We start from the raw sequence: 230686 nt of genomic DNA, 5'->3' as shown, positions 1-230686 counted from the left end.
TACAATTTCATAAACAATTTGTGTTTCACATGCATAGTTATTAATATTTAAATGGTTAATACTAAAACCCTGTGGTTATTTTATACTGTATCACATTCTTGTCAGATTCAAAATAAGCGATATCCGCATATCCATTTCTATAGGGAATTCGTTTCTGCTTCCTCTGTATGGTAGCATTTCGAGGTGATATGGCCTGAAAACAAATTTGACCATCACGAGACTGCAATATCACTTTCCCATTTTGAAAATCAATTTTAGTTTCTTCCATACCATCATTTATTAACATGGGGTAACATGCCCGCACCTTTTTTACATTCCCTTTCAGAATATCACGCACAGTAATTCCGGTATGGTCAATATAAACTCGTTGTGAAATTTGAGTAATCCCATCAAATCTACCAGTATAGATGACTTCAAATGCAACTCCACCTACAGATTGTCTAATATTCCTCACATCTATTTCAGGAAGCTTACTACCTCTGTATGCAGAAAAACAAGATGTATTTGGAAATAATATGTTAGTATATTCCGCTAAGCGGTGTATTCCCCCCGTAGCATCATGCCATTCAGGTCCAATCGCATACAGTTCTCCACCTAAATCCTGCTTCTTCTTGTTATCCCATTTATGGGGAATTCCATCCGAAGGACCTAGCTGTGGGTTTGAATTTTTCAGATGAATTCTGATGAGTCCTGTTGCATTATAACGAGGATCTCCACTGAGCTCATACTCTACATAGTTTCCGCCAGAATTAGCAAAAACCTTATGGAACACGTCTTTCATAACCAAAACATATCCACCGATATCGGCCGGAGACGGAAATTCTTTAATAGAATTATCAGCATATAAATAGGCAACACACATTAGCCAGCATGCCAACAGATTATACTGTGATTGCGCTGAATAACTTTCATACCCATGCATCACTTCGATAGGAAAACGGTTTTTCACAATAAATCCGCTTCCATCTTCTCTTATCCATCTTCCGATGCTCCTAAGTGCTAAATGCGCAGCTCGTTTAAAAGCGCCTGCTTCCTGCTTTTTTCCTAAAGCTGCATATTGTGAAGCGTAAATCTCATAAGTCACGGCTGCCGCTGCTTCATTCCAGATATGTTGAGCACTTCTGCCGCCTGTCGGCACCTCTCCATAAGGCGATTGCATGAAAAGAGAAGTCCATGCTCCCAAACATAATTTGCGGGAATAAAAATCAAAAAACGTTCCGTTATATCCTTCCGCCAAAATAGAAGCCATAAACTGCCTCGTAAACTCATCATACACCATTGGCGGATTAGTCTTATTATCTATATACAAGCCAAAATCAGACATATATTGCTGCTGGTGTTCCAGATGGGTATGAAAAAAATCTTTGTGATCGTTAATCCCTTTTTTTAACCGTAAATATTCACCAGCTAAAGCCACAACATTGTGATTATAACAGATTTTCTTACGCTTCAAGTTATCCCGATATAGCACATACGGATCAATTTCAGCCATTTTTTCGTGCCAGACAATCATTTGTGCTTCAGAAACCAATCCTTTATAAAGATCCATCGCCAGCATGATAGGCTGAATAAAGAATTCACCATGGTGATGGGCACACCTGTTCTCATGCATCTCACTCACAGAACAATCCAAAGCCTTTATTCCACTCTTTACCAAAGCATCATCTTTCAAGTATCCCGTTTGAGCCAGTAACCCTATAGACAGAGCATAGCAAGGAGTCGAGTATTGCCATTCGATTTTATAGACTGGATCAATAATTGCTCCCGTCACTTTATCCTGACAAGACGCAAATGCACGAACCTGGCATTCTACCAATCTCAAATATTCATTATTATCTAATCCTGATGATTGAAAATCAACTACCCGCTTCTGATTCTTCAAAAAAATTTCTACCAACTGCCCTAATTGAGGATTATCTTCCCGAATATTTTGTTCAGCCAATAATATATTATTTATATCTCTTAATGAACCAGCATCTACCTTCGATGCGAATATCAAAAGACATAAACTGCCCCAAATGATTTTATGTAAAAGCTCCGTTTTCATGGTTTTATAGCTTTATCAAGTTTCACATCTGGATTTCCACACCATATCTTCTTTCCAGTCCATTCGGCATACGAAGTATTCCAAAATTCATCAATAGTAGAAAGCCCCAATGCCGCAAAAGCTGCTGTACACAGATAGAGACTTCCCGTAGATATATATCTTTCAGCAATCTGTGGTTGATGACCTGCAAATCCTAATGTCAGCCATCCATCTGCATCAAAATTCCCCTTAACCGACATATGTTTCTTTATAACAGCTGTCAGAGCACATCTAACCTGTGCCTTTGTAACCGATACCGGCAACAAATCTTTCAATGCAGCTTGGGATAGTACATGAAACGTCCCAAACCTATAAGCTATTGACCGGCCTATCACCGGATAAGCTCCATCCGGAGAAATCATTCTTTCTTGTTGTTCTGCATATCTGGAAAAGCGCTTTTTCTCCAACTGATAAAATTCTTCTTCACCTTTTGCATACTTTTGCATTACTTCCAACACATCCAATAACATAGGATGAATCACATAGCTATTATAATAATCCATATGTAAATCTACCCCATCTCCATACCATCCATCACCTTTATACCATTCCTTGAAACGCATAATGGCATAGTTAACAGGTTCCATATTGCATTCTCCTGTTAATTCCAGTAAAGTAGCTTCTACCATGGCTGAAAATAATAACCAATTACTCTCTATTGGTTTTATCTTACGTATCTGCTGCAATGCGTTCAATACATTCTGTCGAGTCTTGTCCGAAAGATTTCCCCAAATTTGTTTAGGGGCACGTAATATCCCCTGACAGAAGAAAGCAGCGTCCACCAATGGTTGTCGTGTCACCACAAAGTTTAAATAATCAGGAGACTCGGGATTGAAACCATTATCTATGGAGAGAAGCATCAGACGTATATACTTATTTCTCAATCTTCCCTCTTCTGTTTCATCAGGACCAAGTTCCAGCCAGGGAGCCATACCAACCAACAAACGCCCCAAAGCTTCTAAATGAGTAGTACGTGTATTGGGAGGATTCAATGCACCGGATATAGTTTCTACCGGCATATTCTTCTTCAGTTCTCCCTTACTCATATTTTCTAATACCGGGTCCGCTATTTTTGTCAATACAGTAACCCAATAAGCACGATCCTCCAAACCTGATGGATTTTGTGAATAACCACATAAGCTTATTAACAGGAACAATGCACAGGTAAGAATATTCTTTTTCATGATTCTATAGTATATTGATTATGGTTTCATAAATTTATCAATGGGAAACTCTTCCCCGGAAAAGGCTTTAATGCTGGTCCACGGGGAAAGAGGAGCTGTCCAGAAAACATCATCTGCCGGCAAACCTAGAGGAAGAAAACCTAAAGAACAGAGATAGACACAAGGAGTTGATAAATAAGAATCACCTAATTCCGGCTGTTCACCACACACTCCAATCGTTAACCAACCATTTTTATCAAAGGTACCCGGCTGTTCAAATAAACGCTTCAACATGGCAGTCATTGCCCCCCGTACTTGGCCTACTTTTAAACTTGATGGAAGTTGATGAAATAATGCACTGGCTCCCAGAACTTGAAAAGCTGCCGAACGATAACTTACTGAACGTCCCAATACCGGATAACTTCCATCCGGTGCAATCATGCGTTCCTGAATTTCCGCATATCTGACGAAACGTTTCCACTCTTTGTCTAAAAGTGTCTGATAAGATGAATCATATTTCACTACAACCTTTAAAACCTGTAACAACATAGGATGAATGACATAACTATTGTAATAATCCAAATGAAAATTCTCCCCATCTCCATAAACTCCGTCTCCCTTATACCATTGTTCGTGTGATGAAATAGCCTTCTCTATTACTTCAAAATTCCATTCATTGCCGAAACTTTTCAATCCACATTCCACCATCGCAGAAAACAATAGCCAATTATTGTTTCCCGGCTTCATTGTACGTGTCGATTTCCATTGTTCTATTAAACGTTGTTGAGTCTTATCATCAAGATTTCCCCATAACTGAGTGGGTGCCTGTAACAATCCTTGTATCAAGAAGGCACTATTCACCAAAATCTGCCGTGTGGCTGTACTATTAAAATAATCATCAGCATGAGGGTCTACAGAATTCTTCAACCCATTACAGACCATTTTAATATATTTATCACGCAATTTTCCTTCTGCTGTTTTATCTGGTCCCAATTCCAACCATGGTGCTATTCCTGCTATTGTTCGTCCCACCGACTCCATATGTGTAACAAACTCCCTGCTACTAGCTTTCGCAGATGAAGAACGTCCAACAGGAATATTCTTTTTTAACTGGTCCTCACTCAAATTACTCAAAACCGGATCTGCTATCTTTAATAGCGTATGTACCCAATATTCTCTATCACTTTGGGGAGCACCTTGCCCTTGTACAGCAGAAATTGCCATAAAAGAAAAGAAAAGAGCTGATGCAAATTTAATCAGTTGATGTGTCATAGCTTTATTTTTAGATTATAACTCGTGGTTACAAAACTATGGAAAAAAACAAATTTCAAATAAGATAGAAATTCTAATATATATCCATTTCATCCACAAAATCCCTCCTCTACTAAAAAGGACAATATTGCTATTATTTGAACGATTGTATTATCGAATCTAAAAGCGAAGCATTATTTTTGTGCCACAATCAGTAATAAATATACTATGAGAAACGTCATACTGTTAACGCTTTACATACTAATAGGAAATGTATCCGGTACATCTCTTTATGCAAATAACAGCATAAAATTACATGCATCGCATATATCCATTAATAAAGGAATGCATCAGTCGACAATTCATGCCATGTATCAGGATGAGTTCGGAATGATATGGTTTGGTACCAAAAGAGGATTAGTAAGATATGATGGAACTCAAATGAAATTCATACAAAAACTTTATAATGACATTCCTGATGCAGAAGAGTTGGTACGTTCCATTACGGGGGATCAAAATGGCAATATTTATATAGAGACACGTTCAGGCATTATAGAGTATAACATAAAAAAAGATCATTTCCGTAAAATAACCCCTTATTCACAATGCATGTACTATTCGGACTCTTGCTTATGGATAGGATATAAAAATACAATCTACCAATGGAAGAACAATATATTAAAACTGCATTTGCAGTTACCAAAGGAATCTTGCATTATAGATTGCATTACTGAAACATCCAAAGGAAATCTGTACATAGGCACCAGAGACGACGGTATATTCCTCATCAGAAGGAATAAAGACACAAAACAGATGTTGGCTAATATCAACCAGATACGCCAATTATACATTGATTCAGAACAAAAGATATGGGTCGCTACACGAAGGAACGGATTATTCCTCATAGATAGTGATGAAAATATCAAAAATTTTAATTATTCAGAAAACAGCAATAATTGCATATCAAGTGACATTGTACGATCCATATGCGAAGACAATGTAGGTAACTTATGGATTGCCACTTTCAATGGATTAAATAAATATGATAAAAAAGAAAGAAAGTTCCTCCAATATGAGTTTATTAACGAAAATGCCTATACTCTAAATGACGCATCTATCTATTGCTTAATGAAAGATCAGCAAGGAACTATTTGGAGTGGTTCGTTTTATGGTGAAATAAATTGCTTTCACCCAGAACACAGTACTTTTTCCTATCATTTTGTCACTAAAGATATAATGCCATCCTCCCCATCCAAACATGCAATCTTCGGAAAAACAGTAGAAGATAATGAAGGGAATTTATGGATGGCAACAGAACGAGACGGATTATATTTTTTCAATACACATACCAAAGTTTTGAAAAAGCTGCCGTTCACAGACAACGTGCAAACCTTATATCTGGATAAACAAAAAAACATCCTATGGATCGGAACATTACTTGGCGGACTAAAAAAATATGATCTGCAAAGTCAATCCACTCAGGTATTTCTCAGAAACGTATTACACAATAATAGCATCAGAGAAATTATCCCTTATAATGATTCCCTAATAATAGCTACGCATAACGGTATCAGTATATTTGATACTCATACAAATAAAAGTACTATCCTCTCTTCTGAACAGGTAGATTTACAGAGAATGTCTGTGACAACCATCCTATTAGACTCCCAAAAACAACTATGGATTGCTGTTCAGAATCAATTACTTTGCTATAACCTACTCAATAAATCATGGCAGCATATTTGTATTCGTAAATCAGAGAACTGTATAGTCAACAAGATTATTGAGAATCGGAATGGAGATATCTTAATAGGAACCTCCAGACATGGAATATTTCGGAAAAGAAAAGGAGAAGTAGAATTAGAACCTTTTGCCACAGATGCCATCTTGATGAAAGACATTATAGATATGTGTGAAGATAAGTATGGTGGTATTCTTATTGTTACCAATGAAGGACTCATTTATATAGATAATGAAGAAGAAATTACCAATATTGATAAAAACCGATTCTTATCTACTTTCCAGGTAAATAGCAACTGCTTATTTCTGGACCGAAACAATAATGTCTATTTAGGAGGAATCAATATGTTCTGTTCATTCCCTTTAAAGCAAATTTTCAACAAACCAGAACATTATCAAGTAGGTATATCTGAATTCTCCGTCAATGATACTCCCTTGGAGGTAGACTCAACCGGAAAAACACTTAAGCAATCCATTCTTTACACTAACAGGATTGAATTGCCTTACGATCAGCATGCCATAGGAATCAGAGCATATACCAATAACTATGCCGCCTCTTTTACCTGTGGCATTAAATATAAGCTGGAACCTTTTGACAAAGAATGGAAACGTACCAATAGTTTAAATGAAATAAGTTATACCAATTTATCACCAGATAAATACATATTACATATTCAAGGAGATGTAGCCTTGGCCAACGGAGAATTTCCGGAGCGCAAACTCAATATCATAATAAATCCTCCTTTTTATCAAACCCCTCTTGCTTACATATTATATGTTCTATTAACCATTCTATTACTATACGAAGCATACCAAGTAATCATCTTACGTTCATCTCTAAAAATAGCAAAGGAACAGAAGCGAAATATGGAACAACTCAATCAAAGCAAACTACGTTTCTTCACTAACATATCTCATGAATTCAAAACACCCTTAACACTTATATCCAATCAAGTCGAACTATTATTACAGAGTAAGAATATACCTCCAAAGCTAAATACTAAGTTACTAAATATTTGGAGAAACATCACCAGATTAAATCAACTCATCATAGAGCTGATGGAATTCAGAAAACAAGAACAGGGTTTCACTCCTTTAAAGGTAAACTGTTATAATTTAATAGACATAGTGAATAATGTGGTAGACTCTTTCAAAGAGTATGCACAAACAAGAAAAATAAACCTAACTTTACTTGCCGGACAAGATGATATTTCTTTTTATTTTGATAAGCAGTTAATTGAAAAAGCACTGTTTAATTTGTTATCCAATGCTTTCAAATTTACTCCAGAAAATGGCAGTATTTTCGTACGATTAAAATATGAAAGCATGAAAGTTTCATTGGAAATCTCAGATACAGGTGTAGGCATTAATGCCAGAGAGCTAGAAAATATATTCATCCGGTTTTACCAAACAGATAATACTTGTTTCACTAATAATATCGGAACTGGAATCGGCTTGGCCTACACAAAAAATATAATAGAGGCCCATAAAGGAGTAATCACAGTTAAAAGTATTAAAGGAAAAGGTAGTTGTTTCACTATACAACTGCCTACTGATATACAATATCCTCCCAGCAATATTCAGGAAAATTTGCCTATCATAGAAGATTACAACCTCAATGCAGCTGGTTTCATCTCCACAGATACACTGGAAGGAGTAGCAGAAGAAAGAAAGGAAAAGAGTGAAAAGCATTATAAGCTATTAATTATAGAAGATAACCAGGAACTCAGGCAACTACTCACAGAAGTCTTTTCTGACCTCTACAATGTCGAAACAGCAGAAAATGGTAAAAAAGGATATGAAAAAGCTCTCTCTGTTATACCCGACATCATTATCAGTGATGTTGTTATGCCGGAGATGTCCGGAACAGAGTTATGTCAAAAACTTAAAAACAATATAAAGACTTCTCACATTCCCATCATTTTATTAACATCACAAACAGCTTCTGAATACATTATTGAAGGTCTGAAAATTGGAGCAGACGACTATATCTGCAAGCCTTTCAGCATTAAACAATTGATTGTCAGATGTAATAACTTAATCAATCTACGCAGAACATTACAACAAAAATATGCTAAAGAAAGCAATTCCAGCAGTGAATTAATTGCCACATCTACATTAGATCAGGCTTTATTAGATAAATCTATCGAGTTAATAGAAAATAACCTAGAAAATCCCGTGTTCAGTGTTGATTTCCTGGCACAAGAGCTCTGTATAGGACGTACCAAATACTTCACGAAGATAAAAGCAATCACAGGTATGACACCTAACGAATTTATTATAAACATCAAACTTAAATTAGCATACCGGAGTATTGAACAACAACCGGATATCTCTATTACAGAACTCGCTATGCAATTGGGGTTCAGTTCTACCAGCTATTTCATCAAACGATTTAAAGAATTTTCCGGAATGACACCTAATCAGTACAAGCAAAAGGTAAATGAGAATGGCACAGCATAGCAAATTATCCTTCCTCCACCTGCATCGCCACAATCTCCTGTAAAACGCTAACAGCCGTTTCTACATTCTTCACATCTTTTACCAGCATACTGCGACGGGTATTCTGCTCACGCAGATCGCAACGGCGGGTATATTTCATCATATAAGCAATGACTTTACCAAACGCCTGGCTCTGATAGTACGGACTATCCGGATTAGAAACAAAGAACAATGACATACGTCCTCCCTTGAGAAAAACCTTCTCTGCACCAAGACGTGCAGCAAGACGGCGTAAAGGTACAATCCGTAGTAGTTCTTCCGTTTCTGACGGGATAGGACCAAACCGGTCTATAAGACGGGTACGGAAATCCTCCACATCTTTATCCAACGTCAGACTATCTAATTCGCGGTAAAGCAACATACGTTCGCTACTACCTGTAACATAAGTGGCAGGAAGCAACAATTCCAGGTCACTCTCTACCTGACATTCATCTACAAATTGCTCTCCACTGATGACGCCACCCTCCGCTTTCAGTTCTTCGGCATAAAGATCTGCAAATTCGTCCGTCTTCAGTTCATGTACAGCTTCCGACAGTATCTTCTGATAGGTTTCATAACCCAGATCGGCAATAAAGCCACTCTGTTCCGCACCGAGCATATTGCCTGCACCACGAATATCGAGGTCCTGCATGGCTATGTGAATTCCACTGCCCAAGTCACTGAAATTCTCAATAGCTTGCAGACGACGCCTTGCTTCAGGAGTCAGGGAAGAAAGCGGAGGAGCCAACAAATAGCAGAATGCTTTCTTATTGCTTCGTCCTACACGACCACGCATCTGATGCAAATCACTCAGTCCGAAATTCTGTGCCTGATTGATGATAATGGTATTGGCATTCGGAATATCAATGCCGCTCTCTATAATTGTAGTGGCTATCAGCACATCATAATCATAATTGACAAAGCCGAAAATAATCTTTTCCAATTCGGTCGGCTCCATTTGTCCATGCCCGATGGCTATACGGCAATCCGGAATATGCCGTTCAATCATCGCTTTTAATTCAGGCAAATTAGAAATACGGTTGTTTACAAGAAATACCTGTCCGTTCCGACTCATTTCAAAGTTAATAGCATCCACTATAACTTCCTCATTAAAGGTATGCACCTCTGTCTGAATAGGATAACGGTTTGGAGGAGGCGTTTGGATAACGCTCAGGTCACGTGCCCCCATTAATGAGAACTGCAATGTACGCGGAATAGGCGTGGCCGTCATGGTCAAGGTGTCTACATTGACCTTCAACTGGCGCAACTTCTCCTTAACGGATACCCCGAACTTCTGTTCTTCATCAATAATCAGCAACCCCAAGTCCTTGAATTGTATGTCCTTACCCAAAATCCGATGTGTACCGATAAGTATATTCACATCACCTGCCGCCAGTCCTTTTACGACCGCTTTTGCCTGAGCTGCCGTACGGGCACGACTCAGGTATTCCACCCGACAAGGCAAATCTTTCAAACGCTCTTTAAACGTCTGGAAATGTTGGTAAGCCAACACGGTGGTAGGTACCAAAACCGCTACCTGTTTATTGTCCGCCACAGCTTTAAAAGCAGCACGAACTGCCACTTCTGTTTTACCAAACCCCACGTCTCCACAAACCAGACGATCCATAGGACGGTTACTTTCCATATCCGCTTTTACATCCGCCGTTGCTTTACTTTGGTCTGGTGTATCTTCGTAAATAAAAGATGCTTCCAGTTCCCGTTGCAAGAAACTATCCACACTGAACTGAAAACCTTTTTCCTCACGACGCTGAGAATACAATCTTATGAGGTCACGGGCAATATCCTTAATTTTGGTCTTAGTACGCTCTTTAAGTTTCTCCCAAGCTCCCGTACCCAATTTATTCAAACGGGGAGCCTCACCATCTTTTCCTTTGTACTTTGAAACTTTATGTAATGAATGGATAGAAACAAAAACTACATCTTCATTCTGATAAACCAGTTTCATCACTTCCTGCGTTGTATCACCGTTAGGAATACGCACCAATCCGGAAAAGCGTCCCACACCATGATCGGTATGTACCACGTAATCTCCCGGTGTAAACTGATTCAACTCTTTCAGACTCAGAGCGACCTTGCCACTACGTGCTTTATCACTTTTGAGATTATATTTATGAAAACGGTCGAATAACTGATGATCCGTAAAAATGCAAAGCCGCAAGGCATTATCGGCAAAACCTTCATGCAACGTGCGCTCTACAGCTGTAAAAGCAATCTCTTCTCCCCTGTCTTCAAAAATGGCACGAATACGGTCAGTCTGCTTCATGCTGTCACTACAAATGTAAAGCGTATACCCTTTCTCCATATACTCTTTGAAGCTTTCGGCCACCATATCAAAGTTTTTATGGAATATAGGCTGGGCAGATGTATCGAATGTCACCGTAGCATCCGGAGTTCCGGTTGGTTTGTTACCGAACTCCATACGGCAAAAGTCCAACGCACGAAGCGTAAACTCACTCCCATCAATCAGCTTTCCATCCAAAGTAATACAACCACTTTCTTCCGCTTCGCGGGCTGCAATCGCTTGTGGGGTAAGTGTTTCATCGTGTACAGTCTGGATACGTTCACGCAGCCAAAGCAGATCACGCATTGCCAATACAGTATTCGCCGAGAGAAAATCCAGGAATGAAACCATACCGCTTGCATCCCCCTGTTCCAAACTACGGCTCAAATCCGGCACGATAACAATACTGTCTTTCTTTTCTTTAGAAAGTTGCGTTTCTACTTCAAACGTACGGATACTTTCTACTTCATCACCAAAAAAGTCTATACGATATGGAAATTCGGAAGAGAAAGAAAATACATCGATGATACTACCACGTACAGCATACTGCCCCGGCTCATAGACATAGTCCACATACTCAAAACCATAGCTACGCAAGACTTCCGTAATAAAATTCGTATCCACATTTTCCCCTGTATGCAATTTCAGAGTTTTATCTCCCAGTTCCTTCCGGGAAACCACCTTTTCTGCCAAAGCATCGGGATAAGTCACAACACAAAGTCCTTCCTCTCCTTTTTGTAAGCGGCTCAACACTTCTGTACGCAGAATTTCGTTGGCCGCATCTTTCTGCCCGTATTTTATTGCCCTGCGAAATGAAGAAGGAAAGAACAAAACTTTCTCAGTCCCCAGTACTTGTGTTAAATCATGGTAAAAATATCCCGCCTCTTCCAGATCGCCCAGAATAAAAACAAAAGGAAACTCTCCGCGTTGCACCAGCACGGACGAAAATAATGAAGCGGCAGAGGCACACAGCCCCCCGCAAAAAAGGGTGCGGACAGACGGATTCTTCAGCAGGCCACTTATAGCTTCCACATTGGGGTGAGTGGCATATCGTTGTTGTAGCTCGGTAATTGTCATCATAACGGGCGCGAAATTACTAAATAATCCTTAGATTTATTCGTATGTGGCAGAAAACACTTAACTTTGTTCCCAATTAGAACCCCCTTTTATGAATATGCAGACATCGGACAGCATCGTTATCATTCCCACATACAACGAACGGGAAAACATCGAGAACATTATCCGCGCCGTTTTCGCCTTGGAAAAAGTATTCCATATCCTTATCATTGAAGATGGCTCGCCTGACGGCACTGCCAGCATCGTCAAAACGTTGCAGCAAGAGTTTCCCGAACGCTTATTCATGATAGAGCGGAAAGGAAAATTAGGATTAGGTACCGCTTACATTGCCGGGTTCAAATGGTCTCTGGAACATAATTACGAATACATCTTCGAAATGGATGCTGATTTCAGCCACAATCCGGCCGACCTTCCCCGTCTTTATAAAGCTTGTGCCGAAGAAGGTGCCGATGTTGCCATCGGTTCGCGATATATCAGCGGAGTCAATGTAGTAAATTGGCCCATGGGACGTGTGTTGATGTCTTATTTTGCCTCCAAGTATGTGCGCCTTATTACGGGTATCCCTGTACAAGATACAACTGCCGGGTTCAAATGCTACCGCCGCAGGGTTCTGGAAACGATTGATCTCGACGGTATCCGTTTCAAAGGTTATGCTTTCCAGATTGAAATGAAATTCACTGCCTATAAATGCGGCTTCAAGATAGTAGAAGTCCCGGTTATCTTTATCAACCGTGAACTGGGTACTTCAAAGATGAACAGTAGTATCTTCGGAGAAGCAGTCTTCGGGGTTATCAAATTGAAAGTACATAGCTGGTTCCACAAGTACCCGAAAGCTGTGAAAAACGGTTAGTGATTAACGATAAATGATTAGTAGAAGATGAAAAGAACTCTGATACATAACGCTACAATAGTTAACGAGGGACGTTCCGTGCAAGGTTCCGTAGTAATTGAAAACGGAAAGATTGCCGAGGTATTGACTTATGGCAAAGAACTGTCCGCCCCTTGTGATGAAACAATAGATGCCACCGGCTGCTGTCTGCTTCCGGGTATCATTGACGACCATGTACATTTCCGTGATCCGGGACTGACCCATAAAGCGGATATCTTTACCGAAAGCCGTGCAGCTGCTGCCGGTGGTGTCACTTCCATCATGGACATGCCGAACACACAGCCATTGACTACCACTCTCGATGCACTTGAACAGAAATTCGATCTTCTGAATGAGAAGTGTATTGTCAACCATTCCTGCTACTTCGGTGCCACCAATAATAATTACACTGAGTTCAGCAAGCTGGACAAGCATCGGGTATGCGGCATCAAACTCTTTATGGGTTCCAGCACCGGTAATATGTTGGTAGACAAAAGTAACAGTCTGCTGAACATTTTCAACGGAACAGATATGCTGATCGCAACTCATTGTGAGAGCCAGGAAATTATCAAAAAGAATACTGAATATTACAAAGAAATGTTCAGTAACGCACCGGAAATCCCAATCAGTAAACATCCTAACATACGTTCTGCAGCAGCGTGTTATTCCTCATCGCAACTTGCTATACGTATGGCAAGTTTGGCCGGTGCACGCTTGCATGTGCTGCATGTTTCTACTGCAAAAGAATTGCAACTGTTCAGCGATGCTCCATTGGAAGATAAACATATTACAGCCGAAGCCTGCATTGCACATCTGCTATACCGCCAACAGGATTATAAAGAACTGGGAACCCGCATCAAATGTAACCCTTCCATTAAGAAACAAGCTGACCGCGATGCCTTACGGAATGCAGTCAACACCGGAGTTATCGATGTCATTGCTACCGACCATGCACCCCACCTGCTCAGTGAGAAAGAAGGTGGTGCCCTGAAAGCAATGTCGGGTATGCCAATGATTCAATTCTCCTTGGTCAGTATGCTTGAACTGGCGGAGAAAGGCATTTTTTCTATCGAAACCATTGTTGAGAAGATGTGTCATGCCCCTGCCCAGATATATGGTATCTGCAATCGCGGTTATATTCGCGAAGGCTATCAGGCCGACCTCGTACTTGTCAGTCATGGCGAACGTTGGGAAGTCAATACTGAGAATATACTCAGCAAATGCGGCTGGAGTCCGCTCGAAGGTAATTCTTTCCGTTGGAAAGTAGAAAAGACATTTGCGAACGGGCATCTGATATATAGTGACGGCCAAGTAGATGATACTTACCGCGGTGAAGAACTGAGATTCGATTATTAATACTAAAATTTAGCGATGAATAATTCAGTGGATAAGGTATTGACGTATACCATTCACGAGGTTGCTCCATATATCAACTGGATATATTTCTTTCATGCATGGGGTTTCCAACCCCGTTATGCCGCCATTGCCGATATTCACGGATGCGACTCCTGCCGTGCTTACTGGCTCACCACCTTTCCTGAAGAGGAACGTGCCAAAGCGGCTGAAGCCATGCAGCTATTTAAGGAAGCGAACCGGATGCTGAACCAACTGGATGAAAATTACCATGTCCACACCATTTTCCGTCTATGTGAAGCCAATGCCGATGGAGATAACCTGATACTGGATGGAAAGCTTTTTCCTTTACTCCGCCAGCAGATCCCACATCCGGATGGCAGTCCCTTTCTTTGTCTTAGCGACTTTGTACGTCCGCTATCTTCAGGTATTCCTGATACGGTAGGTATTTTCGCTGCATCGTGTGACGGAGAAGTGGAACTTCTATATGAAAAAGATCCCTACAAACGCATGTTGGTGCAGACACTTGCCGACCGGCTTGCCGAAGCAGCAACAGAGAAGATGCATGAATACGTACGCAAGGTTGCCTGGGGATATGCTAAAGATGAGAACCTTTCTATTCCGGATTTGTTGAGAGAAAAGTTCCAGGGCATACGACCTGCCGTAGGCTACCCCTCCCTGCCCGACCAGTCTGTCAATTTCCTATTGAACGACTTGCTTCATATGGAGCAAATAGGTATTACTCTGACTGAGAATGGAGCTATGCGTCCGCATGCCACAGTCTGTGGACTGATATTGGCACATCCGGCTGCACGCTATTTCGCTGTTGGCAAGATAGGTAATGACCAACTGGAAGATTATGCACGACGCAAGAAGATGTCCGTAGAGGAAACCAGAAAATTTTTGGCTGCAAACCTGTGATTATCCGACTTCCTTTGCGACTAACAGTACAAAAGCAATTCAAGAAGCAAGAAAAAGACGATGGAGAATGTAGAACAAGAGTTCCTGTCCGTAATACGGGAGTATGAACGCGTCATATACAAAGTGTGTTATTTGTATACTACGCCGAATGCTACCCTGAACGATCTATATCAGGACGTTGTGCTCAATCTGTGGAGGGCCTATCCCAAGTTCCGACGGGAGTGTAAAGTTTCCACATGGATTTACCGCATCGCTTTAAATACTTGTATCAGCTTTATCCGTAAAGAAAAGAACATCCCCGAAATCGTGACCTTGAGTCAAGATTCCGACCGGATGGAAGAATTGGACGAGACACAAAACATGCTAAAGCAACTCTATCGGATGATCAACCGACTGGGACAACTGGAAAAATCCATAATTCTGCTTTATCTGGAAGAAAAAAGCTACGAGGAAATTGCTGAAATTACCGGCCTGACAATAACAAACGTCGCTACCAAAATCAGCCGGATTAAGGACAAACTTAGAAAAATGAACAAGGAGGAATAATATGGAACTGGATGAACTGAAGAAATCTTGGAACGCGCTGGACGAGCAATTGAAGAAAGAGCCGATTGCCAACGAAAAGCAGATTGCGGGCATGATTGCCGAATACAAGGCAAATGCACGCAAAAGCATAGGGCGTCTTACGGGTTGGCAGCGCTTCTCCATAGGCATCGGAGTAGTAGGGCTTGCTCTCCTTCTGGTTATTTGGTTATTGCCATCCATTTTTCAAATCACCGAAGAATGGCAACCTAAGATTAATACACTCGTAATCTTTGTTGGAATCAGTATTCTGATAGGTATCTGGTGGGATCATAAAAACTATCGCTGGATAAGGAACACAAGGATTGACGAAATGCCCGTAGCTATTGTCAGTAAGCGTATGGCTAGTTTCCGTCGATGGACAAGGTATGAGATTATCGCCATTACCGTATGGGTAATTATATTCAATGTTCTTAATTATTGGGTGATGGGATATTATAAGGCATCCTTTGGCGTCCAGGCTACCCTGATCGCATTCTTTGTGCTCTGCGACGTTGCCATCATTTACCTGTTATACAAGAAAGTAGCTTATAAACATCTTAACGATATCAAGAAGAATATAGAAGAATTAGAAGATATATGCACAGAATAACCTTACTCCTTATCCTTTTTCTACTGATTCCTGATGCGTACATCTATTTTATGTACATTATCCGGAAAACCAAAAACATCTGGTTACGTATTGCCCACTGGATACCCACCCTCTTATTAATTGCAGGTTACTTTCTGTTGATGCAAGGCATAGGTGAAAATGCAATGGCACACCATGCCCAGGCCATTGGAAGGCTGGCTATTGCTATTTTCCTGTTTGCCATACCCAAAACGATATTTATGATATGCTCGCTGGTGGGATTACCTTTCCATTATCTACTGCGCTGGCCCCGTTCGCCATTTACAGCCATAGGATTGGTGCTGGGAGTAGTCAGTTTCTTCAATATCCTTTATGGCACACTGGTAGGCATCAGTAAGTTTGAAGTAAAAGAAATAGAATTCCATCACCCGAACCTGCCCAAAGCATTCGATGGATACCGCATCGTACAGTTATCGGATATACATATCGGCAGCTGGATAGAGAATGAAAAGCCTGTCCATGAACTGGTAAAATTGGTCAATGAACAAGAACCAGATTTAATTGTGTTCACCGGTGACTTGGTGAATCAACGAAGCTGTGAGCTGGAAGGTTTTCAAAATATTCTGTCGCAACTGCATGCCAAAGATGGAGTATATTCCATTCTGGGTAACCATGACTACGGAAGTTACTACCGTTGGAAAGACCTGAAAGAACAGGTGAATAACCTCGACAACCTGGTGCGTATGGAAAAGACAATGGGATGGAAACTACTGAATAATGAACACACTACATTATACCATCAGGGAGATAGTATAGCCCTTATTGGTGTGGAAAATGATGGAGAACCACCCTTTTCCCAATTTGCCGACTTAAAGAAGGCTGCTGAAGGAACAGACGGTATGTTTCGTGTTTTGTTGAGCCACAATCCTACCCATTGGCGGCGGGAAGTATTGCCGAACACAGACATTGAGCTAATGCTTGCCGGACATACTCATGCAATGCAGGCCATTATGTTCGGCCATTCACTCGCGTCACTGATTTATCCCGAATGGGGAGGAATGTATACAGAAGGTGACCGGGGACTATACGTCAATATAGGTATCGGCTATGTCGGATTGCCATTCCGCTTTGGAGCATGGCCCGAAATTACGGTGCTGACGTTGCGTAACTAATACATAATAAGATTTTCATTCATACCCAACAAAACGTTGCTCACCTTCTTCAATATAGAAGACTTGTTCTTCTTTGCCTCGAGTAAGATTACGCAACCACAATAAAGCTCCATCCGGTATATTTGTATAAATCAATTCATAGGTAGTAGCTGCCTGTTTGCCAAGTGATTTCCAGCCCATCACACCATCTTGATAAAAAAGTTCATAGCTATTACCAGGCGTAATAAAATTATCATCATTACGGGGAACAAACAATATTTTCCTGATCCAAGTAGGATTTTGTAAATCAAACGTTACTGTGCCATTTGCTTCCTCAGAAAAGAAAAATGTAAGCCAGTCACCATCATTCGCTTTATCCATAGCATGTGCAGGATTGCCATCAACAGGAGGACAACTTAATATAGCCTTCGAAGAAATTGCCACATCATCATGAAGATTCTCATAAAAAGCCAACTCTGCAACCTCCGCACGCCAACCATCACGGGGAACAAAACGTACATAACGGTAAGGGCGTGAAGGATGGGATGGATAAAAGTTCACATTCACCCGTGGTGTATCCGTAATACAATACAAAATTTCCTTATTGCGGAAATTGACATCATTGCTTCCTTCTATTTTAGAACCGGTCATCCACGACATATACTCAAGAATATGATTCTGCAATGGATACTTTCGTTTAATAGACAAAGAAACATTCTTGTCCATATCCGGGACAAAAGTCCGTACCGTATCATCCTTTATCATAAACGGATAACCGCATGGTTGGAAAAGTCCTTTCTCATTGCACAAAGGCTGATAGATAACCTCCGGCTCAATATTCCTCACAATAGCCTGATCACCATCCCGTAAAGCTATGTCCACCGGAACATAACCGAACGGTGTAAAAATTCCTAAAGCCACAAATCTACCTTTAACCTTCCCGTCTATCCTGACTGGATACTCATTGCTCCCGAAATATTCCTCTGTCACGTCTTTCAATAAAGGGTTCCGAACCACCGGAGGAATATTATTATCCTTATATACTCCCTGATATTTTTCCTCTTGAACTCCATACTGCATACGATAAACCTTTCCCTTTTTACGCCCATCAGTCATCCCGACTGCCAGATCCCGGGAATCCATGTACCAAAAGGAAAGGGGTTTTCCATCCGTGTTTTTAAGTATATTCCAGACATGTGAATTTTGATTGGAAGGAGAATACAGATATTCATCTATCCCCACAGGAAAACCCAACGACCGGAATATATATACTGTATGATCCGTCGTCTCCTTACAAGTGCCCAACCTGTATTTCAACAGATATTTAGCACCCAAATGCGGTAAATCAAAATCTGAATTAGGAGAAAAAGGGGTTTCATATTTCAAGTATTTATTCAAAGCATCGGCAGCTTCGAGGATATTCTCACCCTGATAAAGAGAATCCAGTATAGGATGGTAATGATCATAATAAGCCTTCCGCCAACTTTCCAAAGGTTCATCACCCACACGATATGGTAATATCCATTCACAAAAATCATCAAACGAATAGTATTTGGCCCAAGGCACCCTATTCCAAGTTTCGAAGGCTACGTCTATATTCTCTATCAAAAGAGCTGCTGTCATTCGCTGCACATCCTGCAACATAGGCAATGATTTATAATTAAAAGACTTCCACTTTCTTTTTCTTTCACTATCCGGAATATAACCATCTCCCAATGGAGCAGTAGCCAGTACCGCCTTCACACTGTCCAGCCGCGCATCTTCATAACCATAATGGTAAGGCATATTCTCTATCAGAAAGCATGCTGCTTTATACTTAAGACTATCATCTTTATAGTATTGGAGTACCTTTTCCAACTCTGTTCTATTTTCACCGGCCAAGGTCAAAGCCCGTTCCAAGCGATCTTGGGTATCCATACATGAAAAGAGAAATAAAGCCACAACTATCAGAAAAAAGTTCCTATGCATAATTCTGTCATTATTTAGATAATAATATAGAGGTTTCAATCGATATAAAAGTCTCAATGCCGCTGTATATATTCATCAAAACTATCTGTACCAGATAAAGACAACTTCATCTTGATACGCTGCTTTGCTTTCAGTACAGACTTTGGAGTAATATTGAAAAGAAGAGAAATAGCCTTATTGGTTAACCGGGCACGCACCAGATAGCACAACTTCAATTCTTGCTGGCTCAGATGGTTTGTCTCCAGATCAGCCGGAAGCCAATCATCACCATAAAGCAAATCAATCACTGCAAATAAATTCTGCCATTCGTATTCATTCCTTATAATTCCATAGGCAGGAGTCAGATGTAGCTTGAGTAGTTGACTCAAAGCCAACATACGCGAAGAAGAACCGGACAAAGCGGAAAAGTCTTCAAAACGTTTTAATTCTTTAGTCAGTTGTTTATTTCTGAACAACAGGCAAGAGCACCAGTTATCGTTATATGTATCCATAGCTTATCTCATTTTTATTATTTCACTTTTATCTTTTCTAATATCTCCCTGACTTCACTACGCATTTCATCTATGGCAGTTGAGTGCACCTTAGGTTCTTTAGTCAGTACGCTGTCTGCCACTTCTTTCAGCTTGTCGGGTTTATAAAAATCCGGTTCTGCATAAAGTTTAGCTAATAGATAATAGGGGTAAATCCTACTTGGCAAGCGATGAACAGCCCGATAAAAAGATAGTTCTGCTTGTTCATAACAATGCAACTCCTGACTGTTTTTACCCATGACGTTCAGTATCATGGGATCAACGCTATGTTGACAAGCCTCTTTTAAATATTTATTGGACTCACTGTACAGAAACGACTTATGCAAACTGTGACCATACTCAAACAGAAATACCCCTCGGTCTTTCAATATTGGATAGAGTTTCCCATAAGCCTCATTGGCAGCTTTATATGCACCCGAATGATAAAACATCCGCGCATACGTCCACTTTTGGCAGGCATTCTCCGTCTGTTGCCACTTTTCCATACAACCACTTGCCCACACAATAAGACAGATACATAAAACAAGAGGTTTACCTATAATATCTCCTACTCCACAAGCAAGAAGCAGACCTAGACCAGCCACCACAAATGCCGGGAAATGCATTGGATAAGAAGAGAAAGAGAAAACAAGTAAAGACAAGATAGCGCCGCAAATGCCATAGCGCCCACGCTTTACTCCCATCCATAAACATATTCCAATGATTACCAAAACCACGACACAAACTATAATCCCTTCCATCAGTGCCAGTGACAGATATTCATTAAACGCATACTCCGGACTACCCGCTACTCGTTCTTCCCATTTAGCGTAATTCCCTTGTGCAAAATAATTTTCCTGTGCCTCTCCATAAGCAGAGACAAATCCCTTATCACTGCCCCAAGGATGGTTCATTATCGCCTGACAGGTTATTTTCCACATAAACAAACGTCCCAATGCAGAATCAGGTTTCAGAATAAAGGCTCCGCCCCCTCCTAATGCCACTATAAAAAGTACTCCCATGCTCCATAAAACATAACGTTTCCTATACCTTTTCCACAAAATACGCCATTTCCGCCTATCACGATGCATATACGACACCCAGCCGCATCCCATAACCGCTGCAATCCAAGCAGAGCGGCTCATTGTAGCAGGTAGTACACAAAGTATAAGGATACCAATTATGGCAGCAATCCCTCTCTTCAAATTGCGAATCACTGTTTTTTCTTTATAAGTGCATAAGTACAAATGCAGGCAGAGCGGCAACACCATTGCCAGATACCCCGCATACGGTCCCGGATTGAAAAAAGAGCCCGTAAGTGCATAGCGGGAATGACCGGAAGCAGCAAAACCATACAGCTGACGCAATCCCCAAATAGCCTCAACAGCACCGCAGAATAAAATCCCCCATGAAACATAAACGGAAAAACCAGAAAACCATAATACATGTTTTCGGCTATCCTTTACCATCAACTGTAACAAGACTGCAATAAGAATACAGCTGCCCGAAAGCAATAGTGCTTTTCCCAATCATACCCACTGCCCCACACTCTCTTCAGCCGGAAGTTCGGGCGTGGTTATACATACTACACTCAATAACAAAACAAGTGCTATAAAAAAAAATGTTTTATTTACAATATCCACTACTAACAACATAAAATACTAATCCATATAATATTTCATCAAAATAGAATGCAAATATTCATCAGTCAATTGTGGATCCTCTTTTTGTGGAATAAACATATTATTTATTCTTTTACTTAAAGTAGAATAGACAAATAGATATGGCATTCCAATATCAACCAATACAGAATCTAAAGCTTCATCAATATTATAGATGCCAAATGGAATCCTATTTATTTTCTTAAATCTTCTCATATAGCCAAAATTCTGTGAAGTAGTAAGCAACACTATATTTTGTAATCCTATAGAATCTTTATAAACATTCAACCGCTTCACTATACTATCAACACAAACTTCACAATGCATTTCTGAGTAACGTAATATCAAGGTATTATCCGAAATAACTTCAGATATTTTTTTCTTATTTTCCCCAATGTCCACCACGTTAAAATCTGCACTCATTTTGGTACCACTCAAAATGACCTCGTTAAATCTATATTCCTTCAATGCTTCTATCCGTCCAATCTGAGTATTATATTTTTGCTTTAATTCATTAAGAAATAGTCGAAACTCACACATTTTTTGTGATTGCATATAACTATAAAAGGTACTAAAAACTAAAAATATAGTGAATAAGCCAAACAATATATATTCAATCTTTTTCATATTCTACTTATTTTTAAAATGACATTTAAATAATACAGGATTAGCATCTTCATTTAAAGAGGCAACTATCGCATCCATTTTATTTTTAAAATGTTCATTCGTACTTTTTGCCCGCGTTAACTTCCAATTAGATGATAATACAGCTGCATACTGAATAAAATAAAGTTGATTATCAGTAGTAGTATAAAAGTCACTAAAAATTAATTCACTAAGTGAACCTATTTTCAACCATTGCCCAACACGGATATTGGAATTTTGTTTATTGTATACAAAATATTTAAAGCCATTATCAATATAATAGCCCAGCATATAATTTTGAGAATTTTGCATAAACTCCCATCCTTTCAGATATTTATTTTCATGAACATACCTATAGATATTTTCCTTACTAACATTCACTTCACTTGGAAGATTCCTTGAAGTATAATGTATTACATAAGAAGGAAACACTGTTTCTTTATTCAACGTATAGACAGTATCATTCAATGGATAAATAAGCATAGCTGTGCTATCACTTTTACTTGCATATCTCTTTAAACCATAACTAGATTTATCAATTCCGTCTTCTCCAAAAGGTACTTCCAAAGAAAGCACTTCAGAGGTATTTAAATTGAATCGAAAAAGATTATAATCTCCGTATTTCGAGTGTGAATAATTAGAAATAAAATAAGCTATCTCATCAAATGATACTACTTCCAAATGAAGCATATCATATGAGATTTCTCTAAATGCATTACTATATAAATCATAAACAATGTATTTATTGCGAGAACGATCTTGAACAACAACAGAATCTCCTTTTAATGTAAAATCACCCAAAAAAGAGTATTCACCAGGTCCTTGTCCTTGTTTTCCAATACTTTTCAAATACTTTCCTTCGGAAGTAAATACAAAAATCTTTGCATTCGCTTTATCAGAGACTAATATCTTATCTTTATAAAACTCAATTCGAACAATTTGGGATATCAAACATTCATCTTTCATTTCCAAAGGAATCACTTCTACCGAATCATCCAGGATCTCTGATAAGTCCAGAAAAGTTTCAAATTTATCAGGATCAATTAAAATTTCTCTTATCTCATTAGTATGAGCGACTTTTTGGGTCCCTGTGTAGCACCCGTAAAAAGTATAAACAATTAAAAGCAAAAGCAAATATTTCATAGTAATATTCAAATTTAAGAAGTGGGGCTGTTCTTTATTCAGCCCCATTCCTATTAATAATATCTAGTGCAATCGTACGGAGTACAATCTCCTATTGAACCAGCACAATAACCACTTTCTCCTGGATATGGAACCTCCTGAATTACAGGATTGCCATCCGAATCATGTCCCATTATCGTTTTTTCTATTATTGTACATCCATATTGATAAAGAGGCCCCAGATTACTGCCATGAGATTCATCAAAAGCCAATGCTTCTATTTTTAGAGAAGACAAACCTATTATTTCATTCCTATTGTACAAATTAAAAAACACATTAACAGCTGCAACAACAGCAATAATACCAACAAGTACTTTTTTCATAATTTTCTCTTTAATATTAACAAATTTATTATTCATCCTCTATTTTCGGAAAGGACTTCCGCAGAATGAACAAATATATTACTTGCTCATCCGAAATATATTACTTTTTCATTCGATAACACCTCCTTTACTTTATCATTCTATCTTTTTAAATATCCTGTTCCACCTTATTTTATCCGTATTTCTATCTACAGACTTCCATATCCTGACAGCCTTCCCTACAATAAAAGATTCGGGCAACAAGCCCCAATAGCGGGAATCCTGAGAGTTCATCACCTTATCACCTGCCACAAAATAATAATTCTCCTTGAAACGGTATGTGTGTATTACACTATCGTTCAACAAAGCCGTATCTCCACGTAACAAAAGTTTCTTTTTTTGTTCCCATTCTATTACATTCCGATACAAGGCAACATGCTTGGAAGTCATCTCTATCACATCACCTTTTGCCGGAAGATATAAAGGACCAAAATTCATTATATCCCAATCCACAATATCACTATAAGGATAACCCCTCATCACAATTCCACAGTCCACTTCCCGGCCACGCTCAATAATCCGCATCAAATCATCCTGTGACTTCACATTGCCCAATTCTGAGGTATAGCCATGTACTTTATAATGCCCCCTACTTATTTCAAATGTATCACCGGGCAAAGCAACACAACGCTTCACATAATATTTCATTACCCTAAATGCGACACTGTCCCAACGTTGTTCCAAGTAGGGGAAATTGAAAACCAACACATCATTTCTTTTCACCTTGCCTAATCCGGGTAAACGGTATATGTCTACTTCCTTGTCTCCCAAAGCATCCCATACATTGAACAGACGCCCTCCCATCACGCATTTATTCACCAGAATATTGTCTCCGGCAAGTAGGGCAGGCTCCATCGAATCAGAAGGAATCTTGAATGTAGCAATACAGGTCACTTGAAGCAATATCCAAATCAATGCCAATCCCCCAAATAGCAGTATCAGGTTCAGTGCCTGATCCAGGTACCAACCTAAGTTTTTTTTCTTATGGGGTTTATTCTTCGTCATTTTCACTCTGTTCGTTTACCGGTTCTTGCAAAAAGATTATTCAGCTTCTCCCTTTACCCTCAGTTGCAACGGTGAAGATGTTGCATTACAATATACGGTAATGGATTTATCAAACCGTTCGGGATGCTCTGCTTTATAAGTGACATTCAATGATACAGAAGCGCCCGGACGCGTAGGTTCCTTTGAATAAGCCACTTCAGTACAGCCACATGAAGTCGTTACATCATATATCATCAAAAGTTCCTTTCCTGTATTCGTCAGTATAAACTTTGCATGCTGTTCCTTATGCCAATCAAAATGATCCAAAAACATGGTGGTTTTATCAACACTCACTTCTGTTTGAATGATGTTCTTCTTATTGTTAGGCTGCACTTTATCACCTTGAATGATCTTCAGATAAAGTTCTTTCACTTTAGAGCTATGAATGGGATTGCCGATGGCAAGTACCCTATTATCCCTATCCAATAGAAATGTTTGAAACATCATATTTGCAGGGAAATGGTTTAACTTATTGAAGGAATCTTTTTCATCAATACAAATAGGATAATTAAAAGTATTACGATAAACAATAAAATTCAGTTCTGACTTATTCTTCGGATAAAAGTAAAACAGAAAAGGAATTTTCTTGGGACTAATTGTATCCAATTCCAGAATAAACTCTTTCCAACGTGACAATTGCAGTTTACAACTCATACAGCCCGTAGAATCCACATAAGTTACAATTTTGTAGTCTACATCATTTTTGGCATGCTCTACGGTATCCCTTTCCAATATAGTAAAGACAGAACCAGTCGGAAAAAGAATTTCTTTACCTTCCCACTCCTTCACCAATGAAATGATTTCGTTCTTATTACTATTTTGACAAGAACTAAATAGAATAAGAATAACCATGTATGCACTAAAAGAAATTTTCATAATCTTAAAACGATTCGCAATTTCAGCGTTTATTATTAGCAATGAATTTCAATATTAAGCAAATGCGACAGACACTTTTCACCTATAAATATTTCAGCACTTCATCCATATTAATGGATTCAATATTGCAATCCAAATCCAATAAATACATCTTTTCATCTGTAAAAGCAATGCTCCTAATTTTATATGGAGTTGTAAACTTGACTAAAGGATTACCCGATTTATCAAATACTAATATCGTGGTAGGAACTAAGGCAGAAGATCCATTCAAATCTAATTCCGCTTTTGGTTTCCCTGAATAAGTTGCAAATAGATAATCTTTATAGGATTTTAGAGCAAGAAAACCATCCAAATGTTTGTTTTTATTAAAAGATATTCTATCTCCTGAAGTCAGAAGAACGGGAGGAACGAACATCTTTTCAAACTTCACTATAGGTTTTCTGTTAGATATTTCATAAGCCGCCATATAAGTAAAATTATTACTTGCATAATAAACCGTATTGCCATCTACCAGCAAATCACCTGTAAATGTTATAATATTAGAGCCTGTATATTCGACAGGTATTTTTCCAAAAGTAGTAATTGTATCTAAATTTTCATCTAACAGTACAAACAAATGATCTTTACCTATTAATCGGCCTCCCACAGATAAACCGTTATCTAAACGATGCACAGCATAACAAAATTCAGAACCATTTTGGGGACGAACATCTTCTATACATTTATATTTCAGGCTATCACCTGAAAGGGAAAACAAATAAGTCATCTTCCTCACAGTTGATGCTTCGTAGATGAAAAGAGTATCTTTGCTGCGCCCCATATAGCCAGCATTTATACACTCTCCAAATCCATTTCCTTTCGTCAGGAACTGCGCAATTTCTGATGCATCCGACTCCCTTAAAACAACTGCACCGGAAGACGGGTCTCCATTAAACAGGAAAAACATAGAATCGACCATAACAAACGGAAAAGCTCCTCTTGCTATGATTTCCGAATGATTAACTCTTTCGGTTTTCAACTCAACCGATGCCATTGATAGGACATCAATGTTCTTGCTATGTCGATTAGAACAAGAACAAACGAATAAAAACAGTAGGATCAAATTGACACTTTTTCTCATGGCAGTAGTTTAACTATAAATGGGAGAGATGAATACATTATATCATACAAATATTGCATTTATCTCCTTTCCATGTAATTAATAAGTTAAAATTGTCTCATAACTAACACCAGGGTCCAAAAAACACCATGTATATTTATTCTCATTTCTTATATCAATAATAACCGGATATACGTTTATTTCCTCCTTTTGAGAAGCATATATGCATTCTGAATCTATCAGAACGTTTTTTTGATTTATCATATTACCCAATCTTAATCGCAGACTTTTCTCTGAAGATATTTTAGTAAAGACAAATAATATATCTTGCGCTTTATTCTCACGAAAAAAATGTTCTGCTTCCGAAATACAGCCTCCACATCCTACATTTGGAATAACAACTACATGAGAATATTCTGTAAGATTTACATCATTCTTTTTCAAAGTTGTAACAACGGTTTCCGCATATTCTTTCTCTTCTGCAGAGCAATTGCATAGTATTATACTCATTATAAATAATAAACACACAAAACTTCTATTTTTCATAATCTCCCAAAACAAAGGTTTTAAACCGTAATTCATCATCATTATCAGCCTCTATTTGAATATGAAATCCATCTGGACTTACAAAGCATTGATTTATCCAATAACGCTCCCTCTTTATAGCGCTTTTTCCTATTAATTCAAAATGCTCATTTAAGACTACAATTTCAATAGGTTTCCTGATAGGTCCAACTTTAATATCTATATCCGGATCAGGAAGAAGAGCTAACCTATAATAAACTTTTCGGTATTTATCATACACTATAGCCTGATAACTCAAAGTTCTGGTATAATGCCGATTAACAATTTCTCGTGCTATTGTATTCATCGCAATATCCTTTGCTATTGGAGTAATTTCGAAGTCTCCACCTACCCCTGCATAATATTCATGATACTCCATTTCATCCTTTCCATGTACCCGGATGTTATGGTCGGCAGCAAATCCCAATACGATCTCATTCTTTGGAGACAACGTATAAAAAGGATTTCGATAAGTAAAATCGCCTCCCCAGTTTCCTTTATGATACATGGAAGGATAACTATCAGAAAATCTCAAAGTATTTTGGGATAAATTATAATACGCCATAACAGGACGGTTTACAGAATTTTCACCAGCCTGTTCATTCATGAAAAAGCCTGCGATCAGTAGTTCATCTCCTATTTTTCTTAATGGTGAATTCGTTCGCGGAAATAATTGTGGAGCGAAAAATAAGGAGTCCTTCGACAAATTAGGGATTGTATGTAAATCCTTCTTCATCACAACCTCACCTCTTGCATTCGCTAAGAATAAAGAATAAGTAGTAAAATTATACAAATATATAGAATCCTGATTTAAATAATAAAAAGAAAAAATAGTTCCAATCCCATTATTCCCTTCTTTAGCAAACTCTGTTCGTCCTAGATATTTTCTTGTCTTATAATCATAAAAGACTATTGCATTGTCATATTCATTTGTAAAAGCTAATATGTCAGAATCATTACGTTGGAATAATTGTAAATATTCCATATTCTGCACCGTAGAATCATCCAATGCGAAAACAATGTCATCGGCTTCTTCAATATTAATATCGGGAACTAAGAACTGCTTCTTATTCCCAGAAGAGCAGGAATACAACAATCCCAACCCTAAACATAATGCTACACACTTTATCATATTCTAATTCAATTAACCGTTAATGTAAATCAGCCATTAGAGTCCTCCATTACAAAACCTTTATAAGTCAGTTGCAATATATATCACATATTCTTATTTTGGCAATATATGCTAAAAGAGGATTCTAATTTTCTAATGACTGACTCTGAGCAAAAATTCTAAAGACAAATTAATGGTTTAGAATCTTCAGTAACTTACATGTTTCTGCATCCAAACAAGAACTTTAAAGAAAATATATGTCAACCACTTTCTTTAAAGTTCTCATCGGACGATTAAATCGTCGCATTACACTCAGGTGTACCCTTCCCTGATGCACAATACTCTTGTTTGTTGTTAACGTCTGAAACACAATGTCCATAATTCAACGAACTACTAGAACTTGTTTCACAAGCTGCACTTGCTTCTACTTCAACAAGAGGTGATGGAAGAACAGGATGTTGAACATCATTCTTTGAAACACCTAAACTTGCGCTAACAGCTACAACAACTACCACCACAAAAAACTTAAAAAATCTTCTCATAATCATAAAATATTAAAATTAAACATTCTCTACTCAGACCAATTCCGATATAGAGTTTATCTTACAGTAAATAATAGCTTCATTTTACGCAAAATATTCATTTTCCTACAAAATAGATTACAGACATTAATACACCGATAAAATTATATTTAGCACAGAATCAAAAACATACCAATTCACAATTAAAACATACAGTTAATACTGTATTCCAATATCGGTTCATCCATATTCACATCCAAAGCTATGATAGCACCTCTCTGTTCATCAACAAAAATGCCATGAACATAATGGTCCAACACATATTTCCGAAGCGGTTCCCCTCTCAGGCTAAACACATAAATAGATTGTCCGCCATCCGGTAATTTGTTTCCCCGTTTAGCACTCTCCATAATATCTTTGAAACTTTTCCCTTGGAAAACAGCATAAATAGCATTGTCCGTCACTTGTACATCGCCAAAGCCCATAATACCTGTCGGTATACCATAACCTTCTGCGACCTGAAACTCCGGCTCGCCATGCGGACCGATACAGACAACATGCGTACTGTCTTTCAAGTTATAGATTTCCAGAACCTCACCCAACTGGGTAGCAGCAACCAACACACCCTTACGAGGGTTGTAATCAATAAAACTACGCCAAGCCTGTGCCAATGCAGGACGAGAATTTGCCAAAGCTTCTTCGTTGGCAGAAGGGATTACCCCGAACTTCCGTAACAACCTTCCCTCTGAACTGACCTGACAGAAACGGTTATCACCTGTATAGTCAGGAATGATAAAAGTGGAGTCCTCATATATTACAAAATCTAAAGCTCGGAGGATTGCTTTATCTAACTTCACTACTTCCTGACGAAACAACGTGTCACTGGATAAAGTAAAACCCAACTCTGTCAGTTCCGACTTATTTGCATCCAATATCCACAAGCCTTTTTCACTCCATCGAAAGTTTTCCGCTGAAAGCATCTCTTCGGGTGCATCTCCTCTTTTTCCAAAAGAAGACAAATAATGAAACTCCGGATAACTGAATGCATGAAAATAATGATCCGTTCCATGCAAATCCAGCACCACAGCTTTATTGTCCCAAGCATGCACCCGAAAGGGGTAGCGGAACAAGGCTGTATCCAATTCTATAGTCTTGGCTTTTAGTTCCTGTACTTGGGGGAAATCAGCATATCTATTATTTATAGGGACAGTCGACCCGGAAGTACAGGAAACAAGGCAAAAGAGGATACTAATAAAGTAAACTATACGGAGCATAGTAAGTATCTACTTTAGTATGATTAAACGGGCAATCGACAGTTCCAATACCAAAACAATAACGTCCACCGGACTCTTCATAAGCCAAAGCTTCTACATTCTCTAAAAATAAGGAAGAAACTTTCGACGATGATTGCTTTTTCTGAATATACCCACCTGTGATAGTAGCTATCACTACTACAATTACCAGAATCTTATTAATTTTGTTTTTCATAAACCATGTATTTTTTATATTTCCATGGTGGCAAATATAAAGATTACACACATATCTCTCATGAATTATATCAATTATATAAAGCTACAGGGGCGTAAGAAAATTCTCACGCCCCTGTAACACTCTTTTTAAGGATATATTAATGATTTATTTAGTCTGTTATTAATAATTTAAAGCCTTCTCCGTATTCTTCGTTTTGCACAGCTACTATTTTCACGCATGATTCATTGCTTTCAAGCAACTTTCTAAGTTGTGCTATGGCCGTCCTTTTTTTACTACTTACACCAATATCAGTCAAATTCCAGCCACAAATTTCTATTATTCTACTATTCGATAAAAAGTGATCTTCCGCATGAATAAAAGCAGATAATAACTTATAAGGTTGTTTAGGGCACTGCTTCACTTGCTCCCTAAAAGTTATTGTCATTTCAAATTCATTAAAAATGATTTCACGTAGTCGGTATATACTATTACCTAAACTACAAACCACCGTATCTTCTAATACCGTTTTATCAGAAGATAAAACTTCATTAGGATGAACAAGAAAATCCGATGGCAAAATTTCCACTTTATCCCCCATAACTTCACTCCTATTATATATAAGTAGAAATACCAGGATACATATTCCCATTATTAAACCTCCAATACACCCAATAATATCCATACGCTTCCAATCTACACACCACCATACAGATGGCACAGACAGATAGGCTTTCACTTCAAGAAAATACATATGGTCCAAATAATAATCTCCAAGTTTATTTTCAGGCAAACAAAAAGTAGCATTTCCGACAATAGTTCGTCGAGAACTCTTTTCAGCATTGGGCATTTGAGGTATAAATTCAAGAGCAGAATAATAATGAGGTAAACTTGCATTCAACTTTTCTTGCCACAGCTCATTCAATTCATCAATAGGCAAATCACTAGATTTAAACAAGTAATGAACCATAGAAGCCAATAAATCAGAAGAAAACAATCTCTTGGCTTCTTTTACAGAATCAATCTCCACAATCAAGACCCCTGCTGCTGTTACAGTACGGCGCTTTGATCTCTTCACTTCATTATTACCACCTTCTGCTGAATATGGTATTCCCAGTTTATCAAACTCCTGACTTGCCCATCCCACCGCTGCATCTTTCAATAACATTTCGGCAGTCTGTTTATCTTTCTCTTGATTTTCCACCCCGCTTAGGTACAGCAAGTACACAAGTAAGCCTACAGTAGTCAACAACAATCCGCATAATATGTATAATGTTTGTTTATAGTATTTCATGGCATTTATAAATGTGTATGCCACAAAAGTACATAAAAAGAAATCCATCATCAAGCAATTATATCGTAAAATCGCTTCACATTTAAAAACATCTTCTGATATAGGCAGGTATAATCTATATGCACTCAAAGAATCTCCTTTCAGACTACAACAATAAAGTTCTTTCAGTCAGCAAATCTAAAGAATCCAGTCCAATATCCCCTGAAAAACATACATCATTTAATTTAATAAACAGGAGTTTAAAACAGCTATTACTCACTGATTATCAATATATTAAAAATCAATAAAGAAGAGACCAAGAGGTCAATTCAGGGGTCAGGGTCACCTATACCCCCGCATCTTACTCAAATGGAAAGAGTGATTGCGTCCCATGTCAAGAAATATTCCGTATAGAAGTACCTACTAAATAAACGCTCAACAGGCAGACAGATAAAACAGAAAACTAATCTATGAAATGAGCCTTATTCTTCCCAAAAACATTTACATATACCAAGGATGCACAATATCGTTTTTTTACCCATAAAGAATCATCAAAACTATGCAGATTGCCAATATATCAAAATAGATTACAAAGCGATATTCAGCACACAAGAAAATATCCATCTCGCTGTAAAACAACAACATACTAATATCAAAAGAATATTTTCATCTACGAGTGGGGTTATAGGTGACCCTGACCCTAACTTGCCCCCCAGCAAGACGTCTCAAAGTCTTTATAAAGTTTTTCACTGTTACATTATTTTAATATAGCAAACAAATAACCAGCAATAAAAGAAACGACCATTATACAGTAAGGTATAAAATCTCTAAGCCTCAATTACCTTAAAGGAGAGGTGACAACAAGCAATGTTGTGATACAAAACAAAGAATGTTTCGTATCACAACATTACTTGTTTTACATTATGACATCGTTTGTAGTATTAAAAATGACATTACCAGAAAGATATCACTTCATTAACAAACTAACCACATATTAATCATTAAAGTATTTTTCAATATCAAGATAAGCAAATTGATATTCACTATCCAAATTCATAATGATTCGTTTTTTCTCTCCATTATAACACAAGTCATTTATTTTGCGCCCTAACACTAATTTCATACCTTTCAACTTTCCATTTTTCATAATATCCCACACATTAAGTTAGACATTTCCTTTCACCAGATTGAATAGTTCAAAAGTCATATAATCTTCTGACTGTCCATATATCATTTGATAATCACGACTGATGTATAATCCATCTTTATGAACAAAAAAGACATAGGAATTATAGATTGACTCCGGAAACAATGTTTCTCCTATGATTTTGAACTCTTTATCCAATATAATAACAGAAAACTTTTTTCTTCCATAAACAGATTTTCCCCACCAACGAATATTATCTTCCAAAGTTGTTTTGGGATATGCAAACCGATAATAAACGTCTCTATACGGATCATATATCAAATCACCATAACGCGCTATTTCAAGATTAAGTTGAGGACCTTTTTCTGAAACTTCCTGTTCTTCCGCTGGAGAATCAAGATATTTACTTTTCACTTTAACCCTCTTCGCATCAGAGTGCCCGACCGATGCAACGACAATATCCTCACTTACATAAAAAGAATAAATAAATTCCTCTCCATTAAAGATACGACTAAATCGGGTATCTTTAGCTTGCAACTCTTTCTCTGTCAAAATACTATACGTCAAAGGAAGTCCCTCACAATTCTTCTGAATGGTATCGATTACCACACTGAGCGGAGTATCAGTTATAGGATGAAAACGATCTACAGCACTCTGAGTTATATATATTTTCTCGTCAATAACCACTGGCGCTATATAAGGATGCGAAGCTGGATTATAAGATGGAAGAACCTTATACCCTTTACTTGTTATTCCATAAGGAACCTTCTGAATAATACGACAAGTAGTATCCACCTTTATCAAACCGGAATAGGCATAAGATGAGACATATATATTATCAAAATCTTCGATATAAAAGCCAGTAGGTTGAACTATCCCATTGGGACCCTCCGTAGCCAAGTTCAATTTAAAAAGAAACTCATTTGTCTTAAAGTCATAAAAGAGTATCTGGTTGGTTCTATAATTAAGAAAAGACAGATACTCTTTGCCATTATCATCGCTGAACGTATATAAATAAAAGCCATTATATCTTACGTCAGAGTCTAAAGTGAAACTTTTAATAGTTCCCGATGCTTCCAAATTATAAGAATATGAATTTGAAGATTTCTCATTCTTACACGAAATAAGGAAACAAAAAAATAAAAGCGATAACAAATTCTTCATATTACTCTCATGTCATTTTAGCAAGAATAGATCAAAACAAATATTTCAAGAAATTCTTCAATACCACTTTAAAATATTCTCAAGATTAATGTTCTATATTTTATTTAGTGTTTAGAAACGCAAGGACAAATATAAAAAATATATAAATAAATCGTATAAATTTTATCAATTTTATAGAGTACCACAAGGATAATTTTTTTATTACGCCTCTAATACATTATTTTTAAGAAGAAATTAATGATTTATTAATTCTACAATTAATAATATAGAAACTACCGCTCCCTTTTTACTTTACATAAAGCTTATACTTACAAAAGATATATGATATACAAGGGAAGAATAACTGTTCCCTTTTTCGTTTTTCACAAATCAGAAGTTCACAATCAAACGTTGCCTGAACATCCGCATCACCCCATCAGGAGACCCTTTTAGAGGGTATTAAAAAGGGCTACACCCTTTACCCCGGATGGCTACACCATTTGGGGCAGATGGCTACACCATCCGGGTCAAAGGGTGTAGCCCTGTCAGAAGGAGTATTATCGGGGTAAACTAAAAGTGCCATTGCCGGGTAGTATATCTAAATCAAAATGCATATCTTTGCAGCAATAAAAATCCAACACCTATGAAGATACTCTATTATATTTACCAAATATGTTTTGCATTGCCAATTCTGCTGGTATTGACTATTCTTACGGCTTTGGTCACGATTGTCGGCTCACTGATAGGCGGTGCACACATCTGGGGATATTATCCCGGAAAAATATGGTCACAACTAATTTGCGTTTTCCTGCTGATCCCTGTAAAGGTGCGCGGCCGGGAAAAGATACATAAACATACGTCGTACGTATTCGTACCCAATCATCAAGGTGCATTCGATATCTTCCTGATCTACGGATTCCTGGGACGTAACTTCAAGTGGATGATGAAGAAGAGTCTGCGGAAATTACCTTTCGTAGGAAAAGCCTGCGAAAGCGCAGGACACATCTTTGTCGACCGTTCAGGACCTAAGAAAGTACTGGAAACCATTCGTCAGGCAAAGGCTTCACTGAAAGATGGCGTATCATTGGTGGTATTCCCGGAAGGTGCACGTACTTTTACAGGACACATGGGATACTTCAAGAAAGGTGCATTTCAATTGGCAGACGAGTTACAACTGGAAGTGGTGCCTGTCACCATCGACGGATCATTCCAAATCCTCCCCCGCACGGGTAAGTGGATACACCCATACCGTATGATACTCACTATCCATGATCCTATCCCTCCCAAAGGGCAAGGTATAGAAAACATCAAGGCGACGATGGCCGAAGCCTACGCCGCCGTAGAAAGTGCTTTACCGGAAGAATACAAGGGAATGGTGAAAAACGAGGACCAATAATAAAATTAAAAATTGAAAATTAGAAATTAAAACGTTGCAATCCAAAAGATGAGTTTGTGAAACAGCATGATAACATGCCTTTAATTTTTAATTTCTAATTATTAATTTTTCCGCTCTCCTCCATGCGTCGATGTTCCTCTATTAATTTCATATTCTCTTTGGCTTTATCGAGGAATTCCCTCACCAAAGGAGTACTCTTGAAAGACTGGGGAGCCGTACGGATGATATCCTCTATCTGTGGGGTCATGATGGGATAAGGCAGCGTGCTGCACATCATCATGAATACACTGGGACCAAGGACATTCTCATAATTGGCAGAAATAAACTCCTTTATATAGTCATTCATTTCTTTTATCAAGGCCTCTCCCTCCTGAGTCAGTTGCTCGTGGATGTCATCCAATGCGGCGCCATCCAGGACCATACGTGCCTCTTTCTTTTCCAGTTCTTCAATCTTCAGCTCAAGCGCATTGCGCTTTTCGATGAATTCATACAAAGCATTGTTTAGCGGCGTACCTTTAGCGGTGAGTTGAGAGTTGGATATGGAGACTTCAACTTTACCGTTTTCGAGTACAAGAGGCATGATAGCCTCATCATTCATGTAGAGCGTCACCATCATTACAGAGTCTGACGGGCCACTCGTTGAGAACAAACCGTGTACCACTTCGGCAGAATCAATTGTTATCCATTGCCCGTCGCGGAGCGTTTTCAGGTATAACATCTTACCGTCGAGACTGGTCACCGATGACACACCCTCCACTTTATACTTGCGACTGCACGAAGCAAAAAGCACGAGCAAAAGCATTAAGGGCAAAATACGGTTCACATTCATTCTAATCATGCAGGAAACGATTTTTATGAAACACGATACAAAGGTACAACCTATTCGCGCTGTAAAGAAACTTTTTATCAATATTTAAATTTTGCTCTCTTTTTTCCATTAATAATCCTTATAAGGAGGGAGAAAAGAAAGGATATTTCATTTAGTTTACTTATTTTTGCAGTGATAAGTAACAAAATGTAAACCCTATTACTGAAACAAGATAGTCTCCTATGTCAACTTATGCTCCTTTTGCCAAGCCACTCTACGTCATGCTGAAACCGGTAGGCGCCGTATGCAACCTTGCATGCGACTACTGTTACTACCTGGAAAAGAGCAAACTATACCAGAACAACCCAAAGCATGTAATGAGCGAAGAGTTGCTGGAAAAGTTTATTGAAGAGTATATTAATTCGCAAACCATGCCGCAGGTAATGTTTACCTGGCATGGCGGAGAAACCCTGATGCGCCCGTTGTCTTTCTACAAAAAGGCGATGGAGCTGCAAAAAAAATATGCACGCGGACGCACCATAGACAACAGCATACAGACCAACGGAACCATGCTGACGGATGAATGGTGCGAATTCTTCCGTGAAAACAACTGGCTGGTGGGAGTCTCTATCGACGGGCCGCAGGAGTTTCATGACGAATATCGAAAAAACAAGCAGGGAAAGCCCTCTTTCGTAAAGGTGATGCAAGGCATCAATTTATTGAAGAAGCACGGTGTAGAATGGAACGGAATGGCAGTAGTGAATGACTACAATGCCGATTATCCACTGGAATTTTACAACTTCTTCAAGGAAATAGGCTGCCACTACATACAGTTTGCCCCCATCGTAGAGCGCGTATTCGGACATCAGGACGGACGACACCTGGCCTCACTGGCCGACCGTGAAGAGGTGGCCGAACTGGCGGACTTTTCCGTCAACCCGGAGCAATGGGGCAATTTCCTCTGTACCCTCTTCGACGAATGGGTGAAAAAGGATGTAGGCACCTATTACATTCAGTTGTTTGACTCTACCCTGGCCAACTGGATAGGCGAACAGCCGGGGGTATGCACCATGGCAAAGACCTGTGGACATGCCGGAGTAATGGAATTCAACGGAGATGTATATTCCTGCGACCATTTTGTATTCCCCGAATATAAGCTGGGAAACATTTACCAGAAGACACTGGTGGAAATGATGTACAGTGAAAAGCAACAGGCTTTCGGGCAGATGAAACAGCAATCGTTGCCCACTCAGTGCCGTGAATGTGAGTGGCTGTTTGCCTGCAATGGCGAATGCCCCAAGAACCGTTTTGCACGGACGGCAACCAGCGAACCGGGATTAAACTATCTCTGCAAGGGGTATCATCGCTTCTTCAGTCATGTGGCTCCGTATATGGACTTCATGAAGAACGAGTTGATGAATCAACGCCCGCCCGCCAATGTAATGGATTTCATAAAATCGAACTCATAATAATCAAGTAAGAATGAAAATTAGAACCTATTTAGTGGCGCTTTCTGCGCTGGCGTTCGGCTCTGCAATGCGTGCCGACGAAGGAATGTGGTTGCTGCAGTTGATGAAACAGCAGAATTCCATTGAGTTAATGAAAAAACAAGGACTGAAACTGGAAGCGGATGATTTGTACAATCCGGGCGGAGTTTCACTGAAAGATGCGGTAGGCATCTTCGGTGGAGGCTGTACGGGTGAAATCATTTCACCGGAAGGCTTGATTCTGACAAACCACCATTGTGGTTATGCTTCTATCCAACAACACAGTAGTGTGGAACACGACTATCTGACAGATGGTTTCTGGGCTAAAAACCGTAGCGAGGAATTGCCTACTCCGGGATTGAAGTTCCAGTTCGTGGACCGTATTGAAGATATCACGGACATCGTAAACCAGAAAATCGCTGCCGGCGAAGTGACGGAAGTGAATGCAATGACTCGCCCGTTCCTCAACAAACTGGCTAAGGAATTATTCGAAAAAAGCGATCTGAAGGACAAGAAGGGCATCGAAGTACAAGCATTGCCATTCTATGCCGGTAACAAATACTACCTGTTCTACAAGAAAGTATACACAGACGTACGCATGGTAGCTGCTCCCCCCTCCTCTATCGGTAAATTCGGTGGAGAGACGGACAACTGGATGTGGCCACGCCACACGGGAGACTTCTCCATGTTCCGCATTTATGCTGACGCTAATGGTGATCCCGCAGAATATTCAGCATCAAACGTGCCCCTGAAAACTCCGAAATACCTGCCCATCTCCATCAAAGGACTGGAAGAAGGTGACTATGCCATGATCATGGGATTCCCCGGAAGTACAAGCCGCTACCTCACCGTATCGGAAGTAAAAGAACGTATGGAGGCACAGAACCAGCCACGCATCACCATTCGTGGCGCACGTCTTGCCGTACTGAAAGAAGTGATGGCCGCCAGCGACAAAACTCGTATTCAGTATGCCAACAAGTATGCCGGCAGCAGCAACTACTGGAAGAACTCTATCGGTATGAATAAGGCTATCATTGATAATGATGTGCTGGGTACGAAAGCAGAACAGGAGAAGAAATTCGCTGAGTTCGCCAAAGGCAAGCCGGAATACGAAGGTGTAGTAGAAAAAATCGATGCGATTGTGAGCCAGACAATGCCGGTGACCGGTCAGTATTACTACCTGACAGAAGCATTCAGCGGTGCCATTGAATTCGGTAGCCCGTACATGGTTATGGACAATCTGAAAAAAGGTCTGGAAGAGAAGAATGACTCTCTTATCAACAAATCCATAGAGCAGTTGAAAGAAGTTTTTGCTGATATCCATAACAAAGACTATGACCATGAAGTAGACCGTAAAGTAGCTAAAGCTATCTTCCCGGTATATGCCGAAATCATTCCGGCAGAACAGCGTCCGGCTTTCTATCAGACTATCGAAAAGGAATTCAAAGGTGATTACAATGCTTACATCGATGCTATGTATGACAACTCTATCCTGGCCAATCAGGCTAACTTCGATAAGTTCTTAAAGAAGCCTACGGTAAAAGCTATCGAGAAGGATATTGCAACCCAATATTCACGTGCCAAGATTGAAAAGTTGATGGCACTGGCAAAAGATTTGAACAGCACTTCCAAAGAACTGGCCTTGCTGCACAAAGCATATATCCGTGGTCTGGGCGAAATGAAAGAGCCTGTTCCATCTTATCCGGATGCCAACTTCACCATCCGTCTGACCTACGGTAATGTAAAATCTTACAATCCGCGTGATGCCGTACACTACAAATACTATACCACTACAGACGGTATTCTGGAAAAAGAAAACCCCGAAGACCGTGAGTTCGTAGTTCCTGCCAAATTGAAGGAACTGATTCAGAAGAAAGACTTCGGACGCTATGCGTTGCCGAACGGTGATATGCCGGTTTGCTTCCTGAGCACGAACGATATTACCGGTGGTAACTCCGGTAGCCCGGTACTGAATGCAAACGGTGAATTGATCGGATGTGCTTTCGACGGTAACTGGGAGTCTCTGAGTGGTGACATCAATTTCGATAACAACTTGCAACGTTGTATCAATCTGGATATCCGTTATGTACTGTTCATCCTCGAAAAACTGGGAGGATGCGAGCATCTGATAAAGGAAATGAACATTGTAGAGTAATCAACCACCCTGTGGAAAGATGCCTCTACAACTGAACATAGATGAGTATACGACTGAATAGGGTTCAGTCGTATACTTAATCCTATTCAGTCGTATAGTGATTCTCCCCCCCTTTCTGAATTATCTCTAACGCTCCTTTATATGAAAAAAAATATATTATCATTATTCCTGACATTCACAGTGCTCTCCGCACACGCCGACGAAGGTATGTGGATGCTGACTGACCTGCAAAAGCAGAACGAAGTGGCTATGACAGAACTGGGATTACTAATCCCGGCTAACCAGATTTATAACCCCGACGGCATCGCACTGAAAGACGCAGTGATCCACTTCGGTGGAGGGTGTACAGGTGAAGTCATCTCTGCCGAAGGGTTGGTATTGACCAACCACCACTGTGGCTATGGTTCTATCCAACAGCACAGCACGGTGGAACACGACTATCTGACGGATGGTTTCTGGGCCATGAGCCGTGAAGAAGAACTTCCCTGCAAGGGACTTACCATCACTTATATTGATGAGATACTGGATGTGACTGATTACGTCAACGAACAGTTGAAGATAGATCCGGACCCGAATGGTACCAATTATCTCTCTCCCAAGTACCTGAAAGAAGTGGCCGAACGTTTTTCTTCCGAACAAGGCATTGCCCTGACTCCGGGACGCAAACTGGAGCTGAAAGCTTTCTATGGCGGAAACCGTTACTATCTGTTCATCAAGACTACGTATAGTGATATCCGCATGGTAGGTGCACCTCCTTCTTCCATAGGTAAGTTTGGTGCAGATACCGACAACTGGATGTGGCCGCGCCATACAGGTGACTTCTCCCTGTTCCGCATTTATGCCGACAAGGATGGAAAACCTGCGGAATACTCCAAAGATAATGTACCCTTGAAGGTAAAGAAACACCTTACGATCAGCCTTGCCGGCTACAAGGAAGGTGACTTCACGTTCGTTATGGGATTCCCCGGACGCAACTGGCGTTATATGATCTCCAACGAAGTGGAAGAACGTATGGAAACTACGAATTTCATGCGCCATCATGTACGCGGTGTACGCCAGGAAGCATTAATGGAACAGATGCAGAAAGACCCCGCCGTACGTATCCACTACGCCAGCAAGTATGCTTCATCTGCCAACTATTGGAAGAATGCCATCGGTATGAACGAAGGGCTTGTCCGCCTGAAAGTGCTTGATACTAAACGTGCTCAACAGGAACAACTCCTCGCCCGCGGACGCGAACAGGGTGACGACTCTTATCAGAAAGCATTCGACCAGATACGCAGTATCGTTGAGCATCGCCGCCCCGCCCTTTATCACCAGCAAGCCATTCAGGAAGCATTGGTAACGGGATTGGACTTCATGCGCATTCCTAACACTTCTGCCATGCTGGCTGCCTTGAAGAGCAAGGACAAAGCGCAGATTAAAACTGCCGCAGATAGCTTGAAGATTGCCGCAGACAAGTATTTTGCCTCCGTGCCTTTCCCCGAAGTGGAACGCATTGTTGCCAAGAAAATGCTGCAGACTTACATGCAATATATCCCCGCAGAACAACGTATCAGTATCTTTGAAGTGATCGACAAACGTTTCAAGGGGAATAGTGATGCTTTTGTGGACGCTTGTTTCGACTACTCTATTTTTGGAAATAAAGAGAACTTCGAGAAGTTTATCCGCAAGCCGGGCTCTTATAAACTGGGTTTCGATTGGATGGTGTTGTTCAAGCATTCCATTACCGATGGCTTGTTGCAGACCGCCATCGCCATGGCAGAGGCCAACAAGAACTATAATGCCGCACATAAAGTTTGGGTAAAGGGAATGATGGATATGAAGCGCAGTGCAGGCACTCCGATCTATCCGGACGCCAACTCTACCCTGCGCCTCACTTACGGACAAGTGTTACCGTATGAACCTGCGGACGGAGTGGAATATGGCTATTACACCACCCTCAAAGGTGCCATGGAAAAGGAAGATCCCAATAACTGGGAATTCGTGATTCCTGCAAAACTGAAACAGTTGTATCAGGCAAAAGACTTCGGTCGCTATGCCATGCCGAACGGTGAAATGCCTATCTGTTTCATCGTGAACACGGATAACACCGGTGGTAACTCCGGCAGTCCGGTATTCAATGCCAAAGGTGAACTTATCGGTACAGGTTTCGACCGTAATTATGAAGGTCTCACAGGAGATATCGCCTTCCGTCCTTCATCACAACGTGCCGCCTGTGTAGATATCCGCTATACTTTATTCATCATAGAGAAGTATGCCGGAGCTTCACACATCATCAAGGAATTGACGATTGCGGAATAAGAGAAAGTCCGTCTATGTATTCGGACCCTCAATAATTCACTCCTACAGATATCTGTACAATATCTGTAGGAGTGTTTCTTTTCAGGAAATCATTTCCATTGGAAAATGTTTCATTCTGACAACGAATCTAAAAAATAGCCAAAATATGCCCTAAACGGCCATAAAGGATAAAAGGGCGTGAACAATACATACCCGAAACTGTTTCTAACTACAGACAATAACACTAATTTTGTAGTAATAAAAAAACTTGTAGTAATAACAGAAAGGAAAAGATTATGGAAAAATTTGAAGAACTTATACAGTCAGAAAAACCCGTTTTAGTAGATTTCTTTGCTACCTGGTGTGGTCCATGTAAGGCTATGCATCCTGTATTGGAAGAGTTGAAAGGTCAAATTGGTGAAGCTGCCCGCATCGTAAAAATTGATGTTGACCAGCACGAAGAACTGGCTGCCAAGTATCGCATACAGGCAGTACCTACTTTTATTATATTCAAGAAAGGGGAAGCTGTTTGGCGCCATTCCGGAGTAATCAAAGGCAGCGAACTGAAAACTCTCATCGAACAAAATTCATAAGAAACAAAAACATGAAGAAAATCTTAACAGTTGCCGTTCTGCTATTTGCAAGTGTACTGACGTATGCCTGTACAGACAAGGCTCAGGCACAGCAAAAAGAACCGGAAAAAAAGGAAGCTAAAAGCGGGGAGGTCATCGTAATGAACAAAGATATGTTCATTAAGGATGTATTTGACTATGGGAAATCCCAGGATTGGAAATATAAAGGTGATAAACCTGCCATCATTGACTTGTATGCCGACTGGTGTGGTCCCTGTCGTATGACAGCACCGATCATGAAGGAACTGGCAAAAGAATACGCCGGCAAGATCGTGATTTACAAGGTAAATGTAGATAAGGAACGCGAACTTGCCGCATTATTCAATGCAAGCAGCATTCCTCTCTTTGTCTTCATTCCGATGGAAGGAGAACCGCAGCTTTTCCGTGGTGCAGCAGATAAAGCTACCTATCAGAAAGCCATTGAAGATTTTTTGTTGAAAAAGAAATAGTAAAAGTCACAGGAGTCATGTATGAATGATTAGTGGCATATCTTTCCACTCATTATTGTACATCTCCGTGACAGTGTGATAACCGGACGCTTGCAAGGCCGCCAAGGCTTGCAGGCGTCCGTTGTTTATACGCTCTGGATAATGGGAATCACTATTCACCTGCACGCGGATCCCCTTCTCCAACAATACAGGGAAGTAACGTTCGTTGGGATAGAAAGTACCCAATTCAAGATATGATTTCGTATTGACCTCTACAATATATCCCTTACGGACAATGGCATCAAAATATTCTTGTATCAAAGCATCGTACCAAGGCTCATCCAATAGACCGGGACGATAAGCAGCAGCGTTATAATGCATTTTATCGGCATGCCCCACAATATCAAATCCACCTAATTCAACCATGCGCATCAGACGTTCGTAGTAGAGATGCACCACTCGTACCAAGTCACCTCCGAACTCTTCGTCCACCAGTTTACGGAATTTGTCTGCTGTAACATCTACATCTACAACCTCTCCTTTATCATTGTAAAGCAGGTGTACCGAACCAATGCGATAATCCAATGGCAATTCCCGGAAACGGGCAACAGAAGGATTACTTTCTTCATTCAGATAGTCGATCTCCAAACCTATATACAATTCTATCTGTCCGGCATATTTAGCTTTCAGCCGACGAAATTCTGCCAAGTAATCATCCATGCAATCCCACTCCATGGTCCAGGCAGTAGGGAACGGTAACGGAGCATGAGATGAAAAACCGTAAGACGTAAATCCTTCGCTCAGGGCAAAGCGGATGAAGTCTTCCATATTAGCACGTCCGTCACAATACAAGCTATGACTATGATAGTTAGTTAAATTCATTCTTCTATCTCACTAAGTTCCAGCCAACGCATAGTCTTTTCATCAATCAGATCGGTTACCTCAGGCAGACGTTTGGACTTCTCTGTCAGCTCATCTACAGACAGGGTACCACTGCATAAAGCAATCTCAATACTGGCCTTTTCTTCTTCCAAGGCAGCAATTTCCTGTTCCAGTTGTTCGAACTCTCTCTTCTCCTTAAAGGACATCCGTCGCTTTTCATTCAGACGTACTTTAGAAGTTTTGTCTTCCTGCGGTTTAGCAGCCTCTTTTTCTTTCTCTTGGCGGGCTTTTTCTTCTTTCCAGTCACGATACTGCGTATAGTTTCCGGGGAAATCACGAATGTCCGCCTGACCATTGAACACTAATAAGTGGTCTACGACTTTATCCATAAAATAACGGTCGTGGCTAACCACAATCACACAACCCTTGAAATTCTGCAAATACTCTTCCAGCACATTCAGAGTGATAATATCCAAGTCGTTGGTAGGCTCATCCAATACAAGGAAGTTAGGATTGCGCATCAGTACCGTACACAAGTACAGGCGGCGGCGTTCTCCACCACTCAATTTATATACATAGCTATGTTGGGTTTCGGGGGTGAACAGGAAATGCTGCAGAAATTGGGAAGCAGTCAGCTTCTTGCCATTACCCAGTTCTATGACTTCGGCAATATCCTGCACCACATCAATGACTTTCATTTGTTCATCAAACTGCAAGCCATCCTGCGAGTAATAACCGAAGCGCACCGTCTCACCAATATCAATTGTTCCACTGTCTGCCTTTACTTCTCCCATCAGGATTTTGATAAAAGTAGATTTACCGGTACCATTATTTCCCACAATACCCATCTTTTCATAACGGGCAAAGATGTAAGAGAAGTCTTCCAATATCTTCAGGTCACCGAATGATTTGTACACATGGTCCGCCTCGAATATCTTACTGCCGATATAGGACGCTTTCACATCCAGCTTCACATTGTCGTTATTAAAACGCTGTTTGGCTACTTTCTCCAGTTCATAGAAAGCATCTTCGCGATAGCGGGCTTTATGTCCGCGGGCCTGTGGCATACGGCGCATCCATTCCAGTTCTGTACGATACAGGTTGTTGGCGCGAGTGATCTCGACATTCGTTGCATCAATACGTTCCTGCCGTTTCTCCAGATAATAACTATAGTTTCCTTTATATTGATAAATCTGACGATTGTCTATTTCAATGATTTCGGTGCAGACACGATCCAGAAAATATCGGTCGTGCGTCACCATAAGCAGACTGAGGTTGGTGCGGCGCAAATAATCTTCCAACCATTCAGTCATATCAAGATCGAGGTGGTTGGTGGGCTCATCCAGAATCAGAAAATCCGGTTCAGTGATAAGGGTGTTGGCAAGTGCCACACGCTTCAGCTGCCCACCGGAAAGGTGCTTTACTTGCTGGTCGAAATTACGTATCTTCAACTGAGATAGAATTTGCTTGGCCTTCTGCTCATAGTCCCATGCTTTTTCATGGTCCATACGTATCAGGATTTCATCGAGTCCCGGATGCCCTTCCGTTTCCATGCAACGTTCGTATTCCTTAATCAATTCTACGGTACTGTTGCCATGATGAAAGCAGGCTTCCAATACAGTCAGGTTTTCCGGATATTGCGGGTCTTGTTCCAAATACCCTACCCGGAGGTCACGGCGGAAAGATATATTTCCACTGTCATATCCCTCTTTCCCGGCAATGATATTCAGTAAGGTAGTTTTACCGCTACCATTCTTGGCAATCAATCCGATACGTTGTCCTTCTGCTACACCGAGAGCAACATTCTCAAGCAATACCAAATCACCAAACGATTTGGTCAAATTCTCTATCTGAAGATAACTAATCACAATTAAAAATTATAAATTAAAAATTAAAGAAGGGTTTTGTAGGTCTCTGACAAATTGCAAGGTTCCCCTGCCTTCACTTTGCTCCACACTAATTTCATGGGGTCAATCCATTCTCCGGTAGTAAGATTCTGCAGCACAGGAGCTTCACGATTACCATCTATCAGAGTCATCCACTCCAGGCCATCTACCTCATTGGCAAGAATCACACAGATGGCAATACCGAAAGAGAGCCACGCTTCTTTCTTCTTCGGACCGATAGTTCCACCATCGATAATCTGCTGCATGCTGTCCAAATCTTCTTCCATTCCCTGGAAGTCTTTTTTCAGTTGCTCCTTCACAGTGGTTGTCACCCACTCAAAAGCTTCATTTATCTGATAGATTTCGGACAGGCGGACAGGAATAATCTCTTCCGGATATTTCACTCCCTCTTTGCGTATTTCCAATGAAGCAATAACCGCCTCGGCTTCTACCGCAGACGACCCCTTACTGACAGTAAAAGAACATTCGAAAGCAACATCGGCCATACCGGTAATCCAAAGGTGGGAAGTATAATAAGCTCCATCTTCCTCAAACATCTCTTTACTGTAAGCACATTCCATATTTCCTATCCTTACGGAAGCAGCCGAAGGATTGTCTTTCAGTTCCTGCCGGATTACTTCCCTGGCATACGTCGCACTGCCTTTGTATGCAGAGATACGGAAATTTCCGGTCCATTCATTAGGATTATAGAAGAGAAAAGAGCCTTCTCCATCTTCAAATTCATTCCAGTCTGCGGGATACATCATGGAAAACCATGCTCCCGGAGAGATAAATTTCTTGCTTTGTGCCATTGTTATTCAGAGGTTAAAAACGAGGCCACCTGACCTCGTCCGGCAAAAGTAACACTACCGCCGTTGATATGCAAACAAACAGAAACAAAAAACAGCCGATTCTCACGAACCGACTGTCCCAATCATCATCTATGAATGAAGACCATTATAGTCTTCAATATCTTATTAAATCTCTATTAAACTTCAATGAAAATCATATTTTCGTTTTCGAGCGCAAAGATAATGCAAATCGAATGCAGAATAAAAAGAACCAGTTCTTTTTTTATGCTGAAGTGCAGCTTATCTTCGCTTTGCGGCAAAGATAATCAATGAAATACATCAATCCCCAATATTTTAAGATATTTAAAATAACATTCTATAAACAAAGGGATTTTATAGACCAATACAGCAAAAAGCAGCCGATTCTCACGAACCAGCTGCTTCAATCATCATTTATGAATGAAGACAGTAAGAGTCTTCATTATATTAGCGGCTATCTAATATAACCGTAATATTCATCGTCTGTAGCACAATCCCACCAAATAGGATAGCACCAAATATTTGTTTCAAAAGCCTTTGAGTTGGCAGCTCCGGCATTCGTTGCATTATATTGTAATTCCAATGTGGCTGGCAATCTCCAACGGCGCATCCAGTACATGGGATCAGTAGGTGAAGTTCCGGTTATTTCTGCCTGTCCAGCAAATAGCGGACCACGCTGATAACCGGGATATACAACACCGAAACTACCGATATTACCGGCACTGTAATTAAAACGACGCATATCATTCCAATTCTCAGCGCTGCATCCCATTGCTAAGTACTTCTGCAACATAATGTCAGCCATAGTCAGACTGCCTTCATCCTGGCAAACAGCGTCACTCGCCATATAAGCAGTAATCTCACTGTTGTCCATCGGCCACATATCCTTATTATCATAACCGGCAGCTTTCCACTCTTCCAGTTTTGTCTGCATCATATCCATGTGAGCTTTAATGCCTTCTTTATAAGCAACAAGGGCCTTCGTTTTATCACCTTTACGCATATAAACCTCAGACTTAATAAAACACATTTCATGATAAGTTAAAACTTCAAAGTCCGAGTTAGGACGTACCTGGAACGACCCCGTAGAGCCAATAGCACCGGCAGATACAGCAGCAGTAGTCTGGAAATACCAATACATATCCATTTCACCTTGCCCACCCATGCCTGTAAGGCAGGAGTTATTACGTAAATTTACATAGATCGTATCCCCTGCATATATATAGTTAGTACTATTCACATAAGGAGAACCTTTAGGGTAAGTCACAATAACCTTATTGCCATCCACTGTATACTTCTTACCTTTCAATGATGCGATAAATTCATTACGCTTGCTTGCGTCCGCAATCTCATACGAAATATCCTTATTGGCATCAGCGTAAACAGGAGATTGGATAGAGAGTTCTCCGCCGGCAGTCAAACGAGCCGACTCTCCGTAGAAATCGACACCCACAGAACGCAACCAATCATAAGACTGCACCTTACCATCAGCATTTAATTTGATATTACACATGGCAGCCGGTACGATTTTAGTCATACGGGGATCTACCGTGCCTGCCCCACGCATATTAGTCAGCAAATCATAATAGTATTTCGAAAGCCTCTGGTTGGAACCGTAAGCGGCAACATTCCAGTTGGAATTAGTCATCACAGGGTCCTGAAGCAGATAATCGGTTACATCCGAAGAGCTATTATAGCATTTAACTAATATATTATCGCTGTTTGATTGAGGAGCTTTCGACAAACATTCTAAAATAGCATCCGGATTGAACAAATCTGCTTTTTTGGAAAGCTTCAATAAATAGCGAGCTTTCAAACCATAGCAAAGCTTTAACCACTTCTGGACATCACCGGCATTCCACATATCCCCATCTATCAATCTGGTAGCTGAAGTTTCCTGAGCCCTTCCAAAAAGTTCAATGGCTTCATCCAATTTGGCAATACATCCATTAAAGATTGTTTTCCCATCATCATAGGCAGGACTCGGTGAAGCACCTAATGCCTCTGTATAAGGTATCTCGCCATACAGGTCGAGCATTTCCATAAATCCCAAGGCATGAAATACATCGGCTGCGGCCATGTAATGATAAGCTCCTTCCTGTTCTGCCTTCTTATACAAATCATTCAGATTGGCAGCAGTCTCCACAAACCAAGTCTGGTAAGGAGTGGTGGTGGTACCTGACGGGCATGCCCATGTGACACTCAGCTTATTGTTATTACCATTATTACTATAAAAAACACCTGCCTGACAAGCTGTACGCATATTCACAGTGCCGGCGCTATACATATAAAATTTCTGAATCCAAGGTAAACGGTTCGAAACCAAAGCGCTTTCATTATTGGGAGAATCCGGATCGACATTAACATCCAGCCACTCCTCACAGGATGTTGTGCTTAAAGTAAGCAAACAACCCAGTGCTATATATTTAAAATACTTCATAATCTTCAATTTTTTTGCAGTTATTAGAATGTAAGATTAACGCCAAAAGAAAAACTGGATGTTGACGGAACACTACAATAATCAATACCTGTAGCACCGGAACCGCCTGTACCACCAGCCGTACTAACTTCAGGGTCCATGCCCTTATAGTTTGTCCAAGTAAACAAGTTTGTTCCGGTAGCAGTTACCGATAATCTCTTAATAACATTCTGTCTTTTTATTAGCTTCGTGAAATCATAGCTGACAGATAAAGAGCGCAATTTCAACCAATTTACAGAAGTTATAAAGTTATAGGAGTTTGAACAATAGTTATCCCAATATTTCTTTATCATGGCCTTACCGGAATATGTAACGCCATTGATATCATAACTTTGATCAGCATAATAAGTCTGATTAATATCTGCTCCAGTTTTACTGTCTACTCCGGTCACCGTCACATATTCACGACCATTTTCCAAGGTGCGTTTGCTTAATCCATTTGACACCATATAGTATTCAGTACCGTTATATACATCACCACCAATGCGGAAATCAAGCAAGAAAGAAAGCGTCAAATCCTTAATGTGAAATGTATTATTCAAACCACCTATAAATTTCGGTTCACGGTTACCGACAACTTCACTGGTAGAAGAATGAATTTTATATAACCCTGTAGTAGTATCAACCTGATATCTTCCGCCAATGATTTCTTGATTATCCTCTCCGGTGGTTTCATAAGCAAAACGACTGCCAACCAATGCGAGGAATTTACCACCATTCGGAACAGAGGCAGCTTTTACCGTACCGAACTGCGCATCTGTCGGATAGAACATACTCACACCATCCAGAAAATCACCCAATTTACCACGGTTATAAGAAGTATTTAAAGTAATATTCCATTCAAAGTCTTTTGTTACAATAGGCTTACCGGTAATAGCTATTTCCATACCGTTATTGATTACAGAACCTGAATTGATAGAAGACATTATGGAACCGTTTGCATTAGACAAACGAGGAGAAGCGATTTGATTTTTGGTCTGGCTATGATAATAAGTATAGTCCAGGCCTAAACGTCCACCTAAAAATCTCAATTCCGTGCCTACTTCCCATGCCGTCTGGATCTCAGGTTTCAAATATGCATTGCCAAGCACATACTGATTTCCAACCCCTGTAAAAGAACCATAAGTAATAGGAGTTTCCAGATAAGTTAACGTGGCATAAGCATTAGCATCCTTGCCAACTTGCGCCCAACTGGCACGTACCTTGCCAAAAGTAAGTATATCATTCTTGCTAAACAACTCAGTGAATACAAATGAACCGCTAACGGAGGGATAGAAATAAGAACGATTATCAATAGGTAAAGTAGATGACCAGTCATTACGACCTGTGACTGTGAGATAAGCAATATTTTTATAAGAAGCACGAAATTCACCATATACGCCTACCAGTCTTTTCTTTGATGTAGCATCTTTAAAGAATTGGTTTTCTTTCGATATATTATTAAAGCTGATTGTACCTGCCGTAATAAAGTCATATCCCCAATGGGTTTGGTTATGGCGCTCAGTACTTTCAGTAGTAGTACCTACCAATAAATTCAGATCGAAATCACCAAAGGTTTTATGGAAATTACTCATTACATTCGTTGAAATATAATTGTAAGTATAGTCACTCTTATTCAGACGACCATTCTGATACATTTCTTTTGCAACAGAGCCCGGAGCAATATAAGTATATGCTTCCGTCGTATATTGGTCGTAACCTACACGTGCTGAAACATCCCACCAGTCTGCTATTTTGAAAGAAGCATTTGCTGCACCGGTAAAGCGCTTCGTATTATCCGACAGCTTGTTTTTATTTATAATCCAATACGGATTTTCCTTATCACTTGCCAAGTCCAGACGACCATCAAACAAACGATATTTAGAACCATCCTCATTCAAGTACTTCGACATGTCTTCGGTCTGGGGCCAACTGTAAAGTGCAGTCATGGTACCATTACCACCACCGTCATATAAACCTGCGGAAGTTAATGTCTTATCTGTATCTGCTATAGAATAGGAAACGTTAGCACCTACCGTCAAACGACCATATTTCTGTTCACCATTAAAACGGACTGTTGTTTTATTATAGCCTGTTTTGGGAACAATACCCGTTTGATCATAATTAGATGCAGACAAAAAGAATGAACTATTTTTAGTTCCACCGGAAATGCTAACATTATTATCCCAAACAGCACCATTTTGGAAGAAGTCACCAATGTTATCATATAGTTGGGTACCGGAAGCGATTCTCTCTCCCCATGACAAGTAAGTCAAATCATCCAGAACACCATTATTTGAATAATATCCACGGCCAAATTCCGTCTGAACTTCCGGTAGCTTAGTAGCCCATGAACTACTCAACTTACTGGAAAAGTCAACTTTAACAGAACCTTCAGCACCTTTTTTAGTAGTTATGATAATAGCACCATCGGCAGCACGCGAACCATACAAAGCAGCTGCAGCAGCACCTTTCAATATGGACATGGTCTCAATATCTTCCGGATTGATATCCATCACACGATTTGAGTAGGTTGTATTACTACGCGTCATACCATCAGTACCGCTATTCCCTACTACTTGTGTAGAGTTATCATAAATAATTCCATCCACCACAAACAAAGGCTGGTTCTCGCGACCTTCTGAAGTAGAATTACCACCACGAATGATAATACTTGCACCGGCACCTGCCGCACCACTACTCTGCGTAATATTTACACCTGGAACCTTACCTGCCAATGAATTAATAACATTGGTATTTTTGTTCTTCAATAATTCTTCTGAGTTAATATCAGAGACAGCATATCCTAAAGCCTTCTTTTCCTTTTTAATACCCATAGCAGTCACCACAACTTCATTCAAAGTCTGGGCATCTTCTTTCAAAGTCACTGTATATACATTTCCTGCACCTACCTTAATTTCAGCCGAAGTATACCCCACGAATGAAATTACTAATGTGCTACCCAACTGGGCATCTACAGAGAATCCGCCATCTACATTAGTAACAGTACCCGTGCCTGTACCCTTTACTAATACGCTGGCACCAATGATTGGCTCACCCGTTGCATCTACAACTTTTCCCGTGATTTTCTTTGCTTGTTGAGTACTTTGGGAACTTGGTGTATCAACATTTATATATAAGTACAACAAACGCCTATTTATTATTATTTTTATATTATCTTCCGGGGGATCACTTACTCTTTTTTTACTGTATACTGGACGACCTGATACTTACTTAATAATAAGTAACATCTCATTTATCTCACCGAAGAATCTGATATTGACTAAAAAGAATAATTGCATGAATAAATAAAAATTCAGCCAGCCTAATTATTAATAATCAAATATCAATATTCACATCAATTAAACCAGTTAAGTAATGAAAGTCTAATTGATTTCTATTTCAGCTTGATAATAGCATTCTATATTTTTTAGAATTTATATATATAAAATATAAATATTGCTATATTATTGTTTTAAGAGAACACAATCACATAGCAACTAAATATAATACATTCATCAATATTACAAACTATTATTCACATTATACTTTCAATATAACATATATATCAGCAGAAGTAAAGACAATATGATTTTTAGAAAAAGTAGTATTTCATGCATTAAGAATGAAATATAAGTCTCAGTAAAGAAGAAAAATAAATATATTAGTATTCGTTTACATATTTTTAATGATTAATATAACACAAATATCAAACTAATTTATATTTTTGCAAACAAATCCAAATTATATAGCTTATGAAAAACAATTATCACTTATCATTAGTATTGCTTGTATTGTTTGGGATATCTTCTCCATATTTGGCTAAAGCAGCCGATCGAGAAAATACACCAAGTTCCCAAAGAACTTAACTTTACTATTCAATTTTACATTACTTTCCAATAGGCTGTATCTTCCTTCTCACATCCTTAGAAATCTCCAAAAACATGTAATTCAATTTCCCGGAATGTATTCCTTCTTCATTTTGCTTATACTTATTATTAGCGTATTGCTTAGACTTATCGAATGTTAGCCGTGACATTTGATTCTGTGATTTACCTACCATCGTTGAATCCAGCTTCTCATCCGGAAAGAAATCATCCAGATCCACATCTCCAATCATAGTAGTTTCAAGGAAGTTCATATTCTTGCGACCGGCATCTGTATAATACCCCACAAACATGTGTCCCGGAGTACGAACTAATATTGGCTCTATATTAATAGCACGAAGCAAGGAAGCAAACAACACGCTACCATCCACACAGTTAATCTGCGAAGACTCCAGTGCATCATCAAACGTGCGAACACGCTGGGAAAAGACCACATTACTGGACAAACTGGTATTGGAAACAGAACTGTAACGGAAATTACGTTTTTGAAGTACGTTCCATAGAGCATAGACTTGCTTGTCCACCACTTCAGCATTGCCACCTTGATAGCCCAGGAAACGATTGACAATACGGGTGTTCAGTGCTTCACGCAACAGTTTATCAATCATCGGATTCTCCTCATTAACGTATGCCGCAAAGAAAATACCGGTATCATGAAATTTAGTTCCGTTCGTGACATACCCCAACAGACATTCATTAATGCTGCGAACAGAAAAAGTACGAACCCGCTGCCCCAAATCCTTATCATTCATTTCTACCTTAACAGCCACACTTACCGGTTCCGCCTGGTTATTATTCTTCAGCGCTTCGTAATTCCAGATAATATCGGGATAGATCGTATATTCCGTCCGTGGTTTAGCCAACACAAACTCAGATACGGAACGGGAAAAGAACGGAGTTTCAGCAACTTCAATACGCACCCTGCTATACGCCTTCCCCGAACGAATCCGGATAGAAATGCAGGATTTAGAATTACCCACATATAAGGAATCAGCCGGAACAATGACTTGCGCATCTGTCGTCGCAACAGAAAGAATACTAGAAGGAAAGATGTTGCCTCCCAACTCATCCGTTATCTCAAACCCGGAACGGAACGGAGCCGTATTCAGCCAAAAGGAACCTGCCACAACAACCACCAATAAAGCTATCAGAGCGGGCAAACGCCATTTATATCGCCGAAAATCTATATTAGTCAACTCTTTCATACCAATGTTATTTATATTAAGACAAAGGTAAGTATAAAAACTGAAAAACTGGAATGCCAAAGTAATAGTTTACAGTTCTTCACTCTACCAAAACCGGATCAACTCCGTACCATCTCCGTACCTATACGTTTGGACTTGATACGGACTTGATACGGCTTTGACACGGTCTTGGTACGGACTTGGTATGTACCGGATAACCTTCAGCACATACTAAAATGTAACCGAATTGTAACACGTGTTTCACTTTCCCGTAACAAAAACACCGCACCTTTGTCGCTGAAAAGAAATAAAGTATAACTTTGTGGTAGGAGAATTTGTTTTGAATACCTCATATTAATTAGAAAAAGCAATGAACGATTATCGTATTTTAGTTGTAGACGATGAAGAGGACCTTTGCGAGATCCTGAAATTCAACCTTGAGAATGAAGGGTATGAAGTGGACACGGCCAACTCTGCCGAAGAGGCGTTGAAAATGAATATCGGTAGCTACAACCTGTTGCTGCTGGACGTGATGATGGGAGAAATATCCGGTTTCAAAATGGCCAGCTTACTAAAGAAAGATAAGAAAACCGCTCAGGTACCTATTATATTCATCACCGCCAAGGATACGGAAAATGATACGGTAACCGGCTTCAATCTGGGAGCTGATGATTACATCTCCAAACCTTTCTCTCTGCGTGAAGTCATCGCACGCGTCAAAGCTGTATTGCGCCGCACCCAGCAAGGAGAACCGGAACGGGCACCGGAGCAAATCAGCTACAAGACATTAGTCATTGATATTGTAAAAAAGAAAGTTAGTATCGACGGGGAGGAAGCCCCTCTCACTAAAAAGGAATTTGAGATATTACTTTTACTCCTCCAGAGCAAGGGACGCGTATTCTCTCGCGAAGATATACTGGCACGGATATGGAGCGACGAGGTCTATGTACTGGACCGCACCATTGATGTGAATATCACCCGTTTGCGTAAGAAAATAGGTATTTATGGAAAATGCATCGTAACTCGCTTAGGATATGGATACTGCTTCGAAGCTGAATAATACCACACATTTCCTGTCGTTCAGCCGGAAGTTATTTCTTTCGGTCATTTCACTGTTTCTGGTATTTGCCGGATGCTTCCTGGCATATCAATACCAGCGTGAAAAAGAATATAAGATAGATCTGCTGGATATACAGCTACAGGACTATAATGAACGGTTGCACCAGGAGCTTGCCCACATCCCGGACAGTCTGTGGGATAAGACTTTGGAACGATATCTGCAAAAGTACGTCAAACAGGACTTACGTATTACGGTAGTGAACGTACAGGGTGACGTATTATATGACAGCTTCGAGAATCAGAAGTTAGGCAATCACGTCAATCGCCCGGAAGTACAAAAGGCACTGGCAGAAGGAAAAGGATATGATGTACGCCGTACTTCCGAAACAACAGGAGTACCCTACTTCTATTCTGCCACACTCTGTGAAGGTTACATTATACGTTCCGCCCTCCCCTATGACCTGAACCTTGTAAGACACCTTGCAGCAGACCAGCACTACATCTGGTTTACCCTCATCGTATCATTACTATTAATTTTCATTTTCTACAAATTCACCTCTAAACTAGGGACAGCCATCAATCAGCTACGCGAGTTTGCCAAACGTGCCGATAAGAATGAGCCTGTGGAAACAGATATACAGTCCGCCTTCCCACACAACGAACTGGGAGAGATTTCACAGCATATCATCCAGATATACAAGCGACTGCGGGAAACCAAAGAGGCGCTATACATTGAACGGGAGAAATTGATCACCCACTTACAAACCTCGCATGAAGGATTGGGCGTATTCAATAAGGACAAGAAAGAAATCCTGGTCAACAACCTGTTCACACAGTACAGCAACCTGATTTCAGACTCCAACCTACAAACAACAGAGGAAATATTCTCTATCAGTGAGTTCCAGAAAATCACAGATTTCATCAACAAGACTCCCAAGCGTCCGGGCAAGGAAGAAAAGCGTATGTCTATCAGCATCAATAAGAATGGACGTATGTTTATTGTGGAATGTATTATATTCCAGGACTTAAGCTTCGAGATATCCATCAACGACGTCACCCAGGAAGAAGAGCAGATCCGCCTGAAACGCCAGTTGACACAGAACATCGCACATGAACTGAAGACCCCGGTCAGCAGTATACAGGGCTATTTGGAAACCATCGTGAACAATGAAAACATTTCGCGGGAGAAGATGCAGACATTCCTGGAGCGATGCTATGCTCAAAGCAATCGGCTAAGCCGACTGCTACGCGACATCTCCGTATTAACGCGTATGGACGAAGCCGCCAACATGATCGACATGGAGAAAGTAGACATCAGCCTGTTGGTAGGCAATATCGTAAACGAAGTATCCCTGGAACTGGAAGAAAAGCATATCACCGTAGTCAACTCCCTAAAACCGAAGATACAACTGCGTGGAAACTACTCCCTGCTATACTCCATTTTCCGCAACCTAATGGACAATGCCATTGCCTATGCAGGCACGGATATACGCATCAATATCAGTTGTTTCCGCGAGGACGAGAATTTCTACTATTTCAGTTTTGCCGATACCGGCGTAGGCGTCTCTCCCGAACATCTGAACCGCTTATTCGAACGCTTCTATCGGGTGGATAAAGGACGCTCACGCAAACTGGGCGGCACAGGATTGGGATTGGCTATCGTAAAGAACTCGGTAATCATCCATGGAGGTACCATTTCGGCCAAGAACAACCAGGGTGGCGGATTGGAATTCGTATTCACACTGGCAAAAGAAAAATAATCACTTATCACTAACCACTAATCACTTTTTTCCTTATCTTTGCGATGCATTGGTTTACTGTCTTTGTTCGGAGACGGTAATTAAAAGGGAATCAGGTGCAAATCCTGAACAGTCCCGCTGCTGTAAGTTTCATGATAGGTTGCAGGCAAACTACCAATAGCCACTGGAAGTCCGCTTCCGGGAAGGCGCCTGGCAACAGAAACAAGTCAGAAGACCTGCCATGCACTGTTTTTATCACTGCTTTCGAGGAAAAAGCGTTGAGTCTAATGAAACGGGCAAATCGTCCCATCATTTCATTCATCCACTCTGCTTCAAAGAAAGTAAGGAACAATAAACTCTGCCAAGTTTATTTGAATGGTGTCCGGTCGAAGGGATTTCGCCCGGACATTTTATTCTGTAACTTTCCCAAAACAAATTTCATCATCCGCGTGTTATACATACAGTAAACAATTAATACGAAGAGTTATGGAAGCAGATTATGAACTGATCGACAATGAAGAGCGTCGCCAATATGAGTTCCATGTCGATAAATATACTCCAAAGATTGAGTATATGAAATCAACAAATGGAGAGATTTACCTGACACACACCGAAGTACCCACTCAACTGGGTGGTAAAGGCATCGGCAGCCAGTTAGTAGAAAAAGCATTAAAAGATATAGAAAAACAAGGACTAAGGTTAGTACCTCTCTGCCCGTTTGTAGCGGGATACATTCACAAACATCCCGAATGGAAAAGAATTGTAATGAAAGGTATTCACATTCAATAATAAATAGTTATGAATATAAAGAAAGAATATACGAACGGGGAAGTGACCATCATCTGGCAACCCGGCCTGTGCCAACATGCAGGTATTTGTACCAAGACCCTTCCGAATGTGTATCATCCGAAAGAAAAACCGTGGATAACGGCTGAAAATGCAACGACGGAAGAATTGATCGCTCAAATCAAGAAATGCCCGTCGGGAGCATTAAGTTACAGAATGAATAACGAGAAAGAAGATAAATAAAAGAAATGAGGTTCCCCCCCCTTCAACACATGAATCCGGGTAACCTCATTTGTATTATGAAAAAGAAAGTAGTTATGTACGTTCCAATTGAACAGTGAAATGACGCATCAGGGGAGCCTCCCAAGTAATGCGAACTCCATTAGTAATACTTTCACGACGGTCGAAAACATTCTTCAACGCTACTGCAATCACGTTCATGTGATTATCCGTATATACGCGGCGGGGAATAGCCAGGCGCAATAAATCCAGTCCGGTAAAACGGTTCTCACGGGTAACCGGATCACGGTCTGCCAGGATATAACCGATTTCACATCCTCTGATACCGGCTTCAAGATATAGCTCAACCGTTAGAGTCTGTGCCGGGAATTCATTCTTCGGTACATGCGTCAGTACCTTCGTTGCATCCACAAAGATGGCATGTCCGCCTGCTGGACGCTGATATGGAATACCATATTCATCCAACTTCTTTGCCAGATATTCCACCTGACGGATGCGGGTTTCCAGATTATCAAATTCCGTATTCTCATCCAGTCCTGTGGCAAGTGCATTCATGTCACGACCATTCATGCCACCGTAAGTAAGATACCCTTCATATTGCACGCAAAAGCCTTTGGCACCTTCGTACCAATCTTTTTTTCGTGTAGCAATGAAGCCTCCCATATTGACGATACCATCCTTCTTGGCACTCATAGTCATACCATCTGCCAGGTCGAACATCTCTTTCGTAATTTCCTTTATCGTTTTACCGCTATAGCCATCTTCACGCATTTTGATGAAGTAAGCGTTTTCCGCAAAACGTGCGGAGTCAAATAATACAGGTTTATTATACTTATCCGCAAGAGCACGGACTTCACGAAGATTCTGCATGGATACGGGCTGTCCGCCGGCCGTGTTGTTCGTAATGGTAACGATGATAAACGGTATGCGGTCACCATGTTCCTGCAACGCTTTTTCCAGCTTCACAGGATCGACATTGCCTTTAAAAGGTATTTCCAACTGAGTATTCTTCGCTTCGTCGATGGTGCAATCCAGAGCAATGGCCTTCCGCCCCTCGATATGTCCCTTTGTGGTATCAAAGTGAGAGTTCCCCGGAACGATATCTCCATCATGTACCAGATAAGAGAAAAGCACATTCTCGGCAGCACGCCCCTGATGGGTGGGAATGACATATTCAAAACCAGTCAGACGAGTGATCACTTCTTTCAGATTGAAGAAGGAGGAAGCACCTGCATAACTTTCATCGCCCAGCATCATCGCTGCCCATTGACGATCGCTCATTGCTCCCGTACCGGAGTCAGTTATCAAATCGATATATACTTGTTCGGATTTCAGCTGGAACACATTGTAATGGGCTTCTTTCAGCCATTGTTCACGTTCCTGGCGGGTACTCTTCCGAATGGGTTCCACCATTTTAATTTTCCAAGACTCTGCAAAAGGTAATTCCATAGTGCTTGCTTATTATATTGACATTTAGTTAACAAAAAGACCCGTAGAAGAATTTCTACGGGTCGAATATAAGCATTTATACAGGATTAAGCAAAAGTTTTACTATCTTTTTGTCAACAAATCATTCCTTCGACAGAAATTTCTTCTTCTCCTTCTTACTCATCTCCTTCATGATAATTTCAACAGGATGCCAGGACTTATACATCACCCGCTCTTCAGGTTTACCTGTTTCCTCGGGAGAAAGATAAAAATCAGGTACATATGAGTGATCCGGCCGATCGGGGCAATAAATACTGAAACGCAAATGGGAACCCTGCTTGTAGTTCTCTCCGCCAATGATGCCAAGCGGCTGTCCCGGAATCACCTCTTCACCCGGAGAGACAAAGATCCCTTCATTCTGAAATAATTTATAACGGGCAAAAGTTCCGTCCTTATGGAAAACTTCCAGATAATTTTCCGTCGAATGGAACGATGTGTTTTCAGAAGTGGAAGCGGAGTGGTCAACAACTTCCGTCACGAGTCCGCCACGGGCAGCAAAGATTGTATCTCCGGCAGTCGTAGAGAAACCAAGTCCCGTGATACGCTTCTCCCCTTCCTTTCCCATAAAATTATCTAAAGACACCATCTTATTCACACGGACCACTTTCCCTTGTGCCAAAGGAAAGAGATACACAAAACTGGTATCCGTCTTCAAGCGGCTATTGCCTTTTTTATAGGTATAGCGATATGAGAATCCAATCGGAACATTTTCCGTAGACGGACGCAAAGTCAACAGGCGCGTTTTGCCATAATGAATAACGGCATCATAAATTTCTCCTTCAGAAGAGGTCGTATTACTCAGCCGGGAAAAAGTCATAGATACCGTATAAGGCGTATGCGACTGAGTTTCGGAATAGAAAGTCACTTCCCCCTTGGCAGACCGTTCATAGCTTACCGTAACAGTCTTATCCGACTGTGCATAAACCAGCAGAGGCAAGTAAAAAAGAAGAAAACAGAAATAGCGTTGTAGTTTCATAGTATCATGTTTTTAAAATTGATCGACTTGCCAAGTCAGCACAAAGTCCGGATGCAGGAGATATCGGATCTCAAATTTACGCTGTTCCGGTGTTCTGTACTCTTCAGCCGAGAAGGCTCCTTTTTCAGTAACCGTAAAAGGAAAAATACGCAGATGCTCCCGGAAATCAACCTCCGGTGTATTCATACATTTAAACATCACTTCTTTGGCCGACCAATGGAGCAACAAAGCCCAGGTATCCGTTCCCTGATACGAAGACAGAGGTTCATCAGTACGCATATACTTATGCGCCACCTTATGTACCCGTTCACCGTATTGTTCTATATCAATGCCCACTTCCTTACCGGCTTCACCGATAATCACCGATACATACCCACGTGTATGAGAAATACTGATTGATGCAGATTTATCTGCCAGATACGGTTTCCCGCTGGGATAGTAAGCAATTTCCTTTTCCTCTCCCAATAGAGTGAACAGCAACACACGAACCGACAGCCATTCCAAGCGGCGATGTTCAGCAGAGAAACGTTGCAACCCCTCCAGGTATGTTTCCTGTTGCGGAAGCATGCTCAGCAATTCATCCAGTGTTTCGTCCATCTTCCAGACTCCCCACTTATATGAAGGATACGTATGTTGTATGAAAAGAGACATATTATTTTGTAAATCAATCTTTCTTATCGGAATCCGACGGAGGAGTGTTGATGGTGAACTTCACTTTAAGAATACGGCGGTTATCCATCTCCAGGACTTCAAATTCATAGTGATCGTAGGTAACCTTTTCATGCAGGGCAGGGAATTCACCTTTCAGCTCCAGCAGTAATCCTGCAAGCGTATCAGAATCACCCGCCACTTCATCAAAGACTTCCTCGTCCACCTTCGTAATCTTATAAAAATCCGTCAACTGAGTTTTGGCTTCAAACACCCACGTATGATCGTTCAGCACTGCATACGTACGTTCTTCGTCATCATATTCGTCGTGAATCTCACCGACTATCTCCTCGATGATATCCTCCATCGTCACAATTCCCGACGTGCCACCAAATTCATCAACCACAATGGCAATATGAATCTTATTGGCCTGAAAATCACGCAGCAAATCGTCAATCATCTTAGTTTCCGGAACAAAATAGGCCGGACGTATCAGTGACTGCCAACGGAAATCCACCTTATTCAAATGGGGCAACAAGTCCTTGATATATAAGATACCTTTGATATTATCCCGGTTCTCGGAATAAATAGGGATACGGGAGTAAGCATTTTCGATAATACATTGCAATACATCCTTGAAAGGCGTGCGAATATCCAGATCGACTACGTCCAGACGGGAAGTCATCACCTCCTTCGCCGTTTCACCGCCAAAACGAATGATGCCTTCCAGAATATTATTCTCTTCCTTCAGCTCAGCCTTATCCGTCAGTTCAAGGGCATGAGAAAGCTCGTCTACCGAGATGTTATGGTTTTTGCGGGCAAAATGCTTGTTCAGGAACGAAGTGGAACGTACCAGCATAGAAGCTACCGGATAAAAAAGGGAACGAAACATCCAGATACCCGGAGCGGAGAAGCGACAGAAAGCCAACGTCTTCTGGGCTGAATAAATCTTCGGCATGATTTCACCGAAAAGAAGCAGAAGGAAGGTCAGGATGACGGTCAGTATCAGAAATTCCGCAATAGGAGAATGAAACTCAAACACACTCATGAAGAAGAAGTTACAGAGCATGATAATGGTCACATTCACAAAATTGTTTGTTATCAGGATGGTTGCCAGCAACCTTTCCGTGTCATCCAGGAGTTTACGAATTTTCTCATCCGAGGGATGTTTCTTCTCGTCAATGGCATTCAGGTCGGACGGAGAAAGAGAGAAAAAGGCTATTTCTGAAGCTGAGGCAAAGCCGGATACGAGCAACAGCAAGCCTGCCAACACAATGGCGATGATTGCCGAAATAGTAGGGCTATGTACGGATATACCATTAAAAACATTTGCCAACTGGCATAAATAAGCGTCTGGGTCCAAAGATCTTGGTTTTAGTTAAACAATTAGAACGGTAAATCGTCCGTTGTATTATCTTGTGCAGGGGTTGCCTGCGATTGCGCCATAGGTTGTGCAGGAGCACCTTGTGACATACCCGGTTGCGGAGCGGCAGCACCCGGTGCAGCAGTTCCTCTGGGGCTCAGCATTTCCATAGAGTCCACAAAGATTTCCGTAACATAGCGCTTTGCGCCGGTCTGATCATCGTATGAACGGGTACGTATTTTGCCTTCCACATAAAGTTTATCCCCTTTATGCACATATTTTTCGGCTGTTTCTGCCAGTCCGCGCCAAAGTACCAGATTGTGCCATTCCGTCCTTTCGGGTACCTGCGTACCGTTAGCCAATGTGTATGCACGGTCTGTAGTAGCCAAAGGCAAAGAAGCCACAGCGATACCGGAATCAAGGTATCTTACTTCAGGGTCTCTACCTACATTTCCAATCAATATTACTTTATTTACTGACATAAGCCTTTTTTCTTTTTATTTGAATTTGCTGCCAAAATTAAACAGAATAATCACACAATGCAAGAGTTAGCGCAACTTTTATAGATATTTCTCCAGAAAGGCATGCACCAGGCGAGAGACCGCATACTGCTCCAAATCCTCTGTTTTCACCCGCTGGAAGGCAGAAAAAGAAGTGGAATTTTCCGGTAAAACAACTTCATAGAAATTGGCATAAATCACCCTGTGAGAGAGCACATGCTTCACATTTCCACTGATTAAACGCAATCCCGAAACCTCCCCGTCTGCAAAAAGCACACGTACCTGGGGCAATTCACGAAACTCTTCTTCCGTCACAGGCGCTTCCGTTTCTATCAGCGGAAATTCGAAAAGATTTTTCCAGATATCATCCTCCGTCCGCTTATGTAAGTAGGTACACGCGCCCACACGTACATATATATAATTGAAATAACGATTGGTGGTTTTCGTCTTATGCTGCTTTACGGGCAACTTCGTTATCGTACCCTCCTTCAAGGCCGAGCAGCTGTCAACCAAAGGGCAAAACAGGCAATTCGGTGATTGCGGCGTACATTGTATGGCACCGAAATCCATTATCGCCTGATTGTAGACAGCAGGCTGCGATTTATCCATCATCTCATCTGCCAAAGCAGCAAACAATTTCTTGCCTTCCGTACTGTCCACCGGCGTATCGATGCCGAAATAGCGCGAAAGCACACGATAGACATTCCCGTCCACCACTGCATAAGGCATACCGTAGGCGGATGAGCAGATAGCCGCAGCAGTATAGTCCCCTACCCCCTTCAACGCACGCACCCCTTCATAAGTAACCGGAAAAACACCATTCATACTTTTTGCCGCCGCATGCAGATTACGTGCACGGGAATAATACCCCAGTCCCTGCCAGCATTTCATCACCTCATCTTCCGGTGCTTCAGCCAAGGCTGTCACATTAGGAAAACGATGGATAAAACGCAAAAAATAATCATAACCCTGCGCTACCCGGGTCTGTTGCAGTATAATCTCTGAAATCCATATAATATAAGGGTCAGTGGTATCCCGCCAAGGCAATTCACGCTTGTTTTCGGCATACCAGGCTATCAATTTCTCACTAAATATATTCATCTCTATTACAGATAGTTATAAAAGTCTAAAAAGGGCAACATCTTTCGCCTCGGACGGCTACCTTCTTTGTAATTCATGGCTATATCCCTAATATAAAAGGGTGTAGCCCTTCCTACAGCACAAAAATAGTTCTTTTTCCCCCAACAAACCTTAATCAAAAGACTTTTTTAGAAAATTGTCCAGAATATATTTTTTAGAGAGCGTAAAAAGCTATATATTTGCAGTCCAAAAAATTAGGAAACTATAGTAATAATATTTTTTTTAAAGAAAAATGACTAAAGCTGATATTGTAAACGAAATTACAAAGAACACCGGGATTGACAAAGTAACAGTGCTTACTACGGTTGAAGCGTTCATGGACACAGTAAAAGCATCTTTATCAAAAGATGAAAATGTTTACCTCCGCGGGTTTGGTAGCTTCGTAGTGAAGAAAAGAGCACAGAAAACTGCTCGTAACATCTCAAAGAATACTACGATTATCATTCCGGAACACAACATTCCGGCATTTAAGCCTGCAAAAACATTCACCATCTCCGTGAAGAAATAATAAACAAGAGTATTAACCTATTAAATTATTGAAGCTATGCCTAGCGGAAAGAAGAAAAAAAGACATAAAATGTCTACGCACAAGCGTAAAAAAAGACTAAGAAAGAACAGACATAAAAGCAAAAAGTAATTTTTAGTCTGAAGGACAGAAATAAAGAACAAACTTGTGAAGCTATTTGTCTCGCGAGTTTGTTCTTTGTTTAAGTAACAAATTGTAGTCGGCAAGGCTATTTGTATCCTCGCTGACTTTAGAACCTAAAAAGCAAGAAAAAAAATTGTGACAAGCGAACTCGTTGTAGACGTACAGCCCAAAGAGGTCTCCATTGCCCTGCTCGAAGACAAGAGCCTGGTGGAACTTCAAAGCGAAGGAAGAAATCTTTCTTTCTCGGTGGGCAACATGTATTTAGGACGAATCAAGAAATTGATGCCCGGCCTGAATGCCTGCTTCGTGGACGTGGGTTACGAGAAAGATGCTTTTCTTCATTATCTGGACTTAGGTCCTCAATTTAACTCGTTAGAGAAGTACGTAAAGCAAACTTTAAGCGATAAAAAGAAACTACCGCAAATCACCAAAGCAACCATACTTCCCGATCTTGAAAAGGATGGCACCGTAGCCAATACACTCAAGGTGGGACAAGAAGTAGTGGTGCAAATTGTCAAGGAGCCTATCTCTACCAAAGGTCCGCGCCTGACTTCCGAAATCTCATTTGCCGGAAGATATTTGGTGCTGATACCTTTCAACGACAAGGTTTCCGTATCACAAAAAATTAAATCGAGCGAAGAACGCGCCCGCCTCAAACAATTGCTGATGAGTATCAAACCGAAGAATTTCGGAGTAATCGTCCGCACCGTTGCCGAAGGAAAACGCGTAGCCGAGCTCGACGGAGAGCTTAAAGTTTTATTAAAGCACTGGGAAGATGCTGTCACCAAAATACAGAAAGCTACTAAATTCCCGACATTGATTTACGAAGAAACCAGCCGTGCCGTAGGCTTATTGCGCGACTTGTTCAATCCTTCTTTCGAGAACATCCACGTCAACGACGAAGCCGTGTTCCACGAAATCAAGGATTACGTAACTCTTATCGCCCCTGACCGGGCAGGAATCGTAAAACTGTATAAAGGACAACTCCCCATTTACGACAATTTTGGTATCACCAAGCAGATCAAGTCTTCATTTGGCAAGACGGTTTCATACAAGAGTGGTGCCTACCTGATTATTGAGCATACTGAGGCGCTTCACGTAGTAGACGTGAACAGCGGTAACCGCACCAAGAATGCCAACGGGCAGGAGGCCAACGCACTCGAAGTGAATCTGGGAGCTGCCGATGAACTGGCTCGCCAGCTGCGACTGAGAGATATGGGTGGTATCATTGTGGTGGACTTCATTGATATGAACGAAGCCGAAAACAGACAAAAGCTTTACGAACGTATGTGTGCCAACATGCAGAAAGACAGGGCAAGACATAACATCCTACCGCTCAGCAAATTCGGACTGATGCAGATTACCCGCCAGCGTGTGCGCCCGGCAATGGATGTCAATACCACAGAAATCTGTCCCACCTGTTTCGGAAAAGGCACCATCAAGTCCTCTATCCTCTTTACGGACACTTTAGAGAGTAAAATTGACTACTTAGTCAACAAACTGAAGATTAAGAAATTCTCGTTACACATCCACCCGTATATTGCTGCTTACATCAACCAGGGACTCGTTTCCCTGAAACGGAAATGGCAGATGAAATACGGATTTGGTATCAAGATTATTCCAAGCCAGAAACTCGCGTTCCTGGAATATGTATTCTACGACCCGCAAGGGGAAGAGATTGACATGAAGGAAGAATTCGAAATTAAATAAGAAAGACGGCGAAGTAAATCAGAAACTTCGCCGTCTTTTTTGTTTTCCTCACCAACTTTTCAAAATCATTGGCCGATATCTAAAAGAAACTCACCCTCTATACAGAAGCGAACATCACTCCCCTGCACATGCAAGGCGATAAATCTCTTTACTGTCCAGCTTTGTCAGCTTCACATAATTCCCAACCAACTCTCCTTTATTGCGATGCAGACTATCCGCCAGACGGTCAATATCAGGATTTTCAACACCCAATTCTTTAAATGTCACAGGCAGACCAAGAGAGCTAAAGAAAGCTTTCAGCTTACCAATACCCTCCAAAGCAACCGCTTTCTTATCTTCTGATTCAGGAACGCCCCATACACGAACGGCATATTGAGCAATCTTTCCTACATTATGCTCTACCATCCAAGTCATCCAGGCGGGGAAGATAACAGATAACCCAGCACCGTGAGTAACACCATAAATAGCACTGATCTCATGCTCCAGGAAGTGCGAAGCCCAATCTTCCTCACAACCTACGCCACAGGTACCATTATGCGCAATCATGCCCGCCCACATCAAGTTGGCACGCGCACCGTAATCTTCAGGATTTCTCATTACCTTGGGAGCTTCATTGATGATAGCCATCAAAGTGCCTTCACAAAGACGATCTCCAATTTCCACCTCCTGAGTGTTCGTAAAATAACGCTCCATGATATGAGCCATCATATCAGCCACACCGCAGGCGGTCTGGAAGGGCGGCAAAGTATAAGTAAGTTCCGGATTCATAATAGAGAATACCGGACGCAAAACTTCCGGTACACGCAGACTGAGTTTCTGCAAACCGTCCAGTTTCGTTATAACCGTATTACCGGAACCTTCACTTCCGGCAGCAGGAATAGTCAGCACAACAGCTACTTTCAGCGCTTTAGTCACTTTAGCCTTTCCGATATAGAAATCCCAGAAGTCACCTTCATAAAGCACACCTGCCGCTATGGCTTTGGCTGTATCAATGACAGAACCACCACCCACAGGCAACAGCATATCAGCCTGTTCACGGCGGCAGAATTCAATGCCTTCATACACTTTTGTATCCACCGGATTCGGCTGCACGCCCCCCATCAAACAATATTCAATCCCTGCTTCCTGCAAGGACTGCTTCACCCTATCCAGCAAGCCACTCCGTACAACAGAGCCGCCGCCGTACACGACCATCACTTTTCGCGCACCATGCTTCCGCGCCAGTGCACCGACTTGCATTTCCGTAGCCTTACCGAATACAAATTCGGTAGGACTGTAAAAGACGAAATTATTCATAATTTATTATATTATTATATGCGAAATACCGGCATAAAGTAGTATAGCCATAATAAGTGCTTACGTTTCTCCACAACTGAAGGGATAAAAGTTTCCACAACTACATCATAAAATTACTGAACAGAAAGAAGCAAGCATCGCCAATCTCCGGAAGTTCTTTCTTGCGGGAAAGACGAATGCCGCACCGGGAACAAAAATCCTTCAACAGGAATTCAGTTTTGTTATCTTCCACCTCAATGGCGTGAGGTTTATTACCCTGCTCGCGCAAAACATTGACTAACTTCAATAGTAACTCCTCTGGATTGTTGTTCAAAGCATTCTGAGTCAAAATGGGAAATACCAACTCGCTGGCGGTATCCAAACAAAGTAATACGGTAGGGAGGTAAGGAGCTTCATCCTCATCTGCATCTATGGGCGTCGGCATATGCAGATACTTCATTTGTAATGTCCCGGAAACAGGCAACTTTTTCATCTCGCCTGCCAGTATGTCGTTGGCAAACTTTGGTGCAATACACTCATCAGGCAGAAAAGCAGGAAGCTGAGTAATATTCCACTCGTATGTACCATCGGAATTGGGAATAAGGTACGGAACAGATTTTCCACCCTTTGCGGTAGGATAGTTGCCATTTACATCAAAGCCCAGCTTTACAAAGTCAGAGGTTGTCACCTTTGCCGCCACAGCAATAGCGGCCCGAAGCGCCTCAACGATATCACGCGCATCCTCCATACAAGTGATGCCATACTGCATCTTTCCAGGCTGATGCCGGGTAAAGTCAGGCCAGCCTTTAGAGCGTCGAATCTTCAGCTTATGGGCATCGGCATAATTACGGATGATTTTCTTTGTTTTCACATCCATGTCAGATGCTTGCATAAAGTCGCAATTGATGCAATCGAAAGTTGTTGTCATTTCAAACATTTCGATTTCTGAGAGATGTGCATTGCCTAAGCTGATAGTTTTCAAATAAGTAGTAAAACCTTTTCGCCCTCGGTAGAAACCCAAGGCAAGATGTTCACCTGCATTTCCCATCACGCAACAATATCCGGTTTCCCCATCGGATAGGCGAAATGCAAATACATCACTATCTGTCAACTCTTTCCACAATTCTGTGTCTCGATATTGAAATGCTACCGCAAGCATGTCGTCTACAAGAATCATTTTTCTTATTATTTATGGTTATAAATGTATTATTTTGTTCAAAGATAAAGATAAAAAACGAGAATAAGAGTGGATGAATGCAAGATAGTTGTAAACAAGGGATTTAGCGAAGAATGAGCCGCCGGAGCGAAGCCAAATGAAACCAACAAAAAGCCAAGTGAGGACAGCGTTACATTACTATCTCGTTACTTTCTTTTGGCTGATAATAGGAAATTAGATGATTTTCAAAGAGTTGATTTACATGGATTTCAGACTCTATTTACCTGAAAATGCAACCAAAAATTCGGGGAATGGGCAGTGACAGTATGAAAAAATAAACAAATCCGATTCTCTTGCGCTGATTGGCAGAGTTTTGCATATCAAGAAACAACTCTACAAGTAATAATTTTGTCACTTAAAAAATGTAGAGTATGAGATCAACATTCAGAGTCTTATTTTATCTCAAACGCAATGCCCCGAAGAAGAACGGGCTTGTACCAGTCATGTGCCGTGTGACCGTGAACAGCAAAGTATCCCAATTCAGTTGCAAACTGGATGTAGAAGAAAAATCGTGGAATGTCAAATTGGGCAAATTATCCGGCAGAAGTATCGTTGCACAAGAAGGCAACCGGATGCTGGAAAAAATCCGTGTGGGTATCAACAAAGCCTATCAAGAGATATGTGACAGGGATAACTATGTAACTGCCGAAAAAGTACACAATGCTTTCTTAGGGATAGGAATGAAGCATGAAACCCTGCTTACCGTATTCAGTCAACACAATGAGGACTACGTCAAACAAGCAGGTAAAACAAAAGTGAGCGCAGCTATTGGAAATACCGTACTGTATACAACCATTTGTCAGAATTTATCAAGCAACGGCATAAAGTCAGTGATATAGCTTTCAAAGAACTTACCCCTGCCTTTATTACCGACTTTGAACTGTTCCTTAGAACGGAGAAAGACCATTGCACCAATACGGTCTGGTCGTACATGATGCCATTGCGGAAAATTATCTACATGGCAATCAATAACGGTTGGCTACAGCGTGATCCGTTTTACGGGTACAGCATCACGAAAGAAGAAACCAAACGGGGCTTTCTGATGAAAGAGGAAATCTCCTGCTTGTCAATGGTACGTTCAAGAAGAAAAGCTATGAATTAATTCGTGATTTGTTTATTTTCTGCATATTCACAGGGTTAAGCTGGACGGACATGTATCACTTGACGAAAGAGAATTTGGAAATCTCTTTTGACGGTCATCTGTGGATAAAAACAAACCGCCAGAAAACGGGTACAGAAAGTAACATCCGTCTGTTGGAAGTTACCAAACATATCATTGAGAAATACGAGGGTATGGCGAAAGACGGCAAACTGCTACCCGTACCTTGTTATCCCAACTGCAAAAACGGTATCAAAGTAATTGCAAAGCACTGTGGTATAGACAAAAAACGTCACGTAGCATCAAAGTCAGCACTCATACACCACAACTGTGTGTCTGTCGAACGATGTGCCCATTGAAACGCTATCGAAGATACTCGGACACCGCAGCATCCGCACGACGCAAATCTATGCTAAGATTACAGCGGAGAAAGTCAGCTGTGATATGGAGAAGCTCTCAAAACAGATTGAACAGATGGAATCATTTATCTGTCAGGCTATTTAATTACATCCATTAAAACCATAAACGATGAAAAAAGAAAAGATAACTATTAGTAAAAGCGGTATAATCACTCTACCGGGTAATCTGACTGAAACGGTTTGGATGCGCGATTTTGATATAGCAGAGCTGTTTGGGGTAATAATATCCACCATCAAATATAACATTCGGGCAGTTTTAAAATCGGGAGTCATGAAAGCCGATTTACAGCATGGCGAAATAGTTCACGGAAAGTACATTTTGCCTAACTATTTCGGGTTGGATATGATAACAACTCTTGCATTTCGGATAAACTCGCTGAATGCTAAGCTATTCAGAGAATACATATTCGGTAAACCCTATGCAGTAAACACACAAAGTACACCGAATATAATTATTCAAGTGAATGCTAATAAAAGATTAAATAAAGAGAAAGTAATTCTCAATTAAAGCCGAAACAGTCATTACCACTACAGAGGCAAAAATAGTTACGGGTTCTTCACGCAGGTACAAGATCAAGCCGCAAGTGGTTATCGGAACAATCTCCACACCTTCGCTACGCTTCGGGTTGTATTCTTCCGATAAACCTTGTACCTGCTAAACCCTTCACCGGGATAGCCTCTGAAATGGTAACGACTGCCCCGACATCCCAATCCGAAAAAGAAAAAATAATAGTAACGAATAAAAATAGAGACAGTATGACTAAGAAACTTAAAATTGAAGGCATTGATACAGTGGGCATTTTGAACTCCACCCGCCCCATGAGCGAAACACTAAAGGAAATTCCGAAAGTGAAAAACCCCATGGAGACAAGTGAAAGTAACAATCGTAGAACCGCTCTCGATATAGACGAAGCACAATGTCTGTGCATATATCAAAGAGAATCCAATCTCTAAACAACTGGAAGATAAGCGAAAGGAAGCAGAACGACAAAACGTGGTAAGTGAACTGACTATACAAAGTGAAGTAAGTACACCGAGTGAGCAAACTGAACTCATTAATCCTGTTAAACCATCCACTCAGAAACGTACCGGCGAAAAGACAAAAAAGGAGGCATTGGAACGATGCCGCCAAACCTTCTTGCAAGTTCCGAAGATTGATGACCGCAAAACCATGTTTGTGAATTGCCATACACGGGATAGGATCGATGAGATTGTACGCAAGCTGGAAGGCGGGAAGATGAGCGTGTCGGGATTGATTAAAAATCTGGCACTACATCATATGGAATTCTATGGAGAGGATATTGAGCGGTGGAGAAAATTATAGCTTCACAGCTTATTAATAATGTATACTGAATACACTAAAAATAAAGCTAACTTTTCAATCCGTCCCCGGACGGATTTTTCTATTCACCAGAATAGAGCAAGGTGTCTTCTGAGTAACTCAGAAGCTTGAGGGTAACTTAAGAACCTTGCCTTACGGGAGTAATCACCCTCCGTAGTCGGATGATTAAAAAATTCAATCAAAAATGAATTGATAATGAACTTTACACAAACTTTATTCGCTTGTTTGAAGATAATCTTATAACTTTGCAACACTAAGTGATTAACACTAAATTAGTTTATGTTTTCAGGCTCTAAAAAACCTTGCAAATAAAGAATTTGCGAAGCAGGAACAACATGAACTAAAATATAGGATGAAATACTTAATATAAGAATTTAAATATGGCGTATGTTTTAAATTTTATAGATTTATTTGCCGGTGCAGGTGGTTTGTCCGAGGGCTTTATTCGGGCAGGGTTTGCTCCTATTGCTCATATTGAAATGAATAAATATGCTTGTGATACATTGCGTTCAAGAATGGCTTACCATTATCTGATACAGCACAATAGATCTGAAGAGTATGTTAAATATCTAAGAGAGAAGCAGGAAGGGGAAGGCGGACAAAAACTTTGGCTTACAGTTCCTGAAGAGATAATAGATTCGGTAATTAACAAGGAAATATCAGATGAAACGTTACCTGAAATATTTGTGAAGGTTGATAAACTTAAAGGAGATAAGCAAGTGGATCTTGTCATTGGTGGACCGCCTTGTCAAGCTTATTCCCTTGTTGGACGTGCTCGCGACCCCGAAAACATGAAAAAAGATCCACGTAACTTTTTGTACAAATATTATTTGCAGTTTTTGAAACGGTATGAACCCAAAATGTTCGTTTTTGAAAATGTGCCGGGAATTTTGTCTGCACAAAACGGAATCCATTTAGAAAATATAAAAAAAGGAATAGATAAAGCAGGCTATGAAATTGAGTTAAGAAAACTGAAAGCGTCTGATTATGGAGTTCTTCAAAATCGTGAAAGAGTTATCATTGTTGGTTGGAAAAAGGATTTAAACTTAAAATATCCTGAATTGGAAAAAGAAAAAAATCCATATAAAATTTTGCCCGATTTATTTTCAGACCTACCCGAAAGGCAGCAGGGAGAAGGAAGTTTAACCGGGATCGTTCAATATGAGACTTCGGCAACAAAATATTTAAAACAGTCAAAAATTCGTACTGAATTAGACTTTACTACACAACATATTGCCAGACCTCATAATCTTGTTGATTTGGAAATTTATAAACGAGCAATAAAATTGTGGCTTGAAAAGAGAGAAAGACTTAATTACGCAAGTTTACCGTCTGAATTGCAAAAGCACAATAACAAGCAATCATTTCTTAATCGTTTTCAAGTAGTCAATCATGACGGTTGCTGCCATACTGTTGTTGCACACATTGCGATGGATGGGCATTATTATATTTATCCATCATTAAAACAAATTCGCTCAATTACCATTCGCGAAGCAGCACGAATACAAGCTTTCCCTGATGATTATTATTTTGAGGGTAGCCGCACAGCTGCTTTCAAACAAATAGGAAATGCAGTGCCTGTAGTCTTAGCAGAAAAAATAGCTGATAAAATCAAAGAGCAGTTTGCTTATGGATTATAGTAAATTACAAAAGGCAGAAGCTGTTCCCGAAGCCGCTTCAATGATAGAAACATTTCGGGCAATCGGTTATAGTTTAGAGACCGCCGTTGCTGATATTATTGACAACTCCATTTCTGCCAATGCTAAAAGCATATACATTAACCGTTTGTGGCGAGGTAGCAAGTCCGTTATCACCATAAAAGATGACGGCGATGGTATGAATAGCAATGAAATAATCCAAGCAATGCGGCCGGGTGCACAAAATCCTTTATCCGAACGTTCCGAAACAGATTTAGGGCGTTTTGGATTGGGATTAAAAACCGCTTCATTTTCACAGTGTCGCAAACTTTCCGTATTAAGCAAGCGCAAAAACACCCCTCCTGCGTTTTGGTCGTGGGATTTGGATTATGTCGCTCAAAGCGACAAATGGGAATTATTACAATGGATTCCCGAAGAATTTACAAATAAGTTAGATAGTTTGCAGTCGGGCACACTTATTGTTTGGAGTGAATTAGACAGAATTTTGCCACCGCAAACGGCTGAAACAGATGATAATGCAAAGTGTAAATTTTCCGATTCTTTAGATAAAGTGAAAAATCATATTGCAATGACTTTTCATAGATTTATCGAAGATAAAACAATAAAAATCTTTTGGGGTGAAAATGAGATACCCGCGTGGAATCCATTTTGCCCAGACGAAAACAAAAGACAGGAACAACCAACCGAAAATATTAATGGCGGTGTGAAAATGAAAGGCTATGTTTTGCCTCACAAAAATAATTTTTCGTCAGAACAAGCATACAAAAAAGCCGAGGGAATACACGGCTATCCCGCACAACAAGGATTTTATGTTTATCGTGGCAAACGCTTACTTTTGGCGGGCGATTGGTTGGGCTTGTTTCGCAAGGAAGAACATTATAAGTTAGTCCGAATACAGATTGATTTGCCGAATAAACTTGATACCGAATGGCAGATTGATATTAAGAAGTCAAAAGCATACCCACCCGTGGTTTGTCGTGAGCAATTAAAATCTTATGCAAAATCAGTTCGTACCATTGGTAGCGAAGTTTACCGACACAGAGGCAAAATTTTGAAACAGCGAGCCGGACAGGATTTTCAACCGCTTTGGGAAGAAAAGGTAAAAGACGGCAAATGGTTTTTCGTAATCAATAGAAAGAACACTATTATTGAAAATCTGAAAGAGTTGGCAAAAACACAGCCGGAACAAGCAATCAACAATCTGTTGCATATTGTAGAAGAAAACCTGCCAACAAAAGCCATTTACATAAAAATTGCCGAAAATGATGAGAAAGAGAAAACGCATTTTTCGGACGAGTACGGCGATATTGTAAAATTAACGCTTGCACTGATGTTTCAAAATCAAATCAAACAAGGCAAATCACCCAAACAAGCAAAAGCATATTTGAAAACAGTAGAGCCGTTTAATAATTACGAAGATTTAATAGACGAATTACAATGAATGATAACTATCAAGTAGCCATAGAAATCTGTCAAAGCATAATCGGCAGAAAAGCTAGTGTTACTGACAGCGAAATAAACGAAGCAGTCAGTAAAGCGAAAATACTTTATTCAGATGTTGATACTGCAAAATTGAAGAACGATTTACTTTCAATGTACAGCGTTAAGATTGACACTTTTCAAATTTTGGAAGGTAGGGAACGCCGCGAGCCTTGGCTGAAAGATTTTCGGGCAGACCAAAAAACGAAGTGGGAGTTTTAGACCCGCTACGCTGAATATTTGGAAAAGCAAAAAAAGTTTTCCCCAAGTGTTATTTTGCAGTTGGACGAACTGACAGACAAAGTGCTTGATAAACTTTTTAACCCGCAACGCTCTGAAATTCAAATTTCTAAAAAAGGACTTGTTGTCGGACAGGTACAGTCAGGTAAAACAGCCAATTACACAGGGCTGATTTGCAAAGCTGCCGATGCAGGCTTTAATCTTATTATTGTTTTGGCAGGTATTCACAACAACCTACGCAGCCAAACCCAAAATCGCATAGACGAAGGTTTTTTGGGCTTTGATACGCAGTATGAAAGAGCCTACACAATGAACAAGACAACAAAAATCGGTGTGGGACTTATTCCGGGTTTTGAAAATGCTATTGCAAATTCATATACAACGAGTTTGGAAAAGGGCGATTTTACAAGCAGGGCAACCAATACAGCAGGTTTTAATTTTAATGCACCGCAGCCCATTTTGTTGGTAGTGAAGAAAAACGCCTCTGTTTTGAAACGCTTGTGTACTTGGTTGCAAACACAGGCTACTAACGACAAAATAACAAACAAATCGTTGTTGATTATTGATGATGAGGCTGATAACGCCTCTATCAATACCAATGTTAAAGAATTAGACCCAACAGCGATAAACAAAAACATTTGCAAAATCATTTCATTGTTCAATCGTTCCGCCTATATTGGCTACACGGCTACGCCGTTTGCCAATATCTTTATTCCTCAAAACGAAGACGATTTGTTTCCTCGTGATTTTATCATAAACATTCCTGCACCGACAAATTATATCGGACCAGAGAAAGTATTCGGAACTTCCATAATTCCAGATGATACAAACAACGACTTACTGCCAATCGTTTGTCCCATAAAAGATTATGATTATTTTGTACCACAGGGGCATAAGAAAGACGATGATAAACCAACTTTCAGCGATATTCCAGAATCGTTGAAAACTGCTGTAAAATGTTTCATTGTTACTTGTGCAATCCGAATAGCTAGAGGGCAAGGAACAAAACATAACTCAATGCTCATTCATATTTCGCGCTATCAGATGTGGCAAAACCATATTAAAGAATTAGTTGAACAACTTTTCAACTATTACAAACATGAGATTGAAGCAAGTGACCCCGCAATTTTGGAGGAGTTTAGGAAAATCTTGGAAAATGACACTGCAAATTACAAATCATACAAAACCGTTACGACCGAAATTCGGCAATCAAAATTCGGCAATATTGACAAATATTTAATGATTCATTCTTGGGAAGAAATAAAACCATTACTTTTCAAAGCAGTGCAAAAAGTTGAAGTAAAATCAATTAACGGTACTTCGGGCGACTGTTTAACTTATTACGAAAACGAAAAAACAGGCATATCGGTAATTGCAATCGGCGGCGACAAACTTTCGCGAGGTTTAACTTTGGAAGGGCTGTCTGTTAGTTACTTCTTGCGTGCCTCAAAAATGTACGATACACTTATGCAAATGGGGCGTTGGTTTGGCTATCGCCCTAGCTATGTGGATTTGTGCCGACTTTTCACAAGTGAGGAATTAAACGAGTGGTTTAGGCACATTACCATTGCAAGCGAAGAACTGAGAGGCGAATTTAACTACTTGTCAGAATCGGGAGGGACACCCGAAAATTATGCTTTGAAAGTACGGACACACCCCGGTTGCCTGCAAATTACCTCAATTTCAAAAATGCGATATACAAAACAAATTTCTGTTTCGTGGGCAGGGCGTTTGATAGAAACCTATCAACTACCAATGGATAAGGGTGCTAAGAAAAGAAATTTGATTGCAACCGATAATTTCATTTCTGCATTGGGAACACCCGAACAGAAAGGCAATAATTATCTGTGGCGTAATGTTTCACCCGATGATATTTGTGATTATCTTTCAAAATTCAAGGTTGCTGACAGTCTGAAAAAAGTTGATTTGGATATGATTAGCAGTTATATTCACGACCTTGTACGGGTGGGCGAATTAACTTCGTGGAGTGTGGTTGTTATGAATAAAAATCAGTCCGCAGTGCAGCATGTTTTTTCAAACGGCATACAAGCTGGCTGTTTCGATCGTAGCCGTGCCGAAGATACAAATTGGAACACTTACTACATTCGTAAAAATCACATTGTCGGCAATCAAACCGATGAATTTATTGATTTGGATGATGATTTGTTAGACGCTGCATTGGAAAGGACACTGCAGCGAAAAGCAGAATTAAACAAATCGTGGGACAAGGATTATCCCGCCCCCGAAATTGTCAGACAGGAGTTCCGCCAGCGTATAAACCCGCTTTTGCTGATTTACCCGCTTAATCCTGTTTGTGCAAATGTACTCAATAAACAGGGCGAAATACAAAGCGATACGATTTCATATAGTAAAACGGACGAGCCATTTATTGGTTTTGTGGTTTCGTTTCCGAGCAGCAACACCAATATTGCTGTTTCATATGCAGTGAATCAGGTTGCGGAATTTGCGGAAACAGAAACTTTATTTGACAATGAAAACGATAATGTATATGATGAACAATAATCACATACTGGAACTTTGGGAAGCATTGGAAGAAGAAAAAGTCATAGGGCTTGTAAAACGCTTGTATTCAAGCAATATACCGTTTCATGTTTACGGCACATTTCAATACCCCGAAAGATATTATGGCGTAGCGTTCACATTCAGTAATGACATACGCATTGATATTTCTTCTTTTGACAACCTGCGAGAATTGAAAGTAATGTTGTTGGCCGACACTACTTTCGTAAATTCTCGCCTGCTGATAATCCAACTTTTGTATCCTAACAGCCGCGACATTTTCGCAACACTGTGCGAAAATCTGATACAGTCGGTTATCAAACTCAATACCGAACAGAAAATCAGTCGTACCGTTGTCAATCAGTTAGAAAAGTGGAAAACGCTTTTTGAAAAAAACAACTCGAGAGGGCTAACGCCCGCCGAACAGCAGGGGCTTTACGGCGAGTTGCACTTTTTACAAAAGTTTCTCGCAAAAACAGACACTAACCCCTGTGATGCGCTGCATACTTGGGTAGGCGTTGATAAGGCAATGCGCGATTTTCAGGGTAGTACTTGGGCGGTCGAGGTAAAAACGACCTCAACCAACAATCCACAGAAAGTAACTATAAACGGCGAAAGGCAGTTAGACGAAACACTGCTTGAAAAGCTGTTTTTATATCATTTTTCGGTTGAAGTATCAAACGGAAACGGTCAGACGCTTTGCCAGAAAATTGCCATAATCCGTGAAACACTCGAAAATGACGCGCCTGCATTGTCTCTTTTTAATACTAAACTGTTTGAAACGGGCTATTTAGACAAGCACGAATCGTTTTATCAGGACAGATTTTATCAAGTCCGTAACGAGAATTTTTACAAAATCGAAAACAATTTTCCAAGAATTAAGGAAAACGAACTGCGCGGAGGCGTGAGCGATGTAAAATACTCAATTATTCTCGCGATGTGCGATGAATATTTAGTTTCTGAAAATCAACTCTTTAACACAATTAAATTCTTATGAATGAAATAAACAAATACTATCAATCTCTAATTCAGGATATTGTAGCATTGCAGGCTAGCAACGAAGAAGGCGATACACAAGAACAGACATTTACCCGCATTGCTATTGATATGCTTGCAGAAGCAGGCGAAACCGAAAATGCTGCTATTGCCTACGATGAAAAGGCATTAGGTACACGCAATCAGCACAAAATCAATGCCTATGCTATATCTGATAATTACGAAACAGTTGATCTGTTTATTTCCATTTTTGATAATTACGAAGAAATAAAAACAGTTGCAAAAGCCGATATTGACACAGCAACAAAGCGGATTATAAACTTTTTTCGCAAATCTATTTACAACGACTATGTTAATGAAGTTGCGGAATCGTCGCCAATCTTTGAGTTTGCTAATACTTTGGCAAATTTCCCAGAACTCAAAGAAAATCTTGTGCGCGTCAATGCCGTGATTTTAACTAACGGCGAATATAAGGGCGAGTTCCCACCGAGTGTGCAGATTTGCGGTTACAATGTGTTTTATAGAGTAATAGACATAAATTATCTGTATAAAATATCCGAGCAGTCACGCGTTCCGATAGAATTAGATTTTGATAATTTCGAGGGCGAAAATTTTGTAATCCCCTGTTTGTCTACAAATACTAACAATAAAGATTACAAAACATATATTGCGATTATTCCGGGTACTTGTTTATCAAAACTGTATGAACGATACGGCGCACGGCTGTTAGAACAAAATGTAAGGTCGTTTCTGCAATTCACAGGCAAAATAAACAAGGGCATTCGCGACACAATAAAGACCAGACCACATATGTTTCTTGCCTTTAACAACGGCATTGCAGCCACTGCCGACCACATTGAACTTGACGAAACAAATCGATACATTAAAAAAATCCGTAATTTGCAAATTGTGAACGGTGGGCAAACAACTGCCTCTATTTACAACACAGCCCGAAAAGACAAGGCAGATATTTCAAATATATTTGTTCAAGTAAAATTTTCAATTATTGAAAATCCTGAACAGTACAGCGATATTGTTTCTGATATTTCGCGTTGTGCCAACACCCAAAACAAAGTTAATGATGCCGATTTCTCGGCTAACAATCCGGTTTTGATTGCATTTGAAAAGTTATCGCGCTACATTCTTGCGCCGGTAACGGCTCAAAACAACTTGCAAACCTGTTGGTTTTTCGAGCGAGCACGAGGACAGTACAAAACCTTGCGCAGTCGCGAGGGCTTTACCAAGTCCCGCCAAAATGCATTTGACCGTAAATACCCGAAAAGTCAGATGTTTACAAAAGTTGAGTTGGCAAAGTTTATCAATGCCTATCAGGAAGTTTGGGACGGTAAAAAGTTAGTAATAAGTCCGAATATCGTTGTGCGAGGTAATGAAAAGAATTATGCAAAGTTTATCAACGATAACCTTCCTGATAACATTAAGAAGATCAACAATGTATATTTTGAAGATACGATTGCAAAGTGTATTCTTTTCAAAACAGCCGAAAAACGTTACGGAACAAAACAGAACGATTATAACATTGGCGAATTGCGGCAGGTAGTTGTACCTTATACTTTGTCGCTAATTAATATTTTAACAGAAAACAAATTAAACCTATATAAGATATGGAAAAACCAGCAAATTTCGCAACCGCTCTCCGACTGCATTTATGACTTGATGAAGCAGATTAATAAGTTTATTTTGGAAAAATCGCCTGTTACTCATTATATTGAATGGGCAAAGAAAGAAGATTGTTGGGAACAGGTAAAAACACACACTTGGAGTTTCAATATTAATGAGATAAAAGATGATTTGATTGACGAAAAGAACCCGCCGAAACGAAACCTTGTATCCAACACCGAAAACTCGGAAGAAACGCGGAAACACGAAGAAAACATAATCCGTTCAATTCCTTTCTCTCTTTGGAAAAAGATTGAATCGTGGGGACGCGATTCGGGCTTTCTCTCTATTCATTATCAGTCAGCGGCAAGCGATACTGCGTATAAAATCAAGAATAACAGAAAAATATCTGATACAGACCGGAACAAAGCAATATCAATTTTTGAAATCGTTTGTCAGTACAATATAGAATTATTGGAAGAGGCGGACAATTTGTCAACACAAGAAAAAGCTGCAACAGAAACACCGAAAACAGACTGCAATTCAACTTCAAACGAAATTACCTTGGAACTCATTCAAAAAATGGTTGATTGGGATCGCCGCAAGCGAGTTTTGGAAGATTGGAAATGGAAAGCGATGGACGATGTTTTGCAGGGAAGAAAGCCACTAGACAACCGCAAAAAATATACCTTCTATTTGAATTTGGAAAAGCTAAAAAGGCACGGTTTTACAGAAGAATAGATTATTTTTTCGCAGTTCGCTGATACTCAACAATATCTTCAGCAACCATTAAAACTTCATTTTCGCATTACTCATAAAATTTCAAAGAAATTTTCCTTGGCTGATTTTTGAGTATTTCCACCTCTACTCTGTCAATCAAGAGTGCGAGGTTATGTTTGTACGTGTGTCTTATTTCACACTCCCAGACCGTTACGACATTCCAACCTAAAGCTGTAAGTTTCTGAAAATTAGCTTTGTCTCTTTCGGCATTGGAAGTAATTTTATTAATCCAGAATTCTGTATTTGTCTTTGGCGTATAAGCATATTTGCAGCTCTCGTGCCGATGCCAGAAACAGCCGTGCAAGAAAATAATCGTTTTGTATTTCGGCAAAACAATATCGGGCTTTCCGGGCAGATTTGGAACATTCACGCGATACCGAAAGCCCCTTGCAAAAAGGGCTTTGCGCAACACCAATTCAGGTTTAGTATTTTTAGACCTGATTTTTGACATACATTCTGACCGTTTATTTTTGTCCCAAATATCCATTTCTTTAATTACAATTTTAAGATTACAAAGTTAGAACTTAATTAGCATTCAAAAAAATCTTTCCTGATTTTTCATCAAAATATTTATAAATGAATGAGAATATGGTTGTTCGGAAATTCCGAACAACCACTCAGCATGGTGCGATCGAAAATAAGACCCAAAGCCACGAAGTTAATTATTACAATCTGGATGTAATTATCTCAGTTGGCTATCGGGTGAAATCTGTGCAAGGTACACAGTTTCGTATTTGGGCGACACAGCGTTTGAGGGATTATATCATCAAGGGATTTGCTCTGAACGATGAGCGATTCAAGAGCGGCTCGTCAATGAACTACTTCCGGGAACTGTTAGACAGGATTCGGGAGATTCGCTTGTCCGAACGGCTTTTCTATCAACAAATCAAAGATATTTATGCTACAAGCATTGATTACGATCCGTCCGATGAAATGACCCTTGCCTTTTATAAAGAGGTGCAAAACAAACTTCTTTGGGCGGTCAGCGGGAAGACTGCGGCGGAACTGATATATTATCGGGCAAATGCCGCATTGCCGCAAATGGGGCTGACATCGACATCTTTACCCAATAAAGTTCGTAAGGCAGATGTGGAAATTGGAAAGAATTACTTGAATGAAGAGGAGATTGGGCTTTTGAAATTGATCGTAGAACAATTCCTTGCTTATGCAGAGACTCAGGCAATACAGCACAAACCGATGTATATGCGGGATTGGATTGAGAAACTGAAGCAGGTACTTACGATGAATGATAAAAACATATTGGAGCACGCGGGATCAATCTCTCATAAATTAGCACTGCAAAAAGCCGCTGGTGAGTATGACAAATACAGGGAGGTACAAAAACAGTTGGAGCGATTGGAAAGCATCAAAGAACTGGAGCAGGATATTCAAAAACTGAATAAAAATAAGAGAAAAAAGAAATAGTCTAAATTTTAAATTATAACAGAGACTGAAAAGGATTCTTGGTCTCTGTTATAATACTTCTAAATATTTTGGTTATCAACAAAATCTCTTCATATATTTACATAGAGTTATTTGAGGATTATATTATTCAATATATTTACTATAACGTTCGAAGAAGCGCTTGAACGCTCCCCATTTCATCAACCCTTTTTCAAAGACAAAGATGCCCAGGAGAGCACAGAATATTCCCAATAATACATCAATCAGATAATGATGCCCCGAATAAACGGCCGTACACCAGATCCCCACCATAATAAACGCAAATAATGCTATCAGCCAGCCCTTACAGCGATTCATTATAGCATAAGCCAATGCCACAACCATATATGCCGCATGCAGCGAAGGAACGGCTGCAAATACGTTTGCATTACGCCCATAGATAGAGTCGAAGATTGTGCATCCCAGCAGTTCGTCAAAGCGCCCCAATCCGGCCACATTTCCCGGAGTATTCAGCATCGCCTCAAATCCATAGTTCATAGCGTACCAAGGGGGAGCGGCAGGATGAATATAATATCCGGCAAAGCCAATAAGATTAACCAACAGGAAGACCATAGCAAAACGGAGATACATCTGGCGATCTCCCTTCAGATAAAGCCACAAACCGAATGCTATAGGCACAGGCACCCAGCAGAGATAGAACACCCCAGCAAAGAAATCAGCTACCGGCCAGTGATGTATGGCAAAGTATTCACAAGGAATCAGCGTAGCCCCATTCACGGATATACCGAAAAGAGACTTTTCCGCTTCATACAAGCCCTGCACATCAATAGGGTTCACCTGGTAATTGGGATACACCCGCATCCAGTCATAGGAAACTGCAAAAACAACAAAAGGCAGTAAAGCCACTGCCAGCTTACGGGTTGTCTTTCCTGCAAAAAACAGAACCAGGAACAATCCCGTCATTAGAAAATGCTCCGTACGAAGCCCGATACAAGTAGCTGTCAACAACAGAAAAGCCAACGTAATGACTACCAGCAATACCGTCTCTCTTACCGGAGGGAAATATCTTTTTATCATTTATTCAAAAGTTTATAGCAATGTGCCAGACGGACAAAAGCCGTCAAATTAGCCAATACGGCAATGATTGCCAGAGGAACAATCAGGATCAACATCGGGTCGAAGAGTGTACAATCGGAAAATATACCGCAGAACAGAGCTCCCAGACTGGTCAGCACCACTCGCTCAGGGCGCTGCATAATACCTACTTTACATTCCAGTCCCAGACCTTCGGCACGTGCGCGTACGTAACTTACCATCAGCGAACCGATCAAAGCAAGAAAAGTGATAATGGAACCCACGAAATAGCCCTGCAAGATGAGATAATAGGATATACCGAATAAGGTAAACAGTTCACTGTAACGATCGAGCACCGAATCGTACAATGCCCCGAAGGTCGAAGACATATTGCCAAGACGCGCCACACGACCATCCATCATGTCAAACAGCCCGGCGAAGAGTATCAGTCCGCCTGTCCATCCCACCAAAGAAAGATCCTCTTCCGAATCTGTCACTAACCCTGCATAAATAAATATACCGGCAGCCACAATGTTAAGTATCAACCCGGTAGTAGTAATAAAGTTAGGCGTAATGCCAATTTTAATCATGCCACGCACAACGGGATTGATAATCTTGTATATCACCTGTTGCAGCCAATCTCTGTAATTCATGTTCATTCTATTTTTTTCTCCAAACGTTGTTTCAGAAATCTTTTTAAGTTGTGGTTCCGGTAGACGAAAACCCGTTGCAAATAATAGTTCCAGAAAAATGCAACCAGCAAGGCAACCGTAATTTTAGACAGGATAAACACATCATAGACGTAATATCCCAGCAATCCGTTCACCCATTTCATTCCTGCCAGCCATTCCGTCAAAGCAAAAGTACCCCATGTGTTAATAAGAATGCTCCCACCCCAGACTATGAAATACTTCAGCCCCACATGTATCTTCTTGCAGTCTTCCGCCTTAAATACCCATTCATAGTTGATTACACAATTGACAATACCGCCAACCACAGAACCTATAAATGTGGCATACAAATAATATATACCAAATAATTTCACCAAAAGAATAGTTATCAGAAAATCGATCACCGTAGCTATCTGTGCAGAAAGCTGCGCCTTCATAAAAAGCCACACTTCCCTGCGCCAACCTGCAAACCGACTCTGTTCTTCTACTCCATCAACCATCTTGCCACAATTAAAACAATGAAACCATACACTCCTGCCAATACGTCGTCCATCATCACTCCCACTCCGCCCGGAAGATTTTCCATCCGCCGGATGCCCAGCGGTTTCAGAATATCAAAGAAGCGGAACAAAACAAATGCTGCCAGTCCATACCAGATATGACCTGCCGGAGCTGCCAGGAGCGTGATCCACACACCTACCATCTCATCCACCACCACGCGCGACGGATCTTCACCCCAGTAGGGTTCCAGACGGTCGGTAGCCCAAATACCGGCTACGGTGAACAGGGATATCAATGCGACAGTCGTCCACAACAGACAAGTTTCTGATATAAGTAAAGAAAGTCCGAACCAGATTAGCGTAGCGAGTAAAGCGCCCGCCGTGCCCGGAGCAAAGGGAGAAAAGCCTGAGCCGAAGCCCGTGCCTATCAGGACAGGGAAGAAGGAAGGTCTCCTCATAGAAAAAAGATATAAAAGAGTGATAAGGTGACAAAGTGGTAAAGCGGTAAAGTAATACTACATCACCACTTTATCACTCTACCACCTTATCACCTTATTATTATTTATTAATCCAGATAGCTCGGTGATTTTTCACCCACCATCGTACGGATTGTTTCTTTCACCATTCTCCATTGAGTGAACAGATCATGGATCGGTTCATGCTCAAAGTCGTGCATCGGGCTCTTGCAGAAGAATGACAACCAAGTCTGGATTCCAGACATACCTGCACGCAATGCCAGGTCACTGAAAATAACGAGGTCGAGTGCAATAGGAGCTGCAAGAATAGAGTCGCGGCACAGGAAGTTTACTTTGATTTCCATCGGGTAACCCATCCATCCGAAGATGTCGATGTTATCCCATGCTTCCTTATTATCTTTACGGGGAGGATAGTAGTTGATACGAACCTTGTGGTAAACATCACCATAGAGGTCGGGATATTTTTCCGGTTCGAAGATGTTATCGATAACAGACAACTTGCTGACTTCTTTTGTTTTGAAGTTTTCGGGTTGATCGAGTACTTCGCCGTCACGGTTACCCAGGATGTTGGTAGAGAACCAACCGCTTACACCCAGCATACGAGTCTTGAACATCGGAGCGAGCACTGTTTTCATCAGTGTCTGTCCACTCTTGAAGTCCTTACCGGAGATGGGCACATTCATCTTCTTAGAGAATTCCCACATTGCCGGAGTATCTACGCACAAGTTAGGAGCACCCATGATGAACGGAGCACCTTCTGCAATTGCAGCATAAGCGTAGCACATACTCGGAGAAATCACTTCCGTGTTATTAGCCTTCATTGCTTCTTCCAAAGCAGCAAGCGACTCGTGTTCTTTACACAACGGAACGTAGATTTCAGTACTTGCAGCCCACAGCACAGCAATACGCTCGCAGTTGTTGGCAGCCTTGAAGTTACGGATATCCTCACGCAGTTGCTCCATCATTTCCCAACGGGTGGCAGCCTGCTTGATGTATGTACCATTCAGACGTTTTGCAAAGTTGTGGTCAAAGGCAGCAGGCATCGGTTTGATGGCTTGCAATTCCTCTTTTACCAGATTTAAATCTTTCTCTTTCAGAACTTCTGCATACATCGCAGCTTCGTATGCATTATCAGGGAAGATATCCCATCCGCCGAAAACAATGTCGTTCAAATCTGCCAAAGGCACTACGTCCTTAATCAGCTTTTCGTCGTTGTTCTCCATGCGTATTGTGGCCATCTGTGTAATAGACCCAATAGGTTTTGCCAGTCCCTTACGAGCAGCCAATGTACCCGTGATCATGGTGGTTGAGACCGCGCCACCCACTCCGACTACCAGTACACCCAAACGACCAGTTGCCGGCTTAATGTTTTCTTTCATTGCCATTGTATCTTTTAAAGTTTAAAAAATTGCTCAAATTTAGGCTATTTTGTTCAATTGAGACTTGTCATTTTATCCGATTTAATGTTCTATTAGTAAGATTTAAGTTAAAATGTCATGTGCAGACTGATTCTAAGACCGGATTTATCAATTCCGGGCAGATTTCTGTAAGTTAATCGCCAGACATAATCGAAGCGAAGCACCTTCAAAATATTCTCTACACCGACACCCACCTCCATATAAGGGGTATCCCCCATATAAGAGGTTGTGACGGGAAAACGAAAAAGGTCATTGCTGACTGTCGGATTATTTTTGTCGCTCAAATTCCCGTACAATCCCCGAAACGAAAGGACTTCACGCCATTTCAACTTTTTCAGCAAAGGTACGCGGTTGAACAAAAAGCCATTTAGATAGTAAGTAACGTCCCACGAAGCATATTCATCATTCATAAACTCCATGGCATTCATCAGGGAGTAAGACTCCGGCTGAATGGTATAAGAGAGGTTGGCGTTCGGGATAATCAGTAACGGGAAAGGTACTTTATTCCAAACTTTTCCGGCCTTCAGGATAACGTCTGTATAGCCGAAGGCCGAAAACCAGAAACGTTTCTGAAAACCTGCCTCTGTATATTGATAGGTATAATCACCGCCCAATACTCCTTTTGCAGCCATCGTATGCGAAAGCGAGAAGACCGGAGCATCCAGCGATACCGGAAAGCGGTTCCATTGCGTCTGAAAGAATTTTTCATTCGGCGCATAACGCAATTTTACTTCAAACTCGGTATTCGATATATTCTCCACGGGCGTTGCCATCTCATCTTGTTTCAGGAAAGGGATAAGATACGAAGACTCATCCTGCCGGAAGCGGGAAGTGAGCTGAAAGGAGAAACCGGAATGGAACTCATTGGTGTAAGTCAGCTCCGCCTTGCGCTGATAGCCTATCCGGTCGTCCTTCTGGCGCTTCAAGCTCAGAAATACGTTGTCCTGACTGGTATAGAGGTAATGTTGTCCGTATTGGTTTACATCCGAGGTATATCGTGCTTTCAAAGAGTGAATAGGAAACTCGTTGGCATACTCCTTCTTCTTATGGAAAGAATATTCCACTTCAGCCATTCCCTTCATCCGATGGTCTTTGAAACCGTAAGCCATGTATCCTTTATAAAATAGGTGTGGATTGAGCCACGCCGTAGTCATTCCTCCCGCACGCAGACGTACACCTTCCAAGGTATTACCGCTTATAGTGGTATTCATCATACCTATATAGAACAGGGGTTCTTTCTCTTTAGGCGCGGGTATATATCCGGTAAACAGCACTTTCAAGGTCTTCTCCGTCCAGTAATAGACAGGATATGTGCGAAGCTGCGCCATCATTTTATCAACGGAAGTTTCCTTCTTGCTGACTTCCACCTGACGGTTATCGTCCCAGTAAGCTTCCGTGCGATGCGTCGCTTCGGCCGGCTCAATCACTTTTTCCGGCTTCTTAAAGGCCGAAAGGGCATCCGCAGAAGGTTCATACACATAATTCCTGTAATATACATCCCGCTTGGCATAGATACCGTCACTGTTGTCCACCAACTTAAATTCGGTGGTGATATGTTCGTCAGCCAACTGGCGCGTACCGTCTGCCCCACGGGTAAAGTTCTGTTCAAGAGACATATAATCCACAAAATTCAGATTAATTTTCTGTGGAAAGTTCATGGTGGCACGACGTACGAAATAAGTACTGTCCAAAGTAACGTACAAGTGTCCCGTAAAACCGAAGGATTCGGAATTGAAGGGTACGAACGTCAGATCCACACAAGGTTGGCCCGCTATCGTAAGCGTGTCCATCAGATAATATTTATAGAATGAAGGGCCCAGTGAAGAGAGCGGACTTACGAACTTATTGGTAAACAGCGTGATGTTGTTCTCATAAATATCCACATCCGTCATCGTCACACTGATGGCTTGCTCCATGCCTTGCTGCGAAAGCATCTCATCCACACCGGCCTGTCGGCGGGCATGCACGCGCTGTTTCTGGCTTTTGGGAGATTTGCGGTAATAGTCCGTAGCCAGCAGCTCACGGTTGGAAACGGCAAGCACGGGCTTTCCCGTAACGGCGGAAGTATCCACATAGTCCGTCAGGAACTTGAATTTACGATAAAGCCACTTCTGTTGCTTTACGCTGTCGAAGTTGTTGATGGCAAAGGTCATCTTCTCATAACGATCCCGTTGCCAGAAGTCCAACTCTTTGGGCGAATAGTCATCCCGATGTTCAATCATTTGTCGCACAAATTCCACGGCGGGATTATCTTTTTTCTTATATCGCTCCCGTTTGGGCTTTACCACCACTTCATTCAGGGCATACGTTGCCGGCGAAAGGGCGATGGTAAGACGGATACCTTGTGCCGGATGAATAAGACGGGTGTATTCATTATATCCAATGGCAGAAATAACCAGCACGGCTTGGGGGCGGTAGGTCTTGAAAGAAAACTGTCCTTTGTCATCGGTCATACCTCCTTCGGTAGTACCTTTCAGATACACAGATGTATATGGGAGAGGCTCACGGGTTAACGAGTCTGTAACAACACCTTGTACCACATATTGTGCTTGCAGGGGAAAGCTCATCCAGCAAAGGCTGATGAACAATAAAATCCTTAAAAAAGTAAACCTCATACCTATTTTTATAATGTTGAAAGATGAATGAGAATTCAGCGTCGGCCGCGTACCAATTTTCGCTAAATAATCATTCCTTCTTCTTTAACGCCCGCAAAGGTACGCAAGAAAACTATTTTAGAAAGTTCAGTTTTACTGAATAAATGTTCTAAAAAACCACTTTTGCACGAAACACTTCCTTTTGCAGGCTGTTGTATATATCTTAAACGACGCGAAAAGCATCGAAAACCAATTAATAACCTAAACAACTTAATTATGGAATGGATAATAAACCAGCTCAGGGAGCGCCCCGAACTTGCCATATTCCTCACCCTGTTTCTGGGGTTCTGGCTTGGCAAGCTACGCATCGGGAAGTTCAGCTTGGGGACGGTCACAAGCGTATTGCTTGTAGGCGTATTGGTAGGACAGTTGAAGATCGACGTGCCAGGCCCCATCAAATCCGTGTTCTTTCTTCTCTTTCTGTTCGCCGTCGGGTATAAAGTAGGACCGCAATTCTTCCGCGGACTGAAAAAAGACGGACTTCCCCAGGTAGGCTTTGCCGTGCTGATGTGTGTATCAGTATTGGTGGTAACCTGGCTTCTCGCCCTCGTGATGGGCTACAATCCCGGTGAAGCCGCCGGATTACTGGCAGGTTCGCAGACCATCTCCGCCGTCATCGGAGTAGCCGAAGACACCATGGCAAACATGGGACTGGACGAAGCGCAACGCCAAAGTTATATCAATATCATCCCCGTATCTTATGCAGTGACTTACGTTTTCGGTACGGCAGGCTCAGCCTGGGTACTCTCCTCCCTCGGTCCAAAACTATTGGGCGGACTGGAGAAAGTAAAAGCTGCCTGCAAAGAACTGGAAGCCAAAATGGGTAGTTCCGAGGCAGACGAACCGGGCTTCATGCACGCCGCACGCCCCGTAACCTTCCGCGCCTACAAGATAGAAAACGAATGGTTCAAGCAAGGTCGTCGGGTGATAGACTTGGAAATGTACTTCCAGAAAGATGGCAAACGCCTGTTCGTAGAGCGCCTGCGCAAGCAAGGAGTCGTTCGGGATGTATCCCCGAATACCGTATTGAATATAGGAGACGAAGTCGTTCTCAGCGGACGCCGTGAATTCGTTATCGGCGAAGAGGACTGGATAGGCAATGAAATACAGGACGCACAATTGCTCGATTTCCCGGCAGAAACGTTACCTGTCACGGTCACAAAGAAAACGTTCGCCGGAAAGACAGTGGCGAATATCCGCCGGCACAAATTCATGCATGGCGTCAGCATCCGCAGCATCAAGCGTGCGGGAATTGAAATACCCGTATTGGCACAGACCAAATTGGATGCCGGCGACGTCATCGAAGTAGTGGGCACCAAGCAGGAAGTGGAAAGTGCCGCTGTACAAATAGGATATGTAGATCGGCCTACCCACCAAACGGATATGATATTCGTTGGATTAGGAATTCTGATAGGTGGTTTGTTCGGTGCATTATCCATCCACATCGGTGGTGTTCCCATCAGTCTGAGTACGAGTGGTGGCGCATTGATAGCCGGATTATTCTTCGGTTGGCTGCGCAGCAAGCATCCTACGTTCGGACGTATTCCCGAAGCTTCCCTGTGGGTACTGAATAATGTAGGGCTGAATATGTTCATTGCTGTAGTGGGAATAGCTGCCGGACCGAGTTTCGTACAGGGTTTCCGGGATGTCGGGCTCAGTTTATTCATTGTAGGTGCCATAGCCACTACCCTGCCGTTAATCATCGGTTTGCTACTGGGTAAGTACGTCTTCAAGTTCCACCCTGCAATAACACTGGGATGCTGTGCCGGAGCACGTACAACGACAGCCGCACTCGGAGCAATACAAGATGCAGTGGAAAGCGAAACGCCTGCACTGGGTTATACGGTAACGTATGCTGTGGGCAACACCTTATTAATAATATGGGGTGTCGTCATCGTACTGCTGATTTAACCCGGCGGATATAGCATACAACTGATATACCGTATGCAAGAAACTAATCGCCGCGATGCGAAGAATTAATCTTCAGAATGCATATTATTATTCTTACAACAGCTATTGTAAGAAAGAAACATATCTATTGTATGATAATAGTACAGCTGTTGTAAGATACAATAACAGTTATAGTATGAATAGTTTTATGCATCTCCGGAAATAGATTCTTGCATCCCGAGAGTTAGTCTATCGCACTCCCAGGATTAGTCTATTGTATCCCGCAATTATATGATAACAATTAAAACTTAACGATATGGATACCAAAAACTTAGAAAAGAAAATGGAAACGATCAGCCCATTCGAGCTGAAAAACCAATTGATCGATATGGCCGATGAAAGCCTGAAGAAAACTGCCCGCACGATGCTGAACGCTGGACGCGGTAACCCTAACTGGATAGCTACCACCCCTCGCGAAGCCTTCTTCCTCCTGGGACAATTCGGACTGGAAGAATGTCGCCGCGTCATGAACCTCCCCGAAGGCATCGCCGGCATCCCTCAAAAAGAAGGCATTGCCTCCCGTTTCGAAGCCTTCCTCAAAAAGAACAACGCCGCCCACGGTGCCAAGCTCCTGGAGCAAACTTATAACTACCTGTTAATGCAACATGCCGCCGATCCCGACTCCCTGGTACATGAATGGGCAGAAGCCGTCATCGGTGATCAGTACCCTGTGCCCGACCGCATCCTGCACTTCACCGAAATACTGGTGCAAGATTACCTGTCGCAAGAAATGTGCGATAACCGCCCTCCACGCGGCACATTCGACCTCTTTGCCACCGAAGGCGGAACCGCCGCCATGTGTTACCTCTTCGACTCCCTCCAGGAGAACTTCTTGCTGGATAAAGGTGACGGCATCGCCCTGATGGTGCCCGCTTTCACCCCCTACATTGAAATTCCGCAACTGAGTCGCTACCAGTTCAACATGATAGAACTGCATGCCGACCGCATGACGGACGACGGATTCCACCTCTGGCAATACAATGACAAGGACATCGACCGCCTGAAAGATCCCGCCATCAAAGCGCTCTTCGTGACCAATCCCAGCAATCCGCCCAGTTACGCCCTCAGCCCGGAGACGATGGCACGCATTGTCGATATCGTGAAGAATGATAACCCCAACTTGATGGTTATCACGGATGATGTATACGGCACATTCAGCCCGCACTTCCGCTCATTCATGGCCGAACTGCCGCACAATACGCTTTGTGTCTATTCCTTCTCCAAATACTTCGGAGCTACCGGTTGGCGTGATGCCGTCATCGCCCTGCACGAAGACAACATCTACGACAAGCAAATCGCCCGCCTGCCGGAAGATAAACGCAATGCGTTGAACCGCCGTTACTCAAGTCTGACTCTGCATCCCGAAAAAATGAAGTTCATCGACCGCATGGTAGCCGACAGCCGACAGGTTGCATTGAACCATACCGCCGGCCTGTCATTGCCCCAACAGATGCAAATGAGTTTATTCGCTTCCTTCGCCCTGCTGGATAAGGAAAATAAATATAAACTGAAGATGATGGAAATCATTGAAAAGCGTCTGCATGCCTTGTGGGATAATACGGGATTCACATTGATAAAAGATCCGCTCCGCGTAGGGTATTATACAGAGATCGACATGCTGGTATGGGCAAAGAAATTCTATGGAGATGATTTCGTAGAACACCTGAAACGTACCTACAGCCCGCTGAACGTCGTATTCCGCCTGGCGAAAGAAACGTCTCTCGTCCTGCTAAACGGCGGTGGTTTCGATGGTCCGGAATGGAGCATACGCGCCTCGCTTGCCAACCTGAACGAAAAGGACTATGTGGTCATCGGCCAGGGCATCAAGCGGATTCTTGACGAATACGCAAAGGCGTGGAAAAAGACTACGGAAAAATAATGCGGAACCGTGTCAACCCATCACTGTACGTGCGCAAAGAGAACGTACAACCATGACGGGTAAGCACCTCGCGAATAAACACCAGACCGATTCCCTGCCCGTTCGGTTTGGTGGAAAAGAAGGGACTGAAGAGCTTTGCTTCAGTCTCTTTTGTTATACCGGGGCCATTATCTACCACTTCAATCGTGGTAGGAGCGATTGTACGGACTACAACCCTACCCTGCTGGATCGTTCCTTCGGGCGCATGCTCTATGCTTTCCGCAGCATTCTTGATAATATTCACCAATACCTGTTCCAAGAGTGCCGCATCAAAGCGTACCGGTTCCAGCTTCGGATCACATTCCAGCCAGAGAAGAATATTCCGGTCGTTGCACATACCCTCCATAAAGCGTTTACACATGGAAGCCAGTTCATTCAGTTTGCCCGTAACCAAGGCGGGCTCAGGAATCTTCACGACATCGGCAAAACGGGTAATAAAGCGGCTCATAGAGAAGCAACGCTCGGTGCAAACGCGCATTACATCGCAGATATCCTCCATATCCTCTTCGGTGGAAAGGGCTTGCTCCACGGTATCGAGGGTAGATGTAATACCCGCCGTTGTATTATTCACCTCGTGGGCAATCATGCGGATCACCTTCTCATACGCTTTCTTTTCAGCACGCATCACCTCGTCCGTCATCTTCTCTATCAGATAGAAAGGGTGATGAAAACCTCTGTCGATAAAGGAGGAATGGGTACACTTATAGATATTCGAGTCATTCAGACGCACCACTGCCGTCTGATCTTTTGAGATATTCGCCAGTTCTTCAGCCAAAGGAGAGTCTATATTCTCAATTTTCTTTCCCATAATCTCTTCCAGGCGTACTCCCATCATCTTCAATCCCATCGGATTGAGCTGGGATATTTCACCGTTCAGTGTGGTAATGACAACTCCCATCGGCGAAGCCTGGATAAGCAAGTCCAGAAAATGATTTTGCTCGCGCAGACGCAAACGTTCGTTCTTTAATTGCTCCATCATACGGTTGAACACATTTACAATGCGGTCCGCCTCGTATTGCCCTACTTTGCTGAGCCTGCTGCTGAAATCCTGTTCCCGCAGCAATTCCATACCGCTGCCGATAATATTCATCGGTTTCACAATCTTACGGTAGAAGATAAACAGGAACACCAGGATAAATGCAATGATCCCCTCCACAATGTAGAGATGCAACGGCTTCATCCCCTTCGCCAAGTAGAGAAGCACACCACCTAAACCCAGAAGGAAAAGGACAAGTATGGAGAAATAGAACTTTATTCTCACTTTTCTGTGACTGTTATATTAAACTTTTCCAGTCGGCGATAGAGTGCGGCACGACTAATGCCGAGCGTCATAGCTACCTGACTGAGATTTCCCTTATGGCGATCGAGCGCCTGCAAAATAGTCTGACGCTCTATTTCATCCAGCGTCATGCCTGCCAGAGACGATGCGTCCGAAGCCTTCACCGGTTCATTAGGACGCAGATACTGTGCGTCGAAATCCGAAGCATCCAGCGTCGGTTTTCCGCTGACGAGGATCGTACGTTCCACCAGATTCTTCAATTCACGGATATTTCCCGGATAAGGCAAGCGGGAAAGGAAGTTCAGGGCATCTGCCGAGAATTCCGTGCGGGGCAGTCCGTTAATCTCTGCCTGGCGGTCGGCAAAGTGGCGTGCCAGCAAAGGAATATCTTCACGGCGTTCGCGAAGGGAAGGCAACTTAACGGTTATCAGGTTGATACGATAAAACAAATCTTCGCGGAATGTACGTTCCGATACCATCTTGCGGAGGTCGGCATTGGTAGCGGATACTACACGTATATCCGTCTTGCGGGGACGGCTGTCACCCAGCACTTCAAACGTCTGATCCTGTAATACACGGAGCAGTTTCACCTGACAGGAAGGATCGAGGTCACCTATTTCATCCAGGAAGATAGTACCCTTGTTGGCAAGTTCAAAGCGCCCTACACGGTCTGTTGTCGCATCCGTAAAAGCACCTTTCTTATGGCCGAACATTTCGCTTTCAAAAAGGCTCTGCGAGATACCGCCCAGGTTGACCTTTACAAACGGCTGTTTCACCCGCTGGCTGTTGATGTGGATGGCTTCGGCAATCAACTCCTTACCTGTTCCACTCTCACCGGTAATCAGTACCGAGGCATTGGTACGCGCAATGCGTGCCACTGTATTCAGCACTTCCATCAATCCCTGAGATTTTCCGATGATATGGCTGCGGTTCAGCGTCTCGCTCTGTTCTTCCGGTGCATCTTTTGGGACGGCAGTCAGTTCAAGGGCTGTCTCGATGCGTTGCAGCAAAGCGGCATTGTTCCACGGCTTCGTGATAAAGTCGAACGCGCCCGCCTGCATACCCTGCACGGCAAGTTGTATGCTTCCCCACGCCGTCATCAGGATAACGGGTACATCGGGGCGGAATATTTTCACTTGCTTCAGCAAAGTCAATCCCTCTTCTCCCGTTGTGGAAAGGGTGAAGTTCATGTCCATCAAAATGAGGGCAGGTGCCTCGGCACGCACCACATCCATTGCTTCGCGCGGTCCGGGAACAGTTTGCGCTTCATATCCTGCACGTTTCAGCATAAAACTGAGGGAAGAACGTACGGCACTATCATCGTCGATTATCAGTATCATAAGGTTTCGTTGTTTTATGGTTTGCAAAAATAAACGATTTCACACAGAAAGCACAGAATAACACTGTTTTTTTCAATAACAAGCGAAAAACGGTTATGAGTTATAAGTTATTATTCATAACTCATAACTCAAACTCAGTCTCTCACAATTTCTTCAAAGTCCGCCTCCAGTTCACAATTCCGTTCAAAATCCCAAAGTGTCAGACTGCGGATTTGATAGAAATAGTACCAATAATAATAGAGCTCGGAAATATGTTTCTGCCTTGCTTCATCTTTTGATTTCTGTGCGTCGTTCAGGTCCAGCGTACTGATTTGTCCAATCATAAAGGTTTCCACACTGGTTTTATAACGTTTCTCGGCAATGCCGTCAGCTTCCTGTGCAATACCCAATTGTTGTGCCTGATTATTGAAGTTCGCTACGAGCAAGAAAATATCCTGATTGAAGTCCATCTGTTCCTGCCGGATTCTGGAAAGCACCACTTCACGATTACTCTTTGCCACACGTACTTTTCCTCGGCGTTTTCCCCAGTCCAAGATAGGTACTTTCACACCTACCTGCACAATCTGATTATCAAGCAGCCCCTTGTAAGCGGAAGTCAAATCACGATCCTGCCCTGTATAACCCACACTGGCAAACAGGTCGATGCTGCGCAAATTGCCGCGAGCCGTAGCCACTTCATAGTCCGCTTCCAACTGGCGACGACGGATATTCTGTGCAAACGAGTTCCGATCCAGAGCTTTGTTCAATACAAGATTATATTCCATCTTCATATCCGGTGCCGAATTCGGCAACATCGGATTCAGATTCTCATCTTCCGACAAACCGAGGAACGAACGCAACTGGAACATTTTCGCATTCAGGTTACTCTCCGCTTCCGTCACATCCGCCTTACCTTGCAAAGCATTCAGTTTCAACTGCAACAGGTCATTTTCAGAAATCTGCCCCATCTTACGTTTTGCCACTGCTACTTCATAGAGGCGGTCGGCATTCACTTTATTCTGGTGAGCAGTTTTCAAATTTTCTTTTGCCAGCAGCAGATTGAAGAAATAAGTGATTGTCTTCATCGTCACCTGTTCCGTAGCAGTGATAAAGGCAGCTTTTGCTTCTGCATATCTCACCGGTTCGATACGACGGTTCCACTTCAGATTGTTCACTCCGAAGATAGGTTGCGACAATTCCAGGCTGACGGGGACGGACATAAACCGTTTATCTCCTCCGGATCCTAATTGCTTGATATATTCAAGAGAAGAAGCCAGTGATAGTTTACCGCCCGTAAACCATAAGTTCTGGTCTATGGAGAGCGTTCCGGAAAGTCCCAACGTATTGTTACGCACAAATGAGTAGGAACCATCCGAGTTTTGATATCTGCTGTAAGATTTATTGTAATTGGGTAAAGTACCGTTCAGATTCACTTCCGGTAACAGGTCGGCACGGAAAGTACGATATTCCCAGTATGAAGTCTTCAATTCATTCAGCGCTACGGCGGCATCCACTGACTGGGTACGTGCCAAAGCTATCGCTTCATTTAAAGTGATGAGACGTTCACGTTCGTTTGTCAATGTATCGTTCTGTGCAAAAGCGGCGAACGGAAATAGCATCCAAGCTGCGAGTAAAATATTCCTTTTCATGTTTATCAAAAAATAGTTGTAAACAGAAAAGCAAAGAGCGTGCCAAAGCGTCAGGATGCTTCTGGGCAGGGGTGGGTGTTCATTATCGGACAGTGGGGATGTTCAGAAATGGACATCTTCTTTTTACAAAACAGGCTCCAGTATCTGATAATCTCTTATTGCCATCTTATTTGTTGCTACAAAATAGATCTTATGTTCCTTGAATAAACGGGTCTGTTCAATCAAATCTCCTACTATCATTTCATTAAAAGCAGTTTTATTCCGGCGGGGAAAAGAAATTACGGCATGTACCTTATTCGTGTCTGAAATCAAATTATGCTTTCTAAAATCCTGAATAGTAGAAACTAACTGGGATTTACACTTTTCCTTATAAACTGCAATATTCTTAGGTTTGCAGTCCTTTATCTCAACAAACATAATCCAGCATCCCTCATTACCGGACGAAGGAAAAAGACAACATTCACAATGTTCTATTTGCAATCCTTTATCATCCTTAAATTGGCAATCATCAAAAATAACATGATCAACAGACAACGATGTTGCATTATTCAATGTCAGACCATCCATTTCTGTCGTAGTTTCGGGAATAAAAGGGATTTTTGTATGTATTTCCACTTTTCTGGCGGACATGGTTCGTTCTGTAAAATCAACGATATGAAGTTCCTTTGCTTCAGTAGTAGCCACCTCACACAACGAATAAACTCCACAGATTCTATTCTTCATCCTCGTAATAATTAAGCAATGACAAATACTCTGTAGAATTCATTTTATAAGCCTGGTTCAAATAGTTATCTTCCAAGATGCCATCCTTATCCTGAATGCACTTCAAAGCACCTTCGTGAATCTCATAGATTGAAACTAACTTAGGATCTATCCACGCATTGCTCGAAAGATATTCCTTTCTCTTTTCATTCGGAATATTCTTTTCCACCAATTTCCCCATCAAACAATTATTCAATGCAAAAAGTATATAAGGACTATGTGTGGTGATCAATAATTTATGCCCTTCTTTCTTCAGGATTTCACGAATGATATAGTATGTAAAGTCTTGTTGTATATCAGGGAATAAGTTCTCTTCAGGCTCTTCTATAATCAGATCGCAACACTGAGTTTTGGTAAAATGATCAACAGTCTGATAAAACAAATCTTTTTCTCCCGGTCGAAAAACTCTGAAATGCTCATTTACGCCCTCACCTTCATGGAAAGTTTCCGAAGCAGCATCTATATCCGGATTCCTCCTTACATTTACACGGAATCTATCACGATAAATAATTTCTTTTAGCTCTTCGTAGATCACCTTATTATCAAAAGACACATGAGAATCCAGTTCATCTCTCAAATCATCATTCAGAAGCGTATGGCAAAGCAATAATAGCGGAACTACCGATTGCACTCCACTTGAAGAAGAAAACAATTGAATCTGCGTTCCACTATCCAAACGGATATAATCTTTATTACTTGATTTATCATAATAGTATTTAACCCCCAGAGAAAGGATATTCAAGGGTCTGTCAGCTGTGAATAGTTCGCGCATATTCCCCCAGTCCTCCATGAAGTTTGCAGTACTGGTGTCCGACATCTTTATAGTACTCCACTGTGGCAGCACGGAAATGATATTTCTCTCAGCCGGTATATAGGCTATTTTCTCCAGTTTGTACCCCCATCTCGTACTTTTCAGTTCAAAATCCGGAGAAGTTCCCAAACCTTTATATACCACCTTATAAACATCCGATTCATACTCCAGATATGAATCTTCGCGGATATATCCTTCCATTTTATGAAACGAAATTAAACGTTCCACAAATTTATCATCTTTGTATTTTACGAAGGACTGTTCCAGAGATACGCGTTTCTCCAGCCACGCACAATAGCTTACAATCTTAGCAATTGTACTTTTTCCACTGCTTTGCGGCCCCATGAAGATATTGATTTTATTCAAATCAAATTCCACTTCATTTATGGGGCCAATATTTTTAATAATCAGATGCGCCATTCCAATATAACTCTTAATGCCCTTAGATTTTATTTTCTATATCTATTTGACAAAGTTATGAAATTATCCGGTTATAGCAGTGAGAAAAAAGAATTAAATATTAAAGCACTCCCTTCGAACTCGGCAATTCAAAGTGATAGATATCCCTCTTCACCGCCATCTTTATAGCGCGGGCCAGCGCTTTGAAAATGCCTTCTATCTTATGGTGCTCGTTCTGGCCTTCCGCTTTGACATTCAGATTCATCTTGGCGGCATCGCTCAGGGATTTGAAGAAATGCAGGAACATTTCTGTCGGCATCTCACCAATCTTTTCACGAATGAACTCTGCATCCCATACCAACCAGGGACGTCCGCCGAAGTCCAGGCAAACCTGGCAAAGGCAGTCATCCATCGTCAGGGCATAGCCATAACGCTCGATACCACGCTTGTTGCCCAATGCCTGATAGATGCAATCGCCTAATGCAATCGCAGTGTCTTCTATGGTGTGATGCTCATCCACTTCCAAATCACCTTTCACATGGATCGTCAGATCCAGACCGCCATGCTTGCCTATTTGCTCCAGCATGTGGTCGAAGAAACCCAGTCCGGTATGGATGTCGCAAGCACCATTACCATCCAGATTCAGAGACACGAAAATATCCGTTTCCTTTGTTGTGCGGCGTACTTCCGCTTTGCGTTCTCCGGCGAAAAGGAATTCGGCAACTTTATCCCAATCTTTCGTGACAAGGGCACATACCTCTTCCAGACCTTCGCAGGCAGCAGTTCCACCTTCTGATTCCGGCTTCAGCAATGCTGTATCATCCTGCAGATAAATAGCCCGGCAACCCAGATTCTTAGCCAGTTCCACATCCGTCGGACGGTCACCGATAACGAAACTTCCGGCAAGATCGTACTCCGGATTATTCAGATACTTCGTCAACATCCCTGTGCGCGGCTTCCGGGTAGGCGCCATATCTTCCGGCATACTACGGTCGATGAAGATTTCATCAAACGTAATCCCTTCACCCTCCAGCGTCTTCATCATCAGGTTATGCGCAGGCCAGAAAGTTTCTTCCGGGAAAGATGCCGTGCCCAACCCATCCTGATTGGTCACCATCGCAAACTCAAAATCCAATTTGCTACGGATGAAGCCCAGGTTACGCATCACTTTGGGATAAAACTCCAACTTTTCCAACGAATCCAACTGGTAATCTACGGGCGGTTCAATCACCAAAGTCCCGTCACGGTCTATAAATAATACTTTCTTACTCATAGCTTTTCAATGCTTCTATCAGTTTATCATTCTCCATCCTCGTTCCTACCGTCACACGCAGGCAGTTGCCACAAAGCGATATAGAATTACGGTTGCGGACGATGATCCCCTCTCCTACCAGATAATTATAGATTTTCACCGCATCCGTCACCCGTACCAGGAAGAAATTGGCATCAGACGGAAATACTTTCACCGTCAACGAAAGTTCGGAAAAGCGTTTCTCCAAATCCTCGCGTTCCTCTTTCAGCCTCTTCACCCAACGCTCTATCTCATAGTACTTATGCAACATCTCTATTGCTTGTTTCTGAGTCAGTTGGTTCACATTATAAGGGTACTTTATCTTACTCAGGATACCGATGATTTCCGTAGAAGCAAACGCCATTCCCAGACGGATAGCCGCACAGCCCCATGCTTTAGAAAAAGTCTGGAACACAACTAGATTCGGATATTTATCTAAATCCAGCAAGAACGACGGAGATTCTGAAAAGTCACTGTACGCCTCATCCAGTATCACCAACCCTTCAAACTCACGCAGCAACTTCTCTATCTCACTGCGCAACAGATCGTTTCCGGTAGGATTATTAGGCGAGCACAGGAAAATCAACTTCGTCCGTTCATCCGCAGCTGCCAGCAATTTGTCTGCCGAGAATTGGAAATACTCGTCGAGCAGGACTTTGCGATACTCCACATTATTCACATCAGCACACACCTGATACATGCCGTAAGTGGGATCGATAGCTACCACATTGTCCACTTCCGGCTCACAGAAAGCACGGAAGACCAAGTCGATAGCTTCATCGCTACCATTGCCCAGGAAAATATGCTCGGGAGCCACCTTCTTTATCTTGGAAAGTTCCGTTTTCAGTTCCCACTGCATCGGGTCGGGATAGCGGTTGTGCGGCAGGTTGTACGGATTCTCGTTCGCATCGAGAAATACCGATGCCGTTACACCTTTATATTCATCACGTGCCGAAGAATAAGGTTTCAGCTTCCAGATATTCGGACGGGTCAGTTCTTGCAATGTTTTCATGATCTATAATATGATAAAGTATTGAACACTGATTACGCGAATTACACAAATTTCATCTTTACCCTTATTCGTGTAATCCATATAATTTGTATTCTATATTGTTTTTAATCTCACTGTTACCGCATTTTTATGCGCATCCAGATGTTCGTTCGCCGCCATCTCTTCAATAGCAGGACCGATATTCTTCATACCTTCCGGGCGGATTTCCTGGAACGTAATCTTCCGGATAAAACTATCCAGGCTCACACCGCTATAAGCTTTCGCATATCCGTTCGTCGGCAAGGTATGATTCGTTCCCGAAGCATAGTCTCCCGCACTTTCCGGTGAGAGCGATCCCAAGAAAACGGAGCCCGCATTCACCACACGTTCTGCCACCTGCATATAGTCCGCAGTTTCCACAATCAGGTGTTCGGGTGCATATTCGTTCGTCAGTTCGATGGCCTCTTCCATATCTTTCACCACAATAAGCTTACTGTTGGCAAGAGACTTCTCCGCAATTTCCTTACGGGGCAGAAGTTCCAACTGACGTTCCACCTCCTCTTTCACAGCCTGTTGCAAATCCTCCGAAGTGGTAATCAGCATCGCCTGACTATCCACACCGTGTTCAGCCTGGCTCAGCAGATCCGCAGCTACAAATACCGGATTCGCCGTTTCATCCGCCAGCACTTCCACTTCCGATGGACCGGCAGGCATATCAATCGCCACATCACGCAGACTGACCAACTGTTTCGCTGCCGTCACATACTGGTTTCCCGGACCGAATATCTTGTAAACTTTCGGCACGCTTTCCGTTCCGTAAGCCATCGAAGCAATAGCCTGTACGCCACCTGCCTTGAATATCCGGTTCACCCCTGCCACCTGTGCAGCAAAAAGAATAGCAGGATGCACCCGTCCTTCTTTATCCGGCGGTGTGCAAAGCACAATCTCCTTACAACCCGCAATCTTTGCAGGCACAGCCAGCATCAGCACCGTAGAGAACAGAGGAGCTGTTCCTCCGGGAATATACAATCCCACCTTTTCAATAGCCACCGCCTTTTGCCAGCACGTCACGCCCGACATGGTTTCCACCTTCTTGCCCTCAAAACGCTGTGCAGCATGGAAAGTCTCTATATTCTGTTTAGCCAGGCGGATAGCCGCCTTCAGCTTCTCATCCACCAGCGTCTCCGCTTCTTTCAGTTCCGCCTCCGTCACCGCCAGCGATGTCAGCTCCGCCTTATCAAACTTTGCCTCCATCTCCAGCACCGCACGGTCACCGTCCGACTTCACGCGATCTATAATCCCCCGCACCGTATCGAACAGATTCTCAGTATTCATCACCGGACGTTTCAGTATCTCCGCCCACTGTGATCTATCCGGATTATTTATTAATTTCATGATTGTATATTATTTATTATTAGATAAATGATAATTTACCAGTGTAGTTATTGATATTCTGACTATCTCAATTCCCAGGAGGAGGAGAATTTAAGATACTTCCGCGTAACAATTTTCGTCACTAAATTATCATTTTTTCAATCGGCAGCACCAAAATCCCTTCTGCCCCCAGCGACTTCAGCTTTCCTATAATCTCCCAGAAGCACTTTTCATCCAGCACCGTATGTACCGAGCACCAGCCCTCCTGTGCCAACGGCATCACCGTCGGACTCTTCATGCCCGGAAGCACCTGGATAATTTCTTCCAAACGTTCCTTCGGTGCATTCATCAGCACATATTTCTTATCTTCCGCCGTCTTCACAGCATCCATACGGAAAAGCAACTCTTTCAGGATTTCCTTTTTCTCATCGCACAGATTCCTGTTACCAATCAGCAGTGCTTCCGATTTCATCACCACTTCCACTTCTCTCAACCGGTTGCTCACCAACGTAGAACCCGAACTAACAATATCAAAAATCGCATCTGCCAGTCCGATACCTGGTGCCACTTCTACGGAACCTGTAATCACATGTATCTCCGCATTCACATTCTGAGTTTTCAAGAATGTACTGAGGATACCCGGATACGACGTCGCAATCTTCCGCCCTTCAAACCACTGTACACCCGGATATTCGATATCCTTCGGAATAGCCAGTGACAAACGGCATTTGCTGAATCCGAGACGCTTTACAATTTCTGCATTTTCATTCTTCTCCACATATTCATTCTCGCCTACGATACCTATATCCGCCACGCCTGTTGCCACTGACTGTGGAATATCATCATCACGCAAAAATAATACCTCTACAGGAAAATTAGACGATTGTACCAGCAATGAACGTTTCACTGCATTCAATTTGATATCCGACTCTCCCAGAAATGACATCGTCTCGTCATAAAGACGACCTTTAGCTTGTACTGCAATTCTTAATAACATAATCTTATTTATAATTTTACGATTTAACTACTCACAAAAACTAAACTAGACTTAACTAAACTCTTGAAAACAAAAAACGAGGCTTACCATTATCCGGCAAGCCTCGTCATTTATATGTTTATTCATTATGCACATACAATCATACGCCTACCGATTATTCGTCAGGTAATGATGATGGTGATGATGTGCAACAATATTTTTCATACAATTCTTTTGTTTTGATGCGACAAAAGTAAACTATCCGTTTGAAACTTCCAAAGATTTATCACAAAAAGTTTCGTTTTCCTATCATTTTCTTAGTTTACGTCACAAATTACACTGATTTGCACAGATCAATTTATTATGGGAAAGTAATGAACTAAATGCCGATAATAATTTTAGGCGCGGATTACGCGGATTACACGGATTCTTTTCCTGTAATATAGTGTGATAGCGCAGTCATTAATCCGTGTAATCCGCGTAATCCGCGCCTAAAATTATATTCATTAACCGTCCATAGTAAGCAAACTTAAATCAGCGGCAGAATCTCCTCCTTCTCCACATCGCAGTGATGAAAGTGCATTTCCTGTTCCGCCTTCTCCTTCGGGAAAGTAAAATAAGTGCATACCGCCTCCGAACACACCTCTCCCGCCTCATTATAAAGTTTCGCATCGATAATTACGATATTCCGCTTCTGTTCGCGTATGGAAGCCCGCAACACGACATGCGAGTCTTTAGTCGACACCGGTTTACGAAAACGGGTTTCCATCTTCGAAGTCACCCCGCTTGTCTGCAACTTACGCACTACCACCCATCCGCAAATTTCATCCAGCAACACCGACTGAATGCCACCATGCAGCGTATTCAGCCAACCCTGATACTCCGGACGCGGCTTCCAGATGCTCACCACCTCGTCGCCATCCTCGTAAAACTCCATTTTCACACCGGACTCATTATTGGGAGCACAACCGAAACAATTGTATCCTTCCAAATCTTTCCACGGGTTAATAATCTTCTTCATACAATTTCATTTTTATTTTTAATTCAAGTTTCGCAGATTCTACAAAAAGATTGTAAATGGTACTTTTTTAGGCGCGGATTACACGGATTACGCGAATTTTTTAGTTAATTGACACAATAGCGCAGCTTTAAATCCGCGCAATCCGTGTAATCCGCGCCTAATATCCACACTAATAATATGTATATTCACGCTCTTCGTACACCACCGGCACATCGTCTATATACTTGATTCTGATTTTCCAGTTTCCCTGATTGTCATTATGGAATTTATAGACGTATTTCACTTCTTCGGTTTGCCCTTCCGGACGCTCTGTTCCGGAAATCAGTTCCCCTTTGGTATTGTACCGATACGTATGCTGGCTTTGAGATGTACCATCCGGTGAAAGATATTCTTCGAACACTACACGCCCCTGAAAATTATAGCCTCTCCGAACAGAGCCAACCGGATCAGATCCTTCGGGTTGCAACAGCACTTTCCGCTCTATTTGCTGCCCATAGGAATCATATATATAACGGAACTCACTACATTTTGTTCCATTCGTCAGGTAACCGGCTTCCTGTACCATATTACCTTCTATGTCATAGCGATACACATCCCGCTGCATAATTTCACCCTTATCATCCAGTATTGAACAGTGCTTGAGACGCCCTTCCTTATCATATCCATAACTCTTGTTTACCGTCAGCACATTCGCCGGTGTATAATGGCTTTCTTTCGACAAATTCCCATTCTCATTATATTCATACTGAATCTTCTCCCGGCATACTCCCGCTTCCGTGAACCGTTCCTCTTTTATTTTCCGTCCGTTTTCACCAAACTCATAAACGAAGAACTGCCCTTTCTTCTCTCCCTTATCCACCACCTGCGGACCTTTGGCGATGGCAACGTACGACCTTTGCTGTACCTTCTTCACTTTACCGCGCACGGGTATTTTCTCCCAGTCATTTCCACCGCCTACATACTCTATATCCCTGCGGATAATGAAATTCGGTTCTCCATATTCATTGCAACCTTCAAAACGCTCTGTCCAGTTACCCGCTTCATCTATCTTCCGAATCGGATTCTTCTGATTATCATCTTTCACCACCCGCATCTTACCTAACTGTAGTGCACCCCTTCTTTTCAGCGTCAGTGTATCCCCCTTTCCAATCGGGTATTCTCCCACGCGTTCCATCTTTTCATCCGGCCCACCCATCAGGATAATCTTCTCCGGCGTTCCATCCGCATTGTACAGCACTTGTCTGCCCGATGACCTCTTGTTCACATAGTCTTTGAAGTACATTTTCAACATCTTTCCCGCTTCATCGTACAAGGCAGAAGTAATCTGGAGTGTATCTTCCTGCCCGTTCATATAGGCAATGCAATTCAGCCGCCCTTTTTCATCATAGGTATAGCCCCAACAATCGCTGACTCCTTTATCCGCAGTTGCATAAATCTCACGCGACACCTGTCCGGCAGGGTTATACACATACACCAGTTTACCATGCGGACTGCCGTCCGGCTTCAGCCTGTTCTCTACCATCGCACGGCCTTTGCTGTCGTATTTCACGAATGTAATGTAATCCACCACCTTGCCGGTCACCCACGTAGTGTCCTTCAGCAGCGGCTCATACACCACCGTACGTATGTTTTTAATGCCCGGCTGATCCTGAGCACGAAGTGCAGCCGAACCAGCTGCCAACAGAAGAAGCAAACCAAATATTTTACATCTCTCAGAGATAAATAGGTGTCTCATATCCAATAGTGTTTTTCAATATGTTGCCACAAATGTAACAATACTTCGGCACGCACAAAAAAAGGCGGGGAGTTTTTTACTCCCACGCCTCCGCTTTTACTTCAAAACAAGGACACTCTTTCGTCCTTTCCCAAGGATCTACAATGCCGTTGTAGTTTTTATCAGGGCTCAGATCCCGGTGTCCCACCACCCGCGCCTCCGGATAACTCTGCAACAGATTGGCTACCAGTCGGTGCATCGCCTCTTTCTGTCGTAAAGTCCGCGTATCGGCAGGACGTCCGTTCATATCCAGACCGCCCTCATAACACACTCCAAGACTATTCGCATTGTATCCACGGGCATGCGCTCCGGGCACATCTTCCGACCTCATCAACTCCACCTGTCCCGACTTCCGGATATAATAGTGATACCCCCACGATGAAAAGCCCCTGTAACGATGCGCCGTATCCACGTCCTGCGCACTGAAATCACTGTCCGCCCTTGTGGCGGAACAGTGAATAATAATCAGATCAATCTTTCTCATAACCGACATACCATTTATATCGTCATAGCATGTGCACTCAACGCCCCCAATAAGGCAGAAGCCATCGCAATAACAACTTTCAAAACAGTGTCCCAAGTAATCTTCTTCATAACGATCAGTTTTTTAGTGATTTAATGTTTAATGATTCTATCCTAACGGATTTTCTTCAATCCCCCCATCAGCAGAACCACCCGATTCGGATGACTGCATGCTTCGCGTCACCACACGTGTGTACGCCATCGTCTTCGTGATGTCCGTCAACCCTTTGCCGGGGCGGAAGTTGATACGTGACTTCTTAATCATGGATAGCGTGAAATCTTCCGCCTTTTCTGCGCCCTCACTACTGAGGCCCATTTGTAAAGAGCCTAAATCTCCCAACCTGACGATGCGCCCCGCTTTCAGGGCACGCTTCGCCTCATAAATGATGCCCGCCAGTGCGGCACGCACATCAGTTTCCGTACATGTGGTACGTCCGGTTATCGCTTCGCACATTTCGTCGAAGTCCAACTCACCCGAGGCTTGCGCCAGGGCATAATACTTTGCGGGCTCACTCTTCTTGGAAGGATTTTTACGAGCCACCACTGAGTAATTCATGGATGTTGCCATATCAATTAAATTTTTAAAATGAATGTAAATCACCGATTTACACTGCAAATATACCAGATGACAGACATCCCTCAGTCGCCAATGAAGCTTTACGAATATTATTGAAACAAACACGTCTCAAAACTTTCACCAACCGTTTATTTTTAGTAAATTTACATCACATTAAGAATCAATAAATACAAGAAAATGAAAGAAGAAAAAAGCACTTTCACAGTGCGCAGTTACACAAAATCGGAACTGGCTCATCTTTACAATCCACAACTAACCCTTAAAAACGCCACCCAAGTACTTCGCCGCTGGATACTCCACAACGCCGAACTGCATGCAGAACTGATTCATTTGGGTTATCAGGACCGGAACCACATTTTCACGCCCCGCCAAGTAAAAGTAATAGTCGACTACCTGGGCGAACCTTAAACTTAACTTTACGCAAAAAGCCAAAAGTTATTTCCTGTTATCGGACACATCTGTTAATTTGCAACAAAATAGGGAAAGAAAGGAAGGAAACGAGTTGACAAGGGAACAAGGAGCTGCGCAATGCTTCTATGCCGCATGGAACCTTGTCACCTGGTCAACTTGTTAACTCGTCAACTTTCCCTCAAAAACATACAAACAATGAAGTATTCATATTATCAAAACAAAAAACAACCGCCCTGCGCCGAAGTAACCGACGAAGAAGTGGCTAACCTCATCCGCCACGATGAAAAACTGGCACACATGACTCTTGACATCCGACAGCATATCACTGCCAATGACATCGCAACCGCTGACTCCATAAAAGGAGAACTTCCCTCCGTCACCTTCTCCGCCCGCTTCACCGGTGGACGCCGATACGACAAACTGACTGAGTATAACGGGGAAATCGTCCTCGACCTCGACAAGAAATCCCCCGAAGAACTGGCACGCATCTCAAAGGCAGTCACCGGAAATCCGCATACCCACATCAGCTTTACCAGTCCGAAGGGAAACGGTTACAAACTGACCACAATCACCAGTCTGCCCGACGGCACCCTGCCGCAATCTCCCGAGGAAGTCCGTAACTACCATGCTCATGCCTACGACCAGGTTGCCGCACTCTACGAAGAGCTTTGCCAGACGGACATCGACGAATCGGGCAAAGACATGACGCGCATCTGCTATCTGCCTCACGACGAGAATGTCTATCTGAATCCTAATCCGCAGATTCTTATCGTCGACCTCAACCGTCCTCTCAGAGAAAAGAAAAAGAAAACTCCCGGACGGAAAAAGTCTTCAGGAACAACTACAGAAAAGCCTCCGTACCAAAAGCCTCCGTACAACATCTCTTATCCCCAAAGCGAAAGCCGTTCCTTGCTTGCCCTCCTTCTTTACTATCACGATCACAAAAACAAGTACGAAGAAGGCAACCGCAACAACTATCTGTTCCGGCTAACCTGCACATACAATGCTTACGGCATCCCCAAAGAAGAAGTCGCCCCTTTCCTGCGCCTCAACTTCACCGACATACCGCCCGAAGAGATTGACTCCCTGACGGACAGTGCTTATCAGCATACGGACGAATTTAACACACGTAAGTTGAGAACCTCGCAATGGAACTTCCTCCGCATCGGACAGTATATCAACAGTCATTACGAAACGCGCTACAACCAGATGAAGCACCGCATGGAATGTCGCAAAAAGGGTGAAGAGGATTTCGTCATGCTGGATGACATGGTAAGTAACAGCATCTGGATGGAGCTGAACGAAGCCGGTTACCCTTGCAGCGTCAAGAACATGGAGAACCTGATCTACTCCGATTTCAGTTTCTCCTACCATCCCATCCGCGAATATATGAATCATCTGCCTCAATGGGACGGCATCGACCACATCGGCCGCCTTGCCGAAAGTGTCCACACCATTCCAGCCCAAAGAGAATTCTGGCTGAAAGGTTTCAGGCATTTTCTGGTAGGTATGGTAGCCGCCGCCACGCAAGAAGAGGTAGTGAACCACCTTTGCCTCCTGCTATGCAGCAAGCAGAACCTGGGAAAAACGACTTTCATCAACAAAATCCTGTCAGATGACTTACGAACCGATTATCTCAGCACCGGCATCATCTCCGCCGGAAACAAGGACGACCTCTCCCGCATGGCGGAATTTATGCTCATCAACTTTGATGAGTTCGAGGGTATGACGGGGCACGAACTCAGTCTGCTGAAGGACCTTATCACCCGGAAGTTTATCAGTATCCGCCTGCCTTATGCCCGTCATACCCTGAACCTGCCCCACTGGGCATCCTTTGCCGGCACCTGCAACTACCCGCAAGTGTTGTACGATCCCACCGGCAACCGCCGCTTCCTCTGCTACGAAATCGAAAAGATAGACCGCTACGAAATCGACTACCTACAGCTCTACGCCCAAATCAAGCATCTGCTGGAGACCGGCTATCGCTACTGGTTCGAAGCCGACGAAAATGATGAGATAGAGCGCAACAACAAGCCTTTCATCTTTCAGACTCCCGAAGAAGAAATGCTGTTGACGCACTTCCGCAAACCGGAACGTTTCGAAAGTTTCAAGTATATGACGGTGAGCGAAATAGCGGAAGAAATCAGAAACAGAACCGGCTATCAATATAACCATGCCGGAAAAATCCTGTTAGGGAAGATTCTCACCAAATATGGCTTCCAGTATGTTACAAGCAAGAATATGAGGCGCTACGAGGTAATACTTCTGGAGGCGGAGAGTGTGAGAAATAACCAGTTGTATCAGTGATATGGCTTGTCGTTTGTAGCTCGTAGCTGCATCAAAACTGTGCCAAAACGAACAATTCTGAAAAAAAACAATTATCTTTGAAGCTATAAAAGAAAAAATGTGTGTTTATGGAATATAATACATCATTACGCAAGCTTCCTATCGGAATACAAACTTTTGCGGATATCCGCCAAGGTAATTATCTATATGTGGATAAGACTGCGCTTGTTTGGCTTATTGCCAATACAGGCAAGCCTTATTTCCTGAGCCGCCCCCGCCGCTTCGGCAAGAGCCTGCTCCTGTCCACTTTCGAGGCTTACTTCGAAGGTAAGAAAGAACTCTTTGAAGGCCTTGCCATTGAAAAGATGGAGACGGAATGGAAAAAATATCCGGTACTGCATCTGGATTTAAATGCCAAAAAGTATGAAACTCCAGCCGACCTGATAGCAATGCTCAACCAAACATTGGAAAAATGGGAAATTGTATACGGAAATGAAAAAAAGGATCGTAGCCCCGAAGAACGCTTTGCATATGTCATAGAACGTGCCTATGAACAGGCAGGTTGTGGTGTAGTGGTCTTAGTGGACGAGTACGACAAACCCCTGTTGCAAGCCCTCGATAATGATGCACTACTGGAAGATTATCGCAAAACTCTAAAAGCTTTTTACGGGGTACTGAAAAGTGCTGATCGCTACCTGCGTTTTGCTTTCCTTACGGGAGTTACTAAATTCTCGCAAGTCAGTGTGTTCAGCGATCTGAATCAACTGAATGACATCAGCCTGGATTATTCTTATGCCACAGTATGCGGTATCACCCGGACAGAGTTGGTTGAAACCTTTACGCCCGAAATAGAAGAATTCGGCAGGATTAACAAGCTTTCTGCAGAAGAAACTGTCAATAAAATGGCCCGTCAGTACGATGGCTATCACTTTCATCCGAAAGGAGACGGAGTTTTTAATCCTTTCAGTGTGCTGAACGCTTTCAGTAAACGGGAATTAGGAGATTACTGGTTTCAGACAGGAACTCCGACTTTTCTGGTTGAAATGCTCCGAAAGTCAGAATATGACCTTCGTATCTTACTTGATGGCATCGAAGCCCCGGCTTCTATGTTCTCCGAGTATCGTGTAGAAGCTAATAATCCGATTCCGTTGATTTATCAGAGTGGTTATCTTACTATAAAGGATTATGACAAGGAATTCGGCAACTATTTGTTGTTATTCCCAAACGATGAAGTTCGTTACGGTTTCATCAATTTTCTGGTACCATTCTATACTTCAATGACAAACAGCGACCAGGGTTTTTATATCGGTAAATTTGTGCAAGAGTTACGTGCAGGCGATTACAATGCCTTCCTCACCCGCCTACAAGCCTTCTTTGCCGATTTCCCCTATCAACTGAACGCGAAGACCGAACGTCATTACCAAGTCGTTTTCTATTTGGTTTTCAAACTGATGGGACAGTTCACCCAAGCAGAAGTTGAAAGTGCCACAGGACGTGCAGATGCCGTAGTAAAAACCCCTAAATACATTTACGTCTTCGAATTCAAATTGAACGGTACAGCTGAAGAAGCCCTGCAACAGATTGAAGACAAAGGTTACCTGATTCCTTATCAGGCTGACGGACGTGAAGTGATAAAACTTGGAGTAGAGTTCAGCGCGGAAGAGCGTAATATCAGCCGTTGGCTAAATGTGATGTAAAAATCCGAAAGGCACTTACCGTCATTCTGTCATTCAAAGCATAGCTAAATTTTATCCTTGAATGACAGAATGATAAGTTTCATTATAAAGCTTTCAAAGTAAAAGCTTCTCTAAAATCAATTAGTTTATTGGTGCCATAATACTTTTTCCAAGCATCTTCATTATGACTTATGGCAGAAATATCGGCGGCAGTTGAATTTTTAAAATTTTCATATACAGATTCTAACACCGACAATTCTTCCGGAGAAAAAACATTCATATCCGGCATCAATAATGAATCTAACTTTACCCCGGAATAACCAGATTCAAATTCAATAATATCTTGGTCAACACCATCCACCAAACTATATACCCTATCCCATCTTACAGGTACAGGACCATATTGAATAGCCTTATAAGCCAAACCACTCATGGCCCTTCCATACTTTTTATAACAAAGAAAATCGGTATAGAAAAGTAACTTATTCATCTTAGTATTAAACACCCCGTCACAACGCTCTATAAAGTATAATAAGATATTCTTAAGCTTCTTATACGACTGCGTTGCATAGCCATTTATGCTCCCTCTTGTATATGAGTCATAAATCAGTTCTTCTTCAATATTAGGTAGTTGGGATTCTATTACTTTATTTAGCTTAGCCAATATCCGTTTAAACTCTTTTTCTTCCAACTGATATCTTGCATTTCTTACAAATGTCTCGAAGATTGCAGGATCTTTTATCAAGTTCAGCACTTTTCCATTCGCTTCACTTGGCATGTCTCCACTTTCATACAATCTATACTGGTTGTCCCCAAACCCCAATATCTCAGACATCTTTAAAGCTGACAGATCATACATTTCTCGTATCTGCTTTATTTCATCAGGAAACGGGATACCATATTTTATTCTGTACTGATTGTACACTTGTGCAAGATTTAACTCATCAATTTCCGTCGTTGTGAAATGCTCTTTAGTATCCTCACACTCATAATAAAGATAAGTGTATTGAAACTTCTCTTTGCGAAATACCAATTCTGAATTTTCTTGCTGAAGGCTTACATTTCCTCCTGTAAAAGGGCTTTTCATCATTTTCCTCCTTTAAATGGGTATTTCATTCTATATTCTGCAATATGAAATGAAATACATATCGTTTGACAATTATCTCTTCCAAGCGAAATCTTTATATAAATCTCATGACCTTTCACATCCTTTCCGAACACCCACATATCGCCTAAATGATTAAGTGTATCAACTATTGGTCCCTGAGAATAATCTTCTACTTCAATTGCTTTTATAATAGTTTCTCTATATTTTGGGGTTATTTCCAAATCAGCTAATGTTTGAGCATTTTTTCCTCTTTCATCTCTAAAGATAATACTAAAGACTTTTAACTTCTGATGGAATTGCTTTAAAAACGCTTCAACCTCCTCTTGTGTTGCCATATTATTATTTTTCTACAAAAATAGACATTAAAATTGAATACTCGCAAAATTTAAAGCAATATTTCAACTTCAAAGTTGAAATATTACAAATAATCCCCAATACAAATCAAACAAACTCTTCATTTTAGTCAATATTTCAATATCAAAAGCATGCAAATAATGCAATATATTGCACTTTTCCCTATTTTATTCAATGATAAATGCTATATTTACCCATAAAAGGCAATATATTGCACCATGAATATAAGTCAAATCATAAAAGATCGCCGCTTGCAATTAGAATTAACCCAACAAGATCTGGCTGATTATACAGAATTAAGTCTGCGCATAATCAAAAGTATAGAGGCAGGCAAGGGTAATCCCACATTCAGCACTCTCAGCAAGATTGCTGAAATATTGGGATTAGAGATTATCATGCAGGTAAAGGAGATAAATAAATGAGGTGACACAGAATAAAGGGTCAGAAAGTACTCTATTTGCATCCGATATGAAACAATCTGTTAGGTCAGGTTAGGTTACTTTTGTAACTTCCCTTATACACTTAAACTTCAGAGAGTAATTACTTTCTATTTTTATCCTTTCTCACGAAAGTTTTAAAAGTAACCTAACTCTACCTAACCGTTCTAATATATTCTTCAATAATCAACAAAACAAAAAAGCTATGGCAGTAAAGAAACTCAAACCGCAAGGAATTAAAATTTTGAAGATGTTCCACATCTTTTTCGCATTTAGTTGGATCATTGGAGGTGTTGCACTTTGCCTTCTGGTCTTTACTGTTCATCCAGAATCTGGAGATGAACTTTATATGCGTTCAAGAATATTGCAGATAATAGACGATTACTTCATTATTTGTGGTGCCTTTGGATCTCTTATTACGGGATTGATATACAGCATTTGGACTAATTGGGGCTTTTTCAAGCATCGCTGGATTATTGTAAAATGGGTAATGACAATCCTGCAAATGGCATTCGGCACATGGGTATTAGGGCCTTGCATAAATAATAACGTCATTATTGCCAATCAACTCAGAGATGCCGCCTTGACAGATCCCGCCTTTCTCGATAATATACAGACCACACAAATATGGGGTACTGTTCAAACTGTATTATTATTAGTACTCATTTTTATTTCTGTGCAAAAACCATGGAAAAAGTAATAATTCGTCCTATCGAAGAAAAAGACAATAAGGAAATAGCTGCCCTGATACGCAAAGTCTTTGAAGAGTTTGATGCGCCTAAAACAGAAAGTGTATATAAGCAACTCTATATCGAATCATTTCCTCAATTTCAAAATGCAGTCTCCCTATACGAACGTAAAGGCTTCCGACATTTAGAATCACGATTAGGAAATTCCGGACATACCACCACAACAATTCATATGATAAAAGATATATAGGAATAAAAGCAAGGAAATATCCTCCGGAAAGTTGGCAGAAAGATTGAAAAAAGCGGCGAAAGATTTGAAAAACATGGTGGTGTTTTTCAAATCTTTCGCCGCTTTTTTCTGTATCTTCTTTATTAACTCATTCATTTCATTTATCTTTGTAGACAATGACACCACAGACAAAACTCAGAGAACACGCTTCGTCCACTCCATCCCGTTGGCGGGAAGAAGCTGAATACAGAATAGCAAATAAATCATGGCTTCGCTATTCTCAGAAAATAGCTATGCAGATGCTTGATAAAATGGAGCAAATGAAAATAACCCAAAAACAACTGGCTGAAAGAATGAATTGTAGTCAGCAATACACATGCCTCCTCACCCCCTTATACAGCCCCCTTTTCCTCTTCAATATATGAAGTACCCCCAAAACACTTACAAAAACACCGATTCTATAATGCCACAACCCCAGCGAAGAGTTTGCACCATCAACGAAGCACACCAGTAATATCCCCGAAACAACAGCCAACAGAAAAACAATCGACAATAGCAATACAGCTTTTCTTTTTCCTTTGCATCCTACCGTTCTCAGCCCCTTATACCAAGCCCAATGACTCTTGACATGAATAATCCCCAATATCATAAACAGCAGACTGGCATTCGTGTGAAATATCGCCCAGATATGCCAACTCTCATGATCGCCCCCTTGTCCTGCAATATGCAACTCGACGCCCGTGTAGAATGATAAAATAAATACAAGGAGCAACATTAAATCCGTGAAGTAAATAAATCTGTTTCTATTCATCTTTTTTGTTTGCAAAGTTACAGTGCATTAATAAATAGAAGAATAGACTATGTAAGGTTAAGATTGTATTATTCGAGGTATTTTTTCCGGTAGAGAGTGGGACTTATGCCAACCGCCTTTGTAAACAACCGTGTGAAATAGGCATAATCATCTATCCCCAGATGAGTGGAAATCTCCCGCACAGTCAGAGAGGTATATACCAACATTCGTTTGGCATGCAATATGAGTTCATTTTGAATGTACCTGCTTACGCTCACGCCTGTAACGTTCTTAATCACCTCGTTCAGATACACCGATGAGATGTGCAAAGATTCTGCATAATAAGATACATTTCTGTTTATTTGCTCATTAGCAGAAAGTAATTCTTTGAAGGCCAATGTAATTTCAATGTGCCTTCTGTTTTTGGATTCACGCCCGATTATTTTCCGGGCGGCAGCCGTTATGATCCCGACAACGGTACATGCCAGATTCTGTAAAACTGTTTTCGATTCATCATTTTCCCGCTCGCCTATCCTGCGGAGAATCATGGCAAACAGTTGAATCAACTCGGTGCGTTGCGTATCGCTTATCTTAAATGGTATCGGCGATAAGGCATACTCGGCAAGGGTCTGTTTGGTGGGAGCATCTATAAATACCCCGTCGATGAATAAGAGAAACGACTTTGCATCCCCTTTATCAACGATCCGATGCACCTGATGCGGCTGGGTGCAGATAACGCTCCCCGCCGACAGGTCGCAATCTTTGAAATCAATGCCGACACGACAGGTTCCACTCTCCACTATACCGAATATATAGTAACTATCCCGATGTGTGTAATTGATCAGCCGGTTCGGGGAAAAAGGAGAAACTTCCTTTGCAAATATCCCGAAATCGGATTGCTGAACTGCTTTATGTAGAGGAATATCCGCCATGCAATGTTTTTTGCAAAGTTAGCAAAAAGGCGGATTACTCCGCCTTTTCTCCCTTATTCTTCCGGCAACTCCCCCGACCGTATCCACTTTACATACGATACCAGCGACTCCCCGCTCATAATTTTTCCCGTCGATTCATTCACCACATCCACCACCGCAGTCAGCGTACGGATGATCCGTGAGTAATTGTCCTCACCGTTGTAGCGCAGCTTCCCTTGCTCTATCAACTTCACAAGCACGCGGGTAACTGCTTTCGGGTTACCGTAATACTCCACCCTTGCAGGCGTATCATTTTTTTCTGTTTGCCTGATCTGTTTAATCAAACTTTTTTTTATCGACACAGACCAACAGCTCTTCAATGAGAGCATACTCGCGAGCACTGGCTATTTTCAGTGCATCACGCAATTCTTCAAGTTCCATAATCTTAGTTGTTATTAATTTATACAATACCTATTCAGGCTCTTTATTCCGAGCATTCCAAACTAATAATGCTAACAATACTGATAAGATTGCAGCCCCAATCCAAAACCAATTGATATACGTAAAGTCATAAACATCCGTTCCATCCACTACCGTCTTGTTTCCTTCGATCAACACACCACTCATCACATCCTGCAATCCGGCGCCTATGTAACTGGCGATCCCCACTACTCCCAGTGCCGCACCCGAAGCGTTACGCGGAGCAATATCAACCGCCATCAATCCACCCAGGAAACACAGTAACACACCAATACTTGTTCCAAATAATATCATAGCCGCCACATCTACCCAAGTATGTGTACCAGGAACGAGTAAAAACAGACACAAAGCGGCTACATTCATTAATCCGAAAATCAATGCAGGCACATTGCGACGTCCGCCGAACAGTTTATCCGATATGAATCCGGAAAAGACTGTACCAACAATGCCGCAAACCGAATTGATAGAAATAATAAAACTGGCATCCAAAGTGGTATATCCCTTCTCCGCTTCCAGATAAAACACTCCCCAACTGTTCACCGCATAACGGCTGATGTACATAAAAGCACTGGACAAAGCCAATATCCAAATGGCAGGCATCAACAAAACCTGCTTTTGCGCTTTATTATAATCAGCAGCTTCCGCAGCATTCATTTCTTTTTTCTCTTTAGGCTGATTCACCGCCGGAAGTCCTTCGCTTTGAGGAGTATCATGAAGGAAACGCCATATAATCAACGCTCCGATAAGCCCCACGAGACCTGCGCCCAGAAAACCATACCTCCATCCCAGAACACTAACCACAGAAGCAACAATGATGAAAGTCAAAGCCTCGCCTATGTTATGGCTGGCAGACCAAAAGCCATAGAAAGACCCACGCTCTTTATCACTAAACCAACGGGAAAGCCCCACTACACACGAAGCAGCTCCCATAGACTGAAACCAACCACTGATTCCCCAAAGAATGGCAAAGAGAATAAATGAGTTGGTAAATCCCAAACAAAGATTGACCAAGGCAGTAACCAATAAGCCTGTAGTCATGAAACGTTTTATATTACTGCGATCAGCCAGGAATCCATTTGTAAACTTTCCGATTGCATAGGTAAAGAAGAGTACAGAACCGATGATTCCTAATTCGGTTTCTGAAAAAATTCCCTCATCTACAATCGGTTTCTTCATTACATTCAAACTGAGCCGACAAACATAGTACATTCCATACCCAAAGGTTGCAGCCAAAAAAGTAGACCATTGCAAACGCTTCAACCGTTTCTTCTGTTCGGACAAAGACTCTCCGTTACAAGGTCTCGGCATTGAGACCCTGTAAAAATTAATAATATATTTCAGCATATTCTTGTGAGGTTAATCGTGAAGCTTTTTTGCTTTCAGATATTCCAGCAATAGCGCAGGTCGATCTGTCTGAATCAGTTTAGCTCCTTGTCCAATAATCCATCCCCAACTCTCACCCGGTTGTTTCAACTCTACAGCGAGGTCATCATCATGGCCACCACAAAGTTCAGGCCACAAACTGTTTATGAAAATCTTCGCGCCACTATCATGTACTTTCTTTATCAGTCTCAGCACCTCCGGTCCGTCATTATCAAATACCAATTCAAAAGCCTGAGGTTTCATGTGTTCTAAATAACCGTCAATAATCGCTTCAGCACCTTCCTTGTGTAAATTGATCACAGGCATGAAAATCATCTTATCCAGCACTTCTCCATTTTCTGCTTTCACCTGATCATAAGGTAGCCCGGCTTTCATTATGCACTGATGCACAGTACCTGTTTTTTCAAGAATAGCGTATGCCTCTTTAAAATAGTCATACCCTTTATCCACATTCACCATAATTTTACCTTTACACAACTTCATCACTTCTTCAAAAGTAGGTATCAGGTGACGGGTTTTATGTCCGGCTCCATTTCTCATACGGAACTGACGCAACTCTTCCAACGTATAATCTTCCGGTTTACCTTTACCCGTGGTAGTACGGTCAATAGTTTTATCATGCATCAAGATAAGATGCCCATCTTTAGTGCGCTTCAAATCAATTTCAACCATATCCACTCCCATATCAATGCAATTTTGAATGGCTTGCAATGAGTTTTCAGGAGCATTACGCCAATCTGCACGGTGCGAAACCACCAGAATTGATTTCTCAGCAGGTTCATTAAATGTTTTATGAATCCGTTCAGCAGGATTTTGCCCCCATAAAGCAACTGTACACAATAACAAGAGGCAACTCAATGAAAATAGATTTCTTCTCATAAATTTTATTGTTTATTTCACACATTCAAATAGATCCGATTCATAGATGACATGGCTTTCGGATATGGGAACCGCATCATCAAAAACATACATACGATATTTGTTACCTCCCGGATATACACGTACCATTATATGCCCCTGATAGGATGCCATTCTGTCAACCAGATCACCGATAACAATTTTAGTAGCCGGATGCATATTCGTGGAAAATATCTTTCTCTCTTCCGGATAAATTTCTTTAGAGAATAGACGATACAACACCGTATGATTAGGATGCAGGGCATCCCAAGTAGACATTATGACATTCTGAGGTGATAAATTCCGGAGAAAATTTTCATTAGTCCCGTCCTCATTGCCATGATGATTTAATACCGCCACTTCTACTTTGCCTACCACATCAGAAACCGGGGTCTCAATATCATGCCACTTAGGACGTCCCGGACGGGGAAATCCTGGTATATCCCCTCCTGTATAGTAATCAAATGCACCATAACTCAACTTTATCACACAGCTATACATATTTTCTCTGGGCATTTCACTTTTTGAATAGTTGCCCTTATCAGAAAATAATGAGGTAACTCCTGTATTTCCATCCCAAACCTTACCATTAGCATATACATTACGCACACCAAATGAATGATATTTTTCCGGTTCATTGCATAACACAAATTGCTTGCACGATCCCACATTAAAGGTTTCACGCTTGGTACAGTCGGAGATTGTTTTTACGAAATTACGATAGTTCATATAGCAAGAATCTTTATCGGAAGGAGGCATAAAGTCATCCCCTCTGTCCACGATTACTTTAGCAGGAAAATTCCGATATACCTCGGAAATCCCAGTCAGATAATACCTGCCTTTATCTTCTTTCTTATGCAACCAACTACCGATATGATCTGAATGATAATGCGTCAAAAGATAATAGTCAATGTTCTCTTTGTCGTTAGGTATAAAATAGCGAATATAATCTGCAATCCACTCACCAGCTTTCTTGGTATCATCAGGTTTTGCAGCTACGACCCTTTCTCCGACTCTATTATTTTCTCCGGCATCAATCAACAGAGTAGTTCCATCCGGCAAAATACAAAAGGTGCAATCCCCACGTCCGGTATTGATATGATGGATATCCATATATCCCTCTTTCCATTGAGGCAATTCCTGTGAGAAAGCACATTCAGCCACCAAGGCGAACAACAGTCCCCAAATATATTTCATGTTTCATAGTTTTAGAAGGATGCCTGAGAGGCAATACTTTCAGGCATCCTCACTCAATAAATACTCAGATTAGTTATATCCCGGATTTTGAGGGAATGTTTCCGGATTGTCGATCAAATCGACCTCCGTTTTCGGAATCGGATATAAATAATCATTCTTTGTTATCGTGAAACCAACCTTTGACATAGCTTCTATAGCCGTATCCGTACGAATCAAATCAAACCAACGATGCAGCTCGAACGGGAATTCCAAACGGCGTTCTTCCAATACAGCCTTGCGGAAAGCACTTTGGTCTTTCAAATCTGTCACTTTATATTCCACTGCATTGGCACGCTTACGAATCAAATTCAAGTAGTTCAGTGCCTTACTCGATTCAGAACTTTCATAGGCTACTTCATTATGAGCCTCAGCACACATCAGCAATACATCCGCCCATCTCAATAATGGTAAGTCAAATCCAACCTTTGCCGTAGTAGCGTCGAACGTATCGTAATACTTGGCTATTACATTATTGTTAGCATCCACCTTCTTATATTCGATCATGGCTTTACGATCGTCCGTATTTCCATAAGAAGCTAAAAGTTTGCTATCAATAACCGACTTATCCTTAAAGTAATCGTTGTATCCATGTCCTTCTCCAAGAACTGATTTTGAATATCGTACAGCAAACAGAATTTCTTTATTCATCTCCTGGTTTACATCAAAAACATCAGCAACGGTGTTCTGCAAACCATATTTAGATGAATAATCTTTGACTATGTTATCCAGCAAAGTTGCTGCTGCTGACCACTTTTGTTGTGTCAGATAAGCTTTTGCCAATAATGCCTTCGCAGCTACGGAAGTGGCTCTTCCTAGATTGTCATCATCATAAGCAGAAGTAAGCATACCGGATGCAGCCTCCAAATCCTCTTCTATAGCTCTATAAACATCCGCCACTGAACTACGTCCATACCCCTTGGCTTCAATAGCCGTCACCGGTTTCAGGATCAGAGGTGCAGCTCCCCAAAGGCGAACAATATTGAAATATGCTAAAGCCCGTAAAAACATGGCTTCACCTTCATACTGCTTTTTCAGCGCGGCATCTGTTACCACATCTATATTTGCAAGTACATTGTTGCATCTGTATATCTGGTTATATAATTCTTTCCATGCATAGCGAACGACATTATTTCCGGATGTAGCAGTAAAGTTATCAATGAAGTAGAACATACCGGCTGCTCCACCGGGATTAATATCTTCCACATTATCAGACCTTAGCTCCATGAGGGAAATGAAATATTCGCCATATTGATAGGTCCCCTGCAAAGAACCATAACAAGCGGACAATGCAGAATTTATATCAGAAGTATTTTTATAGTAATTTGCTGAAGAAGCCTCAGATATAGGTGTCAAGTCCAGAAAATCACTACAGCCGGTAAGCAACAGAGATGCAAAAGCTACAATATAATATTTAATTTTCATATCTTGATTATTTAAAAGGTTACGTTTAATCCGAATACAAATGATTTAGACAGAGGATATGTACCATAATCGATACCAGGAGTCAGTGATCCGCCTTTCATATTCACTTCCGGATTGTATCCGCTATATTTGGTAAAAGTGAAAGGATTCTGAGTAGAGAAATAAACTCTTGCCCGGCTGATTCCTACATTGGTAAGCAATGATTTAGGCAGCGTATATCCAAAAGTGATATTCTTAATTCTCATATAAGAACCATCTTCAATATGCCAGGTAGAAGTAGTACCATTCATACCCGTTGCACTTCTGTTTGCACGAACTACATAGCCGCTACCCGGATTACTTTCCGATTGCCAGCGGTCCAAAGCATCGACCTGACAGTTATTTCCTCCTTCCATATTATCAATGTAGCGACGGAATATATTGGCAATCTTATTCCCTTGTACACCTTGCAGGGCAATAGAGAGATCAAACCATTTATATTTCAACTCTGTAGAGAAACCATACGTGAACTTCGGCATGTAATTTCCTGTAATAGTACGGTCGTTCTCGTCAATCTCCATATTACCATCCATATCCTTAAAACGGAAATCTCCCGGTTTCGCACCACTGACATAGGCATATTTGCGTTGGCTCTTATCCGGATTCTTCGAGTTATCAATCTCTGCCTGATTGGCGAATACACCATCCGTAACCAAGGTATAATAGTTACCGATAGGCTCTCCGACTTTAGTAATGAAAGTCACACTCTCGGAAGTAGTTATCATTTCATCAACACCACCGAGGTCTTTTACTTCATTCCGGTTGGCAGAGATATTAAAACGATTATTCCACGTAAAGTCTCCCCAAGTATTTGTAGTAGAAATAGCGAATTCGACGCCCTTATTATTTACTTTTCCAATATTCATAGGCACTGTACTGAAACCGGAAAACTCGGCAACCGGTACATTCAGTAGCATATCAGTTGTATTACTGTTATACAAATCCAGTTCTAAAGTCAGCATATTAAAGAGTCCTATTTCCAGACCCAGATTAAACATAGCTGTCTTCTCCCAACCTAAATCAGGATTTCCAGCTGTTGCAGGACGTAAACCGCTTGCCAAAGTGCCGTCAGCTTTTCCAAACACATAATTGTCTTCCGATAACGTAGCATAATACTCGTAATTTCCAATATTAAAATTACCACTGATACCGTAGCTCGCACGCAATTTCAAGGAAGTAAGCCATTTTATATCTTTCATAAAATCTTCTTCACTGATATACCATCCGGCAGAAGCTGACGGAAACATACCCCAGCGGTTATTCTTTCCGAAACGGGAAGATCCATCCATACGAGCAGCAGCTGATAGTAAATATTTACCCTTATATGAATATTGCACACGTGCCAATGCTGATAACAACGACCATTCGTAAGCGGTTGCACTCCAGCTTGTAATAGCTGATGCTGCATTCATGGTATGTACCAAGTCATTAGGATAACCATTACCGGCCAGCAATGAAGTGTTCACTGATTCTTTCTGTGCAGTCCATCCGGCTATGGCAGACAAATTATGTACATCTTTAATTATTGTAGTATATGACAAGGTGTTTTCCCATACCCAGTTCAGCATATTCTTATCACGCTTCGACCCTTCAGGCACTGAAGGCGGAAGTCTGTCTAAAGAAGTGGGCAAAGTGGAAGGTCTGTAATAAGAACGGCTGTAGCTATTGAAATCCACACCGAAACTTGTCTTGAATTTCAGATTCTTATAGAGTTCATATTCACCATAGACATTTCCCATAAAGCGGTAACGTTTCATCTGGTCTTCCTTTTCGTTTGCCAGAGCTACAGGATTTACAATCTGCGGATGCTTATACTGCCAGTTCCATTGATCAAAATTATAAGAACCATCAGCATTGTACACTGGCATAGTAGGCGACATGGCCAAAGCAGAAGCTACGATTGTCTCTTCTTTATATCTGTCCTCGGTAGGAACGATGTTATACACAGAATAATTAAAAGACAGATTAGTACCGAAAGTGAATTTCTTATAATTAGCATCGACTTTTCCTCTGGCTCCCATCTGTTCAAAATCCGAACCGATAACAATACCTTGCTCTTTCATGTAATTACCGGAAATAAAATATCTGGCAGCTTTGTTTCCTCCGGACAGAGAAAGATTATGGCTTGTAACGATACCTGTTCTCATAACTTCGTCTTGCCAATCCGTATTCGTCAATCCGGTTTCACCATTGATATATGGCATTATTTCGGGAGGTAGCAAATAAGCCTGATTGATAACATCCGGTTTCTTTCCCAACTTTTGGTTACGAACTTCATTAGAGTCGTTGATGCTACCTTCAATACCTTTACTTTCCAGCAAATCAAGATAAGCATTGTTATGTCCGTCATAGGAGAGCCGAGCATATTCATACGCATCCAGCATGTCTATCTTTTTAGTACGTTGCTGGAAACCTACATATCCATCATATTGCACAGTAGGCTTCATATCTTTGCCTTCCTTACCTTGCTTAGTAGTAATAATGACTACACCATTTGCACCTCTTGATCCATAAATAGCTGCTGCCGAAGCATCTTTCAAAACTTCAATGGACTCAATGTCATTCATATTAATGGAACTCAAAGGAGATACATTTTGTCCTGTACCATTTCCTGCTTCACCGGACATGGGGAAACCATCTACCACATACAACGGTTCCGTACCGGCAGTAATACTTCCACTACCTCTCACCTTAATAGATAATCCGCCCCCCGGGATACCATTCGGTTGTGAAACCTGCACACCGGTCATCTTACCAACAAGCGCCTGATCCACACTGGAAACCGGAACTGCCAATTCACTCGCTTTCATTGAGGAGATAGAAGTGGTTACATCGCGCTTACGTTGTACGCCGTATCCCACTACTACGACTTCATCCAACATTTCGCTATCTTCCTTCAAAGTGACATTTTGCAAGGCTTTGTCATTAGCTTTAAATGTCAATGTCTGGTAGCCAATGAATGAAATGGTTACTTCTGCATTTTCCGGAACATTGGCTAAGCTATATTCACCGTCAATGTTTGTAATTGATCCCAGTGTGGTTCCTTGTATTGCCACACTCGCCCCAATCACCGGTTCACCGTTTTCATCAAGAATCTTTCCGTTAATTGATCTTACTTTTGTTTTGTCATCACCCGACATTAGCTTCTTGAGAGAAATCACAATCATCTTATTCTTTAGATTCACCTCCAATGATTTGTCAAGGATGGATGACAATGCCTCTACAACGGGAGTATTTTCAAAAGTCGCATTAACCTTTTTATTCTCGTTTATTTCGTCTTTCTGATAGATAATGGATAGCCCTGTTTGACTCTCTATTTCCTTCAATACAGTTTTCAATGTTTGTTCCTTAAAAACTTTGCTGACTGTCTGGGCATTTACCGACAATGAACCCAAACTGAGCAAAAACAAAAGGAATAAGCATAGAATTGATTTTCGGTTGTTCATAGCTTTTCTTGATTTAATTAGTTGTTACAAAATTGATTTTATTCTCTGATATATATATCCTTTCCTCTGCGTTCGACGGTTATCGGGATGATCTCCTGCAAAGCAGCCATCACCTCTCCTATCGTCTCACGGTTTCTTAACGAAATGCGGAAGCGTTTGGCACCTACCTGTTCCGATTCCAGACTGATATTGACGTCATACTGGCGGGATAGCTTCGCTATCAGCTCTTTCAACGTAATATCCTCAAATTCAATTCGATTCTCCGACCAGGCTTTCCATTGCTTCACATCATTACGGGTACGTGTGATTTTTCCGGTAGCCATATCCAACTTCACAAATTCACCGGGTGTCATCTCTATCCGCTGTTCCCCATGATGGATTTCTACAATTCCTTCCATCAGTGCAGTAGTGACAACTGAGTCTTCAGGATAGGCGGAAACATCGAATTTCGTTCCTTTCACTACTACATCATATCCACAGGTTTGCACCGTGAATTTGGCTTTTTCTTTCTTCGTGACTTCAAAATAAGCCTCACCGCTAAGTATTACTTTACGATTCCGTTCGTTGAACTTATCCGAATACTTCAGTACGGAACCGGCATTCAGCCATACCACCGTACCATCTGCCAAAGTCATCTTGCTCTTTTCTCCGTAGGGAGCTTCGAATACGAAATAATCTTCGGTAGAAGATAAGGTAACAATGTTCCAGATGCCCAACGTAGCCCCGGCAGTAAGCACCACAATAGCGGCTACGGCAGCCACTCTGCGCCAGAAGCTGAAATAACGACGAGGTAACATCGGCATAATAGCTTCTTGCGTACGAAGACGGCGTTGCAGACGTTGCCATTCATACATGGTCTGTTCGTCCCCCTCGTTAGTAAGTTTCCATTCTTTTTCCCACTGGCGAAACCGCAGGCGGTTTTCTTCCGCTTGCTCAATGTAACTGAACAAGAGTTTCTCTTCCGCCTTTGAAATGTGTCCTTCAAAGTAGCGGATCGCCAATTCGTGAATGTTTGTTTCTGTTTTCATAAATTCTCTTTCTATAAGATGTAACAACTAATTTTAATTCTACCCAACCCCGGAAAAAGAAAAAAGCAGAAAATTTTTAGTTCTCTGCTTTTTCTTTTCCTGGTTATTCTGTTTATTCGTTCATAATCACCCAAGCTAAAACCATTATATAGATGTCTACCGGATACTTATCCTTGAAGTGACGCTCAAAAAGGGCAAGGGCTTTAGAAATATGTTTCTCCACAGCTGTAGTGGATATTTGTAGTTTATCGGCTATCTCCCTGTTCTTGAGATGTGTGAACCGGCTCAGCAGGAAGACTTCGCGGCAACGGTCAGGCAGCTGGCCGATGACAAGTTTGATTTGCTCCTGCAATTCGTCATAGAGGAGTTTATTGTCTGCATCAAAGGTGAAGTCGGTATAGTAAAGCCGTTCTTCCCCGCCAATAGATGCCAGGTATTCAATCCGGTGCTTCTCTACAATGGATACGTGTTTCAGATAGTTCAGACATCCGTTGCGTACCATCGCAAACAGCAAAGAAGTTATAGAGACCGACGAAAGTAAGTCTCTCTTCTCCCAGAATTTCAGAAAACATTCCTGAATAATATCCCGAACGATTTCTTCATCTTCAATAAAGCGGATAGCATATCCACGCAAACGCGGAAAGTAATTTTTAAACAGATAGACGAAGGCCTCTTCGTTTCCCCGTTTTATCTCCTCCAATAAATAGCTATCATCTGAAAAATCAGCCAAATTCTTTTCCATGCTTATATTTTAAGGAACAAAGATTGTTAGAAGTAAATAATTAGGTTTTGCAAACCTATTAAAATTTTGTTCCAATACAAAATGAAAAAGGGATTGTTTTTTTATTCGCTTACTGATTTTGAAGAATTCCCAATGATTCAGCATTACCTATTTATGCCCCTCTCAACTCCCAATGCCCCGATTTATTAGAGCCAACACGTTTGATCAGCCCTTTCTCCTTTAATGCTGCCATAATCCGTTCACCTTGTCGTAAGGAAACCGAAAGCGATTCTGCAATCTCTTTTGCAGTGATTCGGTTATTTATCCGGATAAGCTCTAATACACGTTGTTCGTTTATACCGACATTTATACCGACATTTATACCGACATCAACGCGAGGTTCTAAACCTTCATCTTCCATGGATGCCTGATAATTACGAATCGTCTGCTCTAAATTGCGGATATGTTCATCGAACATAAAATTGTGAAATAGTTCCATATCATCGTTTTCACGGGTAGCTATAAGAGATTCAATATATTCCGCTTTATGGTCTTTGTTAATATTGGTAGGAATGATTCCAAACTCAAACTGCAACTGATTCATCAGCAAACGAGACATCCTGCCATTGCCATCAGCCCACGGATGAATTGTTACTAAATGGAAATGAGCGTCGAAACTCAACTTATAGCATTCAATAACATTCGTTTTTGAAAGAGCCTTTCGTCGCTGATTTATACTTTCGCAAAGTTCTGCCAACTTTGTAGGTACCTTTGAGTAATTCATATAAGAGCGTCCTCCAGTTCCGGCTGTGACGTTCAGTAATCGCAAATCTCCATTTGCTGACGAAAATTCACCTAATGCAGTTTGATATATTGTTCCAGTATTCTTCAGAACGATAGAAGATAGTTTCTTAAGCATATCAACAGAAATATCACTATGACTCTTTGCAAAAGCAATAGATTGTTCGTATGCTGCTTTCAGGTCTAAGTTCATTAGTTGCTCAGTCATAGAACGACCTTTCGCACTGATGCCCTCATCAAACAAAAGTTGATTCTCAATTTCAGTGACAGTAGAACCTTCAATAGCTGTTGAATGGGTAATAAGAGAATACAGATAGAATTTATCGTAATCTATCTGTTTGTCAATACCCAGCTCCTTAAACTGGGCTAACAAGGATAATATCTTCTGTTCTCTTGTCATAAAAATGTTTTTTGATGCTGCCTTTATATGGCTATAAAAGTATGCAATGTTTTTTGCAAAGTTAGCAAAAAGGCGGATTACTCCGCCTTTTCCTCCTTATTCTTCCGGCAACTCTCCCGCCCGTATCCACTTTACATACGATACCTGATCTGCCTAATCAAACTTTTTTTATCGACACAAACCAACAGCTCTTCAATGAGAGCATACTCGCGAGCATTGGCTATTTTCAGTGCATCGCGCAATTCTTCAAGTTCCATAATTCATAAAATATTTAAATTTAGTTCCAAGCCCTGAATGGGCGAAAATAAAGAAATAAAAATAAAATACCTGGTTACACCCATTTCGGGCTTAAATTGAAACATACGCTATTCACTTCATTTTTATCCTCAGATAAGCACGGTCATCAAAAGAACAATTGCCTTTTTGCACGCCTTTTGTACTCTTATACAACCGCATACACAAGGGATCTTTTTCCAGAATATCTGCAAGATAACATTCCGACTCATGCAAGGTGGAATATAAATGAGGGTAACCGTCGGAAGACAATACCACCTCCTCCGCATCGCCCACGGAGAAGATATTCACCTGTTTCATTTGTACGGGAAATCCATCAAACACAGGAAAAGCAAAGCGCTGTCCTTCTACGGGACAATTCTGCAGAAGTGCCTGTTTTTGCAGAAAAGGATAGATAAACTCCCGTCCCGGATCATGAGATTCCAAATCTTTCAGCGTAGCCCCACCCAGCAAAGCAACTTCATTGACCACCGCACGTGCATTCGCCATGATAGCATCAATCTCTTTCTCATTAGACGAATACAGATTACCAATGATACACTGACAATCCCCCACCTGCCATACCTCATTTCGGGCATAACTATAAATCACTCCATTGGCCGTGAAACGTTTGCCCGGCTCTGCCTTCAGTTCATCAAGCAAATTATGCTCCACATAAAAATCATGTATTTTCTCTGTTATCCGGCTAATGGCACCAGCAGCATCAATATCCTTCGGAAAATCGCGTATAGCCTCCAAAGCAAGTTCCATAGCCAGGCGACCGGTTTTCTTTCCGTCGTAAGTGAAAGTAGATTTAGCTGTAGCCCCATCAATCACCGCTGCAAAGTAAGGGGTAACAATCATGCCATCCTCATTGGTCTGGGAACTTTGCTTGCCCTTCAGGAAACACTCCTCAACCGTAAAATGAGGAACGGAAGGAGCCTGAAATTCATTTTCTGACTGTAAATATGTCCAATCGCGATTACAATCCATTACTTTCGATTTATGTTTCAGATAATCAATCAGATATGCCGGACGGTCTGTTTGCAAGATAGTAGCACCCAGATTATTTATCAGGTAACCATAGCCTTTATCCTTATTTAGCAGTGAACAATCATCGTCGTGTCCACCGGCATGTGTATCCCATAACGTATTATACCATATATGAGATTTACCAGCCATGATTTTTTTAACCTCATAGGGTAACGGATTTGTATCATAGGCAAACTTAAACTCAATAGCCACCGGTTTCAAAACCCGAAGATAATCATTTAACTTCTGAATAGCATCTTTGTCATCCAAATTAACCTTTGGCATGAAGATTACTTTATCCAGATATTTTCCGTAATCACGCTTCACATCTTCTGCGGGAGCATTGCTTTTCATAATCACCAGATTGGTGGTTCCTGTCTTTTCCAGCAGTTCATACACCTGGTCGAAATAGTCAAAAGCCTTGTCCAAATTGAGCATCACTTTCCCTTTGGCCGTCAGCAATGCTTCTTCTAAAGTGGGAATCTTGTAGATGGTCTTAATATGACACCCATTCCGCAAACGTAGTTTCTTTATTTCAGCCAACGTATATTCTTCCGGTTTTCCTTTTCCAGTGGTGGTTCGGTCGAGGGTATTGTCATGCAACAGAATCAAATGCCCGTCTTTGGTACGGGCAAGGTCCACTTCCACAATATCCACTCCCATCTGAACTGCATTTTCTATAGCTTCCAGTGAGTTCTCGCAAGCATTTCGCCAGTCACCGCGATGGGAAGCTACCAATACACTTTTAGATTGAGGATTAAAAAGTTTTGCCCTTATATCATCAAGCCTGTTCGCCCAAAGGGCGAAACAGGTTGATAAAAAACAAAATATGAATAACGTAAATATTCTTTTGATCATAACTATTCAGATTAGATTAATAATATCCTTCATTTTGCTCTTCTTCGACTGGTCCTACAGGATCCAAACGATCAATATGTGTTTGAGGAATTGGACGCAGTTTATGATAAGGTTTAATAGCAGCCTCCGCATCAGAATTGTATTTCTTTACCCATTCATAGAATTTCTCGGTACGTACAAGATCCTCCCAACGGCAAATCTCACCCAACAATTCACGACCACGTTCATCCAATATGAACGACACAAAATCACCTGTTGAAAGCTCAGCTGCAGTTACTTTTATATTATCATACGTACTGTTTATATCATCAGGAGTTCCTCCCTCTATTTCCCAATATTGTGCAGTTTTTGTTTCCCCGTCTGCCCACGCAGCCCGTTCGCGGATAACATTAATATATTTAGCAGCCAAGTCAAAATCACCTTTCCTGCCAGCAGCTTCAGCTGCTATCAGATAAGTCTCACCTAAACGCATACGCACCCATTCACGCGAGGATGCTCTCTCTGCAACAGAAGGACGATTAGGCGCCAAGTGTTTGATAAGTGTAGGATAATGTTTAGAATCATGCACTTCGTAAGGATAATAAGTATAAGACTTGTTGGCACGCAGCTTCTTCATTTCTATACTATTCTTTTCAAGCCCTGTTTTCTCAATGGTATAGTATATAGCTGTATCTCCCACTTCAAACTTCTTCTTCCCTGCTATTTGCCCTTTCTGCGGATCGGGAGTAAAGTAGATTTCACCTTTATCTTCAAGTTCTTTCCATACGGGAATTGTCTTTGCATAGTTTGACATATAAGCCCAACGGAAGCTTTTATAAAAACGAGAGTCGTTTTTGCGATCATAAAGTTTGAATAAAACTTTATCAGTAGGACGATAACGCTTGTATGGACGGCCATAGAATATATCGCGCTCCATACCGTCTTCATCATCATAAACCGGGAGCCAATACAGATGGAAAGTATTACCATCATCATTAAATATAGGATTTGAAGTAAATTGCACAGCGAAAATCACCTCAGAATTTCCCATATTATCTATGTTCCACAGATCCGCAAAATTTTTCTGTAAGCGATAAGGACTATTCTTAATCACATTCTCTGAAAAATAAAGGACACTATCCATATCCGTCGCTTTTTGTCCACGAACATCCGTCACAGCACTACCTCTTGTCAAGTAAACTTTAGCCAGTAAATGTGAAGCGGCATAGGAGGTTGCTTTTCCTTTTTGAGAATCATCGACCTTTTCCGGTAAGTATTCGACAGCCGTACGCAGGTCAGTAATGATCTGCTTATATATATCCGCTATTGCAGCACGTTTAAAATCTGTACGAATCTCAAAGCTGCCTTCAGTTACCAAAGGCACTTTTCCAAATTGCTGTACCAACTCAAAGTATAAGAAAGAACGAATAAAAAGCATCTCCCCCAACGAAGTCAGCTTTTTGGATTCACTCATATCAGATTGAAGAATCTGATCCATAGCAATATTTGCATCGCTGATGCCTTTATAATGATTTTCCCACAACCCCGACAGGATATTATCTTCCGGATTTAATTGCGTTCCGTAAGCATTAAATGATGTTTTGTTTTTTCCGTCGCTTCCGGCAGTAAATAAATCTGTACCCAATTCAGTCAACACATCATATCGTTCACCACCACATCCCCAACGCAAAAAGCTATAGGCCGCAGCCACTGCTGCATCTACTCCTTGCTCAGTTCCATAATAATCATATGTCATTTTAGGAGCACCATCCTCACTTAGCCAATTAGTACAAGCTGTAGCTCCAAACAACAAACCAAATATCAGTAAAAAACTATTTATCTTTTTCATACTCAATTACATTTAAAGGTTACATAGAAAGATTTACCCCAAACATCCAAGTACTATAGCTTGGAGAAGTACGTCCATTAGCCCCCTCCGGATCAATACCTGTGAAATTCGTGAAAATAAAAGGATTATTAGCACTCATATAAAACCGTACTTTATTCAACATAACTTTCTGTGTCAGATCTTTGGGCAGAGTATATCCTAGAGTTATATTTCTGATTCTCAAAAAATCCGCCTTGTCATATCCAATAGTAGAAATATAATCCAACGTTTCTGTATCGGCATTCGGACGAGGGAAATCATTAGTTGGATTATTAGGAGTCCAATAATTCACTTTAACTGTATTTGCACGTCCAGGCTTCTCCATCAATTCAATATCATTTTTCAACATACGACCTACACTGGCATACAAGAAAATAGAAAAATCGAATCCTTTGTACTCAATATTATTCACTAAGCTTGCTACAAATTTCGGTCGTTCATTTCCCAAAATAATCTTATCTTTATCAGTTATTTTATAGTCCCCATCCACATCTCTTAGCCTGATACTACCTACTGTAAAATTCCCGCCTTTTTCATTAAACTTTGCCATTTCAGCCAAGTCTTCCGGTGTGTCTTGCCAAATACCTATCTTTTCATAATTATAATATACGTCAATCGGATTACCAATAAACCAACGGTTACCAATGTCATCTGATTTTCCATTATATAATTCCACAATCTCCTCCTTATTAGCAGAAAACATCCAATCCGTACTCCAAGTAAAGTTCTTGGTCTGAATATTACGTGTGTTCAAAGTTATTTCAATACCCTTATTACGTGTAGACCCTACATTAGACATCACACTGGAAAAACCGGACACTACTGGTAATTGACGTTCAAGCAACAAATCATGCGTATTCTGCAAATACAACTCGACAGAGCCATTGATACGATTTTTCAAGAAACCAAAATCAAGTCCGATATTCCATTGATCGGTAGTTTCCCACGTCAAAGTGCTGTTGGCCATAAGAGAAGGGGCATATCCCATTATTTCCGTAGCACCATTATTATAAACATAACGTTTCTTTCCAAGCTTCCCTCGTGTTTGATAAGGATCTACTGAAGAGTTACCTGTCTTACCATACCCCAAACGAAGTTTCAGATTATCGACCCAGGAAAGCGACTTCATAAAAGACTCGTCACTAATTCTCCATGCCAAAGCTGCTGATGGAAATAATACCCATTTATGTCCATCTGCCAAACGTGAAGAACCATCATAGCGTGCAGAAACGGTCAACAGATAGCGACCCAAATAATTATAATTGATACGCCCCATAAAAGATGCCATATTCCACTTTACGTAATCACTACCCACACCATCTATCAATAATCCGGAAGCTAAATCATAGTACTTTAAAACGTCAGATGGAGTGTTTTGCACGGAAGCTTCCAAGGTTTCTTCCAAATCTTGTTGGATGGATTGCAAAAGCGTTATGCCTAAAGAATGTTTCTCTTTGAAATCGCGATTATAAGTAAAGTAATTCTCCCATGTAATCATCGAATATTTCTTCATAGAATTGCTGGCAGAAGAGTTCCCCAACTGTCGTTCTGTAGTAGCTGAAGCAAAGTATTCATAATCCTGTACAGTACGTGAATCAATACCCAAATTGGAACGAAAACTTAATCCCTTAATCGGAAATTTAATATCAACAAAATAACTACCTAAATAGCGACTGGTCTTCAAGGGGCGATCTACAGCGCCTTCTACTGTATTCATCAAAGGATTATACATTTGAGAATCTCCACCAACCAACCCTGGGTAAGTGCCATCTTCATTAATAAAACGTCCCAATGGGGTTATACGATATAAATATATATCAGTTTCCATTCCACTGCCTCGGTTCTGAACTGAATGGGAGTACTGAGTTTGTCCACCAAATTTAATATATTTATTAACATTATGACTAATATTGAAACGAATAGAATATCGTTCATAGTCTTTATCTTTCATTATACCTTCCGTTTTATTGTAAGTAACAGAAGCCATAAAATTAGTTTTAGCTCCACCACCACGAATATTCAATTGATGGTCTGTGATAAGTCCGCTACGTGTCACATCATCAAACCAATTATATGAACGTATTCTTGAAGGATCATAATTGCCATTTTCATCATAAGCCATCATCACAGACTCTAATACATAGGGATCCTGCTTAAACATAGGAAGCAACATATCTTCTTCTTTATTTGGAGTATCAGAAAGATATTTATTGGAACCATTGCTATTACGATAAGCTTCACGAGTATATTCAGCATATTCTGCTCCATTCATCAAATCTAATTTATTCTGTATAGTTTGTACGCCAACATAGCCATTATAATCTATTTGTGTCTTTCCTTCTTTACCTTGTTTAGTAGTAATAATGATAACACCATTTGCCCCTCTTGAACCATAAATAGCCGTTGCTGAAGCATCTTTCAGGACCTCCATAGATTCAATATCCGAAGGACTAATTTCACCCATACCACCGGTAACAGGGATTCCATCCACAACAAACAGAGGATCATTACTAGCATTAATAGAACGCTTTCCTCTGATCAAAATTGACGGTGTTTCTCCCGGTGCCCAGTTAGATGTAGAAACTACAACGCCAGATGCACGTCCTTGCAAGGCCTCTACTGCTGATGTAGCAGGAACAGAAGAAATAACATCAGAGTTTAAGGAGGCAACAGATCCTGTCAAATCACGCTTCTTCACCGTACCATAGCCTACTACTACGACTTCATCTAACATTTCTGTATCTTCCTTCAAAGTGATATTTGCTAAAGATTTATCATTAGCTTTAAAAATCAAAGTCTTGTAGCCAATAAATGAAACGGTTACTTCTGAGTTTTCCGGAACATTGGCTAATGTATATTCACCGTCTAAGTTAGTAATAGTACCTAAAGTAGTACCCTGAACGGCAATACTGGCACCAATCACCGGCTCTCCTTTATCATCAACTATAATACCGGAGATTGTTTTAACCTTTCGATTTTGCTGCACATCCGAAGTTGGCTTTTCTTTCAAATAGATTTTCTTCTCACCAATTTCAAAGGTTACATTTGTACCTTTCATTAATTGAGTAAGTACTTGGGAAAGTTCTTCTTTATTTGCTTCAATAGTTACAATTCGGTCAGGATCAACAGTAGGACGACTGTACGCCACGGTCAGCCCTGTTTGTTGAGTGATAGCATCAAAAACTTTTGCTAACTTAACTTGCCGGAACTGCAAGGTCACTTTCTGAGCATTGGCTGTGAAACATGCCATAAGGCTCAAAAACAGTACAAGTAAAATCTTGTGTTTCATAACTTTAATTTTAGATTAACAATGGTATAAATCGCTTTATACTAAGTAGACACACAAGATCTCGGAGCGGGTGAGAAAAAAAGGCTTTTTATGAAAAAAAGTTTGGAAAAAGGCTTTCCAAAGCCCAAGAATCGTCATTAGCGATTCAAAATGTAGCTCGTCATCTTGCTTTTATTTATATATGATACAGTCTGAAGCTATTTATTTGGCTGCAAACTGATAAAAAAGAATTCGCATGAGGTATAAGGCATGGATAGGAAAGCGGCTAAACAGCTCAAATTGTATTGCAAAGATAATGTGTTTTTTTGATAGGATAAATTGTTCCTTATGATTTTTCCGAGAAAACATTGAGCTTCACAACAAATAAAAAGCAAATATAACTTGCTACCTTTGCAAAAATAAAAGGCTAACAATATGGAACAATTAGATGTATTCGATTGCTTGAATGTGCTTATAGCGAGCTATTTCACCGATGACCGGGGGTGTGCCCACGAAAACAGGGAGCATACGCTTATTTATCTATGCTCCGGCGAATTGGAAATAGAGGAACGGGGAAAGAAAACCGTTCTGCATCCGGGAGATTGCGCTTTCATGCGGCGTGATAACCGGATGTGGCTGCAAAAAAAGGTTGAGGACGATAAGCCCTACCGCTCCGTCGTGCTGAAATTCACAAAGCCTTTTCTGAGGGAGTTTTACCATACACTCAACCAACAACAGATACCGGTCGACTCCAAGCGTGAAAAAGCAAGTCTGCGTGTATTACCGAGTAACAGACCCGACATTCGGTCGCTGTTCGAATCGGTTATCCCTTACTTCGATGCGGGCGAAAAGCCTTCCGAAGATGTACTGAAGCTAAAAATGACCGAGGGGCTGTATGTACTGCTCAATACCGACAGGAACCTCTATGCTTCGCTGTTCGATTTCGTGGAACCATGGAAAATAGACATTCTCGACTACCTGAATGAGAATTACATGTATGACCTCTCGATGGGGGAAATCGCGAGTTATACAGGACGCAGTCTGGCAACCTTCAAACGTGATTTTGCCAAAGTGAGCGATTTGACACCGCAGAAATGGATTATCAGGCGTCGTCTGGAGGCAGCGCACGGCCTGATAAAATCGGGCAAGAAAAGAGTGACGGAAGCCTGTTTCGATGTGGGCTTCAAGAACCTGTCGCATTTCTCCAAAATATATAAGGAAGCCTACGGTGTAGCTCCGTCATGGTAAAATGAACTTCAGGACAAAATTAATTGAGCCTCGTAGCAAAGTTGTTACGAGGCTCTCTTCGTAATTTTGCACCAAAACATTAAACGAAGCATCATTATGAATGAAATTTTTGCAAGAGACTTGAACGGAGAAATTGTTTCCCCGTCGGATCAAGGATACGACGAGTTAATAAACTCCATTTGGGATACAATGAAAACAGCGGCCGAACTGAACAACGGCTACCATACACCGGATGAAGTCCGCCGGATACTGGGAGAAATCATCGGGCAGGAAGTGGATGAGTCCGTAACCTTACTACCTCCGTTTTATGTGGACTACGGCAAGCATATAAAGATAGGTAAAGGCTGCTTTATCCAACAGTGCTGCACGTTTTTCGGACGTGGCGGCATTACACTCGGCGAACATGTTTTGGTCGGTCCGAAAGTAAACATCATTACCATCAACCATGACTCCGATCCGGAAAACCGCAGTGCGACTTACGGCCGTCCCGTTGTCATTGAGGATAAAGTTTGGATCGGTATCAACGCCACGATTCTCCCCGGTGTCAGAGTCGGATACGGCGCTATCATAGGAGCAAACAGCGTAGTAACCAAAGATGTGCCGCCCATGACCGTTGTTGCGGGCAATCCGGCAAGAACAATCAAGGAACTAAAAAAATAAATAACATGAAAGAAGAAAACAATAAAATGAATATCAGTCGTCGCGGGTTTCTCAAGACGGCAGCACTGGCAGGAGCCGCATTGACCATGCCCACCGGACTGGACAAGGTATTTGCCGCTGAAACGAAACAGACGGCAGCATCTGATAACAATAGCGATGTCGCCCACATTACGGGACATCGTATATTGGGTAAGGGCAAGGCAGCTTTCGAAGTGTCGGCACTCGGTTTTGGCGTGATGGGCATGACCTACAACCGTAGCCAGCATCCGGACAAGAAGCAATGCATCCGGTTGCTGCACGAAGCAGTGGATCGCGGTGTAACACTCTTCGATACCGCCATCATCTACGGGCCGCTGACCAACGAGAATTTAGCCGGAGAAGCACTGGCCGAGTTCAAAGGCCGGATTAACGTAACGACTAAATTCGGACACGAAGTAATCGACGGAAAAGGCACGGGACGTCAGGACAGTCGGCCGGAGACCATCCGTCGCTATTGCGAAGAGTCGCTCCGTCGCTTCCGACTCGATTCGCTTCCCATGTTCTACCAGCACCGTGCCGACCCCAACACCCCGGCAGAAGAGGTGGCATCGACTATTGCCGACTTGATGAAAGAAGGCAAAGTACAACACTGGGGCATGTGCGAAGTCAACGCCGAGACCATCCACAAGGCTCATGCCGTTTGCCCGCTGACGGCCATCCAAAGCGAATATCATCTGATGCACCGTCTGGTGGAGGAAAACGGAGTGCTCGACGCCTGTCGGGAACTGGGAATCGGCTTTGTTCCATACAGCCCGCTGAATCGGGGATTTTTGGGCGGCTGCATCAACGAATACACGGTTTTCGACCCAAACAACGACAACCGACAGACCCTGCCGCGCTTCCAAGCGGAAGCAATGCGGGCGAATACCCGCATCGTGAATGTGCTGCAAGCCTTCGGCCGCACACGAGGCATGACCTCGACACAAGTAGCACTCGGCTGGTTGCTACAGAAGGCACCGTGGATCGTACCGATTCCCGGAACAACGAAACTTGCACATCTGGAGGAGAACCTGCGCACACTGGAATTTACACTTTCTCCCGAAGAGTGGAAAGAACTGGAAAACGCTGTTGCCGCCATCCCCGTTGTCGGAGACAGATACAATGCCGAGCAACAACGGCAGGTAGGTCGCTAAAACAAAACACATTGAGCCTCGCAGCAAAGACGTTGCAGGTCTTTGCTTTTATCTTTGCATCAAAGAAACAACTAAAAATAACAGATATGAAAATGAAAGTTTTATTTTAATATGTAAGAAGCTATGAAAAAGTACCTATATTTATTATTCGCCGTTTTTGTAGCGGTGGGATTGAGCGCCTGCTCTACCGATAGTAACGAACCGGATGGTCCGCAGACCGAAGTTCCGACACCTACTCCCGATCCTGATCCTACTCCTGATCCCGATCCGGCAACTGATAAAACCCTTATCGTGTATTACAGTTTCACGAACAATGTGCATACGATTGTCAGTGACTTGCAGACACAGATAGAAGCCGATGTGGTAAGAGTTGAACCAGCCGAAGAGGGACTCGACTATGCCGCCAACAACTATGCCATCGGAAGTGCGTTGATTCAGGCAATCCGGAACCAGCCGAATGACGCGGCATCTTATCCTGCAATCAAACCTGTGGAGGTGAATATCGCCGATTACGACCGGATTATCATAGGCGCACCCCTTTGGTGGAGCAATATGGCCGCCCCATTGCAAACATTCCTGTTTCAATACGGCAACCGGATGGGAGGCAAAAGTATCGGTCTGATCGTATCGAGCGCAAGCAGTGGAATCAGCAGTGTAGAGTCTGATGCCAAACGGCTCATTCCGGAAGGCAACTTCCTGACTCCAAGTCTGTGGATACGCTCTTCACAAACATCCAACTGCCATTCGCTAATTGCCGGTTGGCTGAATCAAATCAATTAAAATACAGATTATGAAACGGTTATTTATATCTTTATTGCTGTTCATTCCGGTAATGACTTTTGCCGGATGCAGATATTAGCACCATAAATAAAAAAATAATTCAAAACGGGGCTGAAACACTTGACTTCGCCTTTCTGATGTAGTATATTTGTAGAAGTTTAAAATGAAACTCTAATATAAACCTAAAGCCTTATCAAATGGGAAAAGTAAGACCTTTACAACAAAACATTAAACAGTGTATAAAATTGACAATATATTCAGCTAAAGTAGGAGCTAATCCATATAATCAACCGATGGTTTACTCCTAAACTATTCAGGCTGATCATAGTTAATACGGGTGACTTTCACCCCAAACAATGACGGGTATAAAAGATAAAAGGCGGTCATTCTCATGAAGAATTATCGCCTTTTTTGTATACATATATTCTATTTTAGTTTTAAGATCGATTTCTACGCTGTTAATAAACGTCGGCAACATTCTTAAAAAACGTTCCTCTTATTCTTAAAAAACGCTGTTCACGGTTATTAATGGAGCATGCGAAATAGTCTTGAATTATTACCTATCTCCATTTACGTTTAAATATCATGCTATTCAATATAGTCAATGCGCCAAAACAAGAATACTTTCTGTAATGCGCAAGTTTAATATAGCGTAAACTATCTGCAATGCGCACTTTACTGAACGAAATTTTACCTGCAATACGCACTTTCGTTTCACATATTGTTTACAACTCAAATCTACACAATCAATGCATTAGACGGGAATCCTCTTTTTTTCTTGTGACTATCACTTCCTTTTCAGCCTCTTTATATTCAAACCGTAGCGGCGCAATCTTCTCCAAATCCTGAAGAACTTTTTCGAGAAGCGTATTCTCTGATGTAATCGTAAAATATACATCCCAAACTGACTGGTCTTCTATCTTGAAGTCCACATCATACCAACGATTCAGCACTTTGATAACTTCGGCCAGCGGGGCATCCTTGAAAGCTATCACATTCTTTTTCCACAAGGAAGACAGATGAATATCAGCATGTCGGGTAATGGTGCAATGCTCACTTTCCTTGTTATAGACAAGTTTCTCACCGGGTTTCAACGGGTATTTCTTATCTGAAGCAAGTGTCAGATTAACACGACCTTCGTCCAGACAGACAGTGATATCCTTATTCTCCGGATAAGCCTGAACATCGAACGAAGTTCCCAGAACATGCACGGCAGGGCCGTTAAGATTGACAATGAAAGGTCGGTGGGAATTTTTTGAGACTACAAAATAAGCCTCGCCCTCCAGATAGACTTCACGGCTGGACAGCGCAAATTTCTTTGGATACTTCAGGCGTGAATCTGAATTTATATAAGCACGTGTGCCATCCTGAAACATCATTTGCAGGCGTTCACCTTTGGGCACATAGATTTCTTCGTAACCGGAATCACCCAGCAGATCGACACGGGTATTCACCTGGACAAACAGCCCTATCAGCAGCACAAACGGAATGAGTACGGCTGCCACACGGAAGGTAATCCTGCGGATGCGTTTCTGTCGGATGTTGCGGCGGATACGGGCAAACATCTCTTCGGACGGGATTTCGTGATTGACATAGAGTTCTTCGAATCCTTGTTTGATCTGTACGGCATCACGGTCCATACTTTTAGCCAGATAGGCCGCACCCTCATCGGTAGCAAACCAAGCCGCTACGATCCGGGCAACTTCAGGAGTAGATGTCCCTGCCAGCACTTCCTGTATCTGTTTTTCTGTAGGTATATTCATATTCTCTGTACTCATACTGTTAAATAGACACTTAAATACCTTAACAAGGTGAGGTACGTAACAAAAATTAGCAATTTTCCCAAATGGACGCGCAGCAGTTTCAGCGCATCGGAATAATGGGTTTTGATTGTATTGATAGAGAGTTTCAGGCGGTCGGCTATCTCCTGGTTGGAGAGTTCTTCACGCACCTTCATCAGGCAGATTTCCCGCTTTTGGGGCGGCAGCATATCGACTGCCTTATAAAAGATGGACATCAGTTCTTTCTTTTCCAGACTGTCAACAAGGGTATCTTCGTAAGCAGGGGTGCCCTGAGCTATCTCATAATTCTTGGTAAGGGCGGTATTCTCATTGCGTATCACATTGAGTATATGATTTTTAGTCATTGTTATCAGGTAGTTTCTCAGGCTGATGCCTACCCGAAGCTCCGAACGGAATTCCCAGAAACGGGTAAATACGTGCTGCACAGCGTCTTCTGCCATCGCAGAACTCATCAAATAGCGATAGGCCAATGCATAAAGCAATTTGTGATATTTATTGTAAACTGCAGTAAATGCCTCTACATCTCCCCGCTCCACTTTAGCAAAAAGTGTTTCATCGTCAATATCAGATGTTTGCGGGGCTTTACGCTGCATTTAAACTGTGTTTTTAAGGTTAAAAAATAGAATGATGCGGGCAAATATACTCATTTTGGATAAAGGTGGGGTATGGATGGGAGCTTTTTATTATATTTTCTAAAAAGAGAATACTATATTTAGTATTTTACATCAAGAGACTTGCATAATTAGCACATGTAAGTCTCTTTTTTATGATAAAATACGAAAATCCACTAAAAAAGAACAGCCTAAAAGACATTAATCTTCCTCTTTTCGTATATTTGAGGAGTCAAAATAAGAAACATCCCAAAAAGCTACAAAATACAGAGCTATGATAAATACACTTACCTCCTTACGGTTTATATTTGCTTTGATGGTGTTTGGAGCACATTGCTATACTATAGATAAATTCTTTGACACCCATTTCTTCAAAGAAGGATTTGTGGGTGTCAGTTTCTTTTTTGTGCTAAGCGGCTTTATCATAGCTTATAATTATCAGAAAAAATTCAGTGAAAACAAGATAACCAAACGGGCTTTTTGGGTAGCACGCATCGCACGTATTTATCCCCTGCATTGGCTGACCTTATTTATCGCCGTTGCTTTAGGAAACTACGTCATTGCATCAGGAGCGATAGATTGGCTCAAGCACTTCTTAGCTTCACTCACATTGACAAATGCCTACATTCCAAAAGCCGACTATTTTTTCTCATTCAACAGCCCTTCGTGGAGCTTATGCTGTGAACAGCTATTTTACCTCTGCTTCCCATTCCTGATACCCATAGCAAAGGATTATAAAAAATTGCTCTGCGTTTTCTTAGTTTCTGCCATATTGATTTTGATCGGCATGCATTTTACACCGGAAACCGATATAAAAGGATATTGGTACGTCAATCCGATTACCCGGTTACCTGATTTTTTAGTCGGCATGCTGTTGTTTCAATTGTACGACCGTTTGAAGAGTAAAAACATCACTGCATATCAAGGAAGTATCATTGAGATAGCATCCATCGCCTTATTTTTAGCTTTTTATCTCTATGCGGCTGAAATACCCAAAGTGTATCGGAATTCCTGTTACTACTGGCTTCCGGTTGCATTTCTTCTGATCAGCTACTCTCTACAAAAAGGTATAGTCTCACGCCTCTTATCCAACCGTATTTTAGTGATTAGCGGAGAGATCAGTTACAGCTTCTATCTGATTCATCTTTTTGTGCTGCTGTCCTATGCAGAATGGCAAAAAGGAAGTAACTTTCATATAGCATGGTATATTTCTATTCCGATCTTATTCTGTATCATCGTCCTATTAAGTTTACTCTCCTACTACTATTTTGAAAAACCGATGAATAAACGAATTAAAACATTACTAAATAAATAATTCATGGAACAACTAAGCAACAAAAATCCTCGTATCGAGGTAGTAGATGCCCTACGAGGCTTTGCCGTAATGGCTATCCTTTTGGTTCACAGTCTTGAACATTTCATTTTTCCCGTTTATCCCACAGATTCACCAACTTGGCTAAACATACTGGATCAGGGAGTATTAAGCGGTGTTTTCACCCTATTTGCCGGAAAATCTTACGCAATCTTCGCTCTCCTGTTCGGATTTACATTTTACATTCAGAGCAATAATCAGAAGAAGCAAGGCAAGGACTTCGGCTATCGTTTCCTATGGCGTTTAGTTCTGCTGGCTGCATTTGCAACATTAAACGCTGCTTTCTTTCCTGCAGGAGATGTATTATTGCTATTTGTAATTGTCGGACTTGTCCTGTTCTTTACCCGGAATTGGAGTGATAAGGCTATTCTCATCACTTCCATTATCTTCTTGTTACAGCCTGTTGAATGGTATCATTACATAGCCAACCTGATTAATCCCGCACATCAGTTACCAGATCTGAAAGTAGGCGAAATGTACGCAGAAGTGGCAGAGTACACTCAGGCCGGCAACTTTTGGGATTTCATCTGGGGGAACGTTACTTTAGGTCAGAAAGCCAGCTTATTATGGGCAGTAAATGCAGGACGCTTTTTCCAAACAGCCGGATTATTCCTCTTAGGCTTCTACATCGGCAGAAAGCAGCTTTTCGTTACGACGGAAAAGAATCTCCATTTCTGGATAAAGATACTGATTATCTCCGCAATCTCTTTTGCTCCTCTCTATGCCCTGAAAGAGTTGATTATGCAGAACAGTACAATCATACAGCAAACAGCCGGAACTGCATTCGACATGTGGCAAAAGTTAGCTTTTACTTTCGTACTGGTAGCTTCATTCGTATTGCTTTACCAACGTGAAAAGTTCAGTAAAGCCGTCAGCAGCCTGAGATTCTACGGAAAAATGAGTCTTACGAACTATATATCCCAGTCCATAATGGGAGCACTGATTTACTTCCCTATCGGTCTGTATCTGGCTCCTTATTGTGGATATACGCTCAGTCTGCTAATCGGATTTTGCATGTTCTTGTTGCAAGTGAAATTCTGTAAATGGTGGTTGAGCAAACATAAACAAGGTCCATTGGAACATATCTGGCATAAATGGACTTGGATGGGGACAAATAAATAAGCAATAGTTCCCTATAAATAGCCTTCTGGTGAGTGCGAAGACGAAGTTCGTATCCGCCAGAAGGCTTTAATATGAAAGATGTCTACTTATGACAAGAGTTGTAAATTTATGGGAAAAGATCGTTTTTAAATTGCCCCACACAAAATTGACGATATCTGAGATATTACCCTGTAAACTTTCTCATAAGAAACAGCTATGTTTTGCTTCATCATATGCTCAATAAGGCGGCTTTCTTCTTCAAGCGATAATTCATGCTCCAATATGTTATGATAATACTCTAATTGTACAGAAGTAAGAATAGACACGATATCATACCCCAACCAGAGGGCACCAGCTACGGACAAATCAAAATCATCCATATCATAAACTTCCTGATGATAATTGATTTCAGTGTAATGCTCCTGGCAAGCATCAAAATAATTTTCAATGATATACCATAGATCCTCACCATCTTTGCTTGTTTCCAGATTACGTTCTATCCATGCATTCAATTTCAAAAGAAACAAACCCGGTAAAGAAACAACCCGTATATCAAATTCACCGTCCACCCTGACTATCATGAAATCTTTCAAGGCTTCATCAAAACCCTGAACTGACATTTTAAATTCTTCTTCAGGCGGCCAATAAATGCACTTATCTTCTTTTGCAACTTCGCCAAATGGGATAATATCTATCTCATATACTTTCTTATAATAAAAGCGTTGCTTTTGACTCAAAGACTTCTCAAAACCATCCATCTGCGCAATACCGTTTGAGATTTCCTCAAACTTTTGCCAATCGGCTATAGCTATAGCAATATCCAAATCTTGCGTATGTCTGACAGATCTCTGTTGCAACAGCTTCTGCATAATGATGTCACGAGCTGTTGCCCCTATCACATAAAAAGGAAGCTTCTCTTTTTCGAAATATCGGCTAAGTTTTTCTAACAACTCTTTTATTAAGAGATTATCAAACTCATCACTGGAGATATTGTAATTCATTATTATAAATTCTTTGAGCAGCTTCAATATTCCGGCTGTTGCCGCTTCCCATTAAATCTGCATAAATTAGTAATGCCGGAGTGACCTGACTTTGCTCAACACTACTCCAGAACTTCTTATAAACGAAAACTTCACCCTCATCATCCGGTCTGAGGCCTGCTTTTACCCAATCGCCCATAGTACCGCCATAAAGGGTAAATAACTCAGGATACAGATAACCATCAACCAAGTTAGCGGCAGGTTCTCCCCCCCAATATATGTCAGATGGCAATTTTAAATCAGCCCAATTCTTATGAAGCTCTGCATCTTTGAAAGTCATTCTCCTTATTAGCTGTTTAGGCTTCAAAATTTCATTGTAAGCAACCACCCAGCGTTCCAATAAGTCCTGCTTATTCTTTAAGAATTTTCCCTTGTTCGTCTTCAACAAATATCCTGATTCTAAAAGCTCGTTCATTATAACAGTTATTGAACCCAAGGAAACATTGGTAGATAGTTGCATCTGCCGATAAGACAGATTTAGCCAATCCGGCTCTAACAAGATACGAAATATGATTCTTATTCCGGCTTCCTGAAACAAACGACTTCTGTTGGCAGATGTTGCCTGAAACTTAGGAGGTACTTTTCTTCCTTCAATATGCATTAGCAAATCACCGACCTTAATCCTACAGTTTCCTGCACTATCTAAACTGTTAATTCCCTGATGGGCAAATTCATCCATCAAAAGAGGATAAATGTTTTGTGCTACAAGCAAAACCGGCTTATCTGTGTTTTCTTGCCATGTCCTCAACTTCATTTGTATGCTACCGAAATTACTTCTCGTAACCGTCTTTTTAACTTCACATAGAAATTCATAGCCTCTGATATACAACATCCAGTCAAATTCCGGAATCGAACTTGCTTTTACATAAACATTGCTTCGACCTACTATTTCAACAAGTTTATTTTCAACTTCATGAATCAGTTCTTTTTCCATTTCAGTAGTATCTTTTGTTCACTAATAAACCCTGTTCACAAACAATGAACATACAAATATAGTGAACACATCGCATACCTACAAATAAATGAGTAAAAAGAAAGAGTATGAATCAGAACCGGTAAATCAACTCCCACCCCAGAATATGCCTGTCCAGATCACTCTCGTGCTGATAGCAATAGAAAACATCTGCCGACCAAGAGGACGACAGTTTAGCTTCTACCCCACCGCGGGCACGGAAGCGGGAGGCACGAAACCATTCATCTTTGCCCAGACCGTGATATTGCTCCAAAGAGACATACGGTGACCATGTAGTTACCTTATAAGCAGCCTTCAGGCGGGTGCGGAGACGGAATTCATCCGCTCCGCGTCCGTCGAAAGTATGCTGGAAACGTTCGCGCAGGGTGAACGTCCATTGTCGTTTTTTGAGAGTGAAAGAGACACCTGCATGATAACGGTGCCGGGATTTCCAGCCGTCTTCACCACGGTTGCGGTAGTGATATTCGTAACCACCCTCAGCTTTTAGAAACGGAAGAAGAAGAACGGAAGTACCTACGCCGAAGCCCCAACGGTCTATCTCATCCAGTGCGTCACGGGTACGCATCTCGACATCTCCGTAAAGTTCCACTTTGGAGGATACATCGTACCGGGCTTTCACCTTGTTCCAGGTCACGAAATCGCTGTCCTGTGCCTGCAAAGGGGGCAGACAGAAGACAAGCAGTCCTACACATAAAATGACGAATCCCCGTAATACAGAATATTTCTTTAGCATATTATCCTCAAAGGTTTACTTCAACTTATTTTCTTAGAAGATGCAAAGCTAAAGAAAGATTCTGTAATAAATCTGTAATACGAATGTAATATCAAGAAATCACTTGATTTTATCGTATTGCTGTTCGGCCTTGATTTCCGTATACTTGGGTGCGTCTATCATTTCCACCAATGCCCTCAGCACAGGACCCTCTCCCATCGGATCATTCTTCCACTGGGGACGATTATAATAGAATGACAAAGCGGGCATTATGCCCGTACCTGCACAGATAGCCGTTACATCACCCTCCGGAGTAATCTTGGTGAACATGCCTTTCAACCCTTCCCATGCCACATAGATATAGTCGGGATGCAGCCACCCTTGTTTCACCCCTCTGGCAATGCCGAAGACGAACATGGCGGTTCCCGTGATTTCTTCATAGGAATCTTCCTTATCCAGAAGCTGATGCCACAATCCGTTCGCACCCTGATAACGAATCAGTCCGTCCGCCTGCATACGGAAGTTCCGGATGACATCTTCACGCATCGGATGGTCGGCGGGCATTCGTGCCAACAAATCGGCAGTAGCCATGAAAACCCATCCGTTTGCCCTGGACCAATGGGCAACGCCATGCGCTTTGTTATCCGTGTGATAGCAATGATAGTACAGTCCTTTTTCGGGGCACCACAGGTAGCGGGTATAGTTCAGTATCTGATTGGCTGCATCATCAAAGTATTTAGCATCACCTGTCGCCTCTCCCATCCTGACCAGAAAAGAAAGGGCCATAAAGGCATCATCGGCCCAAATAGTATTGACATGCGGCCATAACCGGGCAATAGTGCCATCGGCAAGACGAGGTTCGGACACCATCAGGTGATGATCGGTCTGATCGATATACTTCTGGAAAGCCTGTTCCGGATGACGGCGGTTGAGCACAATCAGACTGGCGCCCATAGGACCATTATCATCCAGACGTTTATTCCGGTAAATCATGTGCCAATTCACATGGTTCACGGCTCTCCAACCTTCCTGCTCCAATGTTTGGTTATACAGGCGATGGAAGTAGTCCTGGTTTGCATCGTCGAAAATGAAATTCATGTTCTTCAGAACATAGTTCTCGTACTTCGAAGTACCTAATTTATCTCCCAACTCCATCAGGGCTATGTTGGTGACTCCGTTTGTGTAATGCCAATCCAGGTATTTGCTTTGTACTTTCACATTCTTATTTAAAGGTACATTTTTGAGCGATGTGTAGGTCTTGCCACTTTTCTTATCTACAAAATCATAGGTTGTTGACTTCAGAATGCGGTCGGCAATCATCACAGCAGTTTCTCTGGCTTTCTCATTGGTCTGCGCAATCAATGAAGTGCTGCACAGCAGGGCGAATGAGAAGATCAAATAAGTATATATCTTTTTCATTTGTTTATCAGGAATATGTAGTTTTCAATATTAGTATATCCGTTGGAAGCTATCTTCATAGCGTCGGACGGATCATTTTTATCAAGTCCGTATCTATCTTCAAAATCATCGGGTATACCATCATTATCCGTATCCAATAGTTTGGTCCCCGACTTTATTTCACCGGGGCCTTGTGTAGGCAGGTCCATCTCCGTGAGAATAATTCCTCCCTTCTTACCCAATGAAGTTAATTCTTCAACAAGATAGCTATCTACCTGATCACGGGCGGGTAATGAAGCTCCGCCATGTTGCACAATCCATTCGTAAGCATCCCGAGCAGTCATCAAACCTTCGATAGCGGGATGCACATCCGACGGTTTATCCAGAAAAGTAGGAGTTATCACAACTTCAGTACCAGACTCTTGTTTCCGTTTCGTACAATCTTCACGGGTCAGTTCACGACCGTTCAGCACTCCATCCTTATTTTCATCATAATAGTTGCCGGATAAATGGGCACGGAAATGTTCATTATAGCGCGTGAAGGGAGCGGTGGCTCCCAGCGTTTTCCCATCATAATTAAAAGTAGCACCTACTATGAAATAGTTATTCCGGATATCGGCTTCGGAAGTCTGTTCCGTATCACCCATGATATAAGCACCGCCATTACCCCAGTTGTAAACTACGTTATTTACAAACTGATTCAGACCTTTCACTTTCGGATTACGGGTTTTATTGTCGATATACAGGTTACGGTATAAAGTCACTCCGTTTTCAGCCGTAGTCTGGATAAGTCCTCCACAAGAATGTGGTTGCAGGCCTTGCCCTATAAAGGAGTTCTGGATAGTTATATTCCGGGGCTGATCGCCCGGTTTCTTCGGGTCTCCATTGATGGAAAAACATTCATCGCGCCCCCAAGTGACCGACATGTGATCAAAAATCATATTCGAGCCGTAAGCGACACCGGCGGCATCTTTACCGTCTTTCCCGTTCACTCCCATCCGTATGCGCAGATAGCGGCAAATGAGATTGTCGGCCCCGGAAAAAGAAACATGATTTCCATAAATGACAATTCCGTCACCGGGAGCCGTTTGTGCAGCAATAGTCAGATTCTTGGAAAAAGCAAGCGGGGATTGCAGGCGAATGATTCCCGCAACATCAAAAACAACGATTCTTCCGGGTTTACTCACCGCATCACGCAAAGAGCCTTTTCCCGAGTCGGCAAGCGTAGTGACGTGATAGACCTCGCCATGTCTTCCGCCTACCGCATTGCGCCCGTACCCTTCTGCTCCCGGAAAAGCAAGTACTTCTCCGTAATCAGGGAAAGGAACAGACGGACCGGAAACCTCCTCTTTTTCATCACAGGCCAACAGGACCCATGCCAGAAGAAGTATTCCAATTGTAGCATATCTCATTATTCTAATCTCCTATTTTTAATCTTTCTGTTTTTTATCAATAAGTTAGTATTCGGAAACCGTTATCCAGCGCGGATCACCATATTCCTGGGTATAAACCGTAGACCCGGTATTGATAATCGTAAAGTCACCATCCTTAGCATTTCTGAAAAATGAAGAATCCGACATACTCAAATCTATCAACGTCAGTCCAGTATCGGCTGCCTGCTCAAAGTCTGTGGTGCAATAATTATTCTTTCCCGTCAAATTGACTTGTCCCGGAACCAGAGCCTTTCCTGCACTATATCCAAAAACACAGGCATTAACAGATAGTGGCAATGCAACAGACAGTTTAGAGAAATTGCCAATTGCCGTATACGACGACTTGCTTGTAGCCCAATTATAGAATGTACAATTCGAGATAGACACCTTAGCGTTAGCCGAAATCGGCACATCGGCGGTAAGCACTCCAAAGACACCCGGTGAGATATAAAACTCATAGAAGGTGGAGTTCGTTACAGAAACATCATTCCAGACGTTGGAACCTTTATTAATGGCATGTATGAATCCGAATTGCTTCGTTACATATTTGGTGTCATTGATTCCGGTAACCAGACAATTATCAATCCGGATATGGTTGATGGTCGTCATTCCTTCGCTAGCATCGTTCATCATCAGAACGGTAGAAGGCAGGACAATATCGGAGTTACGGATTTCAAAACGGTCTATCGTGATATCAGTTCCGGCATCGTGCTTGCCGATATTCAACAAGCGTGTTTTGCTACCGCCACTTCCTCCGGACACGATTGGCTCTTTGACATTCACATTCTCAACAATAAAATAGTTGATTTCAGGAATATTATTCACTTCCGGTTTAATAATGAAGCCACCTTTACGTATATAGAGTGTAGGGCGATCTCCGGGATTAGCCAGGAATGCAATGCTTTTCGTCAGTTTGATGTCACCGGTGCTACTTTCGGGAAGTCCGTCTGCCGACAGATAATAATCAACCCCGTTTTTCAATTGAAAGATCAAACTTGATTGACTGTCATCATTCATTCCCTCTTTTATCTTCGACAGTAAGTCAACGCCATCCGTCACCAGAACGGCACCGGAAGGCATACCGGCTGTTGTGAATTTCTGCCGGTTGTACTTTTCCGCACCTTCGGGAGCTTTGCTATTGGTCAATGCAACATAGTAGGATGTACGGGGAGCCAATCCTGAAATTACATACTTGCCTGAAGCTATTTCCGATCCGGACAGGTCAAAGTGCTTTTCATCCGTTCCATTTTCCTGTTGCCAGATAGAAACACCGTCCACAGGATTCTGGTCAGAGACTCTCCATTCTATCACAGCCGAATTCTCCGTTATCTGGTGTTCATCCAATGCATAAAGTACCTTGGGTATAATACGTGTCAAAGTGGTGATAAGAGAAGAATATTCCGTCCAGTTTGAAATGATATCCAGACTCTCATTATTCGCTCTTACCCGGGCATAATAACCTGTTTCATAACGCAAACCTGTAAAAGTGCATTTACCGTTGTTTACGGTCTGCGTTGCAGCGGGTTCCGACTGAAAAGTTTGGTCACGCGAAAGCTCCACCGTATAAGAGGTCGCTTCTCCGGATGTTCTCCAGGCAAGGGTAATCGAATTACCTTCCGCAAAACAGGAGGAGGCTATAAAGGAAGGTCTGAACAGGCGGGGCAGCTCTTCCGCCTCATCCTTGCATGAAGTAATATTCAATAGACAAAATGCCAATACAGGTATCAAATATATCAATAACTTTTTCATACTCTCTTTTTTAATATCCATAATAATTCTTCAACAGTCCCTGATGGCTTGACAATGCATCGGGAGGTATAGGTACCAGATAGCGGACCGGATCGGTTTCCGGATTCACAGTTGCGGCATTCGATTCATTGATATAGCCGTAAAAGGAAAACAAGACAGCAGGGGCAGGAACCCATTGACGCGGATTCGAGGTATTCTTGACCTGCGTGCAATATTGATTACACATATTGATAAGTGTATATCCCGTAGGTGCCTTTGAAGGATAGGATTCAAAAGCCTCATCATAAGAGTTCTTGCCTCCTTCTTTATACCAGTCTATGGTCTGCGATACACATACGGCAGCCGGATTCACGGCATCGACCATTTTGTAATAAGCAACTGCCGGATAAGATTCAAAACGTTCATCATAAGTCGGTTCCTCAAATGCAGTGGTCGTATTTTCATATTGCTTGGTACGGGCAACTTTACCTAACGTAATCCAATCAAAATACAAGTTATAGAGGGTCTTTCCATACAGATTCCAACGCGCCAGATCATATCTTCTATGCTTTTCACCCCCGAATTCCCATGCGCGCTCTTTAACGATTGCATCAAAGAAATCTTCTTTTGAAGTAAGTTTATCAACATAGGTGTCTACCATTTCCGGCTGATCTTCCGCCGCGAAAGCACGGTTGCGGACTTTCTTCAGAGCCTCTTTGGCTTGGGGTGTAGGACCGTTATGATTCTCATTGGCAGCTTCGGCATACATCAGTAGCACGTCTGCATATCGCATATAAGTGTAATTGATTCCGGTACCTTTATTAGAAGTACTGCCCAGAGGAGTTGCCATAAACAGGCGGTTCCATTTTCCGCAATAAACCGTAAGGGCGGCTATCGGTTTCTGAACTATATTAGTCATTCCAGAATTTTCATAACGGAACATCTCGCACGTAAGGTCGCGGCGCAAGTCCTTATTATCAAACGACAGCATATAGGTAAGCGCCAGTTTGGAACCTCCCGAAGAATATCCATGCGGAGCATTAGATGCATTCTGTCCCTCTGAGTTCTTTTGCGAAACGATGTATGTCCCCCAGGAATATCCCAACTCTCCGGAGCCTCCTACCTTTGCCGGTACATCGAAGATATTATCATCATTCACCGGAACAATCCAACTACATTCGTCCACCCAAACCTGACGGAATGAGCGATTCAGCGAATGTTTGCCTTCATTAATCACTTTACCTGCATATTTCTCGGCTATCTCATAGTATTTCTGCCAGTCATCATTGCGCTGCATTGAACCGATAGCGGCAGGGTTCGAGTAATCCGGACGCAGAGTCCATCCTCCTCTATACAATGCCATACGGGCAATCAACCCCTGGCAAAACTCTCTTGATGCCGCTTCCACTCCCCTGTCCGATTCTTCCGCATACCACATGACCGGTTCAACTTCAATCAGGTCATTTATCATGTCTGTCAATATGATGTCACGGTCAGTTGCGCCGATAAACAATTCGTCCTTGTTTCCTGCCGGTTTCCGCCTGTAAGGAACGTCTCCCCAGTTTCTCACCAACTCCAGATAGTACATGGCACGCAGAACTTTCGCCTCACCATAATAATGCATTAACCGCGAAGGCTTGGTTTTATCAGCAGCCTCAAACAGAGGACTTTGTTCGATACCTTCTATCACGTCATTCGTCCTGTTCACTCCATCATACATCCCTGTCCAGATGCTGCCGTACGAACTGATGTCACCTGCACTCGGTTCGAAAGCACTCTCTTTCAGATTGGACGACGTAGTGACCGTAGTAAACTCCACATCCGTATTAAACAGCATTTTCTGGGCCAGACTGCCTACCCAACCTTTGCCACTGACCATCGGCACATACATACCATTGACAGCAGTCGCAATCTCCGATTCACTGGTAAATATATAATCCTTATCAAAAGTGGAAGGTGAATTTACATTCAGGTAATCTTCACAAGATGTAAGTATCATCAATATGATAACTGGAATATAAAATTTTCTCATGGTTCAATTCTATAGTATTAAAAATTCAAATTCATTCCAAGCGTATAAACACGACTACGAGGAGTCACATTATTATCTATACCCGGCGTCAAACCTTTCTGTATATTCACTTCCGGATCATATCCGCTATATCCCGTCAAAGTGAACAGGTTACTACCGGAGAAGTACAGACGCAGACTCTTGACTCCCAGGCGGCTCAACCAGCGTTGCGGAAATGTATATCCCACAGTCAGCGTACTCAGACGCAGGAATGAACCGTCTTCTATCAAATCGCTCATTGTGATACCCTGTGTAACGGACATCCAAGAATAAGTGGCAGCATTCTGATTTAATGCGGCCAATGCAACCGGATCACTGGAGACATTGACACCGGCATCATCCACATAGCGGAAACGGCGTGCCAAATTCATATTGGTAGACAGATTGGAATAGTTGCGACGAACAGCCGAATTCAAATAAAGTTTATTGACGTTGAATACATCAAAATCGCACATATAATTAAAGAACGCGGTAAAATCCAAATTCTTCCAACTGCCGGAAAGGCCAAAACCACCAGTTACCTTCGGATTCGTATTTCCAATGACCGTCATATCTTCTTCCGTTATCAGGTCTGAGTCGGAATCAGACAGTTTCTTGAACTTCATTGCTCCCGGTTTAAAGCTAAAGTTACCTGAGCTGAATGAAGAATTATCCGGAACTCCCGGTTTCAAAGTCCACTTCTTCGTCGTTTCATCAAAATTAAAATCGTCAACCGTATAAAAACCATCATTCACAAAACCATAGATGAGTCCCATACTTTTACCCACTTCCATTTTATAATTGTAGGTTCCATACCAGTTGGACAAGGAAGCTTTTGTTTTCCATTCCGTCTCACCGGAAGAAAGCTTATCGACTTTGTTCTTATTAAAGGCCACATTGAAACTGGCAGACAGATTAAAGTTCTTTGTCTGGACGATTTTACCGTTCAATGAAAGTTCAACTCCTCTATTGGAAGTCCGGCCTACATTTGTCATCTGTCGCGAGTAACCTGATGAATTAGGAATGATTGACGGCACCAGCAAATCTTTAGTTGTATTCCAGTATACATCGACTGTACCGGTTAAACGGTTTTTGAAGATACCGAAATCCAAACCAAGATTTCGTGTAATGGTAGTCTCCCATCTCAAATCCGGATCATACAAGTAAGTCTGGTCGGCAAACTGATAGTAATTATATTCTTCATTATTGAAACCGGGAGCACTTGATCCGCTATACACACGATAGATGTTATGCCACAAATCATCACTGATACGGTTGTTACCAGCCAACCCATAACTTGCTCTCAGTTTCAGTTCTGAAATAAACTTGACCGATTTCATCCATTTCTCTTTGGAAAGTCTCCAAGCTATGGAACCGGCAGGAAACACACCCCATTGCTTACCGGGTGCAAACTTCGTCGAGCCGTCTGCACGAAATGTAAAAGTGGCATAGTAAAGGCTTTTGTAATCGTACAAGCCACGGCCAAAGAAAGAGGCTGTTCTGTCCGGAGCAGCTTTATAACTGGTGCTCTGGTGTGGAGTGCCCAATGCAAAGTTTTCAAGAGCCGCTTCTGCCGTAATGGAAACCGGGAAATAACGTGCACTCATAAAAGTATTGTTATTCTGCGAATGGTTTATTTCCTGTCCAAGCATCAGGTTTACATTATGAATTTTGCGGAACAAGTTGCGATAGGTCAGCGTATTTGCCAGTCGGTACGACTCTTTATGTGTTTTAGTACGCTTAGCCGAAGGCATATTATTCATTCCCGCAGCAGACGCTGTGCTGGATAAAGCTCCATAAAACTGATCATCATTCGAGTCCGTTGTGCTGATGCCATATTCGGAGCGGAATTGCATTCCTTTAAACATATCCCACACCAAAGCTGCTTTGAGGCTGATTGCAGTTTCTTCCCTTTTTCTATAGTTCTGCTTATTTTCCTCCAACGGGGTGTATCTCTGATTTAAGGAATTACCATCTTCATCCAGATTTTCATCATCATCATCCGGATCAAGGGATGCGCCGGAAGTTAGTCCGTTTGTGGGACGGAAACGAAGAGCCGTGACAATGTTGGTTCCCGATGTACCTGCTCCGTCAATGGTACGGGTGCGATATGTGGCATTCGTCTCCAGTTTCAGGTTCCTGAACAGTTCATGGTTCAGCTTCAGAATAATATTGTTACGTGACAGACCGGAACCAATCAGCTGTCCTTCATCTTTATTACGGTTATAACTTAGATTAAATTTCGTCTTTTCACTACCGCCGCTGATAGTCAGATTATAGTATTGTGAAATCGGATTGCCTCCCAGCACTTCATCCTGCCAGTCGGTAGAGTCCGTATATTTGTATAAGTCAATATCATCATAATAGCCAAAATTCTTAATAAAAGTATCAGCCGATCCTTTACGTATCATCTGGTACTCGTACTCCGCCATCACAAATTCATAGTTGTTCATTACCGGTAATTTCCCTGCCAGTGTACGTGTCTGTACATAGCTATTGAATTGAACCGAGGTCTTACCCATCTTCGGGTTCTTCGTGGTTACGATGACTACACCATTCGCACCTCTGGCACCGTAAACAGCAGTCATAGAAGCCTCTTTCAAGACATCAATAGACTCGATGTCCGTAGGCGGAATACCACTCAAATCATCAACCGGAAAGCCGTCGACCAGGAATAACGGTGAATTGTCCTGAGTGATTGATCCTCCACCACGTACACGAATACTGATTTCAGCATCCAATGCACCATCTGTTGTGGTGATCTGTACACCTGCCATCTTTCCCGCCAAGGCATCGGCCACGGAGGCAGAGGCTACTTTAGAGATAGATTCCGAGGAAACAGACGCAATAGATCCCGTCACATCACTACGGCGAATATTGCCATATCCCAAGACTACAACCTCATCCAATAATTCGCTGTTTTCTTTTAATGTAATTTTTGCCAGTTCCTTACTGCCGGACTTTAGTTCAACGGTCTGGTAACCGATATAGGAAATTAAGATAGTAGCACCATCAGGAACATCGTTCAACGTGTAATTTCCATCAAGATTAGTGGTTACACCATTAGTAGTGCCTTTCACCATTACAGTAGCACCGATTACCGACTCACCGGTTTCATCTACCACTGTTCCCTTTATAGTTCTTGTTTTCGACTTCGGGACATCATTCCCGATTTTTTGTTTGCCTACAGATATTGTATTATTATCCCTATTGAAAAACAAATTGGTTTGCTCCGTAATCTTGTCCAGAACAGTCTGTAGGGGACTATTCTTTACTTTGATAGATATGCGCGGAGCAGTGTTCACAACATTTTGATCATAAAAGAATTTCAAGCCTGTCTGCTTGCCCAACTGAACAAAAACATTCTCTACAGTTTCATTCTGAACGTTCAATGTTACAGTTTTTTCCTTCTGAGCTTGCGCCTGATCAGGCATCAATGACAAGCATACGAATAGTAAAAAAGCTAAAAACGAATGTATATTTCTACTTTTCCTTTTGGAATTAGGAAGATTATTCATTTATTTGTGCGTTTTAGTAATTGATAAAATTAATTAGAACAAAGGAGTAATTCGCGATACATGATTCACGCGGGTCGAAACGAATGAATACCTGTTCGCATTACGAGATAGGGGCTTCTCTGTGAGACAGCTCCTATTTTTCTTAGAGGAGACGCTAAGTGGGTGCTTTCATATTCTATATTCTCTTTTAATTAAAGGTTAAACATATTAATACTCACATATATTATAATACACATCCGTTTACCAGCCGGACGTATATCCATGCTTTTTTGCTACTTGAATAAGAAGATATGATTTCCTTCTTTTCTATACCGGATGCCACTGGTATATTCCATTGATTGGAGCACCGCCTCCAAACTTTTATTTTCATGTTCTCCGGAAATCAGGTTGTTGAACTCCTGTCCTTCCGCAAACGTAATGCGACAATTATACATGCGTTCAAGCTCTTTGGCCACATCGCGCACCGGAGTGCTGCTGAAACGTAATCCACCTTTGCGCCATACGGCAACATCACGTTCTTCGCGCCGTTTGCTGTATTCACCGGAAAGTGTATTGATCGACACTTGTTCCTTAGCCTGCAAACGCATCATCGCTTCAGGCAGATCCACCTGTACTTTGCCACTCTCCACATCTACAGAAACAACTTCATCCGAAGAATAAGCTTTCACATCAAAGCAAGTTCCCAAAACCCTTACATCAAAACGGGCGGTCCTGACAATAAAAGGTTGCTTTTCGTTTCGTTGAACCTGGAAATAAGCTTCGCCTTCCAGTTCTATCTGCCGTTCATCTTCTACAAAACTGTTCGGGTAGCGAACACGGGAACAGGAATTTAAGATCAGCTGTGTTCCATCCGGTAACCGGATTTGTCTGGATTCACCATAAGAGGTAGAAGCTTCCAAATAAGAAATCTGCCGTTTATCCATATAACCCAGTAGATTGATTCCCCCGAAAATGAGCAGTACAACAGCAGAAGCACTTGCCACCGTCAGGGCTATCCGCCGAAACCAGGTGCGTTTCTTATGTTCGATGCGTTTCAGTAACCGTCTGGCTTCTTCCTTATATTTTTCACGCTCCATGCCGGTGCTGAGCTCTTCCATAGCGGCTTCTTTCCAGACCTCTGTTGCCAGTTCATCCAGCATTGGGGCATGAATATCATCTTTTAGTCGGGATAATAATCCACGTGCCTCTTCCTGGGTGTACATATCATCCAGATAACGGCGCATTATAGATTTGTCTGTTACATCATTCTTCATTCTGCGGGCTCTTTTAGTATAAAAGTCATGAAAACTTTTCCTTTACATAGAGTAATACACAGTAAAGGAAAACATCTGGGGTGTGATTAACATTTATTATGTATTAAGGCAAATCAGCAGCAATAGCAAATCCACATATTCACTGCCTGAATACTTAATGAGATAGGTACGAATCAACTTAAGGGAGGTAGATATATGCTCCTGAACGGTGTTGATGGAGATGCCCAACTTATCTGCAATCTCTTTATGGGAGAGCTGGGCTTCACGACTCATCTCGAAAATCTCACGCTGGCGGGGAGTCAGCTGCTGCAAGGCATGGGAAATGAGGGATTTCAAATCATTCAGCATTACTTCACGTTTGGTATCTTCCGTGTAGTCCAATGCCTGTGAAAGAATACTCTCCTTTAGTTTTTCCTCATTAGCGGCGTTGCGCAACTGGTTCAGTATCCGGTTGCGCATAATGGTGTAGAGATAGGAAGAAAAGGAAGCATCGGGATTAATGAAACGGCGGCTTTGCCAAACTACAGTGAAAGCATCCTGAAAAACATCTTCTGCATACTCTCGCGATTTAAGGAAGCGCATTGCAAAGTATATCAGACGGTTTTTATAAGTGGCATACAATTCACAAAAGGCGTCCTCATCCCCCTCTATCAAGCGGAGAATGAGTGAACGTTCTTCTGAGAAATTATCTGCACACATATAGCAATCTTTAGCTTTTCAGGAAACAAAAGTTTAATAGATGCTGCAAACGTATGTAAAATCCGGGAAATAAAAAAGGGAAAAGATAAAATAAGAAAAAAGCATAGCTTACTTATTCTATCAATTTATTCCCGTGAAATTCGTTTCAGGTGTTCTTCTATCTTTTGAAAAAATGATGCCAGATGCGAACCATCTACAAAGGCATGATTTACATAAATGGATAAAGGAAATACCAGACGCCCCTCGCGGGTTACCGCTTTACCGGAAGTCATCAAAGGGTAACTGCAACCATTGCCGGCTTCGGCCAGCGTATAGGTGGTGGCAGTGAAATACATTTTAGGAACAGCGCTTAAATGCACTACATCATAATCTCCCTGTTTTGCCAACTCCTCTTCGGCACCATAAGGATTGCCATCTTCGGGGATATTGGTTATCAACTCATACGCTTCGGCATAAAAGCGTTTGAAATCTTCGTGGTAAGGAATCCGAACCGTATAAAAGGTTTTTCCGGGAACAGCTATCGGAGAAATGATATCCACTTCATCATGAAAAATAACTTGTCCGTTCTTGTCGGTACGATAACGGAGTTCCGGAACTTCATTCGCCGAACGCACTACGGCATACAGATAATAGAGAAAAAAGGAATGGCCCGAGGCTCTCGCTGCGGCACTGGCTTCGGTACAATCAATCTCTGTGGTAATGGAATACCAAGAATTTACAAAGCCCCGGAAGAAATTGTAATTATCCCGGCGCTCCCATGTCTCGATGTCTACAATGTGTCTCATAAAGTTATTGATTAATAAAAAATGCCCGGTCGCATGATATCAGCCGGGCATTCGTTCGTTTATTTTCCTTTCTTATAGTTTTCCAATCCTGTTTGCAGGAACTCGATATACTTAGGAATGTCCTCGTCATACGAATAAGATTTATTCAAAGGACGACCTTCATTATCTATCAGCACATAGAAGGGCTGTGCATTGGCACCGAATTTAACGCGTTGGAGATAACTCCACTTATCGCCTACTGTACGCAATGTACGTTCCCGGCCGTTTTCTGTCACTTTAACAGGTGAGGTCAACGGGGTTTTATTATCTACATAAAGTGTAATAAGTACGTAATCGTTGTTGATAATGTCACTTACCTTGGAGTCTGTCCATACGGCAAGCTCCATCTTACGGCAGTTTACACAACCATACCCGGTGAAGTCGAGCATTACAGGTTTGCCATGCTGACGGGCATATTCCATACCCAGGTCGTAATCATCGAACTTGGCATGCACTTCATTATTATAGAGGTTAAAGTCCTGAGTCTGCATAGGCGGTGCAAAAGCACTGACCGCCTTCAATGGAGCACCCCACAAACCGGGAACCATATATACGGCAAATGCCAGCGAGAAAAGTGCCATAAAGAAGCGGCCCACTCCCACTTTCGTATTGTCATCATCGTGCGGGAACTTGATCTTGCCCAACAGGTAGAAGCCCAGTAAAGCAAACAGAACAATCCACAATGCCAGGAACGTTTCACGGTCGAGGATGCGCCAGCCATAAGCCAGGTCGGCTACAGAGAGGAACTTCAGAGCGAAAGCCAATTCCAGGAAACCGAGGGTAACTTTAATGACATTCATCCAACCGCCTGATTTCGGCATAGACTTCAGCCAGGACGGGAACAGAGCGAACAGCGTGAACGGCAATGCCAAAGCAATAGCAAAACCGAGCATACCGATAGCCGGAGCTATCACGCTGCCTGTTGTAGATACCTGTACCAGCAAGAAACCGATAATAGGACCTGTACAAGAAAAAGACACCAGTGAAAGCGTGAATGCCATCAGGAAGATACTGAGCAAACCGCTTGTTGCTTCCGCTTTACTATCTACTGCATTGCTCCATTTAGAGGGCAGCGTCAGTTCGAAAGCTCCGAAGAAGGAAGCTGCAAACACCACCAGCATCAAACAGAAAAGGATATTGAACACAGCATTCGTGGAAAGTGCATTCAACGCACTGGCACCGAAGATCAACGTAATGGCCAAACCTAAAGTTACGTAAATCACCACGATGGAAGCGCCATACGTCCAGGCATCACGAATACCTTTCTTTTTATCTTTGGAACGTTTCAGGAAGAAACTTACTGTCATTGGGATAATAGGCCACACACAAGGGGTAAACAATGCCAGCAGTCCACCGAGAAAACCGGTGATAAAGATATAGAACCATGACATATCTTCCTGTGAAGTGGCTTCACCATAAGATTGCAGATCATTAATGACAGGTTTCCACAAGTCAATATTGCCTGCCACATTTATATCCGTCGGACCATCTGCACCACCTATGATGCCAGTAGAAGCTGTGTCCGCAGGTGTTTCAGTTTGAGAAGCAGGTTGAGTTTCCGGTTTCGTTTCCTCTGCCGGAGCTGTTACCTTTTCAGCAGGAGTTGCAGCTGCTGCACCTTTAGCAGCTTCTGCTTTACCTGAAAAATTAAATTCTACCTGCGTAGGAGGCAAACAGTTTTCATCATTACAAGCACCGAATTCCAGAAAACCTTCTATCTTATAATCTCCTCCTGTGAGCTTCAGCTTCTGAACAAATTGTGCCGTAGACTCAAAATAGCGTACGTTCATCTCGAACAACTTATCATAAGAAGCTATTTCTTTTCCTTTCGGCTGCAACTTTCCTACAACTGTAGCACCGGATATCTTCTCTACATTAAAGGTAGCCGAGATAGGACCACCGTCACCCAGGTCGGTAGAATATACATGCCACCCCTTGTCGATAGTAGCGGTAAATACAATTTCCGCCTCTCCCGCTGCAAGCGTCTTCAGTTCCGACTTAAACTTGACGGGCTCCTGTATCTGCGCTTGTGCCACGACAGCAATCAGCAACAGACAAATGGATAGTATTTTTCTCATCTTTATAATCTATAATTTATTATTAAATCTCGTAGTCAACACAGGCGCGATTCTCCTTTACATCAGCAATCAGCTTGCCTGCTGCCACATGCTCGGGATGAGTAGCATAAAATTTCACGTCGTCCAACGTATCAAATTCGCTGTAGAGGGCAATGCTCCAAGTTTCGCCGGGATTCATATTGAGTCCAACTTCTATCTTACGTATAACAGATATTTTAGCTGGTAAAGCCTCGATAGCGGCCTTGAATTCTTTCATTGCTGTCAGCTTTTTGTCAGCCGGAGCTTCGTCTTTTAATTTAAATAATACAATGTGTTTGACCATAACTTTGCAATTTTAATGATTTATCTATATATTTGTCAACCGAAGCGATTAATATTAACCGCAAAAATACTCGTTTTGTTTTAAATATACACTTAAACGGATGTTAATAATAGGAATTGCAGGCGGAACTGGCTCGGGAAAAACCACCGTCGTACGTAAAATCATTGAAAGCCTGCCGGCAGGTGAAGTGGTACTGTTACCGCAAGACTCTTACTATAAGGACAGTAGCCATGTACCTGTAGAAGAACGACAGAACATCAACTTTGACCACCCGGATGCCTTCGAGTGGAGTCTTTTATCTAAACATGTAGCCATGCTGCGTGAAGGAAAAAGCATTGAACAGCCCACCTACTCGTACCTTACTTGTACACGAGAGTCCGAAACGATTCATATCGAGCCACGGGAAGTAGTGATTATTGAAGGGATTCTTGCCCTGTGCGACAAGAAACTGCGCAGCATGATGGACCTCAAAATCTTTGTGGATGCTGATCCGGACGAACGTCTGATTCGTGTCATACAACGGGATGTAGTGGAGCGTGGACGTACGGCAGAAGCGGTTATGGAGCGGTATACCCGTATCTTGAAGCCTATGCATCTGCAATTCATCGAACCGTGCAAACGATATGCGGACCTGATTATACCCGAAGGAGGAAATAATCAGGTGGCAATCGATATTCTGACGATGTATATAAAGAAGCATCTTTGAGAATTAAAAATTAAAAATTAAATGAGGGGAACTGCTAATCTTTTCCTGATTGCCTTGTTATGTCTGTGCTGCCTGTCGGGGTGCGGAAATAAACGGCATGGTTCCATGCCCGATGAAGCTGTGGGCGATTTGCAACAGATAAAAGATAGCGGTGAACTCGTTGTACTGACGCTATACAGTTCTACTTCTTACTTCAACTATCGTGGCCAGGAAATGGGGTTCCAGTACGAGTTGAGTGAACAGTTTGCCAAAAGTCTCGGGGTAAAACTGCGCGTAGTGGTGGCAAGGAATGTACAGGGACTTATAAAAAAGTTACTGGCAGGTGAAGGAGACATCATTGCCTATAATGTCCCCATCACGAAGGAATTAAAAGATAGTCTAATCTATTGCGGTGAAGAGGTCATCACACACCAGGTTATTGTGCAACGCGCAGGTGGGAAGACAAAACCGCTGACGGATGTAACAGAACTGATAGGTAAGGATGTATATGTAAAGCCCGGGAAATATTACGACCGTTTGGTAAATCTGGATAAAGAACTCGGTGGCGGCATCCATATCCACAAAGTGACTAATGACAGCATTTCAGTGGAGGACCTCATCACACAAGTATCCCAGGGAAAGATTCCTTATACGGTGGCCGATAATGACGTAGCCAGACTTAACACTACGTATTACCCCAACCTGAATATTAAATTATCCATCAGTTTCGACCAAAGAGCTTCCTGGGCGGTGCGCAAGGATAGTCCGGAACTGGCAGCCGCCGCTAATAAATGGCATGAAGAGAATATGACTTCTCCCGCCTACACTGCCAGTATGAAGAGATATTTTGAGATCAGCAAGGCAACTCCACACACTTCTATCCTTTCTCTTCGTGAGGGAAAAATCTCGCACTTCGACGAATTATTCAAAAAGTATGCTTCGGAAATAGACTGGGATTGGCGATTGCTTGCTTCTTTGGCATATACAGAGTCGAACTTTGATACGACAGCCGTTTCATGGGCCGGTGCCAAAGGGCTAATGCAACTGATGCCTGCTACAGCACGTGCCATGGGACTCCCCGAAGGAAAAGAACAGAATCCGGAAGAAAGCGTGAAGGCTGCCATAAAATACATCAATGCTACCAGTAAGAGTTTCTCTTCAGTACCGAAAGAGGAGCGGCTCAACTTCGTACTTGCTTCCTACAATTCGGGTATCGGCCACGTACAGGATGCAATGGCACTGGCTGAGAAATATGGAAAGAACAAGTATGTCTGGAAAGACAATGTAGAAAACTTCATCTTATTGAAAAGCAATGAAGAATACTTCACCGACCCTGTCTGCAAAAACGGATACTTCCGTGGAATAGAGACATATAACTTTGTGAGGGATATTATGGGGAGGTATGAGACGTATAAGAAGAAGATAAAGAAATAGTGATTAGGGGTTAGTGATAACCCCTAATCACTAAAATAAGTTCAGCTTATTCTTCTGCGCTTCCTCCAACGAAACAGTCTTCGGTGCTTGCGTAACGCTCTTTTCACGCAACCGTTGATATTCTGAACTTAATTTTTCTTTTAATTCTTCTTTGGCTTTCGGATTCATCAAGCGGGCGGCTACTGTTGCATTCTGCGAAGCATCTTTCAGATGAACTACAGGAGCATGATAGACAGGAGCTATTTTCAATGCTGTATGCAGTTGAGAGGTAGTAGCGCCACCTATCAATAAAGGAATATCGGCACCTACCTTTTCCAGTTCCATAGCCACGTGTACCATTTCTTCCAATGATGGGGTTATCAAACCACTGAGTCCAATCATATCCACCTTTTCTTCCAAGGCACGCTGAACAATCGTTTCGGCAGGTACCATCACACCAAGGTCTATAATCTCATAACCATTGCAGGCCATGACCACAGAAACGATATTCTTGCCTATATCATGTACATCACCTTTCACCGTAGCAAGCAGGACTTTTCCGGCGGAAGTGGAGCCTTCTTGTTTTTCCGCTTCAATTACAGGCTGAAGAATGGCAACGGCTTTCTTCATGGTACGGGCTGTTTTCACCACCTGAGGCAAAAACATCTTTCCGGCGCCAAAGAGCTCACCTACATAGTTCATACCTGACATTAAAGGACCTTCGATGATATCCACAGCTTTCGGGTAAAGTTTCAGGGCTTCTGCCAAGTCTTCCTCCAGATAGTCACCAATTCCTTTTGTCAAAGCATGTTTCAAACGTTCTTCCACACTTGTTCCATTACGCCATGAAAGAGGGGCAACTTGTTTATCAGTGGCATTACCTTTCTGTTGTTCGGCAGCAGCTTTCAGTTGTTCAGCAGTTTCTATCAGGCGTTCGGCAGCATCGGGACGACGGTTTAAAACCACATCCTCTATACGTTCCAGTATATCGGCAGGGATATCGGTATAAAGTACAGCCGTAGCCGGATTTACGATTCCCATATCCATTCCTTCACGGATAGCATGATAAAGGAACACTGCATGCATGGCTTCACGGATATAATTGTTGCCGCGGAAAGAGAATGAAAGATTGCTAACGCCACCACTGACATGCGCACCCGGCAGATTCTTACGTATCCAACCGGTAGCCCGGATGAAGTCTACAGCATAATTATTATGTTCGTCCATACCCGTAGCTACGGCAAGGACGTTAGGGTCAAAGATAATATCATGAGGATTAAAGCCCACTTTCTCAACCAAAAGCTGATAAGCGCGGGCACACACTTCAATCTTACGTTCGTATGTATCCGCCTGTCCTTTTTCATCAAAAGCCATTACTACGGTAGCGGCACCATATTGCCTGATCGTGCGGGCATGTTCCAGAAACTTTTCTTCTCCCTCTTTCAGAGAGATTGAATTCACGATGGACTTTCCTTGCAGGCATTTCAATCCGGCAACGATTACATCCCATTTAGAGGAGTCAATCATCACAGGAACACGGGCAATCTCAGGCTCAGAAGCAATCAGATTGAGGAAAGTAGTCATTTCAGCCTGTGCATCCAGCAGACCATCGTCCATATTTACATCCACCACCTGCGCCCCGTCTTCTACTTGCTGACGGGCAATGCTGAGGGCTTCATCGTATTTCTTTTCATTAACCAGACGCAGGAACTTGCGGGAACCGGCCACATTACAGCGTTCTCCCACATTGATAAAGTTCTTTTCAGGAGTCACTTCCAACAATTCCAGGCCGGAAAGCCAAAGACTTTCGGGTTTCGGAGCAGGAACATGGGGAGCAGCACCGGCTATCAGGGCGGGATATTCGGCAATGTATGCATCGGTCGTACCACAGCAACCGCCAATGATGTTTATCAGACCTTCCTGAATATACTCTTTCACTTCATGCGCCATATCGGCAGGCGTCTGGTCATATTGTCCCAGGCTGTTGGGCAATCCCGCATTGGGGTATGCACTGATATAATAAGGAGCACGGGCAGCAAGCTGTTCCAGGAAAGGTTTCAACTGGCGGGCGCCAAAGGAACAGTTCAAGCCTACCGAAAAGATATTGGCATGCTGAACTGAGGCAAGAAAAGCCTCCAAAGTCTGTCCCGACAGAGTACGTCCGCCTGTATCGGATACGGTAACGGACAGCATAACAGGAACTTGAACGCCTGTAGCCTCCATCGCCTTTTCCGCAGCAAAGATAGCTGCTTTGGCATTCAATGTATCGAATATGGTTTCTATCAGCAGAGCGTCTACTCCACCTTCCAGCAAGGCTTCCATCTGTTCCCGATAGGCATCGGCAAGTTCATCGTAAGTCAGCGCACGCATGGCCGGATTATTCACATCGGGACTCATGGAGCAAGTCTTATTGGTAGGCCCGATAGAACCGGCTACAAAACGTGGTTTATCAGGTGTAGAAAATTCATCAGCTACTTCACGTGCCAGTTTAACGGCAGCCAGATTCATCTCACGTACATATTCCTGCACATGATAATCGGCCATACTGACACTGGTAGAACTAAACGTATTGGTTTCAATGATATCGGCACCTGCCATGAGATATTTACGATGTATATCCTGTATCACATCAGGGCGCGTCAGACAAAGCAGATCATTGTTTCCTTTCATCTGCCCGGGGATGTCAGCAAAGCGCTCCCCCCTGAAGTCTTCCTCCGTTAAGTTGTACCGTTGTATCATGGTGCCCATAGCACCGTCTAAAATAAGGATGCGCTCACGCACCAACTTTTCAATAGAAACCATTTGTATTCAATGATAGAATGATATTATCTCTTAAACATCCGCGCCATATCGCGTTTATCATCTTTCTCTTTCAACGCTTCGCGCTTGTCGTATTGCTTTTTACCTTTGGCAAGAGCCACTACCACTTTGGCAAGCCCTTTTTCATTAATAAACATACGAATGGGAATCATTGTAAAACCGGGGTCTTTTGCTCCACGCGCCAGTTTATCAAGTTCTTTTTTAGTAAGTAAGAGTTTGCGCTCCCTGCGTGCCGAATGGTTATTATACGAACCGTAGAAGTATTCGGAAATATGCATATTCTTCACCCACAACTCGCCATTGGCAAAGTAACAGAAGGTATCCACAAGGCTTGCCTTACCCATGCGGATCGATTTAATTTCCGTACCCGTGAGCACAATGCCCGCGGTATAAGTGTCTACCAATTCATAATCGAATGTAGCGCGCTTATTTTTTATATTAACAGGAGCTTGTTTCATGATTTCAAACGTTAATTAAGCACCATCGTCAGCTTGTTGAATATAAACTGAATGAGCATAGGACAGGCAATCAGTAGGATGGAAGAAATGATTGTAAACCGTAACCGGTCTTTTTCTTCTACTTTCATCAACGTGGAAGCCCCCTCCCACACCACATACACAATATAGAACTGCAACAGCAATCCGATGATATTAAAGTCCGGCAATATGCCGATAATAATCTGGAGCAAGAAAAGAACAACCAGCGCATAGCCCGCAAACTGTTGCGTCAATGGCATGTCACTGTCCATCATAAACATTTTAACGCGCATCCCATTTATGAGATACGCTGCCAGAAAATATCCTCCAAAGAGGGATACTGCCACCGCGCAACATTGCGTCATGGCATATTGAAAACTCTCGGGACCGCCCCATCCCTTCGCCAGCAAAGAACCGATGAAGGCGGACAATCCACATAAACCAATCATAGGATAGACAAAAGCAGTAAATACTTTTCGCCTATCCTCTTCCAAACGAATTTCCTCCCAAGCCTTGGCCGGAGAGGAAATCAGTAACATTGCTATATGGAATAATGCTTTATAATCCAATATTATTATTAGTTTGTTTTATATTCTACAGTAACTTCTGTATACTTTTCAGGTATCTTAGAATCTGTTTCACTATTCTTTGATTTTATGATCACATTCTTCGGTTCTTTTCCTGTAACCCCTGCAAAATGAGCTATAGCTTCCTCAATATTATATCCATCCTGAGTATATGTTCCAACATCTGTTTTTTCATCTGTACCTCTATCATGACGTAAATATAATACCAAATCCGTAGCACTATTTTCTGTATCTGACGTTACATAAACCAAATTAAACTTATGCTGTGCTAACTTTTCAGAACTGTTTTCCATTCTCCATGCAATAGGTAAAACCAATGTTTTTTTATCATAAAAAGCAGGTTTCAGTTCTTGATAAGTATATCCAGTATTTACGGTCGGAGTTAATGATACAATCGGTGCATTTTCCGTTACGCTTTCCTCCATCTCTACCTGAGTTTCAGTAGTAATAAGGTCCGGACCATCACATGCAGCAGCTGATACTAATACAATATCATAACTTTGTGGAGTTGTAGAAGTACTTGTTTTAGCAGTTCCGGTCTCTTCTTTTACAAATTTATAATAAATAACAGCCAGCTTCGTTTCAGACATTTTAAATCCATAGTTAGTCTCCATTGCAAGAACAGATGCACTAGTAGGATGTAATTTATTTCCTGCAGGATCCTCAAAATAAGAGCCCATGTAACTATTGACCACATAAAACATTCCCGCACCATCATAAGGAGATTCTGATTCATCAGAATTCATGCAAGAAGTAAAAGAAACACCCATTATTAAGGTCAGGGCAACCATCCAGAGTTTAAACTTAGCCATTTTCATTGTTCTATAAATATTAGAGTTTGCAAATTTAGATAAAAGAATCGAGTAACACCGCACTCTCTCCATTTTTTCATTGTTTTTAAGAGTAAATGAAATATTAATCTAAATACTGCATATCCTACCATCCATTTAACATCAATTCACAAACAACAGGATACAGATAGAGAGACAAAAGTGTAATTACTAAAGCAATTGCCTGTAGTGAACATCTTCTCAACAGTAGAGAAAGAGACAAAAGTACGGCTTGAAGAATCTGAAGCCACTGGAATAAAACAATATCAAAAAATCATTGTCTAAGCATCACTCAAACTATTAGATCTATCCCCATGCTTTACAACATCTTTTCTGCAAAACTCATCTGCTAAATAATAATTTTCAGTAACTTTGTTTCCGATGACTCATAGTGGCATCTGTTAAGAGGTTTACTTTTTATATCAAACTCATACTAAGATTATGGCTCATTCTAAATCTTACATTATCCCCCAAAAAGAAACTGTTACACCGGAAATGAAAGAAGACAGAAGTCATTCTTTGCATTCGATGCGATATATCTTCTTCTTTGTATTGTTGTTCCTCACGATCTCTTCCAAAGCAGTAAATATAGATTCTTTATCAATGCATTATATCCCATTAAGCACAACAACAATTTATATTGCAAAAGACAAAATGAATTCACAAGACAAGTATAAACAAACCAGATATTGGAAAAAGCATAAAAGATTAAAAGCCTGCGGATGGACAACACTCGGCATAGGTGTTCCCACGATGGTTGTAGGATTTGTTGGTGCCGTCGTTTCCGGTTATGAGTCCGGTGGAGATGGGGAAGGTTTCGGTATCATTCTCGGTGCAGGAGCCGGACTGACCGTAAGCAGTATTCCTCTTTTTGTATTTGCCGTCAAAAATAGACAGAAAGCTATTGCAACTGCACTCGGAACAGAACTCGACCCACAATTATGGAGAAAACACAGACAGTTCAGAATTGGTGCATGCACAGCATTGGGCATAGGGCTTGCCGGAATGGCTACAGGTCTGATGGGCGGAGCTTTCGACGATCCTCTCTACAAAAACACCCGGCCATGGAAAGCTGTATTTTATACCGGTGCAAGTGCAACAGCTACCAGTATTCCGCTTTTCGTTTTTGCAAATATCAATAAAAAACGAGCTAAGCAAGCAATAGAATTCTCGCTTAGCAGCTCAAACATCCAGATGACCTTACCCAACGGAATGATTCAGGCACAACCCGCATTGGGCTTTTGCATTAATTTTTAGGAATAAAAAAATCGCCCTTATCAAACGATTTTAGCAAACAGTTCCAGATGTTCATCTACATAACTGGCTACCATAGCTGTGATACCTTCCTCGTTTTCCAAAAATTCTTCTTCCAGCTCATCGAAAGCTTCATATTGCTCGTACATAGCCATAAATTCATCATCTGTACGCTCCCGTTCCAGATCTTCACGATGGGCATCATAAATCTTTTTAGCTCTATATACCAGTTTACCGAAATCTTTTGCTCCCCACAGACGCATCACTTTAGCAAACGGATTAGCAAAAATATAACCACCATATCCATTCTGTATCAACTGGCAGAAGCCGCCATCCATTACTTCATCACGAAATATCTGGTAAGCAAGCAAAGTATGCTGCTCACCTGTCAGTAACGGCATGGATTCAGCGGTTAGTTCACCACCTATCACTTCTTTATATCTGTCGGTAAATACCTGAATAAAAGTATCCATCCCCTCGCCTGCTGCTTTGCGCAAGGCGGCATCAGTAATTTCTATCATAGTCTTCTTATTATGCCTTTTTCTAATTATTACGACAAAGATATGGAATTAAAAGATAAAGGTATAACAAGAAGACTAAAAACTATGAAAAGTGTTCCTACAATTTCCGCAGAATACCTTTATCACCTACCACAAAGTAAGTATCCTTATCAATCAATAATGCACGGCCACGTTTCTTCTTCTTATTTTCTTTATTGTCCACATTGACATCGATAACCTTGCCATCATAAAAAGTAGAAATATCCTTAAAGATGGTATGCCCTACGATAATGTGTTTGGCTTTATAGCGTTCCATCACCATTTGCAGGCTATCCTGTGCCATTGGATGATACTTGGCATCCGTACGCACAAGGCCACGATACCAGATGGGACCATCATTACCATACAGAAATGCGGTCAATGGAGAAAGAGCCCTGCGTTCTTTCTTATTCATGAAAAGGGCTTTGCTCATTTCTTCGTTCACGGTAGGAATACTTAAATTACGGTCATAGAAATTCTTGCCTAACCCGGCATGAACATAAAGGTCGCTGCCAATGGTCTGCATCGTATTACGAGTACCTAACCATTTACCCAATTCCGTATCGGACCCAAAAAGTTTAGGGTAATCCATATTCAATATCTGTGCCAGCACTTTATATTTATCTTTCGTATAACGCAAGTCATTGGCCAATACCAACGGCTCATGATTCCCTAACAGGAAAGAAACCGTTCCACCTGCTTTTGCGGCCTCATCTTCCAACTTATAAAACAGCCAGAATATTTGCGGTACATCTTTTCCACGATCGAAAATATCGCCGATAACCATCAGGTGATTATTACCAAAGCTCCAATTGTAGTTTTTATCAATAACCCCATTGCCCTGCAACAAGCTAATAACACAATCCAACCTGCCGTGCGGATCGGACATAACAAACACTTTCTCCGGTTGCCGATATTGCCAATCAGGACGTTTCACCGGATGCAATTTCACATCAAATGGAAACCGGCCCTTATGATCTACTACCTGCAGGGTAAAATCTTCGGGTAGTGCAACATAAGTCGTATCGGTAATCTTCCCTTTCTTATCGACACTGATGACACGCGTTTTACCATCAGGCTGATAAAGCACATACGGCCCGTCAGCCGATAACTCTTCTTTTTTCTCTTTGTCTTTCTTCTTACCGTCTGAACCAAAAGTTCCGGCGTTTAGGCCGGAACTGATGAACATTAGAGTAAATGCGATAAGAAAGTACTTCATGAAACTTGTCTTACTCGTCATATATCATTTATTTAAATTATCTTCCACCATATTCAGGATTCTGTTCCATATTAGGATTGGCATCCATTTCCTTCTTAGGAATAGGAAGTACAATCATATAGAAATTCCAGTCATACGTCATATACTTCGTGTCATGCTTGGTTTTACTCAGATTACTGTCCTTTACATCCTTACGTTCCACCGTCAATCCGTTTCTGATTACATCATACATACGGTGGCCTTCGGCAACCAGTTCTTTACGGCGTTCGTTCAGTACTCTCTCCAAGGTTATAGTCTGTCCTACCACTGTGTTGCCCGGATTAGCACGCTTCACAATCGGGTCGAGATACTTAACAGCAGCGTCATTATCATTCTCCTTAACAGCGGCTTCGGCTGCATTCAGATAAGCCTCGGAAAGACGAATTAACGGAATATTGGCATCTTCAATATTCTCTTCACGTTGCGGCTGATACTTATTTACATAAGCATAATATTTCTTATCGAAGCTCAGCAACTTAAGACGTATATCCTTCGGGTCTTCCTTCAGGAACTGATAGAAAGAACAAGTGATACACATATCATCGTAACCGTCATAAGAGTTGAGATAGCCCATACTTTCTTTACCCGGGCTGTCAGTAGTGAGATTTACGATTTCAAACAATACTTCACCCGGTTTGGAGGCTGAAGCATCTTCTCCCCAAGCGGTGGGGTAATCTTCATTGGTCCATAAAGCGTATTTATTCTTTTCTGCTCCTGTAATAGCATCGCTCGCCATTTTCAAAGCATTGGCATTTTCACCCTTGTAGAGATAAACACGACTGAGAAGTACCATTGCTCCCCATTTATTTATTTTGCCCTTATTGAATTTTTCACCCAATAAAGAGAGACTTTGGGTAAGATCATCGATTATCTTCGTATAGCATTGAGCCACAGTGTTGCGTGTCGGCTTGCTATCAATAGTGGACAGACCTTCTATAATAGGCACACCCAGTGATGCCCCGTCATCTTTCAAATACGGATAACCGAAGATACGGGTCAGATCGAACAATGCCAGACCACGAATGGCCAGTGCCTCTCCTTTCAAATCATCCCGATATGCCTTGTCTCCTTCATCAATCACCAGTTTATCAATGTTCATCAAAATCAGATTGCAATTCTGGATGATAGAATAAAGATAAGACCAATGACTGGAAGGGTTATCATCCTTGGTAAAGTTAAAACGGTAATAGTTGGCTACACGCTTAGTAGAGCTAACAGCCTGCATATCATCACCCGTCACATCTCCATAATATACCAGGCGTCCGGAGTAGGCATCCGAACTCTGCATCGTACTGTAAATGCCATTCAGAGTGAACTCAACATCCGACAATATCTTAATGCTGGTTTCAGTATCTACCGAAGTGGAAGGTTCCAAATCCAACCAACTGTTGCCGCAAGAAGTAGCGACGAACAACATGGAACTGATAAATAAATATTTTAATGGTTTCATAATATCTCGTTTTTATCGGGTTAGAAATTTACATTAATACCAAAAGTTACAGTCTTCAAAGGAGGAGTCCCCCAAATGGCAGTACCACCACTCACTGCTTCCGGATCGTAATAGTCGTATGCCGCCCATGTCCAGAGGTTATTGGCCGATGCATACAAACGTACATTCTCGATACCGATTTTCCGTGTCCAGTCCTTCGGAACGGTGAAACCGAATGTTAGCGTCTTCAAACGGATAAAATCAGTGCTGTGCAGACGGCGGGTAGTCGTTACTTTATTCATTGCTACAGAAGGTTTCTCGTAGAATAACTCATATTTTGTAACATCTCCCGGCTTCTTCCAACTATTTTTATAGTAGGACGGAATATTAGCTTCCAGGTCATTACCGCCATGTTCGGTTTTCTGTGCCCAGTTGTCATAAGAGTAACCACCAAACTGGTAAGAGAACATAAAGTTCAGATCGAACCATTTATAGCGCAACGTATTTGATAAACCACCGATAGCATTGGGCTCTGCATGTTTATCAAGCACAATGGCATGAGCTTTATTGATTTCTTCGGTGATGTCTTTAATGTAATTTCCATTTTCGTCCACATCGTTTGTATAGAACTGGGGAGCACCGGTTTCCGGATTGATACCTGCAAATTCAATCATATAGAAAGTACGGTATGATTTTCCTACTTTACGAATTTGAGAGCCGCTCTTGATTTCCGTCTGCATGCCATCCAGAGTTACAATTTTATTCTTGTTATGCGAAATATTGAATGTTGTATTCCATGAGAAATCCTTAGTCTGGATGTTGGTTGAGCTGATTTCCAGTTCCACACCTTTATTCTTTACTTCACCGATGTTCATCAGGTAACTGCTGAAACCGGTAGTCATAGAGATAGGACGGTCCATCAACAGATTCTTGGTGGTACGGGTGTAATACTCCAAAGTAACGTTAATACGGTTCCAAAGTGCGAAGTCCAAACCCAGATTCAGGTTATAGTTTGTCTCCCACTGCAAGTCGTCATTCCGGAGTTGCGATTGAATGATGCCCGGTTGTTCCAGATAACCGTTAGTCAGGCTGCTCAATCCCATATATCCGAAGTAATCGGAAGGAAGGGTACCATTCACACCATAAGACGCGCGTATCTTTAAATCAGTCAACCAATCCTTAGTTGGAGACATGAATTCGTCTTCAATAATACGCCAAGCACCGGATATTGACCAGAAACTACCCCAACGGTTATCTCTTTGGAAACGAGAACTGCCATCCGTACGGAAGCTACCACCCAAATAGTATTTATTCTTATAATCATAATTCAAACGAGTCAGGTAGGAAACCATACGTGTACGGGTATCATTACCACCAACCGATTCCGTCTTCATACCATTACTGATTTGATTTTTATCGTGAGTTGCAAAGTTAGTGGCATATCCTGACAGATAATCGCGGTATTGATCGTCTATTTCGTAACCTACCAGCGCATCAATGTGATGATCTCTGGCAATCGAAGTTTTATAGCTCACCTGATTGGCCCATACCATTTTGTTATATTCATAATACTTCTTACTCATACCACCGTTGATATCATCACCGTTGGAAGTACGCGGGTCACTCCAGTCTTTACCTTTCGTAATTACATAGTCATAGCTGAATGTAGACTTAAACTTCAGGTCCTTGATAAATTCATATTCACCATAGATGGTATTGAATGTACGGGTCACGTATTCGCGTTGATAATCGTAAGTTGCCGACAACAACGGGTTACGGTCACCAATACGAATCAAGTCACGATTCCAGCTACCGTCTTCATTGTATATAGGATCAGAAGGTACTACAGCATTGCGTGAAGTGTAGAAAGGGGAAGAATAAGAAGTCCCTTCACTATATACATCCTGGTTAACCGTAGCAAACAAGACATTGGCTCCCAATTTCAACTTGCTGGTAGCTTGAAAATCCACATTCAGGCGTCCGCTGATACGTTCCAGACCTGAGTTGATGGCAATACCGTCTTGCTTCAGATAAGAAAGTGAAGAGTAATATTTGAACCTATCCGTTCCTCCTGAAAGAGAAGCTTCATAAGACTGATGATTTCCTTTCTTAAACAGAACATCATCCCAATCCGTATATCCGCACCAGGGAACCGGAGCATAGTCATCAATTTCTCCATCGGCATAAGCCATTGCATCAGCTTCACTCTTACCCTTCTTTATCTGTCCGGCTACCAAACCGTCATAAATATACTGACGACGCTCTTCTCCCCCCATAATCGGACGATAATCCATAGCAAAATCAGAACTACCCCAATCGGCCTTCAATGAAATGGAAGGCTTTCCTGCTTTACCTTTCTTCGTTGTGATCAGTACGACGCCATTTGCAGCACGCGAACCGTAAAGTGAAGCGGCGGCAGCATCTTTTATCACCGTAACACTTTCAATATCGGAGCTATTAATGGTAGACATAATATCAAGGCCGGCATCCGAACTCATTGTATTGATGGTACCTGAGCGCATTGGCACTCCATCTATTACATAAAGAGGTGAGTTACTGGCATTAAAAGAACCCATACCACGGATTCTCAAAGAAGAAGACGCCCCCGGCTGACCGGAAGAAGAAGTGAACTGTACGCCCGGAGCATTACCTTGAAGCAGGTCTTTAAAAGAAATTGCCGGAACATCTTTCAAAGTCTCTCCTTTTACACTGGCAGCAGAACCGGCATAAGCAGATTTCTTGAAGGTACCATAACCTGTAATGACAACCTCATCCATCAGGTTATTATCCGGTGCCATCTCCACTTTAATCGTCTTTGCAGAAGTAACCTTGATTTCCTGGCGGGTATAACCAATATAAGAAACCATCAAAGTGACAGGAAGATGATCTACATCAAGGGTAAAATGACCGTCTAAATCAGTAGTGCAACCGTTAGTAGTGCCTTTCACTATTACATTGGCACCAATAATGGCTTCACCAGTTTCGTCTACAACAGTACCATTCAGCTTTGTCTTTTGCTGTGGCGTTGCTGCTTCTTCAACCTTAGAAGCAGGCTTAATGGCAATGACACCGTCATGAACCGTATAAGTCAGTCCACTACCTTTCAGGCATTTATCCAGTACATTAGCAATCTTTTCATGGTTCACAATCAACTTTTCTACTTTTACATTTTTCACCTCTTCAGTGCTATACACAAAGGTGAAATCTGTTTGTCTCTGAACTTCCCACAGCACTTCGCTAAGAGTGGCATTCTTAAAGGTTGCTGTGACAGTGGTTTGCGCAAACACTGCATTGGCAGCCTGCATAAAACCGGTAACTGTGAAACAGAAAAATAGTAACGTTATCCATAAACGTCTACTGCTTCTTTCAGCTTGATTCTTGTGTCCTTTCTTGTTCATAGTAATCATTTTTGGGTTAATTATGGAATGTTATTGTATTACCTTCAATTTTCACATACACTTCTTCCGTCTTTTCCAGTAACTTGACGAAAGGAGTTATTTCTTCATAACGATTCAGGTTACAACCGAAACGTATATTCTTGAGCTTTTCATTTTCGTAAACCACATTCATGTCATACCAACGGGACAGTGTTTTCATGATATCTTCCAGACGTTGGTCTTTGAAGTTAATCTTACCCTTTACCCATGAAGTATAGAATGAGGTATCTACCGTTCGTACCTGTATGGAATTACTTCCCAAAGCAATGGTGGCTTGTTGAGATGGTTTCAATATAAGGCTTTCACCCTTTTCGGCACTGACCTTCACAGAACCGTTTACCAAGGTGGTCTGATACTCCTCATTGGGGTAAGCAGAAATATTGAAAGCCGTACCCAACACTTCAACCTGCATGCCATTGGCGTTAACAATAAAAGGCTGCCCGTTTTTACTCACCTCAAAATAAGCTTCACCTTGCAGTTCGACTTCTCTTTTCCCCGTAGTAAATGCTACCGGAAAACGGAGACTGCTCATTGAATTTAAATGCACCTTTGTTCCGTCACTCAACACCAATGCATACTCACCGCCACGTGGAATCTCCACTTTATTATATATAGGTTTTGGGCGGGCAGGTGTGCTCTGTGCCAACTGATAATTCAGGGTGGTCGAATCTATCTGAATATTCGTTCCCTCTATTGTTTGTAAAGCATCTGCTGTTTCTTTATTCAGATTAATAGTCTCCCCATTATCCAAAGTCAATATTGCTTTGGCCGCTCCCGGCAATATGGGTTGGGCCATCAGCACAGACTTGTTAGAAGAATAGTCGTGAGTAGTGTATTTTAGTGAGATGCCAACAAAAAAGACTGGTATTAAAACAGCAGCGGCATAACTGAGGATTTTTATCATCCGCTCCCGGTTATTACTCTTTCGGATACGCTTTTGCACCTCCATCCAGCCGCTTGCAGCGTTGAATGAAGTACCATTTTCTATATGCTTTTTCAGATTCTCTTTACTGCAAATTTTCTGAAAGAGTGCTTCGTGGGCGAAATCCGCTTTTCGCCATTTCTCCAGTTGAGCGCTTTCTTCAGGAGTGATTTCACCCGATAAGTGTCTGGCAATAATATTAGATATATGAAAATCCTGTTTTATCATAAATTGAACTTTTTTCGTTGTCTTTTATAATAAAACAGGTATAATTAAAATCATGGTGAATCAAAAAGTACTTTTTTTAAAAGAAAAATCAAAATAACAGTTGAATTATGTAATTTTTAGGTTTATATCAGTCGTTTATTCCTTCTTTATCAAGAATTAAGCTATTTTTGCTGCTCAATTTTAATACATCCATTTTATGCCAATATTCTTCATTATCCTCATCACCGTATATCTTGGCGGAAACACCTATGTATTTTATAGAGGTGTACAAGCGTTATCCGGTCTTCCTGTCGGAATCAAAATTCCATTGGTTCTTTTGTTCTGGCTCGCAGCTCTATCCATCGTGGGGACGATGCTGACCCGCAACATGAAAATGCCGGTTTTCTTATCTCATACAATGTATGAAATAGGAACCGGCTGGCTGATATTTACCTTATACATGGTCTTATTTCTACTTGCATTCGATTTGTTGAAACTATGCCGTGTCCCTTTCAACTACGGCTTCGTCCTCTCGTTGCTATTTACAGTCATCCTATTAGGATATGGATACTATAATTACCGCCATCCTAAAACAAATATAGTCAATATCGCTCTCAACAAACCTCTGAGCAGTGACCGGCAACCTATTAAAATAGTTGCTGTGAGTGACCTGCATCTGGGCAATGGAACCGGTAAAACGGCTTTAAAGCGATATGTGAAGATGATTAACGAGCAAAATCCGGATTTGATTCTTATCGGAGGTGACTTGATTGACAACAGCGTAGTGCCTCTTTACGCTGAAAACATGATGGAGGAACTATCTGAATTGAAAGCACCGTTAGGCATTTACATGGTTCCCGGTAATCACGAATATATCAGTGGCATGAACGCCAGCGCTCGATTTATACAAGACACTCCTATACAGTTATTACGTGATTCAATAGTCACACTTCCTGGTGGTATACAACTGATAGGACGCGACGACCGATCGAATACTGCCCGCCGTTCATTGCAAAAGCTAATGGCAAATGTAGATAAAAACAAGCCTATTATCCTATTAGACCATCAGCCTTATAAACTGACTGAAAGTGAAGCAGCCGGTGTCGACCTACAATTCAGCGGACATACCCATCGCGGCCAAGTATGGCCTATGAGCTTGGTAACAGACCACATCTACGAACAAAGTCATGGCTATCGCCAGTGGGGAAACAGCCATATATATGTTTCCAGTGGATTATCTCTTTGGGGACCTCCTTTCAGGATAGGAACGGAAAGTGAAATGGTCGTGCTGCAATTATCCACAAAAGAATAAGAGATATAGCACTATCTCGGAAAGAAGATAATTTGTTCTATTTTTCCTGTCCCTCATGATCAAAACCGTATCAAGTCCATGTTTGCTCCGTATCTATACAGATGGACTTGGTATGGAGTTGGTATGGACCAGACAGGGAGAGGGTATGGAGGTGATAAGAAATTGATCTAAAATTCTGTTTTTCTCTAATGCTACAGAGAGAAATCAAAGTGACGAGTTACACGCTTATAAATAAAAGAGTATAAGAAAATAGTAATACTCTTTCAGATACACACGAAGTTTTTTGTATGCAATCTTTTTAAGAGTATGTACAGTTTCAACAGATACATTCAATTGCTCGGCTATTTCACCATTCTTTTTTCCTTCCATAGCCAATTGCATAATAGCCCGCATCTGATCGGGAAGTTTATCAATGGCTTCTGCCAGAATCCGGTAAGTCTCTTCTTCTACTACTGCATCATGGAAAAAAGAATCCTTTTTCTTTTCAATAACTTTTTGAGCATATTCAAATACTACCTTAGAATGCTCCAATTCATTCAACGCCTTATTGCGCACGGCTGTATAAAGGAAAGCTTTGACTTGATGCAAATAGAAAAAATCGTCTCTGATTTGCCACAATTTAGCAAAGGAATCCTGTACGATGTCTGCAGAAGCTTCTTCATTTTCAGTATATTGGTTTGCAAACAAACAAAGTGCCACATAATATTTATCAAAAACATTATGGAACTCCCTTTCATTAAGCTTAATACTAATGAGTGTATGAGAAGTTTCTGTAACCACCAGCGTTCTTTTTTCTCTATTCTAACGCGAAAATAGAAAAAAAATATTAAAAAATGACACAGTAAGACCTAAACTTCCACATAGAAAAAGAATTTGTCGACATCGGTCACTCAGGAAACCCATACTTTTGTCCCATCAGAATATTAATCTTAAGACCATGAAGAAAAACTACACGCTTCTATTTATCATGCTTTTATGTGCCGTTTTTGTACAAGCTCAGACCACCCCAGCCTTCCCCGGCGCCGAAGGTTTTGCACGCTACACCGTAACCGGTGGACGTGGAGGAATCGTATATCATGTCACCAATCTTAATGACAGCGGCGAAGGATCACTGCGTGCAGGAATTGATATGAAAGTTCCCCGTACCATTGTTTTTGATGTGTCGGGCATTATCGAACTGGAAAGCAGGCTGGTTATAAAAAACGGGGATCTTACGATTGCCGGACAAACGGCTCCGGGAGATGGGATTTGTATCAAGAACTACACCCTGCACATTACAGGATATAAGGAAGAAGAAAAAAAGGATCAATGTGCCACAAATATAATCATCCGCTTCATTCGCTGCCGTATGGGAGATGAACAAAAAGCGGAAGACGATGCCATGTGGGGACGTTATACCTCGGATATCATCATAGATCATTGCAGTATGAGCTGGAGCACGGACGAATGTGCTTCTTTTTATAGTAATAAGAACTTCACTATGCAGTGGTGTATATTGAGTGAAAGCCTAACCAAATCGGTACACGTCAAAGGAAACCACGGATATGGAGCGATTTGGGGAGGTGAGGGAGCAAGTTTCCACCATAATCTGCTGGCTCATCACAGTAGCCGCACTCCTCGTCTGGATGGCAGCCGCTCCGTAGGAAGATGGGAAGAGGAGCTTACCGATCTGCGCAACAATGTATTCTATAACTGGGGCCCCACCAACGGAGGATATGCCGGAGAAGGCGGACGATATAACTTTGTGAACAATTATTATAAACCGGGTCCCTCTACTGCCACAAAGAAAAGTATCGTCAACCGTATCTTTCAGCCCAATGCCGATGATGGCACACAAAGTAATCCTGCAGGTATATGGGGAAGCTTTTATGTGAATGGTAACTACTTTGACGATACTTGCTCCAAGTTGAGTAATGACATGAAAAAACTGATGAGTGAAACCAATGCAGATAACTGGGAGGGCATTCATCCGCATCTGGGCAACGGTGAACTGCCGGGAGGAAGTAAAGACGGCATTAAAAGTAAGACAGAATTTGAAGTTGCATCCGTTAGTACGCATGCTGCAGCACAGGCTTATGAAAAAGTGCTGGCACAAGTGGGCGCCAGCCTGAAGCGTGACGCTGTCGATGAACGGATCATCTCTGAAGTTAAGAATGGGAATTACACTTATGAAGGTAGCAACGGCAGTAGTAACGGACTGATTGACTCACAAGCCGATGTGGAAGGATGGCCTCTGTACAATAATGAAGAAAAGCCTGCTGATTCCAATGGGGACGGTATTCCTGACACTTGGGCTACCCAGTATCTTCCCGTCGGTAAAACTTATAAGGACATAGAACCATCTACCGGTTACTCTTACCTGGAACTTTACATCAATAGCCTTGTTGATGATTTGATGAAAGTCTGCTACGAAAACAGCAGTAATTCCCCAAGCATCCACGATTTCGGTTTATATGGCACTACCACAGGGATTTCTTCTCCTTCTGCCCAAGAAACAGATGCGGTAAAATGTTTCCGGCAGAATAAGCAAATTGTCCTTAAGGGACTTTGTGCAGGGGCACGCATCGAAATTTATGACTTATCGGGAAGAATCATGGCTTCCCATCAAAGCTCTGACGAACAGGCTATATACCCCCTCACCCAGCCTGCCATTATCAGCGTCCTATCGGGAGGGAAAAAATACAGTTTCAAAAGTCCTCGTTAATTTTATTGTAATATGGAGATTGCAATACACAGAACCACTGTCTCTTATTATTTATTTTTATAAAAAAAGTCAGATAACTCGATTTGCATAAATAAAGAAAAGGAGTAACTTTGCGAGCGATTTTAGAAAGTGGATTACGTTTTTTAATTTATATAACTTAAAAAAAGAGCTAATTATGACTTATTCACACGAAGTGGAACACATGTGTGTTGTAAAGAAGGGTCCTAACCACGGACCGGCTCCCATACCCGAAGAAGGCAAATGGGTAAAATCAAAAGAAATAGTTGATATTTCAGGTTTAACACATGGTGTAGGTTGGTGTGCTCCTCAACAAGGTGCTTGTAAACTGACTTTGAACGTAAAAGAAGGTATCATTCAGGAAGCATTGGTTGAAACAATCGGCTGCTCCGGTATGACTCACTCAGCTGCTATGGCTGCCGAAATCCTTCCGGGCAAGACAGTACTCGAAGCATTGAATACTGACCTTGTTTGCGACGCTATCAATACAGCAATGCGCGAACTTTTCCTGCAAATCGTTTACGGACGTACTCAGTCTGCTTTCTCTGAAGGCGGTTTGATTATCGGTGCAGGTTTGGAAGACTTGGGTAAAGGTCTGCGTAGCCAGGTAGGTACACTGTACGGTACTTTGGCAAAAGGTCCTCGTTACCTGGAAATGGCCGAAGGTTACATCAAGAATATCTTCTTGGATAAGAATGACGAGATCTGCGGATACGAATTCGTTCACATGGGTAAATTCATGGATGAAATCAAGAAGGGTACAGATGCTAACGAAGCATTGAAGAAAGTTACCGGTACTTACGGTCGCGTAACACCTGAGCAGGGAGCAGTTAAACATATTGATCCACGTCACGAATAATATAAGGAGGAAAGAAATTATGATTAGAGAAGTAAAATTTGAAAGTCAAGACCGTCGTATCAAAGGTATCATTGCTGCCTTGAACGCTAACGGCATCAAAGACATCGAGGAAGCTAACGCAATCTGCGACGCTGCCGGACTTGATCCTTATAAAACGTGTGAAGAAACTCAGCCTATCTGTTTCGAAAATGCAAAGTGGGCTTACGTAGTAGGTGCAGCTATCGCTATCAAGAAGGGCTGCAAGAATGCTGCTGACGCTGCCGAAGCTATCGGTATCGGTCTGCAAGCTTTCTGTATCCCGGGTTCTGTAGCCGACGACCGTAAGGTTGGTATCGGTCATGGTAACCTGGCAGCTATGTTGTTGCGCGAAGAGACTAAGTGTTTTGCTTTCTTGGCAGGCCACGAGTCATTTGCTGCTGCAGAAGGTGCTATCAAAATTGCTGCTAAAGCTGACAAAGTACGTAAAGAACCTCTGCGTTGTATCCTGAACGGTTTGGGTAAGGATGCTGCACAGATCATCTCTCGTATCAATGGCTTTACTTATGTACAAACTCAATTCGACTACTACACTTCTGAACTGAAAGTTGTTCGCGAAATCGCTTACTCTGAAGGTGACCGTGCAAAAGTAAAATGTTATGGTTGCGACGATGTTCGTGAAGGTGTAGCTGTTATGTGGAAAGAAGGCGTAGACGTTTCTATCACTGGTAACTCTACTAACCCGACTCGTTTCCAACACCCGGTTGCAGGTACTTACAAGAAAGAGCGTATGCTTGCTGGTAAGCCTTATTTCTCAGTTGCTTCCGGTGGTGGTACAGGTCGTACTCTTCACCCGGATAACATGGCAGCCGGTCCGGCTTCTTATGGCATGACAGACACTATGGGTCGTATGCACTCAGACGCTCAGTTCGCTGGTTCTTCATCTGTTCCTGCTCACGTAGAAATGATGGGATTCTTAGGAATTGGTAACAACCCGATGGTAGGTTGTACTGTGGCTTGTGCTGTAGACGTAGCTCAGGCTTTGAGCAAGTAATTTAAGTTACTCTATATAGATAAACTCCTGTAATCCTTGCGATTGCAGGAGTTTATTATTTTATGGTAACTGGATATAAATGATGGTTTGGGACACCTTATCTCTCTTATCATTTAGGGTTACTAAATAATAGATAAGCAAGGTTGTAACAGAGTAAAATCCTCACGGTATCCCTTAAATGTCCCAACTAAATCATTATGATTTAAAGGATAATGATTATCTTTGTCTTAAACTCATAATCATAAGATTTATGGAATATATTAATGAATTTCACAAGCAATGGATAGAGCGTACTCGTCAATCAATAACCTCTTGGAGCAAGCAGCCTGCATCGCCAGAAGAAGTAAGGAAGCAACAGGAGAAATTGAACCAACAGAGAGCTATAAGAGAGGGCAAATCAAAGAATTGATTAAGTTTGCTAATAACAAGAACTTATGGATTGACTTATCCCACTTCAACATTACCTATATGGACAAAGGTGGTGAAAATGAAGTGTTTCATGATGGTAAGGCCTCTGTATTCAAACTTAATAACTTTGAATATGCAGGTGACGACTTAGAAAATTTCTTTAGATGGGGATTTATACTTCATTGATACACAAATAAGGCTACGGTCTGATTATTAAAGCACTGCATCTCTCACAGAAATACGATACAGTCACTTGCATTGATGACATAAAACCTGACAACAATAAAATCATTCAATATTATACGATTTACGGAATCCCTTTGAAAGCGCCTATTCACGGAATAAACATTGTAAAAATGAGTGATGGAACAGCCAAAAAAGTCTTTATTAAGTAATAAGTGAAATATTCAAGATTCTACAGTCTAATGAGCATCGTTGCAGAGCATTTTTAGTAATCTTCTTTTCGCATTAAAGCAAGCTAAAAGAGCAATACAGTATCTGTTTTATGAGTTCAGACAAATTGACATTAAATCTAAATACCATAGTTAAAGCCAAACTTTCCAAAGAGAATTTGCAATCCTCTTTGGAAAATAGAGCATATACAAGGGAAAATTATATTCATATTGAAATTGTAAAATCTGACTATAAAATAAGCAATTTCGAGCAATTAATTGACTATTTTATTGTATATCTAATTATTATACAATATATTTGCAATTGTTTATTATGATCATTTTCTACGAACGTCAACCGAGCACTGACTTCTCTTGCATTTGTAAAGATCACACATAGACCTGAAAAAGGAACGCGAAACTATCTATAAACACTAAATAATATGTGGAAAAAATTATTAAGAACTACTTTAATCGCTGCTCTCGTATTAAGCAGCTGTACGGACAATGATGTTTATAAGGGCCCTAAGGAGGATGAAAAAGAATTCAACAATTTTCCCTTCTCTACTGTACAGAAAGACGTAAACTTAAATGTAAATTACGTAAATGGTACTGTACAATCAAATGTATATTTTGAAGTATATGATGAAATGCCTGTTACTGAAAGCGAATACGGTACTTACATCAAACGTCAGGATGTAGATTATCTATTTGCAGCCTACACCGAAGAAGATGGCACTTATAAAGGAAAGATAGAATTACCTTCTTATTTAACAAAGGTATATATCTATTCTCCTGCCTTCTTTGCACAAACCCTGATGGAAGCAAATATTGTAAATGGCAATATTGAAGTTACGGATAATGCCGCCACTGAAACGCGTACAATCACCCCAACCAAGGAATCACATGATAGTTACCTGGTAAGTAATAAAAATGGAAATGAAGTGTGGAAAGCTTGGTTAGGCGATTACGACTTGTATAAAAACGGGGATATTAATTATAAGTATAATGGTATATTGGCAGCAACCAAGAAAGATGGTTTATATGCTGCACACACCCGTATTATAAACACACAACAAACTTGCCCGCAAGAATATCGTGGTTACTCGGATATGTATGTTAACAAAGATGCTGAAGTAGTAGTTACATTCCTGGGACAAAATACCTGTTGGACATGTTCATTGGGATATTACTACTATAAAGAGGGAGAGCAACCCGCAGACCTAAATGAGGCTCATGTAATCATGTTATTCCCGAATACTCAGGATGGCAATTGGTCCAACAATCTCAATTTAGCAAAAAAGAGTGCAGGCATTGATCCACTGACCGCCGTACAACTAATGTATTATCCCAATATCGCAAGCGGAAGTAAAGAAGGAGCAACAACGGCATTCCCCAAGGGTTATAGGATAGGTTTTGTATTAGCCACCAACGGCTGGAATAATCATGTTGGCGGTTTCACTGGATACAAAAAATACCGTGCTGCCACTTCAAGTGGTTTAAGTTTAAACGACAAAGGCGAAAACTTTAATGGACCACGCACTGCCGTTTATAGATATGGTGACTGGATATTGACTTCTTTTGAGGATTATATGACTGATGAAAACTTTAGCGATGTAGTTATTACTTTGAAATCTAATCCAGTAGATGCTATCACTGATATACCCGTGACAAATCCTGATGATGATAAAACAAGCATTGATTTTCTTAAAGGTATATACGCATTCGAGGATCTTTGGCCCAATCAGGGAGATTATGACATGAATGATGTAGTTGTGCGATATAACTATGGCAACACCTTCAATGAAAAGAATCAAATATATTCCGAATCATTCACATTCAAAACATTCCAGAATGTAGCTACCAATAAAAATGGTTTAGCATTCAGACTACTTACTAAAGGAAATATTAAGTCTACCACTTATTCTATTCGTAAAGAAGGTGAGAAAGACTTTACTGAAACTACATTTGCTTACGAACCTCAGGAAAACATATACCTCCTGACTGAAAATGTAAAAGACGATATGGGAGCAGAATATAAAGTAACCGTTAATTATAGTGACCCCATTTCAACGCAATCAGAAGCTCAGGCATTCATTTTTAAGAACGAAGCGGACGGTTTGCGATGGGAAATGCATATTCCCTTGGAAGTACCGACATCTAAAATGAACAGAGGCTATTTCAATCAGGGAGATGACGCTTCTCAAATATCTCAGAGCATCTACTATGTACGTAAAGGTAATTACCCATTTGCATTCTTCCTGAGCCGAGCTACAGAAAGTGATTTAAGCAAATTGCTGGATAGCGCTAACGAAAGAAAAGCTATTAATCTATTATATAGCGGCTATGATGAATGGGTAACCAGTAATGGAGAAAAGAACAAAGATTGGTATAAAAAATAAGTACTTCTAAAGAAATACTCAGAGACCGAAGATAGGAACTAAGAAGCAAGTGAATGTATAAAGAGAGTATCCAACTCATAAACGGATACTCTCTTTTTATTTACAAAAAATTTATTCATTGAACCAGTCAATCTTCTTAGAGAAATACATCACCATTGCCAGTATCACAAACAATCCGAGACTACCGGCCAGCAAAGCAAAGGTTTCTAACTGGATAAGGATGAAAACATAAATGTAAAGAACACTTAGCAAACCTACCATAATGAACGCCGTTTTTTTTCTTTTGATAATCCCCAGCATGTATCCACCCACCAAAGTAATAGTAAGCACCGATGCCACCAAGTAAGCCATATTGAAACCAATATGCTCGGACATGGATAATAACAGACTATAGAATAGACAAAGAGCTAATCCCACCAACAAATATTGCAAGGCATGAATACGGGTTTTCTCCATTATCTCTGTGAAGAATATTACTGTAAAAGTAAGTAGAATAATCAGAATAGCATATTTAGTAGAGCGCATAGACTGCTGATACTGTTCTACCGGCATTTTCAGATTGACACCAAAATTAGAGTTTTGAATATCTTTAACGCTGGCATTCTGATAATTGACAAGTACTTGGGGATAATTCCGATTGAGATTCAACACCTGCCACTGTGCAGAAAAATCTTTCTCTGTAATCTCCCGTTTCTCAGGCAAATAATTGCCATCAAAACTTGGAGTATTCCAATTTGCTTTCAGGTTCACTTTGGTGGTTCTGCCCAATGGGGTAAAGTAGATAGACTGGGAACCTTTCAATTTAATTTTCATTTCATAAGGCAATTTCCTGTCTTCTTTCAGAGAGGAAAGGTCGACAATGGCATGAACACCCATACTTTCAATACCTCGTCCATCCACTCCCGGCTCAAACGTATAGACAGAATCATTCAGTGTAATACTGACCTGTTCACTGAGACCACGCATATCTGTTAGGTTCAAGCAAACAGCCGCTCTATTGTACTGAAGCACATTCATGTCGACATTACTCTTACGGAGTTCTTCCGAACTAAAGAATCCCTTGATCAGTAATTCGGACTGATAGACATTTACCTTATAAATTCCTCTCTGAAGAATTTCTGTACTCAACTGTCCATCTATTGACAATTCATCAGGAAGCAATGTTATACTCCCCATAGTAACCTTCTTTACTCCATTATCTTCCTGAGTAATGGGATATTGCAAGTTAATATAAGGGCCTGTAATAGTCTGTGCCAAACTCCACTTTTGACCAACTTCCTCAATAGCATCCGTCTGTATCTGCCCACGTTCCCTAATCATATCTTCGATCATAAACATCGGGATCAACAGCAATAAAATTAGAAAAGCGATAACTACCACTTTAATCGATTTGGAGAAACGGCGTAGACAGCCGCTTGCCTGTTTCTTTGTTTCATTCAGATTCTCTGTGAAATCTACATTGAAATCTTTGTTCAAATTGTCATTCAAATTGTCCATAATAGAATCGTATTAAGTAAGATATTTAGTATTGTCTGGTTTTGTGTGAAGCCAAACATCTACGTTGATTTCAGAAAATTCTCCAATGCTTCAATATGAGTTTTGAAAGCCTTCTTCCCCTCCTTAGTGGCTTGGAAAGATGTTTTCGGCTTCCTGCCCACAAAGCTCTTCTGGCAAACAATATAACCCAACTCTTCCAAAGCCCTCGTATGGCTTGCCAGGTTACCGTCCGTCAGTGAAAGTAATTCCTTCAAAGTATTGAAATCGGCATCTTCATTTACCATGAGAACTGCCATAATACCCAGACGAACTTTACTTTCAAATGCCTTATTTATATTTTGAAATGCTTCTATCATCTATTATTTTTTTCTTTCGTACTGTAAATAAAACAACATGCCATACAAAATATGGAATCCACCAAAACCAATTGTCCAAAACATCAAGCCATGCCCTTCAAAGAAACAGTCTGCAATACCCAGGCAAAGAAAAGCATATCCTAACCATGCCACATTGGAGTAAGTGAACTTAGACACATTGACCAACGAAAGTCCATAGAAAAGTAACATCACAGAAGATACCAATCCGTAATGTTCATGTAGCAACAAGGCTATACAGAACAACCCTCCCGTTAACAACGGCAATGAAAAATTCCATGCAATACGATAAGTTAGTTTACTGAATAGCTTTTGTTGCATCTTCTTGGCCTTATACCAGGATAAGATACAGGCGGTAACAACTGAAACAGTCAAAACCAGTGAAGCAACCATTATTAGTCCTTCCCTATTATCCCCTGATCTTAATAACTGACCGGCCACATAAGCACCGGCTAATGCATACACTCCGGCCAAGACAGCCGTCATTCCACTGAGAGATACGAACTTGGAAGATCTTTCCATCAATTCTTTTATCTCATTTACTGATTCTATTGCTTTATTCTTATCCATATACAAAAAGTACTTTGTGATGCAAAGTAAAATATAAAAAATGAAAGGAGCAAAGAATATCGAGAAAAAATGTATTCAATGAGATTAAGCCGCATAAGAATCACTATATTTGCAATCAACCAAATATCAACAGTCATAGCCTAATGATGAAACAATTAATTGCTTGTTGCGGATTAGATTGCGAAAGTTGCGATGCCCGCATAGCTACTGTCAAAGATGACAATGAGTTAAGAGAAAAAACAGCCCAACTGTGGAGTAAGTTGAATAATATACCGGAGATTACGGCAGATACCATTAATTGTATGGGCTGCCGTGTGGATGGAGTGAAAACGATGTATTGTAGCGATATGTGCGCAATCCGCAAATGCGTAAACGAAAAAGGATTTAATACCTGTGGTGACTGTAAAGAATTGGATAACTGCCAGATAGTGGGTCCTATTTTTCAGCATACTCCCAGTGCTAAAGAAAATCTTCTATAACATTATAGTGATATATTTGCACTGCCAACAAAACATTGATAACTATGAATAAATACACTGAAACAAAGAGCATCATTTTATTTCTATTCCATTTAAGTTTTTTCGTGCTTTTCAGTTCATGCTCTTCTACCCACACCCCGTTTGCTGTGGTAGATACAAATAGAGCATTGGAGTACACAATGGATGGAAAACACTTGTTTACTTACAATTATGCAGTAACTTATCCTCCACAGGGCGTAGATACTGTTTATAAACGAAGCGGATTCATCCATCCTTTACGTACATTGGAAGGTGAGGTACTGACCAATTGTTCCCCATCCGACCATTATCACCATTTCGGCTTGTGGTATGCCTGGACAAAAACCACGTTCGAAGAAAATGAAATTGACTTCTGGAATCTCTATAAGAAACAAGGTACAGTTCGTTTTCGGCAATTCGTTGAGGTGCAACCCGATGGTTTTTCCGCTGTACTCGACCATGTGGCATATCCCGACTCCACGAAAGAAAAAATAGCGATGACCGAGCAACTGAAAATCCGTGTGGGAAAAACCAAACAACGGGGATATTACATTGACTATCACACCACGCTTCGTTGTGCCACTTCTGCTCCGGTAGTATTGGAAAGCTATCGCTATGGAGGCATTTGTATCCGCGTATGCGAAAGTTGGAATGGGCAGACAGCCGAGATGCTCACATCCGAAGGATTCGACCGTAACAATGCCGATGGATCACTGGCCCGTTGGTGCTACTTTCAAAAGAAACCCGGCAAAGACGATGCCTGTATCCTGATTGTTCCTTACTCTTCCAATCTGAACTATCCCGAACCGATACGGGTATGGGATGATAAAGCCAATAATTCCCGGGGCGACCTGATGTGGAACTTCTCTCCAACCAAACGCCAGTCATTTACTTTGCATCCCGATCAGGAATTGCGTCTTTCTTATCGGATCTATGTGCTGGATGAATCGATAAACGCCTCTACTGCCGAGGCACTTGCAAAAGAGGTTATCTAATTGTATTCTTTTTCCGATTCATCAATTTATGCACCTATGAATTGATGAATCGGAAAAGCATTTTTATCGTGATACCCTTCCGGATGTATTTCCTTGCATCAGGCTTTCTACTTCCTCCACCGTCACATGATTAAAATCACCGTATACGGTATTCTTTAATGCAGAGGCTGCCAGAGCATATTCCAATGCTTTCTGATCATTATCCGGATACGTTATGAGACCATAAATCATGCCACCGACAAAAGCATCACCGGCACCTACACGATCCACTTCGCATTCGATATCATAAATACCTGTATGCTTCAATGTGCTATCAGAATAGAGAACGGCAGCCAGCAAATTATGATTGGAAGTAATGGAATTACGAAGTTCCAGAAATGCCTTCTGGCAACGAGGAACAAGTTCCACCACCCGACGACCGAACTCTTCAAAAGCAGGAAGGTTTGCTTCAAACGTAGTATCCGCAGCATCTACAGCTTTAAAACCGACAGGCTGTATACCAAGTATCTCTTTATATTCCGGTTCGGCACCGAAAATAACATCACTATATTGTACTAAAGGTTGCATGACTTCGGCAGCAGAACTCCCATAGTTCCAAAGTTTCTTACGGAAATTCAGATCACAGGAGATAGTCAACCCCATACGGTCAGCTACTTCAAGAGCCTCACGACATGCATCGGCACCATCTTGTGACAAAGCAGCAGCAATACCCGACCAATGAAACCAACCGGCATCAGAGAATATCTTTTCCCAATCTATCATGCCCGGACGCAAAGTAGCAAAAGAAGAGCCTTCACGGTCGTAAACCACATTAGAATTACGGAATGCCGCACCACTTTCCAGAAAATAAAGCCCCATGCGCTTACCACCAAAAACAATACCTTCCGTACCTAAACCGTTAGCACGGAGCGAAGCTATACAGGCACGTGCCACAGCATTGTCCGGCAGGCGAGTTACGAATTCTGTAGGAATACCAAAGTTAGCCAACGAAACGGCCACATTAGCTTCACTGCCACCGTAAGTGGCTATCATTTGATTGGTTTGTGAAAAACGAAGGAAATCAGGAGCAGTAAGCCTCAGCATTACTTCACCAAAGGTGACTACTTTCTTATTTGTGGTAATTTGTTTCTTGTTCATACGATGTCAATAATAAAGATTAACTAAACAGCAAAGTTGTATTTTTATTCCAAGCAAACGCAAAGATATAATAATATTTATTGGCGGAAAAGCAGGGATAAAACATAATCATCAGATTTGTTGTAACTTTGCAAAGTTTTAACTGATATAACAAACAGAATGAGTTCATTGAAAAAGATTCCCTCTCCTTTAGTTTCCCTCCTACCCATCGTGTTATTGGTAGGAATGTTATTCGCCACCATACATACATTCGGAAGTGATGCACTGGAAGGGGGTAGCCAGATTTCCCTACTGACCACCACTGCTTTTTGCGTATTCATAGGCATAGCATTCTACCGCGTTCCCTGGAAAGATTACGAACTCGCCATCACAAATAATATTTCAGGAGTTGCTACAGCAATTATCATCCTGCTGATAATAGGTGCACTGAGTGGAGCATGGATGATAAGCGGCATCGTCCCTACTCTTATATATTATGGTATGCAAATTATTCATCCTGATTTTTTCCTGGCGTCAACCTGCATCATCTGCGCATTAATTTCCGTAATGACGGGTAGCTCGTGGACAACAATCGCCACTATCGGTATCGCCCTGATGGGGATTGGCAAAGCACAAGGATTCAACGAAGGTTGGATAGCAGGAGCCATTATCTCCGGAGCATATTTCGGTGATAAAATCTCCCCACTGTCGGAAACTACGATACTTGCTTCATCCATAACAGACGTACCTTTATTCAAGCATATACGCTATATGTTGATAACAACCACCCCATCGCTGATTATCACACTGATCATCTTTACAGTAATGGGATTCGTCATCGAAACAAACTCCACTGCGCACATGGAGGACTTTGCCGTGTCACTGAAAGATACATTCACAATCACTCCCTGGTTACTGATTGTTCCTTTAGTAACCGGAATACTTATTGCACGAAAAGTTCCATCTATTATTACCTTGTTCATATCCACTATGCTGGCAGGAGTATGTGCTGTCATCTTCCAACCGGATTTGCTACGTGAAATAGCAGGAGAAAATAATATCTTCAAAGGGGCAATGATGACATTCTACGGAAGTACCAGTCTGGATACTGGCAACAGTATGCTAACCGACCTTGTATCCACACGTGGCATGGCCGGCATGATGAATACGGTCTGGCTGATTCTTTGTGCCATGTGTTTCGGAGGTGCCATGACAGCAAGCGGTATGCTGGGTAGCATAACTTCAGTCTTTGTACGCTTTATGAAAGGAAGAGTCAGTGTTGTAGCATCCACTGTTTGTTCCGGACTATTTCTTAATCTGACTACTGCCGACCAATATATCAGTATTATCCTCACCGGAAACATGTTTCGCAATATTTATGAGAAAAAAGGATATGAGAACCGATTATTGAGTCGTACAACGGAAGATGCTGTTACCGTGACCTCCCCTTTGATACCGTGGAATACCTGCGGAATGACGCAGGCAACGATATTGAACGTATCTACGCTGACCTACCTTCCTTATTGCTTTTTCAACATTATCAGTCCGTTAATGAGCATCCTCGTTGCAGCCATCGGATATAAAATTGTGAAGCGTCCCGTGAACAATCCCGAATAAAGGTTGTTTTGCAATAAACGAACAAGAATCGTAAAACCTAAACATTAAAGAATTATGAAAAAGTTTATTGCATTAGTAGCATTAGTGATGATGAGTGCGGCAACAACCGCCATGTATGCACAAGAAAGTAAAGCGGAACGCCGCGCAGACCGTAAGGCTCAAAGAGACGCTGAACGCGCCCGCCTGAAAGCTGAAGAACAAGTAGCCGACGCAGTATCGTATGATGACGCTGTAGCCGCATTGAAAGCCCACCAATTCGTACTGGAAGCCGATCAGGTAATGTTCCGTAACGGACAGACAGCTTTCGTTAACTCCAACACCAACTTCGTACTGGTAAATCAAGGACGTGGTACCGTACAGGTAGCATTCAACACTGTGTATCCCGGCCCTAACGGTATCGGCGGTGTAACAGTAGATGGTTCTACCTCGGATATGCAGATTACAACTGACAAGAGAGGTAACGTAAACTGCCAGTTCAGTATTCAGGGTATCGGCATCTCTGCACAGATTTTCATTTCGCTGACCAACGGTGGAAACAATGCTACCGTAACCATCAGTCCGAACTTTAACTCCAACACCATGACGTTGAGCGGTAATCTGGTTCCATTAGACCAGTCCAATATCTTTAAAGGACGTTCTTGGTAAAGCCCTTTACAATATATATATTTCCACTCCGCTGCAAATTGCCAGAAATGTGTACATTTGCAGCGGAGTTTTTATATTTTTGCATCCATATATGAGAGAATTTATCATCGCAGACAATCAGGACATCACCAAAGCAGGTATGATGTTTCTGCTCAGTAGTCAGAAGGACACAGCCTTGTTACTGGAAGCAGATAACAAAACCGAATTAGTTCAGCAACTGCGCCTGCATCCGCAAGCAGTAGTGATACTGGACTATACGTTATTTGACTTCTCAGGTGCGGACGAGTTAATTGTGCTGCATGAGCGTTTTAAAGAAGCGGACTGGCTTCTTTTCTCTGATGAATTGAGCATGGAATTTCTACGGCAGGTATTGTTCAGCAGTATGGCTTTCGGAGTGGTGCTGAAGGACAATTCAAAAGAAGAAATACTGTCTGCATTGCAATGTGCTTCGCGCAAAGAGCGTTTTATCTGTAATCATGTCAGTAATTTATTGCTGTCGGGCAGCAATGCCTCTCCCGTACGCCACACATTGAAAGATGATTTACTGACACCTGCCGAACGGAGTGTACTGAAAGAAATCGCTCTGGGAAAGACTACGAAGGAAATTGCGGCGGAGAAGAACCTCAGCTTTCATACGGTAAACAGCCACCGCAAAAACATATTCCGTAAATTAGGAGTGAATAATGTGCACGAAGCTACCAAATATGCCATGAAGGCAGGGATTGTGGATTTAGTGGAATACTATATATAAAAACTGTTCAGACACCAATTTCTCCGCTACCGATACATATCCGGGAAGCTTCATCATATACCACACCGAATTGTCCGGGAGCAATGCCCTGCAAATTTTCAGAAGATACAATACGATAGATCTCTCCTTCCTGTATCAGTTTTCCTTTCATAAATTCCGGTGTATGGCGGATTTTAAAAGTCACATCGACTACCTGATTATGTAACCAGGGATTTTCTGTAATGAAATGAAAATCATGAATCATAAATTCACGCCCGTACTGCCATTGGGTATCATATCCTCGTGAGACATAAAGTACATTTGCATCGATGTCTTTCCGAATGACAAACCAAGGACCACCGCTTAAGCCCAAACCTTTACGCTGTCCGATGGTATGAAACCAATATCCCCGGTGTGTACCGATTTTCTTTCCAGTCTCCCATTCCACAATATCTCCTTGCCGTTCACCAAGGAAACGACGTACAAAGTCATTGTAGTTGATCTTTCCCAGAAAGCAAATGCCCTGACTGTCACGGCGACGGGCAGTAGGTAGTCCTGCATTGCGGGCAATGTCCCGTACTTCCTGTTTCATCAATCCGCCAAGGGGGAACATTAGCTTAGATACTTGCAGGTAATCAATCTGTGCAAGAAAATCTGTCTGGTCCTTTACGGGATCGATAGCTGTACCCAACCATACTTTACCATCTTTATGAACCGTAGTGGCATAATGCCCGGTAGCGGTAAAATCAAACTCTTTGCCTACCTTCTGCTCAAAACAACCGAATTTAATGAAGCGGTTGCACATCACATCCGGATTAGGAGTCAATCCACGACGGATTTTGTCAATGGCATAAGCAGCAACCTGTTCCCAGTATTCTTTCTGCAAATCGACCATTTCCAAAGGCAATCCGTAGCGGTGTGCAACAGCCGTAGCCATCTCCCAGTCTTCTTCAGCAGAACAATCCATATAATCGGTACCTTCCATTCCTATCTTTATATAAAATAGAGACGGGCGATACCCTTGTTCACAAAGAAGGTGTACGACCACTGAACTGTCGACACCTCCTGATAATAAAACAGATATATTCATTCAAATAGTTTAAGATTATAGTAAGCATAAGTACTTATTACTTACAATAAATAAATATTCAAGCCATAGTAGTATACTTAGCCTATCTCAGTCCTATACTTAGGGTACCTCAGTATCATACTTAGGGTATCTCAGTCCTATACTGAGATAGGGTGATTATAACACCACTGATAATCAGCCTGTTACAAAAGTCTCTTTTAACATCAATAAATCAAAACAAACAATCGATAAAAAATGAAAAATAGATTCATCACTGTAGGGTTATGAACCGATTATATTTTATCCAACGCCTGAGCCAAGTCATCCAGCAAGTCAGCAATATGCTCCGTACCGATAGACAGGCGCACAGTTCCCGGCTTAATTCCTTGTTCTTCCAACTCCTGTTCATTCAACTGCGAATGTGTAGTAGTGGCCGGATGAATAACGAGTGACTTAACATCCGCTACATTTGCCAGAAGTGAGAAGATCTGCAGGTTATCAATAAAAGTTTGTGCCTCTTTCACCCCACCCTTCACTTCAAAAGTAAAGATAGAACTTGCACCATTAGGAAAATATCTTTGATACAACGCATGATCCGGATGTTCCGGTAATGACGGGTGATTAACTGCTGCCACTTTAGGGTGCTTCTTCAGGAAGTCAACCACCTTCAATGCATTCTCCACATGACGTTCCACACGGAGGGAAAGTGTTTCCAATCCCTGCAATAAGATGAAAGCATTGAATGGACTGATAGTTGCCCCCGTATCACGAAGCAGGATAGCACGAATACGTGTAACATAAGCAGCAGCACCGGCAGCTTCGGTAAAACGTATACCATGGTAGCAAGGCTCCGGTTCCGTCAGTTGAGGGAATTTGCCCGAAGCTACCCAGTCGAATTTACCACCATCCACAATCACACCACCCAAGGAGGTGCCATGACCGCCGATAAACTTCGTAGCAGAGTGTACTACAATATCTGCTCCATGCTCAATAGGCCGTATCAGGTAAGGTGTACCGAATGTATTATCAATAATCAATGGAATTTTATGGCGATGTGCAATCTCGGCAACGGCTTCAATATCAATAATGTTGGAGTTCGGATTACCCAGAGTTTCGATATATACAGCTTTTGTATTTTCCTGTATGGCCTTCTCAAAGTTGGAAAGATCAGCAGGGTCTACAAAAGTAGTAGTCACCCCATAAGCAGGCAGAGTATGTTCCAACAGATTATATGTACCACCATAGATGGTTTTAGCTGAAACAATATGATCTCCGGCACGGGTAATATTCTCTAAAGCATAAGTCACGGCAGCAGCACCCGAAGCAACTGCTAATCCGGCAACGCCCCCTTCCAAAGCAGCCACACGTGCTTCGAACACACCTTGTGTAGAGTTAGTCAAGCGGCCATAAATATTGCCCGGATCTTGCAAACCAAAGCGTGCGGCAGCATGGGCAGAGTCGCGGAATACATACGAAGTAGTTTGGTAAATGGGCACGGCACGCGCATCAGTAGCCGGGTCGGGTTGTTCTTGTCCCACATGAAGTTGAAGCGTCTCGAAATGCAATTTCTTTGTTTCCATTGTCTTTGTATTTTTTAGGATTAATTGATTGAGCGCAAAGATAACGGGATGTTCTGACATGGGCAATGACATAAGATAGGGAATTTTATACCACATTTATGGTAGATAAACAAACTATTCGCTAAATTTGCAACGAAAACCAAACGATAGATACAGATGAAAAGAAGGAATATACAGCTTTTCCTACTATTGGGAATCCTTGCATTGACGAGCTTATTCTCTTGTGGAGTAGACCGTTGGCCGGAATATTACAAATGGACCGGGCGTGATCTATGGATAGACAGCGTCATGAGAGAAGAATATCTGTGGTTTGAAGACATCCCCAACACAAAGGACCTGAACTATTTTCTCGAGCCGGATGCTTTTTTGAAGAAAATAATATCTCCACTCGATAAAGGATACTCCAGCGTAGATACGCTGTATGCTACCCCATTGCCAAGTTATGGTTTCGACTATACGCTGTATAGTATGGTTGGTAATGATACTGCTTTTAATGCGCTGATTACCTACGTGATACCCGGTTCTCCTGCTGCCGAAGTTGGTTTAAAACGAGGTGAATGGATTATGAAAGTCAACGATGACTTTATCACCAAGAAAACTGAAGAATTACTGAAAGAAGGTGAAAATCGGAAGTTATTAATGGGAGAATATAGTACACAGGAAAATGAAGCAGGAGAAACAGAAGGTGTCATTACTTCCTATGGTGAAGCCAACCTGCCCGCTTCCCGCCCCGTGGAAGACGTTGCCATACCCACCTATGATGTTCTCACCGGCGGTGTAGGTTATCTGGCATACAATAGTTTCAGTACAGAAAATAATAGTGAATTACTTCGACTCTCCCAGTACTATAAAGAGAACAATGTAAAAGAGTTCGTTCTCGACTTACGCTACAATGCCGGTGGAGCAATGGATTGTGTACAGCTTCTGGCAACGATATTAGCACCTGCAGATAAATTAGGAAGTACCCTCGCTTCACTGGAATACAGCCAAAAGCAGATGTCCAAAGACCGGGAACTCACTTTCGACGACCAGCTTTTGCAAGGAGGTAGCAATTTAAATCTATCGAAAGTATATATCCTGACAAGCAGCACTACTGCAGGCGCTGCAGAAATGCTGATTAACTGCCTGAAACCTTATATGACCGTAGTACTCGTGGGTGCCACAACTAAGGGAGAAAACGTAGCAACAGCAAGTTTCTCCAGTGATAAGTTCCAGTGGATTCTTCGCCCCGTTGTATGCGAGGTATTCAATTCTGAAGGCAAAGCAGACTATTCCACTGGCTTTACTGCAGACTATGCAGTAAATTCTCTACAAGACTTTGCAAAAGTATTGCCCTTAGGTGATCCTAATGAAGAAATGTTAAGTGCAGCATTAGGAATTATCGATGGTAGCATCGTACTTCCGGAACCTGAGCCAAAGCCAGACCCTGAACCAGAGCCCGAAACCCAAATGAAGGCTGTGAAAAGTATGAAAGTAAAACGCACCTTCCGTAACGGTCTTATCATTAAATAAATCAGAATGAAGAAGAATATTCTCATAGCTTTGCTATTCATAGGAGGATTGGCTGCTTGCAGTGATAGTGACGATTCGGATATACCCGATAATCCGGGATATCCCGTAACTCATTTTTCCAAAATAGAATTATCGGAAGTTAAGACAGAAGAGGCTACTCCACCGGTTACCCTCACTCAGACCTATGCTTATAAAGCCGGTAGACTGATAAGTTTCACTGCCATACAAAGTTTTGTAGCCGGAGGAGAAACCTTCAAGATAGAAAATGCTACAAGTGTTGTTTACGGGGACCATCAGGCCGTAGTGACAGATGAAATCAATACTGTTTCTACTTATACATTGGACGATAATGGCTATGCCGTGAGTTGCATACGTAAGGAAATGGATGGAAAAATACGCTCTTATACTTTCGACTATCTAATTAATACGGAGGGAAAATACTTCCTGAAAAATATAACAGAAACATTAGATGGAAACCAGCCCTATTCTTCTATCAACATAGATTATAGCAGTTATAGAATACTACGCATCACCCAGCAGGTTAACAAGTCCGAACAAACTTATATAGCCGGCACATCTACCACCAATGAAATAGCCAACACTTCAGAGATTCCGTATCTATTCCTGACAGATCTATATCCCCTTTCATTCCACTCGGTAGCCATTTACGGGAAGTTCTTGGGAGATGCATACAATACTCTGATTACCAACCTCAGACCCGAGGATAACAGTGAAAGTAACGAAACCACGACTTATAAATATGAATTCGACGGACGAGGTATCGTTACTTCCTGCAATGAGGTGACCAAAAGCTACGGTCACAACTACATGCGTACTGTATATTATACAATCGAATAAATTGAAATATTATTTCTTGAAGAATTTATCAAAGAAAAGAATTTGGTAATCAATAGAGTTATTCCAATATTGCCCGTTATGTGCACCAGGACGGGTAATAAAGTCATGACTAATATTCTTTTCCAATAAAGCTTTATGCAATGCTTTATTTACTTCAAGGAAGAAATCTTTTTCGCCACAATCGATAATTAATGCCAAATCACCATCTGTAATCTTATCAATCTGGGTAATAACAGTATGCTGATCCCATAAAGTTTTGTCAGCTTCGTATTCACCGAGTTGTTTGTTCATCTCCCAATTCTTCGGGAATGGGCGGATATCTACTCCACCACTGGTACTTCCTCCGGCACCAAATACAGCTTTATGACGAATTGCAATCCACAAAGCACCATGACCACCCATGCTCAACCCTGTAATGGCCCTTCCTTTTTTCTCCGGAATTGTGGAATAGTTTTTATCTGTATAATTCACCAGTTCTGAAGCTACAAAAGTTTCATAGCGGTAAGCCGGATTCTTAGGACTATCCCAGTACCAACTGTTTTTACCATCAGGACATACAAAAATGATTCCTTTTTCATCCGCAATCTTAGGCAACTCCGGTTTAACACCTACCCAGGTACGTGCATTGCCACCATAACCATGCAACAGATAAATTACCGGGCAAGCCTCAGCTTTCTCTCCCAATGCTTTATCAGGAAGTACATACACTACCTGTACCTCCTTATTCATGGAAGGACTTTTCACCATGATAGTATCTACTCGTGCAGCCTGTGTTGCAACAACCGAAAACAGCAATAAAACGCTAAATAAAATTTGTTTTCTTTTCATGTTTTTCATTCTTTAATAATCTCTATAAATAGGCAGCAATATTAGTAATAAAATTCAAAAAATTAGTAAGTTTGCAGTATAAACTATTCAAAAACCTATATGGAATTTATTATTATTCTATTTTTATTAGTGCTGAACGGCGTTTTTGCCATGTATGAAATAGCATTGGTGTCATCCAGCAAAGCACGACTCGAAACCCTTGCAGGAAAGGGAAACAAAAGAGCCAAAGGAGTACTGAAACAGTTGGAAGAACCCGAGAAGTTTCTTTCTACCATTCAAATCGGTATCACGCTCATCGGTATTGTATCCGGTGCCTTCGGTGGTGTAGCCATTGCCGACAATGTAGCACCATTATTCGCCTCCATTCCCGGGGCCGCCCCCTATGCAAAAGACCTGGCCATGATTACAACAGTGGCAATCATTACGTACCTTTCACTCATCATTGGTGAATTGGTGCCCAAGTCCATAGCACTGAGTAATCCGGAGCGATATGCGACTCTACTGAGCCCGGTCATGATTTTACTGACCAAAGTATCTTATCCATTCGTCTGCCTACTCAGTTTCTCAACCAAGATAGTGAATAAACTAATCGGATTGAACAATGGAGAAGAACGTCCCATGACACAGGAGGAATTGAAAATGATTCTGCACCAAAGTTCGGAACAGGGTGTTATCGATAAGGAGGAAACGGAAATGTTACGGGATGTATTCCGCTTCTCAGATAAGCGGGCCAATGAATTGATGACTTACCGCCGCGATCTTGTCGTGCTATATCCCACATACACACGTGATGAGGTACTACACATTATCCGCGAACAACATTTCAGCAAATATTTGTTGGTAGAGAAAGGAAAAGATGATATTATCGGAGTAGTGTCCGTCAAAGATATTATTCTGATGTTAGGCAATGATCACCCTTTCGATTTACGTAGTATTGCCCGCCCTCCCCTGTTTATTCCGGAAAGTTTATATGCCAAGAAAGTTTTAGAGCTATTTAAGAAGAACAAAAATAAGTTCGGAGTTGTTGTAGACGAGTATGGTAATACAGCCGGCATTATCACCTTGCACGATCTGACGGAAAGTATCTTCGGAGACATCCTTGAAGAAAACGAAATGGAAGAAGAAGATATCGTCACTCGGCAAGATGGCTCGATGCTCGTTGAGGCTTCTATGAATGTAGATGATTTTATGGAAGAGATGGGTATCCTGAGCTATGATGATCTGAAGGTGGAAGATTTTACCACACTAAGCGGTCTCGCCATGTTCCTCATCGGGCGGGTACCTAAAGCAGGAGACTTGTTCAGCTACAAGAACCTACAGTTTGAAGTTGTGGACATGGATCGTGGACGAGTGGATAAACTACTCGTCATCAAAAAAGAAGAGGAAGAATAGTGTGAATTTGCATTATATATTAACTTAAACCATTAAAGCAATGAAAAAAGTAATGATGATTGCAGCCATCGCAGCTGCATTGGTATCCTGCCAATCAAAAGGAACCCAGAACAATGATTCCACCGTAGATGAAGGAGTGTTGACAATTGCCGGGAATGATTCTTCTGCCGTAGCCGTATACGAAGGTCTTCTTCCTGCTGCCGACGGCCCGGGTATCCAATACGTATTGAGCGTGGACAGTGTAGGCCCTGACGGAGAAAGCGGTTATACTCTAGTTACCACTTATCTGGATGCGGAAGGTCAGGGAAAGAATAAGAGCTTTACTTCCAAAGGAAAGAAGCAAGTCATCAAGAAAACAGTAGACAACAAACAAAAGACAGCTTACAAACTGACACCGAATGATGGTGACGCTCCCGTCTACTTTGTAGTAGTGAACGATACCACTTTACGTTTGGTTAACGATAGTCTGCAAGAAGCTGTCAGCGACCTGAACTACGATATTATTCAAGTGAAGAAATAATCAGCAAAACATTTCATGTGAGAGGAGCTAAACGAGAGTTAGCTCCTCTTTTTTATTACTGTTCCTAACAATGAGACACTTGAAAAAGGTTTTGAGAAAATACTGCAAGCTACTCTTCCAACATCAGGCTATCTTTGTATCATTAACCATTTTTATATTTAATGATATGAAGAAACTGATTTCAACGATTATTATCTTATCTCTGTCTACTCTGGCAATTACAGCACAAACGTACAGGATGGAGAACAAGCACTTGGCACGCATTATACAAGTAACGGATGGAAGGTTACATACCCAGACCATTCTTAATAAACAAGCTCAAACAGAATTGACTCCAACAAGTTGTGACGAGTTTTCCCTTCGTTTCTCAATCCCCGGTGAAATAGAAAATACCGATTACATTTTATCTGCCAAAGATTTCATAGTAACTTCCGTTTTTCCTTATGCAAACCCCAAACGCCCGGAAAGCAAAGGATATCAGTTCCAACTACGGGGCAAGGAGAATGGCTTTTCTTTAATTGTCTATTATGAATTAGCCTCCAATGATGCCTTTTGTCGAAAATCCCTGCGATTCACTTCAAATCAGGATATTCTTTTAAAAAGAGTGAATGTAGAAGCTATTGCTTTCGAAGATGCGTACCAAAATTATACTCTCAAGAAAATTACGGCAAGAGGCAGCGCCCAATGGAAACCCGGATTGGGACAACCTGTTTATACTACTAAAACCGGAACTTTCTGGGGAATAGAATTCCCCGCTGCCAATAATGAAGTGAGTAACGGACAAATCAATTGCGGTTATCTGTGGGGGCAAATCATAAGTAAAAATACACCTTATACATCATATAACAGTATCATTGGTGTAAGTGGCGATGTACACGCCATAGACAATGCATTCTATACTTATATCAATAAAATAAGGAAACGCCCATTGCGCCTGCAGATTCAATACAATAGTTGGTTCGATTACTCAAGAAAGGTATCAAAAGAGAAATTTATCCGCAGCGTAGAGAAAATCAATGACGAATTGGTAACAAAGAGAGGCTGCCAGCCTCTGAATGCGTACATCATTGATGATGGTTGGCAAGATACAAGTAAAGAAGCCGACTGGTCGGACAAGGTATGGACAATCAACTCCAAATTCCAACCGGACTTTACCGACTGTTTTCATTCGGTGCAGAAAGCCCATTCACAGTTAGGGCTCTGGCTTAGCCCCGGTTGCCTCTTTGGCGGACAACCCATGATGCCCCGGATGCAGGAATATGGTTTTGAGACACTCTCCTATGGCATGTCTATGACGGGGAAGAAGTATATGCTGAAATTAGAAGAACGAGTATTAGAACTGGCACGTATGGGAATATCCTACTTCAAGTTTGATGGTTTGTTCGGACATCTTAATCTCCGGGACTTCGATATTGCTGATAATCCTTTTCCGTCATCCAATGATGAAAGACTAAATGATAGTCACTTTGACGAGCAAAAAGGCTATTATCTTTCAGCAGGAACAGAAAGGCTGATACAAATCTTCGACAAACTGAATACAGTCAATCCGGATATCTTTATCGCCATCACCAATGGCGCTTACCTCAGCCCGTGGTGGCTGCAATACATTGATATTGTATGGTTGATTAATGCAGGAGATGCCGCAAAAGGAGACAATCGAACTGGTGAACTGGTTTATCGTGACCAGATTTATCATCAAATATGGAAAGAAGAGAATACCAAATTCCCAATGAGCGCCATATTCAATCATGAACCGAAAAAAACGCAAACAAACGAAACACCTGAAACTTTTAGGGATTATTTATATATGAACTTCAGCCGAGGCACCGGTTTTATTGAATTGTACATCAAAACGGATAGCCTGTCTCCTACTGATTGGGACATTCTTTCTGACGGTCTGAAATGGGCACGAAAAGCATTTCCTACCTTCAACAACGTAGTTATGCATGGAGGATCACCTCAACGAAATGAAGTATACGGTTATACAGCCTGGACCGAAAAACAAGGCTATATTTCCTTACATAATCCTTCGGAAAAGTCACAAAGCTATCATCTCAAGCTAGATAAGGCGCTGGGAGTACCTGAAACAAAAAAACGTTTCAAAGTAGACTCACCTATTACTAATATTCAAGAAAGGTCATTATCCCGACATTATCATTACGGTGATACCATTTCTGTCACTTTATCCCCGAAAGAAATAATAATCCTTGATTTTATACGCTAAAAACATCTTCTGAAACAATATATATAAGGATTGAAACAATATTTTAAATCCCGCATTGTCACTACGTGTACCTTTGCCATATTAAATCAAACGAAAACAGGCTCTCATGAAAAGATTACTATTCACATTATTTTGCTTCGCTACGTTAGCCCAGGCACAAATCCCCACTAACAAGCGGGAAATAATGCAGCAGTTTCTATCAGGTACATTAGATGAAGAATATGTACCGGCTGCGTTTTTCATGCACTTTGGGAAAGATGCACGCATCGGAGAAAAAGCCATTGACGCACATTTGCGCTATTTTCTTTCTACAGGCATGGACTTTGTAAAAATCCAGTTTGAACAAGGATACGGACGTATACGGATTGAGAAATCAGAAGATTGGGAACAAATAAAACCACTCCCGGCAGATTTCTTCACTCCAACGTTGGAAATAGTAAAAGGTATCTATGATATTGCCGGAGCCAATACAATGATACTGCCTACCGTTTATTCCCCATTCCAGATGCTAATACAAAGCGTAGGAGCCAAAACTGTGATGGCATATGCCCAAACAGAACCGGAACGCGTAAAAAAAGCACTTGAATATTTTACCGAAGCAATTATCAGATACGTAATAGCATGTAAAAACGTTGGTGTGGATGGCTTTTATACACCCACGCAAGGAGGTGAAAGTAAGTTCTATATAATTCCCGGATTCTTTGAAACCTTTGTCAAACCGTATGACATAAGAGTGATGCAAGAGTGTAACGACGGAACCCTGTTTAACATACTCCATATCTGTGACTACGAAGGCAAGTACGACGATTTAACCCGTTTCGTGTCATATCCGGGCCAAATAATTAATGCGCCTTGTGAAGTAGCCGACCAGACTTTCAGTCTACAAGCATGCGAACAATTATTTAAGCGTCCTGCAATGGGAGGATTATATCGTAAAGGCGCTATATTAGAAGGAAGTTCTGATGAAGTGGCAAAAGAAATATATGAACTAAAGAAATCCTTGAAAGGGAAACGATTTATTTTAGGGGCAGATTGTACAATCTTGTCCCAAACACCAATGGATAACATCAGAACTGCTATTAAAACATCACATCATACCCGTAATATAGAATGAATCATAGGCTTTTTAAATTCATAGTTAGTTGGTAAATAGGTATTATATCTCATAGGTCATTTTAGATTGTTGATCGAAAAGCGGTTGTTGTGAGACACCCGCTTTTTATTCTTTTGTATTATCTAAATTAAGAAATATCATGAATAAGAAATCATTTGCATCCACTATTATTGCAGTAATATTCGTTTGTCCGGTTTTGGCGGTGACACACACTTTCACACCAACCGACATCGGAAGTTTAAAGATCAAGATGTCTGACGGATCTTTACAACCTGGTGATACTCTGCTTTTACAAGATGGAACCTATTCCCATCTTGATAAGGTTAGTTTTACAGGAAATGGAACAGCAGATTATCCAATTATACTGAAAGCAGCGAATACCGGAAATGCTATCATATCCGGAAAAACAGAAATACGTATGGCAGGCAGTTATCTACAATTGGAGGGACTCTACTTTCATAAAGCTTGGGCATCTGACTTTGAGATGATAGAATTTCAACTGGATATCGTATAGACCACTGTTATTTTGCCAATAAGCGCGCCCGCGGATTGGTTATACAAATTACAGTAGAAGACGGTGGAGATCACAATCACCACCAAATAGATCATAATATATTTGGTTATCGGAAACCCTTTGGAGGTAATGGTGCAGAAATCATACGCGTGGGTAATTCCTGGTCATCACAACTGCCTTCCTACAGTATCATCGAAGAAAATATATTCTATCATTGTGACGGAGAAAATGAAATTATTTCAGTAAAATCCGGTTTCAATACCGTACGCCGTAACTTGTTTTACGAATCGCGTGGCGGCTTAGTATGTCGTCACGGACATAATAATATCATAGATTCCAATGTCATCATAGGTAATCAGCTCCCCGGGACTTCGGGTATCCGTATTATCAACCAAGGCCATACTGTCTGTAACAATTATGTGGAGGGGGTAACAGGGAAAGGTTCCAGTGCCGCCTTTATTCTGCGCATGGGGGTATATGAACGTCCCAGTGCCCCGGAAGATTATGAAGATGAAAAACTAAAATCGTATCATCGAGCAGCGAATATCGATATCGCTTTCAATACTTTCGTGGATTGTGCCGAACTGAACTTTGGAGACGGGCAAGGAGATAAGGAACCGCAAAACGTACGTTTTGCGCATAACCGAATCTATTCTCCCAATACTTTCCCGAATATCAAAATCAATAATCCGGCTATATTTCCCGGCACTACATTTGTCGATAATCTCTGTCAGTTCAAAAGCAAAGAATCACCGGCTATTAAAGGATTTCAAAGTATTACATTCAATAAAGAGCAAATAAAGGCTCAACGCCGGCAAGCCGTCTCACCCGCAGATTGTGGTACTACCTGGCACAGCACTGAGCTAAATGAAATAGATACTCTTACAGGATTAATGCAACAATAATCAATCACAAATATTGCCGATGTCTGGTTTCGCCGGGCGTCGGTAATATTTTACACGTCATTCTACCTTTAATGCAATCTTTTGTTTCGGAAGCCCCTTAGATTCTACTGTAAGTACTACTTTTCCCTGCTTCATATACTGGCTACGCAAAATGACTAATGCCAAACCGTTATAAGCATCTCTTTCTGATAATTGGAATGGTAACAAACTTGTTGCATCTCCATTATCTGTAGCTATAATCTCAGCAGGCCCTGTTACAGAAAACTTCAAATGATTCTTAGAACGAGGCACAACACGACCTTGAGAGTCCACAACAGCTACACGGATAAATGATAAATCAGTACCATCATTTTTAAGCTCTGTTTTCTCTGCCGTTACTTGTAAAGCGGCTGGTTTTCCAGTGGTCTCTACAAGCTCTTCCGCCCACTTCTGACCGTTCTTATAAGCTATGGCTTTCAAACTTCCCGGTTCATAACGTACATCATCCCAGGTCAAACGGTCATACGAATGAGCTTTCTCTCTACGCCCCAGTGACTTACCATTCAAAAACAGCTCAACAGCATCTCCCGAAGTATAAATATGAACGGGAGTTATTTCACCAATCCGCTCTTCCCAGTTCCAATGAGGCAATATATGCACAGTGGGCACATCAGGACGCCAATAGCTCTTATAATTGTAATAACGATCCTTCGGAAAACCACATAAATCGACAATACCAAAATAAGAACTGCGAGAAGGTGTTTTAATTTTGCCTAACTCTTCCAATTCCTTTCTAGCCTTTTCTAATTCATTCGGATCACTGAAGTTCAACAAATTGGTTAAGTCTTTATTATAAGGAGTAGGTTCGCCCAAGTAATCGAATCCGGTCCACACAAACTCACCACTCATAAACGGATATTCTTCATTCATTTTAAATTGAACCTCAGGAGCACATCCCCATCCTATAGTTGTCATATCATATGATGAAAGCTGGAAGCCGGAACGGCTATCGTTAACGTCAGTAGTTACAGGGAAGAAATATTCCCCACGAGAACTCGTTGCAGAGGAAGTTTCACTGGCATGATAACGGCGAGTAGGATTCTGCTCTTTAAAAACCGGATAAGTTTTATGGAAATAGTTCAGACCAAATATATCTACCTGATTCACAATATCCCGGAAAACAGCATCCCGCTTATTACACCCTAAAGAAGTAGGCCGTGTAGGATCTTCATCATGACAGTAAGCTGTCAGGTTACGAGCTATTATGATTCCCTGATCAGTCGTCTGATCAGGCATTTCATTGCCTATACTCCACATAATTACAGAAGGATGATTACGATAATGACGTACCAACGAGCGCATATCTGCTTCACTCCAATCATCAAAAAGAAGATTATAATCATTCTTGCGTTTCCCTTTTTGCCAGGTATCAGCTAATTCAAGCTGCATCATCAGTCCCATACGGTCACAGAGAGCGACCAACTCCGGTGCCGGTGGGTTATGTGAAGTACGAATGGCATTTGCACCCATCTCTTTCATGATACGTAACTGCCTTTCGGCAGCCACTTCATTAAAAGCAGCACCCAAAGCACCCAAATCATGATGCATACACACACCTTTAATAGCTAGCTTTTGTCCATTCAACATAAAACCTTGGTCATGGGTAAATTCAATTGTACGAATTCCAAAAGGAGTTTCATAACTATCCATTTCTTTTCCATCCATGAACACGCGGCTGACCGCTACATAGCAATTCGGAGTATCAATATCCCACAACTTCGGTTTATCTACTTTAAATTGAAAGCGGGCACTCGACCAGCTATCTTTTTTAATCGCAATATCCTTAGTCATACTTTGAGTCACCTCTTCCCCCACAGGACGTCCATCTTTCCCTTGCAGATATACACTTGTCTGCAACTTTACCTGAACATCTTTTCCAGCATGATTCTCAATATTCACTCCCATTTCCATAACAGCAATTTCAGAATCAACCTGCTGGTTTCGTACAAAAGTTCCCCATTGCTCCACGTGAACAGGAGACGTTTTCACTAACCATACATTCCGATAAATGCCACTACCTGGATACCAACGTGAAGTATCGTCCGGATTATCCAATCGAATAGCCAACACATTCTTTTGTCCGGCCTTTATATAAGGTGTCAGATCAAGACGAAAAGAAGCATAGCCATAAGGCCATCCACCCACATATTGCCCGTTACACCACACGGAAGCGTATGACATCGCCCCATCAATATCAAGATAAATTTGTTTCCCGGCATCATCCTGCGATAACTCCAGTGTTTTACGATACCAGCGTATCCCCCAATAAGGTAACTTTCCAGTCGAACCGTTATAGTCAATATTGAAAGGGCCTTCAATAGCCCAGTCATGGGGTAAATTCAGATGTCGCCATTCACTATCATCAAAATCAGATTTTACATAGGCTATATTTTCTCCCGGATTGCCTTCCGGTCTCTGATACCTCTTCCCGAATATAATAAAGTCATTAGCACAAGGTAATAAATAAGGCTTTAGTTGAGAGTAATGTAATGCAGTACCTGTCCCATCCGGATCATCTATCTGATAGCGCCAATCACGATTCATGTTTATGCGCTCACGCACCATTGAGGTATTTGCACAAATAACATCTCGCCCCACAATGAGTACAAAACTCAATAAAATAAGAAATCTGTTTTTCATACTATTTTGTTAAATTGTTAGCACTACAAAAGTAAGGAATAGAAAAATAGACGATTATCAATATTATCTATGTTTCTGTTAATACTGTCTCAAATGTCTTTTAATGTGGGTCTTATTTATCAACTTTGTATGCAATTTGCATGTTACTAAATACAATATCAATTCATAGTTAATAACCAACAAATTTCAAAAGCCATGTACAAATATTCTAAGGATGGAGTTTCCGTACTCACAGTATTAGATAAAAGAAAACAAAAGATGAATGGATTATTTCCCATAAAAGTACAAGTTATCCACAACAGAAAACAGAAATATTACTCCACCGGGCAAGAAGTTTCTATTAGAGACTGGGAAGTATTACCACATACCAAAAATCGTCACTTATCTGAAGTACGGCGTAACATCGAAAATAGTTTTTCTTTAATCAGGCAGCAAGTCGAATTTCTATCTTTTCAAGGTGAATTTCATTTTGACATCCTAAATGCACGTTTAGGCAGATATTCTGATTTTTCAGTCAATGCCTTATTTCATAAAAAGTTGGAGGAGTTAAAGGAAAATGGACAAGCCAATACTTATCTGTCTTATAAAGGATCATTAAACAAAATAGAACAGTTTGCAGGGAAACACATATCTTTTCATGAAATTACCATCAACTGGTTAAACCGTTTTGAACATCACTTATCCGCAGCAGGAATCAGTTACTCCAGTATGGGGTTCTACTTCAGAAACTTAAAATGCATTCTTAATATAGCACGTAAAGACGGTATCATTAAGGAAAGTCAGTATCCTTTTGGAAAAGGGAAATATGAAGTACCCACTGGATGCGGACGCAAATTAGCATTAAACCTGGAAGAAATCAAGAAAATTATTACCTATAATGATGGAACCCCAAAGACTGAAGTTTATCGTGATCTGTGGTTTTTTTCTTATTTATGTAATGGTATTAATTTTCGTGATTTATTATATCTGCAATACTCCAATATCATCAATGGTGAGATCTGCTTCATACGTGCAAAAACAGCCCGAAATACCAAACACAGTAAGATTATCCATGCAGTCATCACGCCCGAAATGCAAAAGATAATAGAGAAATGGGGCAATCCTCCCACGTCACCCGAAACTTATATCTTTCCTTTTGCTACCGGAAAAGAGAATCCTTTTGAAAGAGTAAAACTGGTAAGGGAAGTGGTCACCGAATGTAATCAGATACTTTACAAAATTTCCCATAAGACAGGCATTCCACGCGTCACAACCTATTCAGCACGTCATTCATTTGCAACAGTATTAAAACGCAGTGGTGTCAACATTTCCTATATATCCGAAAGCCTTGGACATTCCAATTTAGCCATTACCGAAAACTATCTCGCAAGTTTTGAAGCTGAAGAAAGGAAAAAGAACTCAATACTCTTAACAAGGTTCGATCTATAAAACAAATATATATATGTAAATAGCATGTTCCGTAGTGACGGACAAAAGCCATTTCCATTTCTTTCTTTTCACAAAATCAAAAAGATAACTGCTTTTCGTAGACAGAGTTGAAAATGATGTATTGATATTATGTAAAAACAATCTATTATGAACAACTCAAAAAGAATCTTAGGTGAAATCCCTTGTTAATTTAAGTCTAATTTTAAAAAGTAGTTTAATGAAAAAGAAAGAACACAAGTCCAAATCGCTATTCTGGCGATTTCTCCTCGTTCTGTTTGCATTTTCTATGAGTTTTAATCTATATGCTCAGGAAATAACGGCGACTGGTACGGTCGTTGATCAAAATGGGGAATCTTTGATTGGGGTTACAGTTACTGTTGTAAGAGGTAACAATGGTGCAATAACTGATATTGACGGTAACTTCTCCATCAAATGTAATAAAGGTGCTACATTGAAATTTAGTTATATTGGATATAAAGATGTAACACAAGTAGCTATGGGTACTAAAATGAACATCGTATTACAAGAAGATGCTCAAGCTTTGGATGAGGTTGTAGTTATTGGTTATGGTACAGTTAAAAAAAGAGATTTAACGGGTGCTATTTCTACCGTAAACGCAAAGACCATTGAGGAGCGTCAACCGGTAGATATATTCCAAGCATTGCAAGGAGAAGTCTCAGGTTTGCAAGTTTCCAACAATTCGGGTGCTCCTGGTGATACAGGTACGATGTTGATTCGTGGCGCTTCTACTATGGGATCTGGTGTTACACCATTATATATTGTAGATGGTGTTGCTGTAGATAATATTTCTACTATTAATCCTGCTGACATTGAGAGTATGGAAGTTTTGAAGGATGCTGCTTCAGCAGCTATTTATGGTTCTCGTTCAGCAGCCGGTGTAATCATTATTAGTACAAAGCGCGGTAAAGAGGGAGCTCCTGCCAGAATTTCAGTGAAGTATAATCATTCTATGAAAAAGTTGGGGCATAAGATTGATCAAGCAAATGCATTTGAACGTTACTTGAAAGAAAGAGCTGGCAACGCAGGGACTTCTTTATGGAAAACCAGCAATGACTCTTTGCATCCTAACTTTATGGCTGATAATGACTATCAGGATTTAATTACTCGTATGGCCCATTCTAATCAAGTAGATATCAATATTAGCGGTGCAAAAAATAAAATGAGCTATTATACAAGTATTGGTTATTTAAACGAGCAAGGTATTGTCTTAAATAGCTATTTGAATCGTATTACTTCCAGAACGAATGTAGACTTTGCAGTATCGGATCGTTTTAAACTCATGAGCCGCTTTAATGTAGCTTATACTGATAAAAATAACATCAACACTGGTGGTGTAATAAACCAGGCATTGCGTCGTCCACCACAGATGGCACTTTATTTCCCTGATGGTTCTTATGTATATAATAATGGTGGTCAGTTTAATCCAATAGCTGATGCATATGAACGCGTAAATAAGAGTGTTTCTTATTCAGTATCTTTATATCAAGGTGCAGAATTTCAGCTTATGAAAGGGCTAATTTGGTCTGCCAATGTACAAGGTGAATTGAAGGTTAACCGCAATGACCAGTTAATCCGCGGAGATTTGGTTTCTTCGGGTATCAGTTCAGGTTCTAATGATGCCAAGATACCTCGTAAATTATCTGCGGAGACTTATATAAACTTTGCCAGAGATTTTAAAGATCATTCTGTAGGTGCAATGTTGGGTACCAGTGTTGAGGATTGGCGGGATGAAACATTCCATTTAGAAGGTAGTGATTATGTCTCGGAATCAATACTCACTTCTAATGCTCAACAAGTGAAAGATTTGACAAAAACAAAGACTACCTATGAAAGTCATGCTATGGCATCTTTTTTCGGACGTGTTAACTATAGTTATAAGGGAAAATATATATTTACGTCTAATCTTCGTTATGATGGTTCCTCTCGTTTTGTAGGCAATCGTTGGGGATTATTTCCATCTGCATCTGTTGCATGGCGTGCTTCTGATGAATTTTTCTTTGATTGGGCAAAACCAGTATTGACTGATGCTAAATTTAGAGTAAGTTGGGGTACAAATGGTAATGAACGTGTAGGTAATTATGAGTCAATCAATCAATATAATATTGGTTCTTATTACAATGGGGTCATTGGAGTTACCCAAACAGATAAGTTAGCCAATCTTGATCTAAGTTGGGAGTCTACAGAACAAACCAACATCGGTTTGGATGTCACTTTGCTTGATGGACGTGTATCTTTAGCGGCAGAATATTATATAAAGAAGACTAAAGATCTATTAGCTGATGAGGTAATACCTTCTGAGCTAGGCGTTAGTAGTATGCGAGTTAATATGGGTAATATTGAGAATAAAGGTATTGAGCTTACAATCAATGCAACTCCTATACAACTTCGCGATTTCTCTTGGCAAACTACCCTTACCTATACCAAAAACAAAAATAAAGTGTTAAAACTGTCAGAAGGTAAAAGTTTTGTAGAAGATGGTAAATATCTGATTGAAGAAGGTTCTCCTTTGGGACAATGGTTTGGTCAAAAAGCTTTAGGTATTTATGCTACAGATGAAGCAAACGCATACATAAAGAATGGTGATGGTTCATTTGGCGACCGTTTGGTACCTGTATATCAAAGAGACCCCAATAATTATAACAACTATATCTATGGTTCAAATGGTAAACCGGTTTTCTCGCACTACGAAACCAAAGGTGGTCAGAAATATACAGGTGATGTAGGGCAAATGACTACTGCCGGTTCTGTAAGTAAAGGTGGTGATATTATTTGGGATGATTTAGACCATGATGGTGTAATCGGTGATTCTGATAGGCGTATTTTGGGTAATGGTATGCCTACATGGTATATGGGATGGACTAATTATTTGAATTATAAGAGTTTCTCATTATCTTTCTCATTCTATGGAAGTTTTGGTAACAAGATTTATAATAAACAACGCCGAGACCTGTTGCAGAATTCATCCTCAAACATGACTCCATTGGCAAGAGATTGTTACCGTTTGTGGAAATATCAAGGGCAAATAACAGAAGTTTATAGCAGCGCGAAAGCAACAACTGGTGTAAATAATGCACGTGAACTTTCTTCTTTCTTCTTGGAAGATGGTGACTATATCCGTCTTACAAATGCGCGTTTGGCTTACAGGGTTGATCGCAAACTCACTAAACGATTCCATATTTCAGACCTTCAATTGTATGTATATGGAAACAATCTTCTGACTTGGACAAAATACAAAGGATTTGACCCGTCGAGTATTTCCAATAGTAATGTACTTCGTCCGGGTATTGACAGCGGACGATATCCAACTGCAAGAGAAATTGGTTTCGGATTAAATGTTAACTTTTAACTTGTAACAACTTATGAAAAGATTAAAATATTTATTGATTGCAGGTGTCAGCCTATTACTCGCTTCTTGTGAGAATTTTTTAGATAGGCAGCCTGAAAGTTCACTATCGGGTGAGACCTTTTGGACCTCGGAACAAGATTTGAAAACCTGGAATGCAGGTATGTATGATGGTTTACAATCTACTTTACGCACAAATTGGTTCTATTGGGGAGAGCTCCGTTCTGGTGTATATGCTGAACGTGGAACAGCTTATGATCGTAATCTATTGTATAATGGTCTGAACTCACAATCGGGCTCTTCTAGCTGGAGTGATCTTTACAAAACTATTTATCGTGCCAATGCAGCGATTAAGCATATTCCCAACAGCCCGATTGGTAGTTCTGTATCTGCCCCTTATTTAGGTCAAGCTTATGCTATGCGTGCGTTGATGTATTTTTACGCTATACGTGTATGGGGTGGTGTGCCTAAAATTACTGAACCTATGGAAGATGTGTCTTCTCAGGAGCGCTACTATGGTAGAACTTCTGTAGAAGAACTGAAAGCTTTCATTTTGGGAGATATTGAGAAAGCTTTAGAATATATTGGCGCTTCTACAGATATGTCCAGTGCAAGTAAATACTATTTAAATCGTGGGGCTATCATGGCATTGCGTGTAGATGTATTGATGTGGTATAAAGAATATGATAAAGCCTTAATAGCTGCAAATGATCTGCTGGCAAATTATAAGTATAGTCTTGAGCCCGCTTCTACTTACTCCAGTATGTTCTTGAATCCATCAAGCTCTAAAGAAATGATCTTTAACCTTTTCTGGAATTATGAAGAAGATAGTAACGGATTTGGATATGCTCAGGAAATTGCATCAGGCTCAAATACAATTCGATATCATCCAACAAAGGCATATTATAAAGAATTGGTATCTCGTAAAAGAGAAGACACTCGCGTGACTATGATTATGGATACATTTGCAATTAGTTATTTCATTACTCCAGACGAAATGATAGATGAATCGTATGAGAAAGCAATGAATGGAGATTATGGTAATGCGGCTAACTTCCAGATTAAATGCCCGAAGTTTACAGAATATGGAGCGACTGCCAATAGTGGCAGACCTGGATATTCATATGTTGCTAATGGCTCATGTTCTACCCACATGCCAATTTATCGTATAGCAGATATATTGCTATTGAAAGCTGAAGCCTTGGTATTGGGAACAAATAAAGATTATCAAGGTGCGATTGATATTGTAAATCAAATACGTAAGCGTGCAAGCTGGGCAAATCCTGCTACCTTAGCCGATTATCCGACAGAAAAAGATCTGATTAAATTAATCATTGATGAACGGACTATTGAACTTTGGGCAGAAGGCAAACACTGGTTTGACTTGGTGCGTAATGATATGGTAAAAGAATATTTAGATCCATATTTGCAGAATGAAGATTTAGGTGATCAGAGGATTCCGGAAGGTTTTGTAATTGGTGCCGAAAAAGGAGCTAATCAAATTGGTGGTTACGGTAGAATTTTATGGCCTTTGAATCAGGATGTATTCCGTAAGAATCCATCAATGAGCGGACAGCAAAATAAGCCTTATGAAGAATAACAATAATGTTTTAAATAATAAATGAATGAATATGAAAGTCTTTAGATATTTTATAGGTCTTGCCTTATTTTGTTTTTCATTGAGTTCATGTACCTTGTTCGGTCTTGATTTTCAAAGTAATGAGGAATATGAAGCGAAAGAAGCAGATAATAAGGTAAATATGACGATTTGGGAATTTATCCAAGACCGTCCTGATATATTCAGCACTTTAATTGAAGGTATTCAATATGCTGGAATTGAAGATTTATATAAGGAACCGGGTAATACACATATATTGCTAACAAATAGTGCTCTTAGTAGTGGAGATAATTGCTTTTGGCAGAAAAATCCTGTGATACTTCCTGGAACAGCAGAAGCCATTGCGGCAACAGCGTGGGAGCAATATGACAAGAAGATTGTCAGAGAATTACTAACCTATCATATTGTCAGAGGCGAATGGTCATATTTCAATATTGATTCCTCAGACCGCTGGATTGAAACTTATGGTGAAGGGCAATTCTCTTATAACAGGGATGGACAAACATTGAAAGGCGATACAGCAGTTATGTGTATCAAAGCTGGACACGATCGTAATCTGCCACTTCAATTGAATAACTTTGAATGGAATTACAGAGGGCTTTTGGCAGCTTCTTCCGGTAGTTGTCGTACTACCAATATTCATGCGCGTGATGGTTATATCCATGTATCTGATTGGTGGCAACCCCGCCCATCGAGATATTTTATGAATCAAGAATAAATTAATAATATAGAAACGTATGAAAAAATTAATATTCAATATCGCTATATTAATGTGTATAATCTTTGCTTCTTGTTCAGATGACGACAGTGTAAATATTGTTTCATTAAACACTTTCGGTACAAAATTCTGCCGTAATGATGTGGTGAAAGTATTTGTTTCTGCCGAACTCAGCGATGACACCGATGTCAGCTACGAATGGGGATGTGATGGAGGAAGTATGACAAATCCCCAAGGGTTATTTGAGAATGTATGGAAAGCACCGAATGAAGCCGGTATTTATGAAGTTTGGTGTACAGTGAAATGTGGTGGAAAGAAAGAAACTCGTCGCTCTAAAATGACAGTACTGGACGAGCTTTTTTATTCTAACTTTGAAACACCTTATTATAATGAAGGTTGGTCCAATGCATCTATGACAGTGGCATTTGATGCCAATAAAGGTTCAAACGGTGCTGTGAAGTTAACTTCCAGCAAAGCAGACGGGCGTTTTGCGCGTAGCTGGGGAAGTGTATCCATTCCTTTTTCTACACAAGTAGATTATGCAGTTAATACTTGTCCTGCTGACAATAATTTTGTAGAAATTCGTATTGAGTTTGCTCGTATTAATAATGCTACATTTTATGTAACTAAGGCCTGCTTTACAACTTATCCCAAGACAGGAGCATGGAAAGTAACTTATACGACAACCAATGTATCTACAGGTGAGACTGAAGAGCATATAATAGATGAGGGTACAGATACAGCGAACTTTAAATTTAAGAAAGATACTTTTAAAACGATTGCTGTCTCCATTGATGCCAATAAACGATTCATTGTTTATTATGATGGTAAAAAGTATTTTGAAAGTAATGTATTAGCTGGTGTACAGGAGCAGTATTATGTATCCCGTTCCGGTTTCGGCCTTGATAATAAAGTCGTTATTTTTGCAGATAATTTATTTGTCTATGATAATGGTACAATCTGTACGGCTGAATCTCGTGAAAGATAAATAATCAATCTCATTCATTAAAAAGGGAGAGAATATTGGACATGCATATTATGTTTAAGTATTCTCTCCTTTTACTAATATTATAAAGATATGAAACATCGTATTCTGTTTTTACTGACAGCTATTCTGATTTCACTCTCAGGAATGGCTCAAGATAATGTAACAGGGATTCTTCTGAATGAAAAAGGTAAACCGGTAAAGAAAATAAAAATGCGGATAAAAGGACGTATGAAAATGCTTTCAACTTCATCAAAAGGTACTTTTGAGTTGGGGCGTATTAAAGCTGGTGATACTCTGTTAATATATCCTAACAGAAAGTTGGTGGCTTATGTGCCAATGTTAGACCTTCCAACTTATACTATACATTTAGGAAAAAACTCATTGCGTTATGCCACCAATGAAAAAACAATAACCTGCATGTATCAGGAAATACCCGGACAAACTTATAATAACAATATTATAACTTATGAGAAAATTCAACAATTAGATGCGAACAATCTGATAGACTTATTGCGTGGGAATATCGCCGGATTACAAATCAACTACTCTGATGGGCAGATGAAAGCTTCAATACGAGGCAGTTCATCTTTTGCACTAAGTACTGAACCTCTTTTTATAGTAAGCGGAACGGAGTATAACTCATTGGAAGAAGCAAATAATGCAGTATCAGTAGAAGACATACGTGAAATAGAGGTTAAAAAAGATGGTTCTGAATATGGAATGAAAGGAGCTAATGGGGTTATTTTAATAAGAATCAAATGATAGGTTTAAACATGAGAGGAGTATTCTGTGTGATGATAATGCTTATATATTATAGATACATGATAATAATGATAGGCCTGTTCCTTGGAAGGACATGTTTTGACTATACAGACCGTTATCCACAATATTAAATGGAGTCGGCCTACATCCAATTCACATGTCTTTTTGCAATATTATTGTCTATTTTACTTTCAAAAGAAAGTCTATTTAATCTATTCTATAACTCATAATTTTTATAGGATAAAGATTATAGTATCTTTCACGATTCAATCCTGGAATACTTATGCAAGAAGGTCGAATAAAAAGTAATAAATATGCAGAAAATGGATAAAAAAGAGAATAAAGCTTAAGTATCTGGAGATAGAATATTAATATCCAAGACGCAGGACATTAATATCCTGCGTGCAAGAAGTTAACTTCCTGTAGACAGGAAGTTAATACCTGATGTACAAAGCCTATATAAACGTCATCAGGAATCCCCAAGGTGTATTTAGACCTTCTATTTCATCCTTTTTTCCGTTCACTTTTTCAGTAGCATTTTATCAACAGACACCGGATCGTTTCTTGCAAATTGTAACCGAAAGACAGAAAAGGATAATACTTACAAGAAGAACCCGTAAGCATTACCCTTTTCTACTTTCTTTTTGAATTTATCTAATCCTGTTTCCGTGCATTCTTCTTGAACTTATGGCAGGAAGGCCGAAAGAATACAAACGTACAGTGATTGAAAATACAAAATGTCAAAGCGACAAATTAATCATGAGGTTGTGGGTTCGGATTAGTATGTGCTTCATATACTTTAAAATCTGCCAATTGTAGACTTTCATCTTTAAGGCCATTGTCCGGACGATCGGATGCACTTTGCATCTTCCGCCCCAGACTGCGATAGATACCAAATTTATTACGGATGTTCGTTGCTCCTTTTCTCCACAAATCTACATCAGAAAAAGATTGATTGGCAAGTACTTTGCCATCGCTGATGCGGGTGAGCTTGATGCGGAACGTGCCATGATGCGTGTAATGCATTTCTGTCTCAACCTGTATCCATTCGTCCTTAAAATCAGAAAGAGGGAGATCGTCTATCAGAATTCCTTTACCAGATGTCCTTGTATCTCCCGTATGGATTACTTGTACGCGTTTATTATCACCGTTCTCATCACAGCGTGTACTGATGGTGATGAGTGGTGCACCATTGTTTCCCTCTTGCGCTTTTAGTTGGTGGAGGTGGCAAAATTTGGTAGTGGGTTGAAAGCCTTTCGGAATACGGAATTTCCACTCCAACCGTTGCCATTCATTCCAGTTTCCATTCAGGTGGTACCAATTACGGTTGGTCTGGCTTTTCATCTCGTTTCGCTGACGATCACTCAATAACCTGCCGCGGTCACTATCCAAAGCTTCAGCACTGGCATGATTTGTGAATTTAAATATGTATTGTTGCAAAGTAGAATCGAATATTACTTCACAATGAACTCCGTCATAATGATCATTCTTCGATATATTAGGATGTTCAGAGTAGTCCCATCCTAAAGTGCGCATATATTCATGTATGGCATTATAATCTCTTCCAACCAATTCGGAAGAAGCCTGCATACCTCCTTGAAAGGCATAGTCGGACGGAGTGGGAGGAGGTAACTGGGTAGTAGGTCCGTATCCGATAGCTTGCAAGGCAGATTCGCCTAAACGCTCCTTAAGTTGTGCAAGATAAAGACTTTGAGGGGCAACCTGAGTATTATGAGAATCGAAAATACCAACGGCCAATGTCGGCCCCGATTGATTGAAAGGACGGCGTAGTGGTGTACTTTCCCCTTTACTACCTATTACCCAATTGCAGGTTCCCGGTGGTATTTGGTTCACATAACTTTTTGCTACGCAGTTCCAAGCAACGGACCAGGCAGTGCCCCAACCGTGACCGGAACCCATAGAACCGCGATTCTTGAAATCAATGCCCCCGTCCGGCAATACACAATTATCAAGTAGTAAACCAGTGCTCCAGCGTTGATGTCCTTCTATGCGTCCGTTCCCTCTGAAGCTGCAATTAAGGAATACAATAGGGCCTGTTTGTCCGCCGCCAAGTGCCACAAACCAAATATTGTCGCCTGCAACCGAGCAACGGTCTAGTAAAATCTGTCCTCCATTCGGTGCAAATTCTGCTGGTTTGGAGGCTCCCTGATGTAGAGCCCTTCTTACCACATTAATTTGTTGCAGGGTGATACGCCGACCTCCTACACCTACGCTTTCCATGGTTTCCATTGCATTGATATCCTTCGCCCAGCAATCTTCTCCATTTATTCTTAATGCGTAATATAAGGCTTTTCCATGATTAACTGCTTGCGCCGGCGATTCAATGCGGAGGTTCTCCACACCGCACTGACGAATACGCCGGACATCATTGGCTATCACCACCGTAGTGTTATCATCCGTAAACCGGGCATCATAAGAATCTACTAATGGAACTGTCAAAGTGATTGTATTTTTCTCGATACCTGCAATCGTCCGTTCTGCAATCAACAGTCTTCCTGCCTTTATCCAAGTCTGAGGTTTTCCATCGCGTACCAGATCGTGCATCTTCATATATTTAATCCACTTCTCTGTCACAGGTTTACGTATTTCGATGTTATCTCCAACAGAAAGTCCCGAAGCGTCCTCCACTGTGAAATGATAGGAACCGGCAGGAATATATTTGTCAATGACTTTTATGCTCTTCTCATCCGGAGAAGTCTCTCCCAAACGATTGCCTGCCCTCTGACGAAGATTGTTATTCACAACTATAGCTGTGTGTTTCCCACCAGTCATAACAATGGTACTTCCACTTGGGTCACTTCCGGTACCGCGTAAAACTACACCGTCAACCGTAATCTGGATAGTGCGTTCGCACACAAAACGTCCGGGTGCCAATAATACAGCTCCCCGGAATCCATTTTCATCTTGGGGAAGTGCAGAGACCATATCAATAGCTTTTTGGATATAGTCCGTGCAATCCTCATTCTCACCTAAAGGATGTACCGTCAACTTGGCCGGAACATAAGGTAATGTAACTCCACCGCCTTTATAGCCAGCATGGGAAAAATCAATGATGCGATCACCTTTTTTCGTTGTTTTATATACTAATTTTCCAGAAGCGTCCGGATAAATCCACTGGCTTTTACCAGTTAGCTCCTGTCCCATAACGGACAAGGGAAAAAGAAGACATAGTAGATAATAGATGTTTTTCATTTGTTTTATCAATAGAATTAATAATAGTATAGCAAAGAAAAGGGAAAAAAAGAATTCCCGTTATATATATTGTCTCAAAAACTTACGAAATAGGATCTAATTTATCTTTTCACTATAGAAAGATACAAAATTGCAAGAAAATGAGATTTCTCAATAAAGGGGGTAGCTAAAGAAAGGGTTTCTTTGTAAAACAAATAAAAAACTAATAAATATGAAGAAAGCACACCTTATATCCTTATTTATAGGATTCTCAGGATTCGTTGGTTCTAATTTGCTCATGGCACAAGAAAGCTGGCAATCACAACTCGTAACTCAGGATAAGACCGGAAATCTGACTTATCAGAAAGATAAAGATGGTTTTGTCATACCCGATTTTAGCCAGGCAGGGTATAAAAATGGAAAAGATGTTCCTGTAATCAACTTGCCGGAACGCACCATCGTTATTAGTCCACTGGAAGATAAAGAGGCTGACAATACGCAACATGTACAAAAAGCGATTAATGAGGTTGGACAATATGAGTTGAATGCTGACGGTATCCGGGGAGTCGTACTATTGAAAGCTGGGCGATATAATATTGATGGAACCTTGAGTTTGACGTACGATGGAGTTATCTTGCGCGGTGAAGGTAATTGTTTTTCCGAGAATGATTCTACCGTCCTGTATGGTAGAAATGCTTCCGAGAAGGCAAAGCGACTCATTTTAATGGGAAATTCTTCTGCACACAACTGGGGCAATGGAAAAGGAAACAACCAGGTAAATATTACAACCCGGAAGGTAATGCCGGGAGATTATTCATTTCAGGTAACTGACGCAAGTGCTTATCAGATTGGCGATTTAATCTGTATAAAGTATCCCACTACTACGGAATGGCTGGAAGCAGTCTGGTATGGTGGAAATACAAAACGGAATACAGATGAAAGTATGAAATGGAAGATTAAAGATATTGATATTTCCTATCACCGTTATGTGAACAATGTAGAAGGAAATAGAATTGAAGTGGATGCACCTGTTTTCTATTCACTCGATCAGCAATATGCACAAGCTTATATTTATAAGATTGAGAATCCGGGTACTGTTCGTCACAATGTAGGTATTGAAAACCTGCATATCTCTTTGGAAAGAAGCCCGGAAAATTCGACGGCCAATGTCGATCAGAACTGTATCTATATGAGTTCTTTGGAAAATTCATGGGTAAAAGGTGTTTCGATGTCAGGATTCGTTCATGCAGGTATCAAAACAACATCGACTACGCGAAGCACAATCGAAGATTGTTATGCAATTGATCCTTCAGGACTTTGCACCGGAGGTACATATTATAACTTTGAGAACTACCATCGTTCACAACTGATCTTACTTAAGAACTGTTATGCCCGCAACGGACGTCATCACTATATCTCTAACGGTTGCGCCACTACCAGCGGTATTGTGGTGTTAAATTTCCGTTCGGAGCTTTCTCTTGCACAGGCAGAGGGACACCGTTTATGGTCACAAGGTATTCTGTTTGACAATTGGAAAGAATTGGGAACCATAAAATCAAATGCCGGTAAAATCGGCATGTACTTACGTGATAACATGGGAAGTGGTCATGGCTGGGGAGGCACTAACAGTGTCTTTTGGAATTGCGATGTACAGGGAGGTGCTATTTATCTGGACAAAGTACCTACAGGGCAGAACTATGCTATCGGTTGTACGGCAAAGACGATACGACGGTATCGCAATACGATGAGTGAATATATGGATGGATATATCGAAGGGCAGAATCGTAAGAATCTGCAACCGGCATCACTTTATGAAGCTCAAAGAGAAGCCAGAGGTATATCTACGGGGTTAATGCCTGAAGTAAATAGAGAAAATACCCCGCATATCATTGTAGAGATAAACCGTGTGAGAGTAAAATCACAAAAAGATGCATTGATATCTATTTATACAACGAACGGAAGTATGGTGCAGACGCTTAAATCTTCTACTAATAACTGGGTGGAAAGTATGGCATTGAACGATGACTTTTACATAGTTCGTGTGGAAGAGGCCGGCCGGAAAGCTTACAGTCAGAAAGTTCTTATCAGAACCACCGGAAAGTGATTTGATTATGCTCCTGAATATCAAAAATAAATCTACTAATTGTTATGACAAAAAAAACTTTTATCTCGCTCCTGTACGTATTGGTGTGTACCGTTTGTTTCGGACAAGAATTTGTGCATCCCGGCATGTTACATACGACCTCTGACCTCGAGTTTATGAAAGCAAAAATCCTTGCAGGTGAAGAGCCTTGGAAGGAAGCATGGGATCAGCTCAAGGCTTCAGAAATTTCCTCACTCCACTATAAACCAACTCCATTTAAAGTTGTGGATAACGGCCCGTATAATCAGCCCGATAATGGCGGGAAAGAGTTTGTACGTGATGGAGCCGCCGCCTACACCATGGCTTTGCAATGGTATGTGGAAAGAAATGAAGCTTATGCGGAAAAGGCTATTGAAATTTTTAATGCCTGGGCAAATACCCTTGAATCGGTCGTCAACCACAATCGCCAACTGAAAGTGGGTACAGCAGGCATTAAGTATCTCAATGCTGCCGAGATCATCAAATATACCTACAAAGGCTGGAGTGACAAAGATCGTAGAGCATTTGAAGATATGGTAATCAATATTTGGTATCCTGTGATAACAGACTGGACACCTCGTTACAATGGCAATTGGGATGCTGCCAACGGACAAACCATAATGTGTATCGGTATCTTCCTTGATCGACGAAATATTTTTGAAAAAGCATGCAAACAGTTGACAGATGGTGATAGTAACGGCTCTATAAAAAACTATTTTTATGAAAACGGACAATGTCAAGAGAGTGGACGTGATCAGCAGCATGTACAGATGGGGCTTGCTTTCCTTGCTTGTGCCGCAGAGATAGCATGGAACCAAAAAATAGACTTATATGGGGCGTTCGATAATCGTCTCTATAAAGGATTTGAATATACAGCTAAATACATGTCGGGTGAAGAAGTTCCTCATATACAGTATATCACTTGGTTTGGAAAACCAGTCTATGGACCTGAGATCTCGCCCAAACAACGCGAAAAGATATGTCCTGCCTGGGAACGCGCTTACCATCATTATCATGACCGCAAAGGAATGGATATGCCTTATACCTATAAAATGATTCAGAAAAGTCGTCCGGAAGGAACAGTTAACCAATCGTTTATGCCTTGGGCATCTCTGACCAGTGCAGATTTTCCAGCTCAATAAAACTGTGCGACCTCTTTTATCCTTAGTGTGCTCTTAGAGAATAGTTATAGTATTTCGATATTACACAAGTAACAAATTACTTGTATAATATCGTTTATTTCTTCTCATTTTATTTGCTTTACATACCGACAGACTTTCCCATCATCTGTTATACCTTCTATCACTACTGTATAAGTAGAAGGGCGATCTGCTGTATAAAAACTTAGTCCTGTTTCACCTTTCTCATTCAGACGGATATTGGGTTCCCAGTGAATGGTGGTACGTTTATCAGAGTTGATAATCTTACGGCTTTCTTCGGTAGGGTATTGGGGAGCATAAAATTCTGCATTCTCGGCATAGGATAAATAACCTATGCGGGCAATGCTCGGAATAGAAGAACCGATAATTCCTTTAGAGAGATAAGTACTTATATATACTTTCTGGGGCTGAACGATCAGAGGTAGTGCATCACCAGTTCTCGGTGCATTGGCTATTGTTACAGCCTCTGTTTCTTCATAATTTTCCCAAGTATAATGATCCTCGCTGTTTGCAATATACATTGCCTTATCTCGTACAAAATTTATAGACTTCACATCCTCGGCACGCAGATTTTCCAGATCTTGTAGATTCTTTAGTTCATATCCATCAACTATTACGGGTACTCTTTTCCAGAAGCGTTCCCAGTAACCTGATATCGGACTTTCGCCATTAGAACCAGATATTTTGCTGTAAGAACTTTTTTCGTTGAAGTTTCTGTTTGGAACTAATACAAACATTTGGTTAACACTATTTCTAACTCCGGAATGAACCATAATGTTAGGAGTTCTCTTCAATAAATCCAAAGCCGTCTTTTCATTTATCTGTTCTATCTTCTCCGGTTCAACCACCTTATATGAGACCCACCCGTCCGGCAATTGTAAAGCGGTGACCTCCACTTCCGGCAGTCGGTATATTTTTTCTCCATTTACAAGAGTATAATCTTCGCGCACACTTTTAATGAAAGCTCTACTTTTCAAAGGTATTTCTTCTTTTTGCCAGTGTAAGTGGTGAGTACTAGGATATTCCGTTTCATTCATGTAAATGCCATATCGCCATTTGGGTTTCTTCCCAGCACCGTTAATCAGGAACTCTGTCAAACGATCCTTGACCTGCTGAAAATTATGGGTAAAAGAAAACTCTCCTTTCTCATTGGAAACAACAATTTGTTTGAAAGCTTTTTGAGAAGTACTCACAAGCAGTGCAAAATGAGACAATCTTTTCTTATCAAAATGACTTTCAACATATCCGCAGATTTGCTGAGTTTTCTCAACTTCATATTTATATTTCGCTTCTCTCAAATTTGTACTCACATCATATCTACGCCAGCCGTGTGTCAGCATAAGTTGGTTCAAATGCTTTTCGATGGTCGGAGTACAAGAAGAAAAATAGTAAGCGGGAGAAAAGACATTACCTTTTAAATCAGAATTCAGCAATAGTTCACTGACCACATGGTTGGTTGTAGCATCCATATTCACGGCGAAATCGTCGGTTATACTCAAAGAGAAATTTCCCTGAACCGGCCTATGTTGATTATCCAAAATGCGTAACCCCATTTTTACAGGTTGGCGACTGTCGGCCGGAGTACCAGAAACCGCTAACTGAAACACAGCGGCAGGCTTCCTGACAAAGACAAGACGTTCGCTCACCACTGTCGTATCACGGTTGAATAGTGTGAAGTGGGCAATTCCTTCGGGAAACGAATCGAGAGGGATACTGTCGGATAATTGTTCGCGAGATACGACACGATTCAAGAGGATCTTGCCACGTGTATGCACCAATAAACCGAAGTCCTCATTCAGTTCTCTATCCAAAGGAGTGAGTATACAGTAGTGTACAGAAGTGGGATCCTGATGTATGGCGAGAGAAATATGGGTGGTGGAAGCTTTAGGTAGAGTGAAACTCCGCTCATATCCAAGCTTATCTTTCACAAAAGCATACAGTGTATCTGCTTCATCGGCTTGAACCGTAAAGGAGCCTATGCCGGCATACTCGCTATTGAGTGTGACCAATGTATCTTTTCGTTGATTTAATACATATCCCTCTACATTTATTATTTCCCCGGTCGAAGTTTCTGCTTTAAAGGCAACCTGCTGTTGTACTCCTGCTAGTAAATGCCCTCCTTCCGGATAGAAGCCAACTGTATATTCATAATCCTGCGGCAGGAAGATGCGCTTGCGGTGTACATATTCTTTCTCGTATAGAGAAAGGTAGACATAAGGTTCCACGCCTTTCTCCCGGTCGGGCAGCTTAAAGCGTATTTGTCCATCGGCATTTGTTCTCACACGGCGAAAGCGATTCTTATACTCTTTCGTGCGAATCATGTACTCGACACGAGAACCTGCATAGGGAGTGCCGTCTTTACGCAACAGGGTGATAACGGCATATTTCCCATCGGTTTCATCCGAATCATATTCGATGTTCGCAGTAAGTAACGAAGAGGTATTGGCATATACGGGAATCTGTTTGGTAAAGAAGAACTCCTCTCCTTGATTTCTCATGAAATTGGTGTAAGCGCGAATCTGATAATCGGCCTCTTCAATATCTTTTTCTAAAGGAATGAAATTAGAGAAATGCCCGTTTTCTTCTTTTATTTTTTTACGCTGAATTACCTTATTCTTCCGGTTTATGAGTTCGATATATAAAAAGCGACTTTGTGCATCACTTTCTTTATGCGTTTGTGCATCTACAAGATAACCTTTCAGCCAAATGGTATCGCCAATCAAGTAGAAAGGCTTGTCGGTGTGGAGATAGGCTTTCTCCTGATATAGCACAACTTTTTTTTGAGAGAAAATGGGTAGAATTGAGCTACCTAATAGAATGCATATAATTAAAAAGCATCTCATAATATATAGTTTTTATAAAGATAAGCAAAAGCCTCATTAAATACTACGATATTAAAGTTATCATGAAGAATCTTTTATAAAAAAAAGAAAGATTCTTCATGATATTGAAAAATAAGCGGTTTTATATAGCTGAAATTACTTTGTTATTTTGGACATTCACAAGGGTTATTTAAACATATCTTACAGCACTCACAGTGAACAGCACATCTATGACATGTTGGACAAGAGATATAGTTGGGTCCACATACTGGACAACAAATACAAGCTTCTATAACGTAACCACATTTTTCACAAATAGGATAGCATACACATTCTCTAAATCCGCACCTTGGGCAGAAACAGGTACAGGTTTCAGGATCCATCGCACCACAATCAGGACAGAATAATTCACATTCTTCCCACCATTCATGTTCTTTACCACACATACTACAAACTTCCCAATCTAATGAATATGATGACATATTCATTCCCATATCAAACAGGGAAATAGAAATTGCATTTGATGTTGAAGCAGGAGTTGGTACTTTTGCTACACGAAGAACAGAAGTTATTTTTCCATTTTCATATACATAAGCTTTCTTTGGTTTCCCATTTATATCAGAATGAAAGATATAACCGGAAAAATCGCTACCCTCCATATTGTATTTTAAAACACTTATTTTAGCTTTATTTCTCCTTAAGTAATCCTTATGACCAATAATAGTTACAATTTCACAGACAGGTTCATTATATCCATGAGTCTTTCGAAAAACAAATTTAAAATTCGCTTTAGTACGTTCATGCTTTAATTCATCTGTTCCCTTTTTTATTTTTTTTAATGCATAAATCTGTCCTCCAGCATTCATCGGTATTTCAACATAAGAGGCGTATTCATCACTCCAAACACTACTTTTATCCCATTCTAATCTTACATTGGCCTTTTTTAAATCAGGAAGTGAAGAATGCGTCATTGAAACTTCTTTTGAGTGTTTAGAGTAATGATCCATATATTCTTTATCATTAACACTGTCAACTTTAGTTTTAAAATCAGGTAATTTTAGTGCATGGATATTAGTCTCAAAAAAATGTTTAGCCGAAGCGACACTTAGATCCTCATTTAGAGAACGGGTTAATACCTTATCAACCGATTCTTCATTTTCGATAAACTCATTTTGGCATGCGTATCCTATAACGATTGTTAACAAAGACACTAAAATCATTTTCTTTTTCATGTTTTTTTGTTTTTAATTTATCTGATTCTCCGCAAACACACCTAATATTTTTAGTATATTAGC

181 protein-coding genes, 4 pseudogenes and 1 riboswitch (1 of these 186 cut by a window edge) are annotated in these 230686 nt (G+C 41.4%); of the genes and pseudogenes, 74 read left to right on the top strand and 111 right to left on the bottom strand.

What is annotated here, in order from left to right; translation table 11 throughout:
* The 4 genes in view from DWW10_RS11005 to DWW10_RS10990 are tightly spaced (at most 50 nt apart) and all read right to left on the bottom strand, a layout consistent with a single transcriptional unit that may run on beyond the window.
* Positions 1–11: the start of a SusC/RagA family TonB-linked outer membrane protein gene (locus tag DWW10_RS11005; RefSeq protein WP_259320470.1), read on the bottom strand. Its footprint begins 3052 nt before the window's first position; the window shows 11 of its 3063 coding nt (coding positions 1–11); it begins with the start codon at positions 9–11; the stop codon falls past the left edge of the window.
* A 50-nt stretch (positions 12–61) separates the two neighbouring features.
* Positions 62–2047: a hypothetical protein gene (locus tag DWW10_RS11000; protein WP_022392582.1), complete on the bottom strand. Its 1986-nt coding sequence runs from the start codon at positions 2045–2047 to the stop codon at positions 62–64.
* Positions 2044–3270 (bottom strand): DUF2264 domain-containing protein, encoded by a 1227-nt coding sequence (locus DWW10_RS10995; RefSeq protein ID WP_022392583.1) that lies wholly within the window; start codon positions 3268–3270, stop codon positions 2044–2046. The genes DWW10_RS11000 and DWW10_RS10995 overlap by 4 nt, the downstream gene beginning before the upstream one ends.
* Positions 3271–3288: 18 nt before the next feature.
* On the bottom strand, positions 3289–4473 hold the full coding sequence (locus tag DWW10_RS10990) for a DUF2264 domain-containing protein (protein ID WP_118421410.1): 1185 nt from the start codon (positions 4471–4473) through the stop codon (positions 3289–3291).
* Between the two features lie 255 nt (positions 4474–4728).
* Between DWW10_RS10990 and DWW10_RS10985 the strand changes: the two genes are divergently transcribed.
* Entirely contained in the window at positions 4729–8703 is a 3975-nt protein-coding gene (locus DWW10_RS10985) for a hybrid sensor histidine kinase/response regulator transcription factor (protein ID WP_022392585.1), read from the top strand.
* Between the two features lie 4 nt (positions 8704–8707).
* Here DWW10_RS10985 and mfd read toward each other — a convergent pair whose 3' ends face one another.
* Positions 8708–12100 carry a transcription-repair coupling factor gene (gene mfd / locus DWW10_RS10980; RefSeq protein ID WP_118421411.1) on the bottom strand — a complete coding sequence of 1131 codons (3393 nt, stop codon included), beginning with the start codon at positions 12098–12100 and terminating at the stop codon, positions 8708–8710.
* 97 nt (positions 12101–12197) lie between these two features.
* Between mfd and DWW10_RS10975 the strand changes: the two genes are divergently transcribed.
* The 6 genes from DWW10_RS10975 to DWW10_RS10950 are packed head-to-tail and all read left to right on the top strand — an operon-like array spanning position 12198 to position 17567.
* Positions 12198–12950, top strand: a complete 753-nt coding sequence (locus tag DWW10_RS10975; protein ID WP_022392587.1) for a polyprenol monophosphomannose synthase — start codon at positions 12198–12200, stop codon at positions 12948–12950.
* A gap of 27 nt (positions 12951–12977) precedes the next feature.
* Entirely contained in the window at positions 12978–14324 is a 1347-nt protein-coding gene (locus DWW10_RS10970) for a dihydroorotase (RefSeq protein ID WP_022392588.1), read from the top strand.
* Positions 14325–14339: 15 nt separating this feature from the next.
* On the top strand, positions 14340–15242 hold the full coding sequence (locus DWW10_RS10965) for a vitamin B12 dependent-methionine synthase activation domain-containing protein (protein WP_022392589.1): 903 nt from the start codon (positions 14340–14342) through the stop codon (positions 15240–15242).
* A gap of 60 nt (positions 15243–15302) precedes the next feature.
* Positions 15303–15788 carry an RNA polymerase sigma factor gene (locus DWW10_RS10960; RefSeq protein WP_007663982.1) on the top strand — a complete coding sequence of 162 codons (486 nt, stop codon included), beginning with the start codon at positions 15303–15305 and terminating at the stop codon, positions 15786–15788.
* Between the two features lies 1 nt (position 15789).
* Entirely contained in the window at positions 15790–16416 is a 627-nt protein-coding gene (locus tag DWW10_RS10955) for a hypothetical protein (RefSeq protein ID WP_022392590.1), read from the top strand.
* Positions 16404–17567: a metallophosphoesterase gene (locus tag DWW10_RS10950; protein ID WP_022392591.1), complete on the top strand. Its 1164-nt coding sequence runs from the start codon at positions 16404–16406 to the stop codon at positions 17565–17567. Before DWW10_RS10955 ends, DWW10_RS10950 begins: the two co-directional genes overlap by 13 nt.
* A gap of 15 nt (positions 17568–17582) precedes the next feature.
* Here the strand turns inward: DWW10_RS10950 and DWW10_RS10945 are convergent, their stop codons facing one another.
* The 17 genes from DWW10_RS10945 to DWW10_RS10870 form a co-directional block, all read right to left on the bottom strand.
* Positions 17583–19463: a hypothetical protein gene (locus tag DWW10_RS10945; protein ID WP_118421412.1), complete on the bottom strand. Its 1881-nt coding sequence runs from the start codon at positions 19461–19463 to the stop codon at positions 17583–17585.
* Positions 19464–19567: 104 nt separating this feature from the next.
* The gene (locus tag DWW10_RS10940) at positions 19568–20005 is read right to left on the bottom strand and encodes a helix-turn-helix transcriptional regulator (RefSeq protein WP_022392593.1); all 438 of its coding nucleotides are present in this window, start codon (positions 20003–20005) and stop codon (positions 19568–19570) included.
* 17 nt (positions 20006–20022) lie between these two features.
* Entirely contained in the window at positions 20023–21552 is a 1530-nt protein-coding gene (locus DWW10_RS10935) for an O-antigen ligase family protein (protein ID WP_259320469.1), read from the bottom strand.
* Positions 21553–21684: 132 nt separating this feature from the next.
* On the bottom strand, positions 21685–22311 hold the full coding sequence (locus tag DWW10_RS10930; protein WP_022392595.1) for a hypothetical protein: 627 nt from the start codon (positions 22309–22311) through the stop codon (positions 21685–21687).
* A gap of 3 nt (positions 22312–22314) precedes the next feature.
* Positions 22315–23472, bottom strand: a complete 1158-nt coding sequence (locus tag DWW10_RS10925) for a 6-bladed beta-propeller (RefSeq protein WP_118421413.1) — start codon at positions 23470–23472, stop codon at positions 22315–22317.
* Positions 23473–23525: 53 nt separating this feature from the next.
* Entirely contained in the window at positions 23526–23834 is a 309-nt protein-coding gene (locus DWW10_RS10920; RefSeq protein ID WP_022392597.1) for a hypothetical protein, read from the bottom strand.
* Positions 23835–23969: 135 nt separating this feature from the next.
* The gene (gene lepB / locus DWW10_RS10915) at positions 23970–24878 is read right to left on the bottom strand and encodes a signal peptidase I (RefSeq protein WP_022392598.1); all 909 of its coding nucleotides are present in this window, start codon (positions 24876–24878) and stop codon (positions 23970–23972) included.
* A 36-nt stretch (positions 24879–24914) separates the two neighbouring features.
* Positions 24915–25793 carry a DUF1573 domain-containing protein gene (locus tag DWW10_RS10910; RefSeq protein WP_022392599.1) on the bottom strand — a complete coding sequence of 293 codons (879 nt, stop codon included), beginning with the start codon at positions 25791–25793 and terminating at the stop codon, positions 24915–24917.
* Positions 25794–25875: 82 nt separating this feature from the next.
* A complete protein-coding gene (locus DWW10_RS10905; protein WP_022392600.1) occupies positions 25876–26913 on the bottom strand; it encodes a hypothetical protein in 1038 nt (345 codons plus the stop codon).
* Positions 26914–26991: 78 nt separating this feature from the next.
* A complete protein-coding gene (locus DWW10_RS10900; protein ID WP_118487048.1) occupies positions 26992–27438 on the bottom strand; it encodes a hypothetical protein in 447 nt (148 codons plus the stop codon).
* Positions 27428–28588 (bottom strand): DUF4221 family protein, encoded by a 1161-nt coding sequence (locus DWW10_RS10895; RefSeq protein WP_022392602.1) that lies wholly within the window; start codon positions 28586–28588, stop codon positions 27428–27430. Before DWW10_RS10895 ends, DWW10_RS10900 begins: the two co-directional genes overlap by 11 nt.
* Positions 28589–28860: 272 nt before the next feature.
* Entirely contained in the window at positions 28861–29109 is a 249-nt protein-coding gene (locus tag DWW10_RS25895; protein WP_147350470.1) for a hypothetical protein, read from the bottom strand.
* Between the two features lie 182 nt (positions 29110–29291).
* Entirely contained in the window at positions 29292–30362 is a 1071-nt protein-coding gene (locus tag DWW10_RS10890; protein ID WP_022392604.1) for a BF3164 family lipoprotein, read from the bottom strand.
* Positions 30337–30576 (bottom strand): NVEALA domain-containing protein, encoded by a 240-nt coding sequence (locus DWW10_RS10885; protein ID WP_022392605.1) that lies wholly within the window; start codon positions 30574–30576, stop codon positions 30337–30339. The genes DWW10_RS10890 and DWW10_RS10885 overlap by 26 nt, the downstream gene beginning before the upstream one ends.
* Positions 30577–30727: 151 nt before the next feature.
* On the bottom strand, positions 30728–31849 hold the full coding sequence (locus DWW10_RS10880; protein WP_118421414.1) for a helix-turn-helix domain-containing protein: 1122 nt from the start codon (positions 31847–31849) through the stop codon (positions 30728–30730).
* 973 nt (positions 31850–32822) lie between these two features.
* On the bottom strand, positions 32823–32975 hold the full coding sequence (locus DWW10_RS26255) for a hypothetical protein (RefSeq protein ID WP_022392607.1): 153 nt from the start codon (positions 32973–32975) through the stop codon (positions 32823–32825).
* Between the two features lie 18 nt (positions 32976–32993).
* On the bottom strand, positions 32994–34139 hold the full coding sequence (locus DWW10_RS10870) for a DUF4221 family protein (protein ID WP_022392608.1): 1146 nt from the start codon (positions 34137–34139) through the stop codon (positions 32994–32996).
* 622 nt (positions 34140–34761) lie between these two features.
* Here DWW10_RS10870 and DWW10_RS10865 point away from each other — a divergent pair.
* On the top strand, positions 34762–35514 hold the full coding sequence (locus DWW10_RS10865) for a lysophospholipid acyltransferase family protein (RefSeq protein WP_022392609.1): 753 nt from the start codon (positions 34762–34764) through the stop codon (positions 35512–35514).
* 94 nt (positions 35515–35608) lie between these two features.
* On the opposite strand, the gene DWW10_RS10860 is transcribed toward DWW10_RS10865, so the two are convergent.
* Positions 35609–36352 carry a DUF4369 domain-containing protein gene (locus tag DWW10_RS10860; RefSeq protein WP_022392610.1) on the bottom strand — a complete coding sequence of 248 codons (744 nt, stop codon included), beginning with the start codon at positions 36350–36352 and terminating at the stop codon, positions 35609–35611.
* A gap of 212 nt (positions 36353–36564) precedes the next feature.
* On the opposite strand from DWW10_RS10860, the gene DWW10_RS10855 reads away from it, so the two are divergent.
* The 5 genes from DWW10_RS10855 (at position 36565) to DWW10_RS10835 (ending at position 43328) form a co-directional block, all read left to right on the top strand.
* Positions 36565–37791 carry an anaerobic sulfatase-maturation protein gene (locus DWW10_RS10855; protein WP_022392611.1) on the top strand — a complete coding sequence of 409 codons (1227 nt, stop codon included), beginning with the start codon at positions 36565–36567 and terminating at the stop codon, positions 37789–37791.
* A 13-nt stretch (positions 37792–37804) separates the two neighbouring features.
* Complete coding sequence (locus tag DWW10_RS10850; RefSeq protein ID WP_022392612.1) at positions 37805–39964, top strand: S46 family peptidase; 2160 nt, start codon at positions 37805–37807, stop codon at positions 39962–39964.
* Positions 39965–40105: 141 nt separating this feature from the next.
* Entirely contained in the window at positions 40106–42268 is a 2163-nt protein-coding gene (locus tag DWW10_RS10845) for a S46 family peptidase (RefSeq protein ID WP_022392613.1), read from the top strand.
* 275 nt (positions 42269–42543) lie between these two features.
* Positions 42544–42840, top strand: coding sequence for a thioredoxin (gene trxA, locus DWW10_RS10840; protein WP_022392614.1), 297 nt, complete (start codon positions 42544–42546; stop codon positions 42838–42840).
* Between the two features lie 11 nt (positions 42841–42851).
* Positions 42852–43328, top strand: a complete 477-nt coding sequence (locus DWW10_RS10835; RefSeq protein ID WP_022392615.1) for a thioredoxin family protein — start codon at positions 42852–42854, stop codon at positions 43326–43328.
* 15 nt (positions 43329–43343) lie between these two features.
* Here DWW10_RS10835 and DWW10_RS10830 read toward each other — a convergent pair whose 3' ends face one another.
* The 6 genes from DWW10_RS10830 to DWW10_RS10805 all read right to left on the bottom strand — a co-directional run bounded on the left by DWW10_RS10830 (position 43344) and on the right by DWW10_RS10805 (position 54455).
* Positions 43344–44189 carry a histidinol-phosphatase gene (locus DWW10_RS10830; protein WP_022392616.1) on the bottom strand — a complete coding sequence of 282 codons (846 nt, stop codon included), beginning with the start codon at positions 44187–44189 and terminating at the stop codon, positions 43344–43346.
* The gene (locus DWW10_RS10825; RefSeq protein ID WP_118421305.1) at positions 44186–46057 is read right to left on the bottom strand and encodes an ABC-F family ATP-binding cassette domain-containing protein; all 1872 of its coding nucleotides are present in this window, start codon (positions 46055–46057) and stop codon (positions 44186–44188) included. Before DWW10_RS10825 ends, DWW10_RS10830 begins: the two co-directional genes overlap by 4 nt.
* Positions 46058–46080: 23 nt before the next feature.
* Positions 46081–46887, bottom strand: coding sequence for a DUF3805 domain-containing protein (locus tag DWW10_RS10820; protein ID WP_022392618.1), 807 nt, complete (start codon positions 46885–46887; stop codon positions 46081–46083).
* Between the two features lie 472 nt (positions 46888–47359).
* The gene (locus DWW10_RS10815; RefSeq protein WP_118421308.1) at positions 47360–49345 is read right to left on the bottom strand and encodes a SusD/RagB family nutrient-binding outer membrane lipoprotein; all 1986 of its coding nucleotides are present in this window, start codon (positions 49343–49345) and stop codon (positions 47360–47362) included.
* 23 nt (positions 49346–49368) lie between these two features.
* On the bottom strand, positions 49369–52512 hold the full coding sequence (locus tag DWW10_RS10810; protein WP_220395699.1) for a SusC/RagA family TonB-linked outer membrane protein: 3144 nt from the start codon (positions 52510–52512) through the stop codon (positions 49369–49371).
* Between the two features lie 740 nt (positions 52513–53252).
* Positions 53253–54455 carry a hypothetical protein gene (locus DWW10_RS10805; RefSeq protein WP_022393491.1) on the bottom strand — a complete coding sequence of 401 codons (1203 nt, stop codon included), beginning with the start codon at positions 54453–54455 and terminating at the stop codon, positions 53253–53255.
* A gap of 349 nt (positions 54456–54804) precedes the next feature.
* Between DWW10_RS10805 and DWW10_RS10800 the strand changes: the two genes are divergently transcribed.
* The 4 genes from DWW10_RS10800 to DWW10_RS10780 all read left to right on the top strand — a co-directional run bounded on the left by DWW10_RS10800 (position 54805) and on the right by DWW10_RS10780 (position 58261).
* Positions 54805–55494, top strand: coding sequence for a response regulator transcription factor (locus tag DWW10_RS10800; RefSeq protein WP_007214483.1), 690 nt, complete (start codon positions 54805–54807; stop codon positions 55492–55494).
* Positions 55469–57253 carry a sensor histidine kinase gene (locus DWW10_RS10795; protein WP_118421311.1) on the top strand — a complete coding sequence of 595 codons (1785 nt, stop codon included), beginning with the start codon at positions 55469–55471 and terminating at the stop codon, positions 57251–57253. Before DWW10_RS10800 ends, DWW10_RS10795 begins: the two co-directional genes overlap by 26 nt.
* Positions 57254–57285: 32 nt before the next feature.
* Positions 57286–57490: riboswitch (cobalamin riboswitch) on the top strand.
* A 228-nt stretch (positions 57491–57718) separates the two neighbouring features.
* Positions 57719–58021: a GNAT family N-acetyltransferase gene (locus DWW10_RS10785; RefSeq protein ID WP_118421313.1), complete on the top strand. Its 303-nt coding sequence runs from the start codon at positions 57719–57721 to the stop codon at positions 58019–58021.
* Positions 58022–58030: 9 nt separating this feature from the next.
* Positions 58031–58261, top strand: a complete 231-nt coding sequence (locus tag DWW10_RS10780; RefSeq protein ID WP_007214486.1) for a (4Fe-4S)-binding protein — start codon at positions 58031–58033, stop codon at positions 58259–58261.
* A gap of 72 nt (positions 58262–58333) precedes the next feature.
* Here DWW10_RS10780 and DWW10_RS10775 read toward each other — a convergent pair whose 3' ends face one another.
* From DWW10_RS10775 to mutY, 6 genes are all read right to left on the bottom strand, one after another.
* Positions 58334–59707: a tryptophanase TnaA gene (locus DWW10_RS10775; RefSeq protein ID WP_007214487.1), complete on the bottom strand. Its 1374-nt coding sequence runs from the start codon at positions 59705–59707 to the stop codon at positions 58334–58336.
* A gap of 121 nt (positions 59708–59828) precedes the next feature.
* The gene (locus DWW10_RS10770; RefSeq protein ID WP_118421314.1) at positions 59829–60722 is read right to left on the bottom strand and encodes a M23 family metallopeptidase; all 894 of its coding nucleotides are present in this window, start codon (positions 60720–60722) and stop codon (positions 59829–59831) included.
* Between the two features lie 12 nt (positions 60723–60734).
* Entirely contained in the window at positions 60735–61373 is a 639-nt protein-coding gene (locus DWW10_RS10765; RefSeq protein WP_118421316.1) for a 4'-phosphopantetheinyl transferase family protein, read from the bottom strand.
* Positions 61374–61386: 13 nt separating this feature from the next.
* The gene (locus DWW10_RS10760) at positions 61387–62733 is read right to left on the bottom strand and encodes a gliding motility-associated protein GldE (RefSeq protein WP_118421318.1); all 1347 of its coding nucleotides are present in this window, start codon (positions 62731–62733) and stop codon (positions 61387–61389) included.
* Between the two features lie 23 nt (positions 62734–62756).
* Complete coding sequence (locus DWW10_RS10755) at positions 62757–63215, bottom strand: single-stranded DNA-binding protein (protein ID WP_007214493.1); 459 nt, start codon at positions 63213–63215, stop codon at positions 62757–62759.
* A 78-nt stretch (positions 63216–63293) separates the two neighbouring features.
* Complete coding sequence (gene mutY, locus DWW10_RS10750) at positions 63294–64334, bottom strand: A/G-specific adenine glycosylase (protein WP_118421319.1); 1041 nt, start codon at positions 64332–64334, stop codon at positions 63294–63296.
* A 271-nt stretch (positions 64335–64605) separates the two neighbouring features.
* Between mutY and DWW10_RS10745 the strand changes: the two genes are divergently transcribed.
* Together DWW10_RS10745 and DWW10_RS10740 are read left to right on the top strand one after the other, a co-directional pair.
* Positions 64606–64881 carry an HU family DNA-binding protein gene (locus DWW10_RS10745; protein ID WP_007214495.1) on the top strand — a complete coding sequence of 92 codons (276 nt, stop codon included), beginning with the start codon at positions 64606–64608 and terminating at the stop codon, positions 64879–64881.
* A 276-nt stretch (positions 64882–65157) separates the two neighbouring features.
* The gene (locus DWW10_RS10740) at positions 65158–66732 is read left to right on the top strand and encodes an Rne/Rng family ribonuclease (protein WP_007214496.1); all 1575 of its coding nucleotides are present in this window, start codon (positions 65158–65160) and stop codon (positions 66730–66732) included.
* Between the two features lie 114 nt (positions 66733–66846).
* Here the strand turns inward: DWW10_RS10740 and DWW10_RS10735 are convergent, their stop codons facing one another.
* Together DWW10_RS10735 and DWW10_RS10730 are read right to left on the bottom strand one after the other, a co-directional pair.
* Positions 66847–68028 (bottom strand): iron-containing alcohol dehydrogenase, encoded by a 1182-nt coding sequence (locus DWW10_RS10735; protein WP_118421320.1) that lies wholly within the window; start codon positions 68026–68028, stop codon positions 66847–66849.
* Positions 68029–68128: 100 nt separating this feature from the next.
* Positions 68129–69184, bottom strand: coding sequence for a DUF7309 domain-containing protein (locus DWW10_RS10730; protein WP_118487042.1), 1056 nt, complete (start codon positions 69182–69184; stop codon positions 68129–68131).
* A gap of 410 nt (positions 69185–69594) precedes the next feature.
* Here DWW10_RS10730 and DWW10_RS10720 point away from each other — a divergent pair.
* The 9 genes and pseudogenes from DWW10_RS10720 (at position 69595) to DWW10_RS10685 (ending at position 81334) form a co-directional block, all read left to right on the top strand.
* A pseudogene (locus tag DWW10_RS10720) lies at positions 69595–70826 on the top strand (site-specific integrase).
* Between the two features lie 24 nt (positions 70827–70850).
* Positions 70851–71249 carry a virulence RhuM family protein gene (locus DWW10_RS10715; RefSeq protein ID WP_118421324.1) on the top strand — a complete coding sequence of 133 codons (399 nt, stop codon included), beginning with the start codon at positions 70851–70853 and terminating at the stop codon, positions 71247–71249.
* A 248-nt stretch (positions 71250–71497) separates the two neighbouring features.
* Positions 71498–71695 carry a hypothetical protein gene (locus DWW10_RS26430; protein ID WP_259320468.1) on the top strand — a complete coding sequence of 66 codons (198 nt, stop codon included), beginning with the start codon at positions 71498–71500 and terminating at the stop codon, positions 71693–71695.
* 40 nt (positions 71696–71735) lie between these two features.
* Entirely contained in the window at positions 71736–72065 is a 330-nt protein-coding gene (locus tag DWW10_RS10710) for a DUF3408 domain-containing protein (RefSeq protein ID WP_259320467.1), read from the top strand.
* Between the two features lie 398 nt (positions 72066–72463).
* Entirely contained in the window at positions 72464–73723 is a 1260-nt protein-coding gene (locus DWW10_RS10705) for a DNA cytosine methyltransferase (RefSeq protein WP_118421326.1), read from the top strand.
* Positions 73713–75182 carry an ATP-binding protein gene (locus DWW10_RS10700; RefSeq protein WP_182021381.1) on the top strand — a complete coding sequence of 490 codons (1470 nt, stop codon included), beginning with the start codon at positions 73713–73715 and terminating at the stop codon, positions 75180–75182. Before DWW10_RS10705 ends, DWW10_RS10700 begins: the two co-directional genes overlap by 11 nt.
* Positions 75179–77983, top strand: a pseudogene (locus DWW10_RS10695) (Z1 domain-containing protein). The gene DWW10_RS10700 and the pseudogene DWW10_RS10695 overlap by 4 nt, the downstream one beginning before the upstream one ends.
* Complete coding sequence (locus DWW10_RS10690; protein ID WP_118421416.1) at positions 77970–78977, top strand: PD-(D/E)XK motif protein; 1008 nt, start codon at positions 77970–77972, stop codon at positions 78975–78977. Before DWW10_RS10695 ends, DWW10_RS10690 begins: the two are co-directional and overlap by 14 nt.
* Positions 78974–81334: an AIPR family protein gene (locus DWW10_RS10685; protein WP_118487040.1), complete on the top strand. Its 2361-nt coding sequence runs from the start codon at positions 78974–78976 to the stop codon at positions 81332–81334. The genes DWW10_RS10690 and DWW10_RS10685 overlap by 4 nt, the downstream gene beginning before the upstream one ends.
* 67 nt (positions 81335–81401) lie before the next feature.
* Here the strand turns inward: DWW10_RS10685 and DWW10_RS10680 are convergent, their stop codons facing one another.
* Entirely contained in the window at positions 81402–81860 is a 459-nt protein-coding gene (locus DWW10_RS10680) for a very short patch repair endonuclease (RefSeq protein ID WP_118421331.1), read from the bottom strand.
* A gap of 89 nt (positions 81861–81949) precedes the next feature.
* On the opposite strand from DWW10_RS10680, the gene DWW10_RS10675 reads away from it, so the two are divergent.
* Complete coding sequence (locus DWW10_RS10675) at positions 81950–82798, top strand: virulence RhuM family protein (protein ID WP_259320464.1); 849 nt, start codon at positions 81950–81952, stop codon at positions 82796–82798.
* A gap of 123 nt (positions 82799–82921) precedes the next feature.
* On the opposite strand, the gene DWW10_RS10670 is transcribed toward DWW10_RS10675, so the two are convergent.
* The 6 genes from DWW10_RS10670 to DWW10_RS10645 all read right to left on the bottom strand — a co-directional run bounded on the left by DWW10_RS10670 (position 82922) and on the right by DWW10_RS10645 (position 89531).
* Positions 82922–83854, bottom strand: coding sequence for a phosphoinositol dihydroceramide synthase (locus DWW10_RS10670; protein WP_118421333.1), 933 nt, complete (start codon positions 83852–83854; stop codon positions 82922–82924).
* The gene (locus tag DWW10_RS10665; RefSeq protein ID WP_007217635.1) at positions 83851–84504 is read right to left on the bottom strand and encodes a CDP-alcohol phosphatidyltransferase family protein; all 654 of its coding nucleotides are present in this window, start codon (positions 84502–84504) and stop codon (positions 83851–83853) included. The genes DWW10_RS10670 and DWW10_RS10665 overlap by 4 nt, the downstream gene beginning before the upstream one ends.
* Before the next feature lie 2 nt (positions 84505–84506).
* The gene (locus DWW10_RS10660; protein ID WP_007214503.1) at positions 84507–85022 is read right to left on the bottom strand and encodes a GtrA family protein; all 516 of its coding nucleotides are present in this window, start codon (positions 85020–85022) and stop codon (positions 84507–84509) included.
* Complete coding sequence (locus tag DWW10_RS10655) at positions 85007–85480, bottom strand: phosphatidylglycerophosphatase A family protein (RefSeq protein WP_007217634.1); 474 nt, start codon at positions 85478–85480, stop codon at positions 85007–85009. Before DWW10_RS10655 ends, DWW10_RS10660 begins: the two co-directional genes overlap by 16 nt.
* Positions 85481–85587: 107 nt before the next feature.
* Positions 85588–86877 (bottom strand): inositol-3-phosphate synthase, encoded by a 1290-nt coding sequence (locus DWW10_RS10650; RefSeq protein WP_022210690.1) that lies wholly within the window; start codon positions 86875–86877, stop codon positions 85588–85590.
* A gap of 107 nt (positions 86878–86984) precedes the next feature.
* Positions 86985–89531: a DUF5686 and carboxypeptidase-like regulatory domain-containing protein gene (locus tag DWW10_RS10645; RefSeq protein WP_118421334.1), complete on the bottom strand. Its 2547-nt coding sequence runs from the start codon at positions 89529–89531 to the stop codon at positions 86985–86987.
* A 255-nt stretch (positions 89532–89786) separates the two neighbouring features.
* On the opposite strand from DWW10_RS10645, the gene aspT reads away from it, so the two are divergent.
* A complete protein-coding gene (gene aspT, locus DWW10_RS10640; protein ID WP_022210688.1) occupies positions 89787–91481 on the top strand; it encodes an aspartate-alanine antiporter in 1695 nt (564 codons plus the stop codon).
* Between the two features lie 295 nt (positions 91482–91776).
* Positions 91777–93399: a bifunctional aspartate transaminase/aspartate 4-decarboxylase gene (locus tag DWW10_RS10635; RefSeq protein ID WP_118421336.1), complete on the top strand. Its 1623-nt coding sequence runs from the start codon at positions 91777–91779 to the stop codon at positions 93397–93399.
* On the opposite strand, the gene DWW10_RS10630 is transcribed toward DWW10_RS10635, so the two are convergent.
* The 14 genes from DWW10_RS10630 to DWW10_RS10570 form a co-directional block, all read right to left on the bottom strand.
* On the bottom strand, positions 93386–94699 hold the full coding sequence (locus tag DWW10_RS10630) for a sensor histidine kinase (RefSeq protein WP_007214509.1): 1314 nt from the start codon (positions 94697–94699) through the stop codon (positions 93386–93388). The genes DWW10_RS10635 and DWW10_RS10630 overlap by 14 nt on opposite strands.
* Positions 94696–96057, bottom strand: a complete 1362-nt coding sequence (locus DWW10_RS10625; RefSeq protein WP_118421337.1) for a sigma-54-dependent transcriptional regulator — start codon at positions 96055–96057, stop codon at positions 94696–94698. Before DWW10_RS10625 ends, DWW10_RS10630 begins: the two co-directional genes overlap by 4 nt.
* A gap of 134 nt (positions 96058–96191) precedes the next feature.
* Positions 96192–97685 carry a TolC family protein gene (locus DWW10_RS10620; protein ID WP_118421339.1) on the bottom strand — a complete coding sequence of 498 codons (1494 nt, stop codon included), beginning with the start codon at positions 97683–97685 and terminating at the stop codon, positions 96192–96194.
* 123 nt (positions 97686–97808) lie between these two features.
* The gene (locus tag DWW10_RS10615; RefSeq protein WP_052340632.1) at positions 97809–98408 is read right to left on the bottom strand and encodes a hypothetical protein; all 600 of its coding nucleotides are present in this window, start codon (positions 98406–98408) and stop codon (positions 97809–97811) included.
* On the bottom strand, positions 98398–99678 hold the full coding sequence (locus DWW10_RS10610) for an AAA family ATPase (protein WP_118421340.1): 1281 nt from the start codon (positions 99676–99678) through the stop codon (positions 98398–98400). The genes DWW10_RS10615 and DWW10_RS10610 overlap by 11 nt, the downstream gene beginning before the upstream one ends.
* Before the next feature lie 100 nt (positions 99679–99778).
* A complete protein-coding gene (hisB, locus tag DWW10_RS10605) occupies positions 99779–100930 on the bottom strand; it encodes a bifunctional histidinol-phosphatase/imidazoleglycerol-phosphate dehydratase HisB (RefSeq protein WP_118421342.1) in 1152 nt (383 codons plus the stop codon).
* Positions 100923–101960 carry a histidinol-phosphate transaminase gene (gene hisC / locus DWW10_RS10600; RefSeq protein WP_118421343.1) on the bottom strand — a complete coding sequence of 346 codons (1038 nt, stop codon included), beginning with the start codon at positions 101958–101960 and terminating at the stop codon, positions 100923–100925. Before hisC ends, hisB begins: the two co-directional genes overlap by 8 nt.
* 93 nt (positions 101961–102053) lie before the next feature.
* On the bottom strand, positions 102054–103334 hold the full coding sequence (hisD, locus tag DWW10_RS10595) for a histidinol dehydrogenase (protein WP_118421345.1): 1281 nt from the start codon (positions 103332–103334) through the stop codon (positions 102054–102056).
* A gap of 121 nt (positions 103335–103455) precedes the next feature.
* The gene (gene hisG, locus DWW10_RS10590) at positions 103456–104310 is read right to left on the bottom strand and encodes an ATP phosphoribosyltransferase (protein WP_061434326.1); all 855 of its coding nucleotides are present in this window, start codon (positions 104308–104310) and stop codon (positions 103456–103458) included.
* A 508-nt stretch (positions 104311–104818) separates the two neighbouring features.
* The gene (locus DWW10_RS10585; protein ID WP_025726399.1) at positions 104819–105310 is read right to left on the bottom strand and encodes a PaaI family thioesterase; all 492 of its coding nucleotides are present in this window, start codon (positions 105308–105310) and stop codon (positions 104819–104821) included.
* A 169-nt stretch (positions 105311–105479) separates the two neighbouring features.
* Entirely contained in the window at positions 105480–107045 is a 1566-nt protein-coding gene (locus DWW10_RS10580; protein ID WP_118421347.1) for a hypothetical protein, read from the bottom strand.
* A gap of 76 nt (positions 107046–107121) precedes the next feature.
* On the bottom strand, positions 107122–107568 hold the full coding sequence (locus DWW10_RS10575) for an N-acetylmuramoyl-L-alanine amidase (protein ID WP_118421349.1): 447 nt from the start codon (positions 107566–107568) through the stop codon (positions 107122–107124).
* A 14-nt stretch (positions 107569–107582) separates the two neighbouring features.
* Complete coding sequence (locus DWW10_RS26035) at positions 107583–107678, bottom strand: smalltalk protein (protein WP_022210678.1); 96 nt, start codon at positions 107676–107678, stop codon at positions 107583–107585.
* A 37-nt stretch (positions 107679–107715) separates the two neighbouring features.
* Positions 107716–108174, bottom strand: coding sequence for an HU family DNA-binding protein (locus tag DWW10_RS10570; protein WP_118421351.1), 459 nt, complete (start codon positions 108172–108174; stop codon positions 107716–107718).
* Positions 108175–108387: 213 nt separating this feature from the next.
* Here DWW10_RS10570 and DWW10_RS10565 point away from each other — a divergent pair, with 213 nt between their 5' ends.
* The 3 genes from DWW10_RS10565 (at position 108388) to DWW10_RS10555 (ending at position 112577) form a co-directional block, all read left to right on the top strand.
* A complete protein-coding gene (locus DWW10_RS10565; protein WP_373151178.1) occupies positions 108388–108591 on the top strand; it encodes a DUF4248 domain-containing protein in 204 nt (67 codons plus the stop codon).
* A 198-nt stretch (positions 108592–108789) separates the two neighbouring features.
* Entirely contained in the window at positions 108790–110901 is a 2112-nt protein-coding gene (locus DWW10_RS10560) for a BT4734/BF3469 family protein (protein WP_118421353.1), read from the top strand.
* A gap of 107 nt (positions 110902–111008) precedes the next feature.
* Positions 111009–112577: an ATP-binding protein gene (locus DWW10_RS10555; protein ID WP_118421355.1), complete on the top strand. Its 1569-nt coding sequence runs from the start codon at positions 111009–111011 to the stop codon at positions 112575–112577.
* Between the two features lie 82 nt (positions 112578–112659).
* Here the strand turns inward: DWW10_RS10555 and DWW10_RS10550 are convergent, their stop codons facing one another.
* Together DWW10_RS10550 and DWW10_RS10545 are read right to left on the bottom strand one after the other, a co-directional pair.
* The gene (locus tag DWW10_RS10550) at positions 112660–113646 is read right to left on the bottom strand and encodes a type II toxin-antitoxin system antitoxin SocA domain-containing protein (protein ID WP_118421357.1); all 987 of its coding nucleotides are present in this window, start codon (positions 113644–113646) and stop codon (positions 112660–112662) included.
* The gene (locus DWW10_RS10545) at positions 113643–113999 is read right to left on the bottom strand and encodes a type II toxin-antitoxin system MqsR family toxin (RefSeq protein WP_022392016.1); all 357 of its coding nucleotides are present in this window, start codon (positions 113997–113999) and stop codon (positions 113643–113645) included. Before DWW10_RS10545 ends, DWW10_RS10550 begins: the two co-directional genes overlap by 4 nt.
* 237 nt (positions 114000–114236) lie before the next feature.
* Here DWW10_RS10545 and DWW10_RS10540 point away from each other — a divergent pair, with 237 nt between their 5' ends.
* The 4 genes and pseudogenes from DWW10_RS10540 to DWW10_RS26420 all read left to right on the top strand — a co-directional run.
* Positions 114237–114440 (top strand): helix-turn-helix transcriptional regulator, encoded by a 204-nt coding sequence (locus DWW10_RS10540; RefSeq protein WP_022392017.1) that lies wholly within the window; start codon positions 114237–114239, stop codon positions 114438–114440.
* 220 nt (positions 114441–114660) lie between these two features.
* Positions 114661–115155 carry a DUF2269 family protein gene (locus tag DWW10_RS10535; RefSeq protein ID WP_022392018.1) on the top strand — a complete coding sequence of 165 codons (495 nt, stop codon included), beginning with the start codon at positions 114661–114663 and terminating at the stop codon, positions 115153–115155.
* Positions 115143–115394 (top strand): hypothetical protein, encoded by a 252-nt coding sequence (locus DWW10_RS10530; protein ID WP_022392019.1) that lies wholly within the window; start codon positions 115143–115145, stop codon positions 115392–115394. The genes DWW10_RS10535 and DWW10_RS10530 overlap by 13 nt, the downstream gene beginning before the upstream one ends.
* Before the next feature lie 155 nt (positions 115395–115549).
* A pseudogene (locus tag DWW10_RS26420) lies at positions 115550–115747 on the top strand (transcriptional regulator); the annotation flags it as partial.
* On the opposite strand, the gene DWW10_RS10520 reads toward DWW10_RS26420, so the two are convergent.
* The 15 genes from DWW10_RS10520 to DWW10_RS10450 form a co-directional block, all read right to left on the bottom strand.
* The gene (locus DWW10_RS10520) at positions 115738–116184 is read right to left on the bottom strand and encodes a DUF4405 domain-containing protein (RefSeq protein WP_022392021.1); all 447 of its coding nucleotides are present in this window, start codon (positions 116182–116184) and stop codon (positions 115738–115740) included. The pseudogene DWW10_RS26420 and the gene DWW10_RS10520 sit on opposite strands and share 10 nt — an antisense overlap.
* A gap of 68 nt (positions 116185–116252) precedes the next feature.
* Positions 116253–117095, bottom strand: coding sequence for an AraC family transcriptional regulator (locus tag DWW10_RS10515; protein ID WP_022392022.1), 843 nt, complete (start codon positions 117093–117095; stop codon positions 116253–116255).
* 53 nt (positions 117096–117148) lie between these two features.
* Positions 117149–117418 (bottom strand): hypothetical protein, encoded by a 270-nt coding sequence (locus tag DWW10_RS10510; protein WP_022392023.1) that lies wholly within the window; start codon positions 117416–117418, stop codon positions 117149–117151.
* Between the two features lie 127 nt (positions 117419–117545).
* Positions 117546–118898 (bottom strand): MFS transporter, encoded by a 1353-nt coding sequence (locus DWW10_RS10505; RefSeq protein ID WP_022392025.1) that lies wholly within the window; start codon positions 118896–118898, stop codon positions 117546–117548.
* Between the two features lie 12 nt (positions 118899–118910).
* Entirely contained in the window at positions 118911–119816 is a 906-nt protein-coding gene (locus tag DWW10_RS10500) for a glycerophosphodiester phosphodiesterase family protein (RefSeq protein ID WP_118421361.1), read from the bottom strand.
* A gap of 12 nt (positions 119817–119828) precedes the next feature.
* Positions 119829–121031 carry a ComEC/Rec2 family competence protein gene (locus DWW10_RS10495; RefSeq protein WP_022392027.1) on the bottom strand — a complete coding sequence of 401 codons (1203 nt, stop codon included), beginning with the start codon at positions 121029–121031 and terminating at the stop codon, positions 119829–119831.
* Positions 121032–121100: 69 nt separating this feature from the next.
* On the bottom strand, positions 121101–122492 hold the full coding sequence (locus DWW10_RS10490; protein ID WP_022392028.1) for a RagB/SusD family nutrient uptake outer membrane protein: 1392 nt from the start codon (positions 122490–122492) through the stop codon (positions 121101–121103).
* Positions 122493–122503: 11 nt separating this feature from the next.
* Complete coding sequence (locus DWW10_RS10485; protein WP_022392029.1) at positions 122504–125977, bottom strand: SusC/RagA family TonB-linked outer membrane protein; 3474 nt, start codon at positions 125975–125977, stop codon at positions 122504–122506.
* 38 nt (positions 125978–126015) lie between these two features.
* Complete coding sequence (locus DWW10_RS10480) at positions 126016–127005, bottom strand: FecR family protein (protein WP_118421363.1); 990 nt, start codon at positions 127003–127005, stop codon at positions 126016–126018.
* A 112-nt stretch (positions 127006–127117) separates the two neighbouring features.
* Positions 127118–127735: an RNA polymerase sigma-70 factor gene (locus tag DWW10_RS10475; RefSeq protein ID WP_182021382.1), complete on the bottom strand. Its 618-nt coding sequence runs from the start codon at positions 127733–127735 to the stop codon at positions 127118–127120.
* A 163-nt stretch (positions 127736–127898) separates the two neighbouring features.
* On the bottom strand, positions 127899–128927 hold the full coding sequence (locus DWW10_RS10470; RefSeq protein ID WP_118421367.1) for a Fic family protein: 1029 nt from the start codon (positions 128925–128927) through the stop codon (positions 127899–127901).
* 131 nt (positions 128928–129058) lie between these two features.
* Positions 129059–129184 (bottom strand): hypothetical protein, encoded by a 126-nt coding sequence (locus tag DWW10_RS26415; protein WP_259320463.1) that lies wholly within the window; start codon positions 129182–129184, stop codon positions 129059–129061.
* A 112-nt stretch (positions 129185–129296) separates the two neighbouring features.
* Positions 129297–131090: a glycerophosphodiester phosphodiesterase family protein gene (locus tag DWW10_RS10460; protein WP_118421369.1), complete on the bottom strand. Its 1794-nt coding sequence runs from the start codon at positions 131088–131090 to the stop codon at positions 129297–129299.
* A gap of 16 nt (positions 131091–131106) precedes the next feature.
* Complete coding sequence (locus DWW10_RS10455) at positions 131107–132918, bottom strand: RagB/SusD family nutrient uptake outer membrane protein (RefSeq protein ID WP_118421370.1); 1812 nt, start codon at positions 132916–132918, stop codon at positions 131107–131109.
* Positions 132919–132937: 19 nt separating this feature from the next.
* Positions 132938–136246 carry a TonB-dependent receptor gene (locus DWW10_RS10450; protein ID WP_118421371.1) on the bottom strand — a complete coding sequence of 1103 codons (3309 nt, stop codon included), beginning with the start codon at positions 136244–136246 and terminating at the stop codon, positions 132938–132940.
* A 414-nt stretch (positions 136247–136660) separates the two neighbouring features.
* Here DWW10_RS10450 and DWW10_RS10445 point away from each other — a divergent pair, with 414 nt between their 5' ends.
* The 4 genes from DWW10_RS10445 (at position 136661) to DWW10_RS10430 (ending at position 140085) form a co-directional block, all read left to right on the top strand.
* On the top strand, positions 136661–137473 hold the full coding sequence (locus DWW10_RS10445) for an AraC family transcriptional regulator (protein ID WP_025726370.1): 813 nt from the start codon (positions 136661–136663) through the stop codon (positions 137471–137473).
* A 96-nt stretch (positions 137474–137569) separates the two neighbouring features.
* On the top strand, positions 137570–138133 hold the full coding sequence (locus tag DWW10_RS10440) for a sugar O-acetyltransferase (RefSeq protein WP_022208509.1): 564 nt from the start codon (positions 137570–137572) through the stop codon (positions 138131–138133).
* Between the two features lie 5 nt (positions 138134–138138).
* Positions 138139–139305, top strand: coding sequence for an aldo/keto reductase (locus tag DWW10_RS10435; RefSeq protein ID WP_118421372.1), 1167 nt, complete (start codon positions 138139–138141; stop codon positions 139303–139305).
* Between the two features lie 123 nt (positions 139306–139428).
* The gene (locus tag DWW10_RS10430) at positions 139429–140085 is read left to right on the top strand and encodes a flavodoxin (protein WP_118421373.1); all 657 of its coding nucleotides are present in this window, start codon (positions 139429–139431) and stop codon (positions 140083–140085) included.
* A gap of 746 nt (positions 140086–140831) precedes the next feature.
* Here DWW10_RS10430 and DWW10_RS10425 read toward each other — a convergent pair.
* Together DWW10_RS10425 and DWW10_RS10420 are read right to left on the bottom strand one after the other, a co-directional pair.
* A complete protein-coding gene (locus tag DWW10_RS10425) occupies positions 140832–141848 on the bottom strand; it encodes a FecR family protein (RefSeq protein ID WP_409012360.1) in 1017 nt (338 codons plus the stop codon).
* Between the two features lie 11 nt (positions 141849–141859).
* The gene (locus DWW10_RS10420) at positions 141860–142480 is read right to left on the bottom strand and encodes an RNA polymerase sigma factor (RefSeq protein ID WP_022208514.1); all 621 of its coding nucleotides are present in this window, start codon (positions 142478–142480) and stop codon (positions 141860–141862) included.
* Between the two features lie 292 nt (positions 142481–142772).
* Between DWW10_RS10420 and DWW10_RS10415 the strand changes: the two genes are divergently transcribed.
* Both DWW10_RS10415 and DWW10_RS10410 read left to right on the top strand, forming a co-directional pair.
* Entirely contained in the window at positions 142773–143813 is a 1041-nt protein-coding gene (locus DWW10_RS10415; RefSeq protein WP_118487038.1) for an acyltransferase family protein, read from the top strand.
* A 3-nt stretch (positions 143814–143816) separates the two neighbouring features.
* Entirely contained in the window at positions 143817–144992 is a 1176-nt protein-coding gene (locus DWW10_RS10410; RefSeq protein ID WP_118421376.1) for a DUF418 domain-containing protein, read from the top strand.
* Between the two features lie 125 nt (positions 144993–145117).
* On the opposite strand, the gene DWW10_RS10405 is transcribed toward DWW10_RS10410, so the two are convergent.
* The 13 genes from DWW10_RS10405 to DWW10_RS10345 form a co-directional block, all read right to left on the bottom strand.
* On the bottom strand, positions 145118–145972 hold the full coding sequence (locus DWW10_RS10405; protein ID WP_118421377.1) for a nucleotidyl transferase AbiEii/AbiGii toxin family protein: 855 nt from the start codon (positions 145970–145972) through the stop codon (positions 145118–145120).
* Positions 145950–146945, bottom strand: a complete 996-nt coding sequence (locus DWW10_RS10400; protein WP_118421378.1) for a type IV toxin-antitoxin system AbiEi family antitoxin — start codon at positions 146943–146945, stop codon at positions 145950–145952. The genes DWW10_RS10405 and DWW10_RS10400 overlap by 23 nt, the downstream gene beginning before the upstream one ends.
* A gap of 112 nt (positions 146946–147057) precedes the next feature.
* On the bottom strand, positions 147058–147717 hold the full coding sequence (locus tag DWW10_RS10395; protein WP_118421379.1) for a DUF2490 domain-containing protein: 660 nt from the start codon (positions 147715–147717) through the stop codon (positions 147058–147060).
* Between the two features lie 99 nt (positions 147718–147816).
* A complete protein-coding gene (locus DWW10_RS10390; protein ID WP_118421380.1) occupies positions 147817–149115 on the bottom strand; it encodes a glycoside hydrolase family 88/105 protein in 1299 nt (432 codons plus the stop codon).
* On the bottom strand, positions 149112–150506 hold the full coding sequence (locus tag DWW10_RS10385; protein ID WP_118421381.1) for a pectate lyase family protein: 1395 nt from the start codon (positions 150504–150506) through the stop codon (positions 149112–149114). Before DWW10_RS10385 ends, DWW10_RS10390 begins: the two co-directional genes overlap by 4 nt.
* Before the next feature lie 45 nt (positions 150507–150551).
* A complete protein-coding gene (locus DWW10_RS10380) occupies positions 150552–152276 on the bottom strand; it encodes a fibronectin type III domain-containing protein (RefSeq protein ID WP_256141265.1) in 1725 nt (574 codons plus the stop codon).
* Between the two features lie 10 nt (positions 152277–152286).
* On the bottom strand, positions 152287–154287 hold the full coding sequence (locus DWW10_RS10375; protein ID WP_118421383.1) for a RagB/SusD family nutrient uptake outer membrane protein: 2001 nt from the start codon (positions 154285–154287) through the stop codon (positions 152287–152289).
* A 17-nt stretch (positions 154288–154304) separates the two neighbouring features.
* On the bottom strand, positions 154305–157823 hold the full coding sequence (locus DWW10_RS10370) for a TonB-dependent receptor (RefSeq protein WP_259320462.1): 3519 nt from the start codon (positions 157821–157823) through the stop codon (positions 154305–154307).
* A 272-nt stretch (positions 157824–158095) separates the two neighbouring features.
* A complete protein-coding gene (locus tag DWW10_RS10365; RefSeq protein ID WP_118421384.1) occupies positions 158096–159076 on the bottom strand; it encodes a FecR domain-containing protein in 981 nt (326 codons plus the stop codon).
* A 96-nt stretch (positions 159077–159172) separates the two neighbouring features.
* Entirely contained in the window at positions 159173–159775 is a 603-nt protein-coding gene (locus DWW10_RS10360) for an RNA polymerase sigma-70 factor (RefSeq protein WP_007214582.1), read from the bottom strand.
* A gap of 125 nt (positions 159776–159900) precedes the next feature.
* Complete coding sequence (locus tag DWW10_RS10355) at positions 159901–160560, bottom strand: chloramphenicol acetyltransferase (protein ID WP_007214583.1); 660 nt, start codon at positions 160558–160560, stop codon at positions 159901–159903.
* A 59-nt stretch (positions 160561–160619) separates the two neighbouring features.
* On the bottom strand, positions 160620–162677 hold the full coding sequence (locus DWW10_RS10350; protein ID WP_118421385.1) for a protein-disulfide reductase DsbD family protein: 2058 nt from the start codon (positions 162675–162677) through the stop codon (positions 160620–160622).
* 22 nt (positions 162678–162699) lie between these two features.
* Positions 162700–162999, bottom strand: a complete 300-nt coding sequence (locus DWW10_RS10345; protein ID WP_007217570.1) for a Dabb family protein — start codon at positions 162997–162999, stop codon at positions 162700–162702.
* A 100-nt stretch (positions 163000–163099) separates the two neighbouring features.
* Here DWW10_RS10345 and udk point away from each other — a divergent pair, with 100 nt between their 5' ends.
* Together udk and DWW10_RS10335 are read left to right on the top strand one after the other, a co-directional pair.
* Complete coding sequence (udk, locus tag DWW10_RS10340; RefSeq protein WP_022392215.1) at positions 163100–163705, top strand: uridine kinase; 606 nt, start codon at positions 163100–163102, stop codon at positions 163703–163705.
* A 21-nt stretch (positions 163706–163726) separates the two neighbouring features.
* Positions 163727–165118, top strand: coding sequence for an MltF family protein (locus DWW10_RS10335; RefSeq protein ID WP_007217569.1), 1392 nt, complete (start codon positions 163727–163729; stop codon positions 165116–165118).
* A gap of 30 nt (positions 165119–165148) precedes the next feature.
* On the opposite strand, the gene metH is transcribed toward DWW10_RS10335, so the two are convergent.
* Genes metH through DWW10_RS10315 form a run of 4 tightly spaced genes read right to left on the bottom strand, consistent with a single transcriptional unit; the run spans position 165149 to position 169792 of the window.
* Positions 165149–167899, bottom strand: coding sequence for a methionine synthase (gene metH, locus DWW10_RS10330; RefSeq protein ID WP_022392214.1), 2751 nt, complete (start codon positions 167897–167899; stop codon positions 165149–165151).
* Positions 167900–167922: 23 nt separating this feature from the next.
* Positions 167923–168375: an SsrA-binding protein gene (gene smpB, locus DWW10_RS10325; RefSeq protein ID WP_022392213.1), complete on the bottom strand. Its 453-nt coding sequence runs from the start codon at positions 168373–168375 to the stop codon at positions 167923–167925.
* A gap of 11 nt (positions 168376–168386) precedes the next feature.
* Entirely contained in the window at positions 168387–168932 is a 546-nt protein-coding gene (locus DWW10_RS10320; protein ID WP_118421418.1) for a Yip1 family protein, read from the bottom strand.
* A 38-nt stretch (positions 168933–168970) separates the two neighbouring features.
* A complete protein-coding gene (locus DWW10_RS10315) occupies positions 168971–169792 on the bottom strand; it encodes a hypothetical protein (protein ID WP_147350469.1) in 822 nt (273 codons plus the stop codon).
* Between the two features lie 672 nt (positions 169793–170464).
* On the opposite strand from DWW10_RS10315, the gene DWW10_RS10310 reads away from it, so the two are divergent.
* Positions 170465–171067 (top strand): hypothetical protein, encoded by a 603-nt coding sequence (locus DWW10_RS10310; RefSeq protein ID WP_147350468.1) that lies wholly within the window; start codon positions 170465–170467, stop codon positions 171065–171067.
* Positions 171068–171087: 20 nt separating this feature from the next.
* Here the strand turns inward: DWW10_RS10310 and DWW10_RS10305 are convergent, their stop codons facing one another.
* From DWW10_RS10305 to DWW10_RS10285, 5 genes are all read right to left on the bottom strand, one after another.
* Complete coding sequence (locus DWW10_RS10305; RefSeq protein WP_022392209.1) at positions 171088–171585, bottom strand: DMP19 family protein; 498 nt, start codon at positions 171583–171585, stop codon at positions 171088–171090.
* Positions 171586–171682: 97 nt separating this feature from the next.
* Complete coding sequence (locus tag DWW10_RS10300; RefSeq protein WP_022392208.1) at positions 171683–172843, bottom strand: metallophosphoesterase; 1161 nt, start codon at positions 172841–172843, stop codon at positions 171683–171685.
* A gap of 16 nt (positions 172844–172859) precedes the next feature.
* Positions 172860–174311 (bottom strand): RagB/SusD family nutrient uptake outer membrane protein, encoded by a 1452-nt coding sequence (locus DWW10_RS10295; RefSeq protein WP_022392207.1) that lies wholly within the window; start codon positions 174309–174311, stop codon positions 172860–172862.
* A 20-nt stretch (positions 174312–174331) separates the two neighbouring features.
* Positions 174332–177688 (bottom strand): TonB-dependent receptor, encoded by a 3357-nt coding sequence (locus DWW10_RS10290; RefSeq protein WP_182021380.1) that lies wholly within the window; start codon positions 177686–177688, stop codon positions 174332–174334.
* A 16-nt stretch (positions 177689–177704) separates the two neighbouring features.
* Positions 177705–178877, bottom strand: coding sequence for a FecR family protein (locus tag DWW10_RS10285; protein WP_022392205.1), 1173 nt, complete (start codon positions 178875–178877; stop codon positions 177705–177707).
* 196 nt (positions 178878–179073) lie between these two features.
* On the opposite strand from DWW10_RS10285, the gene DWW10_RS10280 reads away from it, so the two are divergent.
* Positions 179074–180168, top strand: a complete 1095-nt coding sequence (locus DWW10_RS10280; protein ID WP_022392204.1) for a metallophosphoesterase — start codon at positions 179074–179076, stop codon at positions 180166–180168.
* Positions 180169–180393: 225 nt separating this feature from the next.
* Here DWW10_RS10280 and DWW10_RS10275 read toward each other — a convergent pair whose 3' ends face one another.
* Entirely contained in the window at positions 180394–180948 is a 555-nt protein-coding gene (locus tag DWW10_RS10275; RefSeq protein ID WP_022392203.1) for an RNA polymerase sigma-70 factor, read from the bottom strand.
* Positions 180949–181105: 157 nt separating this feature from the next.
* Between DWW10_RS10275 and DWW10_RS10270 the strand changes: the two genes are divergently transcribed.
* From DWW10_RS10270 to DWW10_RS10250, 5 genes and pseudogenes are all read left to right on the top strand, one after another.
* The gene (locus DWW10_RS10270; protein ID WP_022392202.1) at positions 181106–182872 is read left to right on the top strand and encodes a polysaccharide lyase domain-containing protein; all 1767 of its coding nucleotides are present in this window, start codon (positions 181106–181108) and stop codon (positions 182870–182872) included.
* 175 nt (positions 182873–183047) lie between these two features.
* The gene (locus DWW10_RS10265; RefSeq protein ID WP_007664170.1) at positions 183048–183749 is read left to right on the top strand and encodes an iron-sulfur cluster assembly scaffold protein; all 702 of its coding nucleotides are present in this window, start codon (positions 183048–183050) and stop codon (positions 183747–183749) included.
* Positions 183750–183768: 19 nt separating this feature from the next.
* Positions 183769–184779 carry a GGGtGRT protein gene (locus DWW10_RS10260; protein ID WP_022392200.1) on the top strand — a complete coding sequence of 337 codons (1011 nt, stop codon included), beginning with the start codon at positions 183769–183771 and terminating at the stop codon, positions 184777–184779.
* Between the two features lie 279 nt (positions 184780–185058).
* Positions 185059–185349, top strand: a pseudogene (locus DWW10_RS10255) (putative polyvalent protein kinase domain-containing protein); the annotation flags it as partial.
* Positions 185350–186022: 673 nt separating this feature from the next.
* A complete protein-coding gene (locus DWW10_RS10250; RefSeq protein WP_022392198.1) occupies positions 186023–187981 on the top strand; it encodes an LruC domain-containing protein in 1959 nt (652 codons plus the stop codon).
* Positions 187982–188092: 111 nt separating this feature from the next.
* Here DWW10_RS10250 and creD read toward each other — a convergent pair whose 3' ends face one another.
* From creD to DWW10_RS10235, 3 genes are read right to left on the bottom strand one after another with little or no spacing between them, the layout of a single operon-like run.
* A complete protein-coding gene (gene creD, locus DWW10_RS10245) occupies positions 188093–189478 on the bottom strand; it encodes a cell envelope integrity protein CreD (RefSeq protein ID WP_022392196.1) in 1386 nt (461 codons plus the stop codon).
* A 59-nt stretch (positions 189479–189537) separates the two neighbouring features.
* Complete coding sequence (locus DWW10_RS10240; protein ID WP_022392195.1) at positions 189538–189834, bottom strand: winged helix-turn-helix domain-containing protein; 297 nt, start codon at positions 189832–189834, stop codon at positions 189538–189540.
* 3 nt (positions 189835–189837) lie between these two features.
* The gene (locus DWW10_RS10235) at positions 189838–190422 is read right to left on the bottom strand and encodes a hypothetical protein (protein WP_007664179.1); all 585 of its coding nucleotides are present in this window, start codon (positions 190420–190422) and stop codon (positions 189838–189840) included.
* Between the two features lie 143 nt (positions 190423–190565).
* Here DWW10_RS10235 and DWW10_RS10230 point away from each other — a divergent pair, with 143 nt between their 5' ends.
* A complete protein-coding gene (locus DWW10_RS10230) occupies positions 190566–190901 on the top strand; it encodes a DUF3795 domain-containing protein (protein ID WP_022392194.1) in 336 nt (111 codons plus the stop codon).
* Positions 190902–190945: 44 nt separating this feature from the next.
* A complete protein-coding gene (locus DWW10_RS10225; protein WP_022392193.1) occupies positions 190946–191914 on the top strand; it encodes a DUF6807 domain-containing protein in 969 nt (322 codons plus the stop codon).
* A 63-nt stretch (positions 191915–191977) separates the two neighbouring features.
* Here the strand turns inward: DWW10_RS10225 and DWW10_RS10220 are convergent, their stop codons facing one another.
* Positions 191978–193051: a sugar kinase gene (locus DWW10_RS10220; RefSeq protein ID WP_022392192.1), complete on the bottom strand. Its 1074-nt coding sequence runs from the start codon at positions 193049–193051 to the stop codon at positions 191978–191980.
* A 168-nt stretch (positions 193052–193219) separates the two neighbouring features.
* On the opposite strand from DWW10_RS10220, the gene nhaC reads away from it, so the two are divergent.
* The 3 genes from nhaC to DWW10_RS10205 all read left to right on the top strand — a co-directional run bounded on the left by nhaC (position 193220) and on the right by DWW10_RS10205 (position 196043).
* Complete coding sequence (gene nhaC, locus DWW10_RS10215; protein ID WP_118421419.1) at positions 193220–194647, top strand: Na+/H+ antiporter NhaC; 1428 nt, start codon at positions 193220–193222, stop codon at positions 194645–194647.
* A 54-nt stretch (positions 194648–194701) separates the two neighbouring features.
* A complete protein-coding gene (locus tag DWW10_RS10210; RefSeq protein ID WP_022392190.1) occupies positions 194702–195292 on the top strand; it encodes a DUF4251 domain-containing protein in 591 nt (196 codons plus the stop codon).
* Positions 195293–195383: 91 nt separating this feature from the next.
* The gene (locus tag DWW10_RS10205; protein WP_022392189.1) at positions 195384–196043 is read left to right on the top strand and encodes a LuxR C-terminal-related transcriptional regulator; all 660 of its coding nucleotides are present in this window, start codon (positions 195384–195386) and stop codon (positions 196041–196043) included.
* A gap of 7 nt (positions 196044–196050) precedes the next feature.
* On the opposite strand, the gene mnmA is transcribed toward DWW10_RS10205, so the two are convergent.
* Both mnmA and DWW10_RS10195 read right to left on the bottom strand, forming a co-directional pair.
* Positions 196051–197112, bottom strand: a complete 1062-nt coding sequence (mnmA, locus tag DWW10_RS10200; RefSeq protein WP_022392188.1) for a tRNA 2-thiouridine(34) synthase MnmA — start codon at positions 197110–197112, stop codon at positions 196051–196053.
* A 272-nt stretch (positions 197113–197384) separates the two neighbouring features.
* Positions 197385–198671, bottom strand: a complete 1287-nt coding sequence (locus DWW10_RS10195; RefSeq protein WP_022392187.1) for an O-acetylhomoserine aminocarboxypropyltransferase/cysteine synthase family protein — start codon at positions 198669–198671, stop codon at positions 197385–197387.
* A 156-nt stretch (positions 198672–198827) separates the two neighbouring features.
* Between DWW10_RS10195 and DWW10_RS10190 the strand changes: the two genes are divergently transcribed.
* Positions 198828–200183: a S41 family peptidase gene (locus DWW10_RS10190; protein ID WP_022392186.1), complete on the top strand. Its 1356-nt coding sequence runs from the start codon at positions 198828–198830 to the stop codon at positions 200181–200183.
* Between the two features lie 6 nt (positions 200184–200189).
* The gene (locus tag DWW10_RS10185) at positions 200190–201041 is read left to right on the top strand and encodes a DUF4595 domain-containing protein (protein ID WP_022392185.1); all 852 of its coding nucleotides are present in this window, start codon (positions 200190–200192) and stop codon (positions 201039–201041) included.
* A gap of 9 nt (positions 201042–201050) precedes the next feature.
* On the opposite strand, the gene DWW10_RS10180 is transcribed toward DWW10_RS10185, so the two are convergent.
* The gene (locus DWW10_RS10180) at positions 201051–201869 is read right to left on the bottom strand and encodes an alpha/beta hydrolase (RefSeq protein WP_022392184.1); all 819 of its coding nucleotides are present in this window, start codon (positions 201867–201869) and stop codon (positions 201051–201053) included.
* A gap of 99 nt (positions 201870–201968) precedes the next feature.
* Between DWW10_RS10180 and DWW10_RS10175 the strand changes: the two genes are divergently transcribed.
* The 6 genes from DWW10_RS10175 (at position 201969) to DWW10_RS10150 (ending at position 208538) form a co-directional block, all read left to right on the top strand.
* A complete protein-coding gene (locus tag DWW10_RS10175; RefSeq protein WP_022392183.1) occupies positions 201969–203261 on the top strand; it encodes a hemolysin family protein in 1293 nt (430 codons plus the stop codon).
* Between the two features lie 40 nt (positions 203262–203301).
* Complete coding sequence (locus DWW10_RS10170; RefSeq protein ID WP_022392182.1) at positions 203302–203781, top strand: copper resistance protein NlpE N-terminal domain-containing protein; 480 nt, start codon at positions 203302–203304, stop codon at positions 203779–203781.
* Positions 203782–203947: 166 nt separating this feature from the next.
* Entirely contained in the window at positions 203948–206005 is a 2058-nt protein-coding gene (locus DWW10_RS10165; RefSeq protein ID WP_022392181.1) for an alpha-galactosidase, read from the top strand.
* Positions 206006–206111: 106 nt separating this feature from the next.
* Positions 206112–207119, top strand: a complete 1008-nt coding sequence (locus DWW10_RS10160; protein ID WP_022392180.1) for a uroporphyrinogen decarboxylase family protein — start codon at positions 206112–206114, stop codon at positions 207117–207119.
* 139 nt (positions 207120–207258) lie between these two features.
* Positions 207259–207633 carry a chondroitinase-B domain-containing protein gene (locus tag DWW10_RS10155; protein ID WP_022392179.1) on the top strand — a complete coding sequence of 125 codons (375 nt, stop codon included), beginning with the start codon at positions 207259–207261 and terminating at the stop codon, positions 207631–207633.
* Between the two features lie 35 nt (positions 207634–207668).
* Complete coding sequence (locus tag DWW10_RS10150; protein WP_022392178.1) at positions 207669–208538, top strand: polysaccharide lyase 6 family protein; 870 nt, start codon at positions 207669–207671, stop codon at positions 208536–208538.
* Between the two features lie 57 nt (positions 208539–208595).
* On the opposite strand, the gene galB is transcribed toward DWW10_RS10150, so the two are convergent.
* A complete protein-coding gene (galB, locus tag DWW10_RS10145) occupies positions 208596–211217 on the bottom strand; it encodes a beta-galactosidase GalB (protein WP_118421388.1) in 2622 nt (873 codons plus the stop codon).
* 195 nt (positions 211218–211412) lie between these two features.
* Between galB and DWW10_RS10140 the strand changes: the two genes are divergently transcribed.
* The 6 genes from DWW10_RS10140 (at position 211413) to DWW10_RS10115 (ending at position 220095) form a co-directional block, all read left to right on the top strand.
* Positions 211413–212645: a site-specific integrase gene (locus DWW10_RS10140; RefSeq protein WP_022392176.1), complete on the top strand. Its 1233-nt coding sequence runs from the start codon at positions 211413–211415 to the stop codon at positions 212643–212645.
* Between the two features lie 217 nt (positions 212646–212862).
* The gene (locus DWW10_RS10135; RefSeq protein WP_118421389.1) at positions 212863–216012 is read left to right on the top strand and encodes a SusC/RagA family TonB-linked outer membrane protein; all 3150 of its coding nucleotides are present in this window, start codon (positions 212863–212865) and stop codon (positions 216010–216012) included.
* Positions 216013–216025: 13 nt separating this feature from the next.
* Complete coding sequence (locus DWW10_RS10130) at positions 216026–217609, top strand: RagB/SusD family nutrient uptake outer membrane protein (RefSeq protein WP_118421390.1); 1584 nt, start codon at positions 216026–216028, stop codon at positions 217607–217609.
* 31 nt (positions 217610–217640) lie between these two features.
* Positions 217641–218345, top strand: coding sequence for a fasciclin domain-containing protein (locus DWW10_RS10125; protein WP_259320461.1), 705 nt, complete (start codon positions 217641–217643; stop codon positions 218343–218345).
* Between the two features lie 19 nt (positions 218346–218364).
* Entirely contained in the window at positions 218365–219333 is a 969-nt protein-coding gene (locus DWW10_RS10120) for a hypothetical protein (RefSeq protein WP_118421392.1), read from the top strand.
* A gap of 90 nt (positions 219334–219423) precedes the next feature.
* Positions 219424–220095, top strand: a complete 672-nt coding sequence (locus DWW10_RS10115; RefSeq protein WP_118421393.1) for a TonB-dependent receptor plug domain-containing protein — start codon at positions 219424–219426, stop codon at positions 220093–220095.
* Between the two features lie 753 nt (positions 220096–220848).
* On the opposite strand, the gene DWW10_RS10110 is transcribed toward DWW10_RS10115, so the two are convergent.
* Positions 220849–223308 (bottom strand): hypothetical protein, encoded by a 2460-nt coding sequence (locus DWW10_RS10110; RefSeq protein WP_118421394.1) that lies wholly within the window; start codon positions 223306–223308, stop codon positions 220849–220851.
* Between the two features lie 211 nt (positions 223309–223519).
* Between DWW10_RS10110 and DWW10_RS10105 the strand changes: the two genes are divergently transcribed.
* Both DWW10_RS10105 and DWW10_RS10100 read left to right on the top strand, forming a co-directional pair.
* The gene (locus DWW10_RS10105) at positions 223520–225391 is read left to right on the top strand and encodes a T9SS type A sorting domain-containing protein (protein ID WP_118421395.1); all 1872 of its coding nucleotides are present in this window, start codon (positions 223520–223522) and stop codon (positions 225389–225391) included.
* 44 nt (positions 225392–225435) lie between these two features.
* Positions 225436–226551, top strand: coding sequence for an alginate lyase family protein (locus DWW10_RS10100; RefSeq protein WP_118421396.1), 1116 nt, complete (start codon positions 225436–225438; stop codon positions 226549–226551).
* A gap of 104 nt (positions 226552–226655) precedes the next feature.
* Here the strand turns inward: DWW10_RS10100 and DWW10_RS10095 are convergent, their stop codons facing one another.
* Positions 226656–229412: a hypothetical protein gene (locus tag DWW10_RS10095; protein ID WP_259320460.1), complete on the bottom strand. Its 2757-nt coding sequence runs from the start codon at positions 229410–229412 to the stop codon at positions 226656–226658.
* Between the two features lie 143 nt (positions 229413–229555).
* A complete protein-coding gene (locus DWW10_RS10090; protein ID WP_118421397.1) occupies positions 229556–230623 on the bottom strand; it encodes a hypothetical protein in 1068 nt (355 codons plus the stop codon).
* Between the last annotated feature and the right edge of the window lie 63 nt (positions 230624–230686).

Origin of the sequence: Bacteroides intestinalis, assembly GCF_003464595.1 — a bacterium.
Lineage (GTDB): Bacteria > Bacteroidota > Bacteroidia > Bacteroidales > Bacteroidaceae > Bacteroides > Bacteroides intestinalis_A.
This window is presented reverse-complemented; position numbering and strand designations above follow the sequence as displayed.

Bases quoted from the DNA above. Each gene is read 5' to 3' on its own strand.
- DWW10_RS10855 (WP_022392611.1), top strand. From the start codon at position 36,565: ATGTCAACTTATGCTCCTTTTGCCAAGCCACTCTACGTCATGCTGAAA.
- DWW10_RS10440 (WP_022208509.1), top strand. From the start codon at position 137,570: ATGAATGAAATTTTTGCAAGAGACTTGAACGGAGAAATTGTTTCCCCG.
- DWW10_RS10880 (WP_118421414.1), bottom strand. From the start codon at position 31,849: ATGAAATACTATAAACAAACATTATACATATTATGCGGATTGTTGTTG.
- DWW10_RS10660 (WP_007214503.1), bottom strand. From the start codon at position 85,022: ATGGTTGATGGAGTAGAAGAACAGAGTCGGTTTGCAGGTTGGCGCAGG.
- DWW10_RS10555 (WP_118421355.1), top strand. From the start codon at position 111,009: ATGGAATATAATACATCATTACGCAAGCTTCCTATCGGAATACAAACT.
- DWW10_RS10745 (WP_007214495.1), top strand. From the start codon at position 64,606: ATGACTAAAGCTGATATTGTAAACGAAATTACAAAGAACACCGGGATT.
- metH (WP_022392214.1), bottom strand. From the start codon at position 167,899: ATGGTTTCTATTGAAAAGTTGGTGCGTGAGCGCATCCTTATTTTAGAC.
- DWW10_RS10100 (WP_118421396.1), top strand. From the start codon at position 225,436: ATGACAAAAAAAACTTTTATCTCGCTCCTGTACGTATTGGTGTGTACC.
- DWW10_RS10430 (WP_118421373.1), top strand. From the start codon at position 139,429: ATGAAAAAGTACCTATATTTATTATTCGCCGTTTTTGTAGCGGTGGGA.
- DWW10_RS10415 (WP_118487038.1), top strand. From the start codon at position 142,773: ATGATAAATACACTTACCTCCTTACGGTTTATATTTGCTTTGATGGTG.
- DWW10_RS11000 (WP_022392582.1), bottom strand. From the start codon at position 2,047: ATGAAAACGGAGCTTTTACATAAAATCATTTGGGGCAGTTTATGTCTT.
- DWW10_RS10300 (WP_022392208.1), bottom strand. From the start codon at position 172,843: ATGACGAGTAAGACAAGTTTCATGAAGTACTTTCTTATCGCATTTACT.
- DWW10_RS26415 (WP_259320463.1), bottom strand. From the start codon at position 129,184: ATGGAACTTGAAGAATTGCGCGATGCACTGAAAATAGCCAATGCTCGC.
- DWW10_RS10120 (WP_118421392.1), top strand. From the start codon at position 218,365: ATGAAAAAATTAATATTCAATATCGCTATATTAATGTGTATAATCTTT.
- hisC (WP_118421343.1), bottom strand. From the start codon at position 101,960: ATGAAAACATTGCAAGAACTGACCCGTCCGAATATCTGGAAGCTGAAA.
- DWW10_RS10175 (WP_022392183.1), top strand. From the start codon at position 201,969: ATGGAATTTATTATTATTCTATTTTTATTAGTGCTGAACGGCGTTTTT.
- DWW10_RS10900 (WP_118487048.1), bottom strand. From the start codon at position 27,438: ATGAAAAATAGAAGTTTTGTGTGTTTATTATTTATAATGAGTATAATA.
- DWW10_RS10320 (WP_118421418.1), bottom strand. From the start codon at position 168,932: ATGTTACTGATTTCCTCTCCGGCCAAGGCTTGGGAGGAAATTCGTTTG.
- DWW10_RS10160 (WP_022392180.1), top strand. From the start codon at position 206,112: ATGAAAAGATTACTATTCACATTATTTTGCTTCGCTACGTTAGCCCAG.
- DWW10_RS10700 (WP_182021381.1), top strand. From the start codon at position 73,713: ATGGATTATAGTAAATTACAAAAGGCAGAAGCTGTTCCCGAAGCCGCT.
- DWW10_RS10270 (WP_022392202.1), top strand. From the start codon at position 181,106: ATGAAGAAAAACTACACGCTTCTATTTATCATGCTTTTATGTGCCGTT.
- DWW10_RS26255 (WP_022392607.1), bottom strand. From the start codon at position 32,975: ATGAAAAATGGAAAGTTGAAAGGTATGAAATTAGTGTTAGGGCGCAAA.
- DWW10_RS10225 (WP_022392193.1), top strand. From the start codon at position 190,946: ATGAATAAATACACTGAAACAAAGAGCATCATTTTATTTCTATTCCAT.
- DWW10_RS10735 (WP_118421320.1), bottom strand. From the start codon at position 68,028: ATGAATAATTTCGTCTTTTACAGTCCTACCGAATTTGTATTCGGTAAG.
- DWW10_RS10950 (WP_022392591.1), top strand. From the start codon at position 16,404: ATGCACAGAATAACCTTACTCCTTATCCTTTTTCTACTGATTCCTGAT.
- DWW10_RS10795 (WP_118421311.1), top strand. From the start codon at position 55,469: ATGGATACTGCTTCGAAGCTGAATAATACCACACATTTCCTGTCGTTC.
- DWW10_RS10135 (WP_118421389.1), top strand. From the start codon at position 212,863: ATGAAAAAGAAAGAACACAAGTCCAAATCGCTATTCTGGCGATTTCTC.
- DWW10_RS10625 (WP_118421337.1), bottom strand. From the start codon at position 96,057: ATGATACTGATAATCGACGATGATAGTGCCGTACGTTCTTCCCTCAGT.
- hisB (WP_118421342.1), bottom strand. From the start codon at position 100,930: ATGAGTAAGAAAGTATTATTTATAGACCGTGACGGGACTTTGGTGATT.
- DWW10_RS10850 (WP_022392612.1), top strand. From the start codon at position 37,805: ATGAAAATTAGAACCTATTTAGTGGCGCTTTCTGCGCTGGCGTTCGGC.
- DWW10_RS10305 (WP_022392209.1), bottom strand. From the start codon at position 171,585: ATGATAGAAATTACTGATGCCGCCTTGCGCAAAGCAGCAGGCGAGGGG.
- DWW10_RS10485 (WP_022392029.1), bottom strand. From the start codon at position 125,977: ATGAACAACCGAAAATCAATTCTATGCTTATTCCTTTTGTTTTTGCTC.
- DWW10_RS10405 (WP_118421377.1), bottom strand. From the start codon at position 145,972: ATGAATTACAATATCTCCAGTGATGAGTTTGATAATCTCTTAATAAAA.
- DWW10_RS10450 (WP_118421371.1), bottom strand. From the start codon at position 136,246: ATGAAACACAAGATTTTACTTGTACTGTTTTTGAGCCTTATGGCATGT.
- DWW10_RS10155 (WP_022392179.1), top strand. From the start codon at position 207,259: ATGAATAAGAAATCATTTGCATCCACTATTATTGCAGTAATATTCGTT.
- DWW10_RS10210 (WP_022392190.1), top strand. From the start codon at position 194,702: ATGAAAAAGTTTATTGCATTAGTAGCATTAGTGATGATGAGTGCGGCA.
- DWW10_RS10195 (WP_022392187.1), bottom strand. From the start codon at position 198,671: ATGGAAACAAAGAAATTGCATTTCGAGACGCTTCAACTTCATGTGGGA.
- DWW10_RS10240 (WP_022392195.1), bottom strand. From the start codon at position 189,834: ATGATAGAAGCATTTCAAAATATAAATAAGGCATTTGAAAGTAAAGTT.
- DWW10_RS10550 (WP_118421357.1), bottom strand. From the start codon at position 113,646: ATGATGAAAAGCCCTTTTACAGGAGGAAATGTAAGCCTTCAGCAAGAA.
- DWW10_RS10755 (WP_007214493.1), bottom strand. From the start codon at position 63,215: ATGTCAGTAAATAAAGTAATATTGATTGGAAATGTAGGTAGAGACCCT.
- DWW10_RS10895 (WP_022392602.1), bottom strand. From the start codon at position 28,588: ATGATAAAGTGTGTAGCATTATGTTTAGGGTTGGGATTGTTGTATTCC.
- DWW10_RS10095 (WP_259320460.1), bottom strand. From the start codon at position 229,412: ATGAGATGCTTTTTAATTATATGCATTCTATTAGGTAGCTCAATTCTA.
- DWW10_RS10335 (WP_007217569.1), top strand. From the start codon at position 163,727: ATGAGGGGAACTGCTAATCTTTTCCTGATTGCCTTGTTATGTCTGTGC.
- DWW10_RS10675 (WP_259320464.1), top strand. From the start codon at position 81,950: ATGAATGAGAATATGGTTGTTCGGAAATTCCGAACAACCACTCAGCAT.
- DWW10_RS10535 (WP_022392018.1), top strand. From the start codon at position 114,661: ATGGCAGTAAAGAAACTCAAACCGCAAGGAATTAAAATTTTGAAGATG.
- smpB (WP_022392213.1), bottom strand. From the start codon at position 168,375: ATGAAACAAGCTCCTGTTAATATAAAAAATAAGCGCGCTACATTCGAT.
- DWW10_RS10345 (WP_007217570.1), bottom strand. From the start codon at position 162,999: ATGGTCAAACACATTGTATTATTTAAATTAAAAGACGAAGCTCCGGCT.
- mnmA (WP_022392188.1), bottom strand. From the start codon at position 197,112: ATGAATATATCTGTTTTATTATCAGGAGGTGTCGACAGTTCAGTGGTC.
- DWW10_RS10645 (WP_118421334.1), bottom strand. From the start codon at position 89,531: ATGAGGTTTACTTTTTTAAGGATTTTATTGTTCATCAGCCTTTGCTGG.
- DWW10_RS10820 (WP_022392618.1), bottom strand. From the start codon at position 46,887: ATGGCACAAAGCAAGAAATTTATCTCTCCGGGAGCATGGTTTTCCATG.
- DWW10_RS10235 (WP_007664179.1), bottom strand. From the start codon at position 190,422: ATGGATAAGAATAAAGCAATAGAATCAGTAAATGAGATAAAAGAATTG.
- DWW10_RS10815 (WP_118421308.1), bottom strand. From the start codon at position 49,345: ATGAAGTATTTTAAATATATAGCACTGGGTTGTTTGCTTACTTTAAGC.
- DWW10_RS10250 (WP_022392198.1), top strand. From the start codon at position 186,023: ATGTGGAAAAAATTATTAAGAACTACTTTAATCGCTGCTCTCGTATTA.
- DWW10_RS10110 (WP_118421394.1), bottom strand. From the start codon at position 223,308: ATGAAAAACATCTATTATCTACTATGTCTTCTTTTTCCCTTGTCCGTT.
- DWW10_RS10635 (WP_118421336.1), top strand. From the start codon at position 91,777: ATGGATACCAAAAACTTAGAAAAGAAAATGGAAACGATCAGCCCATTC.
- DWW10_RS10615 (WP_052340632.1), bottom strand. From the start codon at position 98,408: ATGAAGAATAGAATCTGTGGAGTTTATTCGTTGTGTGAGGTGGCTACT.
- DWW10_RS10685 (WP_118487040.1), top strand. From the start codon at position 78,974: ATGAATGAAATAAACAAATACTATCAATCTCTAATTCAGGATATTGTA.
- DWW10_RS10670 (WP_118421333.1), bottom strand. From the start codon at position 83,854: ATGATAAAAAGATATTTCCCTCCGGTAAGAGAGACGGTATTGCTGGTA.
- DWW10_RS10545 (WP_022392016.1), bottom strand. From the start codon at position 113,999: ATGGCAACACAAGAGGAGGTTGAAGCGTTTTTAAAGCAATTCCATCAG.
- DWW10_RS10500 (WP_118421361.1), bottom strand. From the start codon at position 119,816: ATGAGAAGAAATCTATTTTCATTGAGTTGCCTCTTGTTATTGTGTACA.
- DWW10_RS10925 (WP_118421413.1), bottom strand. From the start codon at position 23,472: ATGAAATATTTGCTTTTGCTTTTAATTGTTTATACTTTTTACGGGTGC.
- DWW10_RS10610 (WP_118421340.1), bottom strand. From the start codon at position 99,678: ATGGCGCATCTGATTATTAAAAATATTGGCCCCATAAATGAAGTGGAA.
- DWW10_RS10105 (WP_118421395.1), top strand. From the start codon at position 223,520: ATGAAGAAAGCACACCTTATATCCTTATTTATAGGATTCTCAGGATTC.
- DWW10_RS10575 (WP_118421349.1), bottom strand. From the start codon at position 107,568: ATGAGAAAGATTGATCTGATTATTATTCACTGTTCCGCCACAAGGGCG.
- DWW10_RS10310 (WP_147350468.1), top strand. From the start codon at position 170,465: ATGAATTCACAAGACAAGTATAAACAAACCAGATATTGGAAAAAGCAT.
- DWW10_RS10860 (WP_022392610.1), bottom strand. From the start codon at position 36,352: ATGATTAGAATGAATGTGAACCGTATTTTGCCCTTAATGCTTTTGCTC.
- DWW10_RS10190 (WP_022392186.1), top strand. From the start codon at position 198,828: ATGAAAAGAAGGAATATACAGCTTTTCCTACTATTGGGAATCCTTGCA.
- DWW10_RS10690 (WP_118421416.1), top strand. From the start codon at position 77,970: ATGATGAACAATAATCACATACTGGAACTTTGGGAAGCATTGGAAGAA.
- DWW10_RS10585 (WP_025726399.1), bottom strand. From the start codon at position 105,310: ATGAAGAAGATTATTAACCCGTGGAAAGATTTGGAAGGATACAATTGT.
- DWW10_RS10930 (WP_022392595.1), bottom strand. From the start codon at position 22,311: ATGAAAAAGATTGAATATATATTGTTTGGCTTATTCACTATATTTTTA.
- DWW10_RS10620 (WP_118421339.1), bottom strand. From the start codon at position 97,685: ATGAAAAGGAATATTTTACTCGCAGCTTGGATGCTATTTCCGTTCGCC.
- DWW10_RS10480 (WP_118421363.1), bottom strand. From the start codon at position 127,005: ATGAAAACAGAAACAAACATTCACGAATTGGCGATCCGCTACTTTGAA.
- DWW10_RS10765 (WP_118421316.1), bottom strand. From the start codon at position 61,373: ATGTCTCTTTTCATACAACATACGTATCCTTCATATAAGTGGGGAGTC.
- DWW10_RS10955 (WP_022392590.1), top strand. From the start codon at position 15,790: ATGGAACTGGATGAACTGAAGAAATCTTGGAACGCGCTGGACGAGCAA.
- DWW10_RS10865 (WP_022392609.1), top strand. From the start codon at position 34,762: ATGAAGATACTCTATTATATTTACCAAATATGTTTTGCATTGCCAATT.
- DWW10_RS10910 (WP_022392599.1), bottom strand. From the start codon at position 25,793: ATGAAAATTTCTTTTAGTGCATACATGGTTATTCTTATTCTATTTAGT.
- DWW10_RS10945 (WP_118421412.1), bottom strand. From the start codon at position 19,463: ATGGATACCCAAGATCGCTTGGAACGGGCTTTGACCTTGGCCGGTGAA.
- DWW10_RS10730 (WP_118487042.1), bottom strand. From the start codon at position 69,184: ATGATTCTTGTAGACGACATGCTTGCGGTAGCATTTCAATATCGAGAC.
- DWW10_RS10560 (WP_118421353.1), top strand. From the start codon at position 108,790: ATGAAGTATTCATATTATCAAAACAAAAAACAACCGCCCTGCGCCGAA.
- DWW10_RS10260 (WP_022392200.1), top strand. From the start codon at position 183,769: ATGATTAGAGAAGTAAAATTTGAAAGTCAAGACCGTCGTATCAAAGGT.
- DWW10_RS10960 (WP_007663982.1), top strand. From the start codon at position 15,303: ATGGAGAATGTAGAACAAGAGTTCCTGTCCGTAATACGGGAGTATGAA.
- DWW10_RS10995 (WP_022392583.1), bottom strand. From the start codon at position 3,270: ATGAAAAAGAATATTCTTACCTGTGCATTGTTCCTGTTAATAAGCTTA.
- trxA (WP_022392614.1), top strand. From the start codon at position 42,544: ATGGAAAAATTTGAAGAACTTATACAGTCAGAAAAACCCGTTTTAGTA.
- DWW10_RS10400 (WP_118421378.1), bottom strand. From the start codon at position 146,945: ATGGAAAAAGAACTGATTCATGAAGTTGAAAATAAACTTGTTGAAATA.
- DWW10_RS26430 (WP_259320468.1), top strand. From the start codon at position 71,498: ATGACTAAGAAACTTAAAATTGAAGGCATTGATACAGTGGGCATTTTG.
- DWW10_RS10920 (WP_022392597.1), bottom strand. From the start codon at position 23,834: ATGAAAAAAGTACTTGTTGGTATTATTGCTGTTGTTGCAGCTGTTAAT.
- lepB (WP_022392598.1), bottom strand. From the start codon at position 24,878: ATGACGAAGAATAAACCCCATAAGAAAAAAAACTTAGGTTGGTACCTG.
- DWW10_RS10180 (WP_022392184.1), bottom strand. From the start codon at position 201,869: ATGAAAAGAAAACAAATTTTATTTAGCGTTTTATTGCTGTTTTCGGTT.
- galB (WP_118421388.1), bottom strand. From the start codon at position 211,217: ATGAAAAACAGATTTCTTATTTTATTGAGTTTTGTACTCATTGTGGGG.
- hisD (WP_118421345.1), bottom strand. From the start codon at position 103,334: ATGAAATTAATAAATAATCCGGATAGATCACAGTGGGCGGAGATACTG.
- DWW10_RS10280 (WP_022392204.1), top strand. From the start codon at position 179,074: ATGCCAATATTCTTCATTATCCTCATCACCGTATATCTTGGCGGAAAC.
- DWW10_RS10650 (WP_022210690.1), bottom strand. From the start codon at position 86,877: ATGAAAGAAAACATTAAGCCGGCAACTGGTCGTTTGGGTGTACTGGTA.
- DWW10_RS10780 (WP_007214486.1), top strand. From the start codon at position 58,031: ATGAATATAAAGAAAGAATATACGAACGGGGAAGTGACCATCATCTGG.
- DWW10_RS10205 (WP_022392189.1), top strand. From the start codon at position 195,384: ATGAGAGAATTTATCATCGCAGACAATCAGGACATCACCAAAGCAGGT.
- DWW10_RS10165 (WP_022392181.1), top strand. From the start codon at position 203,948: ATGAAGAAACTGATTTCAACGATTATTATCTTATCTCTGTCTACTCTG.
- DWW10_RS10435 (WP_118421372.1), top strand. From the start codon at position 138,139: ATGAAAGAAGAAAACAATAAAATGAATATCAGTCGTCGCGGGTTTCTC.
- DWW10_RS10530 (WP_022392019.1), top strand. From the start codon at position 115,143: ATGGAAAAAGTAATAATTCGTCCTATCGAAGAAAAAGACAATAAGGAA.
- DWW10_RS10770 (WP_118421314.1), bottom strand. From the start codon at position 60,722: ATGAAACTACAACGCTATTTCTGTTTTCTTCTTTTTTACTTGCCTCTG.
- DWW10_RS10775 (WP_007214487.1), bottom strand. From the start codon at position 59,707: ATGGAATTACCTTTTGCAGAGTCTTGGAAAATTAAAATGGTGGAACCC.
- DWW10_RS10125 (WP_259320461.1), top strand. From the start codon at position 217,641: ATGAAAGTCTTTAGATATTTTATAGGTCTTGCCTTATTTTGTTTTTCA.
- DWW10_RS10375 (WP_118421383.1), bottom strand. From the start codon at position 154,287: ATGAGAAAATTTTATATTCCAGTTATCATATTGATGATACTTACATCT.
- DWW10_RS10540 (WP_022392017.1), top strand. From the start codon at position 114,237: ATGAATATAAGTCAAATCATAAAAGATCGCCGCTTGCAATTAGAATTA.
- DWW10_RS10845 (WP_022392613.1), top strand. From the start codon at position 40,106: ATGAAAAAAAATATATTATCATTATTCCTGACATTCACAGTGCTCTCC.
- DWW10_RS10805 (WP_022393491.1), bottom strand. From the start codon at position 54,455: ATGAAAGAGTTGACTAATATAGATTTTCGGCGATATAAATGGCGTTTG.
- DWW10_RS10655 (WP_007217634.1), bottom strand. From the start codon at position 85,480: ATGAGGAGACCTTCCTTCTTCCCTGTCCTGATAGGCACGGGCTTCGGC.
- DWW10_RS10785 (WP_118421313.1), top strand. From the start codon at position 57,719: ATGGAAGCAGATTATGAACTGATCGACAATGAAGAGCGTCGCCAATAT.
- DWW10_RS25895 (WP_147350470.1), bottom strand. From the start codon at position 29,109: ATGAGAAGATTTTTTAAGTTTTTTGTGGTGGTAGTTGTTGTAGCTGTT.
- DWW10_RS10220 (WP_022392192.1), bottom strand. From the start codon at position 193,051: ATGAACAAGAAACAAATTACCACAAATAAGAAAGTAGTCACCTTTGGT.
- DWW10_RS10090 (WP_118421397.1), bottom strand. From the start codon at position 230,623: ATGAAAAAGAAAATGATTTTAGTGTCTTTGTTAACAATCGTTATAGGA.
- udk (WP_022392215.1), top strand. From the start codon at position 163,100: ATGTTAATAATAGGAATTGCAGGCGGAACTGGCTCGGGAAAAACCACC.
- DWW10_RS10315 (WP_147350469.1), bottom strand. From the start codon at position 169,792: ATGGCTAAGTTTAAACTCTGGATGGTTGCCCTGACCTTAATAATGGGT.
- DWW10_RS10370 (WP_259320462.1), bottom strand. From the start codon at position 157,823: ATGAATAATCTTCCTAATTCCAAAAGGAAAAGTAGAAATATACATTCG.
- DWW10_RS10830 (WP_022392616.1), bottom strand. From the start codon at position 44,189: ATGAATTTAACTAACTATCATAGTCATAGCTTGTATTGTGACGGACGT.
- DWW10_RS10940 (WP_022392593.1), bottom strand. From the start codon at position 20,005: ATGGATACATATAACGATAACTGGTGCTCTTGCCTGTTGTTCAGAAAT.
- DWW10_RS10290 (WP_182021380.1), bottom strand. From the start codon at position 177,688: ATGAACAAGAAAGGACACAAGAATCAAGCTGAAAGAAGCAGTAGACGT.
- aspT (WP_022210688.1), top strand. From the start codon at position 89,787: ATGGAATGGATAATAAACCAGCTCAGGGAGCGCCCCGAACTTGCCATA.
- DWW10_RS10350 (WP_118421385.1), bottom strand. From the start codon at position 162,677: ATGAGAAAAATACTATCCATTTGTCTGTTGCTGATTGCTGTCGTGGCA.
- DWW10_RS10680 (WP_118421331.1), bottom strand. From the start codon at position 81,860: ATGGATATTTGGGACAAAAATAAACGGTCAGAATGTATGTCAAAAATC.
- DWW10_RS10130 (WP_118421390.1), top strand. From the start codon at position 216,026: ATGAAAAGATTAAAATATTTATTGATTGCAGGTGTCAGCCTATTACTC.
- DWW10_RS10990 (WP_118421410.1), bottom strand. From the start codon at position 4,473: ATGGCAATTTCTGCTGTACAAGGGCAAGGTGCTCCCCAAAGTGATAGA.
- DWW10_RS10455 (WP_118421370.1), bottom strand. From the start codon at position 132,918: ATGAAAAAGATAAATAGTTTTTTACTGATATTTGGTTTGTTGTTTGGA.
- DWW10_RS10905 (WP_022392600.1), bottom strand. From the start codon at position 26,913: ATGAGAAAAAGTGTCAATTTGATCCTACTGTTTTTATTCGTTTGTTCT.
- DWW10_RS10870 (WP_022392608.1), bottom strand. From the start codon at position 34,139: ATGAAGAATTTGTTATCGCTTTTATTTTTTTGTTTCCTTATTTCGTGT.
- DWW10_RS10365 (WP_118421384.1), bottom strand. From the start codon at position 159,076: ATGAAGAATGATGTAACAGACAAATCTATAATGCGCCGTTATCTGGAT.
- DWW10_RS10470 (WP_118421367.1), bottom strand. From the start codon at position 128,927: ATGACAAGAGAACAGAAGATATTATCCTTGTTAGCCCAGTTTAAGGAG.
- DWW10_RS10520 (WP_022392021.1), bottom strand. From the start codon at position 116,184: ATGAATAGAAACAGATTTATTTACTTCACGGATTTAATGTTGCTCCTT.
- DWW10_RS10970 (WP_022392588.1), top strand. From the start codon at position 12,978: ATGAAAAGAACTCTGATACATAACGCTACAATAGTTAACGAGGGACGT.
- DWW10_RS10890 (WP_022392604.1), bottom strand. From the start codon at position 30,362: ATGCTCCGTATAGTTTACTTTATTAGTATCCTCTTTTGCCTTGTTTCC.
- DWW10_RS10355 (WP_007214583.1), bottom strand. From the start codon at position 160,560: ATGAGACACATTGTAGACATCGAGACATGGGAGCGCCGGGATAATTAC.
- DWW10_RS10385 (WP_118421381.1), bottom strand. From the start codon at position 150,506: ATGAGATATGCTACAATTGGAATACTTCTTCTGGCATGGGTCCTGTTG.
- DWW10_RS10295 (WP_022392207.1), bottom strand. From the start codon at position 174,311: ATGAAACCATTAAAATATTTATTTATCAGTTCCATGTTGTTCGTCGCT.
- DWW10_RS10800 (WP_007214483.1), top strand. From the start codon at position 54,805: ATGAACGATTATCGTATTTTAGTTGTAGACGATGAAGAGGACCTTTGC.
- DWW10_RS10580 (WP_118421347.1), bottom strand. From the start codon at position 107,045: ATGAGACACCTATTTATCTCTGAGAGATGTAAAATATTTGGTTTGCTT.
- DWW10_RS10495 (WP_022392027.1), bottom strand. From the start codon at position 121,031: ATGAAATATATTTGGGGACTGTTGTTCGCCTTGGTGGCTGAATGTGCT.
- DWW10_RS10390 (WP_118421380.1), bottom strand. From the start codon at position 149,115: ATGAAAAAGATATATACTTATTTGATCTTCTCATTCGCCCTGCTGTGC.
- DWW10_RS10410 (WP_118421376.1), top strand. From the start codon at position 143,817: ATGGAACAACTAAGCAACAAAAATCCTCGTATCGAGGTAGTAGATGCC.
- DWW10_RS26035 (WP_022210678.1), bottom strand. From the start codon at position 107,678: ATGAAGAAGATTACTTGGGACACTGTTTTGAAAGTTGTTATTGCGATG.
- DWW10_RS10395 (WP_118421379.1), bottom strand. From the start codon at position 147,717: ATGCTAAAGAAATATTCTGTATTACGGGGATTCGTCATTTTATGTGTA.
- DWW10_RS10490 (WP_022392028.1), bottom strand. From the start codon at position 122,492: ATGAAAATTAAATATTATATTGTAGCTTTTGCATCTCTGTTGCTTACC.
- DWW10_RS10420 (WP_022208514.1), bottom strand. From the start codon at position 142,480: ATGCAGCGTAAAGCCCCGCAAACATCTGATATTGACGATGAAACACTT.
- DWW10_RS10445 (WP_025726370.1), top strand. From the start codon at position 136,661: ATGGAACAATTAGATGTATTCGATTGCTTGAATGTGCTTATAGCGAGC.
- DWW10_RS10265 (WP_007664170.1), top strand. From the start codon at position 183,048: ATGACTTATTCACACGAAGTGGAACACATGTGTGTTGTAAAGAAGGGT.
- DWW10_RS10115 (WP_118421393.1), top strand. From the start codon at position 219,424: ATGAAACATCGTATTCTGTTTTTACTGACAGCTATTCTGATTTCACTC.
- DWW10_RS10975 (WP_022392587.1), top strand. From the start codon at position 12,198: ATGCAGACATCGGACAGCATCGTTATCATTCCCACATACAACGAACGG.
- DWW10_RS10885 (WP_022392605.1), bottom strand. From the start codon at position 30,576: ATGAAAAACAAAATTAATAAGATTCTGGTAATTGTAGTAGTGATAGCT.
- DWW10_RS10835 (WP_022392615.1), top strand. From the start codon at position 42,852: ATGAAGAAAATCTTAACAGTTGCCGTTCTGCTATTTGCAAGTGTACTG.
- DWW10_RS10665 (WP_007217635.1), bottom strand. From the start codon at position 84,504: ATGAATTACAGAGATTGGCTGCAACAGGTGATATACAAGATTATCAAT.
- DWW10_RS10515 (WP_022392022.1), bottom strand. From the start codon at position 117,095: ATGGCGGATATTCCTCTACATAAAGCAGTTCAGCAATCCGATTTCGGG.
- mutY (WP_118421319.1), bottom strand. From the start codon at position 64,334: ATGAATATATTTAGTGAGAAATTGATAGCCTGGTATGCCGAAAACAAG.
- creD (WP_022392196.1), bottom strand. From the start codon at position 189,478: ATGGACAATTTGAATGACAATTTGAACAAAGATTTCAATGTAGATTTC.
- DWW10_RS10425 (WP_409012360.1), bottom strand. From the start codon at position 141,848: ATGAATATACCTACAGAAAAACAGATACAGGAAGTGCTGGCAGGGACA.
- DWW10_RS10140 (WP_022392176.1), top strand. From the start codon at position 211,413: ATGTACAAATATTCTAAGGATGGAGTTTCCGTACTCACAGTATTAGAT.
- DWW10_RS10505 (WP_022392025.1), bottom strand. From the start codon at position 118,898: ATGCTGAAATATATTATTAATTTTTACAGGGTCTCAATGCCGAGACCT.
- DWW10_RS10170 (WP_022392182.1), top strand. From the start codon at position 203,302: ATGAAAAAAGTAATGATGATTGCAGCCATCGCAGCTGCATTGGTATCC.
- DWW10_RS10705 (WP_118421326.1), top strand. From the start codon at position 72,464: ATGGCGTATGTTTTAAATTTTATAGATTTATTTGCCGGTGCAGGTGGT.
- DWW10_RS10570 (WP_118421351.1), bottom strand. From the start codon at position 108,174: ATGGCAACATCCATGAATTACTCAGTGGTGGCTCGTAAAAATCCTTCC.
- DWW10_RS10965 (WP_022392589.1), top strand. From the start codon at position 14,340: ATGAATAATTCAGTGGATAAGGTATTGACGTATACCATTCACGAGGTT.
- DWW10_RS10230 (WP_022392194.1), top strand. From the start codon at position 190,566: ATGATGAAACAATTAATTGCTTGTTGCGGATTAGATTGCGAAAGTTGC.
- hisG (WP_061434326.1), bottom strand. From the start codon at position 104,310: ATGTTATTAAGAATTGCAGTACAAGCTAAAGGTCGTCTTTATGACGAG.
- DWW10_RS10715 (WP_118421324.1), top strand. From the start codon at position 70,851: ATGAAAAAAGAAAAGATAACTATTAGTAAAAGCGGTATAATCACTCTA.
- DWW10_RS10460 (WP_118421369.1), bottom strand. From the start codon at position 131,090: ATGATCAAAAGAATATTTACGTTATTCATATTTTGTTTTTTATCAACC.
- DWW10_RS10185 (WP_022392185.1), top strand. From the start codon at position 200,190: ATGAAGAAGAATATTCTCATAGCTTTGCTATTCATAGGAGGATTGGCT.
- mfd (WP_118421411.1), bottom strand. From the start codon at position 12,100: ATGACAATTACCGAGCTACAACAACGATATGCCACTCACCCCAATGTG.
- DWW10_RS10985 (WP_022392585.1), top strand. From the start codon at position 4,729: ATGAGAAACGTCATACTGTTAACGCTTTACATACTAATAGGAAATGTA.
- DWW10_RS10360 (WP_007214582.1), bottom strand. From the start codon at position 159,775: ATGTGTGCAGATAATTTCTCAGAAGAACGTTCACTCATTCTCCGCTTG.
- DWW10_RS10380 (WP_256141265.1), bottom strand. From the start codon at position 152,276: ATGAAAAAGTTATTGATATATTTGATACCTGTATTGGCATTTTGTCTA.
- DWW10_RS10285 (WP_022392205.1), bottom strand. From the start codon at position 178,877: ATGATAAAACAGGATTTTCATATATCTAATATTATTGCCAGACACTTA.